Source organism: Streptomyces sp. NPDC048650 (genome assembly GCF_043199095.1).
Taxonomy (GTDB): Bacteria; Actinomycetota; Actinomycetes; order Streptomycetales; family Streptomycetaceae; genus Streptomyces.
On record NZ_JBICVM010000001.1, the window covers coordinates 335,659 to 561,732 of the forward strand.

The following is a 226,074-nucleotide window of genomic DNA, read 5'->3' on the forward strand; positions in this document are numbered from 1 at the left end:
GCCCCGGCCTCATCACGCCGGGCCAGTCGAACGCCGGCATCATCCCGGGCGACATCACGAAGCCGGGCCGCATCGGCCTGGTCTCGAAGTCCGGCACGCTGACGTACCAGATGATGTACGAGCTGCGCGACATCGGCTTCTCGTCCGCCGTCGGCATCGGTGGCGACCCGGTCATCGGCACCACGCACATCGACGCCCTCGAGGCGTTCGAGGCGGACCCCGACACCGACCTGATCGTGATGATCGGTGAGATCGGCGGCGACGCCGAGGAGCGTGCGGCCGACTACATCAAGGCCCACGTCACCAAGCCGGTCGTCGGCTACGTCGCGGGCTTCACCGCCCCCGAGGGCAAGACCATGGGCCACGCCGGCGCCATCGTCTCCGGCTCCTCCGGCACCGCCCAGGCGAAGAAGGAGGCCCTCGAGGCCGCCGGCGTCAAGGTCGGCAAGACCCCGTCGGAGACCGCAGTGCTGGCCCGCGAGCTCCTCAACGGCTGACTGCGCCCCCGGCACCGCCGGACCCGTCCTGCGGCGCAGTGCACACGGACGCGGGCCCGTACCCCTGGTGGGTACGGGCCCGCGCCCGTTGGTGCCCCGGGCCTTTCGTCGGGATCGGGCCGGGACCGCCCGACGAAGGCCCGCCTAGCGCAGCCCCGGGACCAGGCGGGCCTCGGCGGGGAGATAGCTGCGGCCGCCGGGCCGCTTGCCGGCGCCCTTCGCGGCCTGCGCGCGGGCCCCGGATCTCGGGCGCGGTCCGGTGCGGACGTCCGGGCCGGCCTGTGCGGCGGGAGCGGGCGCGGAGGCGGACGCCTGCGTGGTGGGCCGCTGCTGCGGTGGCGGCGTGTAGTGGTCCGGGGCGGTGTACAGCGTGAGCACGGTCGCGGCCGTGATCAGACCGGTCAGCCCGAGCGCCGCGCCGGTGGTCCACCGCAGATGGCGCGCGCTCGCGCTCCGCACCGTCCGCGGGGCGGGCACCTTGGTCTCGTGGGCGGCGGCCAGCTCGGCGAGCCGCGCCTGGAGCAGCTGGCCCTGGCGGACCGGTGGCCGGCCGGCCAGCCCCAGTTCCGGCAGCCGCTCGGCGAGCGCGTCGCGCGCGTGCATCAGCCGCCCCGCCGCCGCGGGCGTGCTCGCCTGCACCTCGGCCGCCGTCTCGTACAGGTCGAGCCCGACCCCGTCGTGCAGCAGCAGCGTGCGGCGGTAGGAGGCGGGTAGTTCCAGCAGGGCGCACAGCAGGTCGCGGTCCTCGGGGGAGCCGGCCCTGACGGACAACCGGCGCCGCGGGCGGAATCCGTGCCACGGGGACAGCGCGTACTCGTACGCCGCCGCCCGTACCCACCCCACCGGGTCCTCGTCCGCCGAGAGCTCCGGCCAGCGCTGCCACGCCTGCTGGAAGGCCCGTTCGACGGCCCGGCGGGCGAGCCGGGGCCGCCCGGTGAGCAGGTACGCCTGGCGGACCAGGGTGTCGGCGTGCCGGGTACAGAGCGCGTCGAAGGCGGCGGCGGGGGCGACGGGTTCGGGGGCGTCGGGTCGGGACGCGGGCTCGGGGGTCGGCTTCGGCTTGCGCTTGCTCATGCCTGCAGTGTGGAAAATACACATAAGCGGATGCACTACGACACGTCGGGCATTGAGTCACTACTCGGATGAAACGGGTGTTGTTGGCAGCATGGTCCCGTGAGTCAGCAGATCGCGCACCGCTCCTCCGCCCCCCTCGGCGCCGCCTTCACCGGCGGAGCGCTGGCCGCCGGACTCGGCCTCGGGGCACTGGCGGTCGCCGTCCTCCTCCTCTGGGTCGCCGCCCCGTACCCCGACGGCGATCTCTCCCAGGCCCTGCACCTGTCCGCCGACCTGTGGCTGCTCGCCCACGGCAGCGGCCTCGTACGCGCCACCACCCTCTCCGGCATCCCGGCACCGCTCACCGTCACCCCGCTGCTGCTCGCCGCCCTCCCCGCCTGGCTGCTGCACCGGGCCGCCCGCCACGCCCTGGCGACGGCGGGCCCGCACCGCGGACCGCTCGGTGCGCTGCTGGCCGGCTATCTGGCGGTGGCCGGAGCCGTACTGCTCTACGCCTCGGCCGGTCCGCTGCGCGCCGCCCCGCTCAGCACCCTGTTCTGGGTGCCGGCCGCCGCGGCCGCCGTCCTCGCCGGCACCGCCTGGCGCATCCTCGGCCCAGGCGCCGTCCGCCTGCTGCCCGACCGCGTCCGGCGGCTACCGGCGGAGCTGCCGGACAGGGTGCGCGAGGTCCTCGCCGGTCCCCGGTTCGCCGCCGCGTGCCGAGCCGCCGTCGCCGCCGTCCTCGTCCTGCTCGCCTCCGGCGTCCTGCTCACCCTCCTCGGCCTCGCCCTGCACGCGGGCGCCGCCGTCCAGGACCTCTGCCGGATCGCCCGGGACTGGGCGGGCCGCGGCACGGTGCTGCTGCTGTGCCTGCTGCTGCTGCCGAACGCGGCCGTCTGGGGTGCGGCGTACGGGCTGGGGCCGGGCTTCGTGGTCGGGGCGGGCTCCGCGGTCGGGCCGCTGGGAGCCTCCGGCCCGCCGGGCCCGGCGCACTTCCCGCTGCTCGCCGGCCTGCCCCAGGAGGGTGCGGGCTCCGCGCTGACTTGGGTGGTGGCCGTGGTGCCGGTGGCCGCGGGGGCGCTCTTCGCGCGCTACGCGGCCGGGCCGGCCGCCGTCCCCGGCGAGTCCGGCGGTTCCTGGGCCTGGCGGACCACCGCCTCCGTCGCCGCGCTCGGCGCGAGCCTGTGCGGCGTGGCGACGGCCGTGCTCGCGGCGGTGTCGGGCGGCGCGCTGGGCACCGGTGCACTGGCCGACTTCGGCCCCAGCTGGTGGCTGACCGGGCTCGCGGCCACCGGCTGGACGCTGCTGGTCGGGGTGCCGGGGGCGGTGGGGCTGCGGGCCTGGCGGCTGCGGCGGGCGGCCCTGTCGACGGCACCGGCCGGGCCCGTACCGGCAGCCGGCCCCGCACCTGAAGGGAGGCCCGTGCCGGTGGCCGAGGTGCCCCAGCCCGCGGCGCCCGGGCGGTCCTGCGAGCCGTCGCCCGGGGCGGCCCCCGAGTCCGTACCGGCCGCCCGCTCCGCCCCCGCCGAAGCCGGGGACCTCGATCCGACCACCACCACCTGAGAAGGCCGGCGCCCGCCTACTGCTGGGTGCTCAGCAGCGGCCGCAGCTCCTTGGGCAGCAGTTGTTCACAGGACTTGCCCGCCTGCTGGGTCAGGGCGTCGTTCACGCAAGTGAAGTAGTCGCGGTAGACGAACTGGACGGTGAACGTCGCGGCGACCATCACCAGTGCCAGCGAGGCGGTCACCAGGCCGGCGACGGCCGCGGTGGTCTGCGGCCTGGTGGACGGCGGCGCGGTGGGGCCGCCGAGCGGCTGCCCCGGGGCGGCCGGGGGCGTCGGGCGGCCCTCCATCGCCGCGGTGATCGCCGCCGCGGATGTTGCCGAGCCCGCCTTCGCCGCGGCCGGCTTGGCGCGCAGCGCGCTGATGCCCCAGTAGAGGGCCAGCGCCCCCAGCAGCAGCGAGACCTCGGGCAGGCTGAAGAGCACGAAGAAGAAGGCCCACATGCCGGAGAGCAGGGCGTAGCGTGCGCGGCGCTGGGCCGGGTCGGTGGGGTCCCAGCGCAGCGGGCCGGACCCGCTGCCGGGCCCGCCCTGGCCGCCGCCCTGCTGGCCGCCGCGGCCACCGGGCCGGGAGCCGAATCCGCCGCTCTGCCGTCCGGGCTGCCGGCTGCTCCATTGGCTGCCCCAGGACTGCGGCTGCTCGCCGGGCTGCTGCTCCTGGTCGCCGTCGCTGTCGCCGTCGCCGTCGTCGTGTCGGCCGTGCGGCCGGCGCGGTTGCCACTCCTGGTCGGGGGCGTCGGCGGGCGGTGCGGCGAAGGGGTTGTCGTGGTCCGGGGTGTGCGCGCGGCGACGCTTGCCGCCGGGGGCGTCGGCCGCGTCGTCGGAGGGCTGCGGGGAGCCGGACGACTCGGGGGAGGGATGGTCCGGCGAGGAGGACGACGACTTGCGCTCGCGCAGCAGAACCGCCCCCGGGGCGGTGGTGGGCTGGGGGAACAGGAGGGCCGCGCTGCGGCGTCGGTCCGTCATCTGGAGTGCGTCTTCCCCTTGTCTCGTCGGTACGCGGGCCGGCAGGCTCCGGCGTCCGGTTACCACGAACTGCATGCGGTCTTACGCCTGACGCTACCTTCCGTGCCCGCCCCCGTCCCGCGGGGGCCGCTCGGTGTGCCGGTATCGTTGCTGACGGTCGGCGCCTTCGTAGGGTTCCCCGGATTCGCGGTACCCACGACCTTGTACGACCACACAAAAGGCGTGACACCGCGTATGCCGCGTGTGATCACCGCACGCGAGACCGAGAAAGAGACCCGCCGTGGCCTCCTCCCCAGCCCCTGTCCAGCCCGTCCAGTCCGTCCAGCCCGTCCGACCTGTGCGCCTCGTCGTCCTCGTGTCCGGTTCCGGGACGAACCTCCAGGCGCTGCTGGACGCCATCGCCGAGCAGGGTCCGGACGCCTATGGCGCCGAGATCGTCGCGGTCGGCGCCGACCGCGGTGCGATCGCCGGGTTGGAGCGCGCCGAACAGGCGGGCCTGCCGACGTACATCTGCCGGGTCAAGGACCACGACGGCCGTGCGGCATGGGACGCGGCGCTCACCGAGGCGACCGCCGCCCACGAGCCCGACCTCATCGTCTCGGCCGGCTTCATGAAGATCCTCGGGAAGGAATTCCTGGCCCGCTTCGGCGGCCGGATCCTCAACACCCACCCGGCGCTGCTGCCGAGTTTTCCCGGTGCCCACGGCGTGCGCGATGCGCTCGCGTACGGCGCGAAGGTCACCGGCTGCACCGTCCACTTCGTCGACGACGGCGTCGACACCGGCCCGATCATCGCCCAGGGCGTGGTCGAGGTCCGGGACGAGGACGACGAATCCGCGCTGCATGAGCGCATCAAGGAAGTCGAGCGCACGCTGCTCGTCGAGGTCGTGGGGCGTCTGGCCCGGCACGGCTACCGCATTGAGGGACGAAAGGTACGTATCTCGTGACCGCCACCGAAGGCACGACGCGGCCCATCCGCCGCGCACTGGTCAGCGTCTATGACAAGTCCGGGCTGGAGGAGCTGGCGCAGGGGCTGCACGCGGCGGGCGTCCAGCTCGTCTCCACCGGCTCGACGGCCGGCAGGATCGCCGCTGCCGGGGTGCCGGTCACCAAGGTCGAGGAGCTCACCGGCTTCCCGGAGTGCCTCGACGGCCGGGTCAAGACCCTGCACCCCAAGGTGCACGCCGGCATCCTCGCCGACCTGCGGCTGCCCGACCACCAGAAGCAGCTGGCCGACCTCGGCGTGGAGCCGTTCGACCTGGTGATCGTCAACCTCTACCCGTTCCGGGAGACCGTCGCCTCCGGCGCCACCCCCGACGAGTGCGTGGAGCAGATCGACATCGGCGGCCCCTCGATGGTCCGCGCCGCCGCCAAGAACCACCCGTCGGTGGCCGTCGTCGTCAACCCCGCCCGCTACGCCGACGTCCTGACGGCCGTCAACGGCGGCGGTTTCGACCTCGGCGCCCGCAAGCGGCTGGCCGCCGAGGCCTTCCAGCACACCGCGGCGTACGACGTGGCCGTCGCCTCCTGGTTCGCCGAGGGCTACGCGGCGGCGGACGACTCCGGCTTCCCCGATTTCCTCGGTGCGACCTACGCGCGCACGAACGTCCTGCGTTACGGCGAGAACCCGCACCAGGGCGCCGCGCTGTACGTCGACGGCACCGGCGGCCTCGCCGACGCCGAGCAGCTGCACGGCAAGGAGATGTCCTACAACAACTTCACGGACACCGAGGCCGCCCGGCGGGCCGCCTACGACCAGTCCGAGCCGTGCGTGGCGATCATCAAGCACGCCAACCCCTGCGGTATCGCGGTCGGGGCGGATGTCGCCGAGGCCCACCGCAGGGCCCACGAGTGCGACCCGCTGTCCGCGTTCGGCGGTGTGATCGCCGTCAACCGCCCGGTCTCGGCGGCGATGGCGGAGCAGGTCGCGGAGATCTTCACCGAGGTCATCGTGGCGCCCGGCTACGAGGACGGCGCGGTGGAGGCGCTGTCCCGCAAGAAGAACATCCGCGTGCTGCGCTGTCCTGACGCGCCGTCCAACCCCGTCGAGGTCAAGGCCATCGACGGCGGCGCCCTCCTCCAGGTCACCGACCGCCTCCAGGCCGAGGGCGACGACCCGGCCAACTGGACGCTGGCCTCCGGCGATGCGCTGTCCGCCGAGGAGCTGGCCGAGCTGGCCTTCGCCTGGCGGGCGAGCCGCGCCGTGAAGTCCAACGCGATCCTGCTCGCCAAGGGCGGCGCCACGGTCGGCGTCGGTATGGGGCAGGTCAACCGCGTGGACTCGGCGAAGCTGGCCGTGCAGCGCGCGGGCGAGGAGCGGGCGCGCGGCTCCTACGCCGCCTCGGACGCCTTCTTCCCCTTCCCCGACGGCTTCGAGGTGCTCGCCGAGGCCGGCGTCAAGGCCGTGGCCCAGCCCGGTGGTTCGGTGCGTGACGAGCTCGTCGTCGAGGCCGCCAAGAAGGCCGGCGTGACGATGTACTTCACGGGGACGCGGCACTTCTTCCACTGAGCCGCACCCGCCGTACGGCACGAAGGGCCGCACCCCCGGTGAGGGGTGCGGCCCTTCGGGCTGCCGGCTGCGTCAGTAGCGCGGCCGGTTGAACCAGGCGCTGCCGTCGTCCTTCGAGACAAAGACAATGATCATGATCCCGAGGGCGGTGTGCACCAGGCCGAGCGGGAAGACGGCAAAGCTGGCCAGGGTGTTGGCGACGCCGAAGACGATGGTGGTGACGCGTACGCCGTTGCCGCCCTTGCCGAACTGCGCGCCGCAAGTGATCGCCACCACCGAGAAGATCACGATGAGCACGATCAGCGCGATCATCAGGCCCTTGCCGAGGGCCAGCATGGACGTGGTGTCCTCGGTGGCGAACTCCGAGGTGTTCTTGGATGCCTTGCTGATGCTGCTCAGGCCGACCACCGCGCCGATGAGGCCGACGACGTTCAGTCCGGCGAGCACGAACAGCATGATGCGGGCGGCCTTCACGCTGCCCGGCATCCCGTTCTGGAGCGGGCCGCCGGGCATGCCGCCGCCGGGCATGCCGCCGCCCGGGTAGGGGCCGTACGGCGCCGGCGGGGGCGTCTGCTGGGGGTAGCCGTACCCGGGCTGCTGACCCGGCGGCGGGCCGTAGGGGTTCTGATGCGGATAGCTCACGAGCGATGTCCTTCAGGCGTCTTGGGCGGTGAAGCGCCGCAAAGGCCCCGATCGCGCGGATGCGAGGGGGCCTTCGGGGCGTTGGGGCCGGCCGCGGTGGGCCGGCGCGCCGGACTACTGGGCGCGGACGACCACCGTGCCGCAGACCTTGTCCGAGAACGTCTGGTTCTTTTCGTCCCACAGCGGCCACCAGAGGCCGAGGCCGCACACCGGGAAGTCCAGGATGTGGCAGAACTGGCGGCCGAGCGCCAGGCCGAAGCCGAGCACCTGGCCGTTGTTCTCGCGGACGACCCGGATGCCCAGGGCCTTCTTGCCCGGGGTCTGGCCCGTCTTGCCTTCCTTGACCAGGAAGATGATCTTGAGGGTGAGCGCGATGACGTAGCCGATCGCCATGAGGATGAAGACGATGGCGGGCGCACTCGAGTTCGCCGCGTCCGCGTTGCACTGGTAGTCGTCGTAGGCGCAGTCCGGGACGGAGTTGGCGGCGACGATGCCCGAGATGATGGCCAGGATGATCGGCGCCGCGGACACCATCAGGGAGTCGAGCAGGGTGGCCCCGACCCGGGCCCCCCAGCTGGCGAAGGCCGACGGCACACCCGGCATGCCGACCTGCCCCGGGTACCCCGGCTGCTGCGGGTAGCCGTAGCCCGGTGCCGCCTGCTGCTGCGGGTAGCCGTACTGGCCCGGCTGCTGCTGCGGGGCGCCGTAGGGCTGCTGCGGCGGGGCCTGCTGGGGGTAGCCGTAGCCCGGCTGCCCGCCCTGCGGGGGCACGCCCGGCTGCTGCGGGGCACCGTACGGGCCCTGCGGCGGCTGCTGCTGGCCGTAGGGGTTGTTCGGGTCGCCGAAACTCATCTGCTGTTTTCCTCCGTTGTGTCAGTGGGGGACGACGCGGCGTGACTCGGAGGAAAAACAGGTTGCACTGGCCACCCCCCGATGAAGCCTGCGGCACTGAGCGACAATCCTTCTATTTGCAGCTCGGCTCTGTCCAGTCAAGGCCGGCAGGCGTTGTCCAAGTGCAATGATCAATTCCGGCCATCGGTGTCCCGCGTGCCCTGATTGGAACGCGGGCGGCCTCATCCGGGAGGATGGGGGTATGACTGCCCAGATTCTCGATGGCAAGGCCACCGCCGCAGCGATCAAGTCCGAGCTCGTCGCCCGCGTTGAGGCGCTGAAGGCCAAGGGCGTCCAGCCCGGCCTGGGCACTCTCCTGGTCGGCGACGACCCCGGCAGCCGCTGGTACGTCAACGGCAAGCACCGTGACTGCGCCCAGGTCGGCATCGCCTCCATCCAGCGTGAACTGCCCGCGACGGCGACCCAGGAAGAGATCGAGGCCGTCGTCCGGGAGCTGAACGACGACCCGGCCTGCACCGGCTACATCGTCCAACTTCCGCTCCCCAAGGGCATCGACGCCAACCGCGTCCTGGAGCTGATGGATCCGGCCAAGGACGCCGACGGCCTGCACCCGATGAGCCTGGGCAAGCTGGTGCTCGGCGTCGAGGGCCCGCTGCCCTGCACCCCGTACGGCATCGTCCAGCTGCTGCGCCATCACGGCGTGGAGATCAAGGGCGCCGACGTGGTGGTCGTCGGCCGCGGCATCACCATCGGCCGCCCGATGCCGCTGGTGCTGACCCGCAAGTCGGAGAACGCGACGGTGACCCAGTGCCACACCGGCACCCGGGACCTGTCCGCGCATCTGCGGAACGCCGACATCATCGTGGCCGCCGCCGGTGTGGCGCACATCATCAAGCCCGAGGACGTCAAGCCCGGTGCGGCCGTGCTGGACGTCGGCGTCAGCCGCGACGAGGCGGGCAAGATCGTCGGCGATGTGCATCCGGGCGTCGCGGAGGTGGCCGGCTGGGTCGCCCCGAACCCGGGCGGCGTCGGCCCGATGACCCGCGCGCAGCTGCTGGTCAACGTCGTCGAGGCCGCCGAGCGCGCGGCCGGCTGACCCCGAACCCGATCCGAAGGGACGGTCCCCCATGGGTGCCGAATCGCATGCGGACCAGGCGTCCGAACCGCAGCGTCCCTCGCGCCGCTTTCCGCTGCTGACCCGGGACACCGCCCGGCCGGAAGGCGGCGGTCGGGCCGTCTCCGGCGGCCATCCGGCGCCCGCGCGGCAGTGGCCGCTGCTGACCGTCATGGGCGGTGTGGCGGCCGGGCTGCTGCTGGTGGCGCTGGACGCGTTCCGCGTCGGGGCGCTCGTGATCGGCCTGTCCCTGCTGGCGGGGGCGGCGCTGCGCTGGGCGCTCCCGTCGGTGGGGATGCTGGCCGTCCGCTCCCGCTTCACCGATCTCCTGACCTACGGGCTGCTCGGCTTCGTGATCGTGATGCTGTCGACGATGGTCCAGCCCAAGCCGTGGATCCACATTCCGTTCCTGGACGACATCGTCCACTTCACGGTGCGGTAGCAGGATCGCGCACTCCGGGCCCGCCGGTGCGTCGGCCCGGGCCCGGCCTTCGCCTGGCCCCGCGGACCCGGGGCGGACGACGTGCCGGTGGCCGGGGCTATCGCGACCAGAACGCCGCCAGTGCCTCGGCCGTCTGCGCCGGACGGTGGACGTTCGGGGAGTGCCCGCCGCCCTCGACCACCACCCGCTCGGCGCCCAGCCGCCGGGCCATCTCGTCCTGCCAGGGCACCGGCCAGGTCGGGTCGGCCGCCCCGGACACCACCAGCGTGCGCAGCGCAGCCGCCGCGAGCTCGTCGACCCGGTCCGGCTCGGCGATCAGCTGCCGCCCGGTGACGATCAGCTGTTCCGGGACCGTGGCCATCCACCGCCGGTGGTGGAAGGCGTCGACCTCGGCCGCCGCGGTGCCGGGCGCCGCCGCCGACCCGTCCGTCGCCGTCCCGTCCTTCTCCATGGACCGCATCACCTGCCAGATGTCGGCCATGCCCATCCCGCCCAGCGCGTCGATCAGCATGCCCGTACGGACCTGCTGCGCCGCCTCGATCGCGGCCGGGCCGCAGTTCATCAGGGTCAGCGAGTCCCAGGGGAGCGGGGCGGGGGCGGCGTCGAGCACCGCGGCGCGGGCGATCAGGCCGCCCAGCGAGTGGCCCAGCAGGTGCAGCGGTCCGCCGTCCGCGAGGGCCGCGCTCTGGGCGGCCACATCGCGCGCCAACTCCCGCTGGACGTAGGCGGATTCCTCGCGGGGCCCGGCCGACTCGTACTGCCCGCGACCGTCGATCGCCACGGCGCGGAACCCGGCCCGCGCCAACGGGGCGAGCAGCGGCAGGAAGTCCTCCTTGCTGCCGGTGAACCCGGGCAGGAGGAGTGCGGTGCCACGACGGGTTCCGGAGGGCGGCGACGCGTCGAGGACGGCGAAGGAGCCGCGGTCGGTGCGCAGCTGGTACGCGGTGACGCCGGTCGGTACGTCGATGGTCAGCACTCGGCTCATAGGGCGGAACCCTAGGGGGCGGGTGCCACCGGGCGGTAAAGCCGTTACCCCTCAGGGGTGATGGGGTCGCGAGGGCGGACCGCACCCGGGGACGGTCGGCCCGGAGGCCCGGCCAGGGCGTGCGGTGCGGGGGAGCGGCCGGCGGCATGCGGTCGGGGGCGTGCGGTCAGGGGCGTGCGGTCAGTGGGGGTTCCAACCGCCCAGCCGGCCGATCAGCCGCCACGCCCGGCGCTCGGCCCGGCGTTCCGTCTGGCGATTGACCTCCCAGGAGAGCACCGGCCGCCCGTACAACTGCCCGGTGAGGGCGTTGACCTGCTCCTCGAGCATCCGCAGATGGCGGCCCAGGCGCAGGATGCCCTGGTTGCTGTCGCGCCACCACACCAGCGAGAAGGCGACGATCACCAAGGCGATGTAGACGTTCGGTCCGCGGAGGGACAGTCCGCCGCTCCCGGCCACCACGGCGGATATCACGCCGGCGAATCCCGCGATCTGGGTGCGTGCCGAGATGCGCTGGGTGATCTCGGCGCGCAGCGTGTCGTACTCGCGCAGCAGCAGGGCGATGATCTCGGTCTGCTGTGCGGCCGTCAGGGGCGGATTCTGCGGGGGCGGAGGACTTCCCGGAGGCGGCGGGCCACCCGCTGCCGGTGGCTGCCCCGGAATCGGTGGATTGCCGGTAACCGGTGGATTTCCCGACACCGTCACACTGCCTCCTCGCGTCGGTGGAGCCGTCCGGGCCGGTTGAATTCCCGCCACGGGCAGGGGTCAACCCCGGCCACCCCCGGAGCACGACCAGCGCATGCGGGTGTGGACACGGGACGCCCGTGCATCCGTGCGCCGGTGGCACGGGGAACCGCCCTGCGCGGTACGGGACCAGGCTCGGTGCGGCCGCCTCGGGTTCCGCCGCGGCCGGGACGGCGCGCTGCGAAAGGCCCGCCGCGGGCGGTCCGTCCGCCGTCTGCCGGCCGATTCACCGCTCCTGGCAGGACGGCCGAAATCAAGGGGGCATGCTCCTCCCGATCAGGGGCAGGCGATGAGTACCCCCCCACGGGTGTGGCACAACCCCGGCGGTCGCCCGCTTCCCCCCTCCCTGAGCGGGCGACCGCCGCCCCTGTGTCCGGTCCGCGACACCCGGTGAGGCGTCCCACACCGGCCCGACGCCTGCGTCGGCCGGGGGTCCGATAGCCTGACGACCGGGTCTCTCGATACCAAGAGACCTCGATGAGACTCGATAACCGGGCAGGGACACCCACCGCCACCCATGGTGGTCCGGGGGCTTGCCCCCAGAAAACGTCGCGCAGGAGATCGCCATGACCCGCACTCCCGTCAATGTCACCGTGACCGGCGCCGCCGGCCAGATCGGTTACGCCCTCCTCTTCCGCATCGCTTCCGGTCACCTCCTCGGCGCGGATGTTCCGGTCAAGCTGCGCCTCCTGGAGATCCCGCAGGGTCTCAAGGCCGCCGAGGGCACCGCCATGGAGCTCGACGACTGCGCCTTCCCGCTGCTCCAGGGCATCGACATCTCCGACGACCCGAACGTGGCCTTCGACGGCGCGAACGTCGCGCTGCTCGTCGGCGCCCGCCCCCGTACCAAGGGCATGGAGCGCGGCGACCTCCTCGAGGCCAACGGCGGCATCTTCAAGCCGCAGGGCAAGGCCATCAACGACCATGCCGCGGACGACATCAAGGTCCTGGTCGTCGGCAACCCCGCCAACACCAACGCGCTGATCGCCCAGGCCGCCGCGCCGGACGTACCGGCCGAGCGCTTCACCGCGATGACCCGCCTCGACCACAACCGCGCGCTCTCGCAGCTCTCGAAGAAGACCGGCACCCCGGTCTCCGAGATCCGCAAGCTGACGATCTGGGGCAACCACTCGGCGACGCAGTACCCCGACATCTTCCACGCCGAGGTCGCCGGCAAGAACGCCGCCGAGACCGTCAACGACGAGAAGTGGCTGGCCGACACCTTCATCCCGACCGTCGCCAAGCGCGGTGCGGCGATCATCGAGGCCCGTGGCGCGTCCTCCGCCGCGTCCGCCGCGAACGCCGCCATCGACCACGTCCACACCTGGGTCAACGGCACCGCCGACGGCGACTGGACCTCCATGGGCATCCCCTCGGACGGCTCCTACGGCGTCCCGGAGGGCCTGATCTCCTCCTTCCCCGTCACCACCAAGGGCGGCAAGTACGAGATCGTCCAGGGCCTGGAGATCAACGACTTCTCCCGCGAGCGCATCGACGCCTCCGTCAAGGAGCTGGCCGAGGAGCGCGAGGCCGTCCGCGGTCTCGGCCTCCTCTGATCCGACAGCACTCCCGCTGATCCGGCGCTCCGGCCGCCGGTCCGGCGGCACCGCCACTTCGAGCCCGCACGGTCCCCAAACGGCCGTGCGGGCTCGGCCGTTTCCCTCTATGCTGCGGCTTCCGGCCGTGTCGGACGCCCCGTCAACTGGGTTGCCGCGATGGCTCGTTGGCGTTTCGAGGGAGGCCGATGACCCGGACCGATGTGCCCGCGCAGCCCGGAGACCCCGATGAGCAGGGGCGATCGACCGAGGAGCCGGCGACGGCCGAAGCGCCCCCGCCGGTGTCGGTGGTCCCTCCCGGGGCCAGTGATGCCACCCGGCTGATGTGCGCGGGGACCTATCTCGACGAAGCGTTCCGCGATGCCGTCATCGACGAGCTGTACGTCCATGAGGAGCGGTTCGCCGCGCCCTCTTCGGGCATCGACGCGGCCCGGGTGCTCGCCCACGCGCTGCGCGCCCGCCGCCTCCAACTGGGTTGGGCGGCCGGCATCCTGCTCCTGTGGATCGCGTCCGTGCCGCTGTCGGCCGGGTTGTCGGTGCTCTACCTCTACCCGGTCGTCCTGATGGCGCTCGCCCGCTTCGTGCGCCGGGCCCCCGTCCCCCTGTGGCTGAAGCTGCCCGCCGCGTTCGCACTGCGCTGGTACGCCCGGATCTCGCTCCTGGTGTTCCTGCTGGCGCTGGTGGCGGGGGTGTTCAGCACCGGGCTCGCCAACCTCCCGAGCCTGCTGCTGCCCGACCTGCCGGTCTCGGATCCGGACTTCTGCTGGGGCGGCTGTTCGGACTATCCGCCGGTGGACTCCGGCTTCCCGGGCCGGGAGGTGGTCGCGGCCGGGGAGATGTTCGTGCTCTGGGTCACGCTGCTGCTGCCGGTGGTGGTGGCCGTACTGGTCGGCCTGCAGCGGGGGCAGTTCGCCCGCGCACTGGCCCGCGAACTCTCCCCGGGCCGCTTCCCCGACGTCGTGTCCGACCCCGCCGAGCAGGCCGAGGGCTTCCGCTTCCGGCGGCTGCGCGACCGGGTGCGCGTCGAGCAGCACGGGCCGCTGGTGATGTACCGGGAGGCCAACCCCTTCTGCGGCGCCGGTGTCCCGCACCGGACCTGGTCGCTGTCGGTGGAGCTGCAACCGCACCCCGACCGCGAGACCGAGCCGCTGGACAACAGCGCCATCCTGGGGCGCATCGTGCCCCTGGTGGCGGCGCTGCGGGTGCCGTCCCCGCACGGTTCGCCGGAGAAGGCGGCAGCGGTGCGCGACCGGCTGCGCGCGCTGGAGATCGAGGAGTGCGTCTTCCTGCCGGCCGAGGGGCTGCCCACCCGCGCGGCGGCCCCGTACGCACCGGCGGCCTTCGAGGAACACCGGGCCGCGGCGATCGAAGAGGGGGGCGAGCTCCGGCGGCACTTCCTGCGCATCCGGGTCGGCGGCTGGAACGAGGGCGTCGTCACCACGGTCTTCGTACGGGTGCACACCCAGGGCGGCATGCTGATGCTGGAGGTCGCGCCGCATGTGCTGTGGCCGCTGCGGCAGGTCTTCCAGGACGCCGATCGGACCGCCCACCAGTACCGGCACCACCACCACTTCGGCAAGGCCGTGTGGGCGCTGGTCAGTACCCCGCGCTCCGCCGGGCAGGCCGTCCTCACGCTGCTGCGCGGCCTGCTGTCCGCCTGGCGGCTGGCCACCGGAGGGTACGGCGCCGCGCTGCCCGAGGGCCCCGGCGTCGCCGTGCGCGAGCTGGCTTCGTTCGGCGAGTCGTCGCTCTTCCAGGACATGGACGTCGCCCGCTATCTGAAGACCATCGAGCAGCGGGTGGCGGCCGGCGTCACCACGGCGCTGCGGGAGGCCGGCTACCGGACCGAGGAGTTCGAGCAGCGGATCGTCCATGTCGAAGGGGGCGGCGTCTACATCGAGTCCGCACAGGGCGCCGTCGGCATCGGCGACCACAACACGATCACGAGCAACGGCGCCACCCCGCGTGGCTCCACCCCGAACGGGAGGAACGAGCGTGGCAACGGCTGACGAGCGTGGCAGCGGCATCCGTATCGACAACATCCGGGGCGCCGTCGCCATCGGCAACAACAACACGGTGACCCACAACGAGGGCGTCGTCGTCCCACCGGGGGACGCGGCACAGAAAGAACTGCTGCGCGCCGTGAGGGAGCTGCGCGCCGATCTGGACCGGGCGGTGCAGAGCCCCCAGGTCGTCGCGTTGAGCACCGCACTCACCGACACCGAGTCGGAGATCACCGGCACCGGCGCGGCGGGCGCCGGCCGCCTCGCCCGGCTGCGCGCTGCGCTCGGCGACGCCGGTGCCGTCGTCGGCCTGCTGGCGTCCGGGACGGCGGTGGGTCAAGCCGTCGCGGCCCTGGTGGGCGGGTGACGGCTCCGGGCGGGGAGGCGGCCCGCTGGGACAGCGAGGCCCAGCGGTGGGCGGACGGCAGGCCGCCGCCCACCGCCTACACGGGCCCGACGCCGCCGCGGCCGACGTCCGCCCCCGCGCCGACGTCCGCCCCGGGGCCCGGACCGGTCACCGATATGCCCCTGTCGCCCGAGCCCTCCGGCCCGGTACGCAACGGCCGGACCCGGGCGCTGGTCGCGGGGGCGACGGTGGCCGTGCTGGCGGCGGGCGCGGGCGGCAGCTATGCGCTGTGGGGCGGCCGCGGCGACGATCGGGCGGCTGCCCGTGCGTCGCACCGCGCCACCGCCCCGGCGTCCGGCACCGACGCCGGCACCGCCCCCGGCACCGAGGTGGCCACCACGACCTCCGCCGCCACCGAGGTCCCGGACGGCTTCCGCCTGGTCCAGGACGAGGCGGACTTCACCCTGGCGGTGCCCGGCGACTGGGAGCGCACAGAGCGCAGCAACGGTGTCTTCTACACCTCGCCGGACGAGAGCGGCCTGGTGCAGATCATGCAGGTCGCCGACCCGGACAGCACTCCCCACCAGTCGCTGGAGGCGACGTCCCGGGAGCTGGCCGGGTCCGCCGCGAACCCCCGTTACGAGGAGATCAGCCTCGGCGCGATGGCCGACCCGGCGCCGGCGGCCGACGCCGTTCAATTGGTCTACGCCTATGACAGCGAGAAGGTGGGGGAGCGCGTCAAGGTGGTCGACTGCGCGTTCACGGCCGACGACGGCCGGCAGTTCGCCGTGTTGGTCCGGGGCACCGAGTCCGAGTGGCCGCGGCAGGAGGAGATCCAGCGGATCGCGCTGGGGACCTTCGCCCCGACGGGCTGAGGCGGATGCGCGGCCGGTCCCCGGAAGAACGGGCGGACCGGCCGCGCACCCCCCGCCGGCCCTGCGGCTATCCCGGCAGCTCCGTGCGCTCCCACCACTCGTAGACCGGCAGCGTCCCCTCGTCCGTCTCCCGCGTCCGCTGCGTGGCGCGGAAGTGCTCGTACCCGGCCAGATGCGGGATCTTCAGCTCGGACGCCCCCGGGGGCTCGACCGGCACCACACGTCCCGGGAAGTCGTCCGGGCCGCCTTCCAGCACTGCCTTGCTCGCGGTGTTGTTACCCATGCCCGGATTGTCCGACGGGTGGCGGCGGTGGGACGCGGCGGCTCGCCGACGGACGGCCGTGCGCGCCCGCGGCGTGCGGCGCGCCGGCCGGCCCTTCCCGCCCCGGCGTGCGGTGCACGGTCAGGTGGTCTGCCCGCCCGGGTTCTGGCCCTGGAGGGCGTCCTCCAGTACGGAGATGTCCACGGTGTCGCCGGGCGGCGGGGTCTTCGACGAGACCGGCCGGTCGTAGTCGCTCATCAGGATCGTGCCGGTCTGGTGGTTGGCCTGGGCGGTGAGCTTGCGGGGGTAGTGCGTGCCGTCGACAGCCACGTAGAGGGTCTGGACGACGCCGTCGGTCGTCTTGACGACGGGCAGCACCCGGGTGCCGTCCTGGACGGTCGGCCTGCCCTTGGACAGGTGGGAGGTCGGGTGGCCGGAGGGCGGCGGGCTGGAGGGGCCGACCGCGGACTTCTGGAAGGCCTTCAGGTCGCAGGCGGTGGCCAGGCTCTTGAGGAAGGTGTCGTCGGCCGTGCCGTGCAGGTAGCGGCCCTGGTACTTCCGGGCGGCGGCGTCGCCCGCCTTGCCGGGCAGCTGGGTCTTCCAGAATGCGGCGTCGGGTTTCATCCACACCTGGTCCCCGCGTTTGACCAGGTCGATGCGGCCGTAGCTGCCCTTGCTGATGGTGCCGGTGCAGTTGCCCGCCTGGTCGAGAGTGAGGTCGAGCTTGCCCGGGTCGGCGGTGGACTGCGTGCGCAGGCGCAGGGATTTCGCGCCCGTGAGCTCGTGGAGGGCGGTGTCGGAGACCTGCTGGGCCGACTTGCCGGCGAGGTCGCCCTCGCCGTCCCCCGCGGTGGCCGCGGTCGCGACGCCCATCCAGGCAGACCCGGAGAGAAGGGCTGTTCCGCAGGTCAGGGCGGTGATCGCGGTCGCGGGGCGGCGTCTGCTGGCCATCGCTGCACCTCCGGTGAGAGGGACGTATCGGCTGGGGGCATACGGCTATTCAGGGTACGTTCCGGAAATTTCGTGCGCACATTGGACGAACGGGTAGACGCAGAGTGACTCGGCTCACTTTCTATGAATGTTTGGGCATAGGTGGGGGGCTTTCGGGGAGGGGTCCCCGTTGCTGAGTGCGCGATTGGTTGCACCAGTGGGAACAAAGTTCGTGAGCGGAAGGCAGAACACACGTGTCGGCTATCGAGACCATTCACGTAGACGGGGTGTGGCTCCCCGCCGCGTCCGGCGCCACGCGGGAGGTCCTCGACCCCGCCGATGCGACAGTGCTCCAGAAGGTGGCCGAGGGCGGCGCCGAAGACGTGGACGCCGCCGTCGCCGCCGCCCGCCGCGCCTTCGACGGCGGCGCGGGCGTCTGGCCCCGTACGGCCGTCGCCGAGCGCGCGGCGCTGCTGCGCCGGGTCGCCGATCTCCTGCAGCGCGACCGCGAGGAGATCGGGCTCATCGAGAGCCGGGACACCGGCAAGACGCTGGAGGAGGGCCGGGTCGACGTCGACTGCGTGACCGACGCCTTCCGCTACTTCGCCGATCTGGTCACGAACGAGAGCGGCGGCCGGGTCGTCGACGCCGGATCGCCGGACATCCACAGCATCGTTGTCCACGAGCCGGTCGGCGTGTGCGCGCTGATCACGCCCTGGAACTACCCGCTGCTGCAGGCCAGCTGGAAGGTCGCCCCGGCGCTCGCGGCCGGCAACACCTTCGTGATCAAGCCCAGCGAGGTCACCCCGCTCTCGACCGTCCACCTGGTGAAGCTGCTGGTGGAGGCCGGGCTGCCGGCCGGTGTCGCCAACATCGTCACCGGCGCGGGCCTGCCCGTCGGCCAGCGGCTGGCCGAGCACCCGGACGTGGACCTCTTCTCCTTCACCGGCGGCCTCGTCAGCGGCACGAAGGCGGGCGCGGCGGCGGTCTCCGACGCCAAGAAGATCGCGCTGGAGCTCGGCGGCAAGAACCCCAACGTCGTCTTCGCCGACGCCTGCGCCACGGAAGAGGGCTTCGACACCGCCGTCGACCAGGCGCTGAACGCCGCGTTCATCCACAGCGGCCAGGTCTGCTCCGCCGGCGCGCGGCTGATCATCGAGGAGCCGGTGCGCGACCGCTTCGTCGCCGAACTCGCCCGCCGCGCCGAGAAGATCAAGCTCGGCCGCGGCACCGAGGACGGCGTGGAGTGCGGCCCGCTGGTCTCCCAGCAGCAGCTCGACAAGGTCGAGGCGTACGTCGCCTCCGCCCTGGCCGAGGGCGCCCAGCTGCGCTCCGGTGGCGCCCGCCCCAAGCCCTCCGACGTCCGGCCCGCCACCGGCTACTTCTACGCGCCGACCGTGCTGGACGGCTGCCACCGCGAGATGAAGGTCGTCCGGGAGGAGACCTTCGGACCGATCCTGACGGTGGAGACCTTCACCACCGAGGACGAGGCCGTCGCGCTCGCCAACGACACCGAATACGGCCTCGCCGGCGCCGTCTTCTCCAGCGACACCGCCCGCGCCCGCCGGGTGGCCGCCCGCCTGCGGCACGGCACCGTGTGGATCAACGACTTCCACCCCTACCTCCCGCAGGCGGAGTGGGGCGGCTTCGGCAAGTCGGGCATAGGCCGGGAACTGGGCCCCACGGGTCTGGACGAGTACCGCGAGAGCAAGCACATTTACGAAAACCTCCGGCCGGAGCCGGTGCGCTGGTTCGCGGGCTGATCCCCCGACCGACCCGCGCACGCACGCACTTTGCAGTAAGGAGCACTCCATGCCCGTGTACGACTACGTCGTGGTCGGCGGTGGCACCGCCGGTTCCGTCATCGCCTCCCGGCTCACCGAGGACCCGGACGTCACCGTCGCCGTCATCGAGGGCGGGCCGTCCGACATCGACCGCGACGACGTCCTGACGCTGCGCCGCTGGCTCGGCCTGCTCGGCGGCGAGCTGGACTACGAGTACACGACCACCGAGCAGCCCCGCGGCAACTCGCACATCCTGCACAGCCGCGCCAAGGTCCTCGGCGGCTGCTCCTCGCACAACACCCTGATCTCCTTCAAGCCGCTGCCGTCCGACTGGGACGAGTGGGAGGAGGCCGGTGCCGCGGGCTGGAACGCCGAGACGATGGACCCGTACTTCGGCAAGCTGCGCAACAACATCGTGCGGGTGGCGAAGAAGGACCAGAACCAGATCGCCACGGACTGGATCGAGGCCACCAAGACCGCCCTGGGCGTCCCCGAGGTCGTCGGCTTCAACGACCGGCCCTTCGAGGAGGGCGTCGGCTTCTTCGACCTCTCCTACCACCCGGAGAACAACAAGCGCTCCTCCGCCTCGGTCGCCTACCTCCACCCGCACATGGAGGCCGGCGACCGCCCCAACCTCACGCTGATGCTGGAGACCTGGGCGCACAAGCTGGAGCTGGACGGCACCACCGCCAAGGGCGTCCACGTCCGCACCAAGGACGGCGAGGAGGTTTACGTCGAGGCCGCCCGCGAGGTGCTGGTCTGCGCCGGCGCCGTGGACACCCCCCGGCTGCTGATGCACTCGGGCATCGGGCCGCGGAAGGACCTCGAGGCGCTGGGCATGGAGTGCGTGCTCGATCTGCCGGGCGTCGGCGAGAACCTGATCGACCACCCCGAGTCGGTCATCGTCTGGGAGACCGACGGGCCGATCCCGGACAACTCCGCGATGGACTCCGACGCGGGTCTGTTCGTCAAGCGGGACCCGAACCACAAGGGCCCCGACCTGATGTTCCACTTCTACCAGATCCCGTTCACCGACAACCCGGAGCGACTGGGCTACGAGCGCCCCGAGCACGGCGTGTCGATGACCCCGAACATCCCCAAGTCCCGCTCCCGCGGCCGCCTCTACCTCACCTCGGCGGACCCCGAGGCCAAGCCGGCCCTGGACTTCCGCTACTTCGAGGACGAGGGCGACTACGACGGCAGGACCCTCGTCGACGGCATCAAGCTGGCCCGCAAGGTCGCCAAGGCCGAGCCGTTCGCCAAGTGGCTCAAGCGCGAGGTGTTCCCCGGCCCCGACGTCACCGACGACGCGGAGATCAGCGAACTCGTCCGCAAGGCCGCGCACACCGTCTACCACCCGGCCGGCACCTGCAAGATGGGCGCCGCCGACGACCGACTGGCCGTGGTCGACCCGCAGTTGAAGATCCGCGGGCTGGCGGGCATCCGCATCGCGGACGCCTCGATCTTCCCGACGATGCCGGCCGTCAACCCGATGCTGGGCGTGCTCATGGTGGGGGAGAAGTGCGCCGAACTGCTCCAGGAAGCACCTACCCAGGGAGGTGATGCGTGATGGCTGCCACAGCCCCCGGCGCATCCGAGATACCCACGCCCGACAAGGCCGCCGACGCGGCCCGTGAGATCGTGTTCTCCGTCCGCCACCTGTGGAAGGTCTTCGGGCCCAAGGCCGAACGCATCCCCGACGACGCCTCGGTCGCCGACCTCTCCGCGCAGGAACTGCGCGAGCAGACCGGCTGCACCGCCGCCGTCCGCGACGTCTCCTTCGACGTCCACAAGGGCGAGGTCTTCGTCGTCATGGGCCTGTCCGGCTCCGGCAAGTCCACCCTCGTACGCTGCCTGACCAGGCTGATCGAGCCGACCAGCGGCGACCTGGAGATGGACGGCGAGGACGTGCGCGCCATGGACGGCGCCACCCTGCGCGAACTGCGCCGCCGCCGCGCCTCGATGGTCTTCCAGCACTTCGGCCTGCTGCCGCACCGCACCGTCCTCGACAACGTCGCCTACGGCCTGGAGATCCAGGGCATAGGCAAGGCCGAGCGCCGGGCGAAGGCCGCCGAGGTGGTGGAGAAGGTCGGCCTGGCGGGCCTGGAGAAGCGCCGCCCCGGCCAGCTCTCCGGCGGCCAGCAGCAGCGCGTCGGTCTGGCCCGCGCGCTCGCCGTGGACCCCGAGGTCCTCCTCTTCGACGAGCCGTTCAGCGCCCTCGACCCCCTCATCCGCCGCGACATGCAGGAAGAGGTCATCCGCCTGCACCAGGACGAGGGCCGCACCATGGTCTTCATCACCCACGATCTCGCCGAGGCACTGCTGGTCGGCGACCGGATCGCCCTGATGCGCGACGGCAAGATCGTCCAGCTCGGCACCCCCGAGGAGATCGTCGGCTCCCCGGCCGACGACTACGTCCGCGACTTCGTCCGGGACGTCCCCCGCGAGCAGGTGCTGACCGTGCGCCGTGCGATGCGCCCCGCCGAGGACGGCGAGGCCGACCAGGGCCCGGCGCTCACGCCCGACACCCTGATCTCCGACGCCATCGAGGCGGTCGCCCGCTCCGGTGCCGCCCGCGTCGTCGACGACGGCCGCTGCCTGGGCATCGTCGACCACGCCTGCCTGCTCGACGTGGTCGCCCGCATCGACCGCGGGCGCGACGAGGTGACCGCCTGATGTACGCCGCCGCTCCGTACCGTGGCGCCGCGCTCCGCGCCGTCAGCTCCCGGGCCCCCGTGGCCACCCGCCGCTCCCGCCTGCGCGTCGCCCTGCTGCGCCGCTGGCGCGAGGCCCAGCGCGCCGCCGCGATGCAGGTGTCGGTCGGCACCGTGAAGCGGGGGCGCGCATGAGCTATTTCGGTACGCCCCCGATCTCCCAGAGATACCTCGACACCGTCAAGCTCGCCCCGTTGCAGCAGCTGCTGCGTCGCCGCGGCCTGGCCAAGCTCCTGCTGCTCGCCGTCGCCTCGGCGGTCATCGTCCCGCTGCTCCAGGCCAAGTACGGCGCCGCCTGGCCGCACGCCCTGACCGTCGACCTGTCCGGGCCGCTCAACTCGACGACCGACTGGATCATCGACAACCGCGACAGCCACCCGCTGTTCGTCTACTTCCTCGGCCACCTCAGCAACGCCGTCGTGATCTCCGTACGCGGCGTCTACCTGCTGCTGCTCGCGCTCGGCTGGACCGGTGTGACGGCCGGTGTGACGCTGATCGCCTGGCGCGTCGCCGGTCTGCGCATCGCCGCGACCGCACTGATCTCCTTCCTGGTCAGCGGCCTGCTGGGGATGTGGGTGCCGACCATGCAGACGCTCGCGCTGATGATCATCGCGGTCCTCGCCTCGGTCGTCGTCGGTGCGCTGATCGGCCTCGCCGCCGGTCTGTCGGAGCGCGCGTTCCGGATCCTGCGGCCGGTCCTCGACACCATGCAGGTGCTGCCGGCCTACGCCTATCTGCTGCCCGTCGTGCTGGTCTTCGGCATGGGTGTACCGGCCGCCCTGCTGGCCACCGTCGTCTACGCCGCCCCGCCGATGGCGCGGCTGACCGCGCTCGGGCTGCGCGGCGCGGACGCCGGAGTGCTGGAAGCGGTCGCCTCGCTCGGTGCCACCGGCCGGCAGCGGCTGCTGACCGCCCGGCTCCCGCTGGCCCGCAAGGAACTGCTGCTCGGCCTCAACCAGACGATCATGATGGCGCTCGGTATGGCCGTCATCGCCTCGGTGATCGGCGCTGCCGGCCTCGGCGACCGCGTCTACCAGGCGCTGGGCTCGGTGGACGTCGGCGCCGCGCTCGCGGCCGGCATCCCGATCGTGCTGCTGGCCATCGTCATGGACCGCACCACGGCGGCCGCCGGCGCACGGCTGGGCACCTCCGAGCCCACCGGGCCGAAGCTGCTGCGCGGCTGGCCCGCCTGGGTCGGCGTCGCCGTGATCACCGCCGTGCTCACCCTCGTCGGCCGGCTGACCGGCTCGCTGGTCTGGCCGGCCGGCTGGGTCGTGGCCATCGCCCGCCCCGTCAACGACTTCAAGGAGTGGATGGTCGACCACATCTACACCGGAGTCCCCGTCGTCGGCGGCACCGCCGACTGGGCGGCGCACTTCACCGACTGGGTGCTCACCCCGCTGCGTGACGGCCTGACCGCGCTGCCCTGGTACGGCGTGCTGCTCATCGTCGCCGCGCTGGCCTGGATCATCGGCACCTGGCGCACCGCGCTGACCGCCGTCCTCGCGATGGCCGCCACCGGTGTGCTGGGCGTCTGGAAGCCCTCCATGAACACCCTGTCCCAGGTGGTCGCCGCGCTCGTGGTGACCCTGGTGATCGGCTTCGGCGTGGGCATCCTGGCGGCCGGCAGCAAGCGTCTCGAGGCGATCCTGCGCCCGGTCCTGGACGTCATGCAGACCATGCCGCAGTTCGTCTACCTCATCCCGGTCGTCGCGCTGTTCATGGTGGGCCGGGCCCCGGCCGCCGCCGCGGCGATCGTCTACGCGCTGCCCGCCGTCATCCGCATCACGACCCAGGGCCTGCGCCAGGTGAACCCGGCCGCGGTGGAGTCCGCCGAGTCGCTCGGTGCCACCCGCTGGCAGATCCTGCGCCAGGTCCAGCTCCCGCTGGCCAGGCCCGCACTGCTGCTGGCCGTCAACCAGGGCGTGGTGCTGGTCCTCGCCGTCATCATCATCGGTGGCCTGGTCGGCGGCGGTGCGCTCGGCTACGAGGTCGTCAAGGGCCTCGCCACCGGCGACCTGGCCGTCGGTCTGGTCGCGGGCGTCGCCATCGTCTGCATGGGGCTGATGCTCGACCGGGTCACCCAGCCGACGGAACGCCGCACTACGGGGAAGGGAGCCTGACCATGTCCCGTACCCGAACCCGTACCCGACTGAAGGTCATCGGCGCGTCGCTGGCCGCCGGCACGGTGCTGCTGTCGCTCTCCGGCTGCGGCAAGGCCGATATGACCAAGCAGGGCTCGCCGTTCGCGGCGGCCGCGGGGTCCAAGTCCGTCACCCTCTCGGTGCAGACCTGGGTCGGCGCACAGGCCAACGCGGGGGTGGCGAAGTACATCCTCGAACACAAGATGGGCTACCACGTCGACACCGTGCAGGTCGACGAGATCCCCGCCTGGGACGCGCTGAGCCAGGGCCGGGTCGACGCGATCCTGGAGGACTGGGGCCACCCGGATCAGGAAGCGCGCTACGTCAAGGACAAGAAGACGATCACGGCGGGCGGCGGCAACGGCGTCACCGGCCACATCGGCTGGTTCGTCCCCAAGTACTGGGCCGACAAGCACCCCGAGGTCAAGAGCTGGAAGAACCTCAACAAGTTCGCCAAGCAGCTGCGCACCTCGGAGAGCGGCAACAAGGGCCAGCTGATGGACGGTTCGCCGTCCTACGTCACCAATGACGAGGCGCTGGTGAAGAACCTGGGCCTCGACTACCAGGTGGTGTTCGCGGGCTCCGAGGCGGCGCAGATCACTCAGATCCAGCAGTTCGCCAAGCAGAAGAAGCCCTTCCTCACCTATTGGTACGAGCCGCAGTGGCTCTTCAACAAGGTGCCGATGGAGGAGGTCAAACTCCCCAAGTACACCGATGCCTGTGCGGAGAAGGGCACGAAGGACCCCAAGTCCGTCGACTGCGAGTACCCCACCACGCCGCTGCAGAAGTTCTTCAACACGGACTTCGTCCAGCACGGCGGCGCGGCCGCGAAGTTCCTGAAGAACTTCAAGTGGACCAAGGACAACCAGAACGAGGTCTCCGAAACGATCGCCTCGGACGGCCTGTCCGCGGACGAGGCGGCCAAGCGCTGGGTGGAGAAGCACCCGGACGTCTGGAAGAAGTGGCTGCCGAAGAAGTAGCCGGGGCGTCGTCCTGAGGCGGGGGGGGGCGCCCCCGCGCGGGGGGGCGCCCCCCCCCGGGGGGGGCGGGGGGGGGGGCCCCGCCCCGGGGCGCCGCCCCCCCCGCGCGCCCGGGGGGGGGGGGGGGGGGCCCCTGGGGGGGGTGTTCACCCCCCCGGTTTTTTTTTTTTTGGGGGGGGGGGGGCGGGCGGGGGGGGGGGCCGGGGGGGGGGGGGGCCCCCCCCCGGGGGGGGGGCCCCCCCCCGCCTCGTTCGCTGCGCGGTTCGGCTCACCTGCCGGTGACCCCGTCCGCCTGCTCGCGCAGGATGTCGGCGTGGCCCGCGTGCCGGGCCGTCTCCTCGATCATGTGGACCAGGATCCAGCGCAGCGACCGGGTCGCGTCGTCCTTCCCGGCCGGCCGGGCGGACCGGCGGCCCAGGTCGTCGCAGCGCCCGATGATGTCGTCGGACCGTGCGACAGCAGCCCGGTAGGCGGCGAGCAGATCGGTGGCACCGTCGGTCGCGGCGAGCTCCATCCCGAAGTCCGGATGCGGGACGTCGGCCCCCTCGAAGGCCCAGCCGAACCAGTAGACCTCGGCCGCCGTCAGATGCTTCACGAGCCCGAGCACGCTGGTGCCGGAGGGGACCCCGGCCGCGGCGCCCTGCGCCTCGGCAAGGCCGGCGGCCTTCGCCAACACCGCCTCCCGTACGTAGTCCAGGAACGCGACCAGCGTCGTCTTCTCGTCGGCGTCCGCACCGGGGGGACCGGTGTCGACGCGCGTGGGGGTCTCTGTCATCTGAGGACCGTAACCGGACGCGGGGGCGCGCCGCCCGGTACCGCCACCGCCTGCCGATAATCAACGGCATGTCCCGCACCGAGGCCACCGCCGCCACGCCCAAGAGGTCCACATCCCGCTGGGCGGCACCCGTCGGTGAGCTGTGTGCGGCACTCCTCTACATGGCCGGTGCCGCGTCGGCCTCCCTCGGGTTCTTCGACCTGCTGGCCTCGGAGGCGCAGGCGGCCCTCGCGTGCGCCGCCGTGGCTCTGCTGCTGCTCCGCCGCAAGCTGCCGATCATGGCGATGCTCGGCCTCGCCGCGGTGGCCGGGACGCTGCCGATCTCCGGCATGCTGACGGCCGTCGTCGCCTACACCGCGGCCCGCCGCATCGAGGCGCCCCGCCACCGTGCCGCCGTGCTGTCGGTCGCGGCCGCCCTCCCGGTGACCGTCAGCGTGCTGGGCACCGTGGCCACCGGCTACGGCAGCTGGCTGGTCGGTGCTGCGCTCGGCTTCCTGGTGGCCGGTGTCTGTGTACTGATCCCCGGCCTGGTCGGCAGCTCCCGGGGCCAGCAGGAACGCCTGGTCCTGGCCCTCCGGGACCGCGCCGCGACCGCAGAGCAGGCCCGGCAGCTCGCCGAGAGCGCCTCCCGGGCCGAGGAGCGCGCCCGGATCGCCGCCGAGATGCACGACCTCGTCGGCCACCGGCTCAGCCTGATCTCCCTCCACTCCGGCGGCCTGGAAATGGCCCTCGCCGCCAAGGCGCCCGAGCTGACGGCAGACGCCGCCCAGGTGCGCCTCGCCACCCGGGAGGCGATGCGGGAGCTGCGCGAAGTGCTCGGCGTACTGGGCCCGTTGGGTCGCGACACCGGCACCGACGCGCTCACCGACGCCACCGGCACCCGCTCCGACCTCACCGCCCTCGCCGAGGAGTCACGGGCCGCCGGCATCCCCGTCACCCTCAGCTGGGACGGCCCCGACCTGGACGCCCTGGAGCCGCGTCTGCGCCGCGCCGTGCACCGCGTCGTCCGCGAATCCCTCACCAACATCCACCGCTACGCCCCCTCCGCCGCCGCCGAACTGGCGGTGACCCACACCGAGGAGCGGATCCGGGTCCGGGTCCGCAACGGCGCACCGCCCGTCGCCCCCGAGGCCACCACCGGCCTGGGCACCGGCCGCGGCCTGCCCGGGCTGCGCGAACGCCTCCGGCTGCTGGGCGGCGAACTGCGCGCCGAACCCACCGCGTCCGGCGGCTTCCTGGTGACGGCGTCGCTCCCGCGGCACCCGGCCACCGCCACCGTGCCGGACCCCGCCGCCCCGCCCGCCGAGACGCCGCCACGCCGGGCCCCCGACACCCGCCCGGGCATCCCCCGCCCGCTGCGTCCGCTGCGCCATCTGCCGGGTGTGGCCGCCGCGTTGCTGGGGCTGACCGGAGTGGGCACGATGCTGCTGCTCGGCCTCTCCCTGGTGCAGAGCTCCCGACCGATGGCCGACAGCGTGCCCGACCGCACGGTGCGTACGGGCATGTCCGAGGCGGACGTCCGCGCGGCCGTCGGCTTCGAGAGCGACCTGGCCGGCGCCGCCGCCGCCGGCCGCGAGCCGCCCCGGCCCCCCGGCACGGCATGCTTCTTCCCCTACGGGACGGACCGCGCGACGCACGGCCGCCTGGCCCTCACCCGCTACTGCTTCCGCCACGACACCCTCGTCGAGATCAAGAAGTTCACGGTCCCGACGGCCCCCCACGGCCCGTCGGCCACCCCCGCGCCGACCGCCCCGCCAGCCACAGGGAGCCCCCGATGACGACGCCATCGCCCGACGCGAACAGCCCGCGCAACGGACCCGCGCACGACGGCCGCATCCGGGTCCTCCTCGCCGACGACGAGGAGATGATCCGGCACGGCGTGCGCCTGATCCTCCGGCACGCCGAGGACATCGAGGTGGTCGCCGAGGCGGCCAACGGCGCCGAGGCGGTCGAACTGGCCGCGGCCCGGCCGGTGGACGTCGCCCTCGTCGACATCCGCATGCCCGTCCTCGACGGCCTCGCTGCCATCGAGCGGCTGGTGCGGCTGGATTCCGCACCGCAGGTCGTCATGCTCACCACCTTCGGCGACGAGGAGAACGTCACCCGCGCCCTGCACGCCGGCGCCACCGGCTTCCTCCTCAAGGACGAGGGCCCCCAGGAGCTGATCAACGCCGTACGGGCCGCGGCCGCCGGCGATGCCGTCCTCTCACCGGGCGTCACCGGCCACGTCATCAAGCGGATGCTCCAGGCCACCGGACCCCACATCGGCTCCCCGGCCGCCACCGGCACCCCCGCCCAGCGCCTGGCCGCCCTCACCGGCCGTGAACACGAGGTCCTGGCGATGCTCGGCGCGGGCCTGGCCAATCAGGAGATCGGCCGCCGCCTCGACATCGGCCTCGGCACCGTCAAGACCCACGTCGGCCGCATCCTGGAGAAGACGGGGACGGGCAGCCGGGTCCAGGCGGCGCTGCTGGCCCACCAGGCTGGGTCGGTCCGGTAGGCCCCTGTCCCCGGTGCGGGCCAACTGCCCACCCTGGAAAGGGCGTTGGAAGGCGCCTGTCAGTGGCTGCGGATACGGTCCGCAGCATGGACGTACGAGGAATGACGATCGTGCTCGTCGGCCGTTTCCACGGCTTGCGCAGAAGCGAGGTGAAGCGGCGGCTGGAGGAGCTGGGCGCCCGGATGACGGGGACGGTCTCCGACCGGACGGATCTGGTGTTCTCCGAGTACCTCTTCGCCGAGGCGGGACGGAACCTCCAGCAGGCACGCGAGCGCGGCATCCCGATATGCGACGAGTCGGCGCTGCGGGCCCTGCTCGCCGATCCGGACGCGACCGACGACGAGGGCGAGCCCGGAGCGGAATCGGATCTGGTGGCCCTGCGGGCGCGACTGCTCAAGCTGGAGCGCGAGCAGGGCATCACGGAGGAGCACCGCGCCGCCACCCGCGAGATCCGCGCCGGCGAGGACGCCCAGCTCCTCCATCCCTACGGCCACCAGGTGGAGATCAACGACTACGCGCTCAGCCCCTGCGGCCGCTATCTGGCCACCGGCACCTGGCGGGGCGACGACAGCGCCGTCGGCGGCACCCTGCAGATCTGGGAACTGGCCACCGGACGCTGCGTCAACATCCTCGGCAGCCTGGACGGCGGGATCGGCCGGCCCGGCGAAGGCGGTGGCATCCAGTGGTCGGACGACAGCCGCCGCATCGGTCTCGCGTACCACCGCAACAGGATCGGTGTCTTCGACCCGTTCGACCCCGCCCTGCGTTCCAACAACTGGGCCGTCGCCCCGCTGGCCCTCGCCATGGTTGCGGACGAGGCGGCAGCGCCGCCCGCCTGGGCGCTGGCCCCGGACGGCAGGCGGGCCTTCGTGGCCTCCGCGTCACCGTGCGACGTGGGAGGCAGCGTCATCCCGCTGGACCGGGGCGATCTGCACTGGACGCCCGGTCAGGCGCCGCCCCGGCATCCCTTCCTGCTCGCCGAGCGGCTGCGGGAGCGGCTGCGGCCCGCGCAGGTGCGCGGGCACGGCGCCGTCGATCTCCAGGCCGATCACGTCCGCTGGTCGCGGGACGGCACGCGGCTGCAGGCGCAGGCCGAGGGCGGCCCGGGCTACCGGAAGGCGTTCGTCGTCGACGTCGCTTCCGGACAGGTGGACTGGCGGGCCGCCATCGGCGGGCTCGCCGCGTGGAGCCCGGACGACCGGCTGCTGGCGCACTACTACGACGGCCTGCGCTTCCTCGACGCGGCGACGGGCAGGCCGCGCGCCAAGGGAGCCGGGCACCGCGGCGTATCGGCGCTGCAGTGGGGCATGCGCGGCGACATGCCACGGCTGGCCGCCCTGGTGGGCGCGGGCAACACCGCGGGTGCCGAACCCGGCGTCTTCGTCTACGACGGGCACCGCTTCCGCTACCGCGTCGACGTCGCACCGGTGGACGTCGATCAGGTCTTCGCCGACTCCTGGGCCTGGTCCCCGTCCGGCGACGCGGGGGCCTGGCTCACCGCGGACGGACGAGTGGAGGTGTGGTCCCTGGACGGGGACGCGCCGCGGCGGCAGCGCACCCTGGACGTGCCGCCCGAGACCGGTGTGGTGCTGTGGGGAGCCGACGACGTCCTCGTCGCGATGAGCCCCACCACCTTGCGGTTCCTCCGGGCCGGATCGGGCGACGTCCTGGGCGACTTCACCTTCCTCCGCGAGCCCGGGGGCCCCCGGGCGCTGCCCGACGACTGGTGGCTCGACACCTGTCACTTCGCGCCCGACGACGAGGCGTGGTGCGCGGCGTTCCCCGAGGGCGTCGTGATCGCCCCGGACGGCCGGGCGGCCCGGTCGCTGGACGACGTCCTCGCCTGGTCGGTGCACAAGCGCCTGGCCTGGCCGGTGCGCTGGGGCGAGCTCGATGTCGTACCGGACGCGGTGGCCGCGAGCGCGCTGCTCGGCGACGAGCGCGGGGACGGCAGCGGCTGGTGGCTGAACTACAGCCTGGAGCGGAGGGAGGGGCGACCGTGGGGGACCACCGGCTGGCCGCCGCGGCGCTCGGCAACGGTCCGGGACCTGGTCAAGACGGCGGTCGAGACCTGCGCGGACCTGCCCGGCGACGGGGACGGCCGGGTCGCCCGGGATCTGCGGTACGCCGCCCGGCTGTACGCGCGGCGCGGCGAGCACACCCTGGCCGGCGGACTGGTCAGGGACATCCTGCCCCGGGGCGAGCAGGTGGCCGCGTCCGCCGAAGTGGCGATGATCCTGGCCGGCGCGGGACGGCGGGAAGACGCCCGCGCCGCCTTCCGGGTGGCGCAGCAGCATCTCGCGGCGCATGCCGAGGTGCTGTTCTGCAAGGACCACGAGATCGCGTTCGTGGCGGCGGCGCTGGGCGGGGCCCATGAGGCGCTGGGCGACCGGGCGCGGGCGGACGAGTGGTTCGACGTCGCACACCGGACCATCGCCCCGGAGCCCCGCGCCTGGCAGAACCGCCTCGCGGTCATCTGGGCGCTCACCGAATGCGGGCGCGAGGACGAGGCGCGGGCGCTGTGGGGGCCCGCCGCGTGGTACGCCGAGCCGGAGCCGGACGGCCCCACCGTCGAGGCGTGGCTGACCTATCTGGCGCGGACGGGCCGCCGCGCCCTGTACGACGCGTTCCTGGCCGCGTGGGAGGAGTCCGCCGCGCGCCGGCGCGAGGATCCCGCTTCCGCCCGCCTTCTCCCGGCGGACCTCCGCACCGCGACCGCGTCGCCCGGGCCCGCCGCCGCACACCTGACGCCCCCGACCCCGACCGACTCCGACATCGCCGAACTCGTGGCCGAGTACGCGCAGTTGCAGAAGATCCCGCGCAGCTACCGGATGCAGCCGACGCAACTCCTCATCGAGCGCGCGGCGCGCTGCGGGCACATCGGCGCGGTGATCGACCTGATCCGTCGGCTCCCCCGGCTCGAGGAGTACGAAGCCCGGCCCCGCACCGCGTTCACCGCGCTCCGGCTCGCCACGACAGGGTGTCCGGTGGAGCCCTGGTAGCGGGGCCGAACGGCCCGCGGCCGCCGTCACTCGTCCGGATGGCGGCCGCCGATCCACCGCGTGGCGCGGCGAAGGGCGCAGCAGTCTGGGGCCGCCTGCCGCCGACGAAGGGCCCGCCGCCATGCCGCTGCCGCCGAAATGCCCGACCCTGGACTGTGACGACTGGCTGTGGAAGGACACCACGACCACCGACACCGACTGGGACAACTGGCGTTGGTGGTGCCATCGGTGCGACCGGAAGTGGTATCCGACGGCGAAGCAGCTCGGGGAGTTCCGCCACGGGTCGTCCGGCAGACGGCATCAGCCTCTTTCCGCGTACCGGGACCCCAGAGTGGCCCGGTAGCGGCCGGCCGGCCGGCGTCGGGCGGCCCGGGGGGCGTCGCCCGCGGGGCACTCGGGACGATCCGCGCGGGCAGTGCCCCTGTGCGTCCGGCCCCTGGCTCTCCACGGCCCGCGGTGTGACGGCATAGTAGAGCCCGCCCCCGGCCGGGGGCATGTCGATACGGCGCCGCGCATCGGGCGGGCGCCGGTCCGTACCAGGGGGACTCCGCGCCATGCCATCCACTCGCCGTACCACCGCCGCGGCCGCGGCGCTGGCCGCCGTGCTCGCCCTCACCGCGACCGCCTGCGGCCCCGCCGACGACAGCGCCGCCGGGCCCGGCAGCTCGGCCGCCGCCGACCAGAAGGGCGCGGGCGACGACGGCCTGAAGCTGCCCAAGGGCATACCGACCAGCATCGACGGCCTCAAGAAGTGGAAGGACGGCGGCTGGCAGAACTGGGACAAGTGGGCCCGCAAGGCGGAGGACTTCGCCAACCCGGTCATCAAGGACCACTGGAAGACGGAACGGCTGGCCAAGGCGAAGCCCGCCCCCGACCTCAGCGTGAAGGCCACCGGTGCGGGCAGCGAGTTCGACGCCACCGACCCCGAGCCGCGGCCGGTCGACGCCCGGCAGATAGCCCGGCCCTACCACCTGCACAGGGCGCCGGTCGGCAAGGTCTTCTTCGACAGCCCCAGCGGTCCCCGGGTCTGCTCCGGCACGATCGTCTCGGACCCGGCGCACCCGGGAAAGTCCAACCTGGTGTGGACCGCGGGCCACTGCGTGCATTCCGGCAAGCGGGGCGGCTGGATGCGCAACATCGCGTTCGTGCCGTCGTACAACGACAACGGCGTGCCGATGAACCAGGTCAACAACACGCCGGCGCAGCAGATCATCCCGTACGGCCGGTTCTGGGCCGACTGGATCACCACCTCCGGTGAGTGGATGAACATGGGCAGCCAGGAGGTCGGCAACGGCGGTTCCGCCTACGACTTCGCCGTGCTGCACGTGAAGCCGGAGAACGGCGGCGGCAAGTCGCTGGAGGAGACCGTCGGGACGTCCGTGCCGGTCTGGTTCAATGCCCCCTCCGCCGAGCACATCAGCGGCATGGAGGCCGTCGGCTACCCGGCGGGCCCGCCGTACGACGGCGCGCGGATGATGAGCTGCCTGGACCGCCCCAGCCGCCTCACCATGCAGCAGGGCACGCCCGTCATGGACCGCATCGGCTGCACGATGACCGGCGGTTCCTCGGGCGGCGGCTGGTTCGTCGGCCGCGGCGGCAAGCTGACGCTGGTGTCCAACACGTCCATCGGCTCCAACGACAAGACCTGGCTGGCCGGCCCGCACCTGGGCCCGGAGGCGCAGCGCGTCTTCGACGGCATCAGCCGGAAGTTCGCCGGCCGGTAGGCACGAACGCGCGGACGTCGACCCACGCCCCCGGCTCACCTTCGAGCCGGGGGCGTGGGTCGCTTCGCGCGGAGGCCCACCGGGCGACTCCCCTGCCGCAGACGTGCCGACGGCGGGAGGCCGCACCCGTCAGCCCGCCGGCGGCAGCGCCCGGCACAGCGCCTCCAGAGCGCCCGGGAAGGCGTGGTCGGAGGGCGCCGCGTACCCGACGACCAGGCCGTGGCGAGGCGGCATCGTGGCGGCCGGGTGGCGGTAGTCGGAGAGGCCGTCCAGGGCCAGGCCCTGCCAGTGGGCGGCGCGCAGGGCGGCGCGTTCGCCCGACGCCCCCGTGCCGTCCGGGAGTTGGAGGACGGCGTGCAGTCCGGCGGCGATGCCGGTGACGGCCAGCTGCGGGGCGTGTGCGGCCACCGCTTCGACGAGTTGGTCGCGGCGCCGGCGGTAGCGCCGCCGCATCCGGCGGATGTGGCGGTCGTAGGAGCCGGAGGCGAGGAAGTCGGCGAGGGTCAGCTGGTCGGTGGCGCCGGTCCATGCCTCGCGTTCGCCCTTGACCGCGAGTACGGGGTCCACCAGGCGGTCGGGCAGGACCATCCAGCCCAGGCGCAGGGCGGGGGACAGGCTCTTGCTGACGGAGCCGAGATGGATGACGTGGTCCGGGTCGAGGCCCTGGAGGGCGCCGACCGGTTGGCGGTCGTAGCGGAACTCGCCGTCGTAGTCGTCCTCCAGGACGTAACCACCCTCGGCGCGAGCCCGGTTGACGACGTCGGCGCGCCGGTCCGGGTGGAGCGGGACGCCGGTGGGGAACTGGTGGGCGGGGGTCAGCAGGACGTTGTGCCGCTGCCGGAGCCCGGCCAGGCAGGCGGTGTCGGCGCCCTGTTGGTCGACGGGGAGGGGATGGGTGCGGACGCCGGCGGTGGTCAGCAGGGCGCGGTGGAAGGGGAGGCCGTACGACTCGACGGCGAGCGGGTCGGGGAGCACGGCGGGGAAGAGGAGCCGCAGGGCGTGGGCGAAGCCGGAGCAGATGACGATGCGGTCCGGGTCGGTACGGACGCCTCGGGTGCGGGCCAGGTAGTCGGTGAGGGCGCGGCGCAGTTCCGGGCGGCCGCGGGGGTCGCCGGGGCCGAAGGCGTCGTGCGGCGCGGCGGCCAGGGCGCGGCGGGCCGCGGCCAGCCAGGCCGTGCGGGGGAAGGACGTGGCGTCCGGCTGCCCCTGGAGCAGGTTGTGGGCGGGCCGGCCCGCGGGGGCCCGGTGCGCGGCGGGGCGGGCCGGGGCGAGCGGCTCGGCGCGGTGCGCGACGCGGGTGCCGGAGCCCTGCCGGGCGGTGAGCCAGCCCTCGGCGACGAGTTCGGCGTAGGCGTCGGCGACGGTGTTGCGGGCGATGCCGAGGTCGGCGGCGAGCGAGCGGTAGGGCGGCAGCCGGGTGCCGGGGCCGAGGCGGCCGGTCCGTACGGCCTCCCGGAGCGCACGGATGAGGACGGCGCGGCGACTGCCGGGGCCGGTGAGCTCCAGATGGAGATCGGTACCCAACCTCTCCGCAAGATTGACCCATGATTCCGGCATGGGAATGCACCCTATAGCCGGTCGCCCGAGCTCCTAGATTCGAGACATGACGAACAGCGCAGAGCACAGCGGCAACAGCGACGAGAACACCACCAAGGCCCCCCGGGTCGAGTTCGCCAAGGCGGCGCCCAAGGCGTTCAAGGCGCTCATCGGCCTCGACGCCGCCGCCCGCGAGGGCCTGGACCCGGCCCTCGTCGAACTGGTCCAGATCCGCTCCTCACAGCTCAACAAGTGTGCGTACTGCCTCCATATGCACACCACGGACGCCCGGAAGGCCGGCGAGAGCGAGGAGCGGCTGCACATGGTCGCCGTCTGGGAGGAGGCGGCGCACTTCTTCACGGCGAAGGAGCGGGCGGCGCTGGCGCTCACCGAGGCCGTGACGCGGGTGGCGGACGGCGGGGTGCCGGACGCGGTGTACGAGCGGGCCGCTCGGCACTTCGAGGACGGCGAACTGGCGCAGCTGCTGGCGCTGATCTTCACGATCAACACCTGGAACCGGATCGCCATCAGCACGGCGAAGGTTCCGGGAACCGACGAGCGGTGAGCCGGGGCCGGGGGCGGCGGCCCGCCCCCGGGGCCCGGTGGTTCAGCTCCGCCCGCGCGACTCCTCCCGGAGCCGCGCGGCCGTCTCCGCCAGGGACGCCATCGCCCGACGCTGGAGCCCGGGGCCGAAGGTGACGCGGGAGGCGCCCAGGGCGCCCAGCTCGCGGGGAGTCGGGCCGTCCGGGGTGACCACGGCATTGACCGGCACGCCGACGGCGCCGGCGATCTCGGCCAGCGACGACGGCGGGGCGAGGATCGGGTACACGCAGTCGGCACCGGCCTCCGCGTACAGCAGGCCGCGCGAGATCGCCTCCTCCGGGTCCTCGACGCCCCGCAGGAACGTATCGATCCGGGCGTTGATCACCAGTGCCTCGCCCGCCTCGGCGCGTACCCGGGCCAGCCGGTCCGCCTGCGCCGCGGGTTCGTACAGCACACCGGTGACGGGGTCGCTGTCCTCCAGGTTGCAGCCCACCGCCCCGGCGTCCGCGAGGCGGCCCACCAACTCCTTCGCGGACAGCCCGTACCCGGCCTCCACATCCGCCGACACGGGCACCTCCACCGCCCGCACGATCCGGGCGACGGCCGCGAACATCTCGTCCGCCGGGGTGCTCCCGTCCTCGTAACCGAGGGCGGCCGCGATGCCCGCGCTGGGCGTGGCGAGGGCCTCGAACCCGGCGTCGGCGAACACCTTCGCGCTGCCCGCGTCCCATGGCCCCGGGAGGATCAGGGGCAGGTCGGGGCCGTGGTGCAGGGCGCGAAGCGTCTCGGCGGCGGTCACAGCTCCACCCCCGGAGGCTGGCGGATGGCGACATTGACCCGGTTCCAGTTGTTGATCGCGACGATCACCGCGATGAGGTGGGCCAGTTCGCGCTCGTCGAAGTGCGCGGCGGCCCGGTCGTAGACCGCGTCCGGCACGAACCCCTCGGTGAGCAGGGTGACGGCCTCGGTGAGCGCGAGGGCCGCCCGCTCCCGCTCGGAGTAGAGCGCGCCCGCCTCCTCCCAGGCCGTCAGCAGATCGATTCGCTGCTGCGGCACGCCCGCCTCGCGCAGGTTCTTGACGTGCATATCGATGCAGAACGCACACCGGTTGAGCTGCGAGGCGCGCAGGACGACCAGCTCGCTCAGGACCGGATCGCCCAGTCCCTTCTTGGCGGCCATCGTCAGCCGCAGCTGGGCCTCGTAGAACGCCTGCTGCCGGCCCCAGAACTTCATACGGTGGGTGTGGATGCGGTCGGCCATGTGGCCGGTCATACGGTCGGTCATCGGTCAGCCCTGCCCCGGTGCCTTGCGCGTCGTCACGGCGAAGCGGTTCCAGGCGTTGATGGTGGTGATCGCGGCGATCAGCTGGGCGAGTTCGTCGTCGTCGAAATGCGCGGCGGCCCGGTCGTAGACCGCGTCGGGAACGAATCCCTCGGTGAGGACGGTGATCGCCTCGGTAAGGGCGAGCGCCGCCTGCTCCTTCTCCGTGTAGAAGCCGGCCGCCTCCTCCCAGGCGGCGAGCAGAGCGATCCGTTCCTCACTCTCCCCGGCCTTCCGCGCCTCCGCGATGTGCATGTCCAGGCAGAACGCGCAGTGGTTGATCTGCGACGAACGGATCCTGACCAGCTCGACCAGCACCGGGTCCAGCCCCCGCTTCGCCGCCGCGTCCAGCGCGATCATCGCCTTGAACACCTCGGGCGCATGCTGCGCCCAGAGCATCCGGGGGCCGTGTTCGTGTCCGTGTTCGCGGGTCTCGTTCTTGGCTGTCTCTGTCGTCATGGCTATGACGCTACGGCGTCAGTGGCGCAGGAGTATGGTCCATTTCCATGGGTGATTCGTGGGCCAATTCGAAGGACAATCCAGGGCCGGACCAGGGGACCCGTCCGGCGACTGCCCCGTCGGCCGACTCATGGCCCGCTCTCGGGCGTGACCTGCACCTGGACCTCACCGGCCCCGGCGGGCTGCGGGCCGCCCTGATGCGCGCGCTGCGCGAGGCCGTACGGAGCGGGCGGCTGGCCCCCGGCACTCGTCTGCCGTCCTCCCGCTCCCTCGCCGCCGACCTCGGCATCGCACGGAACACGGTCGCCGACGCCTACGCCGAGCTGGTCGCCGAGGGCTGGCTCAGCGCCCGCCAGGGCTCCGGCACCCGCGTCGCCGAGCGGACCCTGCCACGCGCCACGCCCGCGGCCCGCCGCACCCCCGGCCGCACGTCCCGGCAGCCCGACCGGCCCCGCTTCGACCTCACCCCCGGCACCCCCGACGTCTCCTCCTTCCCCCGCACCGCCTGGCTGGCCGCCGCCCGCCGCGCCCTGACCGCCGCCCCCAACGAGGCTTTCGACTACGGCCCCCCGAACGGCCGCCCCGAACTGCGCACCGTCCTCGCCGACTACCTGGCCCGCGCCCGCGGCGTACGCGCCGACCCGGACCGGATCGTCGTCTGCTCCGGCTTCATGCAGGGCCTGGGCCTGCTCAGCCGTGCGCTACGGGGGGAGGGCGGGGGGCCGGCGGGATGGCCGGACCCGGGGCGGACCGACCCGGGACGGCCGGATCCCGCAGGATCGGGTGCGGGCCGCTCCGGCGAAGTCTGGCGACAAGGCGACGGCCAGATCGCCGTCGAGTCCTACGGCCTCCCCTTCCACCGCAACGTCATCACCCGCGCCGGCCTGCGCGCCGTACCCCTCACCGTCGACGAACACGGCGCGCAGACCAGCGAGTTGGCCTCCCTCGACGACGTGCGCGCGGCCCTGCTCACCCCCGCCCACCAGTTCCCCACCGGCGTCCCGCTGCACCCCGACCGCCGCGCCGCCGCCGTCAACTGGGCGCGCTCCACCGGGGGTTACATCCTGGAGGACGACTACGACGGCGAACTCCGCTACGACCGCCAGCCGGTCGGCGCCCTCCAGGGCCTGGACCCCGACCACGTCGTCTACCTGGGCACCGCCAGCAAGAGCCTCGCCCCCGCCCTGCGACTGGCCTGGATGGTCGTCCCGGACCGCCTCGTCGACCGCGTCCTCGCCGTCAAACGCTCCGGCGAATGGCAGTCCGGCATGCTCGACCAGCTCACCCTCGCCGAATTCCTCTCCTCCGGCGCGTACGACCGCCACCTCCGCGGCATGCGCCTGCGCTACCGCCGCCGCCGCGACCAGCTCGTGGCCGCCCTCGCCGAACGTGCCCCCCACGTCCACGTCTCCGGCATCGCCGCCGGCCTGCACGCGATCCTCGAACTCCCACCCGGCACCGAACAGTCCATCCTCCAGGCCGCCCACTGGCAGGGCCTCGCCCTGCACGGCCTGAGCGGTTTCATGGACCCGGCCGTAGCGGCGGCGCCCCGCGACGCCCTGGTCGTGGCGTACGGGAGGCCACCGGACCATGCGTTCGCGGGGGTGCTGGAGGCGCTGGTGAGTGTGTTGCCGGAGGCTTAGCCGTTAGCGGCCTCGTCGGGCCGCTCAGCGACGAACGATCCCAGGCCCACCTCGGCCCTGACCAGACCCTCTGCCTTGAGGTGGGCCAACGCCTTCTGGGCCGTTGACGCGGCGATACCGAACTCGGCGGACAACTCGACCACGCTGGGGACCCGGGCACCCACGGGGTACGTCCCGTCAGCGATACGCGTGGCAATCGCCTCCGCCACCTGCCGCCAGATTGGCCGTGTGCGGTCAAGATCGAGACTCATGCAGTTGACGCTAGAACTCCGCCGTATACCGCGCGACCGCGGTAGACTGCGGTAGACCGAGCGCGTCCGGCCGAGGAAATCGTCCCGGGGTGCCGCTGACGCTGATTGGAGCGCCCACATGCGAAGCCTGTTAGAACTCGTGGCGAACCTGCTCTTCCCTGCACACGGGAAGCACCGCGCAGACACGACACCGACAGCGCCCCTGCCCACTCGTGCGGAGCCCGCCGCCGTGCGGAGGCTCATCGTTCGGCCTTGGCGGCCCGTGGCCGAGATCTTCGACGGAGACGCAACGGCAGTCGTCCGTCCGTACGTCCTCGCCATGGAAGGAGCCGGCTGGTGACCGGCCTTCGTCGCCTCCCGTGGGACGGCCCGGACGGCAAACCCGCCTACCTCTCCACGGACGACCGCCGATCCCTGCTGTCCCGTCTCGCAGACGAGGTGGAACAGGAACAGCTCGACACCGCACGGACCGTCGTCAGGCTCGTCCGCGAACTGCTGGCCGACACGAGGCCCGCGACCCCGGACGACGTGCGCTTCGCGGCGCTCAGGCAGAACGAGTGCCTGACGGACTTGCTGCGGGTCGCCGAAGCCCGGGGCACGAGCGCTCCGCCCCAACCAGACGACTTCGCACCACCTGCTACTGGCGCCCCGTCACCGTCCTAGATCCCGTACGAACGACACCCGATCCAGCTCCGGCCCGTCGTAATCCCGGTGCACCGGAGCGCCGTTGTCGTCGACGTGGTCGCCCGGCTCCGGCCGGAATCCCATGCGGGTGTGGCACGCATGGGAGTTGAGGTTCGCAGGGCTGGCTTGCCTATGCGTCATGCGGGGATGGCGGTCAGTGGCCTCTTCTCCGTGCCTTCCCGAGAAGTGCCTTCACCGCGTCCTCGATGAGGTCGTGGAGCCTCGACAAGCGCCCCTCCACGGTATCGCGTACCGACAGCCACAGGACCAGGCGCCGCATCCACCATGGCAACTGCCGCTGGGGGATGAACGTGAGCGTGTCTCTGATGGCATCTTCGGCCACACCGCCGAGCCCTTGCGCGCGCATCGCGGCATAAATCCCTGGGCTGAGCGTGGTGTACAGGCGGGCCATGTCGCCCGCGGCCACGAATCCCAGCTGGCGCACCTTGGGATCCGTTGAGCGCATCGCGCGTTCTACCTGGGGCGCGAGCACGGCGACGTCCTCGCCGTGCAGCACCATTCCGATGACGGCTGTGCCCACATGCCGCTCGCCTCGGTCGAAGGCGGCGTCGATCTTGGCTGGATCACGGATGTCGATCACCCCGCCACCGGTCTCCCAGTCCGGCTCATTCGGCACCGTCGGCTCCTCTCTCCGCATGGTTAGTCACAGGGCGGAGACAACACCCGCTGCAGAGGGCGACTCGCCGCCGGGGTGCCGTCGCAGCATCGCGCCCATCACCGCGCCTCCGGCCAGGTTGAGCGGATCTCGAGCGGACCCGACACCCTGGTCGCCCCCTTCCTGGCAGGTATGAAGGAACAGTGGCATTTATAGGCCGGGCGGATGTCGAGATGGTGGGGACGCTGCTCCGTAAGGCCGGCTGATTTTGCTCCGGCGGCTCCATCCCTCGCCATTTTCACCGAAGGCACTCAGCGCACGAGGCTACAAGAATGTCTGGTCCAGCCTGATTTCAGTTAGGGAACTCCTCCGGGAGGGGAGACCTCGCCCGGAGGCGCTCTCTTTCCTCTCCAGCACCGAACCTCGCATAATTATTTCGAGCTTCGGTCAATGAGACACGATTGGGGCCGCCAATGTGCTCATCCGCGTCACGGTCGTCCTGCCCGTCGTCCTCCCATCTACAGACTGGGCAAATTTCGTAGAACGCCCGGTGTTCGAGTGTGAGGAATCCGCAGCAAGGGCAAGCGACCTTGCCTGTCGGGGGTTCTTGAGTAGCGTCCACTATAGTTCCTTCAGATTTTCTAGCAGCGATAATTACAGCACCTCGGTGCCCGTAGCTCGTTCGTCCCAGTACCTCCTTGCATTTGCGTTTGTCGACTTTCCGTTGCGGTCGAGCGAGCTATCGAAGAAAGTGATGATCTTCCCTGTGTCGCGACTCTTCGTTCCGAATTCATTACTTGATGGATCCCATCGATATACCTTTTTGTTGATTATGTCATCCTTTTCCCGCACGCCTTCTCCCCGCGGCCCATGCATGAAGTCGCGAGCGGATTCTGCGTAATCTTCTTCAGTGTAGTAACCCAAATCGCGGCCGTGGCGATCAAAGTGATCAGTCAGGCTCGGTTGGCTAGTCCAAGCCTTCTTTGGGCAATCTTCGTCTGGTGCGAGTCCAAGGGAGTCGGTCCAGGTGTGCGGATTGGGGACGTACGCGACCGGGTTGGGCGCGGGTTTGAGGCCCAGCGGGTCGGGGGTCAGGTAACGGGCGGTTTCGGGGTCATACGTGCGAAAGAAGTTGTGGTGGAGTTGGCCTACGGTTCCCGGGGCAGTACTTCGACGTCGAGACCGGCCTGCACTACAACTACTTCCGGCATTATGATCCAGAGGCAGCTCGGTACCTGTCGCCGGATCCATTGGGACTTGAACCCTCACCCGACCCGGCCGCATACGTAACGAATCCGCACATCGTCGCGGACCCGCTGGGACTCAGCCCTTACTCGCCAGACGGCAAAAACACCGGCGAGAAGGAAGAAGGAAACTACGTCTATCGAAATCTTCGGCCAGACGAGGATCCTCGCAACGGCATTGTTGCAAAGAATCCAGATGCCACCTACAAGCCAGCGGGTCACGTAATTCATGGCAGCAAGCCGAACTGGAGATCCCAGTTCATCTCGACGACCAGAAGCAAGGAGGTTGCGCTCGGTGAACAGTGGACAACCGGGCGAGTGGTCAAGATTGATCTGGACCGCCACCCCGGTGGAATTCATGATCTCTCCGACGATGCGGGGCGGGCGGCGAATGATATCCGTGGTGTCACCGCAATCAACCGGACCAGGGCTTCACAGGAGGTACTCTTGACCGGACATGTGCCTCCGGAGGCAATTTCTTGGGTAGTGGGAGGACCTGAATGATGGATAGTGTTGTAGCGGGATTGGCTTCGTCATGGGAGCGGTTCGATGTATCGCTGCGGATGCGTCGAGGCTTCGATGAGGCGGCGTTCAGTCAGTTGAAAGACGCTTTGACACAGTGTGCCGAGTCATGGGCGTCCAGCGATAGCATTCCACGCCTCGCTGTAAGCATTCTGGTCGATGTATTCCCGGCGACGGAAGGTAATTCGCCTCTGTATGGTGAGTCCGAGGCCGCCAGGATTATGGACGCCGCGTACGAACTTCAGGAACTGGTCACAGAATGCGTCGCAGTTGAGGAAGGGGAACTTGGGTAGCACCGGCACGCGTCCGGGGTTGCTTCCCATCTGCGCCTCTCCGGCCCGTTTCCAGTGGTCAATTGGCATGTGGCCGGGCCGTCGAGTGCGGCGGTCCGACCGCGTGCGAATCGGGTGACGCGAACGCCCCCATCTGGCGGCACCTCCCGAGGGCTTCCCCCCCCGCCTCGCTAGGCCCGTTCCCGCTGGCCTTAGCCGCAGAGTGCGGCGCTGAGGATCCGCTCGGCCGCGGCGTCGGCCTTTGGTGTCGTGGTGACGTTCCTACTGAGCGCGAGGGTGACCTGCCGTCTGGCGTCAGCCGTGATGAAAATGCCCTTCACCGCTTCACGCGTCCCCTCGGTGAAGTCCTGGAACCGCAGCAGGCGTCCCTCCACGGTGTCGCGTACCGACAGCCACAGGGTCAGACGCCGCATCCGCCATGGCAATTGCCGTAGGGGGATGAATGTCAGCGTGTCCCTGATGGCGTCTTCAGCCACACCACCTAGCCCTTCCGCGCGCATCGCGGCATAAATCCCAGGACTGAGCGTGGTGTACAGCCGGGCCATATCACCTGCCGGCGCGAACCCCAGCTGGCGCACATAGGGATCCAGTGAGCGCATGGCGCGTTCCACCGGGGTGCGACAACGGCGGCGTCCTCGCCGTGCAGCACCATTCCGATGACGACTTTCCCCACACGATGCTCTCCCCCAGTCGAAGACCGCGTCGATCTCGGCCGGATCACGGATATGGATCACCCCGTCACCGGTCTCCCAATTCGGCTCATTCGGCACGCCGGTTTCCTTCTCTATTTGGTTAGTCTGCTCAGAAGCCTTGAAAATCACCTGTCAACCAATTGCCGAAGGCTTCATATTCATTGGCCCGATATAAAATGCGCCAGTGTGATGAATGTAGTAGAAGCCGCCGTCATCGGCCAGGGTGAAGATGCTTCCTTCCGGTAGATCGTAGCCGACCCGGAATAGGCTCTTGCCGATTTCCTCGGAAAGCTCGGCGATCTCCTCGAAGTCTCCCTCGTAGCCGCCGGTTGGATTGGTGATGAACTTCTCATCCGGATCGCGCGAGTGTCTGAGGTGAAGTAGTCCGTAAGTGTGAACAAATCGCTCTGCCGTGTCCGAAGGGGCTACCGGGAAACCCTCCGCAGCCGATTCCGCTACGGCGTCATCAATAAATTCACGAGCCTTATCGCTGATATCCCTGTCCGGGCTCCATCCGTTCGCGGAAAGCCATTGAAGAATTTCTTCCCTCCGTAATTCAGGAATCATGGCGGATCTCATCATTCAGTGTGGACGGATATGTCGGGCGCCCTCAGGGGTCCTCGACCGGCCTCGTCCTCCGACCCTCCCGTTCGTCCGCCGGACGCGGCTCGCTCGAGGCCTCCGCCGGCGCCTCCCCGAACCGGGCCAGCGCCAGCGCGCCCGCCACCGCCAGCACGAAACCGGCCACCGCCAGCGGCGCCAGTCCCGCCCGGGTGCGGTCGCCCAGCCAGGCCACGCCGACCAGTGCCGGGCCGACGGTCTCGCCGATCACCATGCCGGCCGTGGCGGTGGTGACCGAGCCGCGCTGGAAGGCGGTGGTCAGCAGGAGGAAGGCCGCACCGCCGCCGATCAGCAGGGCGTAGACCGCGGGGTTGGTGAGCAGGGCGGACGGCGCGAAGTCGTCGACGAGGCGGACGGCCACCTCCACCACCCCGAAGCCGAACCCCGCCCCCAGCCCGAGCACCGCCGCCCGCGCCCGGTCCGGCAGCCGGCCGGCCAGCGCGCCGCAGGCGAGCACGGCGAGCGCGAAGACCAGCACCGCGATGCGCAGGACCGGGCCGCCCCGCAGGTGGCCCTCCTCGCCGGAGGCGAGCCCCAGCAGCGCCAGGCCGCCGCAGACCGCACCTACCGCGCCCCACTCGGCCCGGCTGAGCCGGGTGTGCAGCACCGGCGCCGCGACCACCGCCGTCACCGCGAGGGTGGCCGCGAGCGCCGCCCCCACCGCGTAGATCGGCAGCGCCCGCAGCGCCACCAGCTCCAGTGCGAAACCCAGCCCGTCCAGGACGAGTCCGAGCAGGTAGCGCCACTGGGTCAGCACCCGCAGCAGCAGTCGGGGGTCCACGCCGGAGCCGGTGCCCGGCGCGGTGGCCCGGGCCGCGACGGCCTGGAGCACGGAGGCGGTACCGAAACACACGGCCGAGGCGAGTGCACAGATCATCCCGAGGACCATGAACCGACTGTAGGGGGAGGAGTCGGAAACGGAGCGGGGCCAGCATGGTGAGCCAGGAGGCGCCGCCCTAGGCTGGCCCCCGTTCGGCGTTCACAGACACGTCCGGCCGGCGGTCGGCGACGGGGGAGACACATCATGGCGGAGAAGGCACGCCGGCGGCTGCGGTCGAGCACGGTGATCCTGGGCGGAATGGGCGCGCTGGCCGCCGCCCTGACGTCCTGCGGCTCGGAGCCCGACAAGCGCTGCGTGGACCGCAACAGCTACGACGTCGTCAAGGGCTACCGCGTCGTGGACGCCAAGAACTGCTCCGGCGGCGGATCGAGCAGCGGCAGCGGCAGCGGCACCAGCGGCACCACGGCCGGCGGCTACGGCAAGGGCGGCCGCGGCGGCGGACTCGGCAAGCAGTCCGCGGACAGCCAGTGGTACTACGGGCCGGACAAGACCGGTGGGCGGTTCGCCGACAACGGCACCTTCAGCAAGAGCCAGGCCGTCGACCGGGGCGGCTTCGGCTGCTCGGGCGGCGGGCACTCGCACGGCCGCTACGGCGGCTGAGCGGGCATGGAGCGTCACACCCTCACCCCCCGCCCCGGCTGGCAGCAGACCGTCGAGGAGCAGGGCCTGATCTACCCCCTCACCCGCTACCCGGACGACTCGCTGCGCCCGTACTGGGACGAGAGCGCCTACTACTCCTTCTCGCTGCCGGAGGTCGAGGCGCTGGAGGAGGTCGTCGAGGAACTGCACGCGATGTGCCTGACCGCGGCCGCGCACATCGTGCGCGAGAAGCGGTTCGCCGACCTCGGCATCGACGACCCGCGGCTCGCCTCGCTGGTCGCCGAGTCCTGGCGGCGGCGGGACGAACTCCCTTCCCTGTACGGGCGGTTCGACCTCCACTACGACGGCAGCGGGCCGGCCAGGATGCTGGAGTACAACGCCGACACCCCGACCTCGCTGGTCGAGGCGGCCAGTCCGCAGTGGTTCTGGATGGAGGAGCGCTTCCCCGGCGCCGACCAGTGGAACTCGCTGCACGAGCGGCTGGTGGCGGCCTGGAAGCGGCAGGCGGCGCTGCTGCCGCCGGGCGCGCCGCTGCACTTCGCGCACTCGGCGGGCGACGAACTCGGCGAGGACCTGATGACCGTCGCCTACCTGGAGGAGACGGCGCAGCAGGCCGGCCTGGAGACCGTCGCGCTCTCCATGGAGGACATCGGCTGGGACCGCCTCTCGGGCCGCTTCGTCGACCAGCGACTTCGGTTCATCCGGGCCTGCTTCAAGCTCTACCCGTGGGAGTGGCTGGCCACCGACGGCTTCGGCCCGCACGTCCTGGACACCCTCGACAACGGCGGCGGGACCGGCTCCACCCTGTGGATCGAGCCCGCCTGGAAGATGCTGCTGTCCAACAAGGCGTTGCTGGCGGTGTTGTGGGAGCTCTTCCCCGGACACCCGAATCTGCTGCCCGCCTATCTCGACGGTCCGCGGGAACTGGCGCGGACCCGGGGGTACGCGACCAAGCCGCTGCTCGGCCGGGAGGGCGACGGCGTCACGCTGCACGAGCCCGGCGCGGAGCCGGTGCTGCGGGGTCCCGACGACCCCTGCTGCTACCAGGAGCTGGCGCCGCTGCCGGACTTCGACGGAAACCGGGTGGTGCTCGGCGCCTGGGTGGTCGAGGACGAGGCGGCGGGGCTGGGGATCCGCGAGTCGGCCGGACCCGTCACCGACGAGTACGCGCGGTTCGTACCGCATGTGATCCGTTAGGCCGGCGAGCCGATCGGTCCGCCGGCGCGCCAGGGCTACGTCCGCAGCACGTCGCGCAGCCGGTCCAGGCCCCAGTCCAGGTCCGCCCGGCTGATCGTCAGCGGTGGCGCGATCCGGATCGTGGCGCCGTGCGTGTCCTTGACCAGCACTCCCTGTGTCAGCAGCCGCTCCGCCACCTGCCGGCCGGTGCCGCGCGACGGGTTGATGTCGATGCCTGCCCACAGCCCGCGCCCGCGCACCGCGTCCACCGCGTCACCGGCCGCCAGCGGGTCCAGCTCGGCGTGCAGATGCTCCCCCAACTCCGTTGCCCGCGCCTGGAATTCACCGGTCCGCAGGATCGCGATGACCTCCAGTGCCACCGCGCACGCCAGCGGGTTGCCGCCGAACGTCGACCCGTGCTCGCCCGGCGCGAAGACGCCCAGCACCTCGCGCGAGGACACCACCGCCGACACCGGCACCACGCCGCCGCCCAGCGCCTTGCCCAGGACGTACACGTCGGGGACGACGCCCTCGTGCTCGCAGGCGAAGGTCCTGCCCGTACGGCCCAGCCCGGACTGGATCTCGTCGGCGACGAACAGCACACGACGGCAATGGGTCAGCTCGCGCACGCCCGCCAGATAGCCCGGCGGCGGCACCACCACACCCGCCTCACCCTGGACCGGCTCCAGCAGGACGGCGACGGTGTCGTCGTCGAGGGCCGCGTCCAGGGCGGCGAGATCGCCGTACGGGACGATCTCGAAGCCGGGGGTGTACGGGCCGAACCCGGCGCGGGCCTCCGCGTCCGTGGAGAAGGAGACGATGGTGGTGGTCCGGCCGTGGAAGTTGCCCTCCGCCACGATGATCTTCGCCCGGCCGTCCGGGACGCCCTTCACCCGGTAGCCCCACTTGCGGGCCGCCTTCACCGCCGTCTCGACCGCCTCGGCGCCGGTGTTCATCGGCAGCACCAGCTCCATCCCGCACAGGTCGGCCAGCTGCGTGCAGAAGGCGCCGAACCGGTCGTGGTGGAACGCGCGGGAGGTGAGGGTGACCCGCTCCAGCTGGGCGGCGGCCGCATCCAGGAGCCGGCGGTTGCCATGGCCGAAATTCAGCGCCGAATAGCCGGCGAGCAGATCCAGGTAGCGCCGCCCCGCCACATCCGTCACCCAGGCACCCTCGGCCGTGGCCACGACGATCGGCAGCGGGTGGTAGTTGTGTGCGCTGTGGGCTTCGGCGGCGGCGATGGCGCGTGCCGTGTCCGTGGAGGTCACCGGGGACTCCGTTCGGTCGGGCCGGGCGCCGGTGCCCGATCCGATCCGATCCGCACGCGGCGCCCCTTCCATTGTCACGCGCGCCGAGGGCACACCCCTTAAGCTGTGCGGTGCACACCGCGACTGGCGTACGGGGAATCGACCCCGAGGGAGCGGCGAGCGGCCGCATCGCCGGCCCCTCACGAGGTGTCGCCCCGCCTGGGCACCCCGGGACCCGACCGGATCACCGATCGCACGCCCCGGAGGACGCACCTCATGACCCTGCCCCCTTCCCGTCCGCACCTCAGCGCCACCGACCCCGAACTGGCTGCGCTCGTCGGCGCCGAGGAGCGGCTCCAGGCCGACACCCTGCGCCTGATCCCCAGCGAGAACTACGTGTCGGCCGCCGTCCTGGAGGCCACCGGCACGGTCCTGCAGAACAAGTACAGCGAGGGGTACCCGGGCCGTCGCTACTACGAAGGCCAGCAGAACATCGACCGCGTCGAGACACTGGCCGTCGAGCGGGCCAAGGCGATCTTCGGCGTCGAGCACGCCAACGTCCAGCCGTACTCCGGCTCGCCCGCCAACCTCGCCGCCTATCTGGCCTTCGCCCGCCCCGGCGAGACCGTGCTCGGCATGGCACTGCCGATGGGCGGCCACCTCACCCACGGCTGGGGCGTCTCGGCGACCGGCACCTGGTTCCACGGCGTGCAGTACGGCGTCCGGTCCACCGCGGCCCCGGAGACCGACGGACGCATCGACTTCGACGAGGTGCGCGACCTCGCCCGCAAGGAACGCCCGAAGATCATTTTCTGTGGCGGCACGGCCGTCCCGCGCACCATCGACTTCGCCGCCTTCGGCGAGATCGCCCGCGAGGTCGGCGCCGTCCTCGTCGCCGACGTCGCGCACATCGCCGGCCTGATCGCCGGCGGCGCGCACCCCTCGCCCGTACCGCACGCGGACGTCATCTCCACCACCACCCACAAGACGCTGCGCGGCCCCCGCGGCGCCCTGCTGATGTCCCGCGCCGAGCACGCCAAGGCCATCGACAAGGCCGTCTTCCCCGGTCTCCAGGGCGGCCCGCACAACCACACCACCGCCGCCATCGCGGTCGCCCTGCGCGAGGCGGGCGCGCCCGCCTTCCGGGACTACGCGCACGCCGTCGTCGCCAACGCCAAGGCGCTCGCCGAGGCGCTGCTGGCGCGCGGCTTCGACCTGGTCTCCGGCGGCACGGACAACCACCTCGTCCTGATCGACCTGACGTCCAAGGACGTGCCCGGCAAGGTCGCCGCCAAGGCCCTCGACCGCGCCGGGATCGTCGTCAACTACAACACCGTCCCCTTCGACCCCCGCAAGCCCTTCGACCCCTCGGGCATCCGGATCGGCACCCCCTCGCTCACTTCCCGGGGACTGGGCACGGACCGGATGCCGCAGGTCGCCGCGTGGATCGACCGGGGTGTGGCGGCCGCGCGGAACGGCGACGAGAGCGCCCTGGCGGCCGTCCGCGGCGAGGTCGCCGAGCTGATGGCCGGCTACCCGGCACCGGGCCTGCCGACGGAATGACGCCCGCCGCCCGGGCCCCCGGCCGGCCGTCGCCCCCCGGGCCGCGGTCAGCCGGTGAGCCGGACCGGCAGGACGTGCGTGCTGTTGCCGATGAAGCTTCGGTGCGCCGGCAGCTCCGCGTCCGGGACGGCGAGGTCCAGCGCCGGATGGCGGGCGAAGAGCGCCTCCAGGGCGAGGGCCGCCTCCAGCCGGGCCAGCGGCGCGCCCAGGCAGTAGTGCGGCCCGTGGCCGAAGGACAGGTGCCGGGCGCCGGGCCGGCGGGTGACGTCGAACCGGTCCGCGTCGGGGCCGTACGCATCCGGGTCCCGGCCGGCCGCGGAGTAGGAGGCCGGCACCGGCGTGCCGCGCGGTACGAGCGTGCCGCCGATCTCCAGGTCCCGGACCGGGTAGCGGAACGGGAAGTGGGCCACCGGGCTGTCGTACCGCAGCGTCTTCTCGACCACGGCCAGCACCAGCTCCAGCTGCTCGAGGCCGGTGCACAGCGCCCGTACCGCGTTGGTGATCAGGTTGAGCATGGTCTCGTGCCCGGCGACGATCATCAGCAGCAGGGTGCCGACCAGCTCCCGCGTGCTCAGCCGGTCGCCGTCCTCCTCCTGCGCGGCGAGCAGCGCGCTGGTCAGATCGTCACCGGGAGCCGCCCGCCGCGCCTCGACGACCTCGCTCAGCTCGGCGACGATCTCGCGGTCGGCGGCCTGCCCCCCCGTCCGCCGCGGCGGTCGTGCTCACGATCAGGTTCGACAGCTCGTGCAGCCGGTCGCGCAGCCCCGGATCCACGCCCAGCAGTTCACAGATCACGCTCATCGGGAGCGGGTGGGCGAAGTGCCGGCGCAGATCCACCGTGCCATCGGCCGCCGCGGCGGCCGGCAGGCCGTCCAGCAGCGCCTCCGTCAGCTCCGCCACCCCCGAGGCCGCAGCGCCGCCCCCCGCCGCCCGGTGAGCACCTTGGTCACCAGGCCGCGCGGCCGCCGGTGGTCCGCCCCGTCGGCCGTGGTCATGCCGTCGACCGTGGCGAAGGTGGTGAGCGGCCGGCCGGGCGGCACGGTGCCGTCGTCGAGGGCCGTGAAGTGGCGGGCGTTCTTGGCGACTTCGGGGTGCGCCAGGACCTCGCGCAGGACGGCGTGCCGGGTGACGGCGACCGCGTCCACCTCCCCGGGCAGCAGTACGGGCACCACCGCCCCGGCCTCCCTCAGCAGCGCATCGGCCGCGGCCCGGCCCGCTCCGCCGGGGGCGACGATCCGGGGCGGCGCGGGGCCGCGCGGTGCGGGCCACGACCGTGGGACCACGATTCCAGCTCCGCGCCGCCCCCGACAGGGCGCCACCGCCGCGGAGTCGGGCTCCGTGCCGTGACGGGCGCGTGCTGCCCGGCGCCGCCACCGCTCCCGCCGCACCTCGCGCCGGGCAGCACGCGCGACCTGAGACAATCGGGCCATGGCTCTCGATCGCCCGCCCGTCGCCCACCACGACCCTCAGGGGAATGGCTCCGCCATGCAGCGTCCTCCGCGTGTGCTCTCCGGAATTCAGCCCACCGCCGGCTCCTTCCACCTCGGCAACTACCTCGGCGCGGTGCGCCAGTGGGTCGCCCTCCAGGAGTCCCACGACGCCTTCTACATGGTCGTCGACCTGCATGCGATCACCGTGCCGCAGGACCCGGCGGAGCTGCGCCGCAACACCCGCGTCGCCGTCGCCCAGCTGCTGGCCGCCGGTCTCGATCCGGAGCGCTGCACGCTCTTCGTACAGAGCCATGTACCCGAGCACGCCCAGCTCGCCTGGGTCATGAACTGCGTCACCGGCTTCGGCGAGGCGTCCCGGATGACCCAGTTCAAGGACAAGTCGGCGAAGCAGGGCCAGGACCGCACGACGGTCGGCCTGTTCACCTACCCGGTGCTGATGGTCGCCGACATCCTGCTCTACCAGGCGGACCAGGTCCCGGTCGGCGAGGACCAGCGCCAGCACCTGGAGCTGACCCGCGATCTGGCGGACCGCTTCAACACCCGCTTCGGTGACACCTTCACGATCCCGAACCCGTACATCGTCAAGGAGACGGCGAAGATCTTCGATCTTCAGGACCCGTCGATCAAGATGAGCAAGTCGGCCTCCTCGCCCAAGGGCATCATCGATCTCCTCGACGACCCCAAGGCGACCGCGAAGAAGGTCAAGAGCGCCGTGACGGACACCGACACCGTCATCCGCTTCGACCGCGAGTCCAAGCCCGGCGTCAGCAACCTCCTGACGATCCTCTCCACGCTCACCGGCACCTCCGTGCCGGACCTGGAGCGGTCCTACGAGGGCAAGATGTACGGCGCTCTCAAGACCGACCTCGCCGGGGTGATGGTCGATTTCGTCACACCGTTCCGGGACCGCACCCAGGAATATCTGGACGACCCCGAGACGTTGGACGCGATCTTGGCCAAGGGCGCGGAGAAGGCCCGTTCGGTGGCGGCCGAGACCCTCGCCACCACCTATGACCGGCTCGGATTCCTCCCGGCCAAGCACTGAGCGGACGGCCCGCGAGGCCGGTCACGACCGGCATCGCGGGCGGCCCGGGGCCCGGTCCCCCCGAGCCGGGGGCCGAAGTGCCCGCCGGTAACAGGACCGAGGTCGCGCCCCGCAGAGGGCGTGTACCCGGCACACTGATAGCCGGTGCGTGAGAGCGTGCCGCTTTGGGATGTGACGCTCCGGACGTGGGGAGCGTGTGGACTTCAGGAGGGAGAACGCCGTGGGGCCCGTAACGCTGGGCGTTTCGATCGCGGTCCCGGAGCCTTACGGAAGCTTCCTCCAAAGGAGGCGCGAAGGCTTCGGGGACCCCGCCGCACACGGCATCCCCAGCCATATCACCCTCCTGCCGCCGACAGTGGTCGCCGCGGAGGCCCTGCCCGCCATCGAGGCCCACCTCGCCGAGGTCGCCGCCACCTTCCGGCCCTTCCCGCTCCGCCTGGAGGGCACGGACACCTTCCGCCCGCTGTCGCCGGTCGTCTTCGTGAAGGTCGTCGAGGGCGTGGCGGGCTGCACGGCCCTCCAGGCCCGGGTCCGCGCCCCCGCCGGCCCGTGCGCCCGCGAGCTGGCGTTTCCGTACCACCCGCACGTCACCGTCGCGCACGGCATCGACGACGAGGCGATGGACCGCGCCCACGCCGAGCTCACGGACTTCTCCGCCACCTGGACGATCGACGGCTTCGCGCTCTACCAACAGGGCGCGGACGCGGTGTGGCGGCTGGAGCGGGAATACCCTTTCGGCCCGCAGACGGCGGGCGTACCCCGCCAGGCGAACCTCTCCCGGCCCCCGGCGCCCGCCTCCTAGGGCCCGGGCCCGCTGGGCCTCACAGCGGCAGCCTGCGGAACACCGCCCGGGGAACGTGCCGCAGCACCGACATCACATAGCGCAGCGCCCGCGGCACCCATACGGTCCCGGCGCGGCGGCGCAGCCCCCGCTCGACCGCCTCGGCGACGGCCTCCGGAGTGGTCGCCAGGGGAGTGGCGGCCAGGCCGGCGGTCATCCGGGTGTGGACGAACCCCGGCCGGACGACCATCACGTGCACGCCGGTCCCGTGGAGGGAGTCGCCGAGCCCCTGGGCGAGGGCGTCCAGCCCCGCCTTGCTCGATCCGTAGACGAAGTTCGACCGCCGGGGCCGTTCGGCGGCCACCGAGGACAGCACGACCAGCGAGCCGTGCCCCTGGCGGCGCAGTGCGCGGGCGCAGATCAGGGCGGCGGAGAGGGCGCCGGTGTAGTTCGTCCGGGCGACCCGGACGGCGTGTGCCGGCTCCCGCTCGTCGCGCGCCTGGTCACCGAGGACACCGAAGGCGAGCAGCACCGTGTCGATGTCTCCCTCGGCGAAGATCTTGTCGAGGATCTCCTCGTGACGGTCGGTCTCCAGCGCGTCGAACGCGTCCGTGCGCACCTCGGCGCCGCGGGTACGCAGCCGCCGCGCGGCCTCCTCCAGCGCGGCGGACGGACGGCCGGCGAGCCGGATGGTCCGGGTGCGCCGGCCGGCCAGGCGCTCGGCGGTGGCCAGCGCGATCCCGGAAGTGCCGCCGAGGACGAGCAGCGACTGGGGGAGGCCGAAAGCGTCTTTCATGGTGGGCCCTTCGGTGAGTGAGCTGCGCAGAGGTGGGCTGAGGTGCAGGGAGCGGACGGCGGCCGTGGCGCGCGCCGCCCACCGGCCGCCGGTCGACACCGGGATGCGCGCAGCGCACACCGGGTGATCCCGCCCCCCCGTCCGCGCGTGGTTCTCCCCGCCCCCGTTCGCGCGCGGGCCTTCCCGCCCCCCCCAGCCGGGCCCGCGCCGGTTGTTCCCGCTCCGTGCCCGGTGTTCTGCTCCGCCGGGTGTTTCCGCTCCGCACCGGGAATTCCCTCCCCCCACCGCCTCGTTGACGGCCAACAGGGGGCCCTGCCGACCCGTAAGGGCCACCCCCTACAGGCCGAGCCGCCGCGCCAGGTCCGACCGGAACACCCCGCCCGGGTCCAGTTCGGCGCGCAGCGTCCGGAAGTCGGCGAGCCGGGGGTACATCGTGGCCAGCAGCCCGGGCCGCAGCCGTGCGTCCTTGGCCAGGTAGACCCGCCCGCCGGCCCCCGCGACCTCGTCGTCCAGCCCGTCCAGGAAAGGGCCGAGGCCGGGCAGCCGGGCGGGGAGGTCGAGGGCCAGCGTCCAGCCCTCGGCGGGGAAGGACAGCCAGCCGGGGCCGGCCGGGCCGAACCGTTTGAGGACGGCGAGGAAGGCCGGGCAGCGGCGGTCCGCGATCCGCCGCACGATGCGCCGCAGCGTCTCCTCCTCGCCCAGCCCGACCACGAACTGGTACTGCACGAAGCCGCCCCGCCCGTAGACGCGGTTCCAGTGCGGTACGCCGTCCAGGGGGTGGAAGAAGGCGGAGAGCTTCTGCAGTTCGCCGGTGCGGTGCCGGGGCGCCCGGTGGTACCAGAGCGCGTTGAAGGCGGCCACCGACGGGCGGCCCAGGAGCCCCGGGGGCAGCGGGGGCGCGGGCGGCAGCTGCCGGGGGCGGAAGGCGAGCGGGGCGCGGCGGGCCCGGGGCGGCAGGGCGTCGAGTGGCGCGTGGTCGCCCCGGGTGAGGACCGAACGGCCCGTCGCGCGGCCGCGTGCCAGGAGGTCGATCCAGGCGACGGAGTAGCGGTAGCGGTGGTCGGTGGCCGCCATGCGGGCCATCACGTCGTCGAGGTCCGTGGTGCGTTCGGTGTCCACGCACATCAACGACGTGCGTACGGGGAGGAGTCGGAGGGTCGCGGTGAGGATGATGCCGGTCAGGCCGAGGCCGCCGGCCGTGGCGTCGAAGAGGCCGGTGCCGGGCCGTACGGTGCGCACCGTGCCGTCCGCGGTGAGGAGATCGAGGGATCGCACGTGGCGGGCGAAGGAACCGGAGCGGTGATGGTTCTTGCCGTGGATGTCCGCGCCGATCGCCCCGCCGACCGTCACATAGCGGGTGCCGGGGGTGACGGGCACGAACCAGCCCCGCGGCAACAGTGCCCGCATCAGCCGGTGCAGGCTCACTCCCCCCTCGCACACGACGACGCCCGCTTCGGTGTCGAGGGCGCGGATGCGGTCCAGCCGGGTCATGTCCCAGACGGTGCCGCCCGCGTTCTGCGCCGCATCGCCGTACGCCCGGCCGAGCCCGCGCGGGATGCCGCCGCGCGTCCCGTCGTCCTCCCGCACGGCGGCCAGCGCGGCGACGGCCTCGGCGGGTGAGTCGGGGCGGACGAGGCGGGCGGCGGTGGGGGCGGTGCGGCCCCAGCCGGTGAGGGGGGTGAGGGCGGCCACCGGGGCGGTGTCGGACGGCATGGCGGCGACGGTAGTGCCGGGGGCGGGGTGGCGGGCGGCTCCGGGCGCCTCGCCGGGCGCCTCCTCGCCGAAAGGAGTGATTAATGGTGTGGATGGGCTAACGGTAAGGAAATTCGGCCATGGGGGAGTGAGAGTCGAGGAGACCGCACCCGGCAACCGACCCCGCTCCCTCGCCTCCCGGATCGCTTCGACCGGTCGGCCCGTACGACCCCTTGGCCCGGATGGAGATGAGTCCGCTGACCCAGGAACAGACCGACCCTCGTCCGCACGTGGCGCCGCGGGACCGCGGCGCACGCGCGCGGGCCGCCGCCGTCGCCCGGCTGTGCGGTACGGCCCTGATATCCGGCGGACCGCGCCCGGCCGGCGTCGTGCCGTCCGCGCCGACGGCAGGGATAGCCGCGGGCCGGATAGCCGCGGGTCGGACGCATCCGGCCGTCATACCCGGGGAGCCCGCCTCGGGGAGTACCCATGGCTGAGCGCACCGCCCTTCTGGAGGAGCAGCCGCCGTGGCCCGCGCCCCGGACCGCACCGGCCGACCTGCCGGTCCGCCGCCCGCGGCAGCCCGGCCTGGCGCGGGGCCTGCTGCGCACCGCCCGTCCACGGCAGTGGATCAAGAACGTTCTCGTGCTGGCCGCCCCGGCCGCCGCCGGTGACCTCTTCCGCCGCGACGCCGTCCCCCAACTGGCCCTGGTGTTCGCCCTGTTCACGTCAGCGGCGGCTGCGGTCTACCTCGTCAACGATGCCCGGGATGCGACCGCCGACCGGGCCCACCCCGACAAGTGCCGGCGCCCGGTGGCCGCCGGGGAGGTCCCGGTACCGCTCGCGTACGCGGTCGGCGGGACGCTCGCGGCCCTGACGCCGCTGGCCGCCGCGGCGCTCTGCAACGCCGCCACGGCCGGACTGATCGCCGCGTACATCGTGCTGCAACTCGCCTACTGCATCGGCCTCAAGCACGTCCTCGTCATCGATCTCACCGTCGTGACCGGTGGCTTCCTGATACGGGCGATGGTCGGCGGACTGGCCCTGGGGATCCCGCTCTCCCGCTGGTTCCTGATCACCGCGGGCTTCGGTGCCCTGTTCATGGTCGCCGCCAAGCGGTACTCCGAGGCGCTCCACCTGGCCTCGAAGCGGGGCGCGACCCGGGCCCTGCTGCGCGAGTACACCGAGGGCTATCTGCGCTTCGTGTGGCAGCTGGCGGCCGGCGGCGCGGTGCTCGCGTACTGCCTGTGGGCGATGGAGAGCGGCGGTACGGCCGTGAGCGTGCTGCCCTGGCGCCAGCTGTCGATGGTGCCGTTCATCCTCGCCGTCCTGCGCTACGCCGTCTTCGCCGACCGTGGCACGGCCGGGGCGCCGGAGGACGTCCTGCTGCGCGACCGGCCGCTGACGGCGATCGGGTTGGTGTGGATCGCGCTGTACGCGATGGCGGTCGCCGACGTGTGAGAGCGCGTGGATACGGGGTAGCCGCACTACCCGGAGGCTAGTGTTCCGGATGGTCGCCACCGGTGGGACCGGCGGCAGCGGCCGGCGATGTCAGCGACACCGGCGATGCCAGCGGCAGCGGCATCGCCGGGCGAGTGAGGGGGGACGCCACCATGGACCGGTTGGCCGAACTGCCGGTGATCGGACCGGCCGTGAAGTGGCTGATGACCACGCACCTCTGGCGGGCGTACGAGCGCATGCTCCAGGCGCACTGGACCCGGCTCGCCGCCGCGATCACCTTCACCAGCTTCATCGCACTCTTCCCGCTGCTCACCGTGGGCGCCGCGATCGGCGCCGCGCTGCTCAGCGACAGCCAGTTGCACAAGCTGGAGAGCAAGCTCGCCGAGCAGATCCCCGGCATCGCCGGCCAGCTCGATCTGGCCGGCCTGGTCGAGAACGCCGCCACGGTCGGCCTGATCGCCGGCGCGCTGCTGCTGCTGACCGGCATCGGCTGGGTCGAGGCGATGCGCGACTGCCTGCGCGCGGTGTGGGAGAAGGGCGACGACGACACCAACTTCTTCGTCGGCAAGCTCCGGGACGGCGCGCTGCTGCTCGGCCTCGGCGGGGTGGCGCTGCTCTCCGTCGCCTGCTCGACGTTCGCGGGCGCCGCGGTCGGCAAGGCCGTCGACGCGATCGGGCTGCCCGAAGGTGGTGCGGGCGCCGTCCTGCTCTCCGTCGCCGGTTTCTGCATCGCCGTGCTCGCGGACTTCCTGCTGCTGGTCTACGTCCTGACCAAACTGCCCGGCGCCCATCCGCCCCGGCGCGCCGTGGTGATCGCCGGCCTCATCGGCGCGGTCGGCTTCGAGGTGCTGAAGCTGCTGCTCAGCGGCTATCTCCGAGGTGTCGCCGCGCGGAGCATGTACGGCGCGTTCGGCACGCCGATCGCGCTGCTGCTGTGGATCAACTTCACCGCGAAGCTGCTGGTGTTCTGCGCGTCGTGGACGGCTACGGCGGAAGCGGAGACGGAGCCCGAGCGGGTGGCGGACGGGGCGGCGGAGCCGGGCCCCGCCGCGCCCCGCGACGGTACGTGACGGGCCCGGCCCTACGACCGCTCGCCCCGTCCGGCCGGCGGTGCCGCTCCGTGCCCCGTCATCCGCGCGAGCGCCCCCGCCGCCGCAGTACCGCGAACGCCGCCAGGCCCAACGCCAGCACCGCGCCCCCGGCGATTCCCACCGTGGTCCAGATGCTGCCGGTGTCGTCACCGGACTGCATGGCCGCCTGGTCGCCCCGGCCGTTCTCGGCGTGGGAGTGGTCCTTCGCGTGGGCCGCCCGCTGCTCCTCGGCCTTCGGCCCCACCAGCCGCCCGACCGGCTCCACCTTGTCGGACGCCGCGAAGCCCCAGTCCAGGAGCCGGGCGGCCTCCCGGTACGCCTCGTTGTGCTCCTTCTTCTGCGGATTCATGACCGTGACCAGGAGCTTGCGGCCGTCGCGCTCGGCGACCCCGGTGAACGTCGACCCGGCATTCGTCGTGGAGCCGTTCTTCACCCCCGCGATGCCCGGGTACGGCTTGATGTCGAAGTCGCCGCTGAGCAGCCGGTTGGTGTTCTGGATGCCGAACGTCTTCCGCTTGCCGTTCTTCTCCTTCTCGCCCGGGAACTGCGCGCTCGCCGTCGAGCAGTACTCGCGGAAGTCGGCGTTCTGCAGCCCGGCGCGGGCGAACAGGCTCAGGTCGTACGCGCTGGAGACCTGGCCCGGTGCGTCGTACCCGTCCGGCGTGATGACGTGCGTGTCGGTGGCGTTCAGTTCCTTCGCGCGCTTCTGCATCTCGGCGACGGTGGCCGCCGTCCCGCCGTTCATTGCCGACAGGGCGTGCACCGCGTCGTTCCCGGAGCGCAGGAACACCCCCAGCCACAGGTCGTGCACCGTATAGGTGAGGTTCTCCTTTATCCCCACCAGGCTGCTGCCCGCGCCCATGCCCACCAGGTCCTTCGCCGCGACCTTGCGCTTCTCGTCCTTGGGGAACTTCGGCAGCACGGTGTCGGCGAACAGCATCTTCAGCGTGCTGGCCGGCGCGAGCTGCCAGTGTGGGTTCTTCGCGGCCAGCACCTTGCCGGACGCCGCGTCCGAGATGATCCAGGAACGGGCGGTGAGCGCGTCCGGGCCCGGCAGCTTGGGGGCCCCCGCAGCCGGCTGTCCCACCTGGACGCCGGGCAGACCCAGCCGGTCCCCGCCGAGGCGCGACATCTTGGCGGGCGGGGCCGGAGCCTTGGGCGGCTGCTTGCCGTCCTGCGGGGCGGCATACGCGGTGCCGGCCAGCAGTGGGGAGGCCACCAGGACGGCGGAGGCCAGTGCGGCCACGGTGCGCGCGGAGCGGCGGGCGGGTGCGGCGCTGCCGGGCACGGTCGAAGGGGTGGAAGCCGTGGGAGCTGAGGAGGTCGTCGGCACGTCGCTGAACGTACCCGGCCCGGTACCGGACCCAGCCATCACCCCACGGAAGAGTGCCCCACCCGACCGCCGGATGGAGCCCCTGCCCATACTGGAACTCATGAAGCTCTCTCGCCCCGTGTCCTGGTTCCTGCTCGCCTTCGGGGTCTGGAGCTGGTTCATCTGGATCACTTTCGTCAAGAATCTCTGGAAGGACGGCAGCGGCCTCGCCTTCGACGCCGCAGGTGACCCGACCGCGTACTTCTGGGTGCACCTGCTGCTCGCGGTGACGTCCTTTCTCTTGGGGACGGCGATCGGCGTCATCGGGTTCCGGGGAGTGAGGGCGTTGCGGCGTGAGTCCGCCGACACGACGGCCGGGCAGGAGTGACGCAGCTCACCGCCGCTGCGGCGGGGTAGAGCCCCTTCCGAGGTCGGGGGTCCGCCTGTTGGACGGGTGACGGCTGCGGCGGACGGGGCGTCCGCCGGCCGTGCGCCGCCTCGGGCTCTTCGGCTGGGGCCGCAACTCCCTTGCGCTGCAACGACGTCGGCGGCGGCGGGCCCGCGGCGTGGCACAGCGCAGGCCCACCGCCGGACCGCCACCGCCGCACCGCCGGAGCGTCGGCCGGCCGGGGTGCACCGGCCGGCCGCAGGGTCAGGCCCGGGTCAGCCACCGTTCGCGTTCGGCGTCGGTGACCGTGAGCCGCTGGTGGTCGATCTCCAGCTGTGCGAGATGGGCGTAGTGCTCCACCACGTCCTCGCCGAGCGCCTCCCGCGCCAGGGAGCTCTCCCGGAACGCCGACTGCGCCTGCTCCAGCGTGGCCGGCACCGGCGTGCCCCCGGCGGCGTAGGCGTTGGCGGTCCGGGCCGGCACGGGCTTCGGGCGCCGCTCGATGCCGTGGCCGACCGCGGCCAGGACGGCGGTCAGGGCCAGGTAGGGATTGGCGTCCGCGCCCGGTACGCGGATCTCCAGGTGCCGGCCTGTGCCGTGCCCCACGACGCGCACGGCGCAGGTGCGGTTGTCGTACCCCCAGGTGAAGGTGACGGGGGCGAAGGAGCCGGGTGTGAACCGCTTGTAGGAGTTGGTGTTCGGGGCGTAGAGCGGGGCCAGCTGGGGGAGCGCGTCGAGCAGGCCGGCGATGGCGTGTCCGGCCAGCGGTGACAGCCCGCCGTCGGCGTCGATCGCGGCGGCGCCGTCCCGCCACAGCGACACGTGCAGATGCAGCCCGCTGGCCACGCCGGTCTCCGGGGCCGCCATGAAGGTGGGGGCCAGGCCGGCCCGCGCCCCCAGTGCGCGGACGGCGTGCTTGAAGACCAGGTGGCCGTCGCAGGCGGCGAGCGCGTCCCCGTAGGGGAAGGTCACCTCCACCTGTCCGCCGGCCCCCTCGGTCTTGACCGCCTCCACCGGGAGCCCGGCTCCGGCGAGGTGCGATTGGAGACGGTCGAAGAACCGGGCCGCGGCCGGCGAGTGGTCCAGCGCGTAGTCCAGGTTCTCGGTGGTCAGCGGCCGCGGCCGGTGGTGGCCGCGTTCGGCAGCCGCCTCGTAGGTCCCCTGATAGAGGACGAACTCGGTCTCCAGTCCCGCTTTGACGTGCAGTCCGTGCCGGTCGGCCAGCCGGTCCAGCTGCCGGCGCAGCATCCGCCGCGGCGCCACCTCGACGGGCTCGCGACCGGGGCCGTGGGCGTCGCCGAGGACGAGCGCCGTGCGGGGCGCCCACGGCACGGTGCGCAGCGTCGTCAGGTCCGGGTGCACCGCCAGGTCCTGGTAGCCCGTCTCCCAGGACGCCAGCGCGAAGCCGTCCACCGGCGTCATGTCGACGTCCGTGGCCAGCACGTACGCGCACATCTCCGCACCGTCGCGCGCGACGCGGTCGAGGAAGTGGCGCACGTCGTACCGCTTGCCCTTCAGCCGCCCCTGGAGATCGGGGACGGCCAGCAGCACCGTGTCGATCCGGCCGCTCTCGGCCAGCTCCCGGAGCCGGGACAGGGTGAGGAGGCCGGTGGGGCGCCGCTCCCCGCCGTCACCGGTGGCCGTCATACGACCTCCTCCTCGAAGTGGTCCGCCGAGCGGTCGAAGTCGTGGGCGGGCACCTCGTACGAGCTCCGGCCGGCGACCCGCCACCAGATCCACGCCAGCAGCAGGACGCACGCCAGTGCGATCGGCGCGTAGTTGAAGGTCTCGACGGAGAACATGCTCCCCTCCGGGCGGCTCTGCGGCAGGCAGAAGAGCACGGTCACGAACACCACCCAGGTCACCGCGATGCAGCCGACCGGCACTCCCCATCGGCCCAGGTTCCACGGGCCGGGGCGGAACTTGTCGCGGTGGCGGATGCGCAGGAAGATCGGGATGGCGTAGGCGGGGGTGATGCCGATGACGTTGATGCTGGTGATCGCCGCGTACGCGGTCGGGCTGTAGAGGCTCGGCAGGGCGAGCACGGCGGCGACGCAGACGGCCAGCCACACGGCGTTGCGCGGGGTGCCGGAGCGCGAGTGCACCCGCCGCCACAGCCGTGAGCCCGGCAGCGCCCCGTCCCGGCTGAAGGCGAACACCATCCGCGATGCGGCTGCCGTCTCGGCGTTGCCGCAGAACAGCTGTGCCGCGATCACGATCAGCAGCAGCGCCTTCGCGCCGCCCGCCCCGAGCGCGTCCAGGAAGATCTGGGCGGGCGGAACTCCCGTCGCCGTGCCCTGCGTTGCCGCGTAGTCCTGGATGGCGAAGGTGAGCCCGCCCAGCAGGACGAAGCCGGCCACCCACGACCAGCCGATGGCCCGCATGATGCCGCGGGCCGCGGACACCTGCGCGTTGGTGGTCTCCTCGGACAGGTGCGCGGAGGCGTCGTAGCCGCAGAAGGTGTACTGCGCGAGCAGCAGGCCGAGCAGGGTGACGTACAGCGGGCTGGACCAGCCGGTGTCGTTGGCGAAATGGCCGAAGACGAAGCCCGGGGACTGGTGGTGTGCGGGCACGACGGCCAGCACGCCGACGATCACGGCGACGCCGGCGAGGTGCCACCAGACGCTGATGCTGTTGAGGATGCTGACCAGCCGGACCCCGAACAGGTTCAGGGTGGCGTGCAGGCCGAGGATGACCAGGTAGATCACCATGGTCCTGCCCTCGGTCGGCACGAACCCGAACTGCAGGTTCAAGAAGGCGCCGGTGAACAGCGCGGCCCCGTAGTCGATGCCGGCGATCGCGCCGAGCAGCCCGAGGAGGTTGAGCCAGCCGGTGTACCAGCCGAACTTGCGGCCACCGAGCTGTTCCGCCTGGTAGTACAGCGCCCCGGAGGTCGGATAGGCGGAGGTCACCTCGGCCAGTCCGGCGCCGACGAACATCACCATGAAGCCGACCGCGACCCAGCCCCACATCATCACGGCGGGGCCGCCGGTGTTCAGTCCGAAGCCGTACAGCGTCATGCACCCGGACAGGACGCTGATGACGGAGAAACTGATGGCGAAGTTGCCGAACGGGCCCATCCGGCGGGTCAGTACCGGATCGTAGCCCAGCTCACGCAGGTACACATCATCCGCCGCGACGCCGGCGGGGCGGCGGGGCGGGCCTTTGCGGAACACGAACAACCTCCAGGAACGGTGGAGAGGGGTGGGGGAGAGGGGGAATCAGACGGATCCGGGTGGCGGGGGCGACCTCGGCGGCCCGGACGGCCTCAGCGACCTAGACGACTTCGGCGCCGCCGGGCACCTCGACGGCTTCGGCGGCGCCGGGCACCTCGGCGGCCTCGGGGAAGCGCTCATGACCGGCGGCCGGTGTGGTGGGCCCGGGCGGCGACCAGCGACTCCTGGGAGGACCGCAGGAACAGCGCCTCACCCTGCTCCGGCCCCGCCGCCTTCCCGCCGACCGAAAGCCACGGCTCGCGCGCCGCGTAGGGGCCCATGGCCCCGAACACCTCGGCAGCCTCGACGGACTTGTGGCTCACCCAGAGCGCATAGGCCAGATGGTTCAGATCGGCCAGCGAACGCAGCGCCGGATCCGCCGTCAGGAACCATCCGTGGAAAGCCTTCAGCGTGTACGTGAGGGTGGGCTCCTCCGCCCATTTGCGGCGCCACAGCGGGTCGGGCCGGCCCGTGGCGTGCTGCTGCCGGACCTGCTCGACCAGCGCGTACGCAGGCAGCAGCACCAGCGGCGAGTGCGTCGGCGCCCAGGACGCCACCCACCGCCCGAAGTCGAAGACGGCGGCGAGGGACGCGGACCGCGGCACCTCGCGGGCGAGCAGGAACTGCAGTACCCGGTGATACGCCTCCCGGTTGCCGGGATCGCGCTGGTCGACCTGGCGCAGCAGCCCCCAGGGACCGCTCGGCAGCATGGGCTCCGCCGACCACTCGCGGTGCTCACCGCGCTCCTGCCGCCCGTCGATCTGCGCCAGGGCCAGCAGAGCGATCCACGGCACGGGATCCTGCGCCGCCCAGTGCGCCGCCCGCAGCGCCGCCTGCCGCGCCTTCTCGGCGAAACCGGCCGCACCGGCGGCGTGCTGCTGGCGGTGCGCGCGCAGGGCGCGTTCGACGAAGACGCGGGCCTGGAGCACCAGCGCGTCATAGCTGTCCGGCTGCTCGGACAGCCAGACGTCGACCACGTCGGAGCGCGCGGCGGCGACGGCCAGCAGCTGCGTACGCGAGGTCCGCAGCGACCATTGCATATGCGTCTCGCGCAACAGATCCTGTGCCGCTCGCCAGCGGCCCGCTTGCAGTTCGACCACCGCGGTCCGCAGGTCGTCGTCGAGCCCGGCGGGGTTATAGACAGGGCGCATGAGCACGCTCACGGCAAAGGCGACGATCCCGTAATGCGGACTCGGCCCGAGGGGATAAGCAGGGCGGTATCGCGGTACGGCACCGTATTGCGGCGGAGTCCGACTCCGGCGCATTGCGAGGCAACGACATGGAATTCCTATGCAGGGTCCGGGAGTTGGCGTCCCGGTGTGGGGGTCAGAGGCGCGCGGCTGGAATGTAGCATCTGGCGGGCGGAAAGTTGTTGCGAATGATCAACCCCGCGGTGACGAGCGGTGCGTGAACGCATCCCCGACGGAAGCGCTGCCAAGCGGCGTGGTGAGCAAGGTATTTCGGATCGAAAGTGAGATACGGAACGACTGCCGGATTTCCCGCCCGGTGCCGTGCTGCGTACCCCTGGAATCCCCTGATATCCACTCACCTCTCTGCGCACTTACCCGACGCGATTGCCCACAGGGATGCCACCGTGTCAAGTGTTGAATTTTCGACGACTTGACGGCGTCGGTTCCCTTACCGTTGACCGCTACGGCGCGCCCGTCCGGCAGGCGCACAACAGCCCGGGAGTCGGCGTGGTCCTCGCCTTGATCGTGGTGCCGGTGCTCGGTGCGTTCGGCGGTGTGCACCGCTATCTGTGGTGCCGGCTGGTCCGCGACACCACCGCGCCCGGCAGCCGGGTCCGGCGGGCGGGGACCGCCGCGGCCTGCACCCTCCCGGTCGTCGCTCTCGCCGCGCTGCTCGCCGGCCGCCTCGGCGCCCCGTTCGCCCTCCAGCAGGCGCTCGCCTGGCCCGGCTACCTCTGGCTGGCGCTGGTGCTCTACCTCGCACTGGCGCTGCTGGCGGGCGAAGCGGTGCGGGCGCTCTGGCTGCGCGCGATCCCGGCCCGCCGGACGGCCCCGGCCCCGGCCGCCGCACCCTCCCCGGTGCCCGCCCCGCCGTCGCCCCTCGCCGACTCCGCGTCCCCGCCCACCCTCCTCCCGCCCGGTACGCCCGCCCTGTCGCCGCTGCCGGCCCCGCCCCGCCGCCTCTTCGTCGCGCGGGCGGTCGCGGCCGGCGCCTCCGTCGCCGCCGCGGCCACCGTCGGATACGGCACCGCGACCACGCTGCGCGGCCCCCGTGTGAAGCGGGTGACCGTCCCGCTGGCCAAGCTGCCGCGCGCCGCGCACGGTTTCCGTATCGCCGTCGTCAGCGACATCCACCTGGGCCCGGTCCTCGGTCGCGGCCACACCCGCCGCGTGGTCGAGACGATCAACCGGACCCGCCCCGACCTGGTGGCCGTCGTCGGCGACCTGGTGGACGGCAGCGTCCCCGATCTCGGCCCGGCGGCCGAGCCGTTGCGTGAGCTGCAATCCCGGTACGGGTCGTACTTCGTCACCGGAAATCACGAGTATTACTCCGGGGCAGCCCAATGGGTCGATTACGTACGTGAATTGGGCGTGCATCCGCTGGAGAATGCACGTACCGAATTGCCCGGGTTCGATCTCGCGGGCATCAATGATCTCGCGGGGGAGAGCGAACAGGCGGGCCCGGACTACGGAGCGGCCCTCGGCGGCCGCGATACCGCCCGCGCCGTCGTGCTTCTGGCGCACCAGCCGGTGACCATCCACGAGACCGTCCGCCACGGTGTGGATCTCCAGCTCTCCGGCCATACCCACGGCGGTCAGATGTGGCCGGTCACCCATCTCGCCGCGGCCACCAACCCCACCGTCGCGGGCCTGGCGCGGTACGGCGACACCCGGCTGTATGTCACCCGCGGCGCGGGCGCCTGGGGGCCGCCGGTCCGGGTGGGGGCGCCACCCGATGTCACGGTCGTCGAACTTGCGTCGACACGGGTGTAGTTCGGGCCCTGCCGGGGTGGGGCGGAAGGGGTGAACGGGTCGTCGTCCGGGTATTGGATAACGGACTGTCTACAATGTGCGGACACATTCCGTCTCGAATCGGACAGATCATGACTTACGATCTTGCCATTTCGACCGCCAACTCCGTAATCTTTATTGACTTTACGCTGCCCGCCGGCCCTCGCCGTGGCGGCGCCGGACGGGGCGGCGTGGTGAGCGGGGCGACGGGGTCCGGTCGGGTGCGCGCATTACGGGGAGAGTGGTCATGGGCAAGCATTTCAAGGTTGATCTGGACGAGCTGGACGGCGTCGTGCGTCAGCTCAGGGGCCTTCAGGGCGATATGGATGAAACCAGCCAGAAGGTGGAGTACGGCACGAACATCCCCAAGTCGGCGTTCGGGGTCAACTTCGGCGAAGCCGAGGAGGCCTCCCGCGCCCATGACCACATGCAGACGTACCTGAAGGACGTCGTCAAGGCACTCCAGGACCTCACCCACAAGTTCGGCGAGAAGACAGAGGCGAGCCGCGGTGCCTACGAGGACCAGGACCACGAGACCAAGGTCTCGATGAACGGCTGATTTTCCACGGCGGCGCAGCGATGAGGACGAGAGGATGACGATGAAGGGGGGCCGTTGTGGTTGACGCGCGGCAGGAGCGCGAGAGTGCTCAGGCGATGGAGAATCAGCGCAAGGCGCACGAGCGGGACAGCAAGCTGAAGTCGTTCAAGGGCGAGCATCTCACTCCGCACTCTCCCTCCGACTTCCATAACCACGGCATCAGCGCGCTCCGGAAGATGATCGCGAACGCCAATCCCGAGACGATCGAGACCGCCGGCGACCACTGGCGCAAGTCCGCCGATCTGCTCGGGGGCCACGACGGGCACGGCGGCGTCCGCAAGAAGTTCATGGATGCCGTCGATCACGCGACGGCGCACTGGGAGGGCTCGGCGGCCGAGGCGTTCCGCCGGGAAGCCACCAAGGTGCTCAGCAAGATCGACAGGACGTACCGGCACGCCCGGAAGACCGAGACGTCGCTGATCGGCTCGCGTGGTTCGGGCCCGGAGGTCGGCCTCGCCCACAACCTTCGCCTGGCCATGGATGCCATGTCGAAGATCCACGACCCGGGCAAATGGGACCGCTTCACGGACGAAAAGGGCGACGACGCCCAGTTCCACCGGGACATGGCGAACCCGAAGATGGACGCCCGCCAGGCGCTGGAGCTCAACCGGGACAACCTGTCCCTGACCAAGGAGCGCCAGGTCGAGGCGGTCATCGTGATGGATGAGCTGGCGAACCACTACAAGGGACGCGCGGCGATCTGGGGCGATGACAGCGACGACGGCCTTCACGGCGACTGGCCGAAGGAGCCCGGCAGCGGCCCGCACCCGCACCCGGTACGGATGCCCGACCCGGCCGACAGGTACCACCCGGATCCCTCCTCGGTCACCCCGCACACGCCCAACGGCGCGGGCGGCGGAGCGGTCCCGCCGGGATTCGACGGTCCCAAGATCAATCGGCCGGACGTGCCGGTGCACACCGGACTGGACAGCGTGCAGAGCAACACCATGAACCCGCCTTCCGTTTCCGGCGGATACCACGGTGGTCCGCCCGGTGGCGGGCACAACGCGGGCAACCCGAACGGCGCGATGCCGCCGGGTCCCCTGGGCGTACCGGGGGGTGCCATGCGTACCGGTGGCGGTCGTGGCGCGCCCAGTACCAGCGGTATGCGCGGAGGCATGCCGGGCGCGGGCGGCGCAGGCGGCGCCAAGGGCGGCAAGACGGGTGCGGTCGGGCGCAGCGGTGCGCAGGCGCGCACTCGTGGCGGCATGGCCGGTAAGCCGGGTGGGCCCGCGGGCGGCGCCAAGCAGGGCGGCTCGGGGCTGCATCGCAGCCGTGGCGGCAAGCAGGCGGGCATGGGCGCTCCCGGAGCCAAGGGCAAGGACAAGAAGGAGGAGCGCACCACTGGTCAGCGCCCCGACTACTTGGTCGAGGACGAAGAGACGTGGGCACCGCAACGCAACGTGGTGCCCCGCGTCATCGAGTAGGACACCGGCACCGTCGTACGGCTGCTGGTAAGGAGTGGCCCCGCGCCCGAGGGTGCGGGGCTTCTCTTCGGATGGAACACTGCCGCCGGACAGCACAGCGAGAAGGAGCCAAGCATGAGGGTCACCCGAACACTGCGCGCGACGGTGGGTGCCGCGCTGACCGGCGCGCTGCTCATCACCGCGAGCGGTACCGCCTCCGCAGATCAGACACGCAAGGATCTGTGGCCGCTGGAGGCGTTCGGGGCCCAGCAGCTCTGGAAGGAAGCCACCGGTAAGGGCGTGACGGTGGCGGTCCTCGAAGAAGGGTTTCGGGAGACCCATCAAGATGTGAAGGGACAGTTCCTTCCCGGGCCGGATTTCGGGAAGGACACTCAGGACGAGGCGACCAAAGACCTCAAGCCGGGTGAGAACATCCTCGACCACGGTACCGGCATGGCAGCGATCATCGCAGGCCACGGCCATGGTCCAGGGGGCTCCGAAGGCGTCAAGGGGTTGGCACCCGACGCCAAGATCCTTCCCGTGCCGGAGTACAAGAATACTGGGCTGGCCACACGCTGGGCAGTCGACCACGGTGCCGACGTCATCAATATGTCCTACACCGAGGCTCGCTCCACCGACACCTGCGCATCCATCCACTACGCAATTTCCAAGGGCGCCGTGGTGGTGGCGGGTGTGGGCAACGAGGCTGTGACCGAGAAGAGCTATCCGGTCGGCTGCCCGGGTGTGATCGGTGTCGGTGCGGTCGATCAGTACGGCAACGCGGCTGAGTTCAACAACTACAACTCCGACACGGACTTGCTCGCGCCCGGGGTGAAGATCCCGGCCGCGACGGGCAAGAGCGACTCGAGCTACCACACTGAGAACGGCAGCTCGGGCTCGACCGCCTACGTCTCCGCCACCGCCGCCCTGCTCAAGGAGAAGTACCCCGACCTCACCCCCGGCCAGATCGCCAACCGCCTGGTGAAGACGGCCGGTCTGCCCAAGGACCAGAAGGGTCGCAAGCTTCCGAGCGCGCACTACGGCTACGGCTTCATCCAGCCCGGCCCCGCGTTGCGGAAGGACATCCCGGCAGGCTCGAAGGAGGGCCCGCTGCCGATGCCCAAGGGCAAGGCGTCGTCGAAGCTGGACGCCGGTGCGTCCGACGCCGACCCGCCGATGGGCGGCAAGGACGTGGCGAATGCGGGCCTGCTCTACGGCGGCATCGGCGTCGGCGCTCTGGTGGTCGTCGCGGCCGTCGTCGCCCTCGTCATCGTGGGCCGTCGCCGCAAGAACGCCGGCGGCCAGAACTGGGGCTGAGGCGGCTGCCGGCGCCCCAGCGACCCACCGCCCGATTGCCCCGTGCCCCGTGCCTCGTGCCCCGTTGAGCCACTGCTCATCGACCCGTTGAGTCAATGGGCAGTGAGACATGCGGTGACCACCACGAACGGGCGGACGACGCTTCCAGCCGTCGAGTGTGCGCCGGTCCTCCGGCGGGCTGAGGTCCTGGGCGGTGGGGGAGTGGTGGGCCCTGGGCGCCGAACGTACGTCCAGGGCTGCAGACCGTCAGGTTCTGGTCCCCGACCCCGACCCTGATCCTGATCCTGATCCTGATCCTGATCCCGATCCCGGCCCCGACCGCGATCCGGACCCCGACCCCGGCCCTGATCCCGGCCCCGATCCGGTGCCGGGAAGGAGGAACTCCTCCAGCACGTCCGTCACTTCGCGTACCAGCGGGCGCAGGATCCGGAAGCGCGAGGCGGCGACGGCGCGGGCGACCAGTGGAGAGGTGCGCTCCACCAGGGCCCGGCTGCGGGCACAGTTCTCGGAGCGGTCGTGGACCCAGTACAGGACCAGGCCCATCTGCTGCAGCCACAGCAACCGGGGCAGCTGTTCGGCGAGTTCGGGGTCCGCCTTGATGTCGGCGCCGGCCAGGAGGCGGCGGTGCAGACCGATGACGGCCTCGCGGGGGCCCTCGGACGCGTCGGAGAACGGGCTGAGCGGGCTGGCCGGGTCCGCGGCGTTCTTGAAGAACTGGGCGGCGAACTCGTGGTACGGCTCGGCGACGTCCAGCCACGCCAGCAGCACCCCGCGCAGCCGCCGGGCCAGCCCGGTCTCCTTGTCCAGGATGCCCTGGACGGCGGCCACGTGCTCCGCCGCCATCCGGTCGTAGAACCCCTGGACCAGATGCTCCTTGGACGCGAAGTAGTAGTACGCGTTCCCGACGGAGACACCGGCCTCCTGCGCGATGGCCCGCATGGTGGTCCGGTCGTAGCCGCGCTCCCGGAAGAGGCGCAGCGCCGTCTCCAGGATCAGCCGCCGGGTCTGCTCGCTCTTGGCGCCCGTGCCGCCCCCGGACCTCGGTGCCCGCCCGCTGCTCGTTGTCGCGTCGTCCACGCCGACGACCCTAATCGGCGGGCGGGCGGGCGTCACAGCCGGTGCCTGGCCAGGAACCCGGCGATGAGCTCCGCCCACTCCTCCGGGCGCTCGATCATCGGCAGATGCCCGGTGGCGATCTCGGCGTACTCGGCGGCGGGAATGCGGTCGGCCAGGTAACGGGAGTGGGAAGGGTGGACCAGCGGGTCCTGTGTGGTGGCGATGACGAGGGTGGGGACGGTGATGCCCGCGAGGTCCGCGGTGGCGTCCAGGGTCTTGACGAGCGCGGCCTGTTCGGCGGAGCCGCGGGGCGGCAGGTCCGGGTCGAGTACGGCCGCCAGCTCCTTCGGGGACAGGGCGTCGAGGAACTCCGGGGCCGGGCCGCTGAGGGTCCCAGCCCGGGCGAAGCCGACGTGGTCGCCGCGCTCCAGCAGGTGCAGCCACAGGTCCATGGTGACGGAGGTCCGCACGTCGGCCTTGGCCAGCCCGGCGGTCAGCGCGAGGCCGCGGACCCGTGCGGGGTGCCGGGTGGCGGCCCGTAGGGACACCGCCGCCCCCATGGAGAAGCCGATCAGGGTGAAGGTCTCCACTCCCGCGGCGGTGGCCTCGGCCACCAGGGCGTCGGCCAGGCCGTCCAGCTCCAGGGGGCCGGCGGCGCGCGGGGTGTCGCCCGAGCCCGGGTAGTCGGGCGCCACCACGCGGTGGCCGGAGGCGGCCAGTACGGCGATGAGCCGCTCGTAGTTGCCCCGGATGCTGCCGGTCGCCCCGTGGGCCAGGAGGATGCCGGGGCCGGTGGGCGGGCCGGCCACGAGGGTGGCCAGGCGCGGGAGGGCGGCGGGTGCGGACGTCGGGAGCGCGGATATCGGGAGCCGGGTGCCGGCGGGAATGCTCGTCATGGGGAACAGGTTGCTGCTTGACGCCGGTGTGAAGGTCAAGTCGGCGATACGGAACGGGCAGTACGAGGGAGTTCGGACAGCCATGGGGGAGCGGGACCGGATGCGGATCGGCGAGCTGGCGCGGCGGACGGGCGTGAGTACCCGCTCACTGCGCTACTACGAGCAGCGCGGACTGCTGCACGCCCGCCGGGACGCCAACGGCTACCGGCGCTATGACTCCGACTCCGTCGAGACCGTCGGCCGGATCCGGGAACTCCTCGCCACCGGCCTCGGCACGGACGACATCCGCGATCTGCTGCCCTGCGCCCAGGGCGGCCTGGGCCTGGTCCCCTGCGCCCTCTCCTGGGGCACGATAGAACGCAAGCAGGCCCAACTGGACGCTGAAATAGCCGAATTGATCCGCCGTCGGGCGTCCCTGGCGACGTTTTCCCAGATCATGCGGGAGCGGCAGGAGCGGGGCGAGGCACCGGCCGCGCCGGCCCTGCGCTCGGCCTGAGCGGCCCGGGCGCCGAGGGGTGGGCCTCGATCGAAAATAAACGCCAACTCGCCTGCCCCGTAGGCGTGTTCGACTTGCGGTAGGCGGCCGGTGGCCGGATCCTCGTGTGCACGCCGCTCGGGGGAAGCGGCAGGGGCGCGCGAATTTCAGGGGATGACGTGCTGCGAGTGCACTTCACCGCACAGGATCTGGCTCGTACGACGGTGGCCGAGGGGGCCGATCCGCTGTGGGAGGCCGTGCTGAGCCTGCATGTGCTGCGTGCCGGCCGGGCCGAACCGGCGCTGGCGACCTGGCGGCGGCACGCAGTACGGCACGGCCCGGGGCCCCTGCGGACCCTCCTGCCACTGGTGCCGCAACACGGCTACTTCCCGGACTTCCTCACCCCGCCCGCCGCCACGAGCGGCGTCGAGCCGGGCCTGGAGGCGGTGATGAGCACGCCGCGCGCCCGGCTGCGCGCCGAACTGGCCGTCCTGGCCGGGCAGCGGGTCCTGCCGGGATGGACGCGGGACATCGCGTCGGGGGAGCCGGCCGCGCTGCGCCAGCTGGCCCGCAGCCTGCGCACCTACCACCACCACGCCATCGCGCCGGCCTGGCCGGTGATCGCCGAACGCGTCGGTGCGGACCGGGCGCTGCGGCGGCACGCGCTGGGCGAGGCCGGGGCGGAAGCCCTGCTGCGGACGTTCGGGCCGACGATGCGCTGGCGGTCCCCGGTGCTGGAGGTCGACTATCCGGTGGAGCGCGAGCTGCGTCTGGAGGGGCGGGGGCTGGTGTTCGTCCCGTCCTACTTCTGCCGGGACGACCCGGTGGCGCTGGCGGACGACGCGCTGCGACCGGTGCTGGTCTATCCGGCCGGCGCCCCGGGGAACGGCGAAGGGCCCCGCCTCCGTGTGTACGGAAGCGAGGCCCTCAGGGACGTACCGGCCCTGCTCGGCGGGCGGGCCGGAGCCCGCACCGCCGACCTGTGCCGGCGCCGCCCAGGTGTCAGAAGCGGCGCGTGATCAGCGCCCGCTTCACTTCCTGGATCGCCTTCGTGACCTCGATACCACGCGGGCACGCGTCGGTGCAGTTGAAGGTCGTCCGGCAGCGCCAGACACCGTCCTTGTCGTTCAGGATCTCCAGCCGCTGCTCACCGCCCTCGTCGCGCGAGTCGAAGATGAAGCGGTGCGCGTTGACGATCGCCGCCGGGCCGAAGTACTGGCCGTCGTTCCAGAACACCGGGCACGAGGACGTGCACGCGGCGCACAGGATGCACTTGGTGGTGTCGTCGAAGCGCTCGCGGTCCTCGGCGGACTGCCGGCGCTCACGCGTCGGCTCGTTGCCGTTCGTGATCAGGAAGGGCATCACATCGCGGTACGCCTGGAAGAAGGGCTCCATGTCGACGACAAGGTCCTTCATCACCGTCAGGCCCTTGATGGCCTCGACGGTGATCGGCTTCTCCGGGTTGATGTCCTTGATCAGCGTCTTGCAGGCCAGACGGTTCTTGCCGTTGATGCGCATGGCATCGGAGCCGCAGATGCCGTGTGCGCAGGAGCGGCGGAAGGTCAGCGTGCCGTCCTGCTCCCACTTGATCTTGTGGAGGGCGTCCAGGACGCGCTCCTTGGGATCGATCTCCAGCTGGAAGTCCTGCCAGCTGGCGTCCTCCGAGATCTCCGGGTTGAACCGGCGGATCCGGAAGGTGACGGTGATCGTGTGGGAAGCGCCGTCCTCGGCCGCGTCCAGCGCCGCGGAGTGCTTGTCGAGAGTCGGGGTGCTCATCAGTACTTACGCTCCATCGGCTGGTAGCGGGTCTGCACGACCGGCTTGTAGTCGAGGCGGATCGACTCTGCGCCGTCTGCGCCCACCTCGCGGTACGCCATGGTGTGCCGCATGAAGTTGACGTCGTCGCGGTTGGGGTAGTCCTCGCGGTAGTGACCGCCGCGGGACTCCTTGCGGGCCAGCGCGGACACCGCCATGACCTCGGCCAGGTCGAGCAGGTTGCCCAGCTCGATGGCCTCCAGCAGGTCGGTGTTGAACCGCTTGCCCTTGTCCTGGACGGACACGTTCAGGTAGCGCTCGCGCAGCTCGCCGATCTTCTCGACCGCGGTCTTGATCGTCTGCTCGGTGCGGAACACCATCACGTTGGCGTCCATGCACTCCTGGAGCTCCGTACGGATCTCGGTGACCCGCTCGGTGCCGTTGGAGTCGCGCAGCCGCTCGACCTGGTCGACGACCTGCTGCGCCGGGTTCTCGGGGAGCTCGACGAAGTCGGCGTCCGCGGAGTACTCGGCGGCGGCGATGCCGGCCCGGCGCCCGAAGACGTTGATGTCCAGGAGCGAGTTGGTGCCCAGGCGGTTGGCGCCGTGCACGGAGACGCAGGCGACCTCGCCGGCGGCGTACAGGCCCGGCACGACGGTGGTGTTGTCGGCCAGCACCTCGCCCTCGACGTTGGTGGGGATGCCGCCCATGGCGTAGTGCGCGGTCGGCTGGATCGGAATCGGGTCCGTGTAGGGCTCGATGCCGAGGTAGGTCCGCGCGAACTCGGTGATGTCCGGGAGCTTGGCGTCCAGCTGCTCCGGCGGCAGGTGCGTGAGGTCCAGGTAGACGTGGTCGCCGTCGGGACCGCAGCCGCGGCCCTCGCGGATCTCCGTGTAGATGGAGCGCGAGACGACGTCCCGCGAGGCGAGGTCCTTCATGACCGGCGCGTACTTCTCCATGAAGCGCTCGCCGTCCTTGTTGCGAAGGATGCCGCCCTCGCCGCGCGCACCCTCGGTCAGGAGGATGCCCATGCGCCAGATGCCCGTCGGGTGGAACTGGAAGAACTCCATGTCCTCCAGCGGCAGCCCGCGACGGTAGGCGGCCGCCTGGCCGTCACCGGTCAGGGTGTGCGCGTTGGAGGTCACCTTGAAGAACTTGCCGGTGCCGCCGGACGCGAAGATGATCGCCTTCGCCTGGAAGACGTGGATCTCGCCGGTGGCCAGCTCGTACGCGACGACGCCCGCGGACTTCTTCACCCCGTCGACGTCCTGGAGCAGCAGGTCCAGGACGTAGAACTCGTTGAAGAACTCCACACCCTCCTTGACGCAGTTCTGGTACAGCGTCTGGAGGATCATGTGGCCGGTGCGGTCCGAGGCGTAGCAGGACCGGCGGACCGGGGCCTCACCGTGGTTGCGGGAGTGACCGCCGAAGCGGCGCTGGTCGATCGTGCCGTCCGGCGTCCGGTTGAACGGCAGGCCCATCTTCTCGAGGTCGAGGACCGAGTCGATGGCCTCCTTCGCCAGGATCTCGGCGGCGTCCTGGTCGACCAGGTAGTCGCCGCCCTTGATCGTGTCGAAGGTGTGCCACTCCCAGTTGTCCTCCTCGACGTTCGCGAGGGCGGCGGCCATGCCGCCCTGTGCGGCGCCGGTGTGGGAGCGGGTCGGGTAGAGCTTCGTCAGGACCGCGGTGCGGCTGCGCTTCGTCGACTCGATGGCCGCGCGCATGCCCGCGCCACCGGCGCCGACGATGACGGTGTCGTACTTGTGGATCTTCATTGGTCGTTACCTCAGCCCCGGGGCCTAGCGGATGTTCGGGTCGAAGGTGAAGATCACCAGCGTGCCCAGAAGGACGGTGAACACCGTGGCGGTGTACAGCAGCATCTTCAGCCAGAAGCGGGTGGTGTCCCGCTGCGCGTAGTCGTTGATGACGGTGCGCAGGCCGTTGGCGCCGTGCAGCATGGCGAGCCACAGCATCGCCAGGTCCCAGATCTGCCAGAACGGCGAGGCCCAGCGGCCGGCCACAAACGCGAAGCCGATCTTGGAGACACCGCCGTCCAGCACGAGCTGGATCAGCAGGTGGCCCAGGACCAGCACGACGAGGACGACGCCGGACAGCCGCATGAACAGCCAGCCGTACAGCTCGAAGTTGGTGCGGGTCGTCTTCGGGGACTTGCCGGTGCGCTTGCGCGGCGGCTCGATCACCGGAGCGGGGTTGTCCACGTCGTACAGGGACACCGAGTCGTTCACAGGAGTCGTCTCAGCAGACATCTCGCGTCATCAGCTCCCGAACAGCGTGCGCAGGGTGTGCTGCAGCACGGGGTAGAAGGCACCGGCCATCAGCACGACCCAGACGCCCATCACGGTCCACAGCATCTGCTTCTGGTACTTCGGGCCCTTGGACCAGAAGTCCACAGCGATGACCCGCAGGCCATTGAGTGCGTGGAAGAGGATGGCGGCCACCAGGCCGTACTCCATCACGTTGACCAGGGGTGTCTTGTAAGTCGCAACAACGTCGTCATAGGCCTCGGGAGAGACCCGGACGAGAGCGGTGTCGAGGACGTGTACGAACAGGAAGAAGAAAATGAGGACGCCAGTGACTCGATGAGCCACCCAGGACCACATGCCTTCCCGGCCGCGGTACAGCGTTCCAGCCGGCACGGAAAAACCCTCCGGGAGCGGGGATCAGGGCCGCGCCGGCTTCTCTGTCGGTCGGGCCCGGCCGGGTACGGTCCACCGGCCGCTCGTCATCGTATCGACGAGTTGTCGGTTCCTCGCGCGGGGGTCCTTAGGTGTGATCAAACAGCCACCAACGGGCTATCCCACAAGAGCCAACCGGGACTTTACGGGCGAGAAGCGGCGAATCACCGATGTGCGGCCACGAGCCGCGCCAGCCGGCCGCGGGTGAGGCGGCGCAGTTCGTCGGCGGTGACGACCCGTTCTTCGTCCGGTTCGTTGCCCAGTCGGGTGCGGATGCCGCTCAGCACCTGGTCCAGCTGTTCGTCGTCGCGGTAGCCGTCGAGGCAGATGACGAAGACATGCCGAAAACGCCGCTCGTACTCGGCGTGCGCGGCACGCAGGGCCGTGTGGGCGGCGAGCGTGCCGGGCCCGCGGGCGCCGACCAGCGGGTGCGGGGAGACCGACTCCCGGGCGAGCGCCTCGGCCACCTCGGCCGGAGTGAGGTCGTAGCAGGCCTCGTCGGAGGCGGCCAGCAGCGACTCCAGATCCGGGAACGGGCGGTGCGCGGCGATCCGCTCGGCCCAGCGGCGGCAGCCGCAGCAGGTCAGCAGCGCGGCCTCGGCGTCGTGCCGCGGCACGGTGTTGAAGCGGGCGAGCCCGACCCCCGCCACCCGTCCCTGCGGCAGCCCGGCCCGGGCGGGCGGCCGTATGCCGCAGACGGTGGTGAGCGGGGGCGGAGTCGTCGGCCGGACGGCCGATGTGTCACCGGACAGCGTGGGCTCCTCGGGCGGGCGGGCGGACGGTGGGACGAACGTGGACGGGGGGTGGACGGGGGCGGGCCGGACGGCTCAGATGGTTCGGATGGATCTTTCGGCGGGTGCGGGACGGGCGGCTGACGGAAGCTGGAGGGGAACCGGACCGAACGCCGGACGCGTACGGGAGTGGAGGTGGGGTGTGGTGGCGGTGCCGCGTGCGACACGACACCCCGGCGCAGAGCCGTTGATCCGGGCCCCTGGGACGGGGGTGACGGATGAATTGCCACGCTAACGACGCCTGTCGACCGCTGTCCGAAGGATGCGCGAATTTCACCCGGATGAGAGAGCTTTCGCGTACTGAGTAGACGACGACCTCCCGCACCTGGCAATGCCTTCGCCCCGAAAAGTGAGGATTGCACGATGTCGAACCCGACCCAACCGAGGTCGCGCCCGGCCCCGTCGGCCCGGTCGGCCGCACTGCTGGCCCCGGTACTCGTCTCGGCGCTGGTGCTCGCGGGCTGCTCCGGTGCCGCGGACTCCCAGCCGCCGGGCAGCACGGGCTCCTCGTCCGCCCCCGCGCCCACACCCACCTGGGCCGCGGTCACCGGCACGCCGCGGGTCATCCCCGCCGTACGGGACTTCTCGCGGGCCGACGGGCGCGGGTGGCGCCCGTCCAAGGGGGCCCGGATCGTGGTGTCGGCCGGGCGGCAGAGCATCATCGCCGACGAGGCGCAACTCATGGCCCAAGATCTGAAGGGGCTGCCGGTGGTGTGGGGTGACGAGACGGTACGGCCCGGTGATATCGAGGTGAAGCTGACCGGGCGCCGGGGTGCGAAGCGGCCCGACAACGCACCGACCGCGAACACCGCCGACGAGTCCTACACGCTGACCGCCCGCGGGACCCGGCTCACTCTGACGGCCCCGACGGACGCCGGAATCTTCAACGGCACCCGGACCGTCAAACAGGCCGTCCACGCCGCCGGCGGGCTGCCCGAGGGCACCATCAAGGACCGGCCGGACCGTCCGCAGCGCGGCATGGAGCTGGACAACGCCCGCAAGCCGTTCAGTGCGGACTGGATCGAGGCCCGTCTCAAGGAGCTCGGCGACCTCAAGCTGAACCAGTTCCAGCTGCACTTCTCCGACGACCAGGGATTCCGCATCCAGAGCGATACGCACCCCGAGATCGTCTCCGCGGACCACCTGACCAAGGATCAGGTACGGCATCTGATCAAGGTCGCGCGCAGCCGGCACATCGCGGTCGTCCCGGAGCTCGACTCGCCGGGCCACCTGGGCGCCGTCCTCGACCACTATCCCGACCTCGTGCTGCGCAACGCCCAGGGCGGGACGGTCAAGGGCGCGATCGACATCTCGAATCCGAAGTCCGGGAAGCTCGTCGACTCGCTGCTGCGCGAGTACGCGGCGCTGTTCAGCAATCCCAAGGGCGCCGACGCCTACTGGCACCTGGGCGGCGACGAGTACCAGGCGCTGATGTCCGGCAACCCGGAGACCACCTACCCGCAGCTGGCGCGGGCCGCACGGGAGAAGTACGGCTCCGGCGGCACCATCGAGGACCTGGCGACCGGCTGGCTCAACGACCGCGAGAAGACCGTGAAGGCCGCGGGCAAGAACCGCGTCGAGGCCTGGAACGACGGATTCTTCCCCGGCGGGAAGGTCACCGCCGCCAAGGACCGGATGGTCGACTACTGGACCGGCAAGGAGATCGGCAAGCGTGACCCGGCGGAGTTCCTGCGCGAGGGCCGCAACGTCATGAACTTCAACGACGAGTACCTCTACTACGTGCTCGGCGAGCCGAACGACTTCACGTACCCGACCGGCGAGCGGATCTACCGCAGCTGGACGCCGAGGGTGATCCGCGGCACCTCCCCGGTGGCCGTGCCGCAGAGCCAGACGGGCCCCGACCGGATCCCCGGTGCGCGCTTCGCGATCTGGTGCGATCTCTCCCACGCCCAGACGACGCAGCAGGTCGCGGCCGGGATCCGGCTGCCGCTGGCGGCGCTGGCGCAGAAGACCTGGAACCCGGGGACGCCGAAGATGTCCTGGCAGAGCTTCAAGGCGCTCGCCGACCAGGTGTGATCCGGGTGTGATTTCGGTGTGAATCGAGGGACGGCCGGGGCCGCCACCCCCCACAGGAGAGGCCCCGGCCGTCGTTCGCGAGGGGCCCGTCGAAGGGTCCCTAATCGATACAGCGCCAAGCGGCGCGAAAGCGTCACACGGGTGTCACGCGGGGTGCGGGGCGGGGCGGCGCGAGCACTCTGGACGGCGGCCGGGCCAGGCCCGTAACGTGCGGGTTCGCGCCGGGAGGCGCGCTGGCCGGGCCCGGTGCCACGGTCAGGGACCGGCCGTGTTCTTGAGGAGTTCCCGATGGATCGGTGCCCGCATCGCACGGCGGCCGTGACGGCGGACGCGGGCCCCTTCGGGCGCCCCGGCGCCCGCGACGGCGCCGCGCAGGTCGTCGCTCCATGCGGTGGCCCGGGTTCGGAGCGTGTGGGCGCACGGGTTACGGTCTCCAGGAACAACCGGGTTACCCCGGGTCAGCGAAGCAGCTGAGCGAACCGACGAAGCAGCCAGGAACGGGCGGCGGACTTTCCGCGTGCGACAGGATGGACCCGTGCGAGGGGACGACACTCAGCCGGACGACAGCCGGCTGACCGTTGCCGTACAGGCGGCACAGGACGGCGACGAGGCGGCGTTCCGTACCGTCTACCGCGCCGTGCATCCCCGACTTCTCGGATATGTGCGGACCTTGGTGGGCGAACCGGATGCCGAGGACGTCGCCTCCGAAGCCTGGCTCCAGATCACCCGCGACCTCGCCCGCTTCAGCGGAGACGCGGACCGCTTCCGCGGCTGGGCCGCCCGCATCGCCCGCAACCGCGCGCTGGACCACATACGCATGCGCGGTCGCCGCCCGGTGATCGGCGGCGACGAGAGCGAACTGTCCGACACGCCCGCGCTGTCCGACACCGCGGGCGAGGCGCTGGAAGCCCTGGGCACCGGCCACACGCTGAAGCTGATAGCCGGGCTGCCGCAGGACCAGGCCGAGGCCGTGGTGCTGCGGGTGGTGGTCGGCCTCGACGCCAAGAGCGCGGCCCAGGTGCTCGGCAAGCGGCCCGGAGCGGTCCGCACCGCCGCGCACCGGGGGCTGCGCAGGCTCGCCGACCTGCTGGAGGACGAACCGGCCGGGCGCGACGCCGACGACCGCGACGCCGACGACTGCGACCCCGACGGCCGGGCCCCCGGCCCGCACAGCACCCCGGAAGACTCCCGGGACGCTTCCCCGGGCTCCCCGGGCGGCTCCCCGGTCGACTCCCCGGAAGGGCGTCACGACGATCCCCCGGAGGGCCCCTCGGACGGTCCCGACCAGCGGGCGGAAGGCTCCTCCGGCCCCGCCGCACGAAGCCCGCGCAAGGGCGGTGGGGCGGTGGACGGCGTCCCCGCGCAGACGCGAAGACGCCGTGACGGCGTGGCGGAATCGTATGTACCAGGTGTGACGGAAACGGCCGCCCGAACGCAGAAGGACATGTGATGGCCGACGAACCGTACGACTGGCTCGACAAGGACGCCGCGGAGCGATTGCTGCGTGGCGACCCGGTCGGTGCCCCGGACGGCGACGGCGCACGCAGACTCCAGCAACTGCTCGACACCGCCGCGGCGGTGGGCGCGGGACCCGCCCCGAGCACCGAGCTCCCCGGCGAGGCGGCCGCCATGGCCGCCTTCCGCCGGTCCCAGCACGCCTCCGGCATCCGGCCGCGCCGCCGGGTGACGGCCGACCGCATCCCCACGGTCCATGCCACCCGCCCCGGCGGCACCTCCGAACGCAGCCGCCTCGCCCGCCCCTTCCGGCGCGGCTTCGCCGTGGCCCTCGCGGTGTGTGCGATCGGCGGGGTGGCCGTCGCGGCCGGCACGGGTGTGCTGCCACCCCCTTTCCAGGGCGGCGGCGCCGACCCTGAGCCCGCGCCCAGCGTCTCCGCCGCCGAAACCCCGGGCACCCTCGCCTCCCCCGACCCGGGCGCCGAGACCGACGGCACCGCCTCCCGGCGGCCCAGTGGCAGCCCCGGCCCCGAGTCGACCCGCCCCGGCGAGAGCCCGTCACCGGGCGCCCCCCACCCCACCCGGCCCCCCGGCACCACCGGTCCCGGCGACAGTCAGGGCGACGGAGAGCAGGACGGGCGCCGCAAGAGACAGCCGGGCGACCGCAAGAAGTTCGTCCTGGCGCTGTGCCGTGCATACGAGTCCGGCAAGCGCGGCAGCATGGACCCCCGTACCCGGCGCCGTCTGGAGCGCGCGGCCGGCGGCCCGCAAAAGGTGCATGCCTTCTGCCGCGGGTATCTGGCCGACCAGACCGGTGGCCGGAGCGCCGACGGCCTGCTCGGCGGCCTGACGGACGGTGGCCAGGGCGACAGCGGCCAGGGCGGCGACGAGGACGACGACGAGCACCCCGCCCCGCCCCCGAGCCCCACCACCCCGACCGCCGGCGGCGACGCCCCGGCCTCCCCCGCGCCCTCCGCCTCCACGCCCGCCCCCTCCGCGAGCACTCCGAGTACGGCGGTCACCGGCGGGGTGTGACGTTTTTCGGCCCCGTGACGCAGTAGAGAATGAAGCCGACTGGTCATCGGCTGCGCGCGAGCCGGGGTTCCCCCCGTACCTTCGGCTCCGCGCCCACGGCGCGGGCGGGGCACGTTCCCCCGGCCCTGCCCGCGCCCCCTCTCCCCGGACGAGTGAGTCCGAAGTCCCGCCCCGCCCTCCGGGTCCCCGCCCTCCGGGCGGACGACGGGATCTCGGAGTCACCCCTCTATCGGTGGACGACGACCTTCGTGCCCATGGCCGCCGCGCCGAACAGCGCGGCCAGCCGCCGCTGGTCCCGGACGTTGACGCAGCCGTGCGAGGCACCGCGGTATCCCCGCGCCGCGAAGTCCGACGAATAGTGCACCGCCTGACCCCCGCTGAAGAACATCGCGTACGGCATCGCCGTGTGGTAGATCGTCGAGATGTGATGGCGGCTCTTGAAGGTGACGCGGAAGGTGCCCTCGCGGGTCGGTGTGAACTGCGAACCGAAACGCACGTCCATCGCCGAGACGACCTTGCCGTCGACCATCCACGCCAGGGTGCGGCTCTGCTTGCTGATGCAGATCACCCGCCCTTTCAGGCAGCGGCGGTCGGGCCTGCCGGCCGGCTTGCTCGTAGGTGGCCGGAGCTCGTCGCGGGACGGCGCGTGGGTTTGGGAGCGCAGCGCGCGCCAGGTCGCCGGGCCCACGGCGCCGGTGCGCGGCAGCCCGTGCCGCCGCTGGAAGGCGCGGACCGCGGCCGTGGTGACCGGGCCGTAGTAGCCCGTCGGGGACCGGCGGAAGTGGCCCAGTTGGGCCAGCCGCGCCTGTAGTGCACGGACCTTCGCACCGCGTGCCCCGGGGGCCGCCACCGGGCGGGGCCCGGGCCGGTGGGTGGGGAGGCGGTGGGTCACGGAGGGCGGCCGGTGGTGGGTGCCGGGCAGGGTGACGGGCGCCGTGGGCAGCGGCCGTCCGTTGCTGCCGTCGGCGGAGTCCGTACCGGTGACGGTCACCGGCCGGCAGCCCACCGCGGCCGCACACACCACCGCCATCAGGAGCGCCGCTCCCGCCACAGGTCTTGCGTTCTTGCTCTTCCGCCGCACGCCCACTCCCGGATGCCACGGGCCGCACCGCACCGGCCACGCCTGATGTTTCCCAATGCTGCGGTGCGGCGAACCTGCAAGCATGCTGGGCACACGGCGAAAGACGGATGCCGGTCACCCATTGGGAGGCGTACACCCATGGCGCGCGAGTCGGGCAGTGACCGATACAACGAGAGCGGCCTGCCCATCGAGCCCGTCTACGGGCCCGAGGCACTGGCCGGCTGGGACCCGGAGCGGCAGCTCGGCGCGCCCGGCGCATACCCGTACACCCGTGGCGTGTACCCGTCGATGTACACCGGGCGCCCCTGGACGATGCGTCAGTACGCGGGCTTCGGCACCGCCCGCGAGTCCAACGCCCGCTACCGGCAGCTGATCGCACACGGTACGACCGGGCTGTCGGTCGCCTTCGACCTGCCCACCCAGATGGGCCACGACTCCGACACGCCCCTCGCGTCCGGCGAGGTCGGCAAGGTCGGGGTGGCCGTCGACTCCGTCGACGACATGCGGGTGCTGTTCGGCGGCATCCCGCTGGACCGGGTCTCGACGTCGATGACCATCAACGCCCCGGCCGCGCTCCTCCTGCTCCTCTACCAACTCGTCGGCGAGGACGAAGGAGTGGCTCCCCGTCACCTCACCGGCACCATCCAGAACGACGTCCTGAAGGAGTACATCGCGCGGGGCACGTACATCTTCCCGCCCAAGCCCTCGCTGCGCCTGGTCGCGGACACCTTCCGGTACTGCCGGGCCGAGATCCCCAAGTGGAACACCATCTCCATCTCCGGCTACCACATGGCCGAAGCCGGCGCCTCGCCCGCCCAGGAGGTCGCCTTCACCCTCGCCAACGGCATCGCCTACGTCCGTACCGCCCTCGCCGCCGGCATGGCGGTGGACGACTTCGCGCCCCGGTTGTCCTTCTTCTTCGTCTCCCGCACGACGCTCCTGGAAGAGGTCGCCAAATTCCGTGCCGCGCGGCGCATCTGGGCCCGGCTGATGCGCGAGGAGTTCCACGCGCAGAACCCGAAGTCGCTGATGCTGCGCTTCCACACCCAGACCGCGGGCGTCCAGCTCACCGCACAGCAGCCGGAGGTGAATCTGGCCCGGGTCACCGTCCAGGGGTTGGCCGCCGTGCTCGGCGGCACCCAGTCCCTGCACACCAACTCCTTCGACGAGGCCATCGCCCTGCCCACCGACAAAGCGGCCCGGCTCGCCCTCCGCACGCAGCAGGTGTTGGCGTACGAGACCGATGTGACCGCCACCGTCGACCCGTTCGCCGGGTCCTACGTCGTCGAGTCGATGACCGACGAGGTGGAGGCCGCCGCCCTGGCGCTGATGCGCCGGGTCGAGGACCTGGGCGGTGCGGTGACCGCCATCGAAGGGGGCTTCCAGAAGGACGAGATCGAGCGGAACGCCTACCGGATCGCCCAGGAGACCGACGCCGGCGACCGGGTCGTGGTCGGCGTCAACCGCTTCCGGCTCGACGAGGAGGAGCCGTACGAGCCGCTGCGGGTCGACCCGTCGATCGAGGCCCAGCAGGTCGAGCGCCTGGCCACGCTCCGTGCCCGCCGCAACCGGGTGGCGGTGACCGAAGCGCTCGGTGCCGTGCAGCGAGCCGCCCGGGGGACGGACAATGTCCTCTACCCGATGCGGGACGCGCTGCGGGCGAAGGCGACGGTGGGGGAGGTCTGCGATGCGCTGCGGGAGGTCTGGGGCACCTATGTGCCCACGGACGCCTTCTGACGCCCCGCCGGCGGGAGGGCCGGCCGCCCGCCCGGGGAGGGGCACCGATGCCTAGCCGCGGCTACGACTTCTTCCTGGCAGGGCGGTGGGAGGCGCGGGAGCTGCTGCCGGCGCTCGCCGCGGGGCTCGGGGTGCGGCCCGGCGAGGTGGACGTCGCGTACGACGAGCCCGGCGCGGACGCCGAGGACCGGCACTGGAACGCCGCGGTGCTGTGCAACGCCCTTCCGGTGCACGGCGACTGCACCTGGTACCTCGACGTCCACGCCGGCGACATCGCCGACCTGCCCGACAGCCGGACCCTGGCACTGCGGCTCGCGCGGTGGTCGGGGCGGGTCGTGCTGTACTCGGCGCCGCTGCTCCGCCCCAGCGCCTACTGGGCGGCCGCTCCGGACGGCGGGGTGGGGCGCGCGCGGATGTACGACCCGGACGACGGGCCGGACGGCGCCTGGCGCATCGACGCACTGGAGCGGGCGACGTCCCGACTCCCGCTCGCGCGGATCGACTTCGTCTACGAGATGATCGGCGACGAGATCGCGTACCACCCCCTCGCAGGGGCCCTGCGCGGCATCGTCGCCACGCTGCGCGACCACTGCCCCGAGGCGCGGCTGGAGCTGCGCGGCTCGCTCGCCACCGCGACGCACGACCGGTACAGCGACCTCGACCTGTGCTGGACGGTGCCCGGCGAGCGCTTCGCGGCGGCCGTCGCGGGGATCGATGACCGTCTCGACCGCACCCACCCGCTGCTGACCGCTCGCAGCGACCCGGACTTCCATCAGGCCCCCGACCGCCGGCTGCTCACGTACTTCTTCCGCGAACTGCCGCTGTTCCGGCGGTTGGACCTGGAGATACGAGCCGCCACGCCGCCCACCGGCCCGGTGCCCGCCGGTGGTGGCTGGCCGTTGCCGGTCAGTGCGCTGGCCAATGCGGTGGGCGCGGTCAAGGCGGTGGCGCGGGAGTGTCCGGCACAGACGGTCCGGGGGCTGCTGGACCGGGGGTTCGCGCGGGTCGGCGCGGGGGAGCGGGCCTCGGGGCGGTGGGCGCGGGACGTCGTACGGCTGACGGAGGCGGCGGAGCGGGCCGCGGCGGACGGGGACCCGGCGGACGGGGACCCGGCGGTGCGGGAGCTGGCCGCGCGGGTGCGGGAGACGGCCTGGGAAACCCTGCCGGGCCCGTGACATCGGCCCGCCGGCGGTGCGCGGGATCGCGGCGTCCGGATCCGGGCCGGACGTCGGCCGGTCACTGCCGCAGGTCGCGCCGGCCGGGTCCGTCACACTGGTGGCATGTCGTCACCCCGCCGCGTGTGCCCCGTCTGCACCCGAGAGATCGCCGTCGTCGGCGGTCGTTACGCCCGCCACGACCCTCCCGGGCGCCGCACGGGCATCGAGCTGATCTCGTGTCCGGGGTCGCGGCGGACGGCGCCGATGATGGCGCCGGCGGAGAAGCTGTTCGACCCGGAGGAGCCGCCGATGCCGGGGCAGCAGCCGCTGTTCTGAGGGGCGGCCCGAGGACGGTGCCGGGGGCGCGGGGGTCCCGACTACGGTGCCAGGACGTCCAGTTCGGCCATCGCGCCCGTCGTGATCTCCCGGGTCAGCGACTCGGCCCGGGCCGAGTCGCCGGTGCGGACCGCCTCCGCCACCTGGACGTGCAGGGTCACCGCGGCCGGGTCGGGGTCGGTGAACATGATGTGGTGCTGGGTGCGGCCGGTCAGCACCGCGGCGACGACGTCCGCGAGGCGGGCGAACATCTCGTTGCCGGAGGCGGTCAGGATCACCCGGTGGAAGGCCATGTCGTGCACGAGATAGGCGGCGAGCTGTTGGCCGCGTGAGGTGGCGACCATGCCCATCGCGTGCTCGGTGAGCTCGGCGCACTGCTCGGGGGTGGCGTGGGCGGCGGCCAGGCCCGCGGCGGCCGGTTCGACGGCGGAGCGCAGGACGGTGAGGGAGCGCAGCTGTCGGGCGCGGTCGCGGCCGGCCAGCCGCCAGCCGATCACCCGCGGGTCGTAGACGTTCCACTCCTCCATCGGACGGACGGTCACCCCGACCCGCCGCCGGGAGGCGACCAGCCGCATCGATTCCAGTACCCGGATCGCCTCGCGGATGACCGTGCGCGAGACGTCGAAGCGCTGCTCCAGCTCGTCCGTGCGCAGGACCGTGCCCGGCGGGTAGTCGCCCGCGGTGATGGCGGGCCCGAGGGACTCCAGTACCCGGGCGTGCAGCCCCTTCCCCAGCCCCTCGTTTTCCATGGGCCAAGCCTACGTTCCCGGGTCTCGGCCAATTAAGTATGACGTTTGCGTCACAGGCTCTTGAATACGTCGTACCTAATGGGTTTCAGTGGGGCTGGCTACGGGCCGCGTACGACGGGCCGTATCACGTCAACGAAGACAGCGCGGACAGCGAGGTAAGCGGCATGAGCACCCCCCACGTGATCGTCGTGATGGGCGTGGCCGGCACCGGCAAAACGACGATCGGGCCGCTGGTGGCCGCCGCACTGGGCGTTCCCTACGCCGAGGGCGACGACTTCCATCCGCCGGCCAACATCGCCAAGATGTCCGCCGGTACCCCGCTGGACGACGACGACCGCTGGCCGTGGCTGGATGCGATCGGTGCCTGGGCGCACGGCCGGGCCGGACACGGCGGCGTCGTCAGCAGTTCCGCCCTCAAGCGCGCCTACCGCGACCGGCTGCGCGCCGCCGCCCCCGGTGTCGTCTTCCTGCACCTCACCGGGGACCGGGTGCTGATCGAGGAGCGGATGGCCGAGCGCAAGGGCCACTTCATGCCGACCGCGCTGCTGGACTCCCAGTTCGCCACGCTCGAACCGCTCGGCACGGACGAGACCGGCGTCGCCGTGGACGTCCGCGGCACGCCGCAGCAGATCGCCGACCGCGCCGTGGCCGCCCTGCATCACCTCGAACCGGCCGCCTGAACCCGCGGCCGTAGCCGTCCTCCCCCCCGAACAAGGAAATCGCCGTGACACATCTCAGCGCCGAGATGCTCGCAGCGGACGTGACCGAGCCCATCACCTCGGCCGGTCACGCACAGCTGGGCATCGCCGTCCTGGCCGGCATAGCCGTCATCGTCCTGCTCATCACCAAGTTCAAGCTGCACGCCTTCCTGTCGCTGATCATCGGCTCGCTGGTGCTCGGTGCGGTGGCCGGCGCGCCGCTCGACAAGGCCATCGCCAGCTTCTCGACGGGGCTGGGCACGACGGTCGCGGGCACCGGCGTCCTGATCGCGCTCGGCGCGGTCCTGGGCAAGCTGCTCGCCGACTCCGGGGGCGCGGACCAGATCGTCGACACGATCCTGGCGAAGGCGAGCGGGCGGGCCATGCCCTGGGCGATGGTGCTGATCGCGGGCATAGTCGGCCTGCCGATCTTCTTCGAGGTCGGCATCGTGCTGCTGATACCCGTGGTGCTGCTGGTCGCCAAGCGCGGCAATTTCTCGCTGATGCGGATCGGCATCCCGGCGCTGGCCGGCCTCTCCGTCATGCACGGGCTGATCCCGCCGCACCCCGGCCCGCTGGCGGCCATCGACGCGGTCCACGCGAACCTGGGCGTCACGCTGGCGCTGGGCGTCGTCGTCGCCATCCCCACCGCGATCATCGCGGGCCCGGTCTTCTCCCGCTACGCGGCCCGCTGGGTCGACATCCGCCCGCCCGAGAACATGGTGCCCGAGCGGACGTCCGACGACCTGAAGAAGCGTCCCGGCTTCGGGATCACGGTGGCGACGGTGCTGCTGCCGGTCGTGATGATGCTCGCCAAGGCCCTCGTCGACATCGTCGTCGACGACCCGGCGAACGCCACCCAGCGGGTCTTCGACGTCATCGGCTCCCCGCTGATCGCCCTGCTCACCGCCGTCCTCGTCGCGATGTTCACGCTCGGGCGGGCGGCCGGGTTCACCAAGGGCCGGATCGCCTCGACGGTCGAGAGGTCGCTGGCCCCGATCGCCGGTGTGCTGCTGATCGTCGGTGCGGGCGGCGGCTTCAAGCAGACGCTGGTGGACGCCGGCGTCGGCCGGATGATCCTGGAGATCTCCAAGGACTGGCACATCTCCACCCTGCTGCTGGCCTGGCTGATCGCCGTCACCATCCGGCTGGCCACGGGCTCCGCGACGGTGGCCACCATCTCCGCCGCGGGACTCGTCGCCCCCCTGGCGGCCGACATGTCCACCACCCACGGCGCCCTGCTGGTCCTGGCCATCGGCTGCGGCTCGCTCTTCTTCAGCCACGTCAACGACGCCGGTTTCTGGATGGTCAAGGAGTACTTCGGGATGAGCGTCGGCCAGACGCTCAAGACCTGGTCGGTGATGGAGACGCTGATCTCGGTCGTCGGGATCGGGTGCGTGCTGCTGCTGTCGCTGGTGGTGTAGCCCCCCGTCCGGAAGGGGGCCGGCTCCGCTCGCCGCGGTGCACGAGGAGCACCGCGGCGACTCCCATGCCCAGGCCCAGCGCGGTCTGCGGGCCGAAGGGCTCGCCGAACATCAGGGCGCCCCATACCGCCGTCACCGGCGCCATCAGGAACATCAGGGTGTTGACCCGGGTGACGCCGGAACGCCGCAGGATGAGCCAGTAGAGGCCGTATCCCCCGAGGGTCGACAGCACCACGAGCCAGCCGATCGCCGCCCAGAACGACGGTGTGGCGGGCGGCGTCGCGGCGCCGGCCGCCAGGGCGAGCCCGGTGAAGAGCACCGCGCTGGTGGCGCAGTGGACCGTCATCGACACCGCCGGCGGTACGGCCCGGCGGCTGCGGCTCTCCAGGAAGGTGGCCGCCACCAGCGACAGCATGCCGAGGAACGGTACGGCGTAGGCCCACCAGGGCGCCCCTGCGCCGGTCGTGGCGTCGGCCGCCGTGACCACTGCGACGCCGCTCACGCCCAGGGCCAGCCCGTACCACTGGCCGCGCGCGACGTACTGGCCCAGCAGCGGCCCGGCCAGCGCGCCCGCCACCAGCGGCTGGGTGCCGTCGATCAGCGCCGTCGTGCCGCTGGAGACCCCGAGCTGGATCGCCCAGTAGACGGTGAACAGATAGCCGCTCTGCGAGAGCGCGCCGATGACGGCCTGTCGGACCACGTCCCGCGCCGCCAGGCCCCGCCAGGACGCGCGGGCGGCGGTGGCCGCGACGACGAGCAGGACGACGGCCAACGGCAGGAAGCGCCACATCAGCAAGGTGACCGCGTCGGCGCTCTCCGCGCCGAGTCGGGCGCCGATGAATCCGGAGCTCCAGCTGAGCACGAAGCCGGCGCAGAGAAGGACGTTCATGACCGGTGACCCCCTTCGGGCAACGCGAGGTAAACAGATCGGTCTACTTGCCTTCACGGGCCACTATACAGATCGGTATACTTCTTGCCATGGGGCATTCTGACGCCATGGCTGCGTCGTCCGAGAAGTCCGCGGGGCCGGTCCGGCCGCGCCGGATCGCCATGACGCCGGCCGCGCGCCGGGTGCTGGAGGCCGCCGGGCGGCTGTTCTACGAGCGCGGCATCCACGCCGTCGGGGTGGATCTGATCGCCGCCGAAGCCGGGGTGACCAAGAAGACCCTCTACGACCGCTTCGGGTCCAAGGACCAGGTCGTCGTGGAGTACCTCGCCGACCGCGACGAACGCTGGCGGATCTTTCTCGCCGCCCGCCTCCAGGAGGCGGCGCCGGAGCCGGAGGCGCGTGTCCAGGCGGTTTTCGAAGCCTCGCGGGCATGGTCGGTGAAGCATGGCGGCAAGGGGTGCAGCATGGTCAGGGCGCATGCGGAGATCAGTGATCCCGGCCATCCGGCCTACGCGATCATCGCCGGCCAGAAGGCATGGACGCTGGGTCTGTTCACCGACCTGGTCGAGGACCTCGCCCCGGACCGGGAGGCGGCCGCCCGGCTGGGCCGCTCGCTGACGCTGCTGCACGAAGGGGCGCTGGTCGCCCATGGTCTGGGCCTCTTCCCCGACCCGATCGGGCAGGCCCGGGAAGAGGCCCGGCGGATGCTCGCCGCCGCGGGTTAGCCCACCGCCGCCGTGCAGGCCCCCGCGTATCCGTCCAGGGCGGCGCGGAGCGCGGCCGTGGCTCCTGCCGCCGGCGCGGCCACCGCCAGATAGCCGTCGGGCCGCACGAGGAACACCCCCGGCTCCTTCCCGTACGCCGCGGCCATGTGCCCGTCGGTGTCGAGCAGATCGGGGGTCGGGCCGCCGAGGCGGATGATGCGCAGCAGGCCGGGGTCGTCGGGCAGCGCGGCGTCGTCCAGATCGGTGTCGCCCAGGGCGAGGACGGTGAACTGCGGGCCGCGCAGCGCCTCGAAGAGGCGGAACGGTGTGCCGTCGGCGGTGCGGCAGGGGGCGTCCGGGGCGCGGTCGCCGGCCCGCAGGGCGTCCTCGGTCAGGCCGCTGCGCAGTTCCTGGGTGAGGGGGCTGTCCGGGTAGCCGATGTCGAGCTGGTCCAGATCGCGGCCCCGGTGCATCGAGCGCGATCGGTGCAGGCGGGTGCTGGTGCTCAGGATGCGGGCGGCGATCGGGCGCCGTTCGATCTCGTAGCTGTCCAGGAGGGCGTCGGGGGCGCCGTGCCGCAGGACCTGGCCGAGCTTCCAGCCGAGGTTGTAGGCGTCCTGGACGCTGGTGTTCAGGCCCTGGCCGCCGGCCGGGGAGTGGATGTGGGCGGCGTCGCCGGCCAGGAAGACCCGCCCGCTGCGGAAGCGGTCGGCCATGCCGGCGCGGGGGCGGAAGAGGGAGGTCCACACGACGTCGCGGATCTGCTCGGGTACGAGGTGGGTGTGCTCGGCGAGCAGGGCGCGGACCGCTTCGGGCGAGGTGTCCGGGGTGCTCTCGGGCGGCGCCGCGACCATGGTCTGGAACAGGTCGGTGTGGGCCAGCGGGAGCATCATGGCGAAGCCGCCGTCGGGTCGCATCCAGCGGTGCCAGTGGTCCCGGTCGAGGCCGTCCACGCGGATGTCGGCCAGTACCGCGGCGCCCGGCTCCAGCTCGGGGCCGCTCATTCCGACACCGAGTGTCCTGCGTACGGTGCTGCGCCCCCCGTCGGCGGCGACCAGGTAGCGGGAGGTGACGGTCCGCCCGGTGCCGTCGGAGAGGGTCAGCCGGGCCCGTACGGCGTCCGCGTCCTGCTCGAACGTGGTGAGTTCGGCGCCGAAGAGAACGCTGCCGCCCAGCTCCCGCAGCCGCTCGTGGAGCACCTCCAGGTTGCGCCACTGAGGCACCATCAGCGCGTTGGAGTGCGGCGCGGCGGGGGTCGGGTCGACCCGTTCGATCATCACGTGGGTGCGGGCGATCCGGCCGTCCTCCCACAGCGCGATCGGCGGGTAGGAGCCGCCGATCGCGCGGATCGCCTCCAGGACGCCGAGGTCCTCGTAGACCTCCTGGGTGCGCGGCTGGATGCCGTTGCCGCGGGCGCCGGGGGAGAGGCCGTCCTGGCGCTCGACGACCAGGGCGCGCACGCCGCGCCGGGCGAGGTCGATGGCGAGGGCGAGGCCGGTCGGGCCCGCGCCGGTGATCAGTACGTCGAAGGACGTAACAGCAGATACATCCCGAACGTCCTTAACGTTGTTAAGTTCCATGGCTCGAGGATGGGCTTAACGGTGTTAAGTTGTCAACATGGCATCGCGTATCGACCGGAAACAGGTGGTGGACACCGCCCTGCGGCTGCTGAACGAGGTGGGGCTCGACGGGCTCACCCTGCGGCGTATCGCCAAGGAGCTGAACGTCCAGGCTCCGGCGCTCTACTGGCACTTCAAGAACAAGCAGGAGCTGCTGGACGAGATGGCCACCGAGATGCTGCGGCGGATGGTCGTGCCGTGGCGGCAGGCGGCCGGGCTGGAGGCGGACGGTCCCGTCGTCGCCTGGCAGTCGGCCCTGCTCGACACCTGTCGGGCGCTGCGCCGCGGGCTGCTCGCCTACCGCGACGGCGGCAAGGTCTTCAGCGGTACGCGGATGACGGACGAGAGCCACGCCCCGCCGACGGAGGGGTTTCTGCGCCTGTTCACCGAGGCGGGCTTCTCGCCGCAGCAGGCGGTGCGCGCCTGGTGGACCGCGTACAACTTCACCATCGGCCTGGTGATCGAGGAACAGTCGGTCCACCCCGACCCCGCCGAGCCGGGCGACCGCGACCCGGCTTACGACCTCGCGGAACGCGACCGGCGGTTCGGCGAGCGCTATCCGCTCGTGGCCGCCGCGGGACACGAGTTCTTCGGCAACATCGAGGCGGGGTTCGAGGCCGGGCTGCAGATCATCGTCGCGGGGATCGCGGCGACGGCCGGCGGCGCGTCGGAGGGCTGATTCAGGGCCGCCGCGGATCGACCGCCCGCTTCAGTGCCGGTGTCAACGGCCGCTCCACCCACCGGTGCAGCGCCCACGCCAGCGCCAGCATCAGCGCCACGGTCAGCGGCAGCGTGGCGTAGGACGGCAGGCCGGCGTCGCGGTGCAGGGCGCCTATGACCACCCAGCCCAGGTGTTCGTGGACGAGATAGAACGGGTACGTGAGCGCGCCCGCCACCGTCAGCCAGCGCCAGTTCAGCCGGTGCAGGCCGCCCAGCGCGACGGCCGCGACCAGCGCGAAGCCGAGCGTGACGACGGCGATGATGCCCGCCGTGGAGCGGTAGGAGAAGGCGTCGGCGGAGGGGGCGTGCCAGAGTCCGGCGACCGCGTAGTGCTGTCCGATCAACCAGCTGAGCAGGACTATGGCCCAGGCGACGGGGTCGCGGGCGCCATAGCGGTGCAGCAGGTAGAGGCCCACGCCGCCGATGAAGAACGGGGCGTACTCGGGCATCAGGACGACGTTCAGGAACGGCTGGTGGGCCGCCTGGGCAAGCGCCGCGGCCAGCGTCCAGCCCGCGCAGAAGAGCACGACCCGGCCGCGGGTGGCGCCGGGCAGGACGACGCAGACGGCGAACAGCGCGTAGAAGCGCATCTCGGCCCACAGGGTCCAGCACACGCCGAGCACCCGGTTCACCCCGAGCGGCTGCTGAAGCATCGTCAGATTCGTCAGCACCTCGCTGGGCGCCAGTGCCTTGTAGGCGACCCACGGCAGGGCGAAGGCCGCGGTGACGATCAGGATCGCGGCCCAGTACGCGGGGTAGAGGCGCGATATCCGGGAGGCGACGAAGGCGCGCAGCGTGCGGCCCCAGCCGCTGAGGCAGATGACGAAGCCGCTGATCACGAAGAAGATCTGGACGCCCAGGCAGCCGTAGGCGAACAGGGGCGCCATGGTGGGGAACTCACGGGCCGGGGACGCGCCCCAGGCCCCGGCTATCTCGCCGCCCCGGCCGCCGTAGTGGTACGCGGCGACCATCAGCGCGGCGAGCAGCCGCAGCCCGTCCAGAGCGCGCAGCCGGGAGGCACCACTGCCCCGGCTGCGCGTCCGTATGGACGGGGCGGGGGCCGCGGTGGCGACCCGCGCACCCGACGTCAGCTCGGTGGCGGTCATCCGAATGCGGCCCGCTTCTTCAGCCGCCGCTGCACGGCCCGCGCCCGGCGCGCGACCTTGCGGACCGTCGGGTTGCGCGGCAGGAACGCCAGCTGGGACGGGATCGCGCCGGGCAACGCCAGCGCGGTCAGCCGGCGGCGCTTGAAGTAGCGCCAGGTGTGCTGGTCGAGGCGGGTCGCCAGATAGCGTTCGGCGGCCGGACGCAGCATCGGGTAGATCTGGTGCTGCATGGCGTATCCGACGGCCTTCACCAGCTCGCGGACGTCCCCGGCGCGCGCGGACCCGGTGGCGGCGCGGTCGCTGAGGTCGGGCACCAGCGCGTCCACGATCGTCACCGGGACGCGGTTGCTGTTCTGGTACGGGGTGAGCCGCTCCAGCAGCAGTCCGGTGCCGGTGCGCGCGGTCGGCAGGTCGTAGAAGGTGGCCGCGGTCAGCAGCGCCGTGGAGAAGCAGCCGACGACGAGGGCGGGCCGGGTCCGCTGGTAGAGCACCTCGGCCAGGACCGGGCTGTCCAGCACGGTCAGCTCGATGTCCAGCTTCTCCGCCTCCCGCTCCAGCAGCCGCGACCAGCGGGCCGGGGCGGAGGGATGCGGTTTGAAGACGATCTCCCGGTGGCCGCGCTCGGCGGCACCGCGCACCATCCGCAGATGCAGCTCTTCCTCTTCCTCGGGGGTGAGGATGTCCAGGGCGGAGAGGTACTGGCCGAGGAGAAGGGCGGCGCCGTGCGGGACGTCCGCCAACTCGCCGCTCGCATCGGCCAGTTCGCCGAGCACCTTGCGGAACGCGTCGGTCGGCACCGTCTTGGCGGGGACGTCGAACTCGGTGAGCAGCAGCGGCGTCAGGCCCGCCACCAGATCGAGGTGCAGCAGACGGCCGATCCGGGTGCCGATCAGCGGGTCGAGCTTGTTGCGGGTGGGGCCGTAGCTCATCAGGCCGTCGGCGTAGACGTCGAGGGGCGCGCCCGGGAAGACCTGGGCCAGCGCCATCGCCGGGTTGACCTGGATCGATTCGACGATCAGCTCGATGTGCGAGTCGCCCAGACCCCACAGCAGCCGCAGATACCGCTCCCACAGCGGGGCGTCGTCAGCGCGCGGGGACCAGCCGCCGGGGTGGAACGGGCTGATCGTCTCGTTCCACGACAGCACCCGGTCGAACCGGTCGCGCAGCAGCGCGAAGCCGGGCATGGTGTCCAGCGACGCGGTGGTCTCCGGGTTCGTGGCGTTGTTGCTGAGCAGCAGCAGACGGCGGTCGGCCGGCTCGAAGCAGTCGGCGTCCAGGGCGGCGGCAAGGGTGGCCGCGCCGTAGAGCGTGGACGCCATGAAGATCTGGGTACGGGGCCGGTTCGGCATCAGGCGGCGACCTCCGCCGTGGGGGAGGAGCGGCGGCGCAGCCGCCGCAGCCGGGACGCACGCTGCACATCCATCGAATCCAGGGCTTCCTTCAGTACGTCCTGCGGCATGCGTTTCATGGCCGCGGAACTCATCGAACGCAATTTACGGGCCACCTGCGGCTCGAATCGTTCGATCGATCCGAGGTGGTGGGAAATGATCGCGCAATAGGTGCGCACCGCCTTCGGCAGCAGAAGATCCGCATCCCGGTCCTGCGCGGTCTCCTCGATCACCTGGTCGAAGGCGCGAATGAAGTCCAATTGCCGCACATCACCGATCTGCGTCAGAGAGGACGCCACCCCGCGTCGGTAGAAGACGCCGAGGAGACCGACCACTGCCATGGACTTCGCCTCGCGGTGCAGCCGCCAGATCCACGGGCGGTCCTCCGCGGTGCGCAGCCCGTGCTTGAAGTGCAGCACACCGTCGTCCAGCAGCCTGCGGTGGTAGATGCCGGCCCAGGCGTAGGCGTAGTCGACGGAGGTGGAGCGGTCGGCGGGCAGGATCAGCGCGCGCGGGTCCATGACCACACCACGCCGGCCGTGCGGAACGCGGTGCACGGTGCGGGCCCGGTTGGTGCACTGGACATGGTCGGTGCGGACGAAGTCGCATCCCAACTCCTCTATCGCGCCGAGGAGTTCGGAGAAGTATCCGGGTGCGAGCCAGTCGTCGCCGTCCAGGAAGGTGACGTACTCGCCGCGGGCCTCGTCCAGACCGGTGTTGCGGGCGGTGGCCAGGCCGCCGTTCTGTTCGTGCCGCAGCAGTCTGGCGCCCGGCAGCTCGCGCTCGGCGCGCGCAAGGATCTCCGGGGTCTCGTCGCGTGAACAGTCGTCGACGAGCAGGAATTCAAAGTCCTCGCGGGCATTGGCCGCCAGGCTTTTCAGGGTGTCGGGCGCGTATGTCTGCACGTTGTAGAACGGCACGATGACGGAGAGCTTAACCACCCGGGTGACGTTAGGTGCGGAGTCGGCATTCGTCTTTACGTGATCCGGGCCTCAAGGTGAACGAAGAATGTCGGGATGGTTAACCGGCCCGTCGATCGAGCCGGTTCGTCATTCGTCGACCCGCTGTTAACCCGTTGTTGCGGTCCAGTTGGCCCGCCAATCGGAATGCCTTCCTAGCGTCTTCGACGTGCCATCACGTACTTCTACGCCGCGAGTCGCCGTGCTCGCCGACTCGGACACCCGGTGGAAATGGGGCGCTTTGACAGCGTACCGAATCCAACCGGGCATCCGACTCGACGGGTATCTGCTCCGCGGCCGCGCCACGCCCACGGTCCGCCAGCTCGACGAGGTCGGCGCCCGTGCGGACTCGCTGCGCGAAATCAGGGGCGTCGACTTCCTGGGCGACATGGAGCGCGACGCCCGCACCGGCGACGGTAGTGGATACGACGTCGTGGTGCTGGCCTGCGTGGGCGGCGCCGTACAGGCGATGCTGCACGGCCTCGCCCACGCCTGGCGGGACACCCCGCGCCGCCCCGTCGTCGTCACCGGCTACGTCGGCGTGGTCTACGAGAAGCTCGCCGACGGACTGCTGCTACGACACGGCGCGGACGTGGTCCTCGCCAACTCCCGGCACGACGCGGACCGCTTCCGTGAGGTCTACCGCGGCGTCGGCGCCGACGACCACAGCGTCGTCGAGTGCGCCCTGCCCTTCCTCGGCGGCGCCCCCTACACGGGCGAACACGACCCGTACACGGTGGTGTTCGCGGCGCAGCCCTCCGTACCGGAGAGCCGGGCCGACCGGTCCTACCTGCTCCGCCGGGCGGTGGAGCACGCCCGCCGGCACCCGGACCGCGAGGTGCTGATCAAGCTGCGCAGCAAGCCCGGCGAGCACACCACGCACATCGAGGAACTGCCGTACCAGAAGCTCGCCACCAAGGTGCCCGGCCAACTGCCCGGCAACTGCCGCCTGGTGTACGGGAACATGGGCGAGGTCCTGGACCGCACCGACCTGATGGTCACCGTCAGCTCGACCGCGGCCCTGGAGTCGCTGCACCGCGGCATCCCCACCGCCGTCCTCACCGACCTCGGCATCCGCGAGGCGCTCGGCAACCACTCCTTCCTCGGCTCCGGCTGCCTCGCCTCCTGGGACGAGCTCGACGCCGGACACCGCCCGGAGCCCGACCAGGGCTGGCTGGCCCGCCAGGGCGTCGCCCCGAAGCAGGGGACGTCGTCCGAAGCCCGCCCGGAGGACTACGAGCGGGCCTTCGACGCGGCCCGCGCCCGGGTCACCGAGCTGCGCACCGCCGACCGGCTGCCGCCGCTCACCCCGTACTACACACCCCGCACCGCCCCCGGCTACCTCCCCGGCATCCTCGCCCGCCACGGCCTGGACCCGCACGGCGAGCCGCTCGCCGGCCACCAGGACGCCCCGGAGGAGACCGGCGGACTGCGCCGGATCGTCCGCGAGACCGTCCGGGAGGCCGCCCGTGGCGCCTACCGCCACGGCGTCCAGCGCGTCGCCCCCGCCATCCGCCGCTGGGGCCAGCTGTGACCGCCCCCTACCCCCGGAGTCCCCGCCCCCGGAAGGAGCCCGACATGCCGCAGAGCCCCCAGAGCAGCCCCCCGACCGTGGTGGCGGTCATCCCCGCCCGCGGCGGATCCAAGGGCGTGCCCGCCAAGAACCTCGCCGTCGTCGGCGGCATCCCCCTGGTGGCCCGCGCGGTCCGCGAGTGCCGCGCCTCCCGCCTGGTGACCGACGTGGTCGTCTCCACCGACGACAGCGGGATCGCGGCGGTGGCGCGCGGCGCGGGTGCGGTGGTCGTCCGCCGCCCCGGCGACATCGCGGGCGACACGGCCACCAGCGAGGCCGCCGTGCTGCACGCCATGGACGCCTACGAGGCGGAGCACGGCACCACCGTCGACGCGGTGCTGCTCGTCCAGTGCACCAGCCCGTTCATCGTCCGCGAGGACATCGACGGGGTGGCCGCCGCGGTCGTCGAGGGCGGCGCGGACAGCGCCCTGACCGTGGCCCCCTTCCACGGCTTCGTGTGGCGGTCCGACGACGGCATCGCCGACGACGCCGGCGCGGCCGCGGGCGCCGCGATCCCCGCCCAGGCCGTCGCGGAGGCCGGCGACCGGCCCGCCACCGCCCCGGCCCCCGCCACCACCGCCGGCGGCTACGGCGTCAACCACGACAAGTCCTTCCGGCCGCGTCGCCAGGACCGGCCCCAGGACCTGCTGGAGACCGGTGCCGCCTACGCCATGGACGCGGCCGGCTTCCGCGCGAGCGGCCACCGCTTCTTCGGCCGCAGCGAACTCGTCCCCACCGACCCCGCCCGGGTGCTGGAGGTCGACGATCCGCACGACCTCGCCCGCGCCCGCGCGCTCGCGCCGCTGCTCGACACCCCGCGCCCCGGCGCGCTCCCCACCAGCGACGACATCGACGCGGTGGTACTGGACTTCGACGGCACCCAGACCGACGACCGGGTGCTGATCGACGCCGACGGACGGGAGATCGTCGCCGTGCACCGCGGCGACGGCCTCGGCATCGCCGCCCTGCGCAAGGCGGAGCTGAAGCTGCTGATCCTGTCCACCGAACAGAACCCGGTCGTCGCCGCACGGGCCCGCAAGCTCCAGGTGCCCGTGCTGCACGGCATCGACCGCAAGGACCTCGCCCTCAAGCAGTGGTGCGAGGAGACGGGCATCGAACCCGAGCGGGTGCTCTACGTCGGCAACGACGTGAACGACCTCCCCTGCTTCGACCTCGTCGGCTGGCCGGTGGCGGTCGCCGGAGCGCACGACGTGGTGCGCGGCGCGGCCCGCGCCGTCACCGCCACCCCCGGAGGCAGCGGCGCGATCCGGGAGATCGCCGCCTGGCTCCTGGGCCCGTCCCTGTAACCCCAACCGACCCACCCCCTCACACACCCCTTCACACGCCCCCTTATCAACACGAAGGAATCCTCCCCATGAGCAGCAACTCCCGCCTCCGCACCCTCGGCGACCGCGAGGCCGGCCCCGGCCGCCCCGTCTACGTCACCGGCGAGATCGGCATCAACCACAACGGCGACCTGGAGAACGCGTTCGCGCTGATCGACGCCGCCGCCGACGCCGGCTGTGACGCCGTCAAGTTCCAGAAGCGGACCCCGGAGATCTGCACCCCGCGCGATCAGTGGGACATCGAGCGCGACACCCCCTGGGGCCGGATGACCTACATCGACTACCGCCACCGCGTGGAGTTCGACGAGGACGGCTACCGCGCCATCGACGAGTACTGCAAGAAGCGCGGCATCGCCTGGTTCGCCTCCCCCTGGGACGTGGAGTCCGTCGCCTTCCTGGAGAAGTTCGACGTGCCCTGCTACAAGGTGGCCTCCGCCTCCCTCACCGACGACGACCTGCTGCGCGCCATGCGCGCCACCGGCCGCACCGTCATCCTCTCGACGGGCATGTCCACGCCCAAGCAGATCCGCCACGCCGTCGAGGTCCTGGGCAGCGACAACATCCTGCTCTGCCACGCCACCAGCACCTACCCGGCCAAGGCCGAGGAGCTCAACCTGCGCATGATCAACACGCTGCAGGAGGAGTACCCCAACGTCCCGATCGGCTACAGCGGTCACGAGACCGGCCTCCAGACCACCCTCGCGGCGGTCGCCCTCGGCGCCACCTTCATCGAGCGCCACATCACCCTCGACCGCGCCATGTGGGGCTCCGACCAGGCCGCCTCCGTCGAGCCGGGCGGCCTGACCCGCCTGGTCCGCGACATCCGCACCATCGAGGAGTCCCTCGGCGACGGCGTCAAGAAGGTCTACGAGTCCGAGCTCGGCCCGATGAAGAAGCTGCGCCGCGTCACCGGCGTGGTCGCCGAGTCCGAGGCCGCCGACCTCGAGCCGGCCTCCGTCTGACGGGAAGAGTGGAGTTCCCATCGTGAGCTCACCCGAAGGGACCCGCGCCGAGCAGGCCATGCCCGGCGCCGAGGTCCCGCCCCAGGAGACGACGGGTACTCCCGCCCGTCGTCTCCTCGGGGTGCCCCGGCAGCGCAAGGGGACCGCAGCCTGCGGCGACGACGAGAGCGGGGCACCCGTGGACACCGGCACCCTCGCCTTCGTCGAGAGCCCGGTGCAGCTGCTGAACGTCCTGGAATGGGCGCACACCGCCCAGCCCGTCGTGCTCACCGTCGTCGTGCTCTCCCCGCACGACCCGATGACCCGCGGCCAGCTGCGCCGGATGGCCGAACTCGCCCGCGACGAGGGCCACGCGGTCCGCTGGGAGGAGGCCCGCGGCGGCCCCACCGCCCCGGTGCGCACCGTCGGCGGCCTCACCCCGCTGCTGCGCCGCGCGCACCGTGTCGTCCTCGGCGACCCGTTCTCCCGCTACGTCCAGCTCCTGCTCACCCTCACCCGGGCGCGCGAGCTGATCGTGGTCGACGACGGCACGGCCACCATGGAGTTCATCGGCCAACTCGCCCGCGGCGAACGGCTGGTGCGCTGGCACCGGCACGGCAGCGGACGCGGCCTCCGGGACCTGGTCTTCGCCCCCTTCTCGGCCACCGCCCGCCGCCGTCTGACCCCGGCCCCCCAGGGCGGCCACCGCACCATCGGCCTCTTCAGCTCCATGCCGGTCGACGTCCCGCCCGGCGTCCACGTCACCACCAACGACTTCGCCTGGACCCGCGCCCGCTTCGGCCCGCCCCTGCTCACCCGCGGCACCGACATCGTCGGTACCTCGCTGGTCGAGACCGGAGTGGTGGACGCCGACCGCTATCTGGAGGCCGTCGGCGCCCTGGCCGCCGCCCACGGCGCCACCCGCTACTTCGCCCACCGCCGCGAGAGCACCGACAAACTCCGCCGCCTCACCACCGAGACCGGCCTCGAGGTCGTACGCCCCGACCTCCCCCTCGAACTGATCGCCCGCCGTGGCCCCATCGGCCGCCTGATCCTCAGCTTCCCCTCGACCGTCGTCCACACCCTGCCGCTCGCCCTCCAGGGCACCGAGGTCAAGGTCGCCGTCTGCGACATCGACCCCGCGTGGCTGACGGTCGGCGCCTCACCGCGGGCACAGGGCTTCCTGGACGGCGTCACCGGCACCGCCCGTGACGTGCAACGGCTCCCGTTCACGCGGAGAATGGCCACCGGGTGAAGACACCGGGTGAGAGCGCCGGACGAAACCGAACTTCATACCCTTCGCGGCATCCACCCATGCACCAACCGGACTGATTTTCTCCCCCCAACGGGCTGAACTTTTGTTGATCGAGGGACAGTTGCCCCACCCGGGCCCGTAACCTTCAACGGGTGAACCAACTGATGTCCCCCGATGCCGCCGCCCCGACCCTGCTCCCCGGAACCGTCCCCGAGGCGCTCCTCGCCGAACTCATCGACTTCCGCCGCGACCTGCACCGGCACCCCGAGCTCGGCAACCAGGAGCTCCGGACCACCGCGGCGATCAAGGAGCGTCTGGAGCGGGTCGGCCTTCGCCCCCGCGTCCTGACCACCGGCACCGGCCTCATCTGTGACATCGGCACGGAGCCCGGTTCCGGCTCCGGCGCGCTCCCCCTCCTCGCCCTGCGCGCCGACATCGACGCCCTCCCCATCCCGGACACCAAGACCGTCGCCTACGCCTCCTCGGTCCCCGACCGCGCGCACGCCTGCGGACACGACGTCCACACCGCCGTCGTCCTCGGCGCGGGCCTGATCCTGGCCGGGCTGGCCCGCGAGGGACGGCTGGCCCGCCCCGTGCGGCTGCTCTTCCAGCCCGCGGAAGAGGTCCTGCCGGGCGGCGCCCCCGACGCCATCGAGTCCGGGGTCCTGGACGGCGTCGGCCGCATCCTCGCCGTCCACTGCGACCCGCGCGTCGACGCCGGTCGGCTCGGACTCCGTACCGGCCCGATCACCTCGGCCTGCGACCGCCTGGAGCTCGAACTCGACGGCCCCGGCGGCCACACCGCTCGCCCCCACCTGACCACCGACATGGTCACCGCCGCCGCCCGCGTCGCCCTCGACGTGCCCGCGCTGCTCTCCCGCCGCGTGGACGCCCGCGCCGGCCTCGCCGTCACCTGGGGCCGCCTCGAATCCGGCCACACCTGCAACGTCATCCCGCAGCACGCCGAGCTCTCCGGCACCGTCCGCTGCCTCGACCTCGACGCCTGGCGCCAGGCCCCCGACATGGTGCACGCGGCCATCGACGAGGTCGCCGCGCTGCACGGCGCGAAGTCCCAGATCAACTACGTCCGCGGTGTCCCGCCGGTCGTCAACGAGCCGGTCAGCGCCCAGCTGCTCCAGGACGCGATGACCGCCCGCCGCGGCCCCCACGCCATCGAGGACACCGAACAGTCCCTCGGCGGCGAGGACTTCTCGTGGTACCTCGAACACGTCCCCGGCGCCATGGCCCGCCTCGGCGTCCGCCGTCCCGGCGCCCGTCACCAGTACGACCTGCACCGCGGCGACTTCGACGTCGACGAGGAGGCGATCCGGGTGGGCGTGGAACTGTTCACGGCGGCGGCCCTGTTGAACGGCGACCTCTCGACCTGAGCTCCGCGACGGCCCGGGGCGGGACGCTCGGCGGGCCGTACGTCCGTCGCCGACCGCTGCCCTCCGCCGCCCCGGGCCGCGCCCTCGTCGTTGAGCATGCACCTGCCAGGAATGAACCGGGTCCCTCGCGCCGCGGCCCGACCGGCGTCGGCCGCCCGGCCCCGCTCGCTCCGGCGGTATCCGGTCGGTCCGGCGGCATCCGGTCGGTCCGACGGCAGCCGGTCCGTCCATGATCCGGAAACCGGAGCCGCACGCTCCTGTGCCGTGGCGGACGGCCGGACCGCAGCGGCCGGGCCCGGCCCGACTCGCTGTGTGATCTTGAAAGTTCCCCCGGCGGCGCCCCGGCACCCCTCACCCCTACGCGACGAATCGATAACGTCCACGCAGTGGAGGGTTTTGCGCCAGGTCTACGCGCGTTAATCTCCCGACAAGCCAGCGCCAGTGGGGGCGCTTAGAGCGAAGGGAAGGCCCCGTGCGTCGGGTCATCAGGATTGCCGCCGCGGCTGCCGGGACCGTGTGTCTCGCGCTCACCGCCACCGCGTGCGGACAGAGCTTTGCCGAGGCCAACCGTGCCAAGCACGCGGGCGTCGGACTGGCCTTCGACATCGGCGGGCGGGACGATCACTCGTTCAACGAGGCGGCCGCGCGCGGTACGGAGAACGCCAGGAAGAAGCTGGGCGTCAACGTCAAGATGCTCACCGCGAAGAACGGCGAGACCGAGGCGGACCGCGAGCAGCGGCTCAGCTCGTTCGCCGAGGCCGGGTACAACCCCGTCATCGGGGTCGGCTTCGCCTACAGCCAGTCCGTACAGAACGTCGCCAAGGACTTCCCGGACACCACCTTCGGTGTCGTGGACGCCGTTCCGACGGGCAAGAACGTCGACGCGATGGTGTTCGCCGAGCACGAGGGCTCGTATCTGGCGGGTGTCGCGGCGGCGCTGAAGAGCAAGACCCACAAGGTCGGCTTCATCGGCGGTGTGAACAACGCGCTGATCCAGAAGTTCCAGGCCGGGTTCGAGCAGGGGGTGCGCGACACCGACCCGAAGGCCAAGGTCACCTCGCAGTACCTCTACCCGAACAACGACAAGGGCTTCAACGATCCGGCGGCCGCCAAGGCCAAGGCCAACGGCATGCTCGACGGCGGCATCGACGTGATCTACTCGGCCGCCGGACAGTCGGGCGCCGGCTCCATCGAGGCGATCAGCAAGGTCAAGGGCGCCTGGGCGATCGGGGTGGACAGCGACCAGTACCTCCAGCCGGGCCTGGTCAGGTACAAGGACCACATCCTGACCTCGGTGGTGAAGAACGTGGATGTGGCCGTCTTCGACCTGATCAAGAGCGTCGAGGACCACAAGCCGCTGACCGGCGTGCACGCCTACGACACCAAGCGCGCAGGTGTCTCGCTCGCCACCTCGGGCGGCTTCATCAAGGACATCCAGCCGCAGATCGACGCGGCCCGGAAGAAGATCATCGAGGGCAAGGTGAAGGTCAAGGAGACGCCGTAGCCCATGACCTTCGGGTCCCTGTCCCTCCTGCTTCTTTCTTCTTCGGCTCCTTCATCCCCGAGGGGAGTGCGTCATCAACGCAGCACCCACGAACAGCAGCCCGCCCGGCCCGGACGCCCCTGCTGTCGAACTCCGCGGAATCACCAAGAGGTTCCCCGGCGTCGTGGCCAACCACGACATCCACCTCACCGTGCGCCGCGGCACCGTCCACGCCCTCTGCGGCGAGAACGGCGCCGGCAAGTCCACCCTGATGAAGATCCTCTACGGCATGCAGAAGCCGGACGAGGGCACCATCGCGCTGGACGGCGAGCAGGTCTCGCTGCACACTCCCGGCCACGCCATCGCCCGCGGCATCGGCATGGTGCACCAGCACTTCATGCTGGCCGACAACCTCACCGTCCTGGAGAACACCGTCCTGGGCGCCGAGAAGCTGCACGGCATCGGCGCCGGGGCCCGCGCGAAGATAGCGGAACTCTCGGACGCCTACGGGCTGGCCATCCGCCCGGACGTCCTCGTCGAGGACCTCGGCGTCGCCGACCGCCAGCGGGTGGAGATCCTCAAGGTCCTCTACCGGGGTGCGCGCACGCTCATCCTCGACGAGCCCACCGCCGTCCTCGTCCCCCAGGAGGTCGACGCGCTCTTCGACAACCTGCGGGAGCTGAAGTCCGAGGGTCTGACCGTCATCTTCATCTCGCACAAGCTGGGTGAGGTGCTCTCGGTCGCCGACGACATCACGGTGATCCGGCGGGGCACGACGGTGGCGTCGGTCGCGCCGGCGGACACCACGCCCAAGCAGCTGGCCGAGCTGATGGTCGGCAGCGAGCTGCCGTCGCCCGAGACCCGCGAGTCGACGGTCACGGACGAGACCATGCTCCAGGTCAGCGACGTGCACCTGTCGGCGACCGACTCCGACGGCGTGGTGCGTACGGTGCTGGACGGCATCTCGCTCACCATCCGCAAGGGCGAGGTGCTCGGCGTCGCCGGCGTCGAGGGCAACGGCCAGGCGGAACTCGTCGAGGCCGTCATGGGAACCCGCACCCCCGACCACGGCACCATCACCCTGGACGGCAAGGATCTCTCCGGCGCCTCCACCCGCGCCCGACGGGTCGGCGGCATCGGCTACATCCCCGAGGACCGCCACCGCCACGGCCTGCTGCTGGACGCCCCGCTGTGGGAGAACCGCATCCTCGGCCATGTCACCGAGCGCCCCAACAGCAAGGGCCGGCTGCTCGACCTGGCCGGGGCCCGCGCCGACACCCAGCGGATCGTCGCCGAGTACGACGTCCGCACGCCCGGTATCGACGTCACCGCGGCCTCGCTCTCCGGCGGCAACCAGCAGAAGCTGATCGTCGGCCGGGAGATGAGCCACCACCCCAAGCTGCTGATCGCCGCCCACCCCACCCGCGGCGTGGACGTCGGCGCGCAGGCGCAGATCTGGGAGCAGATCCGCGAGGCGCGCCGCGAGGGCCTGGCGGTGCTGCTGATCTCTGCCGACCTGGACGAGCTGATCGGGCTGTCCGACACCCTGCGGGTGATGTACCGGGGCCGGCTGGTCGCGGACGCGGACCCCGCCGTGATCACTCCGGAGGAGTTGGGCTCCGCCATGACCGGTGCCGCAAGCGGCCACCTCAGTGCGTCCGACGACGCCGACGCGCAGGACGCCGAGGCGCAGGACACCGCGTCGCAGGACGACGACGCGCAGGACCCCGACGCGCAGGGCGGTGAGCAGCAGTGAGTACCAGCACCAAGAACCCCACCGTGGACGCCATCGCGCGCAGTGCCACCCGGGACAAGGTGATCCTCGCGATCGCCGCGCCCCTCCTGGCCATCGTCGCCGCGATAGTGATCTCGTCGCTGGTCTTCCTGGCCTCCGGCGAGAACCCGTTCCGGGCCTACGGGATCATGGCCGATTACGGCCACTACAGCGACAGCCAGGTCTGGATCATCAACAAGGCGGTGCCGTACTACCTTTCGGCGCTGGCGGTGGCCATCGGCTTCCGGATGAACCTGTTCAACATCGGTGTCGACGGCCAGTACCGGCTCGCGGCCTTCGCGGCCGCCGCGGTCGGCGGGGCCGTCGCTCTCCCCGGCGCGATCCAGATCATCCTGCTCATCGTCGTCGCGATGCTGGTGGGCGCCCTCTGGTCCGGTATCGCGGGTCTGCTGAAGACCACCCGGGGCGTCAGCGAAGTCATCACCACGATCATGCTCAACGCCATCGCGGCCTCGCTGATCGGCTACTTCCTGCAGGACGGCCGCCTCGCCATCAAGGACGGCAACCTCCTGCACACCAAGTTCCTGCCGGAATCCAGCCACTTCTTCGCCTTCCCGACCCACCCCAAGCCGGTCTACGGCTTCGTGGTGATCGCGGTGCTGGCCGGCGCGCTGTACTGGTTCGTCATCAACCGCACCCGCTTCGGCTTCGACCTGCGGGCCGTCGGCGCCTCCGAGTCGGCGGCCGAGGCCAGCGGCGTCAGCGTCAAGCGCATGATCGTCATCAGCATGCTGCTGTCGGGCGCGGCGGCCGGTCTGGTCGGCATGCCCACCCTGCTCGGCGAGTCCTTCCAGTACGGCACGGACTTCCCGGCCGGTATCGGCTTCACCGGCATCGCCATCGCGCTGCTGGGCCGCAACCACCCCGCCGGCATGGCCTTCGGCGCGCTGCTGTGGGCGTTCCTCGACCGCACCGGCTCCCGGCTGGAGTTCGAGGGGTACGCGCAGGAGGTCGTCGGCGTCATCCAGGGCGTCATCGTGCTGTGCGTGGTCATCGCGTACGAGGTCGTGCGCCGCTACGGCGTCCGCCTCCAGCAGCGCAAGGTCGGCGAGGAGCTGGCCGCTCTGTCCCGTACCACGGGCAACGACAAGCCGGAGGTGTCCGCGTGAGTACGGAACTCAAGTCCGCGGCGAGGCCCGCGGCCCCCCAGAAGGGCGGCCGGCGCAAGCTGACCTACCCCTGGGTGCTGCTGATCATCGCGGGTGCGCTGGTCGTGGTCTCCGCCCTCCAGGCCATCACCGGGGTCGAAGACCTCACCTCCACCGGGCAGTTCGGGGCCGCGCTGAGCGCCGCCGTGCCGATCGGCCTGGCGGGTCTGGGTGGCCTGTGGTCCGAGCGGGCCGGCGTCGTGAACATCGGCCTCGAAGGCATGATGATGCTCGGGTCGTTCGCGGCCGGCTGGATCGGCTGGCAGCACGGGCCGTGGGCGGCGGCACTGGCCGGCGTCGTCGGCGGTGCGCTCGGCGGCCTCATCCACGCCGTCGCCACCGTCACCTTCGGCGTCGACCACATCGTCTCCGGTGTTGCGGTCAACATCCTGGCGCTCGGCGCGACCCAGTACCTGGCCACCCTCTGGTTCGGCCAGGAGGGCAGTGCGGCCCTGCTGGCCGGCGGCAACGACAAGCAGTCGCCGCCGATGCCCGACATGCCGACGTTCACCGTTCCCGGGCTCGCGGACTGGCTGAACGCCGTCGAGGGCCACCACTGGTTCCTGGTCTCCGACGTCGCCGGGATCGCCGGCGCGCTGGTCACCGGCGTCTCCTGGCTCACCGTCCTGACGGTGGTCCTGTTCGTCGGTACCTTCTTCGTCCTGTGGCGTACGTCCTTCGGACTGCGGCTGCGCTCCTGCGGCGAGGCCCCGATCTCGGCCGAGACGCTGGGCGTCAACGTCTACTCGTACAAGTACGCGGCGGTGCTCGTCTCCGGAGCGCTGGCCGGCCTCGGCGGTGCCTTCCTCTCCATCGGCACGCACTTCTACCAGGACGGACAGACCGGCGGCCGCGGCTACATCGGTCTGGCCACCATGATCTTCGGCAACTGGCGGCCGGGCGGCGTCGCGATGGGCGCGGGACTGTTCGGCTTCATGGACGCCATGCAGCTGCGCAGCGGCGGCCCGACCGTCCACGCCCTGCTCCTGGGCCTGGCGGCGCTGCTCGCCGTCCTCGCGCTGCTGCGGCTGCGCGCCGCCAAGCGCGCCCAGGCCGCGGTTGCCGCAGTGGTGGCCGTCGTCCTCATAGCCTGGTATTTCCTGGCCGACACCGTTCCCCTCGAACTGGTCGAGGCGAGCCCGTACCTCGCGACCCTGCTTGTACTGGCTCTCTTCTCCCAGCGGCTCCGGCCACCGAAGGCGAACGGCAAGCCCTACCGCCGAGGACAAGGCACTTGACTCCTCCCCCTCGTGAACGAGGGGGATTCCTGGCTCACGTTGCCTGCGGCCCGGCGGGCGCACAGGTCTTGCACGATCAGCACCAGCCGGGTTGCAGACCAGCCCGGACCTGGGGGCACCTCCCAGCGGTAGCTGGGGGACATCACGCGTGCGGAGTTCTTGTCCCTGGGGGATACGGCTCCGCACGCGGTGCAGGCATATGTCCTTTCGGAGAGGGGGAGTGCGTGCTTGGTTCTCGCTCCGCACTGCGCACAGTCCATCGTGGTGTGCGCGGGATGGACCAGGTGCACAATGCGACCGTGCTTGCGGGCCATCTCGACCAAGGCACCCGTGGTCGCGCCGATCGCCGCGTCTGCGGCCTTCCTGGCCATGGTCGACCTGGCCAGAAACTTCGGCCGGAAGTCCTCCACCGCGATCTGGTCATGGTCGCGGACGACCTTCTTGGCCCACTTCCGACCGGTGTCCTGGCGCTACCGGGCAACCTTCTTGTGGAGTCTCGCGATCTTCCGCTTCGCTTCGCGGTAGCCCTTCGAGCCGGCTTGTCCCTTGGCGGGGCGGCGACGGGCCATCATCCGCTGATAGCGGGCAAGCTTCTGCGCCGCAGTCTTCCCGTGCTGTGGGTGGGGAAGGTCGTGGACATCGGAAGTGGTGGTGGCGGTCTCCCTGACGCCCCAGTCGATACCGATCACGTGGCCGGCCGCAGGAAGGTTCTCGGTCTGGGCGGGCACCACGAAAGACGCCCACCAGTGGCCGACGCTGTCCCGCTACACACGCACGCTGGAAGGGGGCTTGGGCAGCTCCCTCGACCACACCACCCGCAGCACGATCCCGCCCGCCGGATGCAAACGGCCGTCCTTCAAGCGGAAGCCGCGCCGGGTGTACTCCAGCGTCGGCAGCGCCTCGCGCTTCTTTTTGTACCGCGGCATCCCGGCCCGCTGCCGCATCGGCAACCGGGCCTTGATGTTCTTGAGGGCCTTCGCGCGGGGCTTGCCGAAGTCGCGGATGATCTGTTGCTGAGGAACGTTGGCGCCTTCACGCATCCACGGGGTCATGGCGCGGGCCTCGGTCAGCATCTTCGCGAGCTGGACCGGCCCACACGTCCGCTTGTCGCCGGCCGTGGCAGTGTTGTGCAGGTACACGGCCTTGGACTTGGCGACGCACTCGTTCCACACCCACCGGCACCGGCACCGGCCCCACTCCGCTTCGAGCGAGGTGCGGGCCGTGGACGACACCCGGAGACGGTAGGCATATCGGGCGTGCCCGGTAGCACCCTCCGCCTTCGCTTCCGTCGTCATGACGCTCAACTTATCCGGTACCACTGACAGTTGAAGTCACCTGATCACGCCGGGCCTGCTTGCCGCCCCGGTGGTGGACGCCGGATCGCCTGGCGACGATCAGGCTGTCCCTGCCTTGCTCCGTAGGAGCTTCGTTTCTCCCCCGCAAGCGGGGGTACCCCACCCCACCTGCAGGTGGGCGCATTTACGAAGGAGACTTGATGACACCACCGGTGCCGGTCGACTGGACCGCACTGCGCGCGCAGGCCCGGGACGCGATGTCCCGGGCCTACGCCCCGTATTCCGGCTATCCCGTAGGCGCCGCCGCCCTGGTGGACGACGGCCGTACGGTCACCGGCTGCAACGTCGAGAACGCCTCGTACGGCCTCGCGCTGTGCGCCGAATGCGGCCTGGTCTCGGCCCTGTTCGCGGGCGGCGGCGGCCGGCTGACGGCCTTCACCTGCGTGGACGGCGAGGGCGCGCTCCTCGTCCCGTGCGGGCGCTGCCGCCAACTGCTGTACGAACACGGCGGCCCGGAGCTCCTGGTCGATACCGCCGCCGGAATCCGGCCGCTGTCCGACCTGCTTCCGGACGCGTTCGGGCCGGGCCATCTGGAGAGATGACGGACGCTGGCCGCCTCCCGTTCTATGCGTGTAGAACGGGAGGTGTCACGTTCCTCGTGCGAAGTTCGGGGAACGCAGTCCGAAAGGAAGCCACGCCCCATGGACGTCATCTCCGTCATCCGCACCAAGCGCGACCGCGGCGAGCTGACCCCCGATCAGATCGACTGGGTCATCGACGCCTACACCCGCGGCGAGGTCGCCCACGAACAGATGTCGTCCCTGGCGATGGCCATCTTCCTCAACGGCATGAACCGCCGCGAGATCGCCCGCTGGACCGCCGCGATGATCGACTCCGGCGAGCGGATGGACTTCTCCTCCGCCCTGACCCGCCCCACCGCCGACAAGCACTCCACCGGCGGCGTCGGCGACAAGATCACCCTGCCGCTCGCCCCGCTCGTCGCCGCCTGCGGCGCGGCCGTCCCCCAGCTCTCCGGCCGGGGCCTGGGCCACACCGGCGGCACCCTCGACAAGCTGGAGGCCATCCCCGGCTGGCGCGCCGCCCTCTCCAACGCCGAGATGCTCGACGTCCTGCGCGACGTCGGCTCCGTCATCTGCGCGGCCGGCGACGGCCTCGCCCCCGCCGACAAGAAGCTCTACGCGCTCCGCGACGTCACCGGCACCGTCGAAGCCATCCCGCTCATCGCCTCCTCCATCATGTCCAAGAAGATCGCCGAGGGCACCGGCTCCCTCGTCCTGGACGTCAAGGTCGGCTCCGGCGCCTTCATGAAGCACCTCGACGACGCCCGTGAACTGGCCGCCACCATGGTCGAGTTGGGCACCGACCACGGCGTACGCACCTCGGCCCTGCTCACCGACATGGCCACCCCGCTCGGCCGCACGGCCGGCAACGCCCTGGAGGTCCGCGAGTCCGTCGAGGTCCTGGCCGGCGGCGGCCCGCAGGACGTCATCGACCTGACCCTGGCCCTCGCCCGCGAAATGCTCGACGCGGCGGGTCTGACGGACGCCGACCCCGCCAAGGCGCTGGCCGACGGCTCCGCGATGGACCACTGGCGCCGCATGATCACCGCCCAGGGCGGCAACCCCGACGCCCCGCTCCCCGTGGCCCGCGAGCAGCACACCGTCACGGCCTCCGCCACCGGCGTCCTCACCACCCTCGACGCCTACGCCGTGGGCCTCGCCGCCTGGCGCCTGGGCGCCGGCCGCGCCCGCAAGGAGGACCCGGTCCAGGCGGGCGCCGGAGTGGAGCTGCACGCCAAGCCGGGGGACACCGTCACGGCCGGCCGGCCGCTGTTCACGCTGCACACGGACACCCCGGAAAAGCTCCCGTACGCCCTGGAGGCACTGGACGGCGCGGTCCTCGTCGGGCCGGCGGACGCGGACTTCACCGCCTCGCCGGTGGTGCTGGAACGCATCGGCTGACCTGCGGTTTCCCGTACGGGTGAACGAGAGCTGTGGACCGGTTCGGCATGCTGGGATCGGTGTCATACCGAGATAGGAGACCGCCATGAGTGCACTCCCCGCCGACCCCGCTCCGGGGCAGCACTGGGATGAGCTCGTCCGCTTCTGGGAGGAGTCGGACTGGCCCGAGGGCAGCAAGGTGGAGATCATTGATGGGATCATCGTTGTGACACCACCGCCTGCCGCGCCCCACAGTCGCATTGCCGACAAGGTTCAGCGCAGTCTGTACACCGTGCTTCCCAAGGACTGGGGGGCCCATCAGACCCTGGGAGTTGCCCACCCCACTCGCGGGCGCCTCTACATCCCTGACCTCGTCGTTTTCCCGGACGATGTCGTGGACGCGCTGGAGGGGGGCGCTGCCGCCCCGCTGACCGAAGCCGAACTGGTCGTCGCGATCACCTCGCCGTCCCACGCGAGCTTCGACCGGATCAACGAGGCGGCGGCCTGCGCGCAGGCGGGTGTTCCGCTGTATCTCCTCATCGACCGCTTCGCCCCTGCCGGGCCCGCTGTCACGCTCTACGGAGAGTCCAAGGACGAGGTCTACCGGGAGCTGCAGAAGGTGAAGTTCGGCGAGGAGGTCCACCTCCCCGACCCCTTCCCGCTCACGATCGATACCAGCGTGTTCCCCTTCGGCGGCGTCTGACGGCGACGGGCGCACCAGGAGTGACGAAGGGCCCGCCCCACCAGGACAGGTGGTGGGGCGGGCCCTTCGGGTTCAACGGGTGCGGCTACGCCGCCCGCTCCAGGTGCAGGAGCCGCCGTTCGACGACCGCCTTGCGCGTCGCGTACAGCGTGATCGACGCGGCGCCGACCATCGCGGCCAGCCCCAGGACGACGGTGCCTTCCCAGCCCGCCGCGTGGAAGGCCGCGGCGCCGAGCGCGCCGCCCAGGCTGCTGCCGACGTAGTACGCGCACTGGTAGAGCGCGGATGCCTGGGCGCGGGCCGTCCTGGCGGTGCGGCTGACCGAGGACGAGGCGACCGCGTGGCCCGCGAAGAAGCCCGCCGTGATCAGGATCAGGCCCGCCAGCACCGCGGCGACCGAGTCGGCCAGCGACAGCAGCAGGCCGGCCGAGGTGGCGCCGACCGCGAGGTAGAGGGCGCCGCGACGGCCCATCCGGGCGACGAGCTTGCCCGCCGCCGCCGAGGAGACCGTACCGACCAGGTAGACGATGAAGATCGAGCCGACGATGCCCTGCGGGAGGTTGAACGGCTCGGAGACCAGCCGGTAACCGATGACCGTGTAGACCGCGCCGAAGACCGTCATGAACAGCGCGCCGATGCCGTACAGGCGGCGCAGCAGCGGATTGGCCAGATGGCCGCCGAGGGTACGGGCCAGTGCCCGCGGACCGACCGCGCGGGGCGCGAAGTGCCGCGCCTTGGGTACCAGCAGCCGGAAGGCCACCGCGCACACCACCGCCATCACACCGACCGCGCCGAGCGCGGCCCGCCAGCCCCACGCCTGGGCGACCCAGCCGGTCACGATCCGTCCGGACATCCCGCCGATGCTGTTGCCCGCCACGAACAGTCCGATGGCCGCCACCAGGGCCTTGGCCCGTACCTCCTCGGCCAGGAAGGCCATCGCCGAGGCCGGCAGCCCGGCCAGCGCGATGCCCTGGACCGCGCGCAGTGCGATCAGCGCGCCCAGCGTCGGGGCGAAGGGCACCAGCATCGCGATCAGCGCGGCGACGGAGAGGGAGGCGGTCATCAGCGTGCGGCGGCCGAAGCGTTCGGAGACGGCGCTGAGCGGGATCACGCCGAGCGCCAGGCCGAAGGTGGCCGCCGATACGGTCCAACTCGCCTGGTCCGGCGCGACGTTGAGGTCGCTGGAGATCGCCGGCAGCAGCGCCTGCGTGGAGTAGAGGAGCGCGAAGGTGGCGACTCCGGCGGCGAAGAGGGCGAAGCTCATCCGGCGGTAGCCGGGGCCGCCCGGGTGCAGCTTGTCGGACTCGGGGTCGACGGCAGCGGCTGCGGGGGAAGAAGTGTCTGTGGACGACTGGGGAGAGGCGGCCGTACGGATGATGACGGACGCCCCGGTATCGGCGGGAGGCATGCTTCGAACGTAGGGGTCACAGCCTCATGCGTCCAATGCATGGAAACTGCATAATTGATGCTGTGGCACATGATCGCAGTTCACGAACGCCTCTGTCGCAACCTCGCAACAGAAAAGACATGTCGGAAGTGGCGGAGGCCACTGATCTTGGTGCGGATTCCTGGGCATACGCGCTCGCGCCCCGCCTCGCGCAGTTCGCCGCGGTGGCTCGCCACGAGCATGTCACCCGGGCCGCGCACGAGCTGGGCATGCCCCAGCCGACCCTCAGCCGCGCGATCGTCCGACTGGAGGAGGACCTCGGCGTCGCGCTGTTCGCCCGACACGGCCGTACCCTCTCGCTCACCCCGGCCGGCCGGGCCTTCCGCGCCTCCGCCGAACGGATGTTGACGGACCTGGAGCGCGCCACCGACTCCGTACGCGCCGACGCCGACCCCACCGCCGGCAAGGTCGCGTTCGGCTTTCTGCACACCCTCGGCTCCGAGACCGTGCCCGGCCTTCTGCGCACCTTCCGCGTCGACCACCCGAGGGTGCGCTTCCAACTCGTCCAGAACTACGGCGAGGCCATGATCGAACGACTGCGGGCCGGCGACCTCGACCTCTGTCTGACCTCACCGGTGCCCGACTACCCGGACCTGGTCGCCCGCCGCCTCGACGAGCAGAAGCTGCGCCTCGTCGTCCCGGACGACCACCCGCTCGCCGGGCGCAAGCGGATCCGGCTGGCCGAGGCGGCGGGCGAACTCTTCGTCACCCTCGAACCGGGCTTCGGACTGCGCCGGATCACCGACGCGCTGTGTGCCGAGGCCGGTTTCACCCCGCGGGTCGCCTTCGAGGGCGAGGAGGCCGAGACCCTGCGCGGCCTGGTGGCGGCCGGGCTGGGGGTGGCCCTGCTGCCACCCCCGGCGGTGCCGCGCCCCGGCGTCGCCGAACTGACCGTGACGGCCCCGCGGGCGGTCCGCGAGATCGGCCTGGCCTGGCTGGACGGACACCAGGACACCCCGCCGGTTGCCGCGTTCAAGAAGTTCCTGCTGAGCCGGCGGGGGCTGCTGCTGCCCCGGTGAGGGGGATCAGTGCCGCAACGACGCCCCGAACCCCGACGCCAGCGGCATCCGCAGGCCCAGCGGCGGGGGAGCGGCCAGCGCGTCCTCCACCGGACGGGCGTAGTCGCGGGCGAAGAGGGAGCCGAGCATGAAGTCGGTGGCCAGGGCGAGGACTTCGGCGCGGTGCTGGTGGAGGGAGTGGCCGTCGGAGTGGACCTCGAAGCGGCAGACGTCGCGGTTGATCTTCTTGGCCCGCTCGGCGTAGTGGTAGGAGAGGTCGGGGTCGGTGTGTTCGTCGTTGGTGCCGTGGACGAGCAGGACCTGGCGGCCGATGAGCTGTTTCACCGGATCGGGGTCCTCGGGGTCCGTGCGGGGGTCGGGGAACCAGGGGGCGAGCGCCAGTACGGAGTGGACGGCCGGGTGGCCCGCGGCGTGCAGGGCCGCACGCGCACCCATACCCGTACCGACCAGGCAGACCGGCACATCGCCGTAGCGGCGGACGATCTCGTCCAGGGCCCAGGTGGCGTCCCGCGCGGGGTGGGCCGCCGAGCCGTTCCAGCCTCGGCAGCGATAGCGCAGGACATGGGCGGCCAGGCCCTCGGGGCGGCCCGCCTTCGCCAGTCGGACCGCGAGCGGGCGGACCGCCAGCGCCGAGATCGGCGACGGACGCCGCACCCCCGTGGGGCCGCCCTCAGGCAGTAAGAGGGCGACGCCGCTCACCGCCTTGTCCGTCCCGGCCGTTCCGCGCGGTTTTCCCAGCCGGGCCTCACGCACCGGCAGCGCTTGCTGAGCCATGACGAGAACGATGGCAGAAGGCAGGGTGCAGGCCACCCCGTGGACGGGTCACTGTTGCGTATCGTTCGGTGAGATCTACGCGCGTAGGGGCTAGAGTGCCGAAATGACGAGCGAGACCACCAACCTCCCGACCAGTGAACAGATCCGCCGCGCTCCGAAGGTGCTGCTCCACGATCACCTCGACGGCGGACTGCGTCCCGGCACCATCGTCGACCTGGCGCAGGAGACCGGCTATGACGGCCTCCCCGAGTCCGATCCCCACAAGCTGGGGATCTGGTTCCGCGAAGCCGCCGACTCCGGCTCGCTGGAGCGCTATCTGGAGACCTTCGCGCACACCTGCGCCGTCATGCAGACCCGCGACGCACTGGCCCGAGTGGCCGCCGAGTGCGCCGAGGACCTGGCCGCCGACGGCGTCGTCTACGCGGAGATCCGCTATGCGCCCGAGCAGCACCTCGAAGCGGGCCTGACCCTCGAAGAGGTCGTCGAGGCCGTCAACGAGGGCTTCCGCGAGGGCGAGCGGCGAGCCCGCGACAACGGTCACCGCATCCGCGTCGGGGCCCTGCTGACCGCCATGCGGCACGCCGCCCGCGCCCTGGAGATCGCCGAACTCGCCAACCGCTACCGCGACTCGGGCGTCGTCGGCTTCGACATCGCGGGCGCCGAGGCCGGCTTCCCGCCCACGCGGCACCTCGATGCGTTCGAGTACCTCAAGCGGGAGAACAACCACTTCACCATCCACGCCGGCGAGGCCTTCGGCCTGCCGTCGATCTGGCAGGCGCTCCAGTGGTGCGGCGCCGACCGTCTCGGCCACGGTGTCCGCATCATCGACGACATCGAGGTCGACGAAGAGGGCGGCGTGCGGCTCGGCCGGCTCGCGTCGTACGTCCGCGACAAGCGCATCCCGCTGGAGATGTGCCCCACCTCCAACCTCCAGACCGGCGCCGCCACCTCCTACGCCGAGCACCCCATCGGGCTGCTGCGCCGCCTGCAGTTCCGGCTCACCGTCAACACCGACAACCGGCTGATGAGCGGCACCAGCATGTCGCGCGAATTCGAGCAACTGGTCGAGACATTCCGATACACGCTCGATGACATGCAGTGGTTTTCGGTCAATGCGATGAAATCAGCTTTCATTCCTTTCGATGAACGTCTAGCCATGATCAACGACGTCATCAAGCCCGGATATGCCGAGCTGCGGGCCGAATGGCTGTTCCGTCAGGCGGGCACCACGACCGGCGTGAGCAGGAGTTCTCACCCTGAGTGAGGGTAGGCGCGCGGTTTAGCAAAAACGGTCGGTGGATGTCCACCGGCCGTTTTTCTGTGCCCGTGGGTGTTTGCGGCGGCGGTAATGCCCTCACTAGGTTGATTGGCCGGTCAAGCCTCCACACAACACCCCATCACGAGGACGTAATTCGATGAAGCAGGGAACCATCAAGACGCTCGGTGCCGCAGCCCTCGGTGCCGCCTTCGCCGTCACCGCCGCGGGGGCCGCAGCCGCGGCCCCGGTGAGCGCCGCCGACGCCACCGGTCTGCTGAACAAGCTGCCGGTCAAGCAGGCCACCAAGACCGTTTCGGGCGTCACCCAGGCCAAGTCGGCCGACGGCGGCCTCGTGGCCCACGGCAACCGCAAGGGCAACCTCCTCGGTGGGCTGCCGACCGACGCCGTCGCGAAGAACCTTCCGCTGGCCAACGGCCGCTGATCCGCCGCCGAACGCCCGCCGTGCCCCGGCCCCCGCGCACTGTCGCGTGGGGGCCGGGGCACAGCCCCGTCCACGACCCGGTCCGCCGCGGGCCGTGGCCGGGCGCCGGGCTACCAGGCCGTGGCGCCGGAGGCCCTGTCCTCCGAGGGGAGGAATATCCAGAGCGCCAGGTAGACGAGGAACTGCGGGCCCGGCAGCAGACACGAGAGCAGGAAGATCACGCGCATCGTCGTCGGGGTGGTGCCGAAGCGACGGGCCAGGCCCGCGCACACTCCGGCGATCATTCGGTTGTTGCTCGGGCGGACCAGTGCGGCGGCCATGATGAGGCTCCTTCTCGACTCCGTCGGTTCGACGTGAGAGGCGCTTGCCCGGTGGCGCCGGACGTTCTCCCCTCATGCCTCAAAGGTAGGTTCGGGTGCCGGAGAGGACATCGGCCCTGGGAGCCAGTCCGACCCTGGAGATCCTCGGGGTCGCACCCCTGAGATCCCCCGCCCGGCGACGCAGCCGGCGCCGGCACCCCGGCACGACGGCGAGGTGGACCACCGCCACCCCGAGCGTGTTCAGCAGCACCGAATCGACGTCCGCGACCTGCCCCGGCACTCCCGCCTGCAACAGCTCGATGGCCAGCGAGATCATCGCGCCCGCGAAGACGGTACGGGTGAGCGACACCAGCGGCGACACGTACAGCCGCCCGGCCGCCATCGGCAGCAGCACCCCCAGCGGCGCCAGCAGCAGCACCTGGCCGCTCAGGCCCTGCACCGCGTGCCAGGGGCCGCCGGCCAGCTGGGCACTGATCGACGCCAGCGGCTCGAGATTGGGCGCGGGCACCCACGGCACCGTACGGGGCCGCAGCGTCAGCCAGCCGACGATCAGCAGATGCGCCACAAGGAGGAGAAGTCCGGTGGCGCGCATACGGAGGGCGGCGGTGTCGCCGGAACCATGACGCTGCACACAGGCCAGGACGCCGGTAGCGGGGGCTGCGGTTCCGTCCCCTTGCGCCCGTCTTGGCCGGATGCCCGCCGGTGTCGGGGCCCCTCAGCCGCCGGACCCCTCAGCCGCCGGACCCCTCTGCCGCCGGGGCCCTCTGCCGCAGGAGCCCTCGTGCCACCGGGCCCGCCCCTGAGGGCCCCGGTCCCGTCCCCTAAGGGATCCCGGTGCTCAGTCGTCCTCGGACAGCGGGTCGCCCCAGCCCGCGTTCTGGGCGATGTCCGGATCGGCGAGCACATCGGCCGAGCAGTCGTAGCGGTGCGGCGCGTCCGCGCCCGGGCCGCCCAGCACCGCCGCACGGGTGTGCCCCAGCGCCTGGGCCGCGCCGTAGGTGCACACCAGCTGCGCCAGCGCGAAGGACGGCAGATCGCCCGGCCGGATGCTCAGCCGCAGCGCATCGGCGGGATCGCCCGCGCGCGGCCCATCCACCTTCAGGTCCTCGGGCACCGCGCTGCTGAACCCCGCCTGGTCCTCCGCCGGTGCGGGCTGCTGCCGCAGCTCCGCCAGCAGCGCCCGCGCCGCCTCCAGCCGGGCGGCGGCCGGCACCCTGCTCTTGGGCCGCGGCGCGGAGCGCTCCACCTGGCCCAGCGCGGAGCTGCACACCAGATAGATGGTGGCCGTGACACCGTCGGGTCCGGCCGACGGCGTGTCCCCGGCCGGGACCTTGCAGCTCACCCGCGAGGGCGCGCCGCCCGCATCCACCGGCACGGACGTGCCCCGGATACCGCAGCCACCCGCGACCAGCGCCAGCGCCAGTGCCGCCGCGGTGCGCCGCCACCCCCGGCCCAACCGGCTCGTCATCGGTCCCCCTCCGTGCCCTTGCCCGCCGGTCCGTCGCCCTTCGGGCCCGCGCCCGGTCCGCAGTCCGTCAGACGGGACGCGTCCATCGGCAGCCGCAGCGTGAAGACCGCGCCGCCCTCGGGCAGATTGGCGGCGCTGATCCCGCCGCCGTGGATGTGCGCGTTCTCCATCGCGATGGAGAGGCCCAGGCCACTGCCCTCGGACCGGGGCCGGGACGCGCTGGCCTTGTAGAAGCGGTCGAAGACGTGCGGCAGCACCTCTTCCGGGATGCCGGGGCCGTGATCCCGTACGCGGATCACCAGCTCCCCGCCGCCGGGCTCCACGCCCGTCGCGTCCCCGGTGTCCTCGGCGTCCCCGGTGTCCTCGGCGAGTCCGGTGAGACCCATGGCGTCGGTGGGTTCGGTGTGCACGGACACCCGTACCGGCGAGCCGCCGTGCTTGAGGGCGTTGCCGATCAGGTTCGCCAGGATGACGTCGAGGCGCCGCGGGTCCAGCCGGGCCACGATGCCCCGGTCCGCGTCCAGGTCGACCGCGTCCAGCCAGGCCCGTGCGTCGATACAGGCGGTCACCTGGTCGGCGACATCGACGTCGTCGAGCACCAGCCGGGCCGTCCCCGCGTCGAAGCGGGTGACCTCCATCAGATTCTCGACCAGCTCGTTGAGCCGCCGGGTCTCGCTGACCACCAGCTGCACCGCGGGCGCGATCATCGGGTCGAGGGAGTCGGCCTCCTCCTCCAGCACCTCGGAGACCGCCGTGATCGCCGTCAGCGGCGTGCGCAGCTCGTGCGACATATCGGCGACGAACCGCCGGGAGGACGCCTCGCGCGCGCTCAGCTCCTCGACCCGCTGCTCCAGCCGCTCCGCCGTACGGTTGAACGTCCGTGACAGATCCGCCAGTTCGTCCGTACCGGTCACCCGCAGCCGGGTGTCCAGCCGCCCCTCGCCCAGCTGCCGCGCCGCGTACCCCAGCCGCTGGACGGGGCGCAGCACGGTCGTCGCGGCGGCCTGCGCCAGCAGCGCGGAGCCGACCAGCGCCAGCGCGGTGGCGATCCCCAGCGACCAGGCCAGCGAATTGAGGTCCTGCCGCTCGGCGGCCAGCGACTTGATCATGTAGCCGGTCGGCCCGCCGCCGATCACCTTCGCCCCGGCGACGAGATAGGGGACGTCGCCCAGCTCCCGGCGCTGCCAGTACAGATGGTGGGAGTAGCGGTTGGCCGCGTCGACGGGGCGGACCTGGGTGACCGCCGTACGCAGCGTCTTCGGCACGCTGGTGAGCGTCAGCAGGTCCTTGTCCGTGGTGGCCGCGCAGTCCTTGCCCTCGCGGTCCACGCCGATCAGCAGCACCGCGTAGTTCTGCGGCCCGCCCGCCATCTGCCGTGCCGCGTCCTGGAGTTCGGTGCATCGCGGCCGCAGCGGCAGCGACCGGGTGCTGTCCTCCAGTGACTTGCGGAAGTCCTTGAGGACGGCGTTCTGGGTGCGGTCGAGGACGGTGTTGCGGTTGAGCCAGTAGGCGATACCGGACGCGGAGACCGCGGCCGTCAGCGCCACCAGCGCGAAGACGACGACCAGCCGCAGCCGCAGACTCGTCCAGCGCAGCAGGCCGGAGGCGCGGCGCAGCAGCCGCGCGGCCCGCCCGCCGGGCGCGGGCGCCGCGGCATCCGCGCTCCCGTGGTCCGGCTCGTCCTGCCCGCTCGCTGTGGGGCGTCCCGTCACTGCGGGGAGTCCAGCCGGTAGCCGACACCGCGCACCGTACGGATCAGGGTCGGTGAGGACGGCACATCCTCCACCTTCGCGCGCAGCCGCTGCACACAGGCGTCGACCAGACGCGAATCGCCGAGGTAGTCGTGCTCCCACACCAGGCGCAGCAACTGCTGCCGGGACAGCGCCTGTCCGGGCCGGCGGCTCAGCTCCAGCAGCAACCGCAGCTCGGTCGGTGTCAGTTGCAGGTCCTCGCCGTTCTTGGTGACCGTCATCGCGGAGCGGTCGATCACCAGGGAGCCGAAGGTCGCCGAGTCGCTGGACTCCCGCTCCCCGCGGCGCAGTACGGCCCGGATACGGGCGTCCAGCACCCGCCCCTGAACCGGCTTGACGACATAGTCGTCCGCACCGGACTCCAGCCCCACCACGACGTCGATGTCGTCGTTGCGCGCGGTGAGCAGGATGATGGGCAGCTGGTCCGTACGCCTGATCCGCCGGCACACCTCGAAGCCGTCGATGCCCGGCAGCATCACGTCCAGCACGATCAGGTCCGGGCGCTGCTCGCGCAGCAGCTTCAGGCCGTCCTCGCCCGTCGCCGCGGTCACCACACGGTGACCCTGGCGGGACAGGGAGAGTTCGAGGGCCGTGCGGATGGCGTCGTCGTCCTCGATCAGCAACAGGAAAGGCACATCGCCATTCTGGCGCATGGGAGACCGCCAGATCGACCAGTGGCCCCTCTCACACGTGTACGGCCCGGGTGGTGGCCCCGCGCCGGAGGTCACCGGCCCCTGTGACAGGGCTGTGACAGTCGGCGGACAACGCGATGAAACTGGGTTGGCAGTCTTTTGGGCACCGGGAGAGATCAACACCCGGAACACACCGAACGAGCTGGCTCTACGACGGGGGGCGCGAGATGAACACACTGCACGGCACGACTTCCAGCGCAGTTATCACGCGGCTCCATGACGTCGTACGGACCACGGAGAAGTCCGGTGCGGCGGGGGTGCGGGGGTGCGCTCGCGGCGCCGGGCGTCAACGGCCGCCGTACATGGTGGCCATCGACGCCACGAAGGTGGGCGTCAACGGGGGAGACACGGGCCACGGGGGAAACGCGGCCCACGGGGGAAACAACGGGGGAACGGAGTACAGGGAGGGCACGGGGGAACGGCGCTCCGCGTCGGAGGCGGCCGAGGCCGAAGCGGCCTTCACCGCCTACGTCCAGGAGCGCCGCGCCTCCCTGTACGCCACCGCCTACCACCTGACCGGTGACCGCTACGAGGCCGAGGACCTGCTGCAGAGCGCGCTGTTCTCGACCTACCGGGCCTGGGACCGGATCAGCGACAAGGCGGCGCTCGGCGGCTATCTGCGGCGCACCATGACCAATCTCCACATCAGCGCCTGGCGCCGCCGCAAGCTCAACGAATACCCGACCGAGGAACTGCCCGAGACGGCCGGCGACGTGGACGCGATGCGCGGCACCGAGCTGCGCGCCGTCCTGTGGCAGGCGCTGGCCCGGCTGCCCGAGGCGCAGCGCACCATGTTGGTGCTGCGCTACTACGAGGGCCGCACGGACCCGGAGATCGCGGACATTCTGAACATCAGTGTCGGCACGGTGAAGTCGAGCATCTGGCGCTCCCTGCGCCGGCTGCGCGAGGACGAGGTCCTCAGCTTCGGGCGTGACGAGGAGGAGTCCTTCGGCGAGCTGGTGGCCTGAAGGCGGGGGAAGCCCGGGGGGAACCCGGGGAAACCGGGGGAAGTGCCCGAGGGGAACGGGGTACGGGGGAAACCGGGGGATACGGGGGAAACCGGCCGGGGCGGAGCGATCCGCCGAGGCCGGGCGTATCGGGGGATACGGGGGATACGGGGGAGAAGGAGCGGGTTCGGGCGGCCGGGGGGTCTGTCCGAACCCGCTTCTTCGTCTGCCGGGTGCCGCCGGCTACGCGCCCCGCACCGTCACCACCGGCTCGTGGTGCACCGGGAAGTTCACCGAAGCCGCGATGAAGCACTTGGCGTGCGCCTCGTCGTGCAGCGCCCGCGCCCGGTCGAGATCGTCCGGCGACGCCACCTCCACCCTCGGCCGCAGCACCGCCTCGGTGAACCGGCCGCCGCCCGCGCCGTCCCCGGTCATCGTGCCGTCCGCCTCGTCCGCGTACGCGGTCACGACCACTCCCGCCAGGGAGCACAGCGCCAGGTACGACAGCATGTGGCACTGCGCCAGCGACGCGAGCAGCAGCTGTTCCGGGTTCCAGCGGTCCTTCCCGCCCCGGAACGCCGGATCCGCGGTGCCCGGCAGTGTCGGCGGGCCGTCGGCGCTGACCTCGTGGTCGCGCTCGTAGGCGCGGTAGCCGCTGGTTCCCGAACCGGTGTTGCCCGTCCAGACGACCCGCGTCCGGTAGTTGTGCTGCTTGGGCATCGGCTTCCCCTCGTCCGATGGGTGGAGATCAGGAGCGTACGGTCTCGCCCGCCGGGTCCGTCGCCCGTGCCGCCGCAATACGCGCCAGCGCCTCCGGCTTGGCGCACGGGTGGGCGCCGAGGGCGGAGTGCCGGGCGACGACCGAGCGTTCGGCGCGCAGCAGCCGCAGGCCGCGACGCACCAGGTACGGGGCCGACTTGCGGCCCTCGCGCAGGTCCCTGGCCAGGCGCCGGCGGAAGGTGGTGGTCGGACGGCCGCGCAGGCACAGGGCGTCGGCCAGCAGTCCCGCCGCCCGGCAGTCCGCTATGACGTCCGCCGCGAAGATGCCCTCCGCGACGAACAGCGGGGCGCCGCCGAGGTCGAGCCGTGACGTGCCGGTCCTGGCACTGGCGGAGATGTCGTACACCGGCACGGACGTGCGGCCCGTGCGGCACAGCGCGGCGATCGCCTCGACCGCGGCGGCGGCGTCCCAGGACAGCGGCGAGTCCCAGTCGGCGCCGCCACCATGGGGCAGTGGGGGAAGCGTCGGGTCCGTGCACTCCTTGTAGAAGTCGTCGAGGTTGAGGACGGGCAGGCCCGTCAGTGCGGCGAGGGACGTCTTGCCGGAGCCCGAGGGGCCGGTCAGCAGGACGACGCGGGCGGGGGTGCCTCCCCGCACAGGGGGGTCGCCCCGCTCGAGCGAAGCCGAGAGCGGCGGCGGGGGCGGGACGTTGCGGGAGGGCGGCCGGGAGGCGGCGTGGGAGCTCACGGGTACCCATTGTCGGGCATTGGGCCGTTGGGAGTACCCCGGCGTGCGAGGTGGATCGACCGGCGGACCGTCAACTACTCTACGCAGTCGATCGATTACCCAATAGGCAGGTGGCACCGCACATGGCTTCACACGCACGTCCCAAGGCCGGCCGCATCACCCGCACACTGCTCCGTACCGGCCTGGCGGTCTCCGCGGCCGGCGCCGCGCTCGCGGCGGGCGGTTCGGGGGCGAGCGCGGCGCCCGCCCCCGCCCCCGCGGCCGCCCCCGACGGCGGCGCCGCAGCCCCCGCCCGCGGCCTGGCCGGTGACCTGGGAAGCTCCGCCCGCGGAGCCGCCAAGGGGATCGAGAACGTCCGGCTCAACCCGCTGGCCGACACCTCGGTCGACCCGCTGAACAACGCCGTCGAGACCCGGGTCGCCGACTTCAAGCCGTTGAGCACCACGCTGCTGACCGGCCCGCTGTCGCACGGCGGCACGCTGAAGGACCTGACGAAGGCGCGCCCCACGGCACGGGGGCTGCACGGCTGAGGCGGCGGGCTGCGGTCAGCGGCCGTCGCAGGCGGCCACGAAGAGTTCCATGTGCCGGCGCAGGGCACTGCCCAGGGCGATCCAGGAGCCGTCGGCGAAGACGAGGTCGAAGCGCCCGCGGGCTGTGACGGTTCCCGGACGGGGCCGGAACCGGGCGATGTTCCGGCGGGGTGCGTCCACCGCCACGACCCACTGAGGTGCGCTCTGCCGCCGGTCCTCGTTGCGGTTGAGCGCCACGATGTAGCGCTGGTCGGTGATCGCCTGGAGGCCGACCGGGTCGCCGGCGTTGGCGAGGTGGATGCGGAACCGCCCGGCCATGCTCTGCCAGCCGCCCTCCATGACCTGGCCCCACAGGGCGCGCTCGGCGGCGGAGTCCACGGCGTCCTCGACCGTCTCCCGCGCCTCCACCACGGCCTCGGCGGCGTTGCCCACGGCGCGGGTGAGGCGGTTGTTGACCAGCCGGCTGTTCGAGAACGCGTCGAGCGGCCGGGCGAGGGCCCCGGTGACGGCGTCGAGGACGCCGCGGGCCCGCTGCTCCAGCTCGCTGGGCGGGGCCGGCGGGGCGGCCATCCGCAGTTCGGCCGGGACCGTGGGCAGCGTCGGGTTGGGGTAGAAGTCGCAGGCCCTGACCAGCGTTTCGTCGGGTCGCAGAAGGCCGCGGAAACCGTCCCGATAGTGCTGCTGCATCCGTTGCCGCCCCCCGTGAACGCCGGCTGCCGGTCGTGAACCCGTTGTCGTGACCCTGCCGTTTCCATGATCGTATCGCCCCGTCCGGTGGCGGCGACGGTGGCGTACGAACGGCGACGGGGCCCCTTCCGTGCGGGGAAGGAGCCCCGTGTCCAGGGGCGGCGAGCGGCCGCCCGGACTCAGACGCCCATCGGGTGCCACACCGTCTTCGTCTCCAGGAAGGAGAGCAGACGGTCGGTGCCCGGGTCGGCGGTCCAGTCGGAGGCGGCGGGGCGCAGCACCCGCTTGAGGTTGTCGGCCGCGGCCGTCTCCAGGTCCTTCGCCAACTCGGCGTCGGCGCCCGCAAGGTCGAGGGCGTTGACGTCCTGGTGGGCGGCGAGCGGGGCCGCGATCTCCGCCGTGCGGCCGGAGAGGACGTTGACGACGCCGCCCGGCAGGTCGGAGGTGGCGAGGACCTCGGCCAGGGAGAGCGCGGGCAACGGGGACTTCTCCGCGGCCGCCACGACCACGGTGTTGCCGGTGACGATCGCCGGAGCGACGACCGAGACCAGGCCGAGGAAGGACGACTCCTGGGGTGCCAGGACGGCGACCACACCGGTCGGCTCGGGCGAGGAGAGGTTGAAGTACGGGCCCGCCACCGGGTTCGTGCCGCCCGCGATCTGGGCGACCTTGTCGGACCAGCCCGCGTACCAGACCCAGCGGTCGATCGCCGCGTCCACCTGGGCGGTGGCCTTCGCCCTGGAACGTCCCTCGGCGTCGGCGACCTCGGTGACGAACTGCTCGCGGCGGCCCTCGAGCATCTCGGCCACGCGGTAGAGGATCTGGCCTCGGTTGTACGCCGTCGCGCCCGACCAGCCGCCGAACGCCTTCCGGGCGGCGACCACTGCGTCCCGGGCGTCCTTGCGGGAGGCCAGCGGGGCATTGGCCAGCCAGGTGCCCTTGGAGTCGGTCACTTCGTACACCCGTCCGCTCTCGGACCGGGGGAACTTCCCCCCGACGTACAGCTTGTAGGTCTTGAGAACGCTCAGCCGATCAGACATTGAGGTACGCCTCCAGGCCGTGGCGACCGCCCTCGCGGCCGTAGCCCGACTCCTTGTAGCCGCCGAAGGGCGAGGTGGGGTCGAACTTGTTGAACGTGTTGGACCAGATGACGCCCGCCCGCAGCTGGTTCGCCATCCACAGGATCCGCGAGCCCTTCTCCGTCCAGATGCCCGCCGACAGGCCGTAGGGGGTGTTGTTGGCCTTGGCGACGGCCTCCTCCGGCGTACGGAAGGTCAGCACGGACAGCACCGGACCGAAGATCTCCTCGCGGGCGATGCGGTGCGCCTGGGTGACGCCGGTGAAGAGCGTCGGTGCGAACCAGTAGCCGGCGGAGGGGAGTTCGCAGGCGGGGGCCCAGCGCTCGGCGCCCTCGGCCTCGCCCGCGTCGGCCAGTGCGGTGATCCGGGCCAGCTGTTCGGCGGAGTTGATGGCGCCGACGTCGGTGTTCTTGTCGAGCGGGTCGCCCACGCGCAGGGTCTGCATCCGGCGCTTGAGGGCGTCCAGCAGCTCGTCCTGGACGGACTCCTGGACCAGCAGCCGCGAGCCCGCACAGCAGACGTGCCCCTGGTTGAAGAAGATGCCGTTGACGATGCCCTCGACGGCCTGGTCGATCGGCGCGTCGTCGAAGACGATGTTCGCCGCCTTGCCGCCGAGCTCCAGGGTCACCTTCTTGTCGGTGCCGGCCACCGTACGGGCGATGGCCTTGCCGACGTCGGTGGAGCCGGTGAAGGCCACCTTGTTGACGTCCGGGTGCGCGACCAGCGCGGCGCCCGTGGAGCCGTCGCCCGTCAGGATGTTGACGACGCCCTTGGGCAGGCCCGCCTGGCGGCAGACGTCCGCGAAGAAGAGCGCGGAGAGCGGGGTGGTCTCGGCGGGCTTGAGGACGACGGTGTTGCCGGTCGCCAGCGCCGGGGCGATCTTCCACGCCAGCATGAGGAGGGGGAAGTTCCAGGGGATCACCTGGCCGGCGACGCCCAGGGGGCGCGGGTCGGTGCCGTAGCCCGCGTGGCCGAGCTTGTCGGCCCAGCCCGCGTAGTAGAAGAAGTGCGCGGCGACCAGGGGGAGGTCGGCGTCGCGGGACTCGCGGATCGGCTTGCCGTTGTCGAGGGTCTCCAGCACGGCCAGCTCGCGCGAGCGCTCCTGGATGATCCGGGCGATCCGGAAGAGGTACTTGGCGCGCTCGGCGCCGGGCAGCGCGGACCACTTCTCGAACGCCTTGCGGGCGACCTTGACCGCGCGGTCGACGTCGTCGGCGCTCGCCTGGGCGACCTCGGAGAGGACCTCCTCGGACGACGGGGACACGGTCTTGAAGACCTTGCCGTCGGCGGCCGGGGCGAACTCGCCGTCGATGAACAGCCCGTAGCTCGGCGCGATGTCGACGACCGCGCGCGACTCCGGCGCCGGCGCGTACGCGAATGCTGAGTTCTTAGCGTTCATAGTGGTTTCAGTCCACCGTTACGTAGTCGGGGCCGGAGTAGCGGCCGGTGCTGAGCTTCTGGCGTTGCATCAGCAGATCGTTCAGGAGGCTGGAGGCGCCGAAGCGGAACCAGTCGGCCGTCAGCCAGGGATCGCCCAGCGTTTCGTTCACCATCACCAGGTACTTGACGGCGTCCTTGGTCGTACGGATGCCGCCGGCGGGCTTCACGCCGACCTGGACTCCGGTCGCCGCGTGGAAGTCGCGGACGGCCTCCAGCATCAGCAGGGTCACGGGCGGGGTGGCATTGACGGCGACCTTGCCGGTCGAGGTCTTGATGAAGTCGGCGCCGGCCAGCATGGCCAGCCAGGAGACCCGGCGGACGTTGTCGTACGTCTGGAGCTCGCCGGTCTCGAAGATGACCTTGAGGTGGGCGGCGCTGCCGTCGGGGCGGACGCACGCCTCCTTGACCTGTTTGATCTCCTCGAAGACCGACAGATAGCGGCCGGAGAGGAAGGCGCCCCGGTCGATCACCATGTCGATCTCGTCGGCGCCGGCCGCGACCGCGTCACGGGTGTCGGCCAGCTTCACCGGCAGCGCGGCGCGGCCGGCCGGGAAGGCGGTGGCGACGGACGCGACATGGACACCGGAGCCGCCGAGCGCCTCCTTGGCCGTCGCGACCATGTCGGGATAGACGCAGATCGCCGCGACCTTCGGGGCGGTGCGGTCGGTCGGGTCGGGGCTGATCCCCTTGGCGCAGAGTGCCCGGACCTTGCCGGGGGTGTCCGCGCCTTCGAGGGTCGTCAGGTCGATCATCGAGATGGCGAGATCGATGGCGTACGCCTTCGCCGTCGTCTTGATCGAGCGGGTGCCGAGGGTGGCGGCGCGGGCCTGCAGGCCGACCGCGTCGACCCCCGGGAGGCCGTGGAGGAAGCGGCGCAGCGCACCGTCGTCGGCGGTGACATCCGCCATTGACGCCAGACGCCCCGCGGCTTCCTTGCCGTATGCGGGAACAGTGATGGGCATGGTCACGAGGGGAGCATATCTACGCGCGTAGCAACATGTCATCCCCCTGAGTGCGGTCGGATCGCCCGCCGGCCGCCGCTCGGCGACGGCTCGCCACGGCCGCGGCGCGCCGCCCGAATGATGCCGTAACGCAATGTCCGGCATCCGGACGGTCAGGCAGAATCGGCGGCATGACGAGCCCGGAACAGTCCGCCCAGTCGCCGCAGCAGTACGCGGACCGCAGCTACCGCTCGCCCGCGGCGCTGGCCGCCGGTGTGCTGCTCCTCCTGCTGGGACTCTGGCTCGGCGGCGACGCGGTGCTGCGGGGCGACTCCCGGACCCGGCTGACGGCCCTGGCCGCGCTGTTGCTCGGGGTGCCGCTGGTCGTCGCCTTCACCGTGCGGCCGTTGGTGCGGGCGGGCGCGGACCGGCTGACGGTGCGTAATCCGTTCCGGACGATCACGCTGCCCTGGGGCGCCGTCGACGAACTGCGGGCCGGTTACTCCGCCGAGGTGTCGACCGGGGGCCGGAAGTACCAGCTGTGGGCGGTCCCGGTCTCGCTCCGGCAGCGCAAGAAGGTCGGCCGGCAGCCGGCCGACGGCATGCCCAGGAGCCGTTTCGGCCTGAACGCCGACGCCGGACCGGTGCCGCGCGCGATGGCGGACCAGACCCTCGACGAACTGCGCGCGGCCAAGGAGCGCGCCGCGCAGCGCGAGAGCGCACACGGGGAGCCGGTGGTGCGCTGGGCGTACCCGGTGATCGCGCCGATCGCTGTCGGGGCCCTCTGGCTGCTGGTGATGGTCGCCGTCTAGGGACTGCGCCGGCAGGCCCCGGCGGACACCGCTGGACGTCTCGCCGTGCGGCCGGCGGCCGGCGGCCGCACGGTCTACGGCGCCCCCGGGTACACCAGCGTCATGTACGCGCCCATGTAGGCCGAGGCCACGGCCGCGCCGCCCAGGGCCAGAGCGGCGGTCCGGGGCCGGGCGCGGGCGATGGCGAGCGCCGGCGGGACCAGCAGCGGGAAGCCGGGGAGCAGGAACCGGGCGCGGGGGAAGTAGACGCCGCCGCTGCCGAGTGCGATCGCCAGCAGGACGCCGCTGAAGACCAGCAGCGGCAGCGGCTGCCGGTCGGCGAGGCAGAGCAGGAAGAGCACCACGGACCCGATCAGCACCAGCGAGACGACCACGAGGAACAGCTGGGGCTGCGCCTGGTGGACGAGGAGCGAGCGCAGCGAGCGGAGGGTCCCGGCGCCGCCGTCCCAGGTGTTGTGCCACATCCTCTGGACCGCGAAGTAGCCGTCCGGGCGGCGCAGGCGCAGCCCCACCCAGCCGACGTACCCCAGCCAGCCGAGCGGGGCGAGGAGGGCGGCGACCAGGAGGCGGGCGACGCCCGGGGCGTCGTCGGGTCCTGGCGCACGCCCGCTGCGCCGGAGGGCGGCCAGGGCACACAGCGAGACGGCCGCGGCGATGGCGAGACCCGTGGGACGGGTGAGGCCCGCGAGCATGGAGAGCGTGCCGGCCCAGAGCCAGCGCCCGCTCAGCACGGCGTACAGCGTCCAGGCCGCCAGCGCCGTGAACAGCGACTCGGTGTAGCCCATCCACTGGACCAGGGCGACCGGTGTGGCCCCCCACAGGACGGCCAGTACGGTGCCCGCCCGGCGCCCCTGCAGCCGGTCCCCCACCGCGAAGATGCCCCAGGCCGCGATCAGCGAGCAGACCACGGCGACGGTCAGCCCGACGGTGGCGCGGGAGCCGGGCGTGACCGCGGCGGCGGCCTTGACGACCGTCGGGTAGAGGGGGAAGAACGCCAGGTTGTTGACGTCGAACACGTCGGGGCGCAGCACACGGGCGTAGCCGTGGTCGGCGATGTCCAGATACCAGCGCGAGTCCCACTGGGTGGCGAGCAGCGGCCACAGCCCGTGGTGCCGCAGATGCGCCCACTTCAGCAGGACCAGCGTGCCCAGCAGGCGGACGGCGGCATAGCCGAGCAGCGCGGGCGCGGCCCTGCGCAGCGCCGTGGCCGCCGTGGCCACCGGGCCGGTCGGGGCGCGCCACCGAAGCGGTGACCGCTTCGGCGGTGCCGGGGCGGCGGGCGGCGGGGGCGCGGTCGTGGGCACTGCGCACCTCCTGGAGGCGGGCCGGGCGACGTGGCCGGCGTCCGGGTTCCAGGGTTCCGCGGCACGGGCGCGGGTGCCGGGAGGACTCCGCCGGATGCAGTAAAAAGGGTCACCCGTGCGGGGCGCTCGGCCGCGCCCCGCACGGGTGACCCCGCCCGCTCGGCCGTCGGGTCAGATGCCCAGAGCCGTCGCGAGGTCCCCCTTCACCGCGTCCAGTACCGTCGCCGCCGTCCGACGCGCCGCCGGCAGCGCGTCCGCCGAGGCCACCGGGACCACGGCCTCCAGATAGCACTTGAGCTTCGGCTCGGTGCCGCTGGGCCGGACCACCACGCGGGCGCTCTCCACACCCGAGCCGGCCGCGCCGGACAGGTGGTAGCGCAGGCCGTCCGTCGGCGGCAGCGTCTCGGTGCCCTTGTCCAGGTCGTCGCAGCCGGTCACGGTCAGGCCCGCGAGGGACGCCGGGGGCTCGGCGCGCAGCCGGCGCATGGCACCGGCGATCAGCGACAGGTCCTCGACGCGGACCGAGAGCTGGTCGGTGGCGTGCAGGCCGAATTCCAGCGCGAGGTCGTCGAGCAGGTCGGCCAGGGTGCGGCCGGACCGCTTCAGCTCCGCGGCCAGCTCGGTGATCAGCAGGGCGGCGGTGATGCCGTCCTTGTCGCGTACGCCTTCCGGGTCGACGCAGTAGCCCAGCGCCTCCTCGAAGGCGTAGCGCAGCCCGTCCACCCGGGCCAGCCACTTGAAGCCGGTCAGCGTCTCCACGTACGGCAGGGAGGCGGCGGCGGCGATCCGGGACAACAGGGAGGAGGAGACGATGGTGGTCGCGAACGTGCCGGACGCCTGCTTGCTCACCAGGTGGGCGGCGAGCAGCGCGCCGACCTCGTCGCCGCGCAGCATCCGCCAGCCCTCGGCGGTGCCGGGGGCCGGGACGGCGACGGCGCAGCGGTCCGCGTCCGGGTCGTTGGCGATGACGATGTCGACGCTGCCGGGGGCACCGGCCCGGGCGGTGGCGAACGCGAGGTCCATCGCGCCGGGCTCCTCCGGGTTCGGGAAGGCGACGGTGGGGAAGTCCGGGTCCGGCTCGGCCTGTTCGGCGACGACGGTCGGGGCGGGGAAGCCGGCCCGCGCGAAGGCGGCGACGAGGGTGTCGCGTCCGACGCCGTGCAGCGGCGTGTAGACGACGCGCGTGTCCCGGGGGGAGCCGGGGGTCAGCACGGCGTCCGTACGCGCCAGATACGCCCCCAGGACCTCGTCGTCGAGGGTCTCCCAGCCGGCCTCGGGCCGGGGCACGTCCGCCAGCGCGTCGATCGCGTCGATCTCGGCGGCGATCTCACCGTCCGCGGGCGGCACGATCTGCGAGCCGTCGCCCAGGTAGACCTTGTAGCCGTTGTCGCGCGGCGGATTGTGGCTGGCGGTGACCTCGACTCCGGCGACCGCGCCCAGGTGCCGTATCGCGAAGGCCAGCACGGGCGTGGGCAGCGGGCGCGGCAGCAGCGCGGCCTTCAGGCCCGCGCCGACCATCACGGCGGCGGTGTCACGGGCGAAGTCGGCGCTCATGTGGCGGGCGTCGTAGCCGATGACGACCAGCCCGCCGCCGTCCCCCTTCGCCTTGAGGTACGCGGCGAGGCCGGCCGCCGCGCGGATGACCACCGAGCGGTTCATGCGCATCGGGCCGGCGCCCAGTTCGCCGCGCAGCCCGGCGGTGCCGAACTGCAGCGTGCCGGAGAACCGGGCGGTCAACTCGTCGGTGTCCCCGTCCGCGATGAGCGCGGCCAGCTCCTCCCGGGTCTGCGGGTCGGGGTCCTCGGCCAGCCATGCGTGGGCCCGGCTGATCAGCTCCGTGTGGTCGGTAGCCACGTGATGCTCCTGACGGTCAGGTCATTGCGGGTGGGCGGTGCGGCGCTCGGCGCGTCACGTTCTACCCGCTGCGCGGGTTCTTCGAGCCGCAGTACCGGCCAATGGCGCTGCGGGGGAGGGGCGGCGGGCCGCCACCGGGGCGGCCGGCGGGTGTCGGGCACCCGCCGGTCGGCCGCCGGGCGGCGGGTGGCTCAGAGCTTGCCGAGCACCTGGGCGAGCAGGCTGCCCATCGCGGTCGCGGAGTCGCGGCCCGCCTGCAGCACCTCTTCGTGGTTGAGCGGCTCGCCCGTCATGCCCGCTGCGAGGTTGGTCACCAGGGACAGGCCGAGCACCTCGGCGCCCGCCTCACGGGCGGCGATGGCCTCCAGGACCGTGGACATACCGACCAGGTCGGCGCCCAGGCTGCGGATCATCTTGATCTCGGCCGGGGTCTCGTAGTGCGGGCCGGGGAACTGGGCGTAGACGCCCTCCTCCAGGCTCGGGTCGACCTCCTTGCACAGCGCGCGCAGCCGCGGCGAGTACAGGTCCGTCAGGTCGACGAAGTTCGCGCCGACGATGGGGGAGGTGGCGGTGAGGTTGAGGTGGTCGCTGATGAGGACCGGCTGGCCGGGGCGCATGCCCTCGCGCAGACCGCCGCACCCGTTGGTGAGCACGATGGTCTTGCAGCCGGCCGCGGCGGCGGTACGGACGCCGTGCGCGACCGCGGCGACGCCGCGGCCCTCGTAGTAGTGCGTACGACCCAGGAAGACCAGCGCGCGCTTCTCGCCGACGCGGTACGAGCGGATCGTGCCGCCGTGGCCGGCCACGGCGGGCGGCGGGAAGCCGGGCAGCTCGGTGACCGGGAATTCGTGCTCGGGCGCGCCCAGGGCCTCGGCCGCCGGCGCCCAGCCGGAGCCCATGACCAGGGCGACGTCGTGGGTGTCGGCGCCGGTGAGCTCGCGCAGACGGGCGGCGGCGGAGTCGGCTGCGGCCTGCGGGTCGCGGGCGATGTCGGGAGTAACAGATGCGTTCACGCGGACGAGGGTAGCGGCTCATCCCCTACGCGCGTAGATGTCGCTGCCCACACGGCTGGGAACGCCTGCTTGTGTCATCGCACGAACCTGTGCCCCCGGGATGGCGCGGACCGGGGCGCGGCACCCGTACGGAGCACGCCCGCCGGCCACCGCTCCACGGGGCCCGGGGGTTCAACAGGGCCGCTTGCGCAGCTCCATCACATAGTCGTGCGGGGCTCCCGCCGACTCCGCCGCGTCCGCGATCTCGCCCAGATAGCGGGCCGACGGCAGGCCGCCCTCGTAGCCGTTGAGGACGTAGATCCAGGCCGGTTCGTCGCCGTCCAGCGTGTGCACCCGCACCCGCATCCGACGGTAGATGTCCAGGCCTACGCCCTCCCACCGGTCCATGGACTCCTCGTCCATCGGTGCGATGTCGTAGAGCGCGACGAAGATCTGCGAGCGCGGGGCCTCGACGATCGTCGCCAGGGAGCCCTCCCACCCCATCTGCTCGCCGCCGAAGGTGAGCCGCCAGCCGTTCAGCCAGCCGGTGCCGCGCAGCGGCGAGTGCGGTGCGCGGCGGGACATCAGCCGCGCGTCGAGGTTGCCGGCGTACGCGGCGTAGAGCGACATGGTTCCGAGGGTACGGGAGGTTTCCGGGTGGGCTCTTGATACCGGATTCCTACCGGAGATTCGCACAAAGCCGCTGGACGGAGCGGGCCCCACCGGCCGCGGCGCGCGTACACCGGCCCCCGGGGGGAGCGCCGCGCGCAGCGTGCGGGACAATGGAGTACGTGACTCGGATCGTGATCATCGGTGGCGGACCCGGCGGATACGAGGCGGCCCTGGTGGGCGCCTCTCTCGGCGCGGAGGTGACCGTCGTCGACTGCGACGGTCTGGGCGGGGCGTCGGTGCTCACCGACTGCGTCCCGTCGAAGACTCTGATCGCCACTGCCGAGGTGATGACCACCTTCGACTCCTCGTACGAGGAGCTGGGCATCATCGTCGAGGACGACACGCCGTACGTCGACCGGCCCGCGCGCGTCGTCGGCGTGGACCTCGGCAAGGTCAACCGGCGTGTCAAGCGCCTCGCGCTCGCCCAGTCGCATGACATCACCGCCTCCGTGACCCGCGCCGGCGGCCGGGTGATGCGCGGCCGCGGCCGCCTGGAGCCGGGCCAGTCGCCGGACGGCTCGCGCCGGGTGACGGTGACCGCCGCCGACGGCTCCGAGGAGACCCTCGTCGCCGACGCGGTGCTGATCGCCACCGGCGCGCACCCCCGCGAGATCCCGGACGCGCTGCCGGACGGCGAGCGGATCCTGAACTGGACGCAGGTCTACGACCTCACCGAGCTGCCCGAGGAACTCATCGTGGTCGGCTCCGGCGTCACCGGCGCCGAGTTCGCCGGCGCCTACCAGGCGCTCGGCTCCCGCGTCACCCTCGTCTCCTCCCGTGATCGCGTCCTGCCCGGCGAGGACCCGGATGCCGCGGCCGTCCTGGAGGACGTGTTCCGCCGCCGCGGCATGAACGTCATGGCCCGCTCGCGCGCCGCCGCCGTCAAGCGCGTCGGCGACCGCGTCGAGGTGACCCTGGCCGACGGCCGGACCATCTCCGGTTCGCACTGCCTGGTGGCCGTCGGCTCCATCCCCAACACCGCGGGCATCGGGCTGGAGGAGGCCGGCGTCAAGCTCAAGGACTCCGGCCACATCTGGACCGACAAGGTCTCGCGCACCAGCGCGCCCGGCGTCTACGCGGCCGGCGACTGCACCGGGGTCTTCGCGCTCGCCTCCGTCGCCGCCATGCAGGGCCGCATCGGGATGTACCACTTCCTGGGCGACGCGGTCACACCGCTCAACCTCAAGACCGTCTCCGCGAACGTCTTCACCGACCCGGAGATCGCCACCGTCGGCTACTCCCAGGCCGACGTCGACAACGGCCGGATCGACGCCCGGGTCGTCAAGCTGCCGCTGCTGCGCAACCCGCGCGCCAAGATGCAGGGCATCCGCGACGGCTTCGTCAAGCTCTTCTGCCGCCCCGGCACGGGCATCGTCGTCGGCGGCGTGGTCGTCTCCCCGCGCGCCAGCGAGCTGATCCACCCGATCTCCCTCGCGGTCGACAACAACCTGACCGTCGAGCAGATCGCCAGCGCGTTCACGGTCTATCCGTCGCTGTCCGGCTCCCTCGCGGAGGTCGCGCGTCAGCTGCACACCCGCAAGGCGGCGAACGAGTAGCAGGGCCTTCGGCCGCGACGGGCGCCGCCACCGGCCGGGCCCATCAACCGACCAGTGGTCAAACCGTATTCTGTGCACCCGGGTTCGGGCGGCGTCCGCCCTATACCACGACGTTCGGTGCGGCGTGCACAACTTCCGGTATTTGGTGCAACCTGCTGAAAACAGACGGTCGTTGGCGTTACTGTCAGTTTCGTGTTCGCTGCAGAACGTCGCCAACTGATCCTTGAAATGGTGCGCGCGAACGGAGCGGTGTCGCTCCGTGAGCTCGCCCGTGTCGTCCAGACCTCCGAAGTGACCGTACGGCGGGACGTGCGGGCGCTGGAGGCGGAAGGGCTGCTCGACCGCCGGCACGGCGGGGCGGTCCTGCCGGGAGGCTTCACCCGGGAGTCCGGCTTCCCGCAGAAATCCCATCTAGCGACCGCCGAGAAGACGGCCATCGCCGATCTCGCCGCGGGCTTCGTCGAAGAGGGCGAGGCCATCGTGGTCGGCGCCGGGACCACCACCCAGGAGCTGGCCCGCCGGCTCGCCCGGGTGCCCGGCCTGACCGTGGTCACCAACTCGCTGCTGGTCGCCCAGGCGCTGGCCCATGCCAACCGAGTCGAGGTCGTGATGACCGGAGGCACCCTGCGGGGTTCCAACTACGCACTGGTCGGCAGCGGCGCGGAGCAGTCCCTCCAGGGGCTGCGGGTGTCGCGCGCCTTCCTGTCGGGCAGCGGTCTGACCGCCGAGCGCGGGCTCTCCACCTCCAACATGCTCTCCGCCAGCGTCGACCGGGCGCTGGTGCAGGCCGCGGGGGAGGTGGTGGTGCTCGCCGACCACACCAAGCTCGGCTCCGACACGATGTTCCAGACGGTGCCCACGGACGTGATCACCCGGCTCGTCACGGACGAGCCACCGGGCCACGACGACCGCGCCGCCACCGAATTGCAGGCCCTGGCCGATCAGGGTGTGCAGATCGCCGTCGCGAGCGGGTCGGCACACGGCCAGGGCACGAACCAGCCCGGCGCGGAGGGCGCGGTCGGGGAGCGCAGAGCCGCCCGGCGGGATGTGCCGTTGCCCGGTCAGCGCCGCAACCTCGCACCCGGAGGCGCCGGTTCGCCGCTGCGTCCGGCCCCGTCCATGGCGGACGGACCGGGCGGTCGGGTCGCCGATCTCGCGCCACGGCGGCGCTGACGGCGTGCCGGGCGGGCCCGCCGTGGGCCCCTTCGGCGGTCAGGTGGGCAGGGCGGCGGGCCGCGGTCACCCGGCGGGCCGGGTGGGCCTCAGCGCTCCGCCTTGAGCCCGCTCAGGGTCAGCGTCAGCAGCCGGTCGGCCAGCTGCGGGTCGTCGGGGGATTCCTCGACGGCCAGCGCGATGCCGTTGGTCAGCTGCAGCAGATCGCTGATGTTGACATCGGGGCGTACGGCGCCGGCCTGCTGGGCGCGGCTCAGCAGTGCCTCGCCGGCCTCGCGCATCGGCACGCTGCACCGCGCCATCCCCGAGCTGTCGTCCGCCGACGCCGCCATCAGGGCGCGGGACAGTCCCCGGTAGGTGCTGGCGTGGGTGATGATCGCCCGCAGCCAGTCGACCAGGGCGTGACACGGCCGCGGCGCGTCGGCCAGCTCCTTCGCGTACGTCAGGAGCGCATCCACCTCGCTCTGGAAGACCGCGCCCATCAGGGCCGTCCGGTGCGGGAAGTGGCGGTAGAGGGTGCCGATACCGACGCCGGCGCGGCGCGCGATGTCCTCGAGTGAGGTGTCCGTGCCGTGCTCGGTGAAGGCGGTGCGGGCCTCCGTCAGCAGCCGCTCGTAGTTGCGACGCGCATCCGCCCGCATGGGGCGTACCGCGTGCGCCGCCGTGGCAGCCTGCGCCGTCGAGCCCTTCGCCGCGGCCCGCGCCCCCGCCGTCTCGGTCTCCATCGCCGTCCTCCCTCAACCCGGCCGGTCCCGGCCCGGTGGGTCCAGGATGCCATTGCGCACGCGGATGACCTCTCCGGCCGGAGTACGGGGGCGGTGACCGCCCGCCGGACCTCCGCCACCCGCCGCCCCGGTGGCCGGACGGCAGACACGGCGTGAACCGCCGGCATCCCTCCGGCGTCGCGTGCCCGAACACCTCGCCCGCCTGGCAACGCCACCGCCTCGCCGCCCGTCAAACCTGGCGCAACGACGTCTTCCGGGGTCTTCCGGGAGTCGTGGGACGACGTCCTGGAATGTCCGTCGTGGGGTCAGGTGGCGACGGCACGGCAGGCGGGAACTGAGGAAGAACGTCATGGGGCTGACCAGCCGGTCGCTGTTGTACGTCATGGCCGCGGTCGCCGTGGTCGGTGTGGGGCTCACCGTCCGGCTGTGGCCGCGCTTCGCCGGGCGCGGGCCACGGGCGCTGCTGGGGCGGCTCGGGTCCGTCGTGGCGACGCAGCTGACCATCGTGGCCACCCTCGGGCTCGCGGTGAACGCCGAATTCGAGTTCTACGCCTCCTGGCACGAGCTGCTCGGCCTGTACGACGACGCGCCCGCCGCGGTCGGCAGATGGGGCGACGGCGGGACGGCCGGGCCCGTCGGGGATCCGTCGAAGGGGCTCGTCCAGGCATCCGGTCCGGACGGGCTGGACAAGGTGCACGGCCTGCCCAAGGGCCGGCCGGACCTGGTCGGCAAGGTGGAGTCGGTGCGGGTGGTGGGCAAGCGGACCCGGGTCGTGGACGGTGCGTACGTGTATCTCCCGCCGCAGTACTTCCAACCGCAGTACGCCCGGCAGCGGTTCCCCGTCGTCGTCGCACTCAGCGGCTACCCGGGTGGCAACTTCCTGCTGGGGCAGCATCTGCGGCTGCCCCAGACGGCCGGACGGCTGATCCGTACGGGCCGGATGCAGCCGACCGTGATCGTGATGATGCGGCCCACGATCGCGCCGCCGCGCGACACCCAGTGCGTGGACGTACCCGGCGGCCCGCAGGCCGAGACGTTCTTCGCCCGCGATGTGCCGGACGCGCTGAAGTCGCACTACCGCGTCGGCCGCGACCCGGGAGGCTGGGGAGTGCTCGGCTACTCCTCGGGCGGCAGCTGCGCGCTCCAGCTGACCCTGCGACATCCCCGTACGTACACCTCGGCGGCCGCCCTCTCGCCCGACTACCGGGCCGCCAACGACCCCACCACCGGCGATCTCTTCGGGGACGGCAAGGATCGCGTCCGGCGGCGTCAGGAGCACGATCTGATGTGGCGGCTGCGGCATCTGCCCGCTCCGCCGGTGAACGTCCTGGTGGGCACCAGCCGCACGGGCGAGAAGAACTACCCGGCGGCCAGGGCTTTCCTGGACGCGGTCCGGGCGCCGATGACGGCGGACTCCCTCGTGCTCGACCACGGCAGCCACAACTTCGCCACCTGGCGGCGCGAGCTGCCCGCCGCCCTCCGGTGGATGAGCGGCTCGCTGACGTTCCCGGAGGACGTGGTCGGCGCCTCCTGACGGTGGGTCCGGCGCGGCCCCGCCCACCGGCCCCGGACACGGGGAGGGGCTCCCGGCACTTCACGTGCCGAGAGCCCCTCACCGGTGAGGTGGTGCCGCGTCAGTCCTTGATCTCGCAGATCACGGCGCCGGCGGTGAGGGCGGCGCCGACCTCGGCGGTCAGGCCCTTGATGGTGCCGGAGCGGTGGGCGTTCAGCGGCTGTTCCATCTTCATGGCCTCCAGGACCACGACGAGTTCGCCCTCGGCGACCTGCTGGCCCTCCTCGACGGCGACCTTGACGATGGTGCCCTGCATGGGGGAGGCGAGGGCGTCGCCGGAGGCGGCGCTGCCGGACTTCTTGGCGGCCTTGCGCTTGGGCTTGGCGCCACCGGCGACGGCGGCGCGGGCCAGCGGCATCCCCAGCGAGGACGGGAGGGACACTTCGAGGCGCTTGCCGCCGACCTCGACGACGACCGTCTCGCGGCTGTCCGATTCGGCTTCGTCGGCGCCGGGCGCGACGAAGGCGGGGATGTCGTTGCGGAACTCGGTTTCGATCCAGCGGGTGTGGATGGTGAACGGGTCCTTGGAGCCGGCGAGTTCGGGGCCGAACGCCGGGTCCTTGACGACGGTGCGGTGGAAGGGGATGGCGGTGGCCATGCCTTCGACGGTGAACTCGTCCAGGGCGCGGGCGGCGCGCTGCAGGGCCTGCTCGCGGGTGGCGCCGGTGACGATCAGCTTGGCGAGGAGGGAGTCCCAGGCGGGGCCGATGACCGAACCGGACTCCACGCCCGCGTCGAGGCGGACGCCGGGGCCGGCGGGGGCGTCGAAGCGGGTGACGGTGCCGGGTGCGGGCAGGAAGCCGCGGCCGGGGTCCTCGCCGTTGATGCGGAACTCGAAGGAGTGGCCGCGCACCGCCGGGTCGTCGTAGCCGAGTTCCTCGCCGTCGGCGATGCGGAACATCTCGCGGACCAGGTCGAGGCCGGTGACCTCTTCGGTGACCGGGTGTTCGACCTGGAGGCGGGTGTTGACCTCGAGGAAGGAGATGGTGCCGTCCTGGCCGACGAGGAACTCGCAGGTGCCGGCGCCCTCGTAGCCGGCTTCCTTGAGGATGGCCTTGGAGGCGCGGTAGAGCTCGGCGTTCTGCTCGTCGGAGAGGAACGGCGCGGGGGCCTCCTCCACCAGCTTCTGGTGGCGGCGCTGGAGGGAGCAGTCGCGGGTGGAGACGACGACGACGTTGCCGTGCTTGTCGGCCAGGCACTGGGTCTCGACGTGACGGGGGCGGTCGAGGTAGCGCTCGACGAAGCACTCGCCGCGGCCGAAGGCGGCGACGGCCTCGCGGACGGCGGAGTCGTAGAGCTCGGGGACCTCGTCGAGGGTGCGGGCGACCTTGAGGCCGCGGCCGCCACCGCCGAAGGCGGCCTTGATGGCGATGGGCAGGCCGTGCTCCTCGGCGAAGGCGACGACCTCCTCGGAGCCGGAGACCGGGTCGGGCGTGCCGGCGACCAGGGGCGCGCCGGCACGCTGGGCGATGTGGCGGGCGGCGACCTTGTCGCCGAGGTCGCGGATGGCGTGCGGGGGCGGGCCGATCCAGGTCAGGCCGGCGTCGAGGACGGCCTGGGCGAACTCGGCGTTCTCGGAGAGGAAGCCGTAGCCGGGGTGGACGGCGTCCGCGCCGGAGTCGGCGGCGGCGGCCAGCACCTTGGCGATGTCCAGGTAGCTGGTGGCAGGTGTGTCACCGCCCAGGGCGTATGCCTCGTCTGCCGCACGGACATGCAGGGCGTCGCGGTCCGGGTCGGCGTAGACGGCTACGCTCCCGATCCCGGCGTCCCGGCAGGCACGGGCAACCCGAACGGCGATCTCGCCACGGTTCGCGATGAGCACCTTGCGCACGATGGGTCCTTCCTTGGCGCTTCGCCGCAACTAATTAACGTCGCGAGTTTAGGGACTGGCGACACCGCGTGCCGAGCCGTATCCGGTGGTGACCTTGCCCACACGGAGCGTGCCGGGGGTGCCAGTGAGGGGCTTGAGTTCCCTGTTGGTCCAGGGTAGGCCCGGAATCCGCGGCTCGGGGCCAAGCCCCGATGTGGCCTAGGTCTCTGGCCGTTGCCGTTCGGCGGGTCGTCAATTCTTTGTGGAGTCCCTACGAATGGGCGAAGGAAACTTTGCGCTTCGCTCCCGCGGCCGCGAGCGCCTTCCCGTATCGCCCGCACCCTGGCCGTGCAGACCCCTTGCCCCAGCTATTACCCATTAGTAGCGTGCGCGATGTCTTCGGTACGCGCGGTAACAGCGGTACCGACCATGGCGTGGCGTAGGCGGAAGAGGGTGGGCGGGGTGGTGGCACGCAGACCGGTGGCTCTGGTGGCGGCGGTGGTGCTGGTCCTGGAGGCGCTCGGCATCGTCCTGCTCAACTGGATCCTGAGCATCGTCGTCGACCACCAGCAGATGTCCCTCGCCGGCCTGAAGCCCGGCGCGATGTCCGTCGGCGCATGGGCCGCCGGCGCTCTCTTCGGCCTCTATCTCCTCCTGTGCGCCGCCGTCATGGCGGGCATCGGGCTGCGCGACCGCGCACCCGGCGGCTTCGCCCGCATCCTCCTCATCACCTGCGCGGTGGTGCACGGGCTGATCGGTGCGTTCGCCGTGGGGCTGGTGGGCTGGCCGGCGTTCGCCGGGATGATGCTCGTCCTCGCCCTGATCGTGCTGACGCTGGTCGCGTACGGCGAGCCGCGGGCCGGGGCGGCTGGCGGCGAAGCCGGCAGCGAGGGCACCGGCGCGGCCCCCACCTCGGCCTGACCGTCGGCGGGCTCTCCGGCCCGCCGAAGACCCTGCCGAGGAGCCCGCCGAGGAGCCCGCCGGGGACGCCGGGCGGAAGGGCGGGTCCAAGGAGCGGCCGCAGCCGCCCGTAGGCCAGCCGCGGCCGTCTCCCCGCCTCTGGGTAGGCTCTGGTGGCCAGATCATCGGCGGGGGGATGCCGCGCATGGATGCGCCGGATACGGGAGTTGGGCAGAGCGGAGCCGGGCGCCGGATAGGGCCGTACACGGTGCTCGGCGGCCTCGACGGCGACGACGGCACCGGTGCGCCCGGCCGAATACCCCTGCCCGAGCGGCGCTTCGTCGCCCGCGGCGCGGACGGCGCGGCCACGGTACTGATCAGCGTCCCGCTGCCGGGCGCCGACCCCGGCCGCTTCATGGCGGAGGCCGAAACCTCCCGCTATCTGCTCGGCCCCTGGTCGTCCCCGGCCACCGAACTCGCCGCCCCGGGCACGGAGCCCTGGCACGCCCGCCCGTATCTGCCCGCGCTGCCGCTCCCCGCCGCCCTCGCCCGGCACGGCGGCCCGCTGCCCGAACGCACCGTCAGAGCCATCGGCGCCGCCCTGGTGGAGACGCTCATGGTCGGGCACGGGCAGAACCTCACCCATGCGGGCGTCTCGCCCGCCGCCGTGCTGCTGGCGGCCGACGGCCCCCGGCTCACCTGCTTCGGCGCGGTCCGGGCCGCCGCCGGGGACGGCGCCCCGCGGTCCGGTCTGCCGGGCCTGGAGTCGGGCAGCCTCCCCCCGGAACAGGCCGCCGGCGACCGGCCGGACCCGCCCGGCGACGTCTACGCGCTCGGCGCGACCCTCGCCTACGCCGCCACCGGACACACCGTCCCCGAGCGCGACGAGCTCCCGGCCGCGCTGCGGGACGTCGTCACCGGCTGCCTCGCCCGGGACCCGGCCGCCCGCCCCCGTCCGGCCGCGCTGCTGGACGCGTTCGCCCCGCTGCCGGACGACGCGCCGGGGGATGCGCCCGCCCCCGTGCAGGGCCGTTCCCACGCCTGCCTCACCCCCGGCTGGCTGCCCGGCCGGGTGGTCGCGTCCCTGGCCCGCCAGTCGGCCGGATTCCTCGCCGCGGACCTTCCGGCCCCGGCCGCCGAACGGCAGGACTGACGCGCGTATGCCGCTTCCGCTCACCCACGACGACCCGCACGACCTCGGCCCCTTCCGCCTCGTCGCCCGCCTGGGCAGCGGCGGCATGGGCACCGTCTACCTGGCCCGTTCGGCGGGTGGCCGGACCGTCGCGCTCAAGACGATGCACGCCCGGATCGCCTCGGAGGCCACCTTCCGCACCCGGTTCCGGCTGGAGTCCGACGCGGCGCGGGTGATCGGCGGCCGCTACGGCGCGCAGGTCGTCGCCGCCGATCCGCTCGCCGCAACCCCCTGGTTGGCCACCGCATACGTGCTCGGCCCGCCGCTCGACGACGCGGTGGAGCAGACCGGCCCGCTGCCCGAGGCGTCCGTACGAGCCCTGGGGGCGGCGCTGTGCGAGGCGCTCGGTCGGTTGCACCGCTCCGACGTGGTGCACCGCGACCTCAAGCCGTCCAACATCATGATCACCGCGTACGGGCCGAAGGTCATCGACTTCGGCATCGCCCGCGCCGCCGGCGCCGAGCGCCTCACCCACACCGGCAGCGCGGTCGGCACCCCGGCCTTCATGTCCCCGGAGCAGGCGGCGGGCGAGGAACACACCCCGGCGGGCGACGTGTTCGCGCTCGCCGGCGTCCTGGTCTTCGCCGCCACCGGCCACGGCCCCTTCGGTGACGGCCGCCCCGCCGACCTCCTCTACCGGGTCCGCTACAGCGCCCCGGACCTCACCGGTGTTCCCGCCGCCCTCGTGCCGGCCCTCACCCACGCGCTGGCCAGGAACCCGGCCGAGCGCCCCGGCATCGAGGAACTGCTGGCCCGGCTCCACGACGGGAGCGGGCAGTTCGCCGACCACCTGCCCGACGGGGTGCTGGCGATGATCGGGGCGCGGGCGAGCGAGGTCTGGCGGGTGACGCCCCGGCGGTTGCCCGCCCCGTCCGACGAGCCGGCGGCGTCGGAGCAGGCCCCGGTGGCCACCGGCCCGTCCCGGCGCGGGCTGCTGGTGGCGGGGGCCGGCTCCGCGCTGGGCCTGGCCGGGATCGGGGCCGGCGCCCGGGCCTGGCTCGGGCCGCAGGACCCGTCGCCCACGCCGCCCGCGTACCGCGAGCCGAAGCCCGGCCCCAGCGTCGGCGCGCCGCCCAGGAGGAAGCTCGACTCGCTCTGGCAGATCCAGCTCGGCGGCAACGACGAGGGCGAGTCGCCCGCCGTCCCACTGGTCGTCGACGGCGTGGTCATCCTGGCGCCCGGCATGAAGACGTACGGCATCGACGGCAGGAGCGGCGCGGTCGACTGGTCGTCGACGGCGGCGGACATCTGGCACCTCGCGTCCGACGGCAGGCGCGCCTACCGGATCGTGAACTTCCGTCACCCCTCGCGCAGCACGTACGCCGTCGCCCCCCTCGACACCGCCACCGGGAAGACCGGCAGGCCCGAGACCGACCTGACGGACTCCCGCGGCCGACTCCTCGCCGTCCAGCTGCTCGGCGTGTCCGGCGGCACCGCCTACCTGGCGGTGTGCCAGCGCGACACGGTCAAGAGGTACGAACGCGAGATGCCCTGGAACGTCACCGCCGTGGACCTCGCCACCGGCCGGAAGCGCTGGTACGAGCCGGTGCCCTTCCACCCGACGGACTCCGACGACCTGCACTTCCTCACCGCGACGGTCGCCGGCGGCCGGCTGGTGGCCCTCCAGCGGATGAACGACGGCACCGTCCGGATCGTGGCCCGCGACACCCGCACCGGGAAGGTGGCCTGGGACCGGCCGCTGGCCGGCGCGAAGCCGGAGGCGGTGACGTACCCGCTGACGGCCGACGGCAAGCACCTCTACCTGGGCGTCGGCCGGCTGCGGGCGCTGCGGCTCGGCGACGGGAAGCAGGTGTGGGAGGCGGCCGGTACGTACGGCCCGCCGGCCCTCAAGGACGGTGTGCTCTACGTGGTGCAGGAGGGCACCGGCCTGGCCGCGGTCACGGCGTCCGGCGGCGAGCGTCGGTGGAACCAGCGGGACGCCCACGGCGCGCGGACGGCCCTCACCGCCCTCCCGGTCATCGGCTCCCGCTACGCCTACACGCACAGTCGAAAGGACGGTGTGCTGCGCGCCGTCGGCCTCACGTCGCACACCACCGCCAAGCAGTACCGCACCACCGGGAACCGCTTCGTCGCCGATGAGCACAACAAGGTGATCATCGCCTCGGACGCGCACTTCCTGGCCGCCTTCCCCCTCCAGTGACCACCCCGGAACCCCGCCCCCACACCTCCCCGGCAGAAAGCCCCTCCCATGGACCCTCTCGGCACCGGTGACCCGCTCCGCCTCGGCCCCTACCGCCTGCTCGGTGTGCTCGGCGAGGGCGGTATGGGCAAGGTCTACGCCGGACTCGACGGCGCCGGGAGCGTCGCCGCGATCAAGGTGCTGCGGCCGGAGCTCACCCATGAGCGGCAGCTCGCCCAGCGCTTCGTCCGCGAGGCCCTCGCGGCGCAGGCGGTGCGCGGCAAGGGCGTGGCCAACGTCCTGGGCGCGCAGACCGAGGGCGGGCGGCCGTGGATCGCCACCGAGTTCCTGGCCGGGCCGACCCTCGATCAGGCCGTCGAGTCCCACGGGCCGTTCGACGAGCCGGCGGTACGCGCCCTCGCTGCATCCCTCGCCCGCACCCTGACGGACATCCACGCCACCGGGCTGATCCACCGCGACCTCAAGCCGCCGAACATCGTCCTGACCTCCGACGGCCCGCGCGTCATCGACTTCGGCATCGCCCGCCCCGAACACGGCCTCACCCTCACCGCCACCGGGCAGGTCCCGGTCACCCCCGGCTACGGCGCCCCCGAACAGGCCCTGGGCCACCGCGTCGCCGCCCCCGCGGACGTCTTCTCGCTGGGCGCGGTCCTGGTGTACGCGGCGACCGGCCACCGAGCCTTCGACGCCACCCACATCGCCGCCCTCCAGTACAAGGTCGTCCACGACGAGCCGGACCTCACGGCCGTCCCCGACGCGCTCCACCCGCTGATCGCGCGGCTCCTCGCCAAGGACCCGGCCGCCCGACCCACCCCCGCCGCCATCGCGGCCGCCTTCGCGCCGCCCCGGGGGGCCGAACGGGCCTGGCGGCGCGGCAGCGTGGCAGAGGAGATCAAACAGCGCGAGAGCGCCGTCCACGCGCTGATCGGGCCCATGCCGCCCGACGCCGGCCGCCCCGTCACCCGGCGCCGGCTGGTGACCGGCCTGGCGGCGGGCGGCGCGCTCCTGGCGGCGGGTGGCGGGGCGGTGGCCTGGTGGCCGCGCTCGCAGCCGCCCCGGAAGCCGGACCTCTTCGCCTTCCCGCCGGCCGCCCGGACGCCCGCGGCGCACGTACTGAACGCGGACGACGGCGACTACATCACCGGCGGGTCGCCCAAGAAGCTCTGGGGGCCGGTCGAGACGGTCGCCGACGACTCACCGGCGCCGCTGCCGGTGCGGGACGTGTTGGTCTTCGGTGCCTCGGGCGGCGGCATCGCGGCGGTCAACGTCGTGGACGGCAAACGCCGTTGGGCGGCCCGTGAGGTCAGTGCGCCCAGCCGCTTCCTCTCCCTCTCGGACCGGCTGATCGCCGCCGCCGACGCCAAGGGCACCCTGCGGACCTTCGTCGCCTCCACCGGGGAGCCCCGCTGGACCGCCGACGCCGACGTGCGGGCCCTGCTGGCCGCCGACGACGACGCCGTCTACGTGCTGACGAAGGACCGCAGGCTGCGCGCGGTCGGCCGCTCCGACGCCAGGATCCGCTGGACGACCAAGCCCGGCGACGGCTTCCGCGGCAAGATGGCGCCGCCGGGTGTCACGGCCGACCGCCGGCTCGTCCTGTCCACCGACGAGGGCGACGTCCTGGCCTTCGACACGGCCGACGGCCGCCAGGTGTGGGACCTGAGGAAGCAGGGGGACGGCCTGCTCCGACCCGCCGTCCACGGCACCACGGTCTACCTCAACGGCTCGTCCCTCACGGCCCGCCGAATCGGGGACGGCAAGGAGCTGTGGACGGTCGAGGAGAAGGACTCCGCGGGACGCCGGGACCGCTGGGGCCCGGCGGTCGCCTACGACGACGGCAGCGTCTACGCCGTCCACGGCTCCTGGCCCAGGAAGATGAAGGCCGCCGACGGCAGCGAGCTCTGGGACGGCCCCGGGGGGTCCTCCGTCGGCCTGCCGGTGCTCGTCCAGGGACGGGGCGCCTGGACCGTCGACGGGTACGTCCTCAGCGAGGTCAACACCGTCGACACGGCGACCGGCCGCACCGTCTGGTCGTACGAGCTCCCCGACAATGACCGCAAGTGGCTGGTGGCCGACGGCAACCGCGTGTTCGTCATGAACGGCGGGTCCCTGTACGCCCTTCCGGTGTTCTGAGCCCCGTCCGCGCCCCGGGGACGCGTCACGCGCCACCGGGGAACCGCCGCGGCCCGACTCACCGGCCCGGTACGGGTGCCTCCTCGCGCAGTACCCGCACGAACGCCCGCATCCAGTCCGGCTGGTCGTTCCAGGCGCGCGCCGAGACGACCTTGCCGTCGACGACCGCGGAACCGTCGACGAAGATCCCTCCGGCCATCTCCACATCCGGTGCGCAGGCGGGGTAGGCGGAGGTCCGGCGGCCCTTGAGGACGCCCAACGGGGCGAGGGCGACGGCCGCGTGGCAGATGTGCGCGACGGGCTTGTCGGCGTCGAAGAAGTGCGTCACCACGCGCGCGAAGTCGGGGTCGTTGCGCAGGTATTCGGGCGCCCGCCCGCCCGGCAGCACCAGGGCGGCATACCCGGCCGGATCGACCTCGGACAGCGCCAGGTCGGAGGGCCAGGAGTGGCCCGGCTTCTCGGTGTAGGTGTCGAAGCCGTCCACGAAGTCGTGCGTGACGAAGTGCAACTTCTTGCGGGACGGCGCCGCGACATGGGTCTCGTAGCCCTCCTCCAGCATCCGCTGGTAGGGGTAGAAGAACTCCAGGTCCTCGGTGGCGTCGCCGGCGATGATCAGAATCTTGGGCACGGGACGTACTCCTCGCGGTGAGATCCGGGTGATGCGGAACCCACCATGCGGCGCGCCCGCGTCCGTCCGGAATGCGACAGGCCGGGGGAGGGGGCACCACGGGCCGATTCCGGCCACTGCGGCGAGCCTGCGCCGTCGTCGCCGCTCACCCCGCCGACGTCGGTGCGGGGGCGTTCGGCGGGCTGCCCTCCTCGACGACGAAGGCGTCGCCCACCGCCAGCTTGCCCGTCCGCAGTACGGAGTACAGCGACCCGAAGGCCACCCCGCCCTGGGGCGCCCGCCGGTACGAGGCGAGCATGCGCAGCGGCTCGGGTCCGGCCTTGGTGCCCTTCTCCTGGTCGACCAGGGTCACGGCGCAGCGGATGCACGGCTTGGCGAATCCCAGCTCGGCGTCGCCGGCCCGGACCCGCCGCGCGTGGTCCTCCTGGTGCGGCGCGTCCCAGCCGTCGACCACGATGTTCGGCCGGAAACGGGTCATCGGCAGCGCGGGAGCGCCCGCCGCGGCGTAGCGGGCGTTGAGGTCGTCGAGGGTGGCCCGGGACAGGATGTGCAGGGCGCAGCTGTCGGCGTATCCGGAGGGGCCGGGGTGCAGCCCGGCCGCCACCCGGTCGTGTTCCGGCGGTACCCGGACCAGCCGACGGGGCGCGCCGAGCACCCGGGACAGCCACCGGGCGGCCTCCTCGCCCTGGTCGATGCCCTGGTAGGGCGCCCCGAACAGGTCGACCGGGGTGCGCGCCGAGTCGATGTCCACCGGGAGGCGGACGGGGTCGACTCCCGCTGTCCGTAAGGTGAGTTCGGTCCCCTCGGCGCCGACCTCGGGGCGTATCAGCGCCAGCTGCGGGTCCCTTCGCTGCGTGCGGTAGCCACCTCCCTCGTCGACCACCATGAAGCTCCGGTCGTACGGCAGCCCGGCGGGCGTGAGCTCGGCCTCGGTCAGCGGGATCCCGGCGCATCCTTTGACGGGATAGGTGAGGAGATCTGAGATGGTCGCCATGCGGTCAGCTTGCGCCACGCGGGCCGCCCGGCGGGGGTGAATGACGCCGTCCGCTCTCCGTTCAGGTCCACAGGTCGGTGATGGCCACGTCCAGGTCGGCGAGCAGGCGGCGCAGCAGCGGCAGGGAGAGGCCGATGACGTTGCCCGGGTCGCCGTCGATGCCGTCGATGAACGGGGCCGAGCGGCCGTCGAGGGTGAAGGCGCCCGCCACGAAGAGCGGCTCGCCGCTTGCGACATAGGCGGCGATCTCGGTGTCGGTGGGCTCGCCGAAGCGGACGGTGGTGGCGGCGGTGGCGGAGACGTGGCTGCCGGTCGCGGTGTCGACGACGCAGTGGCCGGTCTGCAGGACGCCGGAGCGGCCGCGCATGGACTTCCAGCGGGCGGTGGCGTCCTCTGCGTCGGTGGGCTTGCCGAGGGCGCGGCCGTCCAGCTCCAGGACCGAGTCGCAGCCGATGACCAGCGCGCCCGCCGCCTCCGGGCGGCCGGCGACCGCGGCGGCCTTCGCCTCGGCCAGGACGCGGGCCAGCTCGCCGGGGGTGGCGGCGGTGAGCGCGTCCTCGTCGACGCCGCTGACGATCACCTCGGGCGCCAGCCCCGCCTGCTGGAGCAGGCCCAGCCGGGCGGGGGACTGGGAGGCCAGGACGAGGCGGCGGGCGCCGGGATCGGGCTGTGGCTGGTGCGCTGAGGTCATGTCCGCCATGGTACGGAGCCCGCCGCGGGCGGTGGGCCGCGCTACTTGCCGAGCACGGCTTCCATGACCGCCTTCGCGATCGGCCCGCCCAGCTTGCCGCCGGCGATCTGCTCGCGGGGGATGTCCATGTCCTTGGGGTCGACGAACACGGCCACCGCGACCGGCGAGCTGCCGTCGCTCTGCTTGGCGTACGAGACGAACCAGGCGTAGGGGCGCTCGTCGTTGACGTTCGCGCCGTGCTGGGCGGTGCCGGTCTTGCCGCCGACGGTGACGCCGTCGATCGCCGCCTTGTCGGCGGTGCCGTCCGAGACGGTGTACTCCATCATCTCCTGGACCTTCCGCGCGGTGTCCTCGGAGACCGCCTGCGGGTCCTTCGGGTGCAGCGGCGCCGGCTCGGTCTTCTCCAGGGTGGACAGGTCGGGCCCCTGCACCTTGTCGACCAGGTACGGCTTCATCACCTTGCCGTTGTTGGCGATCCCCGCGACGACCATGGCCATCTGGAGCGGGGTGCTGGTCAGACTGCCCTGGCCCATGCCGGTCAGCGCGGTCTGCGGCTGGTCCAGCTTCTCGGGGTAGCCGCTGACGGCGGAGCGGATCGGGGTGAACTGCTGCTTGTTGAAGCCGAACTTCTCGGCCGTCTCGCGCATCTTGTCCGTCCCCAGCTTGTGGGCCGCGTCCAGGAAGACGTTGTTGCACGACCACTGCATGCCGGTCTTCATCGAGGCCTTGTCGCAGGGCGCGCCGGCCACGTCGTTGCCGACCTGGGTGTGGGTCTGGGGGAGCGTGTACGGGGCGGGGGCGCCGGAGGAGGCGTCGATGTCGGTGACCGTGCCGTGTTCCAGGGCCGCCGCCGCCGTGAGGATCTTGAAGGTCGAGCCGGGCGGGTAGATCTCGCGCAGCGCCCGGTTGTTCATCGGCTTGCTCTTGTCGGCGTCGAGCGCCAGGTACTTCTTCCCCTCCGCGAGGGACAGGCCGGCGAAGGAGGCGGGGTCGTAGGACGGTGTGGCGGCCAGGGCGAGGACCTTGCCGCTGCGCGGGTCGAGGGCGACCACGGCGCCCCGTGCGTGCAGGTCGGTGAGCCCCTTGTACGCGGCCTTCTGCGCCTTCTCGTCGATGGTGGTGATGACGTCGCCGCCGCGCGGTTTCTCGCCGGTCAGAATGCCCTTCGCGCGGTTCAGGAAGAGCTGGTCGTCCTTGCCGCTGAGCACGTCCTTGTAGACGCCTTCGAGCATGCTCGTGCCCTGCGCCTGCGAGGCGTACCCGGTGATCGGCGCGTACATCGGCCCGTCCTTGTACGTCCGCTTGTACTTGAAGTCGCCGTCGGTGGCCACGGAACCGGTGACGGGTTTGCCGCCGACGATGATGTTGCCGCGCGGGTAGGAGAACGCCTCGATCTTGACCCGACGGTTGTACTGGTCGTTGGCGAGCTCGTCGCCCTGGACGAACTGCACCCACGTCACGCGGACCAGCAGGGCGAGGACCAGCACCCCGCAGAAGACGGCTATGCGCCGCAACGGTCTGTTCATCGCTTCCCCACTGCCCGGGGGCACGCCGGTGGTACGCGCCCGAATTGCACTCTTCGGGTACAGAGATGCGCCGGAGGCGGGTGTGGTTGCGTGGCGCGACGGGCCGCGGCGCGGCGGGACTACCCCCAGGCGAGGAGAAACATCAGGCCCACGGCGGCCACGGCGAGCACGATGCCCATCCGGCGGAGCTTGTTCTGCACGTCGCGCAGCTCCTCGGGCGGCTCATCGGGCGGGTCGGACCACAGCATGGGACCGATCCTGCGCCCGTCCGGGCCGTGGCGCCTGAGTACGCGTACTCAGGCGCCACGGCCCGAAGGACTAGTCCGTGCACACTGCACCGATCTACCGGGAAGATGCGCAGGAACCGTGACGCATCGCACATCCGCCGCGAGGGGCTCAGTGCGGCCAGTAAGTGGTGCGCCAGGCACGCGGACCCGGGTGCGGCACCCGGGAGCGGGCCGGGACGGTGGACGCGGGGTCCGACCACTCCGTCCCGCGCGCCGGCCCCTCGGGGGCGGCGGCAGCGGCGGCCGCCGCCCGGACCTGCACCACCGCCAGTGCGGCGGCCAGTTCCTCCGGCGTGGGGTTGCCCCGTACGACCTTGATCATCGTGGACCGACCTCCTAGAGCGGGATGTTGCCGTGCTTCTTCGGCGGCAGCGCCTCACGCTTGTTGCGCAGCGTGCGCAGCCCGCGGACGATGTGGCGGCGGGTCTCGGACGGCATGATCACCGCGTCGACATAGCCGCGCTCGGCCGCGACGTACGGGTTCAGCAGGGCGCCTTCGTACTCCTGGATCAGCTCCTGGCGGCGGGTGTCCTGCGCGGCCGGGTCCTCGATCGCGGCGAGGGTGCGGCGGTGCAGGATGTTGACCGCGCCCTGCGCGCCCATGACGGCGATCTGCGCGGTCGGCCAGGCGAGGTTGAGGTCCGCACCCAGGTGCTTGGAGCCCATGACGTCGTACGCGCCGCCGAACGCCTTGCGGGTGATGACGGTGATCAGCGGGACCGTCGCCTCGGCGTAGGCGTAGATCAGCTTGGCGCCGCGGCGGATGATGCCGTCGTACTCCTGGTCGGTGCCCGGCAGGAAGCCGGGGACGTCCACGAAAGTGATCACCGGGATGTTGTAGGCGTCGCAGGTGCGCACGAAGCGGGCACCCTTCTCCGACGCGTCGATGTTGAGGCAGCCGGCGAACTGCATCGGCTGGTTGGCGACGATGCCGACCGAATGGCCCTCGACGCGGCCGAAGCCGGTGATGATGTTCGGCGCGAACAGGGCCTGGGTCTCCAGGAACTCGTGGTCGTCCAGGACGTGCTCGATCGCGGTGTGCATGTCGTACGGCTGGTTGGCCGAGTCCGGGATCAGGACGTCCAGCTCGCGGTCGGTGTCCGAGGTCTCGAGGTCCGCCTCCTCGGGGAAGGCGGGCGGCTCGGAGAGGTTGTTGGACGGCAGGTAGGACAGCAGCCCCTTGACGTAGTCGATGGCGTCCTTCTCGTCGCCCGCCATGTGGTGCGCCACGCCGGAGGTGGTGTTGTGCGTACGGGCGCCGCCCAGCTCCTCGAAGCCGACGTCCTCACCGGTGACCGTCTTGATGACGTCGGGGCCGGTGATGAACATGTGCGAGGTCTGGTCGACCATGACCGTGAAGTCGGTGATGGCGGGGGAGTAGACCGCGCCGCCGGCGCACGGACCGACGATCAGCGAGATCTGCGGGACCACGCCGGAGGCGTGCACGTTGCGGCGGAAGATCTCGGCGAACAGGCCGAGCGCGGCGACGCCCTCCTGGATCCGGGCCCCGCCGCCGTCGTTGATGCCGACGACCGGGCAGCCGTTCTTCAGCGCGAAGTCCATCACCTTGACGATCTTCTCGCCGTAGACCTCGCCCAGCGACCCGCCGAAGATCGTGAAGTCCTGGGAGTAGACGCAGACCGGACGGCCGTCGACGGTGCCGTAGCCGGTGACGACACCGTCGCCGTACGGGCGGTTCTTCTCGATCCCGAAATTGGTCGAACGGTGCCGGGCGAACTCGTCGAGCTCGACGAACGAGCCCTCGTCCAGAAGCAGATCGATGCGCTCACGCGCCGTCAGCTTCCCCTTCGCGTGCTGCTTCTCCACCGCACGGGCGGAACCGGCATGCGTGGCCTCTTCGACCCGCCGCTGGAGATCCGCCAGTTTGCCCGCGGTGGTGTGGATGTTTGCTTCCGGCTCGGACATCGGGATGCGGCTCCTGCTCGTCCTGGACTGGTGCTCGTACTGAGGGTGGTACGGGTTTGGCTACCGCCTCGTAGCGTATCGGCGGGACTGCTCTGCGGCACTGCGTCGTTGACCACACCTAGGCTGGCCCCATGACGCCTCAACCACCGGGAAACCAGGACAAAGACGCAGGCCGCTGGTCCGATCTGGAGCGCCCGCCGTTGAGCGGGCCCGCCCTGCGCCGGGCCCTGCTGCGCCCCGGGTCGCTGTGGACCTCACTCGACGTGGTCGACTCCACCGGGTCCACCAACACCGACCTCGCCGCCCGCGCGGCCAAGGGAGAGGTGACCGAGGGCGCCGTCCTCGTCGCCGAGGAGCAGTCGGCGGGCCGCGGACGGCTGGACCGCCGCTGGTCGGCGCCGCCGCGCTCCGGGCTCTTCTTCTCCGTCTACCTCACCCCCACCGCCCCCACGGCCCGCTGGGGCTGGCTGCCGCTGCTGACCGGCGTGGCCACCGCCGCGGCCCTCGCCCGCACCGCCGGCGTCGACACCACCCTGAAGTGGCCGAACGACCTCCTGGTGACGGTGGACGGCGCCGAGCGCAAGACCGGCGGCATCCTCGCCGAACGCGCCGGGGACGGCGTCGTCATCGGCATCGGACTGAACGTCTCCCTCCGGGCCGACGAGCTGCCGGTGCCCACCGCGGGCTCACTCGCGTTGGCGGGCGCGCCCGGCACCGACCGGGACCCGCTGCTGCGCGCCGTGCTGCGCTCGCTGGAGGAGTGGTACGGCAAGTGGCAGGACGCCGTCGGCGACCCCGCGGCCAGCCGCCTCCAGGAGGCCTACGCGGCCGGGTGCGCCACCCTCGGGCGCTCGGTGCGCGCCGAACTGCCCGGCGATGCCGAGCTGCTCGGCGAGGCGGTGGCCATCGACGGCGACGGGCGGCTGGTCCTGGCGACCGAGGACGGGGTGCAGCAGCCGGTGGCGGCGGGCGACATCGTGCATCTGCGGGCAACCGGAGGAGACGACTCCGGAAAGCCGGCGTGAGGCGCCGCCCACCCCCGCCGAGCGGCCCCGACGCCCCGTCCGCCACCCCCGGCACGCCGAGGTGAAACCGCCTCTTCCATGGTCAGCGGCACCATGTGAGAGTGAGCCAGAGCACACCTGCCGTATCGTTGGGGCGGTCCGCCGTGGAGCGGGCCATGGGCGAGAAGTGATCGGAAGGGCAGTGCGCAGGGACCGGACAGGGAGCAGGCGGTGACCGCCGACGACTCGGGCGCCGCCCCGACGAACGACGAGGACACCGGCCCGGACGACGAGGCAGCCGCTTCGCCCGACGGGCCCCTCGCCATTCGCCTCGAACAACTCATCCTCGGCGCCGACCGCCGCTACACGCCGTTCCAGGCGGCTCGCAGCGCCGGCGTATCGATGGACCTCGCGGCCCGCTTCTGGCGCGCCATGGGGTTCGCCGACATCGGCCAGGTCAAGGCGTTGACCGAGGCCGATGTGCTGGCGCTGCGGCGCCTGGCCGGTCTGGTCGAGGCGGGCCTGCTGAGCGAGGCGATGGCCGTCCAGGTCGCCCGTTCCACCGGCCAGACCACCGCGCGCCTCGCCGACTGGCAGATCGACTCCTTCCTGGAGGGGTTGACCGAGCCGCAGGACACCGGCCTGACGCGTACGGAGATCACGTATCCGCTGGTCGAGCTGCTCCTCCCCGAGCTGGAGGAGTTCCTCGTCTATGTCTGGCGCCGCCAGCTCGCCGCGGCCACCGGCCGGGTCGTCCGGGCGCAGGACGACGCGGAGATGGTCGACCGCCGCCTGGCCGTCGGCTTCGCGGACCTGGTGGGCTTCACCCGGCTGACCCGCCGGCTGGAGGAGGAGGAACTGGGCGAGCTGGTGGAGGCTTTCGAGACCACCTGCTCCGACCTGGTGGCCGCGCACGGCGGCCGACTGATCAAGACGCTCGGCGACGAGGTGCTCTTCGCGGCCGACGACGCGGGCATCGCGGCCGAGATCGGGCTGCGGCTGATCGAGACGATGACCCATGACGAGACGATGCCGGAGCTGCGGGTCGGCATCGCGTTCGGCACGGTCACGACCCGGATGGGCGATGTCTTCGGCACGACCGTGAATCTGGCCAGCAGGCTCACCTCGATAGCGCCCAAGGACACCGTGCTGGTGGACGAGGCGTTCGCGGAGGAGCTGGGGCGCACCGGCGAGGCGCCGGTCTCCGAGGCGGATGCGGCGGCCGCCGAGAAGGCCGCCGAGGAGGGCACGGGCGAGGCGCCGCCGTCCTACCGCTTCGCGCTGCAGCCGATGTGGCAGCGGCCGGTGCGGGGGCTGGGCGTCATCGAGCCCTGGCTGCTGAGCCGGCGGGGCTGAGCCCCCGCCCGCCGCCCCCCTCCTGTGCACCGGCCCGGGCACCTGAAATGATCCCGCCAGATCAGTTCGGGTCAACGGTCGTTAACCGGGAGGGCTGTATGCAGCGGTTCGGTGCAGAGGGTTGGGTCGGGGTCGAGCGGCACGGCTTCGTGGCGGAGCTCGTCATGGACCGTCCCAAGGCCATGAACGCGGTCTCGACGGCGATGGCCGACAGCCTGGCGCAGGCGTGCGCCGAGCTGGCCGCCGACCGCACGGTACGGGCGGTGGTCCTCACCTCCACCCACGAGCGGGCGTTCTGCGTGGGCGCCGACCTCAAGGAGCGCAACTCCTTCACGGACGCGGACCTGATGCGGCAGCGGCCGCACACCCGGGCCGCCTACACGGGGGTCCTGGAACTGCCGGTGCCCACCGTCGCCGCCGTGCACGGCTTCGCGCTGGGCGGCGGGTTCGAGCTGGCGCTGGCCTGCGATCTGATCGTCGCGGACGGCAGCGCGGTGGTCGGGCTGCCGGAGGTGTCGGTGGGCGTCATTCCCGGTGGCGGCGGTACGCAGCTGCTGCCGCGCCGGGTGGGGGCAGCCCGGGCGGCGGAGCTGGTGTTCACCGCGCGCCGGGTGCCGGCCGCCGAGGCCGCCGGGATGGGGCTGGTCGACCAGCTCGTCGCGGACGGTCAGGACCGGACGGAGGCGCTGGCGCTGGCGGCCCGGATCGCGCGTAACTCACCGGTCGGGCTGCGCGCCGCCAAGAAGGCCATGCGGCTGGGGCACGGCCTGGACCTGCGGGCGGGCCTGGAGGTGGAGGACGGCGCCTGGCGCAGTGTGGCCTTCTCCGGGGATCGGGCGGAGGGCGTGGCGGCGTTCAACGAGAAGCGGGAGCCGGACTGGCCGGGGGAGTGAGCCGGCGCCGCCCCTCGGCCACCGAGCGCCACCGAGTGCGACCACCGGCGGCTCCTGCTCCGGCGCGCCCCGACGCGGGGTGCGCCGCTCGGTGCAACACGGCCCGTGAGGGGCGAATAGGGTTAAACATTCCTACGCTGTAGTACAGGGTGTGCTCACGGTAACGGAATGTGAGGATCCGGTGACGCGCGAGGCCGACGGCGATGTGAGGCTGCGGGCAGTGGTGGAACTGGCGCAGGCGATGGCGGCCGCGCACACGCCCCGCGAGTCGGCACGCGCCGCCGCTCTGGGTGCGCGCGAGGCCCTCGGTGGCTCGTTCGCGGCGATCTCGCAGTGGGAGCGCGAGCTCGGCAAGCTGCGCGTCCTGGTCAACGTGGGGGAACTCGGCGCGGAGGAGCGGGAGTTCCCCGAGGACGAGTGGTATCCGGTGCACGAGTTCCCGGAGATCGCCGACTCCCTGCACGAGCGGTGGGCCGGCGGCGAGCCCCACGCCTGGGTGGAGACCGCCGAAGGGCCGTACGCGGAGGGCCGGCGCGACGCGGGCCCCTACAACCATCAGCGGGTGGCCGCGCTCCGCCGGCGCGGCCGCTCCTGCTGCGTGGTCGCCCCGATCGTGCTGCACGGGCGGGCGTGGGGCGAGCTGTATGTCGCGCGGCGCCTGGGGGAGCCGCTCTTCGTCCGCGCGGACGCCGACTTCGCGACCGTGCTCGCTGCCGTGACGGCCGCCGGGATCGCCCAGACCGAGCGCCTCGCGGAGGCCCGGCGGCTCGCCTTCACCGACGCGTTGACCGGCCTCGCCAACCGTCGTGCCGTGGACCTGCGCCTGGACGAGGCGCTGGCGCGGCACCGCCGGGACGGCTCGGTGGTCAGCCTGGTGGTGTGCGACCTGAACGGCCTGAAGGCGGTGAACGACTCGCGCGGCCACGCGGTGGGGGACCGGCTGCTGGAACGATTCGGCTCGGTGCTCTCGCTGTGCGGCGCGATACTGCCCGGCGCCCTGGCGGCCCGGCTCGGCGGCGACGAGTTCTGCCTGCTGTCGGTCGGCCCCTCGTCCGACGAGGTGGTCAAGGTGGCGGGCGAACTCTGCGCACGGGCCGGGGAGTTGGATCTCGGCGACGGGGTCGCGGTCGGTGTCGCCTCGACCGGCGACCGGATCGGACCGGTGCGCACCGCCCGCCGACTCTTCCGGCTCGCGGATGCCGCGCAGTACCGCGCCAAGGCGGACCTGTCGGGTGAGCCGGTGGTCGCCGGTCGGCACGGCGGCCCCGACGACCCGGTCGTCCGGCTCGCGGACTCTCCCGAGTCGCCGCAGGGGCCGGAGCGGCGGCGGTTCCGGCGGTGAGGAGTGAGGGTCACCCCCGTCCGTTCCGGTCACGCTGCGTAGGGGGTGGGCGGGTAAGGGGTCACCACCGAATCCGGTGGTGACATCCGGCGATTCAGTCTCTAGGGTGCCTGAATATGGATATGCACACTGTGGTGCTGGGGACGTCCGGCACGACCGCACAGGACGTCATCGCCGTGGCCCGCGGCACGGCCCGGATCGAGCTGCCCGAGGAGACGCTCGCGGCCGTCGCGGCCTCCCGCGCCTTCATCGACGACCTCGCCGCCAAGCCCGAGCCGGTCTACGGCGTCTCCACGGGCTTCGGCGCCCTCGCCGTCCGCCACATCAGCCCTGAGCTGCGCGCCCAGCTCCAGCGCAACATCGTCCGCTCGCACGCCGCCGGGATGGGGCCCCGGGTCGAGCGCGAGGTCGTCCGTGCGCTGATGTTCCTGCGCCTGAAGACCCTGGCCTCGGGCCGGACGGGCGTGCGCCCGCTGGTCGTCGAGACGATGACCGCCCTGCTCAACGCCGGTATCACCCCCGTCGTCCACGAGTACGGCTCGCTGGGCTGCTCCGGCGACCTCGCCCCGCTCTCGCACTGTGCGCTGACGCTGCTGGGCGAGGGGGACGCCGAGGGCCCGGACGGCGTCGTGCGGCCCGCCGCCGAACTGCTGGCGGCCCACGGCATCGCGCCCGTCGAGCTGCGCGAGAAGGAGGGCCTGGCCCTCCTCAACGGCACCGACGGCATGCTCGGCATGCTCGTGATGGCCTGCGCCGACCTCGCCCGGCTCTTCACCTCCGCGGACATCACGGCCGCCCTCTCCCTGGAAGCGCTGCTCGGGACCGACAAGGTCCTCGCGCCCGAGCTGCACGCCATCCGCCCGCACCCCGGCCAGGCCGCCTCGGCAGCCAACATGCTCAAGGTCCTGGCCGGTTCGGGCTTCACCGGCCACCACCAGGACGACGCACCGCGCGTCCAGGACGCCTACTCCATCCGCTGCGCCCCGCAGGTCGCCGGCGCGGGCCGGGACACCCTCGACCACGCCCGGCTGGTCGCCGACCGCGAGCTGGCCGCCGCCGTCGACAACCCCGTCGTCCTCCCCGACGGCCGGGTCGAGTCCAACGGCAACTTCCACGGCGCCCCGGTCGCCTACGTCCTGGACTTCCTGGCCATCGCCGCCGCCGACCTCGGCTCCATCGCGGAGCGCCGTACCGACCGGCTGCTGGACAAGAACCGCTCGCACGGCCTGCCCGCCTTCCTGGCCGGCGACCCGGGTGTCGACTCCGGCCTGATGATCGCCCAGTACACGCAGGCCGCGCTGGTCAGCGAGCTGAAGCGGCTGGCCGCACCGGCCTCCGTGGACTCCATCCCGTCGTCCGCCATGCAGGAGGACCACGTCTCGATGGGCTGGTCGGCGGCGCGCAAGCTGCGGACCTCGATCGACAACCTGACCCGGGTCGTCGCCGTCGAGCTCTACGCCGCCACCCGCGCCATAGAGATGCGCGACGGGCTGACGGCGGCCCCCGCCACCCTCGCCGTGCTGGACGCCGTGCGTGCGGCGGGCATCGAGGGGCCGGGCGAGGACCGGTTCCTGGCGCCCGACCTGGCGGGCGCCTACGCGTTCGTGCGGGCCGGGAAGCTGGTCGAGGCCGCGGAGTCGGTCACCGGGGAGCTGGCCTGACGGTGCGTCGGACGGAGTAGCTCACCAGGCCGGCGCCGAGGGCGAGGCAGGCGGCGCCGCCGATCACGTACGGCGTGGACTCGGGGGAGCCGGTGGCGGCGAGCAGTTGCTGCGGGGTGCCGGCCTCCCCGGTGACGGTGGCCGCCGCACCGGCGTCGGCCACCGCTCCGTGGCGGGGTGCCGCGGCCGTCCGCGGGTCGACCGGGGCCGCTCCGCCGCCGGCGTTCGCATTCGCGGACGGCACGAACCACAGGGCGAGCAGCACCGAACCCGCGACAGTGGCGGTCAGCAACGGTCGTCGTGCGGTCACCGCGCGATCCTCCTTGTGGGTCAGGCGAATTGGCCGATGAGCGCAGATGTTAGTGACCGCCGCGGGTCGCGGGGAAGTCCGGACGCGGACGTGCTTACCCTCCGTCCCATGAGCAATGGTGAGACATCACGTTTTGTACGCCTTCATGTCGAACTGGTCATGGAGATCACCGACGCCGGCCGGCTGACCGGCGCCGCCCTCGACCACATCGGCGGCGACCCGTCCCTCCCCGATGACCAGCGCCAGCAGGCCCTGGACACGGTCCGTGAGGACCCGGCCGAGGCGCTGGCCCACCTCGTCGACCCGTTCGACCTCGTCACGGCCGTGCCGGGCACCGAGCTCGCGCACGCCTCCTGGAGCAGTGAGGAGATGACCGACTACGACCCGGACGCGGAGTGGGACGCGGCCGACTGGGATCTCGCGGACGACCGGGCCGGCAGGTCCTGACGGGCGCCCCGCCCGCGCCCCGGACCCCCGCTCGTTCCCGCCGGTGTAACCGACCTCATATTCATCACGGCCCCCGTATGTCACCTTTGGTACGGGGGCCGCCTACATGGGCCGGTGCGTCGGATTTGCCGCGGTTCGAGTGGGCTACCCCACAGTTTTCGCAGGTGTGGAACACGGTCAAAGGGCGCATACGTTCCCAAGGTGTCGGCCGGAATGCCTGCGCCCTGTCATCGACAACGCAACCGATCACCGCACTGATCGACTCATCGACTCGGGAGTTCTGGGGTCCAGTAGTAATGGAGATACGTGTGACAACGGACAGTAATCGCTGCAAGGGCGTCATAGCCGGCGCCGCACTGCTCGGAGGTGTCCTCACCCTCTCGGCGTGCGGCGGTGGCGACGGCGGCAGCGGCAGCGGCAGTCACGCCGCGCCCAGCCCCAAGCCCAAGCACGAGAACTCCCAGCAGGTCGACGCCGCGGCCGCCAAGGACGCCTCCCAGGCCAAGATCCACATCAAGCCCGCGGACGGCGTGACCGATGCCGGCGTCAACAGCGACGCCAAGGTGCAGGTCGCGGACGGCAAGCTCACCGACGTCACGATGACCTCCGCGGCCACCGGCGAGACCGTCGCCGGCACGACGTCCGCCGACGGCTCCTCCTGGAAGCCCGACACGGCGCTGGCCCGTTCCACGACGTACAAGGTCACCGCCCACGCCACGGACTCCAAGGGCCGCAAGGCGGTGGAGAACTCCTCCTTCACCACCGTCTCCCCCGGGAACAGCTTCATCGGCACCTTCACCCCCGAGGACGGCTCGACCGTCGGCGTCGGCATGCCGGTGTCGATCAACTTCGACAAGCCGGTGGTGAACAAGAAGCGCGTCGAGTCCGCGATCAAGGTCGCGTCCAGCAGCAACCAGCGGGTCGTCGGCCACTGGTTCAACAGCAAGCGGCTGGACTTCCGCCCCCAGGAGTACTGGAAGGCGAACTCCAAGGTCACCATGAAGCTCGGCCTGGACGACGTCGAGGCGGCGCCGGGCGTCAAGGGCATCCAGAACAAGACCGTCAGCTTCAACGTCGGCCACTCGCAGGTCAGCACCATCGACGCCAAGGCGCACGAGATGACCGTGGTCCGCGACGGCCGGACGATCCGCACCATCCCGATCTCCTCGGGCAGCGCGGACCACCCGACCTACAACGGCAAGATGGTCGTCTCGGAGAGGTTCAAGCAGACCCGGATGGACGGCTCCACCGTCGGCTTCGCCAAGAAGGGCGGCAAGGGCGAGTACGACATCCCCGACGTCCCGCACGCCATGCGCCTGTCGGCATCCGGCACCTTCATCCACGGCAACTACTGGGGCAAGGGCATCTTCGGCCACGCCAACACCAGCCACGGCTGCATCGGCCTGGAGGACGCCCGGGGCGCCGACGACCCGACGACCGACGGTGCGTGGTTCTTCCAGCACTCGCAGCTCGGTGACGTCGTCGAGGTGACCCACTCCGGGGACCGGACCATCCAGCCCGACAACGGCCTCAACGGCTGGAACATGGACTGGTCCCAGTGGGTCGCGGGCAGCGCCCTGCAGTAGCCCGCATCCGAACGGACCGGTGTCCACGCTGAGCGCCACGGCTGAGCGGACCGGAGTCCGCACCTGAGCCGACCGACGCCCGGGGTGCCGAAAGACGGCGCGCCGGGCGTCGCCGCTGCGTACGGAGCGCCGCAGACACACGGGCATCGACCCGACGGGAACGGCGCCCCCCGACGCGTGCGCCGCCGCACCCGCCCGCGCCCCCGACTGTCCCCCCGTCCGTACCCTGACCAGGTGACTGAGCACGGCAGAAGCGGAAACGACGGGCGCACCGGACGTCCCGGGCGCGCGGCACCGGAGGCCGACGAGCTGGTGGGGAGCGTGCTGGGCCGGGTCCGGTACGCGGCGGACGGGGCGGCGGCCGAGGACGCCGTCGAGGCGGGGGCCTCGATGCTGGCCGCGGCGGAGGCCGGCTGGGAGGCGGTCAGCGCGGCGGTCGTCGCGGCCGCCGCGAACGGGGTCGCGCAGTGCTGGACGGGCGGCTGGCACCCCGCCGACCTGGAGCGGTACCTGCGACGCGAGGCGTCCGGCACCGCACCGGTGGCGCTGGCGGTGGACGCCATGGCGGCCGAGGCGGCCCGGGCCCCCACGGCCCGGACGCCGCGCGGCGCCCGCTGGACCGAGCAGCTGCGGCAGCTCGGCGCCGACGTCTGGTGGGAGTCCGACCGCGGCTACCTCGACGCGCTGGCCGGACGCCGCCGTACATCCCGCTTCGAGACCGCCTACGAGGTCCTGACCGCCCTGCGGGCCCTCGCCAGGGTGCCGCGCATCACCCCGCTGCCGTCCCCGGCCGCGACGCCCCCCGCCAAGGCCCGGGGCGCCGCCGCCTCCCGTGCCCTCGGCCGCGTCCGGGGCCTGCTCGCCAAGGCCGAGGCGACGAACTTCGCGGAGGAGGCGGAGGCGCTCTCGGCCAAGGCCCAGGAGCTGATGGCCCGGCACAGCATCGACGAGGCGCTCCTGGACAGCGCGGCCGGCTCCCCGGGCGCGCCGGCCGGCGGCCCCTCGGCGGTCCGCATCGGCATCGAGGGACCGTACGAACAGGCCAAGGCCCTGCTCCTGGACGCCGTCGCGACCGCCAACCGCTGCCAGGCCGTCTGGGCCGCCGAACTCGGCTTCTCCACCCTCGTCGGCTTCGAACCCGACCTGGAGGCCGCCGAGTTGCTCTACACCTCGCTGCTGCTCCAGGCCACCGCCACGATGCACCGCGCGGCGAACGCCCTCCCCCGAACTCACAAGGAGCAGGGCGGTGCCCCCGGCGCCCGGGGCCGCTCGCGCCGTACCCGGGACTTCCGCCAGACCTTCCTCGTCGCCTACGCGGACCGTATCCGGGGCCGCCTGACCGAGGCCGCTGCCGCCGCGACCGCGGCCGCCACCGCCGATTCCCCCGACACCGCCCCCGCCCTCCTCCCGGTCCTCGCCGCCCGCGAACTGGCCGTCGAGGAAACCACCGGCGCCCTCTTCCCGGACACCGCCCCGGTCCGGCTGCGCGGCATACACGACGTGGACGGCTGGCACCAGGGCAGGGCGGCGGCCGACCGGGCACGGCTGGGGGACGGGTGAGCCGGGGTCCGGACGCGCCCGGGAGCGGCCGAGTACGAAGGCGGACGGCGGCCGCGCCACGGTGCCGTGGCGGGGGCCGCCTCCCCCACGGCTGCCCCGCAGGCTGAACGGAAGCCGCCGGGCGTGCGTACGGATATCGACGGTGCAGAACTCCCGAGTCCGCTCCGCCGTGTCACCATCGGGCCTCGCACGGAAGGATCTTCGGGTGTCGCACAGCACGAGCTCTGGCCGGCTGCCACAGGAGGAGCGGAACTCCGCGACCGAGGTCCTGCCGCCGGGCCGCCCCCCGGAACACGCGCCGGACGCCGCGCGAGCGGCAACGGAACCGGACACCGCCGCGAGCGGAGGAGCGGCCACCGACCCCGCCACGGCCACCGACCCGGCCACAGGCACCGCCACGGCCACAGGCGCCGGCCCCGCCGCCACGGACTCCCTCTCCGCCGCCGCCGGGGCGGGTGCCGGCCGGCGGGAGCGGCATCCGGTCGCGGTGCGCGCGGGGGCGTGGACGACCACCGTCCTGGCCGGTGCGCTGGTGCTCGTCACCCTCCTGCTGCCGAACGATCCCGCCCGCCTGACACCCGCCGAGTTCCTCCGCGTCCCGGTGGAGGGAATTGCCGGCGCCGCCCTGCTGCTGCTCCTGCCGCAGAAGGTACGGCGGGCGGCCGCGGCCCTCGCCGGGGTCGCTCTCGCTCTGCTGGCCGTCCTGGATCTCCTCGACATCGGCTTCGACGAGGTGCTCGGCCGAGGGTTCAACGTCGTCTTCGACTGGGTCCTGCTCGGCGACGGTGCCTCGTTCCTCCAGGACTCGATAGGCCGGGCGGGCGCGATCGGAGTCGAGATCGGGGCCGTGGTCCTGGTGCTCGCCCTGCTCGTCCTCACGGCGCTGGCGGTCGTCCGGCTCAGCAACCTCATGGCCCGCCACGGCGCCACCGCCGCCGGCGCCACCCTCGTCCTCGGGACCGTCTGGGTCCTCTCCGCGGCGCTCGGCCTGCGGATCGCCGGCACGCCGGTCGCCGCCCGCAGCACCTCCGACCTCGTCCAGGCCCGGATGGACGGTGTGAGCGCGACCCTGAAGGACGAGCGGGCGTTCGCCGAGGAAGCCGCGACCGACCCGTACCACGGCGTCCCGGGAAGCCGGCTGCTGACCGGACTGCGCGGCAAGGACGTCATCTTCACCTTCATAGAGAGCTACGGCCGCAGCGCGATCCAGGACCCGCTGACGGCACCGGGGGTCGACGCGGTGCTCGCGAAGGGGACCGAGCGCCTCCGCGCGGCCGGCTACTCCGCCCGCAGCGGCTGGCTCACCTCGGCGACGTACGGCGGCAGCAGCTGGCTGGGCCACTCCACCTTCCTGTCCGGCCTGTGGATCGACAACCAGCAGCGCTACCGCACCGTCACCGCGGGCGACCACCTGTCGCTCACCAAGGCGTTCCGCCGCACCGGCGCCTGGCGGACCGTCGGCATCATGCCCGGCGTCACCAAGAGCTGGCCGGAGGCCACGTTCTACGGACTCGACCACGTCTACGACTCCAGGGAACTCGGCTACCGGGGACCCAAGTTCAGCTGGTCGACCATGCCCGACCAGTACAGCCTCGCCGCCTTCGAGCGCCTGGAGCACGGCAGACCGCACGACAAGCCGCTGATGTCCGAGATCATCCTGACCTCCAGCCACAATCCCTGGGCGCCCCTCCCCAGGACGATCGACTGGAACAGGGTCGGCGACGGCTCCGTCTACCGCTCCATCGAGAAGGCCGGCAAGAACCCCGTGGACGTCTGGCAGCAGACCGACCGGGTGCGCACCGAGTACGGCAAGTCCGTCCAGTACTCCCTCAACACCCTCATCTCGTACGTCGAGAAGTACGGCGACAAGAACACCGTGCTGGTCTTCCTCGGCGACCACCAGCCCGTCGCGAAGGTCTCCGGCGACCACGCCGGCCGGGACGTACCGGTCACGCTCGTCGCCCACGACCCCGCCGTCCTGAAGCGGATCTCGGGCTGGCACTGGACCCCCGGCCTGAACCCCGGCCGCACGGGACCGGTCTGGCGGATGGACGCCTTCCGCGACCGCTTCCTGAAGGCCTACGGCCCGCACCCCGACTCCGCGGCCCCCTCGCCCGCCCGGTAGCCGCGAACGGCCCGCCACCGTGCCGAACCACCGGACGCCCCCGGGTGGTTCGGCACGGCGGCGGTGCGGGCGCAGCGGCCTCGCCCGCATCCCGCCCGCAGCCGCCCGCTCAGACACACTCCGGTACGCGGGGTTCACCGCGGAACACCTGCGCGGTGTGCCACGTGATGTACGCGGGGGCGACCCGGGCACTGCCCTGCTGTGGCCCGACGAGGTCCCGGCCGGTGAGGCCGAGCACCTGCTCACGCACCGCCCGGCCCCGGCCGACGAACTCCCGGGACACCGTGATCCGCCGGCCGGAATCCAGGCCCAGCACCCCCCTGTCGAACAGCTTGTGGTGCAGCGAGCACAGGCACAGGCAGTTGGCGAGGTCGTCCGGCCCGCGGAAGGCCCACCACCGGACATGGGCGGCCTCCAGCCCGACCGGCACCCCGCCGATCGAACCGTCGAAGCCGCAGAAGGCGCACCGGTACTCGTACGCGATCAGCACACGCCTGCGCAGCTCGGCCGCGCGCCGGCGTCCCGGTCCCGGTGCGGAGGCGAGGCGTGCGCCGTCCCCCGCCTCCGCATCGAGCCCGACGGCAGCGGCGATGTCCGGGTGGATCGACGGCGGGAAGTGCCGCTCCAGCAGCAGCTGCGCCAACCGACCGAGCAGCGCCGGATCGTCGGCGAGCGCGCCCCGCAGCCCCGCCGCCAACTGCCCCCGCGCCCCGCTCTCCCGCAGCACCCGCACGCCCGATCCCGGGCTGCCGGTACCGCTGTCGGTGCGCACCTCCCACACACCGTCACTGACGAGATGGTGGAACGGATAAGAGGGCGACGTCCGGTGCGTGGGGCCGTAGTCCTGCAGCAGCTCGCTCAGATCGTGCTCGATCTCCGAATAGTGCATCGGCTGCTGGGGACACCGCTGGAACCGTCCCAACGCATAGAGCATCAGGAGCGGTTTGTGCGGTGCCCGCGCCCCGTTCTGCGCCCACTGCCGCAGGTTCCCCACCCGTTCCATCCAGTCCATGACAGGTGACTGTAGGGCGGGGAGCGGGGAGCGGGGAGCGCGGCACGCGTACGGGTGCTGTGCGGGACGGCGGCCTCAACCCCACCAAGCCGAAGCGGCCCACCGGACGAGCCCGCGAGCCGTCACGACGAGGACGGCTCAGCACTCTTGTGGTGGCGCGCCTTCTCGACGACATCGCGGATCTCGTCGGTGACGAGCTGCGGCTGGTTGTTGTGGATGTTGTGGTCACTCCTCGTCCTCGTGATGTGCAGCGCGCCGGCGTACTGCCGCGCGAGATCTCGCTGCGAGGCGAGCTGCGCCCGCCAGAAGACCTGGGGGTAGTCCGCCGGCGCCCGGTCCGGCAGGCGCGCGCGAAAGGCGTCGGCGTCGAACCTGTCTCCCGACAGCACGACCACCGGGACCTTCGGTGCCCGAGGAGCGGCACGTACCTGCCGGAAGACGGTCGCGGGATCTTGCCTCTCGACATCCTTCCACTGCGCGACGCGCTTCTTGTCGTCGTTGCGGATGAGCGCAAGGAAGACGTCGAACTCCGCGGGTGTGAGCCGCGATTGCAGGAATTCCGACTCACCGTCGACGAGAACGAGGCCGGACACCTCACGCGGGTACTCGCCGGCGAAGACTCGGACGAGCGGCCCGCCCGCGGACCATCCCACGAGCACATAGGGGCCGGGTACCTTCGCCGCCTTCAACAGCGTGTGCAGGTCCGCGACGTCACCACGGGGTGTGGTGGGTTGGGCCACCGCCGTCGAGGCGGTGGGCTTTCCGCCCTCCCGTGCCGTTCCCGGGCGGTCGTAGGAACAGACTCTGGTGAACTTCCCCACCCCGGGATAGACGGCGGAACCGCTGGGCCGCGTCGTGCCGGCGGAGTCGGTCACCTGACTCCACGTATCGGCGGCGGCAACCAGCCCCGGTACGAGGACGACCGTCGGAGACCCACTGCCGCGGCACTCCAGGGACATCTTGCGACCATGACCGACATCGACCAACCGCGTGGACGGTGTCGTCGTATCAGGGCCGGCAGGTGCCGAGAGCGCGGAATGCGTGGCGGACGCGCTGCACGCCGCGGTGAGCAGTACAGATCCGACCAGAACGCCGACCCGCCGAAGAAACCCACTTCGCGCCCCGCGACCGCCCCGCCGGATAGTGCTGGGTCGACTCATCTCACTCCGTCGTGATCCTTCGTCGGTCCTTCATGAACGGGATCCCGTTCCCCGCATCCGGCGTTCCCCGCATCCGGCGACACCCGTCATGCGGGGGAGCCGGCATCGCCGCTGCCGGGCGAGGAACGACGACACCGCTGGGAACGTATGCGATCTGCCGGCCACCGCCAACGACGTGCCCCTCGGCGAGTCCTCACCGTCACCGTCACCGGCACCGTCACCGGCCCGGCGGACACCGGCGGACGGCGTCCTTGCGCCCGCTCACAAGGCGCCGGCCGCGGCCCGCCGGTCGCGGCGCTGCTTGACATGGCCTGCGCCCGCCAGCGCCGCCACCACGAGGGCCGTACCGGCGAGCTGCTGCCGGCCGTCCGCGCCGGCGGCCATGACGGCGAAGACGCCGAGGATGGCGGCGAACGCGAGCCAGGTCAGGTAGGGGAATCCCCACATCCGCACCGAGAGCAGCTCGGGTGCCTCGCGCTCCAGACGACGGCGCATCCTCAGCTGGGTGAGGCAGACGATGGACCAGACGACCAGCACCGAGCAGCCGGCGATGTTCAGCAGCCAGGCGAACACGGTGGTCGGCCAGACGATCCCGGCGATCACGGCGGCGAAGCCGAACAGGCAGGACGCCACGACCGCCGCCGCCGGCACGCCCCGGGAGACCCTGCCCAGGAAACGCGGGCCCTGGCCCCGGTTGACGAGGGAGTACGCCATGCGCGACGAGCCGTAGATGTTGGCGTTCATCGCGGAGAGCAGCGCCACCAGCACCACGACCTGCATGATCGTGCCGGCTGCCGGGATGCCGAGCCTGTCGAGGACGGTGACGTACGGGCCGTCCGTGGCGACCCTCGGGTTGTTCCACGGCACCAGGGTGACGACCACGGCCATCGAGCCGATGTAGAAGACGGCGATGCGCCAGACGGCGGTACGGACCGCACGGGCCACGTTGCGGCTCGGATGGTCGGACTCCGCCGCCGCGATGGTGACGGTCTCCAGACCCGCGAACCCGGAAAGCGTGGTCAGCAGTCCGGCGGCGAGTCCGGCTGCGCCGGTCGGGAAGAAGCCGCCGTGGCCGGTGAGGTGGCTCGCGCCGGGGGCGCTGCCGAACACCCCGAGAATGCCCAGGACGCCCAGCACCAGGAAGGCGACGATCGCGGTGACCTTGACCGCGGCGAACCAGAACTCGAACTCGCCGAAGTTCTTGACCGCGGTCAGATTGCTGGCGCAGAAGAACACCATGAAGAGCGCCACCCAGCCGTAGGCGGGGACGAACGACACCCAGGTGTGCATGATCGTGCCCGCCGCGGTGGCTTCGGCGGCCACGCCGGCGCAGAGCATCAGCCAGTACATCCAGCCCGAGGTGGCACCCGCCCAGGAGCCGATCTCCTCCTCGGCATGCACCGAGAACGAGCCGGTGGAGGGGCGGGCCGCGGACATCTCGCCGAGCATCCGCATGATCAGCATGACCAGTGCGCCGGCGCCGACGAAGAGCAGGACGATCGCCGGCCCGGCCGCGGCGATGCCGACCCCGGAGCCGACGAAGAGCCCCGCGCCGATGACCCCGCCGAGCGCGATCATCGACAGATGCCGTTGCTTGAGCCCGTGCGACAGCACCGGCTCGGTCTCGCGATCCTGCACGGCCTGCGGGGCGCCCTGCGGTGGCCGGGTGCTTGTCGGACTCATAGGTCGTGCCTGTTCATTGCCGGTGACGTTCGGTGATCCTCACGAGTGTGCGGGGACGTGTTTCGCGTACGCCGTGAACGCCCGCCATTCGGACAGTTCGCTTACAGGTGGTGAAGGAGCCGACACACAGCCCCTCCCGGTGAGCCCGTCCGCCGTGTGGTCCGCGGCCCGTGGTCCGTGGTCCGTGGTCCGTGGGCCGCGGGCCGGCGCCGGGGGAGCGGAAGCGGAGGCGGGCGGGCAGGGGCCGGTTCGGGTCAGCCCTGAGCGGTGGGACGGACGACGATCTCGTTCACGTCGACACCGTCGGGTTGCTCGATGGCGAACGCGATGGCGCGGGCGATCGCCTCGGGCGGTATGGCGATGTGGTCCCGCATCTTCGTGATCTCCGCTCTGACCCTGCTGTTGGTGGACGCCGCGGCGAAATCCGTGGCAGTCACGCCGGGCGAGACGGTCGTCACCCGCAGGGAGGCGCCGGCCTCCTGACGCAGCCCTTCGCAGATGGCCCGGACCGCGAACTTGCTGCCGGCGTAGACCGCCATGGCGGGGGCGACCCGGAAGGCGGCGGTGGAAGCGGTGGTGACGAAGTGGCCTGTGCCCTGTGCGCGGAAGACCGGCAGAGCGGCGGCGATGCCGTGCAGCACACCCTTCACATTGACGTCGATCATGCGGTCCCACTCCTCGACGCGCAGATCGTCGAGCGGCGAGATCGTGCCGACCCCGGCGTTGCCGACGAGGACGTCGAGTCGGCCGAAGCGCTCACGGGCCAGCGCGACCAGGGCGTGCAGGTCGTCCCGCCGGGTCACGTCGGTGCGGATCTGCACGGCCGCGCCACCCGCCTTCTCGATCCGCGAAACCAGATCCGCCAGACGCGCCGTCCGGCGCGCACCGAGAACGAGTCGCGCGCCGCGTTCGGCGAGCAGCAGCGCGGTCGCCTCCCCGATGCCGCTGCTGGCTCCCGTGATCGCCACCACTTTGCCCTCGATTCCGGACATGAGGATCTCCATTCCTTCGAAGCACCGGGGTCTGAGGCCCGGGACGGCGGCCGTGGAAGGGCGGCGCCGTTGCTCGGGCGGCCGGGTGCCGACATCGCCGTATGAGGCCGTCGCACCGTCACGGCCTGTGCTCACGAACGATTCTTCAGGAGGTTTAGCCTGGTATCCAGAATGTACTTATTCTGGAACTGGAGCTTCTATGCCACCCACGGACCAACGCCGTCAGTTGGGTGCGTTCCTGCGCAGCCGGAGGGAGCGCCTCACTCCGGGCGACGTCGGCCTGCCTCGGACCGCTCGCCGTCGGACGCCGGGGCTTCGCCGGGAGGAACTGGCATTGCTGGCCGGGATCAGCGCCACCTGGTACACGTACCTGGAGCAAGGGCGGGAGATCCGCGCCTCCGAACAGGTGCTGACCGCTCTGGCCGAGGCGCTGCGGCTCGACCGCCACGAGCGCGCCCACCTCCTCCAGCTCGCCGGACACGCGGCCACGGCCGAATCCGAGGAACGCGAGCCGCTCAAGGACGAGGTGGCAGTCGTGCCGTCGTTGCTCCAGCCGACCCCGGCATACATCATCGGCGGCAACTACGACGTCCTCAGCCACAACCAGGCGGCCGTCGAACTCTTCCCGCGCCTCATCGACCACGAGGCGGAGCGCCCGGCCAACTTCGTCCGCTGGACGTTTCTCGAACCGGTCGCCCGGGACATCGTGGTCGACTGGGAACCCGAGGCACGCGGCCTGCTCGCCCGGCTCCGGACCCAGGCCGGCCGCCACCCCGCCGACCCGCGATACACCCGACTGATCGACGAGTTGAACGAGCGCAGCCCGGAGGCGCGGGCCTGGTGGCGCCAGTACGAAGTGCAGGCCCGGCACAGCGGGCGCAAGCGGCTACGGCATCCGGGACGCGGGCCGGTCGAGTACGCCTACACCGCATTCCACCTGGCCGAACAGCCGGAACAGACGCTGGTGGTCTACCTCGACAGCGGCGAAGCGCCCGACGCCCACCCGGCCATGCCCGGCGGGTGAAGGGTCGCCCATGGTCACCGGCGCAATCCCCTCCCTCCCTCCCTCCTCCCTCCCACCCACTCACCTGCTCAGCAGTTGGGCCTCGACGAGGTCGGCCGCGCGCCGGGTGCCGCCTTCGGTGGCCATCTCCCGCTGGACGGACGCGAGGCGGTGCCTCACTTCCGGATCGTCGACGAGCGCGAGCACCGCCGCGCGGAGGGTGGCGGCGTCCGCCTGGTCCATCGGGACATGGCGGGCCACGCCCAGCCCCTGGAGCATGTCCGCGTTGCCGAACTGGTCGACGGCCTGCGGGACGGCGACCATCGGCGTGCCGGTGGCCAAACCCTCCTGGCTGCCACCCGCCCCGGCGTGGGTGATGAAGGCGTCCGCCTGCTTCAGGACCGCCAGCTGCGGTACCCACTGGTGTACTTCGACGTTTCCGGGGACCTCTCCGAGGTCGTCGGCCGTGACGTGCTTGCCGACCTGGAGCACGACATGCCAGCCCGGCAGGTCGCCGAAGGCCGTCACACACTCGCGGTAGAAGTCCGGCTGCTTGGTGAACGACGAGCCGAGCGAGACGAGCAGCACGCGCTCGGCGTCGGCCGGGCGCTCCCAGTCGCCCTGCGCGGCCCGGTCGCCCTGGCAGGCGCCGACGAAGGCGTACGTCTTCTCGTCGACCCGGTCGGCGTTCGGCTGCAGCGCCTTCGGGATGAGCACGATCGAGCGGTCGGGACGGCCGACGAACGAGTCGGGGTGCTGCGTGATGCCGTTTGCGGCAAGCCAGCCGGTGAACTTCTCGTAGTACGCCCTGCCGCGCTCGGTCGCCCTGGGTTCGGCCCACATCGGCTCGGTGACCTCCTCCTCGTGCCCCTCCCACGCGACGAGGTTCGGCGAGAGGGAGATCGCGGGCACGCCCCAGCGGTGGGCGAGGACGCGCGCCGGGTACGAGGTGATGTCGTGCAGTACGAGGTCCGGCTCGTCCCCCTCGTAAGCCTCGATGAGCTGCGGCAGTGCCTGGATCGCGTCGTTCAGGAAGGGCTCGACGTTGTCGAGGAGCGTGGTACCCCACGCCGCCGGGTCGTCGTCGGGGCCGGGCAGCGTGGTGCGGTACAGGACCGGCTCGGCGCCGGTCTCGGCAACCTTCTCCGCGAAGAGGTGCGGGATGGCGTACGTGACGCGGTGCCCTCGGGCGACGAGCTCGCGGATCACCTCGAGGCTCGGGTTCACGTGCCCATGCGCAGCGATGGAGAACATGGCGATATGAGCCTGTTTGCGATGCTCCGGGTTTGTCATGGCCTCACAGTAGGCAAGACGGAACGTCTCGCCCAACGGATTTTCCGACCGGCACCGAACCGCTCGATGCACCCACTCGGTGCATCACACCGGACAACGAAAAGGCCCGCGCACAGCGCGGGCGCGTCACCTCTGCTCGGCGACGGGGCCGAGCGAGGTCGCCGGGGGAAAAGGGCGGGCCGTGCCGGGCCGCCGTACCGTCGCTGTCACGGATGCAGCAGCGTGAGCGGACCGACCGCTCCGGCGATGGGTGAGGGGGGAGCCGCTGCTGCGATGTGGCTCGGCCCGGCGTGGGCGCTCCGCTGGGCAGCCCGCCGTCGTGACTGAGCATGCGGCTGCCCCGAACGTCGCGAAGGTCTCAGAGCTTGGCCAATTTGCCGTACGGGCTCATGATGCGTGCCCGCACCGAACCGAAGTCGACAAGTACCGCGATCTCATCCTCGATACCGATCACCCGGCCGAGGCCGTACTCATCGTTTGTGACCCGGTCTCCCACCGCGAACTCCTTGGGAGGGCGCGTGGCCGAGGGCTTGAAGGGACTGGACGGCAGATGGCGCCGGGCTGCGGCAGGCTTTGTCATTAGCAGCAGTATGCGCCTGGTGAGCGACTGCCCCCTAATATGCCGGCCAATGCAACCAAGCCGAGATCTCCGGGGACGATGATCCAGAAGCCCCGAGCCCCACGTCTCGTCGTTGTCGCAGCTGCTGTGTGACCGACGAAGAGGGCCGCATCCTGCTCCGGCCCCGCCGGGAGAATGATCTCTGGGCCCTGCCCGGCGGCGGCATGGCCGCCGGCCGCTCCCCCCCCGGCCCTTCGGTCTATTGCGCCGACGACAGGGATTCGACCATCGCGTTCAGCGGCTCCGGCGACGTGGCGAACTCTCCGAGGAAGGGATAGGACAGTTCGGCGACGAGGAACAGGTTGGCGGCAACGAGGACGCTCACCGCCCCGACCATCCCGTAGTGCATTCGGGCCTGCTCGGAGCCGAAGAGGACGGAGAATCCGAGTACCAGCCCGCTGGTCAGAAAGATGACCATCCACAAGGACGGGGGTGGGCCGACGTTGCTTCGCGCCTCCAGCAGCCGTTCCGTTCGTGCGAGAGTCAAATCCCTCAGGGACGCGAGCGAGCCGGTGAGGAAGGCTCGTTGGGTATCGCTGCGGGGCTTGATGTGCTCGTACGCGTTGTGCAGGTGGTCCAGCGCCTTCTCGGCCTCGGGCGTGGGACGGCCACTCGCGGCGTGGGACCACTCGGCCGCCGCCGCGCGTCCGTACTCCATCAGGCCCTGCCGGATCCGTGCGCTCTCGGCCTTGCCGAACACCGCGCGGCCCCTCGCCATCTGCACCGCCGCGGCGCCCTCGGCCCGCGTCGTCTGGTCTGCCGAGTTCACCTGGCCCCAGAGCGCGAGGACGATGAAGCCGATCAGGAACCCGTAGACCACAGCGACGACGGGGAAGACGTACTGCGCGACCTCGTTGTGCTCGCCCTGCTTGAGGTGAGGGAAACGGTGCCGGACAAAGGCTTGGAGGGCCGCCGTCCCGCCGGCGATACCGACGACGAGCCCCGCCAGCAGCAACCAGGAAGGGAGGTTGATCACGATCCAACGGGTCACCGCTCCACGCTCCTGACCTACCCCACACCCGCCACCACCAGCGCGGTGGCCAACGAGAGCCCCGGGCTGCGGACACGCCCCCTCGTCGGGTGTGGGCAGGCGGCCCGTTCCGTATGGTTTTCGGAGACCGGGGTGGGGAGATGAACAGCGAGTGCCCTCTGTCCCGCACGTCGTCACGTGGATCGCAGTCGTCGCTGCGTCGGTCCAGGCGATCACGGCGGTCATTCACGCCCGTCAGGGGCGGACAACGAGTGGGTCCGGCACACGTACCTCAGTAACGAGCGCATTGGCCAAGCGAGGTGTGCTTGTCCTGGTGTTCGTCGCACTGTGGGTAGCGGCGGTCGACTACGCGCGGGAGCGCAGACAATTCGGCGAACTGTCCTACGTTGTTGTTCGCGACGAGCTGGAGAACTCCACATTCCTGCGGTATGTGCTCTTCGTCGGTGATGTGGCGAACCATTCGGTCATCGCCATTCTGGCGTGCGCGACGCTTGTTGCGATCATCAGGAGCTTCGCCGTCGGACACCTGGGCACGCCACAGGTTCTTGTCCACATCGTGACGCTGGCCGCCACCGCCACGGGTGCCGTGTCGGTTGCCGTCACCGATAGCTACTTCGGGGATCCTCTCGTCCCCTGGGAGGTGATTGCTACCGGTGTCATAGCCGGCCTCAGGGTGGACGTCGGTGGTCCGGCCGAGCGATCAGGTGACCACAGCAGCCAAATCGACACCGCAACTGATCCCGAAACGGAAGCGTCGACTGTGGAGTCCGTTGGCAGGTGGGCACATCAAAAGCCTGGCCGAGGACGTACGTTGACCGTTCTGGCGTGGGCAATGGGTGCCCTGGGGTTGTTGATGCTCTTCAGCGGCAGCGCGCTGTACAAGATTTTCGTGTCAGAGGCGGAAGGTGCCGTGGCACGTCTCCCCTTGTGGATACGCCTGCTGATCATGGCCGCGGTCTGGATGTTCGGGGCCCTGCTCTTCGGTGGCAGCAGCGCTCTGTTGAAACGGGGAAGGCAGCACCGCCACCGGATCATCCCCTCATTCGAGGAGCTCGCCGGGGAACGCTATCTGCTCTACCTGCGGCCCTTCGCTCTTGACTCAGTAATGGCCCTACCGCCTACCGAGGCTCCGGGCCGACTCTTCCGCTCACCCTTCGAGCTTCCGGGACTGACGCGGGAGGAATTCATCGTGCGGCAGTTTCACGGACTCGGCCGTATCGTTGCGATCGGGCAACCCGGCGAGCGTCTGCCGGAAATCGGGGCGGAGCGCGGCTATCTGCCCGTTGACGACTGGCAGGACACGGTGAGCAGGCTGCTCCACGGCGCACACGCGGCCATCATGACAGCGGCCCCCGGTCCCGGGACAATGTGGGAATTCACCGAAGCGCTACGCACTGTCGAACCTACCCGGCTGCTCCTACTCGTCCATGGCGACGCGGACTACAACGCCTTCCGGGAGGCTGCCGCACAGGAGTACGCTACGCGGTCGTCCGCTGGAGCAGCCGATGTCAAGTGGCCACCACTGCCGCAGCTCCCCGATATCCTGCCGCCCGCTCCCCACCCCAAGGAGCTTCTTTGGGATTTCCCTCTCAAAGGAATCCTTTCCTTCGACCACCAATGGCGTCCGCAGTTCACGCGATTTCCGCCGACCGTGCCGCGAGTGAGGCATGTCTGGACCATACGTCGACTGGTGCGGCGCGAACTCAAACCGGCTCTGGACCCAGTGTCCAAGTTGCCCCCGGCATCACCGTTCGTGTAGCGGCGGCGATTCAGCTCTTCGTGGACCGGCCCCGCGGGATGTCTGGCAATCCGGAGCCCACCTGTCTGCCGACTCCTGATCGGCGCCCTGACGTCCGGAGAGCCATGTCAGGTGAACAGCTCGGGCAAGTGCGGTCAGTCGCATATCTCGATATGGAGCAGGATGTCGCCCCGGCCGTCGGCACTGAGGATGTCACCCGGGTCGCCGACCTTGAGATGGGTGGCGCCGAGTTCGGCGAGCCGCAGGGCCTGGCCATTGCGGATGCCCTGAGGAATACGGACTGTCTTCGTGCCGTCGAGCGTGTCCAGTTGCACCGTATCGCCCGTGGTCGCCGTGGCCTGGGGGATGGATATGGTGCAGTGCAGGTCGTCGCCTATGCGCTCGAAGACCCGGTGCGGGAGCTCAACGATTTCGAGGTACAGGTCGGCCGACTCGCCGCCGCCGGGGCCTACCTCTCCCTCACCGGCGAACTGGATTCGGGTCCCGTCGTCGACGCCTGCCGGAATCTTCACGGTGAGCGTGCGGCGGGTGGGCACTCGGCCGTTGCCGTCGCACTCGGGGCAGCAAGGCCCGACAATGCCCCGGCCCTGGCACGTGGGGCAGGAAGGCACATCGGAGCTCTCGCCGAGAAGGTCACGCTCGGCCTTCGCCTTCTCGCCGCGGCCGTGGCACGCTTCGCAGCGGGGCCTCGCCCTACCCCAGCCCGAGCCCGAGCAGCTTGAACACAGCACCGCCGTGTCAACGGTGATGTCCTTCACTGTGCCGAACGCCGTTTCATCCAACGTGAGTTCCTGCCGGATCAAGGCGTCTTGGCCGCGCAGCACAGCTGCATAGGGCCTGGGGGCCTTCGCGGCCCCGATGGGCTCCTCCCCGGTGGAGTCCCCGGTGGAGTCCTCGGTGGAGTCGCGGGTGGCCATCTTGCTCAGGGCCGCTGTCTCCTGCGGCGGTGGGTCCGGGAGAGGCGCACCCGGGTTGTCCCGGACCGGCGCTCCCACCGTCCGAGCGATCGTGACTTGGTACTCCAAGTCCGCCCATATCCGTGGGTGTTGCTTCACTCCGGCCCGGTGCAGGGACTCGTACACGTAGTCGTACAGCTCGGTGACGGTGATCCGGCCGTCACCGTTCAGGTCGGCCGCGCCCGTGCACAGGCCCTCGATCAGCGCGCCCGTGAAAAGGGACGGCTGGGGGGCCGTCGATTCGATGTGCCTTCCCTCCCAGGCGTACTCGGTCCGGTTCGTCGCGGTCAGTACGGCCCGGCCGTGGCCGCTGAGTTCGTCGCGGACGTGGATCTGGCCGTCGCCCTTCGCGCCGGGGAGGAAAGCTCCGCTGTAGCAGCAGTCAAGGAGGACGATGATCGTGCGGGCCCGGCAGCGTTCCATGCGGTCGCGGAGGAAGGCGGCCGGGATCGCCGTGGAGGCGGGCAGGTTACGGTCCGTGTCGCGGGCGGCGAAGTACAGGTGGCCGTCGTCGTCCTTGATGCCATGGCACGACACGTGGAGGAGGAGCAGGTCGTCACGGCTCCGGCTCAGGAAGAAGCGTTCGATGGCACGCATCGCTTGATGAGCCGGCGCGTCGCTCACCTGCTCTGTGCGGAAGGCGCCGATGCCCGGGTCGGCCAGGACATCGGCGAGGCCGGCGCAGTCCTGTGCCGGGGAGCGGAGCGTGCTGAGCGTGTGGTCGTCGTACGTGCCCGTGGCGATGAGGAGGGCGTCCCGGCAACCCGGGCCCAGGGGAGAGTCGGTCATGGTGAGTCTGCTCTGGCTACTCCTGGGCGGCAGGGGGTTGTCCGCCGCCTTGCGCGGAGGGCTCATCGGGTGCCGTCCGGATCTCCTCCAGGAATGCTTCGACCAAGCGTTGTTGCTGCTCCGGGGTCGCGTGTTCCAGCTCCAATACGCGACCGTCCACGTCGACCTTGACCGTGCGGACAGGGCGGTTGCGCATCCAGGTTTCCACCAGGTGCAGTACGGGCCGCAACGTCATCGGCGCGAGACTGACGGCCAGGGCGCCGACCGCTATCAGCTCGCTGGGCTTGGCGCCCTCGGGGATGTCTCCGCCAGGCCGGACGGGCCGTACGTCGTCGATGTCGAGTTCGAGGAGTCGACGCCTCAAATGTGAGGTGAGCTCGTCCAGTTCTTCCTGGTCCGCGTCGATCCCACCCGACACCACCAGGCTCATCCGGCTGGTTGTTGGCATGTTCGTCCCCCGTTCGTCTGCGGCTTCCAGTCTAGGAGACGGGGGTCAGGGGGCCGCCCCTTCAGCCGCTCCCCGTCAACGTGCCTGCATACAACACCAGTTCGTTGCAGTTCTTCTTGGAGGGTAGCCCCTGACCAGGTAGCGCGCCGTTATCGGTGCCGGTCGGGGCCTCTGGTCGGCCGGTGCGGCCCCGCCGGGCGGCTGACCCCGTCCCTGCCGGCCTGTGCCGTCAGGTGGGCCACCCAAGGAGCAGGCTGTGACGTCGCGTCCCTCTGGTGGCCTGCCGATGCCTCACGGCCACCACTGACCGCCCGCGCCCAGGGGTCTGAAGGCGAACCTGAGACCTACCAGGCCCGCCGTGGCGTGCTGGGGGTCTGAGGAACATCCGAGCCTCGTTCCTTGATCGTTCTCAGCGCTCACCGTGCCGGTCCCATCCTCCTCGCGGGGCGGGCTGGCCCCATCCTCCTCGCGGGGCGGGCCGGTCCCTTGACACCGCGGCGACTTTTTGGCCTTTTTGGCCCTCGGCCATAGTCAGCCACCATGGACTATGACGTAGTGGTGGCCGGAGGCGGCCCGGTCGGATTGATGCTGGCCTGCGAGCTCCGGCTCGGAGGCGCGCGGGTGGCCGTCCTGGAGCGCCTCACCGAAGTGGACCCGACGATCAAGGGCGGGGCGATCACCACGCCCAGCGCCGAGGCGCTCTACCGCCGAGGCATGCTGCCCGCGCTGGCCGAGGTGCAGCGGCAGGCGATGGACCGCTTCCAGGCATTCATGCGCGAACGGAACAGCGGGGACGGAGGCGTTGCCGCGGGCCAAGGGCTCGGGATCGTCGGGCACTTCGCCGGAATCATGCTGCGCGCCGACCTGGTCGACCGTACGGAGCCGGGCCTCGGCGACGCCGGGCCCGCCGCCGAGATCGCTTTCGTGGCGCAGCAGGACATCGAGCGGCTGCTCGGCGGGCGGGCGGACGAGCTCGGCGTCGACGTGCGTCGGGGAGTGGAGCTGACCGGCTTCGACGCGGACGACGGGGCCGTCACCGTGCGGACCAGCCACGGGGCCCTACGCGCCGGCTGGCTCGTGGGCTGCGACGGCGGCCGCAGCGCGGTCCGCAAGCTCGCGGGGTTCGAATTTCCCGGTACGGACCCGGAGATCACCTGTCACCAGGCGGTCGTGGAGATGACCGGCGTCGAGGACCTGAAGGTCGGCTGGACCGCCACGGACACCGGGGTGTACGCCCACGGGCCGATGCCGGGCCGCGTCGTCACTGTGGAGTTCGATGGCCCGCCGGCCGACCGGGACGCGCCGGTCACCACCGAGGACCTCCAGGCGCGGCTGCGCCGCGTATCCGGCGTGGACGTCACGATCACCGGGGTGCGGACCGCGACCCGCTTCACCGACCACGCCCGTCAGGTCACCGAGTACCGCAAGGGCCGGGTGCTGCTGGCGGGCGACGCGGCGCACGTGCACTCCGCGTTCGGGAGCCAGGGGCTGAGCCTGGGTATCGGGGACGCGATGAACCTCGGCTGGAAGCTCGCCGCGGTGATCGGTGGCCGGGCGCCGGAAGGGCTGCTGGACACGTACACCTCCGAGCGGCACCCGGTCGGTGCGTGGGTCCTGGACTGGACCCGGTCCCAGGTCGCGGCCATGCGCCCGGACCCGCAGTCCCGGGCCCTGCGCGAGATCGTCAGCGACCTGGCGGAGACGGTCGTGGGCACCACGTACCTCACCGCGCGGCTCAACGGTGGCGGGGTGCGGTACGAGCTGCCGGGCGAGCACCCGCTGACCGGCCGCAGCAGCCCGGACCTCGAACTCACCGACGGCGGCCGCCTCGCGGACCACCTCCACGGCGGCCGGGCGCTCCTGCTCGACCTCACCGACGACCCGGAGCTTCGGGCCCTCGCTGCGGGGTATGCCGGCCGCGTCGACACCCTGACGGCCGGCTGCCCGTCCCGCCCAAAACTGGCAGCGGTCCTCGTCCGTCCGGACGGCTTCACGGCCTGGGCAGCCGACGCGGGGGCGCACGCGCTGACGTCGGCGGCCGGGCTGGCGGAGGCGCTGGAACAGTGGTTCGGAGTGCCGGCGGGTGCGGTGACGCCGGGCTGATCCGTCGCTCTTGCGTTGATTCACGTGGAGGCGCAGGTCATTTCTTGGATTTGAAGGTCACTCGGAGCCGGCTCCTGTAAATCCGCCTGCGATCTCAAGGTTCCAACGTGACCTGCACCACAAAATACCCTCCGCCGGGGCACTCGTATGAGGGCATAGGGGGGCATTAATTCGAAGGTGAGAGCTCTTCGATTCGAAGGTTCCGCAGGTCAGCGGCCTCAATGATGCTGCTGGGAGGCGTGGCTTGCCTTGGATGATGCGGCCAAGGGATGCTTTTCGCAGGGAGGTTGGGTTTCCCTCCTTCCAAACAAGAGGAGCCACCCGCACGCCTCGAAACGAAACGGGTGGCCTCCTGCTACCCACCTCGTAGAGAGAGGGCACCGTGAGTATGAAGCCTCCTGGCGTCGCCGGCCAACCGTCTGGCGCGTCTTGGTCGACGACTGCCTACCGCTGCGCGGCGTTGGTCGGCGGCTTTGCGCTGATCTACTTCGGCAAGGCGAGTCCCGCCGAGGCGGCGGCTTACGTGTCGCCGTTCATCGCCTTGGGAGGCCGTCGCTGATCATGGGGTAAGCGCCCCGGTGTACGCGGACGGCCGTTCGCTGTCCGCGCACACCGGCCGGACCTACTGTTCTGGGGCTTCTGGAACAGGAACGACCCCCGTCGGGCAGGACCGACCCCGGTTCGTCTCCGACGGGGCACCCGGCTTGACCCCCGTCCCCTGATCCCGCAGTGCCCCGCCGGGTTCTTGTCGAGGTATTGCCGGTGTCCAGATCGTGTGGGTTGTGTCCGGAACCGGGGCTCACAGTCCGATCGGATGCTGCGAGAGCCAGCCCGTATGGCGGTTCCGAATTTCGTCGCGTTCTTCGGGAGTTGTCAGGATGACGTCCGCGCCGCCGTCGTAGGGATGGTGGAGGCGTCGGAGCCCGGCGTCGGTGATGATCACGCCGCTGAGTACGTCGTCTGCGACGTCCCGGAGGAGTCCGTCGATGCTGCCGCGTTGCCAGGGGCGGCGGTCGGCGTAGAGGTGTGTGTACGTGTGGAACTCGGGGTCGGGATCGGCGTCGTGGGCGATGGTCATCCAGGGGGAGCCGTCGGCGTGCACCTCGCGCCGGCGCGTGGGGCGCTGCGGACCGTTCGGTTCACTGGACCAGGCCGTGGTCACCACGTAGACGTCGGTGCCGGCGAAGAGCTCGTCCAGCACGGTGTTGTTGCGGTCCAGGACCACGGTGTATTCGTCCTCCGTCTCCGGGTGGCGCTTCGACCCGGGGAGGCTGTGGAAGCGCACCCAGCGGTGGCCGTAGGCGGCGCGCAGCTCATGGGCGAGGGGTGGTCCCATGGGCCACTGCCGCTGCCACAGCGCGGAGAGATGCTCGCGGTCGAGACCGAGGCTCATCCGTCGGCGCGTGCCACATCGACCGGGCAGCTGGCCCCGTCCCGGCCGGAGGCGCCTGCCCTGGGTGCCGCTCGGGAGGTTTCCGCGGTGACCTGATGGGCGAAGACCGTGAACTCCGCGTACCCGTCGTCGCTGACAGATCGGTGATCAACGACCACACGGACTCGGTTGCCGGGTAGGCCCGACTCGACAAGCATCGCGTCCAGACGGACCGCGAGGGGAAACTCCGTGTTCGGCTCGGGCTCCTCGTCCGCGTCCCAGAACAGAAGCGTCTTGTCGATGATCGAGTGCCGCACGCCATCGGCATCGACGAAGACGACCTCGACAATCGAGGGGTATGCGCTGGTGTCCACCCACCGAACTGCCGCAGCGTGCAGCAGGCCGGTGGGTGACGTGGCACGTTCAGTCATCAGCCGGCGCAATGCCCGTGGGGCAGGAAGCTCCCCAGTTCGTCTCGAACGGGTCACTCAGCTTGACCCCCGTCCCCCCGATCCCGCAGTACCCCGCCGGGTTCTTGTCGAGGTACTGCTGGTGGTAGCCCTCGGCCGGATAGAAGGGGCGGCCGTCCGCGGGGAGGATTTCGGTGGTGATGTCGCCGTAGCCGGAGTTCCGCAGGACGGTGCGGTAGGCGTCGCGGGAGGCTTCGGCGGCTTCCTGCTGGGCGGGGGAGTGGGTGTAGACGGCGGAGCGGTACTGGGTGCCGGTGTCGTTGCCCTGGCGGAAGCCCTGGGTGGGGTTGTGGGATTCCCAGAAGAGCTTCAGGAGGGACCTGTACGGGATGACCTGGGGGTCGTAGACGACGCGGACGGCCTCGGTGTGACCGGTCAGGCCGCTGCAGACCTCTTCGTAGGTGGGGTGGGGGGTGTGGCCGCCCTGATAGCCGACGAGGGTGGTCCACACGCCCTTCGCCTGCCAGAACTTCCGCTCGGCGCCCCAGAAGCAACCCAGGCCGAAGTCGGCGGTCTCCAGGCCCTCGGGGTACGGGCCGAGCAGCGGGTTGCCGAGGACGGTGTGCCGGGCGGGGACGGTGAAGCCCCGCTCGGGGCGGCCCTTCAGCGCTTCCTCGGGGGTGGGGAGGTGGTTCTTGGAGCGGGAGAACAACATCGGGATCAGACTCCAGGGGGCGAGGAAGGCGGATGGCCGCGAGGGTGGCGAAGGACGGTGCCGCGTTGTGGGCAACGCCGCTGGGCGGGGTGCGTATTCCGTGCCGTCCCGCCCGGGGCGGCGCCGGGAGCCGGTGCGCGGAGCGGCGTGCCGGCGGACATCCTCAGTGCCCGTCGCGGGGGAAGCCCGCCGAGGTGCCGCCGAGCTGTTCCCAGCCGGCGATGGCCAGGGCGCGGTAGGCGGCGTACTCGGCGGCGGGGCTGCGGCCGTAGGACCAGGGGACGGCGCCCACGTGGCCGTCGACCAGCCGGAGCTGTTCCATGGCCTCGGCGTAGCGCTCGGCGCGGACCAGGAACCAGATCAGCAGATGCCGCACATGCGGGGCCACCGGGTGGTCGGCGGGGGCCTGATCCAGGGCGAAGTGGGCGCCCTCGATGGCCCGCTCGACGACCGCGCTCTGATAGAGGCCGCGGACCAGGTTGGCCTCGGGGAGGTGCTCGTACACCGCGAAGAGCGGCAGGGCGGGCAGGAGGCTCTTCTCGGGCGCCCCGGCCGCCGCGCGCTGGGCGAACGCCTCGGCCTGGGCACGGGAGCCGTGCCACTTCTGCGACCAGTACGGCAGCGCCGCCAGGTGCGCGCCCATGTGGTGCGGGGCGCGCCGGACGACCTCGGTCCAGAGCTCTTCGAAGTCCGCGGCGCGCTCGCCCAGGCCGCGGGCGACGGCCAGCTCCGTGAGATACGGGATCGGGCTGCCGGGCGCCAGCAGCGCCGCCTCCCGGCAGACCGTACGGGCCTCCTCCATGATCATGCGGAAGTCCTGGGAGCCGGGGTCGCGCAGCGCCTGGAGGACCAGGAACTGGGCGTGCGTCTGGGCGCCGCCCGGGTCCTTGGGGGACTCCAGGCGCCAGGTGCGCAGCCAGATGCCGCCGGACCGCGGCCCGGCGGCGTGGTCCTCGCCGTCCGTCGTCTCCCGGGCCAGTTCGAAGGCGGCGGACCCGGCCAGCGTCTGGACCCGCTGCCAGCGCAGCTCCCAGTCGTCCCCGGTGGACTTCAGCAGCTCGGCCGCCGGGCGCCAGTCGCGGCTGTGGCGCACCGCGGCGAGCGCGTCGTCCAGCTCCTGGTCGGGGCCCGGCAGGCGGACGTCGAGTTCGTCGAGCGGGACGAAGCCGTAGCCCGCCATCGGGTCGCCGGCCACCAGCAGACCCTGCCGGGTCTGCTGTACGGCCCGCCGTCGCCGCATCCAGGGCAGGAAGACGAGACCGCCGAGGGCGATCGCGGCGAGGAGCACGAGCAGAGCGTCCATGTGGAGTGTCCCGGTCGGTGGAGAGAGGGCGGGGTTCTGTGGGGCGGGGATCTGTACGGAGCGGAAGGAGCTGTCCTGTGTGAGCTGTCCTGTGTGAGCTGTCCTGTGTGAGCTGTCCTATGTATTCACTATCCAACCAAGCAGAAAGTTCCTGAAGGTTCCGTCGCGCGGCCGACTACCCTCGACAGACATGAGCGATCAGCGCGAACAGCGCCACCAGCATTTCGAAACCCTTGCCATCCACGCTGGTCAGGAGCCTGACCAGGCCACCGGCGCGGTGGTGCCGCCCATCTACCAGGTCTCTACTTACAAGCAGGACGGCGTGGGCGGCCTGCGCGGCGGTTACGAGTACAGCCGCAGCGCCAACCCGACCCGCACGGCCCTGGAGGAGAATCTCGCCGCCCTGGACGGCGGTCGCCGGGGCCTCGCCTTCGCCTCCGGCCTCGCCGCCGAGGACTGCCTGCTGCGCACCCTGCTGACCCCCGGCGACCACGTCGTCATCCCCAATGACGCCTACGGCGGCACCTTCCGCCTCTTCGCGAAGGTCGTCGAGCGCTGGGGTGTGGAGTGGTCGGTGGCCGACACCTCCGACCCGCAGGCCGTGCGTGACGCGCTGCGGCCCCGTACGAAGGCGATCTGGGTGGAGACGCCCAGCAACCCGCTGCTCGGTATCAGCGACATCGAGGCGCTGGCCGGCATCGCCCGGGACGCCGGGGCCAAGCTCGTCGTCGACAACACCTTCGCCAGCCCCTACCTCCAGCAGCCGCTGGCCCTGGGCGCGGACGTGGTGGTCTACTCCACGACCAAGTACATGGGCGGGCACTCGGACGTCGTCGGCGGCGCGCTGGTCGTCAACGACGACGCGCTCGGTGCGGAGCTGGCCTACCACCAGAACGCGATGGGTGCGATCGCCGGGCCGTTCGACGCCTGGTTGGTGACGCGCGGCATCAAGACGCTGGCCGTACGGATGGAGCGGCACAGCTCCAACGCGTCCCGCGTCGCCGAGATGCTGGCCTCGCACAAGAAGGTCACCCGCGTCTACTACCCCGGCCTGTCCGAGCACCCCGGCCACGAGATCGCCGCCAAGCAGATGCGGTTCTTCGGCGGGATGGTGTCCTTCCAGGTGGCCGGCGGCGAGCAGGAGGCCGTGGAGGTCTGCAACCGGGCGAAGCTGTTCACCCTGGGCGAGTCGCTGGGCGGCGTCGAGTCGCTGATCGAGCACCCGGGGCGGATGACGCACGCCTCGACGGCCGGTTCCGCGCTGGAGGTCCCGGGCGACCTCGTGCGCCTGTCGGTCGGCATCGAGTCCGCCGACGACCTGCTGGCGGACCTCACGCAGGCCCTGGGCTGAGTTTCCTCCCCGGCTTCCCCTCCCCGCCCCGGGAGGGGGGTCGGGTGCCCTGGCCGTGCGGCTCCGCCTCGGGTGGCCGGTGCCGGGCGGCGTACGTCCGTCCCGGCGCGCGGATCGACGATTTCCGGGCGGCCGGGGCACGTTGGCCGCCGGGCTCGGGTGTCAGCGGGCGCAGGAGCGGGACGGCGTGGGCCCGGCCGCGCGGGTTCTCAGGACGCGGGCCCGGCCGGGGTCAGGGAGGCGAGCGCGGCGAGCGAGGTGTTGAAGCGGGTGAGGAGTGCGCAGAACGCGTCGCGGTCCTCCGGCGACCAGTCCTCCGTCACCAGGGCCATCAGCGCGCGGCGCGAGGCGCGCACCTCCTCCAGGCGGGCGTGGCCGCGCTCGGACAGCTGGAGCACCACGGCCCGGCCGTCCTCGGGGTGGGTGGCGCGGTCGACCAGCCCGGCGTCCACGAGGGGCGCCACCTGCCGGGTGACCGTCGAGGAGTCGATGCCCATTCCGGCCGCCAGGGCTTTGACGCCCATCGGGCCCTCCTGGTCGAGGCGGTTGAGCAGCAGATAGGCGGCGCGGTCCATGGAGTTGCGCGCCTGCCCGACACCGCCGAGCCGGCTCTGCTCGGCGCGGCGGGCGAAGACGGCCACTTGGTGCTGCAGCGCGTCGAGGAGGGTGGTGTCGGGGTGGGTCGTCATGTCCGAAGAGGTGGGCATGGCCGGGAGCTCGCTTCATCGGGTGTGGTGATGGACGGGAGGACAGCGTACGCGGACCCGGCGGGGACCGTACCGGCCCTGCCGCTCCGATAGCGCCCCGTGAGGTGGCCGAGACCGTTCCGCACCGTCGGGGTGATCTCGCCATCCGGTCGAAAAGGCCCGAGCGGGGCCGAACTGGGAGACTGGCGGCATGGCCGATCACACGTCTCGTACGCCACACGGGCCCCGCGCAGCCACGCTTCCCGACGACGTCCCCGGCACCGGGCGGGCACAGGACGAGGAACCGGTCGCGGCGATCACGGTCGATGACGTGCGCGAGGCGCACAAGCTCCTCTCCGGCGTCTCCCGGGCCACTCCGCTGGAGGGCAGCCGCTATCTGTCCGGGCTGGTCGGTTCACCCGTTCACCTCAAGTGCGAGAACCTCCAGCGCACCGGCTCCTTCAAGATCCGCGGTGCCTATGTGCGGATCGCCCGGCTGACGCCGCAGGAGCGGGCGGCCGGGGTGGTGGCGGCGAGCGCGGGCAATCACGCGCAGGGTGTGGCGCTGGCGGCGTCCCTGCTGGGGGTGCGCTCGACGGTCTTCATGCCGGTCGGCGCGCCGCTGCCGAAGGTCGCCGCGACCCGCGAATACGGCGCCGAGGTACGGCTGCAGGGCCAGGTGGTGGACGAGACGCTGGCCGCTGCCCAGGAGTACGCGCAGCAGACCGGCGCGGTCTTCATCCACCCCTTCGACCACCCGGACATCATCGCGGGCCAGGGCACGCTCGGCCTGGAGATCCTGGAGCAGTGCCCGGAGGTGCGCTCCATCGTCGTCGGGGTCGGCGGCGGCGGGTTGGCCGCCGGGGTCGCGCTGGCGGTCAAGGCGCTGCGGCCGGACGTGAAGGTCATCGGCGTGCAGGCGGCGGGCGCGGCCTGCTATCCGCCGTCGCTGGAGGCCGGGCAGCCGGTCGCCGTCGAGGCGCTGGCCACGATGGCGGACGGGATCAAGGTCGGCCGCCCCGGTGATGTGCCGTTCCGCATCGTGCACGAGCTGGTGGACGAGATCCGTACGGTCTCCGAGGACGAGCTCTCCAGTGCGCTGTTGCTGTGCCTGGAGCGGGCGAAGCAGGTGGTGGAGCCGGCCGGGGCGAGCCCGGTGGCGGCGCTGCTGTCGCACCCGGAGACCTTCGAGGGACCGGTGGTCGCGGTGCTGTCCGGGGGCAACGTCGACCCGCTGCTGATGCAGCGCATCCTGCGGCACGGCATGGCCGCCGGCGGCCGCTACCTCTCGCTCCGGCTGCGCCTGACGGACCGGCCGGGCGCGCTGGCGACGCTGCTGGGCGTGCTCTCGGTGGTGGACGCCAACGTCCTGGACGTGGGCCATGTACGGCTCGATCCCCGGCTCGGGCTGACCGAGGTGGAGGTCGAACTCCAGCTGGAGACGAAGGGCCCCGAGCACTGCGCGGAGGTCGGCACGGCGCTGCACGAGGCGGGGTACTTCGTGATCGCGTAACGGGTCGGACGGGTCGGACGGATCGGACGGTGTGCGGCGTCGCGGGAGGTCCGCGGCGCCGCACGCGTGTTCCTGCACCGTGGCCCTTACGAAAAACCGACAACCTATATCGCGATGTATCGCGTCTGCAGTAACATCCGGTTGTCGGGTCGCCGGTGCGTCGTGGTGGCTCGCACGGACAAAAGGCTCCTGTGCGGGTAAACGCCCGTAGAGCGCAGAAAGTCCGTCAACCGTAATATTCGACCTGGAATCAACCCAAGCCATGGGAGTGACCACATGCCAGGCGCCATTTACGCCGAAGGTCTGGTGAAAACGTTCGGGGACGTACGGGCTCTGGACGGCGTCGATCTCGACGTACCCGAAGGGACCGTCCTGGGAATGCTCGGCCCGAACGGCGCCGGCAAGACCACCGCCGTACGGGTCCTGACCACCCTGCTGCGCCCCGACCGCGGCAAGGCCGAGGTCGCGGGCATCGACGTCCTCGCCCACCCGGACCGGGTGCGCCGCTCGATCGGGCTCTCCGGCCAGTTCGCCGCCGTGGACGAGTACTTGACCGGCCGCGAGAACCTCATGATGGTCGGGCAGCTCTACCAGATGAGCGGCCGGGACGCGAAGCGGCGGGCCGGTGAACTCCTGGAGCGCTTCCACCTCTCCGACGCCGCCGACCGCACCGCCAAGACCTACTCCGGCGGGATGCGCCGCCGCCTCGACCTCGCCGCCGCGCTGGTCGTCAGCCCGCCCGTGATGTTCATGGACGAGCCGACCACCGGACTCGACCCGCGCAACCGCCAGGAGCTGTGGGACGTCATCCAGGAGCTCGTCGCGGGCGGCACGACGCTGCTGCTCACCACGCAGTACCTGGAGGAGGCCGACCGCCTGGCGCACGACATCTGCGTCGTCGACCACGGCAGGGTCATCGCCCAGGGCACCTCGGACCAGCTCAAGGCGCGTACCGGCGGGGAGCGTGTCGAGGTGGTGGTGCACGACCCCGGGCACATCTCCCTCACCGAGGAGGTCCTGCGCGGCTTCGGCAAGGGCGACGGCACCGTCGAGCCGCACACCCGCAAGATCACCGTCCCGGTGGCCGGCGGCGCCAAGCTGCTCGCCGAGATCATCCGCGAACTGGACACCCGCGGCGTGGAGATCGACGACATCGGGCTGCGCCGCCCGACCCTCGACGACGTCTTCATCTCGCTGACCGGTCGAGCCGCCGAGGCCGCGGAAGCGGGCAGCGACGGGGGCGGCGCCGCGGGGCCGCCGAAGAAGGGCCGCAAGGGAGCCCGGACCGGCGAGGCACCCGCCGTACTCGATACGGGCCGCGAGACGGCCGACAAGGAGAGCGTGAAGTGACGACGGCGACCGAAGCGGCACCGGTCCGCACCCCGAGCCCCCGCGGCGGCTTCAGCCGCTCCGTACGCGACTCCCTGGTCGTCGCCCGGCGGAACCTGATTCGCATGAGTCGGATTCCGGAAGTGGTCCTTTTCGGTCTCATCCAGCCGATCATGTTCGTGGTGCTGTTCAGCTACGTCTTCGGCGGCTCGGTCAACATCGGCGGCACCACGGACGCCGCCGCCTACCGCGAGTTCCTGATGGCCGGCATCTTCGCGCAGACCGTCACCTTCGCGACCGCCGGAGCAGGCGCGGGCATCGCCGACGACATGCACAAGGGCCTCATCGACCGCTTCCGCTCGCTGCCCATGGCACGCGGCGCGGTCCTGACCGGTCGCACGCTCGCCGACCTCGTGCAGACCACCCTGACCGTCGTCGTCCTCGCGATCGTCGCCCTCCTGGTGGGCTGGCGCATCCACAACGGCCTGCCCAAGATGCTCGGCGCCTTCGCCCTGCTGCTCCTCCTCGGGTACGCGTTCTCGTGGATCGGCGCCCTGATCGGTCTCTCCGTACGTACCCCCGAGGCGGCCACCTCGGGCGGGCTGATCTGGCTGTTCCCGGTCACCTTCGTGTCCAACGCGTTCGTGAACACCTCGGGCATGACGGCCTGGCTGCGCCACATCGCCGAATGGAACCCGTTCAGCGCGACCGTGCAGGCCTGCCGCGAGCTGTTCGGCAACCCGGGCGTGGTCGACTCCAGCGCCTGGCCGATGCAGCACCCGGTCATCGCTTCGATCCTCTGGTCGGTGCTGATCATCGTGGTCTTCCGCACCCTCGCGGTGCGCAAGTACCGGTCGGCCACTGCCTGATGACGCACGAGGACCGCCGTCCGACCGGACGGCGGTCCTCGTCCCACCTGCGGCCCATCCGCCCTATGCGGGGCAATAGGGAGACTTCCTGATGGAGCGGGCCAGACTGTCGATCGCCTTGCCGTTCTTGTCGTAGGCCCAGACCGTCGCGTAGTACAGGGCGTAACCGCACTTGACCGACGCCGTGGTGACCCCGCCGATTCCGATGGTGTCGGTACAGGCGCCCTTGATCGGCTTGGTGCCGGTCATGGTGGACAGCCAGATGTTGACGCAGATCTTCTTCATCTTCGCCCCGGAGAGGGCTTTGAAGTCCGCTGTCGCGTAGAGGTAGTACTGGCCGTTCTTCTTTTGCTGCTTGAGCTTCGGCGCGTACGTGAAGCTCTTCTGGCCGGCAGCCGCTGCCTGCCCGGCCGACAACGCGGAAGCGGTGACGGTCTCGGTGTCCTGCGCGGCGCCCGCAGGAGAGGTACCGGCTCCCAGCGCACCGAGGGCGAGACAGGCGGCCGCGGCCGCCGCGGTGCCCAGGCGGCGGGAGCGGCGAGGCCGGTTGAAGGTGACAGACATCCTGAGTTCTCCTGTCGTGGTCAGCGATGGGGAGATTGGCACCAGGGATCGTGTCCGGGTACCGAGGGCCGGGCAATCGAATTTTCGGGAATGGCACCAAGCTGCCGGAGCTGCCGGAGCTGCCGGAGCAGCTGGAGCTGCTGGAGCTGCTGGACATCCGGATCAGGGTGACCGGCGAGGGCCGGCCTCGGCGGATCCCCGCCTCGCCGGATCCCCCGAGGCCGGCCGGCGAGGACGCGGCCGGCGAGTGGCGGAACAGCGAAGCGGCCCGGAGTGCTCCTCGGCCTCCGGGCCGCTTCCGTCTGTCTCACGCCTGGGCGGCGCGGGCCGCCTCAGCCGCTGTACGGCTTGGCGTCGAGGATCTTCACGGTGGCCTTCTTGCCGTTCGGGAGCTCGTACTGCGCGCTGGCGCCGACCTTCTTGCCGTTCACGCCCGTGCCCAGCGGCGACTGCGGGGAGTAGGTCTCGATGTCCGAGCTCGCGTACTCCCGGGAGGCCAGGAGGAACGACAGCGTGTCGTCCGGGTCTCCGTCGAACGCGATGGTGACGACCATGCCGGGAGCGACGACACCGGTGGCTGCGGGGGCCTCGCCGACCTTCGCGGTCTGCAGCAGCTGGGTCAGCTGGCGGACACGAAGCTCCTGCTTGCCCTGCTCTTCCTTGGCGGCGTGATACCCGGCGTTCTCCTTCAGGTCACCCTCCTCGCGGGCCGCCGCGATCTTTTCGGTGATCTCGGCGCGGGAGGGACCAGACAGGTGCTCCAGCTCGGCCTTGAGCTGGTCATACGCCTCCTGGGTAAGCCAGGTGACGTTTTCGCTGGTCTGGGTCACAGGTGCTCCTCGTCGGTACTGGGGATAAATCAAACGCCCTACCAAGAAGGTTTGCGCCTTCACAGGTGGGCGAAACCACGAGCCTAACAATTCCGGCACAAAACGGGGAGGGGGAATTCCCTGGCGACGCATCGTCGCTGTTCAGGGGCGCTCACCCCGCGCGGCGTCCGGCTTCACGCGCCGGCTTCGCACGCCGGCCGGCGAGGGTGCGTCGCGGAACGGCCCGTGGCGGGGTCAGCCGCCGCCGGCCCGTGCCCGAGTCAATTGTCGCCGGCCGCCTGGCAGCCGACAAGTACGGCGTTGGTCGCCCGCCTGGTGGTCCGCAGCGTGACCTCGGTGTTCACCTGGGCCGCGCGCTGGTCGATGGTGACGTCCCTGCGGCCCACCTCGGAGCCGTCGGCGGCCTGCGAGCGGAGCGTGCACACGCCCTTGCCGTCCGTGTCCTTGATGACTTCGAGGTGCACCTTGACGGCACTGTCGGACACCGCGTCCCAGGTGATGATGCGGCCACTGAGATCCTGCCCGGCGATGTACGAGGCGCCGGTCCAGCCGACGACCCCGAGCAGTGCGACGCCGAGCACCGCACCGAGGATCTTGAGCTTGCGGTCCGCGCGCCCGTCGGCGGGGAGGCCATAGCGTCCCTCCGGGAGCTCGTCGCGCACCGACGTCATGATCATTCCTCCTGGTACGGGGACCTGTCCGGGACCTGGGTCCCGGAGCCCGGAGCGGTGTACCGGCCCGGGGTGGGGTCCAGGGAATACAGCGCCCCCTCGCTTCGGTCACTATAGGAGGCATCCACTTACGCCTTTCACCCAGCCTTTCAATGAGGATCGAGTCTTGACTGAGCAGCTGCGATTGATGGCGGTCCACGCCCACCCCGACGACGAGTCGAGCAAGGGTGCGGCCACCATGGCCAAGTACGTGTCCGAGGGGGTGGACGTGCTGGTCGCCACCTGCACAGGAGGCGAGCGAGGTTCCATCCTCAACCCCAAGCTCCAGGGCGACCCGTACATCGAGGAGCACATCCACGAGGTACGGAAGAAGGAGATGGACGAGGCCCGGGAGATCCTGGGCGTCAAGCAGGAGTGGCTGGGCTTCGTGGACTCCGGGCTGCCCGAGGGCGACCCGCTGCCGCCGCTGCCCGAGGGCTGCTTCGCGCTGCAGTCCGTCGAGGAGGCCGCGGCGCCGCTGGTGAAGCTGATCCGCGAGTTCAAGCCGCAGGTCATCACGACCTACGACGAGAACGGTGGCTATCCGCACCCGGACCACATCATGACCCACAAGATCACGATGGTGGCGTTCGAGGCCGCCGGCGACCCGGAGAAGTACCCGGAGGCCGGCGAGCCCTGGCAGCCCCAGAAGCTCTACTACAACCAGGGCTTCAACAAGCCGCGCACCATCGCGCTGCACGAGGCGCTGCTGGCGCGCGGCATGGAGTCGCCGTACGGCGAGTGGCTGGAGCGCTGGAAGCAGTTCGAGCAGCGTGAGCGCACGCTGACCACGTACGTTCCGTGCGCCGACTTCTTCGAGATCCGGGACAAGGCGCTGATCGCGCACGCCACCCAGATCGACCCCGACGGTGGCTGGTTCCGGGTGCCGATGGACATCCAGCGCGAGGTCTGGCCGACGGAGGAGTACGAGCTCGCGAAGTCGCTCGTGGACACTTCCCTCCCCGAGGGCGACCTCTTCGCGGGCATCCGCAACAATTGACCCCATGATGAGCGCGACCAGCACCCTCGCCCTGACGCACTTCGTCACCCTTGCCGACAGCTTCGACAAGGACAAGGTGACTCCAGGCGTCCTCGGCTTCATCGTCTTCGCGGTCATCGGCGGCGCCGTGTGGCTGCTGATGAAGTCCATGAACAAGCAGATGAAGAAGATGGACTTCGAGGAGGCCCCGGAGGAGGGCGCGGCAGCCGCCGCCGCTCCCACGGTGCCGAAGCCGAAGACCGGCTGAGGGGCCTTCCGGCCCCGTCCGAAACCGGGTGACGGCCTGAGGCCGGCCGATGGGTTACGGCCGGCCGACCGGCCCGGCGGCTCGCTGATCCAAGCGGTCAGCGAGCCGGTCATCGGCCACCGAGTCGGCCATTGGCCACCGAGTCGGCCATTGGCCACCGAGCCGGCCATTGGCCACCGAGCCGGCCATCGGCCACCGAGCCGGCCATCGGCCACCGAGTCGATCGCCGGCCACCGAGCCGATCGCCCGGCGCGCGGAATCAGTCCGCGGCGGCCGGTGTGACGGTGATGCCCATGACCTCACGCGCATGGCGGCCGGGCATCATGCCGAGCCGCCACGCCTGCCAGCCCGTTTCCGGTTCCATCCCGCGCTCCAGCATCAGCGCGAACGCCTCCGCGCACTCCGCCAGCTTCCCGTCGCGGCCCGCGTGTTCCTCCCGCACGAGCTGCGCCAGCTCCTCCTGCGCCACGGCGGTGCCCACCACCGAGCCGCCCGGAGAGGCGAACGGCAGCAGCGTGCAGCGCAGGAACCGGGCCCAGTCCTCGCCGCGCCGGTCGCCGTAACCGGCGAATATCCGCGCCGCCTCGTCGGCCAGCTCCAGCGCCTGCGCCGCTCGACCGTTGCCCGCGTCGATGATCACCAACTCCAGGCACGACCACGCCTCGCCGTGCGGCACCGCGATCCGCCGGAAGTCCTTCCGGGCGTCCTGCAGCAGCTGCCGCGCGAAGCCGGAGTTGCGCAGCGAGCCGGTCTGCTCGGCCCGCAGATCCCGGGTGACCCGCCCCGAGTGATGCCGGGCGCAGGCCAGGCCGTAGGCGTCCTGCATCCGGCTGAACATCGTCCGCGACCGCTCCAGCTGCCGCAGCGCCGCATCCTGCTCGCCACGCTCCTCCAGCGCCTGGCCCAGGTAGTACATCGTCCAGGCCTCACCGCGCGCGTCCTCGTGGCGCTGGTGCAGCGCCAGCGCCTGCCGCAGCCGGTCGGCGGCCGGTTCCGGATCGCCGGCCACCAGACGGGCCCGCGCCAGCTGCGTCATCGCCCAGGCCGTGCCGCGCTCGTCCTGTGTGCGGCCGTAGAGCTCCATCGCGGCGTGCAGCGCCTCCTCCGCCAGCGGGACCTCGCCCCTGCGCAGATGCACCTGGCCGAGCTGGAAGTGCGCCCACGCCTGGCCGTGCACGCTCTCGCTCTCCTCGTGCAGCTCCAGCGCCTCGCGGAGCATGTCGAGGGCCTCGGCGAGCTGGGCCCGGTCGCGCTCCACCGCGGCCAGCGCGTGCAGGGTCCAGGCCCGGTCGCCGCGCAGATCGGGACCGGACTGCAGCTCCAGCGCCTCGCGGAGCTTGGCCGCGGCCTCGGTCAGGCTGCCCTGCTGCTGGAGGGTGATGCCCAGATCGCGCAGCGCCCGCGCGGCGCCCGCCGGATGCTGCGCCTCGAAGTACAGGTCCACCACCGACGACAGCGTCGTCCGGGCCTTGTCCAGCTCGCCCAGCTGCCGCGCCGCGACACCCGTGCGCCACTGCACCGAGCGCATCAGCAGGCCCTGCCCGACCGCCCGGGTCAGATCGTTCAGTTCGCCGAGGCGGTAGAGGTCGCCGCGCAGCAGGCAGTAATCGGCCAGCGCGCCCAGCAGGTGCGAGACCGTCGCCTGGTCCACCTCCTGATCGGCGTGCGCCAGGGCGGCCGTGATGAAGCTGGATTCGTCGTCCAGCCACTGCAGGGCCGCGTCCAGCGAGGTGAAGCCGTGCGAGCCGAAGCGGTCGGCGCGCGTCGACGTGCGGCCGTCGACCAGGCGGATGACCGAGTCGGCCAGCTCCGCATAGCCGCCGATCAGCCGCTCCTGGGCCGCGACGCGCTCCTGCGCGGCCTCCTCCGCCGCCAGCCGCCCGGACGCGAAGCGGTGCACCAGGGCGTGCAGGCGGTAGCGCCTGCCCCGCACATGCTCGATCAGCCCGGCCTCGGCCAGCGCCGTCAACTGCCGCTCCGCCGCGGCGTTCGCCACACCCAGCAGCGCCGCCGCGGCGGCCGCGCCCAGCGACGCCCGGCCCACCAGCGCCAGCCGGCGCAGCAGCCGTCGGGCCGGCTCCGGCTGGTCGGCGTAGCGCAGCGCCAGCGCCCGCTCCACCGGCGTGTGCGAGGGGTACGCCGCCAGGTCCGCGGCGAGCGCGGCCGGGGAGCGCGAGTCGAGGGAGGAGCCCGCCACCCGCAGCGCCAGCGGCAGACCCGCGCACTGCTCGGAGATCTCCTCGATCGCCCGGGCGTCGTACGGGCCCGTTGCGTCCGCCCCGTGCGCCGCGCGCAGCAACTCCTCGGTGCCGGCCGGATCCAGCGGCCCCACCGGCAGCTGATGCACCCAGGCCGGCAGGTCGGCGGGCAGCTTCAGAGGCTCACGGGCGGTCACCAGCACCAGGCTGTCGGAGCGGTCCGGCACCAGGGTGCGGACCTGCTCCGGATCCGAGGCGTCGTCCAGCAGGACCGTCACCGGAAGACCCGCCACATGCTGGTGATAGAGCTCGGTCAGCCGCTTGACGTGCTGCTCCTGGGACGTCCGCTCCCGGAACAGCAGCTGCTCGCGGGGTGCGCCGAGCCGGTTGAGCAGGTGCAGCAGGGCGTTGCGGGTCGGCACCGGCAGCTCACCGGGGGTGTCGCCGCGCAGATCCACCACGCACGCGCCACGGAACTGGTCGCGCAGCTGGTGGGTGGCCCGCACCGCCAGCGCCGTACGCCCCGAGCCCGGCTCACCGTGCAGCACCACCACGGTCGGTTTGGTCTCGGTGCTCGCCCGGGCCGCGTGCACCCACTGCGCGATCTGCGCCAGCTCCGCCCGACGGCCCGCGAACGGCGCGTCGGAGGAGGGGAGTTGGGAGAACGAGTGCTCCAGCACGGACCGCTGCCGGGCAGCCGCGCTACGGTCCCCGCCGCGCAGCTGCGGGCCCCGGGAGGCGGCCGCGGCGGCCTTGGCGGCCGGCGGGCCGCTGCCGCGCGACGCCGTCAGCATCCGCTGCTGGTCCAGGAACGGCCGGATGCCCCGCACCTCCAGCGCCGTCAGCCACTGGAGCCGCAACTGCTCCGGGCTGTCCGGCCCGCCCCGCCCGGCCGCCTGCTCGCGCCCCGCCGCCGGCCGGCCCGCGGTCAGCTTCACCACCGTGGTCGCGGCGCCCGCCACCACCACGGCGGCCCAGGCGCCCAGCGCCGCACCCGCGCCCGTGCCGTACGCCAGGTCCGTGCCGAAGGCCGCCACCGCCGCCACGGCCGTCGCCACCGCCGGGGTGCCCACCTCCTTGCGGGACAGCCGCCCGCCCGGTCCGCGCCGGGCCGCCCCGGCCTCGTCCACCGCTCGGACGAAGGCGGCGTACTCCTCGGCGGCGCTGCCCGCGATGTCGTCCAGCGCCCCGCGCGCCCTGCCGAGCAGCGTGCCCCCGTCGAGCCGTCCGCCCGAGCGTCGTACCTCCTCCTCCACGGCCCGCGCCACCAGCGCGTCCGCCTCCGCACGGTGCTCCTCACGCAGCACGGCCAGTGCGCCCGGCATGCGAATCCCCCTCCAGCAGATACCCGGTTGCAGTAGTCCAGGTCGGTCTCATGTGGCGTTCCGGCGGTGATCGTCGCCGTACGCACAGTGTTCCGCGTCCGCGCGCATTCCGGCAGGCCTGTGGACAACCGACTCAAGCTTGACCGTCTCGACGCCTTCGATGATGCCAAGTCGGCTGCGCGAAGTGATGATCACGCCGTGGGTGATCCCTCTGGGAAGCGGTTCGGCGACTTGCGGGAGCTCGGCCGCGTTGTCGAACACCCAAAGTGCCGGACTGCCCGATGAAAGCCGAGGGCATCGAGCGTCCGGTGATAGAGGGCAGCCTGACTCTCGATGTTCTGTGGTACCTCAACGGCGGGGACCTCGAGCGCGGACAACAGGGGAGCGTGGGCGGTGCCGGCACGAGCCAGTTGTTCGCGGTTGACCGAGAAGCCGTGCAGGTCCGCGACGATCACCCCGCCGGAGAACCTCGCATGGGTGGTCCGGTTCCCCGGCAATCCAGTCGACGAGGGAAGTCTTACCGACGCCGGCCAGGCCGAGGACGAGGACTCTGCGTGCGTCGCTCCCGGCCAACTTCGCTTTGATGGCCTGCTGTTCCTGACTTCGACAGACGAACCAGGATGGGGTTGTCGGAGAAGTTCCCGACACGCGTGTGACCTGGACCGCCGTCTCGCGTGTGCGGCGACTCGAACGCTGCTTGACGACCGCCTGGGCAGCTTCCAGGAACATCGACACTACCTGTGTGGAGCTCCTGCTCGTGGGGAACGAAAATCCAGGCCAGCGTATCCGTGGACGATTCCAAAGTCCCTGTCAGGTTGGCCCAGAACACCGTCGTGACCCGATATCGAACCACGCCGAAAACAGGGAGAAGTGCGTTCTCTCAGTCACTCGCGTGTGCGTCGACAGGGATCGCGTAGCCGTTCGCCCGCTTGTACTTGTCGCCGCTCTTCACCTGAACGGCGATCGACGAACCAGTTCGCTCACCCTCCCGAGTAGGCATGACGAACAGATCCTCGCCGAAGTCGTTGCCGCCGTCGATCTCCTGGACGATCTGAAAGTGTTCCTCCAGGAACGCACGGAGCGCGTTGACCCCCGCCCGTTCGATACTTCTGCTCCGAGGGACTCGTGCTGGCACTGTTCTCCCCCCCCGCCGCAGTGGTGGACCCCGCTGACGGCGAGAGGCCACAGCTCAGTCTGGCAGCGGGGCGTCGTTGCGCTCGCCTACCGCGTATGCGTGACAGATCTCCGTCGGCCTGTGCCGGCTGCCGATGAGGGCGCCCACGCGGATGTTGGTCGTCAGATGGTTCCCAGGTCCACGGTGACGGAGAAGGGCGCGGCAGCCTTGATCACGCCGGTGAACACCTCACCTTCCCGGTAGGCCTTGGTGGCGGGGTCGAGGACGTAGGTGTAGGTGATCGGGACGCCGGTGGCGGCCTGTTCGATGCGCCAGTAGAAGGGGATGCCGGCCTTGGCGTACTGGTCCACCTTCACGATCCGGTCGGTGGTCTCCGAGCCGGGCGAGACGACCTCGACGACCAGGAGCACGTGTTCGGGGCGTGTGGGCGTGAGATCGATGGTCTCCGCCCGGTAGACGGTGACATCCGGACGGCGGTTGGTCAGGGGAACGTCCTGCAGGCGGACGTCGAAGTCCGTATCGGCGTTCCAGTCCGGGCCTGCGGCAGCGTCCAGGGCATTGGCCAGGAGTCGGGCCAACCGGTTGTGCCGCTTGGAGGCGCTCGGGCTCACGACGACCATCCCGTCCACGATCTCAATGCCGGCACACTGCTCCTCGGACCAGGAGTCGTACTGCTCCGCACTGATCTGCGTATGCATCCACGCGGGCGCCACCATCTCGGCGGTCATGGTGTACCTCCTTCGAGGAGCCTCGGCAGTCCTGGCGCTGCTGTGCTCAGCCTACTGTCCTGCCATGCCGGGGCACCTGATTCGGAAGAGCGTGACGGATTCCCCTTGTCTCTGTCCGAGTGGCAAGTGGCGAGGCTGACGCTCACCACGTGATGGCCCACAAGTGCAATTCAGCCAAGAGAGGCGGGTCCGTGCGGGCTTCGCCGGCCGGATCGGGTGTTGTGAGAGGCTGGATTGCATGAACCGGTTGGCTGGTGTGACCTCGCCTTATCTGCTGCAGCATGCCGACAATCCGGTCGACTGGTGGCCCTGGTCGGCGGAGGCGTTCGAGGAAGCAAAACGGCGTGATGTTCCCGTTCTGCTATCGGTCGGCTACTCCGCGTGCCACTGGTGCCATGTGATGGCCCATGAGAGCTTCGAGGATCCGGCGACCGCCGCCCTGCTCAACGACCACTTCGTGGCCGTCAAGGTCGACCGCGAGGAGCGGCCGGACGTCGACGCGGTCTACATGGAGGCGGTGCAGGCCGCCACCGGCCAGGGCGGCTGGCCGATGACGGTCTTCCTCACCCCCGACGCCGAGCCCTTCTACTTCGGCACCTACTTCCCGCCCGAGCCCCGTCACGGCATGCCGTCCTTCGGCCAGGTCCTGGAAGGCGTCCGCAGCGCCTGGACCGACCGCCGCGACGAGGTCGGCGAGGTCGCCGGCCGGATCGTCGCCGACCTGGCGGGCCGGTCGCTCACCGAGTCGCTGCCCGCGGACCGCCGCCCGCCGCGCGCCGAGGAACTGCACACCGCCCTCATGGGGCTGACCCGCGACTTCGACGCGGCGCACGGCGGATTCGGCGGCGCGCCCAAGTTCCCGCCGTCCATGGCCCTGGAGTTCCTGCTCCGCCACCACACCCGCACGGGGTCGGCCGCCGCCCTGGAGATGGTGCAGGCGACCTGCACGGCGATGGCCCGCGGCGGCATCTACGACCAGCTGGGCGGTGGCTTCGCGCGCTACGCGGTCGACGCCACCTGGACCGTGCCGCACTTCGAGAAGATGCTGTACGACAACGCCCTGCTCTGCCGGACCTACGCGCACCTGTGGCGCACCACCGGCTCCGAGCTGGCCCGCCGGACCGCCGTCGAGACCGCCGACTTCATGGTCCGCGAACTCCGCACGCAGCAGGGCGGATTCGCCTCCGCGCTGGACGCGGACAGCGACGACGGCACCGGTCGGCACGTCGAGGGCGCCTACTACGTCTGGACACCGGAGCAACTCCGCTCCGTCCTGGGCGAGAAGGACGCGGAGTTCGCCGCCGCCTGCTTCGGCGTCACCGAGGAGGGCACCTTCGAGGAGGGCGCCTCCGTCCTCCAGCTGCCCGACGCGGCCGACGGCCCGGCCGACGACGCCCGGCCGGCCTCCGTCAAGGAGCGGCTGCTGGCCGCCCGCGCCGAACGGCCCCGCCCCGGGCGGGACGACAAGATCGTCGCCTCCTGGAACGGCCTGGCCATCGCCGCCCTCGCCGAGACCGGTGCCTACTTCGACCGCCCCGACCTGATCCAGGCCGCGACGGACGCCGCCGACCTCCTGGTCCGCGTCCACATGGACTGGCAGGCACGGCTGCACCGCACCTCCCGGGACGGTGTGCCGGGCGCCAACTCCGGCGTCCTGGAGGACTACGCCAATGTCGCGGAGGGCTTCCTCACCCTCGCCTCCGTCACCGGGGAGGGCGTCTGGGTGGACTTCGCCGGCTTCTTCCTGGACACCGTGCTGGTCCAGTTCACCACCGAGGACGGCGCCCTCTACGACACCGCCGCCGACGCCGAGACCCTCATCCGCCGCCCGCAGGACCCCACCGACAACGCCACCCCCTCCGGCTGGACCGCCGCCGCCGGCGCCCTGCTCTCGTACGCGGCGCTGACCGGCAGCGACCTCCACCGGACCGCCGCCGAGCGGGCCCTGGGCATCGTCACGGCACTCGCCGGCCGCGCCCCGCGCTTCATCGGCTGGGGCCTCGCCGTCGCCGAGGCCGCCCTGGACGGCCCGCGCGAGGTGGCGGTCGTCGGCCCGCACGGCGATCCGGACACCCTCGCGCTGCACCGCGCCGCTCTCCTGGGCACGGCCCCGGGCACGGTCGTCGCGCTGGGCGCCCCCGGGTCGGACGACGCCGGGGAGGTCCCGCTGCTGAAGGACCGGCCGCTGGTCGACGGACGCCCGGCGGCCTATGTGTGCCGCAACTTCACCTGTGAGCGGCCGACGACGGACCCGGAGGAACTGGCCGAGCGGCTGCACGGCTGACGGGCCGCCCGACGCCGGTGACGGGGGCCCGGCCCGTCCGCCCACCGGGGCGGGCCCCCGCCGGTCTCCGCCCGAGTCCCCCTACCGCAGGGCGGGTTGCCCCGGCGCGCACGTCACGTCCTAGCCTCGGCCCATGACGAAGAGCACACACCGCGAAGTACACCTGGCCGCCCGCCCCCGAGGCCCGGTCACCGATGACCTCTTCGAGATCGTGGAGGTCCCGCTGCCCGAACCGGGGCCCGGCCAAGTGCTGGTGCGCAACACCCACATGGGCGTCGCCGCCGTGATGCGCACCCTCATGGACGAGGCGAGCCCGGTACCGATGCCGTCGTTCGGGATCGGGAAGCCGCTGCACGGCGCCGCGGTCGGTGAGGTGGTGGCCGCCCCCGGGACGGATCTGCACCCCGGTGACCTGGTGGAGCACCGGCTCGGCTGGCGCGAGTACGCGCTGCTCGATGCGGACGAGGCGCGCCGCCTCGAACCCGGCCTGCTGCCCGACCCCGCCGCGTACCTCTCGCAGGGCGCCACGGCCCTGATGGGCGTCGCGCGCGGCGCGGAAGTGCGCCCCGGGGACACCGTGTTCGTCACCGGGGCGGCCGGCGGGGTGGGCTCCCTGGCCGGCCAGGTCGCCCGTCAGTACGGCGCCGCCCGGGTCATCGGCAGCACGGGCTCGCAGCAGAAGGCCGAGCGACTGATCGAGGAGCTCGGCTACGACGCGGTGGTGCTCCGCGGCGCGGGCCCCATCGAGGAGCAGCTGCGCAAGGCCGCACCGGAGGGCATCGACGCGCTCTTCGACAACGTGGGCGGCGAACAGCTGGAGGCCGCGTTGGCGGTGGCCAACCGGGGCGCTCGCCTCGCGATCGTCGGCGCCCTGGCCAGCCAGCTCTCCGCGGAGATCCCCGCACCGACCCGGGTCGACACCCTGTCGCTGCTCTCCCTGGGCATCACCCTGCGCGGCATCGCCCTGTACGAGCACCGCGACCTGATCCCGGAGTGGCACCGCCGGTTCGCCGCGGGGCTGCGCGATGGCTCCCTCACCTTCCCGCACGCCCGTCTGCACGGTATCGAGCAGGCGCCGCGGGCCCTGCGGGAGCTGATCGAGGGGCGCCATCTGGGCGCCGTCGTCGTGGAGTTGTGAGCCGGCGGCGGTACGGCGGGCGGTGCCGACGGCCGCCCGCCGACTGTCGGCGGCCGGTTGTAGCCTGCGGGCGTGGACACCTTGCTGAGGTACCGGTCCCTCGTAGCGGAGGCCGCGGCGCTGCGGTCCGCCGCCGACGATCCCGTCGCCGTGGCGGGACGCACCTGCGACCGCATCGACGCCGTCGACGCACGGGTGCGGGCGTTCGTCCCCGAACCCGGGCGGCGCACACGGCTCCTGGCGGCCGCCCGGCGGCTGGCGGCGGATCCGGACGACCGTGCCGGCCGGCCACCGCTGTACGGCATACCGGTCGGCGTCAAGGACATCGTCCACGTCGACGGCCTGCCCACCCGCGCGGGCTCCGCCCTGCCGCCCGAGGTGCTGGGCGGCGCGCAGGCCACCGTCGTGGACCGGCTGTGTGCCGCCGGTGCCCTGATCGCCGGCAAGACGGTGACGGCCGAGTTCGCCGTCACGGCGCCCGGGCCGACCCGTAATCCGCACGACACCGCGCATACGCCGGGGGGTTCGAGCAGCGGGTCGGCGGCCGCGGTCGCCGCCGGGATGGTGCCGCTGGCCATCGGGACGCAGACCGTCGGCTCGATGATCCGCCCCGCCGCCTTCTGCGGGGTGGTGGGCTTCAAGTCGACGTACGGCCGGATCCCGGTCGACGGAGTGATCCCCAACGCCGCCGGCTTCGACACCCTCGGGTGCTTCGCCGCGGATGTGGCGGGGGCGGCGCTCGCCGCGTCGGTGCTGTGCGACGGCTGGCGCGCCTCCGTGGCCGAGGTGTCCAGGGCTCCGCGGCCGGTGCTCGGCATACCGGTCGGGCCCTATCTGGAGCGCGCCGACGGTCCGGCCCTGCGCGCCTTCGGCGAACAGCGGGAGCTGCTGCGGGCCGCCGGGTACGACCTCCGTGAGGTGCCGGTGATGGACGACTTCGAGCAGGTCGTCGAGCAGCTCTTCACCATGAACCGCTACGAGGTCGCGCGGGCCCACGCCGAGTGGTTCGCGCGGTTCGGGGACCGCTACCGGCCCCAGACCGTGGCGGCCATCCGCCAGGGGCACACCATCGGCGACGCCGAGTACGAAGCGGCCCGGGATCGGCGGGCCGCGTTCTGCGAACGGCTCGCGGCGGCCGCCGCCGCGGCCGGTACCGACCTCTGGATCGCCCCGTCGGCAACCGGCCCCGCGCCCGCCGGCCTCTCCAGCACCGGGAGCTCGATCATGTGCCTGCCGTGGAGCAACGCCGGGCTGCCGTCCGTCGGACTGCCCGCCGGCCGCGCCGCCGACGGGCTCCCGCTCGGGTTGCAGATCGTCGGAGCACCGGGCGCGGACGAGGAGGTCCTGTACGGCGCGGCCGGTATCGAGAGCGCGCTGGCCGCAGGCCGGAGGGCGCCCGGCCCGGCCACCTCCGGCCCCGCCGGTTGAGCGACCGGGATCCGCGCCGCCGCCCTCCCCACGGCCCGGCCGTCAGAGGGTGGCGCCCCGCGTCAGTACGTCCATCGTCCGGTGGATGCACGCCTCCAGGTCGGCGTCCGGTCCGGCCTCGACCCAGTGCAGAAGCGCTTCCTGAAGGGCCGCCAGGATCGCCGCACTGATGGCCCGTACCTCCAGGTCGTCGGCGGTTCGGCCGGCGCGCTCGGCCAGCACGGCGCTGATCATCGCGGCGTCCCGGGCGGTGTTCTCCGCCGTTCGGCCCCTGATGGCGGGCACGTCGCGCACCAGCCGGATGCGCTGGACGAGTTCCTCGCGGTCCGCCGCGGTGATCCGGCGCAGCGCCTCGACGGTGACGTGCCGCATCGACTCGACCATCGGCTCGTCGGTGGGCCGGGCACGGATCCCCTCTTCCAGGACGGCGTCGTACTCGTCGGTCAGCACGATGTCCTCCTTCGTGGGGAAGTACCGGAAGACCGTGCTGGGCGAGACCTCCGCGGCCTCGGCGATCCGGTCGACGGGCGTCGCGTCGTAGCCCTGCTCCGCGAAGAGCCGGTAGGCGGCGCGCCGGATCGACTGCCGGGTCTGCCTCTTCTTCCGCTCGCGCAGGCCGGGCCGGGGAGCCCCGGACGACGGCGGGGTGACGGATGCGGAGCTGTGTGCGGCGACCATGAACGTCATTCTCGGGCATCGGGCGTCCCGGCGGCCACGGCCGTACCGGTGCCCGGGCGGCCCGCCGGGCCCGGGCGGCTTGTCGCGTCCGGGCTCAGCTCCGCCGCCGTCCGCCCGGTGCCGTCCGTCCCGGCGTCGCGCCCGGTACGCGTATCGGGCAGGAAGAGCGCGGTGAGCGTCGCCGCCACCAGGGCCGCGACACCGCACACCAGCAGCACCAGTCCCATGCCGTCCAGGTAGGCGCGGTCCGCGGAGGCGGCCAGCTCGGGAGCGCCGATCCGGCCGGCCACCAGATGGGCGGCGACGACCGAGTCCCCGGCGGCATCGGCTGCCGGGCCCGGCAGCCCGGCGGTGACGATCCGGTCGCCGTACGCCCCGGCGAGCAGGCTGCCGAGCACCGCCACCCCCAGCGCCCCGCCGAACTGCCGCACCGTCATGAGCAGTCCGGACCCGCTGCCGGCGCGCTCGCGCGGCAGCGCCCCCAGCGCGGCGTCCATGGCCGGGACCATGGCGAATCCGAAGCCGACGCCGGCGACGGACAGCCACAGGGCGGTGGTGCCGTAGCCGTCGTGGACGTCGGTCCGGGAGCCGAGGAAGGCGGCGCAGGCCAGCACGATCAGGCCGCCGGTGACGACCGGTCGCGGCCCGATCCGCGCGCTGAGCATGCCGCTGCCCTTGGCCGCGATCAGCAGTCCGGCCATCATCGGCAGCATCCGCAGTCCGGTGCCCAGGGCGTCGTGCCCCAGCACGGCCTGGAGGTACGGCGGCAGGACGAACATCAGCCCCGAGAGCACCAGCGTGCCGAGCGCCGCGGCGACGGTGTTCCAGAGGAAGCCGCGGCTGCGCAGCAGCCCGAGATCGAGCATCGGCCGCTGTTGGCCGCGGCCGCGGAGCACCAGCCCGGTGAGCAGGGCGGCGGATGCGGTCAGCGCGGTCAGGACGAGCGGGTCGAGCCAGCCGCGGGCGGGGCCCTCGATGACGCCGAACACCAGGGCGCCGAGCCCGGAGGCCGTGAGCCCCGCGGAGAGCGCGTCGACCCTGGGGGAGGCCGGATCGCGGGTCTCGGGCAGCAGGAAGACGCAGGCGGCGACGCCGAGCAGGGCGAGCGGAATGTTCACGAGGAAGACCGAGCCCCACCAGAAGTGGTCGAGCAGCCAGCCGCCGACCAGCGGGCCGAGCGGCAGGCCGAGGGCGGAGGCGGCGGAGATCGCGCCGACGGCGGTGGAGCGTTCCGCGGGCCCGAAGAGCGAGGGCAGTACGGACATCGCCAACGGCATGATCAGTGCCGCTCCGGTTCCCATCACCGCGCGGGCCGTGACGACCAGGGCGGAGCTGTCGGCGAAGGTGCCGAGCAGCGAGCCGGCGAGGAAGATGCCGAGGCCGGTGACGAGCATCCGGCGACGGCCGAACCGGTCGCCGAGGAGCCCGGCGGGGAGCATCAGGGCGGCGAAGACGACGGTGTAGGCGTCGACGATCCACTGCAGCCGGCCGGTGCCGGCGCCCAGCTCGGCGGCCATGGTCGGCAGCGCGACATTGAGGATCGTCGTGTCGAAGCCGAGCACCAGCATCGCGGCCACGAGCGCGCCCAGGGCCCACCAGCGGCGGGGGTGCGGGGCGGGCGGTGCGTCGTGCGCGGCGGGTGGTTCTTCGGTACGCGAGGCCATGGGGCACCACACCTTTGGGAGCAGGTCCGTCGTGCGCCGACGATTCGGCGCACCGTGAGAGTAAGACTTGAATGACAGTAACTCTCAAAAGATAGTAACTGTCAATTACTCGTCGGGGTGCGCTACGGGAGGGCGTGCGGGCGCAGCAAAAGGCCGCGACCCGGAAGGGGCGCGGCCGGTGTCGGTATCCGGAGCTCAGGGGTGCGAATAGGCCACCAGGGAGATCCCGACGTAGTGCACGATGAACGCCGCCAGCGTGAGGGAGTGGAAGACCTCGTGGAAGCCGAACCATCGCGGTGACGGGTTGGGGCGCTTGATGCCGTAGATCACGCCGCCCGCGCTGTAGAGGAGTCCGCCGACGATGACGAGCACCAGGACGGCGACGCCGCCCGTGCGCAGGAAGTCGGGGAGGAAGAAGACGGCGGCCCAGCCCATGGCGATGTAGCAGGGGGTGTAGAGCCAGCGCGGGGCGCCCACCCAGAAGACCCGGAAGGCGATCCCGGCGAGTGCGGCCGCCCAGACCGCCCAGAGGAGCACCTGACCGCGAGTGCCCGGTACGAGCAGCATCGTCAGCGGCGTATAGGTGCCGGCGATGATCAAAAAGATGTTGGCGTGATCGAGTCGCCGCAGGATGCCGTCGGTCCGGGGGCTCCAGTTGCCGCGGTGGTAGAGCGCGCTGATCCCGAAGAGCAAGCAGGCGGACAGGGTGTAGATGGCGCAGGCCAGTCGGCCGCGGGGGCTGTCGGCGAGCGCGGTGAGCAGGACGCCGGACAGCAGGGCGGCGGGAAACATCCCCGCGTGCAGCCAGCCGCGGAGTCTGGGTTTGAGTGGCGCTGTCACGGCGGCGACCGCGGAGACGGCGCCGGCCGCGGAGGGCGCGGGGGAGGTGGGGCTCTCGGCTGCGTCGGACGCGGGAGTCATGGCCGACATGCTACCTACGCGACCGTAGGTACCCCTCTGTCGAGAAGTGGTGACGGTCACAAGGTGCCCTCTGGACAGAACCCTGTCGGGGTCGGATGATCAAATGAGTGCGGTCGGCACCGGATGAGCGGTCACGAAGCATCCGGGTCGCGGCCCCCAAGGGGCAGGCAAACACCATAGAAGCGGACTTTTCCGGCACATGTCGGAGGTTCCTCCCCACCCTCATCTAGGAGCGATCGTGGCGCGCGACAACGCGGCTCCCTCCCCCAGGCCCTTCACCCGTCACCAGGAACTCCTCTCCTGGGTCGACGAGATCGCGGCGATCACCCAGCCCGAGCGGGTCGTCTGGTGCGACGGCTCGGAGGCGGAGTACGAGCGTCTGTGCGAGGAGCTCGTCGACAAGGGCACGTTCAAGAAGCTCGACCCGATCAAGCGCCCCAACTCGTACTACGCCGCCTCCGACCCCTCGGACGTCGCGCGGGTCGAGGACCGCACCTTCATCTGCTCCGAGAAGGAGGAGGACGCCGGCCCCACGAACCACTGGAAGGCCCCCGCCGAGATGCGGGCCCTCTTCGCCGGAGACGGTGACGCCTCCGACGGTGAGCAGGGCATCTTCCGCGGCTCGATGAAGGGCCGGACGATGTACGTCGTCCCGTTCTGTATGGGCCCGCTCGGCTCCCCCCTCTCCGCGATCGGCGTGGAGATCACCGACTCCGCCTACGTCGCGGTCTCGATGCGCACCATGACCCGCATGGGGCAGCCGGTGCTGGACGAGCTCGGCGAGGACGGCTTCTTCGTCAAGGCGGTGCACACCCTCGGCGCGCCGCTGGCCGAGGGCGAGGCCGACGTCCCGTGGCCGTGCAACTCCACCAAGTACATCTCGCACTTCCCCGAGGCCCGCGAGATCTGGTCCTACGGCTCCGGCTACGGCGGCAACGCCCTGCTGGGCAAGAAGTGCTACGCGCTGCGCATCGCCTCGGTCATGGCCCGTGACGAGGGCTGGCTCGCCGAGCACATGCTCGTCCTGAAACTGACCCCGCCGCAGGGCGAGGCCAAGTACGTCGCCGCCGCCTTCCCGAGCGCCTGCGGCAAGACCAACCTGGCCATGCTGGAGCCGACCGTCCCCGGCTGGACCGTGGAGACCATCGGCGACGACATCGCCTGGATGCGCTTCGGCGAGGACGGCCGGCTCTACGCGATCAACCCCGAGGCCGGCTTCTTCGGCGTCGCGCCCGGCACCGGCGAGCACACCAACGCCAACGCCATGAAGACCCTCTGGGGCAACTCCGTCTTCACCAACGTCGCCCTCACCGACGACGGCGACGTGTGGTGGGAGGGCATGACCGAGGAGACCCCGGCGCACCTGACGGACTGGAAGGGCAACGACTGGACCCCCGAGTCCGGCGTCCCGGCCGCCCACCCCAACGCCCGCTTCACCGTCCCGGCCGCCCAGTGCCCGACCATCGCGCCCGAGTGGGAGGACCCCAAGGGCGTGCCGATCTCGGCGATCCTCTTCGGCGGCCGCCGCGCCAGCGCCGTCCCGCTGGTGACCGAGTCGCTGGACTGGAACCACGGTGTCTTCCTCGGCGCGAACGTGGCGTCCGAGAAGACCGCCGCGGCCGAGGGCAAGGTCGGCGAGCTGCGCCGCGACCCGTTCGCCATGCTGCCGTTCTGCGGCTACAACATGGGCGACTACATGGGCCACTGGGTCAACGTCGGCAAGGCCGCCGTCGACAGGGGGGACCAGGCGAAGCTGCCGAAGATCTACTACGTCAACTGGTTCCGCAAGGACGACGCCGGCAAGTTCGTGTGGCCGGGCTTCGGTGAGAACAGCCGGGTCCTCAAGTGGATCGTCGAGCGGCTGGAGGGCAAGGCCGAGGGCGTCGAGACCCCCATCGGCGTGCTGCCCACCAAGGACGCGCTGGACACCAAGGGCCTCGAGCTCGCCGACGCCGAGCTCGACTTCCTGCTCACCGTCGACAAGGAGGTGTGGCGCGAGGAGGCGGCGCTCATCCCCGAGCACCTCAACACCTTCGGCGACCACACGCCCAAGGAGCTGTGGGACGAGTACCGCGAGCTGGTCCGGCGGCTCGGCTAGCCGACGCCGCACGGCCTGATGCCCGGCCGGGGCCCCGCACTTGGTGTCACCAGGTGCGGGGCCCCGGCGTTTCCCATCCGGTCGAGTTCTCATACATGAACCTTGTACGCACTCTTGACCGGGCGGGATTCCGCGGCCCACGCTGAGGCCCATGACGCTCACGGCTTCCGCGCCGCTCACCGGCGACCGCATCGCATCCGTCCGCCTCTCCCTCGTCCGGCTCCCGCTCGGCGCTCCGGTCAGCGACGCCAAGGTGCTGACCGGACGCCAGAAACCTCTCACCGAGGTCGCGTTCGTCTTCGCCCGGATCACCACCGAGGGCGGCGGCGAGGGCCTCGGCTTCGGCTACGCCAAGCGGGCCGGCGGGCCGGGTCTGTACGCGCACGCCCGGGAGCTCGCGCCGGAGCTGATCGGCGAGGACCCCAGCGACATCGGCCGGCTCTGGCAGAAGCTGCTCTGGGCGGGCGCCTCGATGGGCCGCAGCGGGCTGGCCGTTCAGGCGATCGCCGCCTTCGACATCGCCCTGTGGGACCTGAAGGCGCGGCGCGCCGGCCTGTCGCTCGCCAAACTCCTGGGCGCGCACCGCGATGCCGTCCCCTGCTACAACACCTCCGGCGGTTTCCTCTCGGCACCCGTCGACGAGATCCTGGACAACGCGGAGGCCGCGCTCGCGCGCGGCATCGGCGGCATCAAGATCAAGGTGGGGCAGCCCGATACGGCCGCCGACCTCCGGCGCGCAGCCGCGGTCCGCGACCGCATCGGCGACCACGTCCCCCTGATGGTGGACGCCAACCAGCAGTGGGACCGGGCCACCGCCCTGCGGTGCGGGCGGGATCTGGAGGACTTCCGGCTCACCTGGATCGAGGAGCCGCTGGACGCCCACGACGCGGCGGGACACGCCGCGCTCGCGGCGGCGCTGGACACCCCGGTGGCGACCGGTGAGATGTTCACCAGCGCCGAGGAGCACACCCGGCTGATCGAGGCGGGCGCCGCGGACTTCGTCCAGCCGGACGCGCCGCGGGTCGGCGGGATCACGCCCTTCCTGCGGGTGATGGCGCTCGCCGACCACAACGGCCTGAGTCTGGCGCCGCACTTCGCGATGGAGGTCCATCTCCATCTGGCCGCCGCCTACCCGCGGACCGCCTGGGTCGAGCACTTCGAGTGGCTGGAGCCGCTGTTCCGTGAGCGGCTGGAGCTGCGGGAGGGGCGGATGGTCGTCCCCGACCGGCCGGGGCTGGGCCTCTCCCTGAGCGACCGCGCGGACGCCTGGACCGTCGACCGCTACGAGACCGGGCACCGCGCGGGCCGCGCCGCGGCGGTCTTGCCGTAGCGCGCCCGGGCCGTAGCGCGCCCCCGCCGTGGTGCGCTCAGGCCGGGTGCGCTCAGGCCGTGGCGAGGTCCCGGGTCCCGAAGGCCGCGCCGTGCGCCTCCATTCGCTCCGCCGCCAGCGCCATCGCCGCGGCGTCGTCGCGGGAGGTGGCCACGGCCAGGGCGTTGCCGGCGAGCGTGTGGGCGCGCTGCTGGAGGGCGGGGATGCGGCCCGGGGTGCCGTCGTCGGTGGGCTCGGCGCGCAGCGGGTGGTGACCGCTCAGCCGCGCCACCTGCTCGGCGATGCGGTCGGCGGCGGCGGCCAGGGCGGCGCCGTCCAGCGGGCGGTGGCTGCCGTGCGCCGCCAGGGCGTGCAGCTCATCGGTGACGGTGAGCAGCGCGGTCAGCTGGCCGGCGAGCCGGATGTCCAGCTCCTCCTCGCGCGAGCGGTGCGGAAAGTCCGGGGCGGCGGCCATGGTGTGGACCGACTTGGTGCGGATCGGCTCGTACATGGGAGGCCTCCTGCAAGCACCTGGAACGAGGTGCCGGAGAAATCCGGGCACCCTTCAACGTCTAGGAGGCCATCCTAGCTTAGACCTTGTCTAAAGTTGTGCCTCGTACAGCAGGTTGTTCGTCTTCTGTGAGAAGTCGCCCCGCTCGGCTACTGTCCGTAACCGTCGAGGAAGGAGCCGATCCGGGTGACGGCGTCCGTCAGGTCGTCCGCGCTGGGCAGCGTGACCAGGCGGAAGTGGTCCGGCTCCGGCCAGTTGAAGCCCGTGCCGTGGACGATCATGATCTTCTCGGCGCGCAGCAGGTCCAACACCATCTGCCGGTCGTCCTTGATCTTGTAGACCTTCGGGTCGAGCCGGGGGAAGGCGTAGAGCGCGCCCTTCGGCTTGACGCAGCTGACTCCCGGGATCTGGGTGAGCAGCTCGTACGCCGTATCGCGCTGCTCGCGCAGTCGGCCGCCGGGCAGCACCAGATCGTTGATCGACTGCCGGCCGCCGAGGGCGGTGGCGACCGCGTGCTGGGCCGGCATGTTGGCGCACAGCCGCATATTGGCCAGGATCGTCAGGCCCTCGATGTACGAGGAGGCGTGCTCCGTGGGGCCGCAGACCGCCATCCAGCCGCTGCGATAACCCGCCACCCGGTACGACTTCGACAGCCCGTTGAAGGTCAGCGTCAGCAGGTCCGGGGCGAGCGAGGCGAAGGGGGTGTGCGTGGCGTCGTCGTAGAGGATCTTGTCGTAGATCTCGTCGGCGCAGACGATCAGATGGTGCCGGCGGGCGATCTCCGCGATGCCGCGCAGCAGCTCGTCGTCGTACACCGCGCCCGTGGGGTTGTTGGGGTTGATGACGACGATGGCCTTGGTGCGGTCGCTGATCCTGCGCTCGATGTCGGCGAGGTCCGGCATCCAGTCCGCCTGCTCGTCGCAGCGGTAGTGCACGGCGGTGCCGCCGGAGAGCGAGACCGATGCCGTCCACAGCGGGTAGTCCGGGGCCGGGACCAGCACCTCGTCGCCGTCGTCCAGCAGCGCCTGCATCGACATCTGGATCAGCTCGGAGACGCCGTTGCCCAGATAGATGTCGTCGACCGACAGCTCGATGCCCTGGGTCTGGTAGTGCTGCATCACCGCGCGGCGGGCGGAGAGCAGGCCCTTGGCGTCGCCGTAGCCGTGGGCCGTGCCGACCGAACGGAGGACGTCCTCCAGGATCTCGGGCGGGCACTCGAAGCCGAACGCCGCCGGATTGCCGGTGTTGAGCTTGAGGATGCGGTGTCCCGCCGCCTCCAGCCGCATGGCCTCCTCGAGCACCGGGCCACGGATTTCGTAGCAGACACCTGCGAGCTTCGTTGACTGGATCACCTGCATGTCCGCCACCTTACGGCCGTGTATCGGGGCCCGCCGGGTGTTTTTCCCCACCCTGGTCAGCGCAGGGTGTGGGGTTGCTCACGTGGGGTCACCACGAGGGAGGGCGGGCGGGGCGGTCGTGCACCGATTCCGTCGCGGGCCGGCCGGCCGGCCGCCCGCCGCCGCGGCCGGCCTCACCCGCGTCCCGGGACCCGCCGCACCGTCCGCCCCGCCAGCACATCCGTCCGCCGCCCGTCCTCGATCACGAACCGGCCGTCGATCAGCACATGCGGGATGCCGGACGGGAGGGTGCGCGGCGCCTCGTACGTCGAACCGGCGGCGACCGTGTCCGGGTCGAAGAGGACCAGGTCGGCGCGGTGGCCCTCGCGGACGAGGCCGCGGTCGGGCAGGCGCAGGCGGGCGGCGGGCCGGGAGGTCAGATGGGCGACGCACTCCTCCAGGGACAGCACACCCAGCTCCCGGACGTACCTGCCCAGGTACTGGGGGAAGGTGCCGTAGGCCCGCGGATGCGGCTTGAAGCCCTGGAGGATGCCGTCGCTGCCGCCGGTGTGGACGCGGTGGCGCATGATCTGCCGGACGTTGTCCTCGTGGCCGACGTGCTGGAGGATCGTCGAGCCGAGGCGGTCGTCGATCAGCAGGCGGCGGGCGGTGACCCAGGGCTCCTCGCCGCGCTCGGCGGCGCTGCGGGCGAGGGTCTTGCCGACGCAGCCCGCCAGCCCCGGATCCGAGACGCCGGAGATCTCGATGGCGTCCCATTCGATCGGTACGCCGTGGCAGCCGTCGGCCCCGTCGACCTCCATGACGTGCCGGATGCGCTCGGCCGTCGCGTCGTCCCGGAGCCGGGCGAGGATCGCCTCCGGCCCGCCCTCGCTCGCCCAGCTGGGCAGCATGGCCACGAGGGTGGTGCAGCCGGGGGTGTAGGGATAGGTGTCCAGGGAGATGTCGGCGCCGGTGTCGAGGGCCCGGTCCAGGAGGGTCAGCAGTTCGGGGGCGCGGCCCTTGTTGACGCCGAAGTTCATGGTGGCGTGGGCGAGATGCAGCGCGCAGCCGGCCTCCCGGGTGAGGCCCACCATCTCCTCGTACGCCTGGAGCGCGCCCGCCCCGTACGAGCGGTGGTGCGGGCAGTAGTAGCCGTCGTAGCGGGCCACCACCCGGCACAGTTCGGTCAGTTCGGCGTCGGAGGCGTACATGCCCGGGGTGTAGGTGAGGCCGGAGGAGAGGCCGACCGCGCCCTGTTCCAGACCCTCGGCGACCAGCTGCCGCATCCGGGCGAGTTCGGCGGGGGTGGCGTCGCGGCTGTCCCAGCCGAGGGCGAGCATCCGCACGGTGCCCTGCGGGATCAGGTAGGCGGCGTTGACGGCGATGCCCGCGCCGTCGAAGCCGTGGTCGAGGCGGTCGAGGTACTCGCCGACCGTGCGCCAGCTGAAGTCGATGTCGGACCCGTCGCCGTTCCAGCCGGTGATCTGGGCGCGGACCTCGGCGAGGGTGCGGTCGTCGACCGGCGCGTACGACAGGCCGTCCTGACCGATGACTTCGAGGGTGACGCCCTGGGCTGCCTTCGCCTCGTGCGCGGGGTCGCGGAGCAGCGCCAGGTCACTGTGCGCGTGCATGTCGATGAAGCCGGGGGAGAGGGCGAGCCCGTCGGCCGCCACGGTGCGGGTGGCCGACGGGCGCGGGCCGCCGGCCCCTTCGCGGCGGATCTCGGCGATCCGGCCGTCGGCCAGGGCGACATCGGCGCGGTAGGACGGACCACCGGAACCGTCGATGACGCGGACGTCGCGGAACACGGTGTCCATGGCGGGGCTGCCTTTCGTGCGGCGTGCGGGGTCCGACGGCGCGCGCCGCGGGGGATCGGCGCGCACCGTCGGGGTCTTGGGGGCAGGTCAGAAGAAGGTGCGGATGAAGTCGCTGACCGTGCCGTCGGCCTCGACGACCGGGATCAGCTGCCACTTGTCGAAGGACGTGCAGGGGTGGGACAGACCCAGGCCGACCCAGTCGCCGACCTCCAGGTCACCGGCGTGCTCGGTGGTGACCCAGGCGTGCTGGTCCGAGAGGCCGGTGACGGTGACGCCGTCCGCGGGCCGCTCGGAGCCGTCCCGCCCGGACCGCACGACCTGGGCCCGCGGCAGGTGCAGGTCGTACGCCGCGTCCCGCTTGCCCGCGTTGAGGAACGCCTGCTGCGGGGTGGGCCGGGAGACGACCTGCGCCCAGAGGCGGAAGGCGGGCTGGAGGGCGCCCTCTTCCGGGACGCGGTTGAAAGGGGTCAGGTGGCGGTAGTGGCCGTCGTCGTGGGAGACGTACGCGCCCGAGCGCAGCAGCTTGAGGACCGGTGCGGACAGCTCGGGGATCTCCGCGAAGACCTCGGCGACCGCGTCGAACCAGGCGCTGCCGCCCGCGCTCACCACGATCGTGTCGAGGTCGGCGAACCGGCCCGCCTTGTCGAACTCCACGGCCAGCGCGACCAGCCGGCGCAGCCAGGCGGTCACCCGCCCGGCGTCCGCGTCCGGCACCTCGCCCTCGTAACCGGCGACGCCGACCAGGCGCAGGGTGTCGACGCCCGCGATGGCGTCGGCGAGCTCCAGGCACTCGGCCTCGGTACGGACGCCGGTACGGGCGCCCTCGCCGGCGCCGAGTTCGATGACGACGTCCACCGGGCGGGTGGCGCCGGCCTCGCGCAGCGCCGTGTCCATCAGCTCGATGCCGCGCAGCGAGTCGACGTAGCAGACGAAGCGGAAATCGGCGTCGGCAGCCAGTTCGGCGGCGAGCCAGCGCAGCGCGGCCGGGTCCACCACCTCGTTGGCGAGGAAGATCCGCTGGATGCCGTAGGAGCGGTACACGCGCGCCTGGTGGGGGACGGCGGCGGTGATGCCCCAGGCGCCGTGCTCGATCTGTCGGGCGAAGAGCTGCGGGGCCATGGAGGTCTTGCCGTGCGGGGCGAAGGCCAGGCCGTGCCGGGTGGCGTAGGTCTCCATCAGGGCCAGGTTGTGTTCGAGCGAGGCGGCGGAGAGGGCCAGCACGGGGGTGGTGAAGCCGTCGGTGAAGAGGTTGCGGCGCTCGGCGGCCAGCTCGCCGACGGTGCGGCCCTCGGCGTCCGGGGGGAGCGCCTTGAAGCGGTGATCCACGCGCTCGTCCGCCAGATCATCGAGTCCCTGTGAGAGCCGCTCGACGGCCATGGGGCCTCCTCGAAAATTGTGTTGCATTCCTTGCAACGGTCATTGCGTATATCGCTTACAGCTGTCTAACATCCGGGCCATCACCCGGTCAATGGTGAGAAACGCGGAGCGAAACCCGGCGCGAGACGGCCGGCATCCACCCGCCCGCCAGCGCAGCGAAGGAGCACCACCGATCGTGACCAGGCCCTCGAACGTCAGCGGCACCACCGGCCCGGACGGCATCCCCGTCCCGGGGCCCGATGTCGTCTGCCTCGGCGAGTCCATGGTCACCTTCCTGCCCGCCGCACCGGGGCGGCTCGCCGATGTGCCCGCCTTCGAGCGCGCCATCGGCGGCGCGGAGTCCAACGTGGCGTGCGTGCTCGCCGCCGCCGGCCACCGCACCCGGTGGATCAGCCGGGTGGGCGCCGACGGCTTCGGCGATCACCTCGTGGCGGCCGTCGGCGCGTACGGGGTCGACACCGGCGCCGTACGACGCGACCCGGCCCGCCCCACCGGCATCTACTTCCGCACGGCCGGCGACCGCGGCACCGACGACCACGAAGTGGCCTACTACCGCGCCGGGTCGGCCGCCTCCGCGATGGCCGTCACGAACACGGACCTGGCCGCCGTCCGATCCGGCCGGGTGCTGCACCTGTCCGGGATCACGGCGGCGCTCTCCGCCGACTGCCTCGGCCTGCTGCGCGAGCTCACCGCACCCGGCGCCCACCGCCCGCTCCTGTCCTTCGACGTCAACCACCGGCCGGGCCTGTGGCGCGACGCCGACGACGTCGGCCCTGAGGTACTGCTCGCCCTGGCCCGCCGCGCCGACCTCGTCTTCGTCGGCGAGGACGAGGCGGAGGACGCCTGGGGCATCACCGGCGGCCCGGACGCCGTCCGCGCGGCGCTGCCCGAGCCCGACACCCTGGTCGTCAAGCGCGGCGCCGCGGGCGCGGTCGCCTACGACGGCCGGGGCGGCCGCCACGCCGAACCCGCCCCGCTCGTCGACGTCGTCGCCGCCGTCGGCGCGGGCGACGCCTTCGCCGCCGGCTTCCTCTCCGCCACCCTCCGCGGCCTGCCCCTCCGCGCCCGCCTCCGCCACGGCCACCTCTGGGCCGCCGCCGCCCTCACCGTCCCCAGCGACCTCGCGAGCCCTCCGGGCCGCGCCCTCGCCGACCGTCTCAGCGGCCTCGACGACGACGCCTGGGGGACACTGCACCTCGGCCCCGGCTGGACGACCGCCATGGAGGCCGTGGACCAGGAGGTACGGACACAGTGAACGAGCGCAGCGAGAGAACCGTCGACAGGCGCGCCCCCGGCGACGGCGGGGCCGCGCGGAGCGGGGCACCGGCATGAGTCAGACCGTCGACCGGGCACTGAGCATCCTGCCGCTGCTCGCCGAGGGACCCGCCGACCTCGGGCAGGTCGCCGACCGCCTCGGCGTCCACAAGTCCACGGCCCTGCGCCTGCTGCGCACCCTCCACGGACACGGCCTCGTCTTCCGCCAGCCCGACCAGCGCTACCGCCTGGGCGCCCGGCTCTTCGCGCTCGCCCAGCAGGCCGTCGAGAACCTCGACGTCCGCGAGGTCGCCCACCCCCACCTCGTGGAGCTCAACGAGCGGTGCGGCCACACCGTCCACCTCGCGGTCTACGAGGAGAACGAGGTCCTCTACATCGACAAGGTCGAGAGCCGTTACCCGGTCCGGATGTACTCCCGGATCGGCAAGCCCGTCGCGATCACCGTCGCAGCGGTCGCCAAGCTGCTCCTCGCCGACCTGCCCGAACCCGAGCGCCGCGCCCTCGCGGAGAGGCTCGACTACCCCCACTACACGTCCCGTTCGACCCCCCACGCCACGGCCTTCCTCGCCGAACTGGCCAAGGTGCGCGAACAGGGCTGGGCCACCGACCTCGGTGGCCACGAGGAGTCCATCAACTGCGTCGGCGCCCCCATCCGCGGGGCGGACGGGCGCCTGGTGGCGGCGATGTCGGTCTCCGCGCCGAACGTCGTCGTCAGCGCCGAGGAACTCCTCACACTGCTCCCGCTGGTGCGCCGCACCGCCGACGCCATCAGCCGGGAGTACTCCGGTACCGCAATTCCCCAGTCACCGGCTGGACCGTCAAAGGAAGTCTGAAGGAACCCATGACCGAGAAGACCGCCCTCACCCCGGCCACCCACACCACCCCGCCCGCGAAGTTCTCCCACGGCGTCAAGAAGGGGAACCTCCTTCAGGTCGCCGGCCAGGTCGGCTTCCTGCCCGCAGTCGAGGGCCAGGCACCCACCCCGGCCGGGCCCACGCTGCGCGAGCAGACCCTGCAGACCTTCGCCAACGTCAAGGCCATCCTCGAAGAGGGCGGCGCGACCTGGGACGACGTGATGATGATGCGCGTCTACCTCACCGACGTCGACCACTTCGCCGAGATGAACGAGATCTACAACGCCTACTTCGAGGAGCAGGGCCTGGCCGCCCCGGCGTCCGCCCGTACGACCGTCTACGTCGGTCTGCCCAAGGGCCTGCTCATCGAGATCGACGCCCTCGCGGTCCTGAGCTGAGCCACCGCCAGTGCCTTTAGTACGTCCGCACCACCCGCCGCACGGCACGGCGCCCCGCACCCCGGGGGCGCCCTGCCGCGGTCCCCCCTGCCTGGAAATCCCCTGCCTGCCAACGGAGTCACCCCATGTTCCTTGCTGCCGCGCCCCCCACCCCGCCGCCACCACCCCACACCGGCGGTCTGCTCGCCGTCATACCCGGCACCGCAGGTCTCCTGACGGTCGCCGCACTCGGCATCGCCCTGCTGCTCGTCCTGATCATCAAGATCCGGCTGCAGCCGTTCGTGGCGCTGCTCGTGGTCTCCATCGCCGTCGGTCTGAGCGCGGGGCTCTCCGTCACCGAACTCTTCGGCACGGTGCAGAAGTCCGACGTGAAGTCCATGATCGAAAGCGGCATGGGCGGCACCCTCGGCCATATCGCGATCATCATCGGCCTGGGCACGATGCTCGGCTCGATCCTGGAGGTCTCCGGGGGCGGCGAGGTGCTCAGCACCCGCCTCCTGAAGGTCTTCGGCGAGAAGCGGGCCCCGCTGGCCATGGGCCTGACCGGCCTCATCTTCGGCATCCCGGTCTTCTTCGACATCGGCATCTTCGTCCTCGCGCCGATCGTCTACGCGGCCGCCAAGCGCGGCGGCAAGTCGATGCTGCTCTACTGCCTGCCGCTGCTCGGCTCGCTGTCGATGACCCACGCCTTCCTGCCGCCGCACCCCGGACCGGTGGCCGCCGCGGGCCTGTTCCACGTGGACCTCGGCTGGATCATCCTGATGGGCATCATCTGCGGTGTCCCCGCCGTGCTGGCCACCTGGGCCTGGGCCGCCTGGATCGGCAAGCGCATCTTCGTCCCGATCCCGCAGGACATGGTCGAGGCGGCCGAGGAGGCCAAGGCGGCCGTCGCCGCCGAACAGCGTGCCTCGGGGATGACCCCGCAGGAGAAGCCGGTCTCCCTGGGCGCGGTGCTCACGATCATCCTGATCCCGCTGGTCCTCATCCTGCTCTCGACGTTCTCCTCCATCGCGATGGGTCCGAGCACCCTCCGCTCGGTCGTCGAGTTCTTCGGCAGCCCCTTCGTCGCCCTGACCATCGCGCTGCTGGCCGCCTACTACCTGCTGGGCATCCGCCGCGGCTGGTCCCGCAAGTCACTGGAGACCGTCTCCACTGCCTCCCTGAAGCCGATCGGCAACATCCTGCTCGTCGTCGGCGCGGGCGGCGTCTTCGGCGCCGTCCTCCAGGGCAGCGGTGTCGCCACCGCCCTGTCCGACACCTTCCACAACGTCGGGCTGCCGGTCATCGTCCTCGCCTATCTGCTGTCCCTGGTGCTGCGGGTCGCCCAGGGCTCGGCGACGGTCGCCATCGTGACGACGGCCGGCATCGTCGTCCCGCTGGTGGAGGGTCAGGGCATGTCGCAGGCCCATCTCGCGCTGATCATCATGGCGATCTCGGCCGGGTCGATCTTCGCCTCGCACGTGAACGACGGCGGATTCTGGATGGTCAGCAAGTACTTCGGGATCACCGAGCGGGACACGCTCAAGTCCTGGACCGTGCTGGAGTCGGTGCTGTCCATCACCGGGTTCGCCGTCGCCGCGGTGGTGAGCCTGCTGATCTAGGGAGCGGGGAGGGCGAGGGGCGCCCCGGCATCGGGCGCCCCTCGCCGCCGTGGCGGGCCGTCAGCCCTGTTTGCAGTACTGCTCCTGCTTGCCGATCGCGCGGTACGGGCAGTCCGCGGTCTCCAGCAGCTGCAGCACCGCCTCCCGGTTGCGCGAGGTCTCCTTGGGGATCACCGAATCCTTCGGGTAGAAGCCGCCGCCGCCCGAGGACGGGTACATCTCGAAGGTGTACGCGAACACCTTCTGGTCGCCCCACAGCCAGTCGTCGATCGCCCCGTCGGTGATGTAGAGCTCGCTGGACTGCTCGGGCGTGTAGCCGTTGCTCGCCGCCATCTTCTTGCCGATGGCCGCGAAGGTGTCGTGCTCGTCCTGGGTCATGCCGGGGCCGGTCTCGTCGTGGGTGAACCCGAAGGGCCACAGGACGAGTTCGCTGTAGGTGTGGAAGTCGACGGCGGCCTTGATCTGCTGCTTGCCGCCGACGACGCGGCTGTGGACGAACTTCGAGACGACCTGGACCTCGGGGGCCGAGGCGGCGGCGGGGCCGCGGTAGGTCTCGTCGCCGGGGTCGCCCGAAGAGCCGTCGCAGCAGCCCCATTTGAAGTCCCAGTTGCGGTTGAGGTCGGTGCCGACCTCGCTGGATCCGGCGTTGGGCTGCCGGTTCTTGCGCCAGCTGCGGAACTGGCCGGTGGCGATGTCGTACTCGCCGCCGTCCGGGTTCAGGTCGGGCACGATCCAGATCTCGCGGGAGTCGAGCAGCTTGGTGATGCGGGCGTCCGAGCCGTACTTGGCGGTGAGCTCGTCCAGGAGGTAGAGGGCCATCTCGACGGTGAGGTGTTCCCGGGCGTGCTGGTGCGCGGTGAAGAGGACCTCGGGTTCGTCCTCGTCCTTGGTGACGTTCTTGCTGAGCTTGAGCGCGAGGATGTCGCGGCCCTCGTGGGAGGTGCCGATGACCTGTTTGCTCAGGAGCGCCGGGTACTTGGCGACGAGGCCGTCGATCTCCTTCGTGGCCTCGGCGTAGGTGTGGTACTTCGTGTAGCCGGCCGGGAAGTCCTTGACGCGGGAGCCGGGGGAGACCGGGCGGGCGGCCGGCGGATCGGGCAGTTTCCGCAACCGGTAGCCGAGTCGACGTACCTGGGCGGCCTGGGCGCGGTCCGCGGTCACGACGACGGAGCGGGCGTGGACCTCGTCGACGGCGGCGCCCGTGGCGACGAGGGCGGTGCGTTCCGCGGAGGTGGCGGGGCCGGTCACCTCGTACTGGTGCGGGAGTTCGGGGTCCGCCGCGGCGTGGGCCGCGACGGCGGTGGTCGGGGAGTCCTGGGCCTGCGCGGCGATCGGTGCGGCGAGCGCGAGGGAGAGGACGGCGGCGAGGACGGTGGTCCGTCCGCCGGGTATGCGTCGGAGTCGCATGCGGTCTCCTGTGGGGTGTGAGGCGAAGCGACGGCGCCAGTGTTGGCGGTTGGCATGGGCGGGTCAAGGCATTCGCCGGCCGGATGTGCGGCGCGGATGCGACGGCCGAACCCGGCAACTTGCCATCGATTCGGGGGAATTCATTGCCCGGAGACGCCCGGGGGCCAACAATGCGCACGACAAACCGAACGCTCCGAACAGAGCCTTCGGTACAGAAGCTGAGAGGACCCCACATGAATCGACCTCTCGTCGGCACCCTGGCCACGGCCCTGCTGGGAGCCGCAGCCCTGGTGGGCGGTGCCGGCAGCGCCGGCGCGGCCCCGCAGGTCAGCTCCGGCCACCCGCAGCAGCAGGCCGCGCACCACGCCAAGGCCGTCGACTTCGCCGGCACCGTCGCACTGAGCAACTGCTCCGGATCCCTCGTCAAGATGCCCACCTCGCAGCCGAACGACCCGGCCCTGGTGATGTCCAACGGGCACTGCCTGGAAAGCGGCATGCCGGGCGCGGGCGAGGTCATCGTCGACCAGCCGTCCAGTCGCAGCTTCACGCTGCTCGACAAGTCGGCCCGCGAACTGGGCAAGATCAAGGCCACCAAGGTCGCGTACGCGACGATGACCGACACCGACGTCACGCTGTACGAGACGGGCTCGACCTACGCCCAGATCGAGCAGAAGTACAAGATCAAGCCGCTGGAGCTGGCCACCACGCACCCGGTGAAGGGCGCGGCGATCAGCGTCGTCTCCGGCTACTGGAAGAAGATCTACTCCTGCAGCGTCGACGGGTTCGTGCCCACCCTCAAGGAGGGCGACTGGACCTGGAAGGACTCGGTCCGCTACACCCCCGAGTGCAAGACCATCGGCGGCACGTCCGGCTCGCCGGTGGTCGACACCGCCAGCGGCAAGGTCGCGGCCATCAACAACACGGGTAATGAGGACGGCGAGAAGTGCACCGTCAACAACCCGTGCGAGGTGGACGAGAACGGCAACGTCACGGTGCACAAGGGCACCAACTACGCGGAGGAGACCTACGGGATCCCGAAGTGCTTCGGCGTCGGCAACAAGCTGGACCTGAGCGCGGCGGGCTGCGAGCTCCCCAAGCCCTCGGGCGCGCGACGCTGACCGGTACGACATGACCCCCCGCCGGTAACAGGCCAGGTCCCGTGCATGCGGTGCACGGGACCTGGCTGTGGGGGGTGGCGTCGAGGGGCCGGTTACGGAAGGCCGTGCACGTGCGCGCCCACCTGGCTCGCGAACGCGTTGCCGTTGGCCGCGTCCCAGTTGGTGGACCAGGCCATCGCACCGCGCAGCCCCGGGTAGGTCTTCGAGGGCTTGAAGGAGCCGCAGCCGCTGCCCTTGGTGAGGCAGTCCAGGGCGTCGTTGACGACGGACGGGGAGACGTACCCGCTGCCGGCCGCGCTGGAGGACGCCGGCACGCCGATGCCGACCTGGGACGGGTCGAGGCCGCCCTCCAGCTGGATGCAGGCGAGCGAGGTCAGGAAGTCCACCGAGCCCTGGGCGTAGACCTTGCCGTCGCAGCCGTTCATCGAACCGCTGTTGTAGTACTGCATGTTGACGACGGTCAGGAAGTCCTTGATCCCCAGGGCGGTCTTGAAGTACTCGTTCTGCGGCGACTGCATGTCGACCGTCTGCGGCGCCATGGTCACCACGACGCCGCTGTGCGCGGCGTGCACGGCCTTGAGTGCCTGCGTCATGTACGTCGAGTTGAGGCCGTTCTCGAGGTCGATGTCGACGCCGTCGAAGCCGTAGTCGTCCATCAGCTTGTTGACGGAGCCGGCGAAGTTCTTGGCGGAGGCGTCGTCGCTGACGGACACCGAGCCCTTCTCGCCGCCGACGGAGAGGACGACCGACTTGCCGGCCGCCTGCTTGGCCTTGATGTCCGCCTTGAAGTCGTCCACGGATCCGTAGCCGACGGCCGGGTCGAGGGCGAAGGTGAGGCCGCCGGGCTCGCCGGTCGCTTCGGCGAAGGAGACGGCGATGATGTCGTAGGCGTCGTCGACGTCCTTGAGTTTCTGGACGGTTGCGCCGTTGTCGAAGTTCTGCCAGTAGCCGGTGACCGCGTGGCCGGGGACCGCGGCGGCGCGGTCGGCGACCGGGTGCGGCCCGGCGGGCGGGTGCGGCTCGGCGGCGCCGGCGGTGCCCGTTGCGACGACCCCGGCCGAGGTCAGTACCGCTGCGGCCAGCCCGGCCAGAAGTCTTGCCGTGCGCCTTCGCTTCGCTGTGCCTGATGGTGCGCGAACCACGACTGCCTCCGTGTGGGGGGGAGTTGGGGGGAGTGGTGCCGGACGCGCTCAGGGGCCCCTGCGCTGCCGTACAACGTGGTCCAGACCAATGAACCTGTCAAGGGTTTTGCCGGAAGCGGAAGTTCCCCGTGCCCGCCTGGGCGTTACCTCCCGTTCCGCAGGGCGGAATGTTCCATTTCCCCGGGGGGTATGTGCCGTTTCCTCGTCGGGTGACGGAGATGACGAGTAGCCCAGAACGTGTTCTCTAGGGCGTATCTCGTGGATAAAGTGCTGAGCGTATGGCGCCGATGGCGCAGAGCTGTGCCGATCCGCGGTCCCGGACCTCCGGCGGCCGCCAGGAGTGGGGGAGCGACGTGCCGACCGCGATTGCAGTCACCAGCCCTGACCTCGCGCTGCCCGCAGACCGGCAGACCCCTGCCGCCGTCGTCCTCCAGGCCCCACAGCTGCAGCCGTTGGACGACGCCCTGACGGAGACCGCCGCCGTCCTGGAGCACCACGGCCATCTCGTCGTGCTCTACTCCGCCGCCTGCCCGGCCGACCACATCCGCCGGCTGCACACCCTGCGCTCCGTCCTCGAGAGCGACCGGATCGCCATCGTGCCGCTGTCCCTGCCGCCGCTGGGGCTGGCCGTACTCGCCCGCCAGCTGCGGCAGTTGTCGCTGTGCGGCTTCAGCGCGGGGCTACTGGCCGGTGCGGCGCGGCTGCTGGCGCACTACATCCACGCGGGCGCCCTGCTGGGCAGCGTCAGCGGCCTGGACCGGGTCGAGGTGGACCTGCGCGCGCACATGAAGTCCTGGTTGCCGGGCGCGCACTTCGCGGTGCTCGCCCACCCCGAACCGAGGCTGCAGCACCTGGACCGGCACGGCACCGGCGCCGCGCCGCCGGGCCCCGGGTTCGCCACCCAGCTCGCCCTCGCACGCGGCCACCTCACCGCCGAGTGGGTGGACGGTGTGCTGGCCCCCGCCTGGCGCGTGCAGGGCGTCTACGAAACGCGGCTGCCCGCCGAGTCCGCACGGTGGTGGGGCACCCAGAAGCTGATCGAGTTCGCCGCGGCCATTCCCGACCCGGCCGTCCTCCACCAGCTGGTGTCGTCCGTCCGCCGCGAGGCGTGCCGCTGGTGCGGGCTGGAACTCATCGGCGACCGGTGCACGTTCTGCGCCACGCCTGCGGCGCGCGACGGCGTCACGGTCGGCGCGGTCGGCGTGGGGCAGCAACCGGCGGCCATAGCGGGGCCGCCGGCCGGACCCGTCGGCCCGGCCGCCACCGCCCCGGCGCCCGCCGCACCCGTCGCACCCACGGCACCCACGGCACCCGCGTCCGTACCCGCCGCGCCCGCCCCGCCTCCCGCGCCCACGCCGCCTCCTCCCGCACCCACCCCATCTGCCGCGCCCCCGCCACCGGCTCCCGCGCCGCCGCCGTCCCCGCTCCACCAGCGGGGCCTCTCCCCGGTGGCCCCCTCGGGCGCGCCAGGCGTACCGGGTGGACCGGGCGTACCGGGTGCACCCGGTACGCCTGGCGTACGCGGCGCCGCCCCCGGCCAGTTGGACGTGCGCGGGCCCGGTGTCACGAACGCTCCGCCCACCCCCGGCGTCCGGGACCTCCCCGGCCATCCCGACTTCCCCGGCAGCGCGCGGACGGTGGCCCACGTGCGCTGAACCCGACCGGGCCCGTCCCCCCGCCGACCGACCGTGCCGGCCCCGAACCGACCGTGCCGGCCCCCGAACCGACCGTGCCAGCCCCCGACCCCCCGATCGAGGTCCCACCCCCATGAACTCACGTCAGCGCCGCGGAGTGATCCTGCTGCTCGTGTCGGCCCTCTGTGCGGTCGGCGCGTTCGTCGGCGTGCTGTCGGTGATCAAGAACGTCGAGTCCAAGGTCGGCCCGGAGAAGACGGCGTACCGGCTGAAGGCGGACGTCGCGGCCTACAAGGCGCTGGACCCCGGGCAGTTCGAAAAGGTGACGATGCCCCAGCGGTGGCTGCCGCCCACCGCGGTGACCGACCTCGATCAGGTCAGCGGCAAGATAGCCGTGACCCCGCTCAAGAAGGGCTCGCTGCTCCAGAACGACATGGTCGTCGACCGGCCGGCGCTCAAGGCCGGGCAGCAGGAGATCGCCATCATGATCGACGCCGCCACCGGCGTCGCCGGCAAGATCAACCCCGGTTCCCGGGTGAACATCTACGCCACCTTCGAGGGCAAGCGCCCCGAGGACAAGCCGGTCTCCAAGGTGATCGTCGCCGGCGCCCAGGTCATCGACGTCGGCAAGCTGACGCCCCTGGAAGCCAAGGACCCGGGCGACACCACCACCGCCCGCCAGGCCGGCGAGGCCGTCCCGATCACCTTCGCGCTGGGCACCCAGGATGCCCAACGGGTGGCGTACGCCGAATCGTTCGCCTCCCACGTACGCCTCGCGCTGCTCGCCCCCGGCAGCCACGCGACCGTCTCGCCCGGCGAGCGCACCTACACCCTCGACGGCGACAAGTGACCCGGAGGCCCAGGTGACCATCCGCATCCTCCCCGCAGTCGGCGACCCGGACGCCGCACGCGTGCTGTCCTCACTGCTCAGCCAGCTGCCGGACGCCGAGCCCGCACCGGTGACGACCGACTCCGGCGCACTGCTGAGCGCACTGTCCGCGGCCTCGGGAGCCGGCGCCCAGCCCGCCGGCCCGACCGGCGGCCGCGGCCCGGCTCCCGCCGTCGAAGGGCTGCCCGAGGTCGTCCTCGTCCACGAACGGATCGGCCCGGTGCCCGCCCTGGAACTGATCCGGGAGGTGGCGCTGCGCTTCCCGGCCGTCGGGGTCGTACTGATCACGGCGGACGCGGGGCCCGCACTGTTCTCCGCGGCGATGGACGCCGGCGCCCGCGGCATCGTCGGACTGCCGCTGGGCTACGACGAACTGGCGGCCCGGGTACAGGCCGCGGCCCAGTGGGCGGCGGGCGTCCGGGTGCACCTGGGCGGCAGCCCGGAGACGGCCCCCGGCCCGGCCGGCACCCTGGTGACGGTGACCGGCGCCAAGGGCGGCGTCGGCACGACCGTCACCGCCGTCCAGCTGGCACTGGCCGCGCGCGCCGCCGGCCGCAGCGTCGCCCTGGTGGACATGGACCTCCAGTCCGGCGACGTCGCCTCCTACCTGGACGTCCAGTTCCGGCGCTCCATCGTCGACCTGGCCGGGATCGAGGACATCTCCGTACGGGTCCTCCAGGACGCGGTGCACGACCACCACACGGGGCTGGGACTGCTGCTGGCACCGGAGGAGGGCGAGCGCGGCGAGGAGATCGACGACCGGGCCGCCCGGCAGATCCTCACGGCGCTGCGCTCCCGCTACGAAGTGGTGATCGTCGACAGCGGGTCGCAGATGCAGTCCGCGAACGCCGCGGCCGTCGAACTCGCCGACGTGGCACTGCTGGTGACCACCCCCGACGTCGTCGCCGTCCGGGCCGCCAAACGGCAGGTGCGGCTGTGGGACCGGCTGCAGATCCGCAAGGCCGCGGACACCACCACACTCGTCAACCGGCTCACCCGCGGCACCGAGATCCAGCCCCCGCTCGTCGCCAAGGCCACCGGCACCCAGATGGCCCGCACCCCCGTCCCGGCCGCCTACAAGGAACTCCAGCCGTGCGTCGACGCCGGCCGGATGCAGGACCTGGACGCCCGGTCGACGATCAAGCAGGCGCTGTGGGCCCTCGCCGCCGAACTGGGCCTGGTCGACTCGCCCACCGCGCGCCAGGGCCACGGCGGACACCGGGGGCGCACGTCGCTGACCGGCCGCCGCCGCAAGGCGATCACCACGGGAGCGGCCCCCGGACCGGGGGCGGGCCCGGGGCAGGTCCCCGGAGCGCCCTCGGCCTCCGGGCGGGGCGGGGCACGGTTCGGGACGCGGCGCGGTGCCGCGCCGACGGCCGGCGGGACGGGGCCGTTCGATCCGGCCGGCCCGTACG

Annotated in this window: 202 protein-coding genes and 5 pseudogenes (2 of these 207 cut by a window edge); 105 read left to right on the forward strand and 102 right to left on the reverse strand. The window is 71.9% G+C overall.

Annotation, left to right across the window (positions count from 1 at the left end):
• Positions 1-497, forward strand: the 3' portion of a protein-coding gene (gene sucD / locus ACGFML_RS01555; protein WP_393538780.1) for a succinate--CoA ligase subunit alpha. Its footprint begins 388 nt before the window's first position; 497 of the gene's 885 nt are visible here — the last part of the coding sequence; the start codon falls outside the window, past its left edge; its stop codon occupies positions 495-497.
• 144 nt (positions 498-641) lie between these two features.
• Here the strand turns inward: sucD and ACGFML_RS01560 are convergent, their stop codons facing one another.
• Complete coding sequence (locus ACGFML_RS01560; RefSeq protein WP_393538782.1) at positions 642-1,571, reverse strand: RNA polymerase sigma factor; 930 nt, start codon at positions 1,569-1,571, stop codon at positions 642-644.
• A 99-nt stretch (positions 1,572-1,670) separates the two neighbouring features.
• On the opposite strand from ACGFML_RS01560, the gene ACGFML_RS01565 reads away from it, so the two are divergent.
• Positions 1,671-3,113 carry a DUF6350 family protein gene (locus ACGFML_RS01565; protein WP_393538784.1) on the forward strand — a complete coding sequence of 481 codons (1,443 nt, stop codon included), beginning with the start codon at positions 1,671-1,673 and terminating at the stop codon, positions 3,111-3,113.
• A gap of 16 nt (positions 3,114-3,129) precedes the next feature.
• On the opposite strand, the gene ACGFML_RS01570 is transcribed toward ACGFML_RS01565, so the two are convergent.
• Positions 3,130-4,077, reverse strand: coding sequence for a hypothetical protein (locus ACGFML_RS01570; protein WP_393538786.1), 948 nt, complete (start codon positions 4,075-4,077; stop codon positions 3,130-3,132).
• Between the two features lie 280 nt (positions 4,078-4,357).
• Between ACGFML_RS01570 and purN the strand changes: the two genes are divergently transcribed.
• On the forward strand, positions 4,358-5,023 hold the full coding sequence (gene purN, locus ACGFML_RS01575; protein ID WP_393538788.1) for a phosphoribosylglycinamide formyltransferase: 666 nt from the start codon (positions 4,358-4,360) through the stop codon (positions 5,021-5,023).
• Positions 5,020-6,585, forward strand: a complete 1,566-nt coding sequence (gene purH / locus ACGFML_RS01580; protein WP_393538790.1) for a bifunctional phosphoribosylaminoimidazolecarboxamide formyltransferase/IMP cyclohydrolase — start codon at positions 5,020-5,022, stop codon at positions 6,583-6,585. Before purN ends, purH begins: the two co-directional genes overlap by 4 nt.
• Before the next feature lie 72 nt (positions 6,586-6,657).
• On the opposite strand, the gene ACGFML_RS01585 is transcribed toward purH, so the two are convergent.
• Together ACGFML_RS01585 and ACGFML_RS01590 are read right to left on the reverse strand one after the other, a co-directional pair.
• Positions 6,658-7,227 (reverse strand): hypothetical protein, encoded by a 570-nt coding sequence (locus tag ACGFML_RS01585; protein WP_393538792.1) that lies wholly within the window; start codon positions 7,225-7,227, stop codon positions 6,658-6,660.
• A 114-nt stretch (positions 7,228-7,341) separates the two neighbouring features.
• The gene (locus ACGFML_RS01590; protein WP_393538794.1) at positions 7,342-8,079 is read right to left on the reverse strand and encodes an RDD family protein; all 738 of its coding nucleotides are present in this window, start codon (positions 8,077-8,079) and stop codon (positions 7,342-7,344) included.
• A 241-nt stretch (positions 8,080-8,320) separates the two neighbouring features.
• Between ACGFML_RS01590 and ACGFML_RS01595 the strand changes: the two genes are divergently transcribed.
• The gene (locus ACGFML_RS01595) at positions 8,321-9,175 is read left to right on the forward strand and encodes a bifunctional methylenetetrahydrofolate dehydrogenase/methenyltetrahydrofolate cyclohydrolase (protein ID WP_393538796.1); all 855 of its coding nucleotides are present in this window, start codon (positions 8,321-8,323) and stop codon (positions 9,173-9,175) included.
• Positions 9,176-9,206: 31 nt separating this feature from the next.
• The gene (locus ACGFML_RS01600) at positions 9,207-9,635 is read left to right on the forward strand and encodes a DUF3017 domain-containing protein (protein WP_393538798.1); all 429 of its coding nucleotides are present in this window, start codon (positions 9,207-9,209) and stop codon (positions 9,633-9,635) included.
• 97 nt (positions 9,636-9,732) lie between these two features.
• Here ACGFML_RS01600 and ACGFML_RS01605 read toward each other — a convergent pair whose 3' ends face one another.
• Together ACGFML_RS01605 and ACGFML_RS01610 are read right to left on the reverse strand one after the other, a co-directional pair.
• The gene (locus ACGFML_RS01605; protein ID WP_393538800.1) at positions 9,733-10,620 is read right to left on the reverse strand and encodes an alpha/beta fold hydrolase; all 888 of its coding nucleotides are present in this window, start codon (positions 10,618-10,620) and stop codon (positions 9,733-9,735) included.
• Positions 10,621-10,800: 180 nt separating this feature from the next.
• Positions 10,801-11,322, reverse strand: coding sequence for a hypothetical protein (locus ACGFML_RS01610; protein WP_393538802.1), 522 nt, complete (start codon positions 11,320-11,322; stop codon positions 10,801-10,803).
• A 605-nt stretch (positions 11,323-11,927) separates the two neighbouring features.
• On the opposite strand from ACGFML_RS01610, the gene ACGFML_RS01615 reads away from it, so the two are divergent.
• The 4 genes from ACGFML_RS01615 to ACGFML_RS01630 all read left to right on the forward strand — a co-directional run bounded on the left by ACGFML_RS01615 (position 11,928) and on the right by ACGFML_RS01630 (position 16,141).
• A complete protein-coding gene (locus tag ACGFML_RS01615; protein WP_393538803.1) occupies positions 11,928-12,917 on the forward strand; it encodes a malate dehydrogenase in 990 nt (329 codons plus the stop codon).
• 188 nt (positions 12,918-13,105) lie between these two features.
• Positions 13,106-14,926, forward strand: a complete 1,821-nt coding sequence (locus ACGFML_RS01620) for a hypothetical protein (RefSeq protein WP_393538805.1) — start codon at positions 13,106-13,108, stop codon at positions 14,924-14,926.
• Positions 14,913-15,287, forward strand: a complete 375-nt coding sequence (locus ACGFML_RS01625; protein ID WP_393538807.1) for a hypothetical protein — start codon at positions 14,913-14,915, stop codon at positions 15,285-15,287. The genes ACGFML_RS01620 and ACGFML_RS01625 overlap by 14 nt, the downstream gene beginning before the upstream one ends.
• A complete protein-coding gene (locus ACGFML_RS01630) occupies positions 15,284-16,141 on the forward strand; it encodes a hypothetical protein (protein WP_393538809.1) in 858 nt (285 codons plus the stop codon). Before ACGFML_RS01625 ends, ACGFML_RS01630 begins: the two co-directional genes overlap by 4 nt.
• A gap of 67 nt (positions 16,142-16,208) precedes the next feature.
• Here ACGFML_RS01630 and ACGFML_RS01635 read toward each other — a convergent pair whose 3' ends face one another.
• Positions 16,209-16,424, reverse strand: coding sequence for a DUF5988 family protein (locus ACGFML_RS01635; protein ID WP_393538811.1), 216 nt, complete (start codon positions 16,422-16,424; stop codon positions 16,209-16,211).
• Positions 16,425-16,544: 120 nt separating this feature from the next.
• A complete protein-coding gene (locus tag ACGFML_RS01640; protein ID WP_393538812.1) occupies positions 16,545-17,354 on the reverse strand; it encodes a hypothetical protein in 810 nt (269 codons plus the stop codon).
• Positions 17,355-17,587: 233 nt separating this feature from the next.
• Between ACGFML_RS01640 and ACGFML_RS01645 the strand changes: the two genes are divergently transcribed.
• The 6 genes from ACGFML_RS01645 to ACGFML_RS01670 are packed head-to-tail and all read left to right on the forward strand — an operon-like array spanning position 17,588 to position 24,955.
• Entirely contained in the window at positions 17,588-19,096 is a 1,509-nt protein-coding gene (locus tag ACGFML_RS01645) for an aldehyde dehydrogenase family protein (protein ID WP_393538815.1), read from the forward strand.
• Positions 19,097-19,145: 49 nt separating this feature from the next.
• Entirely contained in the window at positions 19,146-20,687 is a 1,542-nt protein-coding gene (locus tag ACGFML_RS01650) for a GMC family oxidoreductase (protein WP_393538817.1), read from the forward strand.
• Positions 20,687-21,793: a glycine betaine/L-proline ABC transporter ATP-binding protein gene (locus tag ACGFML_RS01655; RefSeq protein ID WP_393538819.1), complete on the forward strand. Its 1,107-nt coding sequence runs from the start codon at positions 20,687-20,689 to the stop codon at positions 21,791-21,793. Before ACGFML_RS01650 ends, ACGFML_RS01655 begins: the two co-directional genes overlap by 1 nt.
• Positions 21,793-21,966 (forward strand): hypothetical protein, encoded by a 174-nt coding sequence (locus ACGFML_RS01660; RefSeq protein ID WP_393538821.1) that lies wholly within the window; start codon positions 21,793-21,795, stop codon positions 21,964-21,966. Before ACGFML_RS01655 ends, ACGFML_RS01660 begins: the two co-directional genes overlap by 1 nt.
• Entirely contained in the window at positions 21,963-23,954 is a 1,992-nt protein-coding gene (locus ACGFML_RS01665) for an ABC transporter permease (RefSeq protein WP_393538824.1), read from the forward strand. The genes ACGFML_RS01660 and ACGFML_RS01665 overlap by 4 nt, the downstream gene beginning before the upstream one ends.
• Positions 23,955-23,956: 2 nt before the next feature.
• Positions 23,957-24,955 (forward strand): ABC transporter substrate-binding protein, encoded by a 999-nt coding sequence (locus ACGFML_RS01670; RefSeq protein ID WP_393538826.1) that lies wholly within the window; start codon positions 23,957-23,959, stop codon positions 24,953-24,955.
• Positions 24,956-25,223: 268 nt separating this feature from the next.
• Here ACGFML_RS01670 and ACGFML_RS01675 read toward each other — a convergent pair whose 3' ends face one another.
• Complete coding sequence (locus ACGFML_RS01675; protein WP_393538828.1) at positions 25,224-25,730, reverse strand: DinB family protein; 507 nt, start codon at positions 25,728-25,730, stop codon at positions 25,224-25,226.
• 68 nt (positions 25,731-25,798) lie between these two features.
• On the opposite strand from ACGFML_RS01675, the gene ACGFML_RS01680 reads away from it, so the two are divergent.
• The 4 genes from ACGFML_RS01680 (at position 25,799) to ACGFML_RS01695 (ending at position 32,956) form a co-directional block, all read left to right on the forward strand.
• Positions 25,799-27,508, forward strand: a complete 1,710-nt coding sequence (locus ACGFML_RS01680) for a sensor histidine kinase (RefSeq protein ID WP_393538829.1) — start codon at positions 25,799-25,801, stop codon at positions 27,506-27,508.
• Positions 27,505-28,230 (forward strand): response regulator, encoded by a 726-nt coding sequence (locus ACGFML_RS01685; protein ID WP_393538831.1) that lies wholly within the window; start codon positions 27,505-27,507, stop codon positions 28,228-28,230. Before ACGFML_RS01680 ends, ACGFML_RS01685 begins: the two co-directional genes overlap by 4 nt.
• Before the next feature lie 86 nt (positions 28,231-28,316).
• A complete protein-coding gene (locus tag ACGFML_RS01690) occupies positions 28,317-31,232 on the forward strand; it encodes a BRCT domain-containing protein (RefSeq protein ID WP_393538833.1) in 2,916 nt (971 codons plus the stop codon).
• Between the two features lie 554 nt (positions 31,233-31,786).
• The gene (locus ACGFML_RS01695) at positions 31,787-32,956 is read left to right on the forward strand and encodes a trypsin-like serine peptidase (protein WP_393538835.1); all 1,170 of its coding nucleotides are present in this window, start codon (positions 31,787-31,789) and stop codon (positions 32,954-32,956) included.
• A 129-nt stretch (positions 32,957-33,085) separates the two neighbouring features.
• On the opposite strand, the gene ACGFML_RS01700 is transcribed toward ACGFML_RS01695, so the two are convergent.
• Positions 33,086-34,513: a PLP-dependent aminotransferase family protein gene (locus ACGFML_RS01700; protein WP_393538837.1), complete on the reverse strand. Its 1,428-nt coding sequence runs from the start codon at positions 34,511-34,513 to the stop codon at positions 33,086-33,088.
• A gap of 46 nt (positions 34,514-34,559) precedes the next feature.
• On the opposite strand from ACGFML_RS01700, the gene ACGFML_RS01705 reads away from it, so the two are divergent.
• Positions 34,560-35,057, forward strand: a complete 498-nt coding sequence (locus tag ACGFML_RS01705) for a carboxymuconolactone decarboxylase family protein (protein ID WP_393538839.1) — start codon at positions 34,560-34,562, stop codon at positions 35,055-35,057.
• Between the two features lie 42 nt (positions 35,058-35,099).
• Here the strand turns inward: ACGFML_RS01705 and ACGFML_RS01710 are convergent, their stop codons facing one another.
• Genes ACGFML_RS01710 through ACGFML_RS01720 form a run of 3 tightly spaced genes read right to left on the reverse strand, consistent with a single transcriptional unit; the run spans position 35,100 to position 36,814 of the window.
• Positions 35,100-35,834 carry an isocitrate lyase/phosphoenolpyruvate mutase family protein gene (locus ACGFML_RS01710; RefSeq protein WP_393538841.1) on the reverse strand — a complete coding sequence of 245 codons (735 nt, stop codon included), beginning with the start codon at positions 35,832-35,834 and terminating at the stop codon, positions 35,100-35,102.
• Positions 35,831-36,268 (reverse strand): carboxymuconolactone decarboxylase family protein, encoded by a 438-nt coding sequence (locus ACGFML_RS01715; RefSeq protein WP_393540353.1) that lies wholly within the window; start codon positions 36,266-36,268, stop codon positions 35,831-35,833. The genes ACGFML_RS01710 and ACGFML_RS01715 overlap by 4 nt, the downstream gene beginning before the upstream one ends.
• A gap of 54 nt (positions 36,269-36,322) precedes the next feature.
• Positions 36,323-36,814, reverse strand: coding sequence for a carboxymuconolactone decarboxylase family protein (locus ACGFML_RS01720; RefSeq protein ID WP_393538843.1), 492 nt, complete (start codon positions 36,812-36,814; stop codon positions 36,323-36,325).
• 47 nt (positions 36,815-36,861) lie between these two features.
• On the opposite strand from ACGFML_RS01720, the gene ACGFML_RS01725 reads away from it, so the two are divergent.
• Entirely contained in the window at positions 36,862-38,457 is a 1,596-nt protein-coding gene (locus ACGFML_RS01725; protein ID WP_393538845.1) for a PLP-dependent aminotransferase family protein, read from the forward strand.
• On the opposite strand, the gene ACGFML_RS01730 is transcribed toward ACGFML_RS01725, so the two are convergent.
• A complete protein-coding gene (locus ACGFML_RS01730; protein WP_393538847.1) occupies positions 38,454-38,708 on the reverse strand; it encodes a GntR family transcriptional regulator in 255 nt (84 codons plus the stop codon). The genes ACGFML_RS01725 and ACGFML_RS01730 overlap by 4 nt on opposite strands.
• Positions 38,709-39,044: 336 nt before the next feature.
• On the opposite strand from ACGFML_RS01730, the gene ACGFML_RS01735 reads away from it, so the two are divergent.
• Complete coding sequence (locus ACGFML_RS01735) at positions 39,045-39,371, forward strand: hypothetical protein (protein WP_393538849.1); 327 nt, start codon at positions 39,045-39,047, stop codon at positions 39,369-39,371.
• Here ACGFML_RS01735 and ACGFML_RS01740 read toward each other — a convergent pair.
• The 4 genes and pseudogenes from ACGFML_RS01740 to ACGFML_RS01755 form a co-directional block, all read right to left on the reverse strand.
• A complete protein-coding gene (locus tag ACGFML_RS01740) occupies positions 39,360-39,533 on the reverse strand; it encodes a hypothetical protein (protein WP_393538851.1) in 174 nt (57 codons plus the stop codon). The genes ACGFML_RS01735 and ACGFML_RS01740 overlap by 12 nt on opposite strands.
• Before the next feature lie 13 nt (positions 39,534-39,546).
• On the reverse strand, positions 39,547-40,029 hold the full coding sequence (locus tag ACGFML_RS01745; RefSeq protein ID WP_393538853.1) for a hypothetical protein: 483 nt from the start codon (positions 40,027-40,029) through the stop codon (positions 39,547-39,549).
• A 331-nt stretch (positions 40,030-40,360) separates the two neighbouring features.
• A complete protein-coding gene (locus ACGFML_RS01750; protein ID WP_393538855.1) occupies positions 40,361-40,630 on the reverse strand; it encodes a CPCC family cysteine-rich protein in 270 nt (89 codons plus the stop codon).
• Positions 40,631-40,998: 368 nt separating this feature from the next.
• Positions 40,999-41,151 (reverse strand): annotated as a pseudogene (locus ACGFML_RS01755) (RHS repeat-associated core domain-containing protein); the annotation flags it as partial.
• Positions 41,152-41,156: 5 nt separating this feature from the next.
• Here ACGFML_RS01755 and ACGFML_RS01760 point away from each other — a divergent pair.
• Positions 41,157-41,339: pseudogene (locus tag ACGFML_RS01760) on the forward strand (RHS repeat-associated core domain-containing protein); the annotation flags it as partial.
• Here the strand turns inward: ACGFML_RS01760 and ACGFML_RS01765 are convergent.
• The 4 genes from ACGFML_RS01765 to ACGFML_RS01780 all read right to left on the reverse strand — a co-directional run bounded on the left by ACGFML_RS01765 (position 41,274) and on the right by ACGFML_RS01780 (position 44,269).
• Complete coding sequence (locus tag ACGFML_RS01765) at positions 41,274-41,612, reverse strand: hypothetical protein (RefSeq protein WP_393538857.1); 339 nt, start codon at positions 41,610-41,612, stop codon at positions 41,274-41,276. The pseudogene ACGFML_RS01760 and the gene ACGFML_RS01765 overlap by 66 nt on opposite strands.
• Positions 41,613-42,258: 646 nt before the next feature.
• The gene (locus ACGFML_RS01770; RefSeq protein WP_393538859.1) at positions 42,259-42,888 is read right to left on the reverse strand and encodes a hypothetical protein; all 630 of its coding nucleotides are present in this window, start codon (positions 42,886-42,888) and stop codon (positions 42,259-42,261) included.
• A 3-nt stretch (positions 42,889-42,891) separates the two neighbouring features.
• Positions 42,892-43,326, reverse strand: coding sequence for an SUKH-3 domain-containing protein (locus ACGFML_RS01775; RefSeq protein WP_393538861.1), 435 nt, complete (start codon positions 43,324-43,326; stop codon positions 42,892-42,894).
• A gap of 43 nt (positions 43,327-43,369) precedes the next feature.
• Positions 43,370-44,269: a hypothetical protein gene (locus ACGFML_RS01780; RefSeq protein ID WP_393538863.1), complete on the reverse strand. Its 900-nt coding sequence runs from the start codon at positions 44,267-44,269 to the stop codon at positions 43,370-43,372.
• A gap of 135 nt (positions 44,270-44,404) precedes the next feature.
• Here ACGFML_RS01780 and ACGFML_RS01785 point away from each other — a divergent pair, with 135 nt between their 5' ends.
• Both ACGFML_RS01785 and ACGFML_RS01790 read left to right on the forward strand, forming a co-directional pair.
• Complete coding sequence (locus tag ACGFML_RS01785; RefSeq protein WP_393538864.1) at positions 44,405-44,821, forward strand: hypothetical protein; 417 nt, start codon at positions 44,405-44,407, stop codon at positions 44,819-44,821.
• A 6-nt stretch (positions 44,822-44,827) separates the two neighbouring features.
• Positions 44,828-46,018 (forward strand): glutathionylspermidine synthase family protein, encoded by a 1,191-nt coding sequence (locus ACGFML_RS01790; protein WP_393538866.1) that lies wholly within the window; start codon positions 44,828-44,830, stop codon positions 46,016-46,018.
• 35 nt (positions 46,019-46,053) lie between these two features.
• Here the strand turns inward: ACGFML_RS01790 and rocD are convergent, their stop codons facing one another.
• Complete coding sequence (gene rocD, locus ACGFML_RS01795) at positions 46,054-47,265, reverse strand: ornithine--oxo-acid transaminase (protein WP_393538868.1); 1,212 nt, start codon at positions 47,263-47,265, stop codon at positions 46,054-46,056.
• Positions 47,266-47,520: 255 nt separating this feature from the next.
• Between rocD and glyA the strand changes: the two genes are divergently transcribed.
• Complete coding sequence (gene glyA, locus ACGFML_RS01800; RefSeq protein WP_393538870.1) at positions 47,521-48,807, forward strand: serine hydroxymethyltransferase; 1,287 nt, start codon at positions 47,521-47,523, stop codon at positions 48,805-48,807.
• Between the two features lie 47 nt (positions 48,808-48,854).
• Here the strand turns inward: glyA and ACGFML_RS01805 are convergent.
• Positions 48,855-50,093 (reverse strand): annotated as a pseudogene (locus ACGFML_RS01805) (cytochrome P450).
• Between the two features lie 199 nt (positions 50,094-50,292).
• Here ACGFML_RS01805 and trpS point away from each other — a divergent pair.
• The gene (gene trpS / locus ACGFML_RS01810) at positions 50,293-51,303 is read left to right on the forward strand and encodes a tryptophan--tRNA ligase (RefSeq protein WP_393540355.1); all 1,011 of its coding nucleotides are present in this window, start codon (positions 50,293-50,295) and stop codon (positions 51,301-51,303) included.
• A 220-nt stretch (positions 51,304-51,523) separates the two neighbouring features.
• Complete coding sequence (locus tag ACGFML_RS01815; protein WP_393538872.1) at positions 51,524-52,105, forward strand: 2'-5' RNA ligase family protein; 582 nt, start codon at positions 51,524-51,526, stop codon at positions 52,103-52,105.
• Between the two features lie 19 nt (positions 52,106-52,124).
• Here the strand turns inward: ACGFML_RS01815 and ACGFML_RS01820 are convergent, their stop codons facing one another.
• Positions 52,125-52,880: a decaprenylphospho-beta-D-erythro-pentofuranosid-2-ulose 2-reductase gene (locus ACGFML_RS01820; protein WP_393538874.1), complete on the reverse strand. Its 756-nt coding sequence runs from the start codon at positions 52,878-52,880 to the stop codon at positions 52,125-52,127.
• Between the two features lie 336 nt (positions 52,881-53,216).
• Entirely contained in the window at positions 53,217-54,593 is a 1,377-nt protein-coding gene (locus tag ACGFML_RS01825) for an FAD-binding protein (RefSeq protein ID WP_393538876.1), read from the reverse strand.
• Between the two features lie 468 nt (positions 54,594-55,061).
• Here ACGFML_RS01825 and ACGFML_RS01830 point away from each other — a divergent pair, with 468 nt between their 5' ends.
• Positions 55,062-56,033 carry a decaprenyl-phosphate phosphoribosyltransferase gene (locus ACGFML_RS01830; protein ID WP_393538877.1) on the forward strand — a complete coding sequence of 324 codons (972 nt, stop codon included), beginning with the start codon at positions 55,062-55,064 and terminating at the stop codon, positions 56,031-56,033.
• A 62-nt stretch (positions 56,034-56,095) separates the two neighbouring features.
• Positions 56,096-57,103, forward strand: a complete 1,008-nt coding sequence (locus ACGFML_RS01835; protein WP_393538879.1) for a YihY/virulence factor BrkB family protein — start codon at positions 56,096-56,098, stop codon at positions 57,101-57,103.
• Positions 57,104-57,161: 58 nt separating this feature from the next.
• Here the strand turns inward: ACGFML_RS01835 and ACGFML_RS01840 are convergent, their stop codons facing one another.
• Positions 57,162-58,559: a D-alanyl-D-alanine carboxypeptidase family protein gene (locus tag ACGFML_RS01840; RefSeq protein ID WP_393538881.1), complete on the reverse strand. Its 1,398-nt coding sequence runs from the start codon at positions 58,557-58,559 to the stop codon at positions 57,162-57,164.
• On the opposite strand from ACGFML_RS01840, the gene ACGFML_RS01845 reads away from it, so the two are divergent.
• The gene (locus tag ACGFML_RS01845; protein WP_393538883.1) at positions 58,558-58,824 is read left to right on the forward strand and encodes an SCO4848 family membrane protein; all 267 of its coding nucleotides are present in this window, start codon (positions 58,558-58,560) and stop codon (positions 58,822-58,824) included. The genes ACGFML_RS01840 and ACGFML_RS01845 overlap by 2 nt on opposite strands.
• A gap of 264 nt (positions 58,825-59,088) precedes the next feature.
• Here the strand turns inward: ACGFML_RS01845 and ACGFML_RS01850 are convergent, their stop codons facing one another.
• From ACGFML_RS01850 to ACGFML_RS01860, 3 genes are all read right to left on the reverse strand, one after another.
• Complete coding sequence (locus ACGFML_RS01850; protein WP_393538885.1) at positions 59,089-60,471, reverse strand: glutamine synthetase family protein; 1,383 nt, start codon at positions 60,469-60,471, stop codon at positions 59,089-59,091.
• The gene (locus ACGFML_RS01855) at positions 60,468-62,000 is read right to left on the reverse strand and encodes an amino acid permease (protein WP_393538887.1); all 1,533 of its coding nucleotides are present in this window, start codon (positions 61,998-62,000) and stop codon (positions 60,468-60,470) included. Before ACGFML_RS01855 ends, ACGFML_RS01850 begins: the two co-directional genes overlap by 4 nt.
• A gap of 176 nt (positions 62,001-62,176) precedes the next feature.
• Entirely contained in the window at positions 62,177-63,190 is a 1,014-nt protein-coding gene (locus tag ACGFML_RS01860; RefSeq protein WP_393538889.1) for a hypothetical protein, read from the reverse strand.
• A gap of 546 nt (positions 63,191-63,736) precedes the next feature.
• On the opposite strand from ACGFML_RS01860, the gene ACGFML_RS01865 reads away from it, so the two are divergent.
• From ACGFML_RS01865 to ACGFML_RS01880, 4 genes are all read left to right on the forward strand, one after another.
• The gene (locus ACGFML_RS01865) at positions 63,737-65,002 is read left to right on the forward strand and encodes a metallophosphoesterase (protein ID WP_393538891.1); all 1,266 of its coding nucleotides are present in this window, start codon (positions 63,737-63,739) and stop codon (positions 65,000-65,002) included.
• A 265-nt stretch (positions 65,003-65,267) separates the two neighbouring features.
• Positions 65,268-65,579, forward strand: a complete 312-nt coding sequence (locus ACGFML_RS01870; RefSeq protein ID WP_393538893.1) for a hypothetical protein — start codon at positions 65,268-65,270, stop codon at positions 65,577-65,579.
• Between the two features lie 56 nt (positions 65,580-65,635).
• Complete coding sequence (locus ACGFML_RS01875) at positions 65,636-67,045, forward strand: hypothetical protein (RefSeq protein WP_393538895.1); 1,410 nt, start codon at positions 65,636-65,638, stop codon at positions 67,043-67,045.
• Positions 67,046-67,189: 144 nt separating this feature from the next.
• Positions 67,190-68,341: a S8 family serine peptidase gene (locus ACGFML_RS01880; protein WP_393538897.1), complete on the forward strand. Its 1,152-nt coding sequence runs from the start codon at positions 67,190-67,192 to the stop codon at positions 68,339-68,341.
• A gap of 246 nt (positions 68,342-68,587) precedes the next feature.
• Here the strand turns inward: ACGFML_RS01880 and ACGFML_RS01885 are convergent, their stop codons facing one another.
• The gene (locus ACGFML_RS01885) at positions 68,588-69,418 is read right to left on the reverse strand and encodes a TetR family transcriptional regulator (protein WP_393538899.1); all 831 of its coding nucleotides are present in this window, start codon (positions 69,416-69,418) and stop codon (positions 68,588-68,590) included.
• Positions 69,419-69,450: 32 nt separating this feature from the next.
• Entirely contained in the window at positions 69,451-70,293 is an 843-nt protein-coding gene (locus ACGFML_RS01890) for an alpha/beta fold hydrolase (RefSeq protein WP_393538901.1), read from the reverse strand.
• Here ACGFML_RS01890 and ACGFML_RS01895 point away from each other — a divergent pair.
• Positions 70,292-70,789, forward strand: a complete 498-nt coding sequence (locus tag ACGFML_RS01895) for a MerR family transcriptional regulator (RefSeq protein WP_393538903.1) — start codon at positions 70,292-70,294, stop codon at positions 70,787-70,789. The genes ACGFML_RS01890 and ACGFML_RS01895 overlap by 2 nt on opposite strands.
• A gap of 158 nt (positions 70,790-70,947) precedes the next feature.
• A complete protein-coding gene (locus ACGFML_RS01900; RefSeq protein WP_393538906.1) occupies positions 70,948-71,787 on the forward strand; it encodes a hypothetical protein in 840 nt (279 codons plus the stop codon).
• Here the strand turns inward: ACGFML_RS01900 and ACGFML_RS01905 are convergent.
• The 5 genes from ACGFML_RS01905 to ACGFML_RS01925 all read right to left on the reverse strand — a co-directional run bounded on the left by ACGFML_RS01905 (position 71,771) and on the right by ACGFML_RS01925 (position 75,869).
• Positions 71,771-72,544 (reverse strand): succinate dehydrogenase iron-sulfur subunit, encoded by a 774-nt coding sequence (locus ACGFML_RS01905; protein ID WP_393538908.1) that lies wholly within the window; start codon positions 72,542-72,544, stop codon positions 71,771-71,773. The two genes, ACGFML_RS01900 and ACGFML_RS01905, sit on opposite strands and share 17 nt — an antisense overlap.
• On the reverse strand, positions 72,544-74,298 hold the full coding sequence (sdhA, locus tag ACGFML_RS01910; RefSeq protein WP_393538910.1) for a succinate dehydrogenase flavoprotein subunit: 1,755 nt from the start codon (positions 74,296-74,298) through the stop codon (positions 72,544-72,546). Before sdhA ends, ACGFML_RS01905 begins: the two co-directional genes overlap by 1 nt.
• Positions 74,299-74,322: 24 nt before the next feature.
• Positions 74,323-74,790, reverse strand: a complete 468-nt coding sequence (locus ACGFML_RS01915; RefSeq protein ID WP_393538912.1) for a succinate dehydrogenase hydrophobic membrane anchor subunit — start codon at positions 74,788-74,790, stop codon at positions 74,323-74,325.
• Between the two features lie 9 nt (positions 74,791-74,799).
• A complete protein-coding gene (gene sdhC / locus ACGFML_RS01920) occupies positions 74,800-75,180 on the reverse strand; it encodes a succinate dehydrogenase, cytochrome b556 subunit (RefSeq protein WP_393538915.1) in 381 nt (126 codons plus the stop codon).
• 203 nt (positions 75,181-75,383) lie between these two features.
• Positions 75,384-75,869, reverse strand: a complete 486-nt coding sequence (locus ACGFML_RS01925) for a 2-oxo-4-hydroxy-4-carboxy-5-ureidoimidazoline decarboxylase (RefSeq protein ID WP_393538918.1) — start codon at positions 75,867-75,869, stop codon at positions 75,384-75,386.
• Between the two features lie 504 nt (positions 75,870-76,373).
• On the opposite strand from ACGFML_RS01925, the gene ACGFML_RS01930 reads away from it, so the two are divergent.
• The 3 genes from ACGFML_RS01930 to ACGFML_RS01940 all read left to right on the forward strand — a co-directional run bounded on the left by ACGFML_RS01930 (position 76,374) and on the right by ACGFML_RS01940 (position 80,537).
• A complete protein-coding gene (locus ACGFML_RS01930) occupies positions 76,374-78,047 on the forward strand; it encodes a glycoside hydrolase family 20 protein (RefSeq protein ID WP_393538920.1) in 1,674 nt (557 codons plus the stop codon).
• Between the two features lie 535 nt (positions 78,048-78,582).
• Positions 78,583-79,497 carry a sigma-70 family RNA polymerase sigma factor gene (locus ACGFML_RS01935; protein WP_393538922.1) on the forward strand — a complete coding sequence of 305 codons (915 nt, stop codon included), beginning with the start codon at positions 78,583-78,585 and terminating at the stop codon, positions 79,495-79,497.
• On the forward strand, positions 79,497-80,537 hold the full coding sequence (locus ACGFML_RS01940; RefSeq protein ID WP_393538924.1) for a hypothetical protein: 1,041 nt from the start codon (positions 79,497-79,499) through the stop codon (positions 80,535-80,537). Before ACGFML_RS01935 ends, ACGFML_RS01940 begins: the two co-directional genes overlap by 1 nt.
• Positions 80,538-80,763: 226 nt before the next feature.
• Here the strand turns inward: ACGFML_RS01940 and ACGFML_RS01945 are convergent, their stop codons facing one another.
• Positions 80,764-81,618, reverse strand: a complete 855-nt coding sequence (locus ACGFML_RS01945) for a peptidoglycan-binding protein (RefSeq protein WP_393538926.1) — start codon at positions 81,616-81,618, stop codon at positions 80,764-80,766.
• Between the two features lie 138 nt (positions 81,619-81,756).
• Between ACGFML_RS01945 and ACGFML_RS01950 the strand changes: the two genes are divergently transcribed.
• From ACGFML_RS01950 to ACGFML_RS01960, 3 genes are all read left to right on the forward strand, one after another.
• Positions 81,757-83,355, forward strand: a complete 1,599-nt coding sequence (locus ACGFML_RS01950) for a methylmalonyl-CoA mutase (protein WP_393538928.1) — start codon at positions 81,757-81,759, stop codon at positions 83,353-83,355.
• Positions 83,356-83,402: 47 nt separating this feature from the next.
• Positions 83,403-84,530, forward strand: coding sequence for a hypothetical protein (locus ACGFML_RS01955; protein WP_393538930.1), 1,128 nt, complete (start codon positions 83,403-83,405; stop codon positions 84,528-84,530).
• A gap of 105 nt (positions 84,531-84,635) precedes the next feature.
• Complete coding sequence (locus ACGFML_RS01960; RefSeq protein WP_083107087.1) at positions 84,636-84,848, forward strand: hypothetical protein; 213 nt, start codon at positions 84,636-84,638, stop codon at positions 84,846-84,848.
• 41 nt (positions 84,849-84,889) lie between these two features.
• Here the strand turns inward: ACGFML_RS01960 and ACGFML_RS01965 are convergent, their stop codons facing one another.
• Positions 84,890-85,597 carry a FadR/GntR family transcriptional regulator gene (locus ACGFML_RS01965; RefSeq protein ID WP_393538933.1) on the reverse strand — a complete coding sequence of 236 codons (708 nt, stop codon included), beginning with the start codon at positions 85,595-85,597 and terminating at the stop codon, positions 84,890-84,892.
• A 164-nt stretch (positions 85,598-85,761) separates the two neighbouring features.
• On the opposite strand from ACGFML_RS01965, the gene ACGFML_RS01970 reads away from it, so the two are divergent.
• Positions 85,762-86,277: a gluconokinase gene (locus ACGFML_RS01970; protein WP_393538935.1), complete on the forward strand. Its 516-nt coding sequence runs from the start codon at positions 85,762-85,764 to the stop codon at positions 86,275-86,277.
• Positions 86,278-86,321: 44 nt separating this feature from the next.
• Positions 86,322-87,719 carry a gluconate:H+ symporter gene (locus ACGFML_RS01975; RefSeq protein WP_393538937.1) on the forward strand — a complete coding sequence of 466 codons (1,398 nt, stop codon included), beginning with the start codon at positions 86,322-86,324 and terminating at the stop codon, positions 87,717-87,719.
• On the opposite strand, the gene ACGFML_RS01980 is transcribed toward ACGFML_RS01975, so the two are convergent.
• Entirely contained in the window at positions 87,640-88,608 is a 969-nt protein-coding gene (locus tag ACGFML_RS01980; RefSeq protein ID WP_393538939.1) for a DMT family transporter, read from the reverse strand. The two genes, ACGFML_RS01975 and ACGFML_RS01980, sit on opposite strands and share 80 nt — an antisense overlap.
• A 161-nt stretch (positions 88,609-88,769) precedes the next feature.
• Between ACGFML_RS01980 and ACGFML_RS01985 the strand changes: the two genes are divergently transcribed.
• The gene (locus tag ACGFML_RS01985; protein ID WP_393540357.1) at positions 88,770-89,333 is read left to right on the forward strand and encodes a TetR/AcrR family transcriptional regulator; all 564 of its coding nucleotides are present in this window, start codon (positions 88,770-88,772) and stop codon (positions 89,331-89,333) included.
• On the opposite strand, the gene ACGFML_RS01990 is transcribed toward ACGFML_RS01985, so the two are convergent.
• Positions 89,330-90,892: an FAD-dependent monooxygenase gene (locus ACGFML_RS01990; RefSeq protein ID WP_393538941.1), complete on the reverse strand. Its 1,563-nt coding sequence runs from the start codon at positions 90,890-90,892 to the stop codon at positions 89,330-89,332. The genes ACGFML_RS01985 and ACGFML_RS01990 overlap by 4 nt on opposite strands.
• Before the next feature lie 37 nt (positions 90,893-90,929).
• Here ACGFML_RS01990 and ACGFML_RS01995 point away from each other — a divergent pair, with 37 nt between their 5' ends.
• Complete coding sequence (locus ACGFML_RS01995; protein WP_393538943.1) at positions 90,930-91,610, forward strand: TetR/AcrR family transcriptional regulator C-terminal domain-containing protein; 681 nt, start codon at positions 90,930-90,932, stop codon at positions 91,608-91,610.
• 1 nt (position 91,611) lies between these two features.
• Here ACGFML_RS01995 and ACGFML_RS02000 read toward each other — a convergent pair whose 3' ends face one another.
• From ACGFML_RS02000 to ACGFML_RS02010, 3 genes are read right to left on the reverse strand one after another with little or no spacing between them, the layout of a single operon-like run.
• Complete coding sequence (locus tag ACGFML_RS02000; protein WP_393538944.1) at positions 91,612-92,757, reverse strand: acyltransferase family protein; 1,146 nt, start codon at positions 92,755-92,757, stop codon at positions 91,612-91,614.
• The gene (locus ACGFML_RS02005; RefSeq protein ID WP_393538946.1) at positions 92,754-94,106 is read right to left on the reverse strand and encodes an alpha-2,8-polysialyltransferase family protein; all 1,353 of its coding nucleotides are present in this window, start codon (positions 94,104-94,106) and stop codon (positions 92,754-92,756) included. The genes ACGFML_RS02000 and ACGFML_RS02005 overlap by 4 nt, the downstream gene beginning before the upstream one ends.
• A complete protein-coding gene (locus tag ACGFML_RS02010) occupies positions 94,106-95,086 on the reverse strand; it encodes a glycosyltransferase family 2 protein (protein ID WP_393538947.1) in 981 nt (326 codons plus the stop codon). The genes ACGFML_RS02005 and ACGFML_RS02010 overlap by 1 nt, the downstream gene beginning before the upstream one ends.
• A 187-nt stretch (positions 95,087-95,273) precedes the next feature.
• Here ACGFML_RS02010 and ACGFML_RS02015 point away from each other — a divergent pair, with 187 nt between their 5' ends.
• From ACGFML_RS02015 to ACGFML_RS02055, 9 genes are all read left to right on the forward strand, one after another.
• The gene (locus ACGFML_RS02015; protein ID WP_393538949.1) at positions 95,274-96,638 is read left to right on the forward strand and encodes a DUF6716 putative glycosyltransferase; all 1,365 of its coding nucleotides are present in this window, start codon (positions 95,274-95,276) and stop codon (positions 96,636-96,638) included.
• A gap of 44 nt (positions 96,639-96,682) precedes the next feature.
• On the forward strand, positions 96,683-97,984 hold the full coding sequence (locus ACGFML_RS02020; protein WP_393538951.1) for a cytidylyltransferase domain-containing protein: 1,302 nt from the start codon (positions 96,683-96,685) through the stop codon (positions 97,982-97,984).
• 68 nt (positions 97,985-98,052) lie between these two features.
• Positions 98,053-98,985, forward strand: coding sequence for an N-acetylneuraminate synthase family protein (locus ACGFML_RS02025; protein WP_393538953.1), 933 nt, complete (start codon positions 98,053-98,055; stop codon positions 98,983-98,985).
• 58 nt (positions 98,986-99,043) lie between these two features.
• On the forward strand, positions 99,044-100,219 hold the full coding sequence (locus ACGFML_RS02030; RefSeq protein ID WP_393540359.1) for a hypothetical protein: 1,176 nt from the start codon (positions 99,044-99,046) through the stop codon (positions 100,217-100,219).
• 164 nt (positions 100,220-100,383) lie between these two features.
• The gene (locus ACGFML_RS02035) at positions 100,384-101,607 is read left to right on the forward strand and encodes an amidohydrolase (protein ID WP_393540361.1); all 1,224 of its coding nucleotides are present in this window, start codon (positions 100,384-100,386) and stop codon (positions 101,605-101,607) included.
• 472 nt (positions 101,608-102,079) lie between these two features.
• Entirely contained in the window at positions 102,080-103,111 is a 1,032-nt protein-coding gene (locus ACGFML_RS02040) for a BMP family protein (RefSeq protein ID WP_393538954.1), read from the forward strand.
• Between the two features lie 163 nt (positions 103,112-103,274).
• On the forward strand, positions 103,275-104,846 hold the full coding sequence (locus ACGFML_RS02045) for an ABC transporter ATP-binding protein (RefSeq protein WP_393538956.1): 1,572 nt from the start codon (positions 103,275-103,277) through the stop codon (positions 104,844-104,846).
• Positions 104,843-105,994, forward strand: coding sequence for an ABC transporter permease (locus ACGFML_RS02050; protein WP_393538958.1), 1,152 nt, complete (start codon positions 104,843-104,845; stop codon positions 105,992-105,994). Before ACGFML_RS02045 ends, ACGFML_RS02050 begins: the two co-directional genes overlap by 4 nt.
• Positions 105,991-107,271 carry an ABC transporter permease gene (locus ACGFML_RS02055; protein ID WP_393538960.1) on the forward strand — a complete coding sequence of 427 codons (1,281 nt, stop codon included), beginning with the start codon at positions 105,991-105,993 and terminating at the stop codon, positions 107,269-107,271. Before ACGFML_RS02050 ends, ACGFML_RS02055 begins: the two co-directional genes overlap by 4 nt.
• A gap of 27 nt (positions 107,272-107,298) precedes the next feature.
• Here ACGFML_RS02055 and ACGFML_RS02060 read toward each other — a convergent pair.
• A pseudogene (locus ACGFML_RS02060) lies at positions 107,299-108,566 on the reverse strand (RNA-guided endonuclease InsQ/TnpB family protein); the annotation flags it as partial.
• A 200-nt stretch (positions 108,567-108,766) separates the two neighbouring features.
• On the opposite strand from ACGFML_RS02060, the gene ACGFML_RS02065 reads away from it, so the two are divergent.
• From ACGFML_RS02065 to ACGFML_RS02075, 3 genes are all read left to right on the forward strand, one after another.
• Positions 108,767-109,168 (forward strand): cytidine deaminase, encoded by a 402-nt coding sequence (locus tag ACGFML_RS02065; RefSeq protein WP_393538961.1) that lies wholly within the window; start codon positions 108,767-108,769, stop codon positions 109,166-109,168.
• A 99-nt stretch (positions 109,169-109,267) separates the two neighbouring features.
• Complete coding sequence (locus ACGFML_RS02070) at positions 109,268-110,548, forward strand: thymidine phosphorylase (RefSeq protein ID WP_393538964.1); 1,281 nt, start codon at positions 109,268-109,270, stop codon at positions 110,546-110,548.
• 85 nt (positions 110,549-110,633) lie between these two features.
• On the forward strand, positions 110,634-111,230 hold the full coding sequence (locus tag ACGFML_RS02075; RefSeq protein ID WP_393538966.1) for a Uma2 family endonuclease: 597 nt from the start codon (positions 110,634-110,636) through the stop codon (positions 111,228-111,230).
• A gap of 85 nt (positions 111,231-111,315) precedes the next feature.
• Here ACGFML_RS02075 and ACGFML_RS02080 read toward each other — a convergent pair whose 3' ends face one another.
• Positions 111,316-112,638 carry an MFS transporter gene (locus tag ACGFML_RS02080; RefSeq protein WP_393538968.1) on the reverse strand — a complete coding sequence of 441 codons (1,323 nt, stop codon included), beginning with the start codon at positions 112,636-112,638 and terminating at the stop codon, positions 111,316-111,318.
• Positions 112,639-112,757: 119 nt separating this feature from the next.
• Here ACGFML_RS02080 and ACGFML_RS02085 point away from each other — a divergent pair, with 119 nt between their 5' ends.
• The gene (locus ACGFML_RS02085; RefSeq protein WP_393538970.1) at positions 112,758-113,696 is read left to right on the forward strand and encodes a LysR family transcriptional regulator; all 939 of its coding nucleotides are present in this window, start codon (positions 112,758-112,760) and stop codon (positions 113,694-113,696) included.
• 6 nt (positions 113,697-113,702) lie between these two features.
• Here the strand turns inward: ACGFML_RS02085 and ACGFML_RS02090 are convergent, their stop codons facing one another.
• On the reverse strand, positions 113,703-114,470 hold the full coding sequence (locus ACGFML_RS02090) for an alpha/beta hydrolase (protein WP_393538972.1): 768 nt from the start codon (positions 114,468-114,470) through the stop codon (positions 113,703-113,705).
• Between the two features lie 103 nt (positions 114,471-114,573).
• On the opposite strand from ACGFML_RS02090, the gene ACGFML_RS02095 reads away from it, so the two are divergent.
• Together ACGFML_RS02095 and ACGFML_RS02100 are read left to right on the forward strand one after the other, a co-directional pair.
• Complete coding sequence (locus tag ACGFML_RS02095; RefSeq protein WP_393538974.1) at positions 114,574-115,734, forward strand: adenosine deaminase; 1,161 nt, start codon at positions 114,574-114,576, stop codon at positions 115,732-115,734.
• Between the two features lie 151 nt (positions 115,735-115,885).
• Positions 115,886-116,170 carry a hypothetical protein gene (locus tag ACGFML_RS02100; RefSeq protein WP_393538976.1) on the forward strand — a complete coding sequence of 95 codons (285 nt, stop codon included), beginning with the start codon at positions 115,886-115,888 and terminating at the stop codon, positions 116,168-116,170.
• A 110-nt stretch (positions 116,171-116,280) separates the two neighbouring features.
• Here ACGFML_RS02100 and ACGFML_RS02105 read toward each other — a convergent pair whose 3' ends face one another.
• The 5 genes from ACGFML_RS02105 to afsQ1 form a co-directional block, all read right to left on the reverse strand.
• Entirely contained in the window at positions 116,281-116,490 is a 210-nt protein-coding gene (locus ACGFML_RS02105; RefSeq protein WP_393538978.1) for a PspC domain-containing protein, read from the reverse strand.
• 79 nt (positions 116,491-116,569) lie between these two features.
• The gene (locus ACGFML_RS02110) at positions 116,570-117,082 is read right to left on the reverse strand and encodes a VanZ family protein (RefSeq protein ID WP_393540362.1); all 513 of its coding nucleotides are present in this window, start codon (positions 117,080-117,082) and stop codon (positions 116,570-116,572) included.
• 246 nt (positions 117,083-117,328) lie between these two features.
• Positions 117,329-117,958 carry a hypothetical protein gene (locus ACGFML_RS02115; protein WP_393538980.1) on the reverse strand — a complete coding sequence of 210 codons (630 nt, stop codon included), beginning with the start codon at positions 117,956-117,958 and terminating at the stop codon, positions 117,329-117,331.
• Positions 117,955-119,670 (reverse strand): ATP-binding protein, encoded by a 1,716-nt coding sequence (locus ACGFML_RS02120; RefSeq protein ID WP_393538982.1) that lies wholly within the window; start codon positions 119,668-119,670, stop codon positions 117,955-117,957. Before ACGFML_RS02120 ends, ACGFML_RS02115 begins: the two co-directional genes overlap by 4 nt.
• Positions 119,667-120,344 (reverse strand): two-component system response regulator AfsQ1, encoded by a 678-nt coding sequence (gene afsQ1 / locus ACGFML_RS02125; RefSeq protein ID WP_026169550.1) that lies wholly within the window; start codon positions 120,342-120,344, stop codon positions 119,667-119,669. Before afsQ1 ends, ACGFML_RS02120 begins: the two co-directional genes overlap by 4 nt.
• A gap of 224 nt (positions 120,345-120,568) precedes the next feature.
• On the opposite strand from afsQ1, the gene ACGFML_RS02130 reads away from it, so the two are divergent.
• Positions 120,569-121,369 carry a SigE family RNA polymerase sigma factor gene (locus ACGFML_RS02130; RefSeq protein ID WP_393538984.1) on the forward strand — a complete coding sequence of 267 codons (801 nt, stop codon included), beginning with the start codon at positions 120,569-120,571 and terminating at the stop codon, positions 121,367-121,369.
• A 222-nt stretch (positions 121,370-121,591) separates the two neighbouring features.
• On the opposite strand, the gene ACGFML_RS02135 is transcribed toward ACGFML_RS02130, so the two are convergent.
• Together ACGFML_RS02135 and ACGFML_RS02140 are read right to left on the reverse strand one after the other, a co-directional pair.
• A complete protein-coding gene (locus ACGFML_RS02135; protein ID WP_393538986.1) occupies positions 121,592-122,068 on the reverse strand; it encodes an OsmC family protein in 477 nt (158 codons plus the stop codon).
• Positions 122,069-122,096: 28 nt separating this feature from the next.
• On the reverse strand, positions 122,097-122,726 hold the full coding sequence (locus ACGFML_RS02140; RefSeq protein ID WP_393540364.1) for a uridine kinase: 630 nt from the start codon (positions 122,724-122,726) through the stop codon (positions 122,097-122,099).
• Between the two features lie 212 nt (positions 122,727-122,938).
• On the opposite strand from ACGFML_RS02140, the gene ACGFML_RS02145 reads away from it, so the two are divergent.
• Positions 122,939-123,346, forward strand: coding sequence for a hypothetical protein (locus tag ACGFML_RS02145; RefSeq protein ID WP_393538988.1), 408 nt, complete (start codon positions 122,939-122,941; stop codon positions 123,344-123,346).
• Positions 123,347-123,361: 15 nt separating this feature from the next.
• Here the strand turns inward: ACGFML_RS02145 and ACGFML_RS02150 are convergent, their stop codons facing one another.
• The 4 genes from ACGFML_RS02150 to deoC form a co-directional block, all read right to left on the reverse strand.
• Positions 123,362-124,033, reverse strand: coding sequence for a hypothetical protein (locus ACGFML_RS02150; RefSeq protein ID WP_393538990.1), 672 nt, complete (start codon positions 124,031-124,033; stop codon positions 123,362-123,364).
• Positions 124,034-124,212: 179 nt separating this feature from the next.
• On the reverse strand, positions 124,213-125,073 hold the full coding sequence (locus tag ACGFML_RS02155; RefSeq protein WP_393538992.1) for an aldehyde dehydrogenase family protein: 861 nt from the start codon (positions 125,071-125,073) through the stop codon (positions 124,213-124,215).
• Entirely contained in the window at positions 125,066-126,511 is a 1,446-nt protein-coding gene (locus ACGFML_RS02160; RefSeq protein ID WP_393538994.1) for an aldehyde dehydrogenase family protein, read from the reverse strand. Before ACGFML_RS02160 ends, ACGFML_RS02155 begins: the two co-directional genes overlap by 8 nt.
• A gap of 7 nt (positions 126,512-126,518) precedes the next feature.
• On the reverse strand, positions 126,519-127,514 hold the full coding sequence (deoC, locus tag ACGFML_RS02165; RefSeq protein WP_393540366.1) for a deoxyribose-phosphate aldolase: 996 nt from the start codon (positions 127,512-127,514) through the stop codon (positions 126,519-126,521).
• 170 nt (positions 127,515-127,684) lie between these two features.
• Between deoC and ACGFML_RS02170 the strand changes: the two genes are divergently transcribed.
• The gene (locus tag ACGFML_RS02170) at positions 127,685-128,305 is read left to right on the forward strand and encodes a PH domain-containing protein (RefSeq protein WP_393538996.1); all 621 of its coding nucleotides are present in this window, start codon (positions 127,685-127,687) and stop codon (positions 128,303-128,305) included.
• 74 nt (positions 128,306-128,379) lie between these two features.
• On the opposite strand, the gene ACGFML_RS02175 is transcribed toward ACGFML_RS02170, so the two are convergent.
• The 4 genes from ACGFML_RS02175 to ACGFML_RS02190 form a co-directional block, all read right to left on the reverse strand.
• Positions 128,380-129,609 (reverse strand): hypothetical protein, encoded by a 1,230-nt coding sequence (locus ACGFML_RS02175; protein ID WP_393538998.1) that lies wholly within the window; start codon positions 129,607-129,609, stop codon positions 128,380-128,382.
• Between the two features lie 171 nt (positions 129,610-129,780).
• Positions 129,781-131,463, reverse strand: a complete 1,683-nt coding sequence (locus ACGFML_RS02180) for a phospho-sugar mutase (protein WP_393539000.1) — start codon at positions 131,461-131,463, stop codon at positions 129,781-129,783.
• A gap of 191 nt (positions 131,464-131,654) precedes the next feature.
• Positions 131,655-132,476, reverse strand: a complete 822-nt coding sequence (locus ACGFML_RS02185; RefSeq protein ID WP_393539001.1) for a purine-nucleoside phosphorylase — start codon at positions 132,474-132,476, stop codon at positions 131,655-131,657.
• Between the two features lie 171 nt (positions 132,477-132,647).
• Positions 132,648-133,085 carry a gamma-glutamylcyclotransferase gene (locus ACGFML_RS02190; RefSeq protein ID WP_393539003.1) on the reverse strand — a complete coding sequence of 146 codons (438 nt, stop codon included), beginning with the start codon at positions 133,083-133,085 and terminating at the stop codon, positions 132,648-132,650.
• Positions 133,086-133,237: 152 nt separating this feature from the next.
• On the opposite strand from ACGFML_RS02190, the gene ACGFML_RS02195 reads away from it, so the two are divergent.
• Complete coding sequence (locus ACGFML_RS02195; protein ID WP_393539005.1) at positions 133,238-134,683, forward strand: NAD(P)H-quinone dehydrogenase; 1,446 nt, start codon at positions 133,238-133,240, stop codon at positions 134,681-134,683.
• Between the two features lie 228 nt (positions 134,684-134,911).
• Positions 134,912-135,856, forward strand: coding sequence for a DeoR/GlpR family DNA-binding transcription regulator (locus ACGFML_RS02200; RefSeq protein ID WP_393540368.1), 945 nt, complete (start codon positions 134,912-134,914; stop codon positions 135,854-135,856).
• An 89-nt stretch (positions 135,857-135,945) separates the two neighbouring features.
• Here ACGFML_RS02200 and ACGFML_RS02205 read toward each other — a convergent pair whose 3' ends face one another.
• A complete protein-coding gene (locus ACGFML_RS02205) occupies positions 135,946-136,581 on the reverse strand; it encodes a TetR/AcrR family transcriptional regulator (protein ID WP_393539007.1) in 636 nt (211 codons plus the stop codon).
• Between the two features lie 349 nt (positions 136,582-136,930).
• Between ACGFML_RS02205 and ACGFML_RS02210 the strand changes: the two genes are divergently transcribed.
• On the forward strand, positions 136,931-138,115 hold the full coding sequence (locus ACGFML_RS02210) for an alpha/beta hydrolase (RefSeq protein WP_393539009.1): 1,185 nt from the start codon (positions 136,931-136,933) through the stop codon (positions 138,113-138,115).
• 100 nt (positions 138,116-138,215) lie between these two features.
• Here ACGFML_RS02210 and ACGFML_RS02215 read toward each other — a convergent pair whose 3' ends face one another.
• A complete protein-coding gene (locus ACGFML_RS02215) occupies positions 138,216-139,985 on the reverse strand; it encodes an acetyl/propionyl/methylcrotonyl-CoA carboxylase subunit alpha (protein WP_393539011.1) in 1,770 nt (589 codons plus the stop codon).
• 408 nt (positions 139,986-140,393) lie between these two features.
• Between ACGFML_RS02215 and ACGFML_RS02220 the strand changes: the two genes are divergently transcribed.
• The 4 genes from ACGFML_RS02220 (at position 140,394) to ACGFML_RS02235 (ending at position 146,350) form a co-directional block, all read left to right on the forward strand.
• The gene (locus ACGFML_RS02220; protein ID WP_393539012.1) at positions 140,394-140,885 is read left to right on the forward strand and encodes a hypothetical protein; all 492 of its coding nucleotides are present in this window, start codon (positions 140,394-140,396) and stop codon (positions 140,883-140,885) included.
• A 184-nt stretch (positions 140,886-141,069) separates the two neighbouring features.
• Entirely contained in the window at positions 141,070-142,017 is a 948-nt protein-coding gene (locus tag ACGFML_RS02225; RefSeq protein ID WP_393539014.1) for a serine/threonine protein kinase, read from the forward strand.
• A gap of 7 nt (positions 142,018-142,024) precedes the next feature.
• Positions 142,025-144,217 (forward strand): protein kinase, encoded by a 2,193-nt coding sequence (locus ACGFML_RS02230; RefSeq protein ID WP_393539016.1) that lies wholly within the window; start codon positions 142,025-142,027, stop codon positions 144,215-144,217.
• A gap of 48 nt (positions 144,218-144,265) precedes the next feature.
• The gene (locus ACGFML_RS02235) at positions 144,266-146,350 is read left to right on the forward strand and encodes a PQQ-binding-like beta-propeller repeat protein (protein ID WP_393539018.1); all 2,085 of its coding nucleotides are present in this window, start codon (positions 144,266-144,268) and stop codon (positions 146,348-146,350) included.
• Between the two features lie 58 nt (positions 146,351-146,408).
• Here ACGFML_RS02235 and ACGFML_RS02240 read toward each other — a convergent pair whose 3' ends face one another.
• The 7 genes from ACGFML_RS02240 to ACGFML_RS02270 form a co-directional block, all read right to left on the reverse strand.
• Positions 146,409-146,978, reverse strand: a complete 570-nt coding sequence (locus tag ACGFML_RS02240; protein ID WP_393539020.1) for a DJ-1/PfpI family protein — start codon at positions 146,976-146,978, stop codon at positions 146,409-146,411.
• 145 nt (positions 146,979-147,123) lie between these two features.
• Positions 147,124-147,972, reverse strand: coding sequence for an MOSC domain-containing protein (locus ACGFML_RS02245; RefSeq protein ID WP_393539022.1), 849 nt, complete (start codon positions 147,970-147,972; stop codon positions 147,124-147,126).
• Positions 147,973-148,033: 61 nt separating this feature from the next.
• Positions 148,034-148,663 (reverse strand): Maf family protein, encoded by a 630-nt coding sequence (locus ACGFML_RS02250; RefSeq protein WP_393539024.1) that lies wholly within the window; start codon positions 148,661-148,663, stop codon positions 148,034-148,036.
• 41 nt (positions 148,664-148,704) lie between these two features.
• The gene (locus ACGFML_RS02255; RefSeq protein WP_393539025.1) at positions 148,705-150,189 is read right to left on the reverse strand and encodes a peptidoglycan D,D-transpeptidase FtsI family protein; all 1,485 of its coding nucleotides are present in this window, start codon (positions 150,187-150,189) and stop codon (positions 148,705-148,707) included.
• 119 nt (positions 150,190-150,308) lie between these two features.
• Positions 150,309-150,437, reverse strand: coding sequence for a morphogenic membrane protein MmpB (gene mmpB / locus ACGFML_RS02260; protein WP_393539027.1), 129 nt, complete (start codon positions 150,435-150,437; stop codon positions 150,309-150,311).
• Positions 150,438-150,585: 148 nt separating this feature from the next.
• A complete protein-coding gene (locus ACGFML_RS02265) occupies positions 150,586-150,798 on the reverse strand; it encodes an acyl-CoA carboxylase epsilon subunit (protein WP_393539029.1) in 213 nt (70 codons plus the stop codon).
• Between the two features lie 14 nt (positions 150,799-150,812).
• Complete coding sequence (locus tag ACGFML_RS02270) at positions 150,813-152,402, reverse strand: acyl-CoA carboxylase subunit beta (protein WP_393539031.1); 1,590 nt, start codon at positions 152,400-152,402, stop codon at positions 150,813-150,815.
• Positions 152,403-152,533: 131 nt separating this feature from the next.
• On the opposite strand from ACGFML_RS02270, the gene ACGFML_RS02275 reads away from it, so the two are divergent.
• The 5 genes from ACGFML_RS02275 (at position 152,534) to hutH (ending at position 158,658) form a co-directional block, all read left to right on the forward strand.
• Positions 152,534-153,427, forward strand: a complete 894-nt coding sequence (locus ACGFML_RS02275) for a biotin--[acetyl-CoA-carboxylase] ligase (protein ID WP_393539033.1) — start codon at positions 152,534-152,536, stop codon at positions 153,425-153,427.
• Between the two features lie 210 nt (positions 153,428-153,637).
• A complete protein-coding gene (locus ACGFML_RS02280; RefSeq protein ID WP_393539035.1) occupies positions 153,638-154,762 on the forward strand; it encodes an adenylate/guanylate cyclase domain-containing protein in 1,125 nt (374 codons plus the stop codon).
• A 98-nt stretch (positions 154,763-154,860) separates the two neighbouring features.
• The gene (locus ACGFML_RS02285; protein WP_393539037.1) at positions 154,861-155,655 is read left to right on the forward strand and encodes an enoyl-CoA hydratase/isomerase family protein; all 795 of its coding nucleotides are present in this window, start codon (positions 154,861-154,863) and stop codon (positions 155,653-155,655) included.
• 241 nt (positions 155,656-155,896) lie between these two features.
• Entirely contained in the window at positions 155,897-156,997 is a 1,101-nt protein-coding gene (locus tag ACGFML_RS02290) for a diguanylate cyclase domain-containing protein (RefSeq protein ID WP_393540370.1), read from the forward strand.
• A gap of 116 nt (positions 156,998-157,113) precedes the next feature.
• Positions 157,114-158,658 carry a histidine ammonia-lyase gene (gene hutH, locus ACGFML_RS02295; RefSeq protein WP_393539039.1) on the forward strand — a complete coding sequence of 515 codons (1,545 nt, stop codon included), beginning with the start codon at positions 157,114-157,116 and terminating at the stop codon, positions 158,656-158,658.
• Here the strand turns inward: hutH and ACGFML_RS02300 are convergent.
• Positions 158,639-158,968, reverse strand: coding sequence for a hypothetical protein (locus tag ACGFML_RS02300; protein WP_393539040.1), 330 nt, complete (start codon positions 158,966-158,968; stop codon positions 158,639-158,641). The genes hutH and ACGFML_RS02300 overlap by 20 nt on opposite strands.
• A gap of 108 nt (positions 158,969-159,076) precedes the next feature.
• Here ACGFML_RS02300 and ACGFML_RS02305 point away from each other — a divergent pair, with 108 nt between their 5' ends.
• The 4 genes from ACGFML_RS02305 to ACGFML_RS02320 all read left to right on the forward strand — a co-directional run bounded on the left by ACGFML_RS02305 (position 159,077) and on the right by ACGFML_RS02320 (position 164,686).
• On the forward strand, positions 159,077-159,415 hold the full coding sequence (locus ACGFML_RS02305; RefSeq protein WP_393539042.1) for a hypothetical protein: 339 nt from the start codon (positions 159,077-159,079) through the stop codon (positions 159,413-159,415).
• Between the two features lie 296 nt (positions 159,416-159,711).
• Positions 159,712-161,001 (forward strand): Ig-like domain-containing protein, encoded by a 1,290-nt coding sequence (locus ACGFML_RS02310; RefSeq protein WP_393539044.1) that lies wholly within the window; start codon positions 159,712-159,714, stop codon positions 160,999-161,001.
• 321 nt (positions 161,002-161,322) lie between these two features.
• Positions 161,323-162,561: a DUF2786 domain-containing protein gene (locus ACGFML_RS02315; RefSeq protein ID WP_393540372.1), complete on the forward strand. Its 1,239-nt coding sequence runs from the start codon at positions 161,323-161,325 to the stop codon at positions 162,559-162,561.
• A gap of 205 nt (positions 162,562-162,766) precedes the next feature.
• On the forward strand, positions 162,767-164,686 hold the full coding sequence (locus ACGFML_RS02320; RefSeq protein ID WP_393539045.1) for a sulfatase: 1,920 nt from the start codon (positions 162,767-162,769) through the stop codon (positions 164,684-164,686).
• 109 nt (positions 164,687-164,795) lie between these two features.
• Here ACGFML_RS02320 and ACGFML_RS02325 read toward each other — a convergent pair whose 3' ends face one another.
• From ACGFML_RS02325 to ACGFML_RS02340, 4 genes are all read right to left on the reverse strand, one after another.
• Positions 164,796-165,698 (reverse strand): phosphorothioated DNA-binding restriction endonuclease, encoded by a 903-nt coding sequence (locus ACGFML_RS02325; protein ID WP_393539047.1) that lies wholly within the window; start codon positions 165,696-165,698, stop codon positions 164,796-164,798.
• A 122-nt stretch (positions 165,699-165,820) separates the two neighbouring features.
• Positions 165,821-166,858 carry an alpha/beta fold hydrolase gene (locus tag ACGFML_RS02330; protein WP_393539049.1) on the reverse strand — a complete coding sequence of 346 codons (1,038 nt, stop codon included), beginning with the start codon at positions 166,856-166,858 and terminating at the stop codon, positions 165,821-165,823.
• A gap of 261 nt (positions 166,859-167,119) precedes the next feature.
• Entirely contained in the window at positions 167,120-168,541 is a 1,422-nt protein-coding gene (locus ACGFML_RS02335) for an amino acid permease (protein ID WP_393539051.1), read from the reverse strand.
• 254 nt (positions 168,542-168,795) lie between these two features.
• Positions 168,796-169,533 (reverse strand): SDR family oxidoreductase, encoded by a 738-nt coding sequence (locus ACGFML_RS02340; protein WP_393539052.1) that lies wholly within the window; start codon positions 169,531-169,533, stop codon positions 168,796-168,798.
• Between the two features lie 199 nt (positions 169,534-169,732).
• On the opposite strand from ACGFML_RS02340, the gene ACGFML_RS02345 reads away from it, so the two are divergent.
• Complete coding sequence (locus tag ACGFML_RS02345; RefSeq protein WP_393539054.1) at positions 169,733-170,557, forward strand: helix-turn-helix transcriptional regulator; 825 nt, start codon at positions 169,733-169,735, stop codon at positions 170,555-170,557.
• Positions 170,558-170,617: 60 nt separating this feature from the next.
• Here ACGFML_RS02345 and mgt read toward each other — a convergent pair whose 3' ends face one another.
• A complete protein-coding gene (mgt, locus tag ACGFML_RS02350) occupies positions 170,618-171,829 on the reverse strand; it encodes a macrolide-inactivating glycosyltransferase (protein ID WP_393539056.1) in 1,212 nt (403 codons plus the stop codon).
• Positions 171,830-172,187: 358 nt separating this feature from the next.
• Positions 172,188-172,409 carry a hypothetical protein gene (locus ACGFML_RS02355; RefSeq protein WP_393539058.1) on the reverse strand — a complete coding sequence of 74 codons (222 nt, stop codon included), beginning with the start codon at positions 172,407-172,409 and terminating at the stop codon, positions 172,188-172,190.
• A gap of 65 nt (positions 172,410-172,474) precedes the next feature.
• Here ACGFML_RS02355 and ACGFML_RS02360 point away from each other — a divergent pair.
• Positions 172,475-172,648, forward strand: a pseudogene (locus ACGFML_RS02360) (DNA mismatch repair protein MutT); the annotation flags it as partial.
• Here ACGFML_RS02360 and ACGFML_RS02365 read toward each other — a convergent pair.
• Positions 172,648-173,439, reverse strand: coding sequence for a hypothetical protein (locus ACGFML_RS02365; RefSeq protein ID WP_393539060.1), 792 nt, complete (start codon positions 173,437-173,439; stop codon positions 172,648-172,650). The pseudogene ACGFML_RS02360 and the gene ACGFML_RS02365 sit on opposite strands and share 1 nt — an antisense overlap.
• A 313-nt stretch (positions 173,440-173,752) precedes the next feature.
• Between ACGFML_RS02365 and ACGFML_RS02370 the strand changes: the two genes are divergently transcribed.
• Complete coding sequence (locus ACGFML_RS02370) at positions 173,753-175,198, forward strand: hypothetical protein (protein ID WP_393539062.1); 1,446 nt, start codon at positions 173,753-173,755, stop codon at positions 175,196-175,198.
• Positions 175,199-175,332: 134 nt separating this feature from the next.
• Here ACGFML_RS02370 and ACGFML_RS02375 read toward each other — a convergent pair whose 3' ends face one another.
• Positions 175,333-176,943 (reverse strand): DnaJ C-terminal domain-containing protein, encoded by a 1,611-nt coding sequence (locus tag ACGFML_RS02375; RefSeq protein WP_393539064.1) that lies wholly within the window; start codon positions 176,941-176,943, stop codon positions 175,333-175,335.
• A gap of 16 nt (positions 176,944-176,959) precedes the next feature.
• Positions 176,960-177,391 (reverse strand): hypothetical protein, encoded by a 432-nt coding sequence (locus ACGFML_RS02380; protein ID WP_393539066.1) that lies wholly within the window; start codon positions 177,389-177,391, stop codon positions 176,960-176,962.
• Between the two features lie 540 nt (positions 177,392-177,931).
• On the opposite strand from ACGFML_RS02380, the gene ACGFML_RS02385 reads away from it, so the two are divergent.
• The gene (locus ACGFML_RS02385; RefSeq protein ID WP_393539068.1) at positions 177,932-179,494 is read left to right on the forward strand and encodes an FAD-dependent monooxygenase; all 1,563 of its coding nucleotides are present in this window, start codon (positions 177,932-177,934) and stop codon (positions 179,492-179,494) included.
• A gap of 799 nt (positions 179,495-180,293) precedes the next feature.
• Here ACGFML_RS02385 and ACGFML_RS02390 read toward each other — a convergent pair.
• The 4 genes from ACGFML_RS02390 to ACGFML_RS02405 all read right to left on the reverse strand — a co-directional run bounded on the left by ACGFML_RS02390 (position 180,294) and on the right by ACGFML_RS02405 (position 183,294).
• Positions 180,294-180,887 (reverse strand): hypothetical protein, encoded by a 594-nt coding sequence (locus tag ACGFML_RS02390; RefSeq protein ID WP_393539071.1) that lies wholly within the window; start codon positions 180,885-180,887, stop codon positions 180,294-180,296.
• Complete coding sequence (locus tag ACGFML_RS02395) at positions 180,884-181,240, reverse strand: hypothetical protein (protein ID WP_393539073.1); 357 nt, start codon at positions 181,238-181,240, stop codon at positions 180,884-180,886. The genes ACGFML_RS02390 and ACGFML_RS02395 overlap by 4 nt, the downstream gene beginning before the upstream one ends.
• 49 nt (positions 181,241-181,289) lie before the next feature.
• Positions 181,290-181,991, reverse strand: coding sequence for a peptide-methionine (S)-S-oxide reductase MsrA (gene msrA, locus ACGFML_RS02400; protein WP_393539075.1), 702 nt, complete (start codon positions 181,989-181,991; stop codon positions 181,290-181,292).
• A 163-nt stretch (positions 181,992-182,154) separates the two neighbouring features.
• The gene (locus ACGFML_RS02405; protein WP_393539077.1) at positions 182,155-183,294 is read right to left on the reverse strand and encodes a hypothetical protein; all 1,140 of its coding nucleotides are present in this window, start codon (positions 183,292-183,294) and stop codon (positions 182,155-182,157) included.
• 190 nt (positions 183,295-183,484) lie between these two features.
• On the opposite strand from ACGFML_RS02405, the gene ACGFML_RS02410 reads away from it, so the two are divergent.
• Positions 183,485-184,645: a cystathionine gamma-synthase gene (locus tag ACGFML_RS02410; protein WP_393539079.1), complete on the forward strand. Its 1,161-nt coding sequence runs from the start codon at positions 183,485-183,487 to the stop codon at positions 184,643-184,645.
• A 209-nt stretch (positions 184,646-184,854) separates the two neighbouring features.
• On the opposite strand, the gene ACGFML_RS02415 is transcribed toward ACGFML_RS02410, so the two are convergent.
• Complete coding sequence (locus ACGFML_RS02415) at positions 184,855-185,352, reverse strand: MarR family winged helix-turn-helix transcriptional regulator (RefSeq protein WP_393539081.1); 498 nt, start codon at positions 185,350-185,352, stop codon at positions 184,855-184,857.
• A 190-nt stretch (positions 185,353-185,542) separates the two neighbouring features.
• On the opposite strand from ACGFML_RS02415, the gene ilvA reads away from it, so the two are divergent.
• The 3 genes from ilvA (at position 185,543) to ACGFML_RS02430 (ending at position 189,042) form a co-directional block, all read left to right on the forward strand.
• Positions 185,543-186,844, forward strand: coding sequence for a threonine ammonia-lyase (ilvA, locus tag ACGFML_RS02420; protein ID WP_393539083.1), 1,302 nt, complete (start codon positions 185,543-185,545; stop codon positions 186,842-186,844).
• Between the two features lie 276 nt (positions 186,845-187,120).
• Positions 187,121-188,194 (forward strand): ATP-binding cassette domain-containing protein, encoded by a 1,074-nt coding sequence (locus ACGFML_RS02425; protein WP_393539085.1) that lies wholly within the window; start codon positions 187,121-187,123, stop codon positions 188,192-188,194.
• On the forward strand, positions 188,191-189,042 hold the full coding sequence (locus ACGFML_RS02430; protein ID WP_393539087.1) for an ABC transporter permease: 852 nt from the start codon (positions 188,191-188,193) through the stop codon (positions 189,040-189,042). Before ACGFML_RS02425 ends, ACGFML_RS02430 begins: the two co-directional genes overlap by 4 nt.
• A 63-nt stretch (positions 189,043-189,105) precedes the next feature.
• Here ACGFML_RS02430 and ACGFML_RS02435 read toward each other — a convergent pair whose 3' ends face one another.
• From ACGFML_RS02435 to ACGFML_RS02445, 3 genes are all read right to left on the reverse strand, one after another.
• Complete coding sequence (locus tag ACGFML_RS02435; protein ID WP_393539089.1) at positions 189,106-189,606, reverse strand: hypothetical protein; 501 nt, start codon at positions 189,604-189,606, stop codon at positions 189,106-189,108.
• Positions 189,607-189,938: 332 nt separating this feature from the next.
• Positions 189,939-190,436: a transcription elongation factor GreA gene (greA, locus tag ACGFML_RS02440; RefSeq protein ID WP_393539091.1), complete on the reverse strand. Its 498-nt coding sequence runs from the start codon at positions 190,434-190,436 to the stop codon at positions 189,939-189,941.
• Positions 190,437-190,696: 260 nt separating this feature from the next.
• Positions 190,697-191,107, reverse strand: a complete 411-nt coding sequence (locus ACGFML_RS02445) for a DUF4307 domain-containing protein (protein ID WP_393539093.1) — start codon at positions 191,105-191,107, stop codon at positions 190,697-190,699.
• A gap of 166 nt (positions 191,108-191,273) precedes the next feature.
• Here ACGFML_RS02445 and mca point away from each other — a divergent pair, with 166 nt between their 5' ends.
• The gene (gene mca / locus ACGFML_RS02450) at positions 191,274-192,146 is read left to right on the forward strand and encodes a mycothiol conjugate amidase Mca (RefSeq protein WP_393539095.1); all 873 of its coding nucleotides are present in this window, start codon (positions 191,274-191,276) and stop codon (positions 192,144-192,146) included.
• Between the two features lie 4 nt (positions 192,147-192,150).
• Positions 192,151-192,393 carry a hypothetical protein gene (locus ACGFML_RS02455; protein ID WP_393539097.1) on the forward strand — a complete coding sequence of 81 codons (243 nt, stop codon included), beginning with the start codon at positions 192,151-192,153 and terminating at the stop codon, positions 192,391-192,393.
• A 259-nt stretch (positions 192,394-192,652) separates the two neighbouring features.
• On the opposite strand, the gene ACGFML_RS02460 is transcribed toward ACGFML_RS02455, so the two are convergent.
• From ACGFML_RS02460 to ACGFML_RS02475, 4 genes are all read right to left on the reverse strand, one after another.
• Positions 192,653-195,916, reverse strand: coding sequence for a tetratricopeptide repeat protein (locus tag ACGFML_RS02460; RefSeq protein WP_393539099.1), 3,264 nt, complete (start codon positions 195,914-195,916; stop codon positions 192,653-192,655).
• A gap of 48 nt (positions 195,917-195,964) precedes the next feature.
• Positions 195,965-196,177 carry a hypothetical protein gene (locus ACGFML_RS02465; RefSeq protein ID WP_393539101.1) on the reverse strand — a complete coding sequence of 71 codons (213 nt, stop codon included), beginning with the start codon at positions 196,175-196,177 and terminating at the stop codon, positions 195,965-195,967.
• A 619-nt stretch (positions 196,178-196,796) separates the two neighbouring features.
• The gene (locus ACGFML_RS02470; RefSeq protein WP_393539103.1) at positions 196,797-197,051 is read right to left on the reverse strand and encodes a DUF4365 domain-containing protein; all 255 of its coding nucleotides are present in this window, start codon (positions 197,049-197,051) and stop codon (positions 196,797-196,799) included.
• A gap of 161 nt (positions 197,052-197,212) precedes the next feature.
• The gene (locus ACGFML_RS02475) at positions 197,213-197,779 is read right to left on the reverse strand and encodes a Uma2 family endonuclease (protein ID WP_393539105.1); all 567 of its coding nucleotides are present in this window, start codon (positions 197,777-197,779) and stop codon (positions 197,213-197,215) included.
• A gap of 238 nt (positions 197,780-198,017) precedes the next feature.
• On the opposite strand from ACGFML_RS02475, the gene ACGFML_RS02480 reads away from it, so the two are divergent.
• From ACGFML_RS02480 to ACGFML_RS02490, 3 genes are all read left to right on the forward strand, one after another.
• Positions 198,018-200,063 carry a thioredoxin domain-containing protein gene (locus tag ACGFML_RS02480; protein ID WP_393539107.1) on the forward strand — a complete coding sequence of 682 codons (2,046 nt, stop codon included), beginning with the start codon at positions 198,018-198,020 and terminating at the stop codon, positions 200,061-200,063.
• Between the two features lie 133 nt (positions 200,064-200,196).
• Positions 200,197-201,201, forward strand: a complete 1,005-nt coding sequence (locus tag ACGFML_RS02485; protein WP_393539110.1) for a zinc-binding dehydrogenase — start codon at positions 200,197-200,199, stop codon at positions 201,199-201,201.
• 72 nt (positions 201,202-201,273) lie between these two features.
• Positions 201,274-202,629 (forward strand): amidase, encoded by a 1,356-nt coding sequence (locus tag ACGFML_RS02490; RefSeq protein ID WP_393539113.1) that lies wholly within the window; start codon positions 201,274-201,276, stop codon positions 202,627-202,629.
• Positions 202,630-202,671: 42 nt separating this feature from the next.
• On the opposite strand, the gene ACGFML_RS02495 is transcribed toward ACGFML_RS02490, so the two are convergent.
• From ACGFML_RS02495 to ACGFML_RS02505, 3 genes are all read right to left on the reverse strand, one after another.
• On the reverse strand, positions 202,672-203,307 hold the full coding sequence (locus ACGFML_RS02495; RefSeq protein WP_393539115.1) for a TetR/AcrR family transcriptional regulator: 636 nt from the start codon (positions 203,305-203,307) through the stop codon (positions 202,672-202,674).
• A 5-nt stretch (positions 203,308-203,312) separates the two neighbouring features.
• On the reverse strand, positions 203,313-204,971 hold the full coding sequence (locus ACGFML_RS02500; RefSeq protein ID WP_393539117.1) for an MFS transporter: 1,659 nt from the start codon (positions 204,969-204,971) through the stop codon (positions 203,313-203,315).
• A 195-nt stretch (positions 204,972-205,166) separates the two neighbouring features.
• A complete protein-coding gene (locus ACGFML_RS02505) occupies positions 205,167-205,892 on the reverse strand; it encodes a hemolysin III family protein (RefSeq protein WP_393539120.1) in 726 nt (241 codons plus the stop codon).
• 238 nt (positions 205,893-206,130) lie between these two features.
• Here ACGFML_RS02505 and ACGFML_RS02510 point away from each other — a divergent pair, with 238 nt between their 5' ends.
• Complete coding sequence (locus ACGFML_RS02510; protein WP_393539123.1) at positions 206,131-207,990, forward strand: phosphoenolpyruvate carboxykinase (GTP); 1,860 nt, start codon at positions 206,131-206,133, stop codon at positions 207,988-207,990.
• 151 nt (positions 207,991-208,141) lie between these two features.
• Positions 208,142-209,320 (forward strand): mandelate racemase/muconate lactonizing enzyme family protein, encoded by a 1,179-nt coding sequence (locus ACGFML_RS02515; RefSeq protein WP_393539125.1) that lies wholly within the window; start codon positions 208,142-208,144, stop codon positions 209,318-209,320.
• Between the two features lie 52 nt (positions 209,321-209,372).
• Here ACGFML_RS02515 and ACGFML_RS02520 read toward each other — a convergent pair whose 3' ends face one another.
• From ACGFML_RS02520 to ACGFML_RS02535, 4 genes are all read right to left on the reverse strand, one after another.
• The gene (locus tag ACGFML_RS02520; protein ID WP_393539128.1) at positions 209,373-209,810 is read right to left on the reverse strand and encodes a hypothetical protein; all 438 of its coding nucleotides are present in this window, start codon (positions 209,808-209,810) and stop codon (positions 209,373-209,375) included.
• A 149-nt stretch (positions 209,811-209,959) separates the two neighbouring features.
• Positions 209,960-211,168 carry a pyridoxal phosphate-dependent aminotransferase gene (locus tag ACGFML_RS02525; RefSeq protein ID WP_393539131.1) on the reverse strand — a complete coding sequence of 403 codons (1,209 nt, stop codon included), beginning with the start codon at positions 211,166-211,168 and terminating at the stop codon, positions 209,960-209,962.
• A 173-nt stretch (positions 211,169-211,341) separates the two neighbouring features.
• Complete coding sequence (locus ACGFML_RS02530) at positions 211,342-212,964, reverse strand: amidohydrolase family protein (protein WP_393539134.1); 1,623 nt, start codon at positions 212,962-212,964, stop codon at positions 211,342-211,344.
• A gap of 87 nt (positions 212,965-213,051) precedes the next feature.
• Positions 213,052-214,341 carry an amino acid deaminase gene (locus tag ACGFML_RS02535; RefSeq protein ID WP_393539136.1) on the reverse strand — a complete coding sequence of 430 codons (1,290 nt, stop codon included), beginning with the start codon at positions 214,339-214,341 and terminating at the stop codon, positions 213,052-213,054.
• A gap of 175 nt (positions 214,342-214,516) precedes the next feature.
• On the opposite strand from ACGFML_RS02535, the gene ACGFML_RS02540 reads away from it, so the two are divergent.
• From ACGFML_RS02540 to ACGFML_RS02555, 4 genes are all read left to right on the forward strand, one after another.
• On the forward strand, positions 214,517-215,596 hold the full coding sequence (locus tag ACGFML_RS02540) for a sugar kinase (protein ID WP_393539138.1): 1,080 nt from the start codon (positions 214,517-214,519) through the stop codon (positions 215,594-215,596).
• Positions 215,597-215,669: 73 nt separating this feature from the next.
• A complete protein-coding gene (locus ACGFML_RS02545) occupies positions 215,670-216,449 on the forward strand; it encodes an IclR family transcriptional regulator (protein ID WP_393539140.1) in 780 nt (259 codons plus the stop codon).
• Positions 216,450-216,457: 8 nt separating this feature from the next.
• Positions 216,458-216,868: a RidA family protein gene (locus ACGFML_RS02550; RefSeq protein WP_393539142.1), complete on the forward strand. Its 411-nt coding sequence runs from the start codon at positions 216,458-216,460 to the stop codon at positions 216,866-216,868.
• 125 nt (positions 216,869-216,993) lie between these two features.
• Entirely contained in the window at positions 216,994-218,469 is a 1,476-nt protein-coding gene (locus tag ACGFML_RS02555) for a GntP family permease (RefSeq protein ID WP_393539145.1), read from the forward strand.
• A gap of 60 nt (positions 218,470-218,529) precedes the next feature.
• On the opposite strand, the gene ACGFML_RS02560 is transcribed toward ACGFML_RS02555, so the two are convergent.
• Positions 218,530-219,876: a M14 family metallopeptidase gene (locus ACGFML_RS02560; protein WP_393539147.1), complete on the reverse strand. Its 1,347-nt coding sequence runs from the start codon at positions 219,874-219,876 to the stop codon at positions 218,530-218,532.
• Positions 219,877-220,109: 233 nt separating this feature from the next.
• Here ACGFML_RS02560 and ACGFML_RS02565 point away from each other — a divergent pair, with 233 nt between their 5' ends.
• Positions 220,110-220,994, forward strand: coding sequence for a serine protease (locus ACGFML_RS02565; protein WP_393539149.1), 885 nt, complete (start codon positions 220,110-220,112; stop codon positions 220,992-220,994).
• A 92-nt stretch (positions 220,995-221,086) separates the two neighbouring features.
• Here ACGFML_RS02565 and ACGFML_RS02570 read toward each other — a convergent pair whose 3' ends face one another.
• Positions 221,087-222,136 carry a chitinase gene (locus ACGFML_RS02570; RefSeq protein WP_393539151.1) on the reverse strand — a complete coding sequence of 350 codons (1,050 nt, stop codon included), beginning with the start codon at positions 222,134-222,136 and terminating at the stop codon, positions 221,087-221,089.
• 278 nt (positions 222,137-222,414) lie between these two features.
• Here ACGFML_RS02570 and ACGFML_RS02575 point away from each other — a divergent pair, with 278 nt between their 5' ends.
• The 3 genes from ACGFML_RS02575 to ACGFML_RS02585 all read left to right on the forward strand — a co-directional run.
• Positions 222,415-223,791, forward strand: a complete 1,377-nt coding sequence (locus ACGFML_RS02575; protein ID WP_393539154.1) for a hypothetical protein — start codon at positions 222,415-222,417, stop codon at positions 223,789-223,791.
• Positions 223,792-223,903: 112 nt separating this feature from the next.
• Complete coding sequence (cpaB, locus tag ACGFML_RS02580) at positions 223,904-224,620, forward strand: Flp pilus assembly protein CpaB (RefSeq protein ID WP_393539156.1); 717 nt, start codon at positions 223,904-223,906, stop codon at positions 224,618-224,620.
• Between the two features lie 13 nt (positions 224,621-224,633).
• Positions 224,634-226,074, forward strand: the 5' portion of a protein-coding gene (locus ACGFML_RS02585; protein ID WP_393539158.1) for a CpaE family protein. Its footprint extends 11 nt past the window's final position; 1,441 of the gene's 1,452 nt are visible here — the first part of the coding sequence; it begins with the start codon at positions 224,634-224,636; its stop codon lies off the right edge, out of view.

Bases quoted from the DNA above. Each gene is read 5' to 3' on its own strand.
- ACGFML_RS02335 (WP_393539051.1), bottom strand. From the start codon at position 168,541: ATGAGTCCGACAAGCACCCGGCCACCGCAGGGCGCCCCGCAGGCCGTG.
- deoC (WP_393540366.1), bottom strand. From the start codon at position 127,514: ATGCCCATCACTGTTCCCGCATACGGCAAGGAAGCCGCGGGGCGTCTG.
- ACGFML_RS01830 (WP_393538877.1), top strand. From the start codon at position 55,062: ATGGCTGAGCGCACCGCCCTTCTGGAGGAGCAGCCGCCGTGGCCCGCG.
- ACGFML_RS02160 (WP_393538994.1), bottom strand. From the start codon at position 126,511: ATGAACGCTAAGAACTCAGCATTCGCGTACGCGCCGGCGCCGGAGTCG.
- ACGFML_RS02405 (WP_393539077.1), bottom strand. From the start codon at position 183,294: ATGGACGCTCTGCTCGTGCTCCTCGCCGCGATCGCCCTCGGCGGTCTC.
- ACGFML_RS02290 (WP_393540370.1), top strand. From the start codon at position 155,897: ATGGCGGCCGCGCACACGCCCCGCGAGTCGGCACGCGCCGCCGCTCTG.
- ACGFML_RS01655 (WP_393538819.1), top strand. From the start codon at position 20,687: ATGGCTGCCACAGCCCCCGGCGCATCCGAGATACCCACGCCCGACAAG.
- ACGFML_RS02515 (WP_393539125.1), top strand. From the start codon at position 208,142: ATGACGCTCACGGCTTCCGCGCCGCTCACCGGCGACCGCATCGCATCC.
- ACGFML_RS01620 (WP_393538805.1), top strand. From the start codon at position 13,106: ATGACCCGGACCGATGTGCCCGCGCAGCCCGGAGACCCCGATGAGCAG.
- ilvA (WP_393539083.1), top strand. From the start codon at position 185,543: ATGGCCGATCACACGTCTCGTACGCCACACGGGCCCCGCGCAGCCACG.
- ACGFML_RS01705 (WP_393538839.1), top strand. From the start codon at position 34,560: ATGACGAACAGCGCAGAGCACAGCGGCAACAGCGACGAGAACACCACC.
- ACGFML_RS02285 (WP_393539037.1), top strand. From the start codon at position 154,861: ATGCAGCGGTTCGGTGCAGAGGGTTGGGTCGGGGTCGAGCGGCACGGC.
- ACGFML_RS02080 (WP_393538968.1), bottom strand. From the start codon at position 112,638: ATGCCTCCCGCCGATACCGGGGCGTCCGTCATCATCCGTACGGCCGCC.
- ACGFML_RS01700 (WP_393538837.1), bottom strand. From the start codon at position 34,513: ATGCCGGAATCATGGGTCAATCTTGCGGAGAGGTTGGGTACCGATCTC.
- ACGFML_RS02325 (WP_393539047.1), bottom strand. From the start codon at position 165,698: ATGGACTGGATGGAACGGGTGGGGAACCTGCGGCAGTGGGCGCAGAAC.
- ACGFML_RS01570 (WP_393538786.1), bottom strand. From the start codon at position 4,077: ATGACGGACCGACGCCGCAGCGCGGCCCTCCTGTTCCCCCAGCCCACC.
- ACGFML_RS02445 (WP_393539093.1), bottom strand. From the start codon at position 191,107: ATGACGTCGGTGCGCGACGAGCTCCCGGAGGGACGCTATGGCCTCCCC.
- ACGFML_RS02425 (WP_393539085.1), top strand. From the start codon at position 187,121: ATGCCAGGCGCCATTTACGCCGAAGGTCTGGTGAAAACGTTCGGGGAC.
- ACGFML_RS02110 (WP_393540362.1), bottom strand. From the start codon at position 117,082: ATGCGCGCCACCGGACTTCTCCTCCTTGTGGCGCATCTGCTGATCGTC.
- ACGFML_RS02100 (WP_393538976.1), top strand. From the start codon at position 115,886: ATGAAGCAGGGAACCATCAAGACGCTCGGTGCCGCAGCCCTCGGTGCC.
- ACGFML_RS02075 (WP_393538966.1), top strand. From the start codon at position 110,634: ATGAGTGCACTCCCCGCCGACCCCGCTCCGGGGCAGCACTGGGATGAG.
- ACGFML_RS01995 (WP_393538943.1), top strand. From the start codon at position 90,930: ATGGCATCGCGTATCGACCGGAAACAGGTGGTGGACACCGCCCTGCGG.
- ACGFML_RS02385 (WP_393539068.1), top strand. From the start codon at position 177,932: ATGGACTATGACGTAGTGGTGGCCGGAGGCGGCCCGGTCGGATTGATG.
- ACGFML_RS01650 (WP_393538817.1), top strand. From the start codon at position 19,146: ATGCCCGTGTACGACTACGTCGTGGTCGGCGGTGGCACCGCCGGTTCC.
- ACGFML_RS02505 (WP_393539120.1), bottom strand. From the start codon at position 205,892: ATGACTCCCGCGTCCGACGCAGCCGAGAGCCCCACCTCCCCCGCGCCC.
- ACGFML_RS02525 (WP_393539131.1), bottom strand. From the start codon at position 211,168: ATGCAGGTGATCCAGTCAACGAAGCTCGCAGGTGTCTGCTACGAAATC.
- ACGFML_RS02095 (WP_393538974.1), top strand. From the start codon at position 114,574: ATGACGAGCGAGACCACCAACCTCCCGACCAGTGAACAGATCCGCCGC.
- ACGFML_RS02230 (WP_393539016.1), top strand. From the start codon at position 142,025: ATGCCGCTTCCGCTCACCCACGACGACCCGCACGACCTCGGCCCCTTC.
- ACGFML_RS01665 (WP_393538824.1), top strand. From the start codon at position 21,963: ATGAGCTATTTCGGTACGCCCCCGATCTCCCAGAGATACCTCGACACC.
- ACGFML_RS02130 (WP_393538984.1), top strand. From the start codon at position 120,569: ATGAACACACTGCACGGCACGACTTCCAGCGCAGTTATCACGCGGCTC.
- ACGFML_RS02155 (WP_393538992.1), bottom strand. From the start codon at position 125,073: ATGTCTGATCGGCTGAGCGTTCTCAAGACCTACAAGCTGTACGTCGGG.
- trpS (WP_393540355.1), top strand. From the start codon at position 50,293: ATGCAGCGTCCTCCGCGTGTGCTCTCCGGAATTCAGCCCACCGCCGGC.
- ACGFML_RS01695 (WP_393538835.1), top strand. From the start codon at position 31,787: ATGCCATCCACTCGCCGTACCACCGCCGCGGCCGCGGCGCTGGCCGCC.
- ACGFML_RS02145 (WP_393538988.1), top strand. From the start codon at position 122,939: ATGGCTTCACACGCACGTCCCAAGGCCGGCCGCATCACCCGCACACTG.
- ACGFML_RS02500 (WP_393539117.1), bottom strand. From the start codon at position 204,971: ATGGCCTCGCGTACCGAAGAACCACCCGCCGCGCACGACGCACCGCCC.
- ACGFML_RS01960 (WP_083107087.1), top strand. From the start codon at position 84,636: ATGTCGTCACCCCGCCGCGTGTGCCCCGTCTGCACCCGAGAGATCGCC.
- ACGFML_RS02200 (WP_393540368.1), top strand. From the start codon at position 134,912: ATGGTGCGCGCGAACGGAGCGGTGTCGCTCCGTGAGCTCGCCCGTGTC.
- ACGFML_RS02245 (WP_393539022.1), bottom strand. From the start codon at position 147,972: ATGGCGACCATCTCAGATCTCCTCACCTATCCCGTCAAAGGATGCGCC.
- ACGFML_RS02520 (WP_393539128.1), bottom strand. From the start codon at position 209,810: ATGTACGAGCCGATCCGCACCAAGTCGGTCCACACCATGGCCGCCGCC.
- ACGFML_RS02090 (WP_393538972.1), bottom strand. From the start codon at position 114,470: ATGGCTCAGCAAGCGCTGCCGGTGCGTGAGGCCCGGCTGGGAAAACCG.
- ACGFML_RS01560 (WP_393538782.1), bottom strand. From the start codon at position 1,571: ATGAGCAAGCGCAAGCCGAAGCCGACCCCCGAGCCCGCGTCCCGACCC.
- ACGFML_RS01740 (WP_393538851.1), bottom strand. From the start codon at position 39,533: ATGACGCATAGGCAAGCCAGCCCTGCGAACCTCAACTCCCATGCGTGC.
- ACGFML_RS02530 (WP_393539134.1), bottom strand. From the start codon at position 212,964: ATGGACACCGTGTTCCGCGACGTCCGCGTCATCGACGGTTCCGGTGGT.
- ACGFML_RS01955 (WP_393538930.1), top strand. From the start codon at position 83,403: ATGCCTAGCCGCGGCTACGACTTCTTCCTGGCAGGGCGGTGGGAGGCG.
- ACGFML_RS01675 (WP_393538828.1), bottom strand. From the start codon at position 25,730: ATGACAGAGACCCCCACGCGCGTCGACACCGGTCCCCCCGGTGCGGAC.
- ACGFML_RS02205 (WP_393539007.1), bottom strand. From the start codon at position 136,581: ATGGAGACCGAGACGGCGGGGGCGCGGGCCGCGGCGAAGGGCTCGACG.
- ACGFML_RS01730 (WP_393538847.1), bottom strand. From the start codon at position 38,708: ATGAGTCTCGATCTTGACCGCACACGGCCAATCTGGCGGCAGGTGGCG.
- ACGFML_RS02550 (WP_393539142.1), top strand. From the start codon at position 216,458: ATGACCGAGAAGACCGCCCTCACCCCGGCCACCCACACCACCCCGCCC.
- ACGFML_RS01600 (WP_393538798.1), top strand. From the start codon at position 9,207: ATGGGTGCCGAATCGCATGCGGACCAGGCGTCCGAACCGCAGCGTCCC.
- ACGFML_RS01985 (WP_393540357.1), top strand. From the start codon at position 88,770: ATGACGCCGGCCGCGCGCCGGGTGCTGGAGGCCGCCGGGCGGCTGTTC.
- ACGFML_RS02265 (WP_393539029.1), bottom strand. From the start codon at position 150,798: ATGATCAAGGTCGTACGGGGCAACCCCACGCCGGAGGAACTGGCCGCC.
- ACGFML_RS02250 (WP_393539024.1), bottom strand. From the start codon at position 148,663: ATGACCTCAGCGCACCAGCCACAGCCCGATCCCGGCGCCCGCCGCCTC.
- ACGFML_RS01940 (WP_393538924.1), top strand. From the start codon at position 79,497: ATGGCCGACGAACCGTACGACTGGCTCGACAAGGACGCCGCGGAGCGA.
- glyA (WP_393538870.1), top strand. From the start codon at position 47,521: ATGACCCTGCCCCCTTCCCGTCCGCACCTCAGCGCCACCGACCCCGAA.
- msrA (WP_393539075.1), bottom strand. From the start codon at position 181,991: ATGTTGTTCTCCCGCTCCAAGAACCACCTCCCCACCCCCGAGGAAGCG.
- ACGFML_RS02310 (WP_393539044.1), top strand. From the start codon at position 159,712: ATGGAGATACGTGTGACAACGGACAGTAATCGCTGCAAGGGCGTCATA.
- ACGFML_RS01850 (WP_393538885.1), bottom strand. From the start codon at position 60,471: ATGACGGCCACCGGTGACGGCGGGGAGCGGCGCCCCACCGGCCTCCTC.
- ACGFML_RS02150 (WP_393538990.1), bottom strand. From the start codon at position 124,033: ATGCAGCAGCACTATCGGGACGGTTTCCGCGGCCTTCTGCGACCCGAC.
- ACGFML_RS02190 (WP_393539003.1), bottom strand. From the start codon at position 133,085: ATGTCGCTCTACGCCGCGTACGCCGGCAACCTCGACGCGCGGCTGATG.
- ACGFML_RS02105 (WP_393538978.1), bottom strand. From the start codon at position 116,490: ATGGCCGCCGCACTGGTCCGCCCGAGCAACAACCGAATGATCGCCGGA.
- ACGFML_RS02575 (WP_393539154.1), top strand. From the start codon at position 222,415: ATGGCGCCGATGGCGCAGAGCTGTGCCGATCCGCGGTCCCGGACCTCC.
- ACGFML_RS02455 (WP_393539097.1), top strand. From the start codon at position 192,151: ATGATGAGCGCGACCAGCACCCTCGCCCTGACGCACTTCGTCACCCTT.
- ACGFML_RS02225 (WP_393539014.1), top strand. From the start codon at position 141,070: ATGGATGCGCCGGATACGGGAGTTGGGCAGAGCGGAGCCGGGCGCCGG.
- ACGFML_RS02305 (WP_393539042.1), top strand. From the start codon at position 159,077: ATGAGCAATGGTGAGACATCACGTTTTGTACGCCTTCATGTCGAACTG.
- ACGFML_RS01980 (WP_393538939.1), bottom strand. From the start codon at position 88,608: ATGAACGTCCTTCTCTGCGCCGGCTTCGTGCTCAGCTGGAGCTCCGGA.
- ACGFML_RS01845 (WP_393538883.1), top strand. From the start codon at position 58,558: ATGAAGCTCTCTCGCCCCGTGTCCTGGTTCCTGCTCGCCTTCGGGGTC.
- ACGFML_RS01970 (WP_393538935.1), top strand. From the start codon at position 85,762: ATGAGCACCCCCCACGTGATCGTCGTGATGGGCGTGGCCGGCACCGGC.
- ACGFML_RS02115 (WP_393538980.1), bottom strand. From the start codon at position 117,958: ATGACGAGCCGGTTGGGCCGGGGGTGGCGGCGCACCGCGGCGGCACTG.
- ACGFML_RS02195 (WP_393539005.1), top strand. From the start codon at position 133,238: ATGGAGTACGTGACTCGGATCGTGATCATCGGTGGCGGACCCGGCGGA.
- ACGFML_RS02345 (WP_393539054.1), top strand. From the start codon at position 169,733: ATGCCACCCACGGACCAACGCCGTCAGTTGGGTGCGTTCCTGCGCAGC.
- ACGFML_RS01595 (WP_393538796.1), top strand. From the start codon at position 8,321: ATGACTGCCCAGATTCTCGATGGCAAGGCCACCGCCGCAGCGATCAAG.
- ACGFML_RS02485 (WP_393539110.1), top strand. From the start codon at position 200,197: ATGACGAAGAGCACACACCGCGAAGTACACCTGGCCGCCCGCCCCCGA.
- ACGFML_RS02220 (WP_393539012.1), top strand. From the start codon at position 140,394: ATGGCGTGGCGTAGGCGGAAGAGGGTGGGCGGGGTGGTGGCACGCAGA.
- ACGFML_RS01765 (WP_393538857.1), bottom strand. From the start codon at position 41,612: ATGAATTCCACCGGGGTGGCGGTCCAGATCAATCTTGACCACTCGCCC.
- ACGFML_RS01605 (WP_393538800.1), bottom strand. From the start codon at position 10,620: ATGAGCCGAGTGCTGACCATCGACGTACCGACCGGCGTCACCGCGTAC.
- ACGFML_RS01950 (WP_393538928.1), top strand. From the start codon at position 81,757: ATGGCGCGCGAGTCGGGCAGTGACCGATACAACGAGAGCGGCCTGCCC.
- ACGFML_RS01785 (WP_393538864.1), top strand. From the start codon at position 44,405: ATGGCGGAGAAGGCACGCCGGCGGCTGCGGTCGAGCACGGTGATCCTG.
- ACGFML_RS02210 (WP_393539009.1), top strand. From the start codon at position 136,931: ATGGGGCTGACCAGCCGGTCGCTGTTGTACGTCATGGCCGCGGTCGCC.
- ACGFML_RS02005 (WP_393538946.1), bottom strand. From the start codon at position 94,106: ATGCCGAACCGGCCCCGTACCCAGATCTTCATGGCGTCCACGCTCTAC.
- ACGFML_RS02545 (WP_393539140.1), top strand. From the start codon at position 215,670: ATGAGTCAGACCGTCGACCGGGCACTGAGCATCCTGCCGCTGCTCGCC.
- ACGFML_RS01840 (WP_393538881.1), bottom strand. From the start codon at position 58,559: ATGAGTTCCAGTATGGGCAGGGGCTCCATCCGGCGGTCGGGTGGGGCA.
- ACGFML_RS01820 (WP_393538874.1), bottom strand. From the start codon at position 52,880: ATGAAAGACGCTTTCGGCCTCCCCCAGTCGCTGCTCGTCCTCGGCGGC.
- ACGFML_RS02030 (WP_393540359.1), top strand. From the start codon at position 99,044: ATGCCCGGCGCCGAGGTCCCGCCCCAGGAGACGACGGGTACTCCCGCC.
- ACGFML_RS02255 (WP_393539025.1), bottom strand. From the start codon at position 150,189: ATGAACAGACCGTTGCGGCGCATAGCCGTCTTCTGCGGGGTGCTGGTC.
- ACGFML_RS02085 (WP_393538970.1), top strand. From the start codon at position 112,758: ATGTCGGAAGTGGCGGAGGCCACTGATCTTGGTGCGGATTCCTGGGCA.
- ACGFML_RS02475 (WP_393539105.1), bottom strand. From the start codon at position 197,779: ATGACCGCCGAGATGGTGGCGCCCGCGTGGATGCATACGCAGATCAGT.
- ACGFML_RS01890 (WP_393538901.1), bottom strand. From the start codon at position 70,293: ATGACGAGCATTCCCGCCGGCACCCGGCTCCCGATATCCGCGCTCCCG.
- ACGFML_RS01895 (WP_393538903.1), top strand. From the start codon at position 70,292: ATGGGGAACAGGTTGCTGCTTGACGCCGGTGTGAAGGTCAAGTCGGCG.
- cpaB (WP_393539156.1), top strand. From the start codon at position 223,904: ATGAACTCACGTCAGCGCCGCGGAGTGATCCTGCTGCTCGTGTCGGCC.
- mmpB (WP_393539027.1), bottom strand. From the start codon at position 150,437: ATGCTGTGGTCCGACCCGCCCGATGAGCCGCCCGAGGAGCTGCGCGAC.
- ACGFML_RS02555 (WP_393539145.1), top strand. From the start codon at position 216,994: ATGTTCCTTGCTGCCGCGCCCCCCACCCCGCCGCCACCACCCCACACC.
- ACGFML_RS01915 (WP_393538912.1), bottom strand. From the start codon at position 74,790: ATGTCTGCTGAGACGACTCCTGTGAACGACTCGGTGTCCCTGTACGAC.
- ACGFML_RS02495 (WP_393539115.1), bottom strand. From the start codon at position 203,307: ATGGTCGCCGCACACAGCTCCGCATCCGTCACCCCGCCGTCGTCCGGG.
- ACGFML_RS01780 (WP_393538863.1), bottom strand. From the start codon at position 44,269: ATGGTCCTCGGGATGATCTGTGCACTCGCCTCGGCCGTGTGTTTCGGT.
- ACGFML_RS02375 (WP_393539064.1), bottom strand. From the start codon at position 176,943: ATGACCGACTCTCCCCTGGGCCCGGGTTGCCGGGACGCCCTCCTCATC.
- ACGFML_RS01635 (WP_393538811.1), bottom strand. From the start codon at position 16,424: ATGGGTAACAACACCGCGAGCAAGGCAGTGCTGGAAGGCGGCCCGGAC.
- ACGFML_RS02560 (WP_393539147.1), bottom strand. From the start codon at position 219,876: ATGCGACTCCGACGCATACCCGGCGGACGGACCACCGTCCTCGCCGCC.
- ACGFML_RS02025 (WP_393538953.1), top strand. From the start codon at position 98,053: ATGAGCAGCAACTCCCGCCTCCGCACCCTCGGCGACCGCGAGGCCGGC.
- ACGFML_RS01965 (WP_393538933.1), bottom strand. From the start codon at position 85,597: ATGGAAAACGAGGGGCTGGGGAAGGGGCTGCACGCCCGGGTACTGGAG.
- ACGFML_RS02235 (WP_393539018.1), top strand. From the start codon at position 144,266: ATGGACCCTCTCGGCACCGGTGACCCGCTCCGCCTCGGCCCCTACCGC.
- sdhA (WP_393538910.1), bottom strand. From the start codon at position 74,298: ATGAAGATCCACAAGTACGACACCGTCATCGTCGGCGCCGGTGGCGCG.
- ACGFML_RS02380 (WP_393539066.1), bottom strand. From the start codon at position 177,391: ATGCCAACAACCAGCCGGATGAGCCTGGTGGTGTCGGGTGGGATCGAC.
- ACGFML_RS02415 (WP_393539081.1), bottom strand. From the start codon at position 185,352: ATGCCCACCTCTTCGGACATGACGACCCACCCCGACACCACCCTCCTC.
- ACGFML_RS02390 (WP_393539071.1), bottom strand. From the start codon at position 180,887: ATGAGCCTCGGTCTCGACCGCGAGCATCTCTCCGCGCTGTGGCAGCGG.
- ACGFML_RS01640 (WP_393538812.1), bottom strand. From the start codon at position 17,354: ATGGCCAGCAGACGCCGCCCCGCGACCGCGATCACCGCCCTGACCTGC.
- ACGFML_RS01870 (WP_393538893.1), top strand. From the start codon at position 65,268: ATGGGCAAGCATTTCAAGGTTGATCTGGACGAGCTGGACGGCGTCGTG.
- ACGFML_RS02460 (WP_393539099.1), bottom strand. From the start codon at position 195,916: ATGCCGGGCGCACTGGCCGTGCTGCGTGAGGAGCACCGTGCGGAGGCG.
- ACGFML_RS02020 (WP_393538951.1), top strand. From the start codon at position 96,683: ATGCCGCAGAGCCCCCAGAGCAGCCCCCCGACCGTGGTGGCGGTCATC.
- ACGFML_RS01860 (WP_393538889.1), bottom strand. From the start codon at position 63,190: ATGCGCCCTGTCTATAACCCCGCCGGGCTCGACGACGACCTGCGGACC.
- ACGFML_RS02270 (WP_393539031.1), bottom strand. From the start codon at position 152,402: ATGTCCGAGCCGGAAGCAAACATCCACACCACCGCGGGCAAACTGGCG.
- ACGFML_RS02340 (WP_393539052.1), bottom strand. From the start codon at position 169,533: ATGTCCGGAATCGAGGGCAAAGTGGTGGCGATCACGGGAGCCAGCAGC.
- ACGFML_RS01715 (WP_393540353.1), bottom strand. From the start codon at position 36,268: ATGAAGTTCTGGGGCCGGCAGCAGGCGTTCTACGAGGCCCAGCTGCGG.
- ACGFML_RS02070 (WP_393538964.1), top strand. From the start codon at position 109,268: ATGGACGTCATCTCCGTCATCCGCACCAAGCGCGACCGCGGCGAGCTG.
- ACGFML_RS01615 (WP_393538803.1), top strand. From the start codon at position 11,928: ATGACCCGCACTCCCGTCAATGTCACCGTGACCGGCGCCGCCGGCCAG.
- ACGFML_RS01680 (WP_393538829.1), top strand. From the start codon at position 25,799: ATGTCCCGCACCGAGGCCACCGCCGCCACGCCCAAGAGGTCCACATCC.
- ACGFML_RS02535 (WP_393539136.1), bottom strand. From the start codon at position 214,341: ATGGCCGTCGAGCGGCTCTCACAGGGACTCGATGATCTGGCGGACGAG.
- ACGFML_RS02435 (WP_393539089.1), bottom strand. From the start codon at position 189,606: ATGTCTGTCACCTTCAACCGGCCTCGCCGCTCCCGCCGCCTGGGCACC.
- ACGFML_RS02565 (WP_393539149.1), top strand. From the start codon at position 220,110: ATGAATCGACCTCTCGTCGGCACCCTGGCCACGGCCCTGCTGGGAGCC.
- ACGFML_RS02135 (WP_393538986.1), bottom strand. From the start codon at position 122,068: ATGCCCAAGCAGCACAACTACCGGACGCGGGTCGTCTGGACGGGCAAC.
- ACGFML_RS02355 (WP_393539058.1), bottom strand. From the start codon at position 172,409: ATGACAAAGCCTGCCGCAGCCCGGCGCCATCTGCCGTCCAGTCCCTTC.
- ACGFML_RS02480 (WP_393539107.1), top strand. From the start codon at position 198,018: ATGAACCGGTTGGCTGGTGTGACCTCGCCTTATCTGCTGCAGCATGCC.
- ACGFML_RS01930 (WP_393538920.1), top strand. From the start codon at position 76,374: ATGTCGAACCCGACCCAACCGAGGTCGCGCCCGGCCCCGTCGGCCCGG.
- ACGFML_RS02330 (WP_393539049.1), bottom strand. From the start codon at position 166,858: ATGAGTCGACCCAGCACTATCCGGCGGGGCGGTCGCGGGGCGCGAAGT.
- ACGFML_RS01670 (WP_393538826.1), top strand. From the start codon at position 23,957: ATGTCCCGTACCCGAACCCGTACCCGACTGAAGGTCATCGGCGCGTCG.
- ACGFML_RS01775 (WP_393538861.1), bottom strand. From the start codon at position 43,326: ATGATTCCTGAATTACGGAGGGAAGAAATTCTTCAATGGCTTTCCGCG.
- ACGFML_RS02035 (WP_393540361.1), top strand. From the start codon at position 100,384: ATGTCCCCCGATGCCGCCGCCCCGACCCTGCTCCCCGGAACCGTCCCC.
- ACGFML_RS01660 (WP_393538821.1), top strand. From the start codon at position 21,793: ATGTACGCCGCCGCTCCGTACCGTGGCGCCGCGCTCCGCGCCGTCAGC.
- ACGFML_RS01825 (WP_393538876.1), bottom strand. From the start codon at position 54,593: ATGCCGTCCGACACCGCCCCGGTGGCCGCCCTCACCCCCCTCACCGGC.
- ACGFML_RS02275 (WP_393539033.1), top strand. From the start codon at position 152,534: ATGACGCCTCAACCACCGGGAAACCAGGACAAAGACGCAGGCCGCTGG.
- ACGFML_RS01720 (WP_393538843.1), bottom strand. From the start codon at position 36,814: ATGACGACAGAGACAGCCAAGAACGAGACCCGCGAACACGGACACGAA.
- ACGFML_RS02170 (WP_393538996.1), top strand. From the start codon at position 127,685: ATGACGAGCCCGGAACAGTCCGCCCAGTCGCCGCAGCAGTACGCGGAC.
- mgt (WP_393539056.1), bottom strand. From the start codon at position 171,829: ATGACAAACCCGGAGCATCGCAAACAGGCTCATATCGCCATGTTCTCC.
- ACGFML_RS01790 (WP_393538866.1), top strand. From the start codon at position 44,828: ATGGAGCGTCACACCCTCACCCCCCGCCCCGGCTGGCAGCAGACCGTC.
- ACGFML_RS02000 (WP_393538944.1), bottom strand. From the start codon at position 92,757: ATGACCGCCACCGAGCTGACGTCGGGTGCGCGGGTCGCCACCGCGGCC.
- ACGFML_RS01725 (WP_393538845.1), top strand. From the start codon at position 36,862: ATGGGTGATTCGTGGGCCAATTCGAAGGACAATCCAGGGCCGGACCAG.
- hutH (WP_393539039.1), top strand. From the start codon at position 157,114: ATGGATATGCACACTGTGGTGCTGGGGACGTCCGGCACGACCGCACAG.
- ACGFML_RS01590 (WP_393538794.1), bottom strand. From the start codon at position 8,079: ATGAGTTTCGGCGACCCGAACAACCCCTACGGCCAGCAGCAGCCGCCG.
- ACGFML_RS01685 (WP_393538831.1), top strand. From the start codon at position 27,505: ATGACGACGCCATCGCCCGACGCGAACAGCCCGCGCAACGGACCCGCG.
- ACGFML_RS02065 (WP_393538961.1), top strand. From the start codon at position 108,767: ATGACACCACCGGTGCCGGTCGACTGGACCGCACTGCGCGCGCAGGCC.
- ACGFML_RS01905 (WP_393538908.1), bottom strand. From the start codon at position 72,544: ATGAGCACCCCGACTCTCGACAAGCACTCCGCGGCGCTGGACGCGGCC.
- ACGFML_RS01690 (WP_393538833.1), top strand. From the start codon at position 28,317: ATGGACGTACGAGGAATGACGATCGTGCTCGTCGGCCGTTTCCACGGC.
- ACGFML_RS02410 (WP_393539079.1), top strand. From the start codon at position 183,485: ATGAGCGATCAGCGCGAACAGCGCCACCAGCATTTCGAAACCCTTGCC.
- ACGFML_RS01990 (WP_393538941.1), bottom strand. From the start codon at position 90,892: ATGGAACTTAACAACGTTAAGGACGTTCGGGATGTATCTGCTGTTACG.